At 68.4% G+C, this 217,210-nt stretch carries 209 protein-coding genes, 2 tRNA genes, 1 other RNA gene and 3 pseudogenes; 102 read left to right on the top strand and 113 right to left on the bottom strand.

All coding sequences use genetic code 11. From position 1 onward, the window contains the following. Positions 1 to 459: 459 nt before the first annotated feature. Positions 460 to 906: an Lrp/AsnC family transcriptional regulator gene (locus tag DSD19_RS08295; RefSeq protein WP_113669238.1), complete on the bottom strand. Its 447-nt coding sequence runs from the start codon at positions 904 to 906 to the stop codon at positions 460 to 462. A gap of 106 nt (positions 907 to 1,012) precedes the next feature. On the opposite strand from DSD19_RS08295, the gene DSD19_RS08290 reads away from it, so the two are divergent. The 11 genes from DSD19_RS08290 (at position 1,013) to DSD19_RS21740 (ending at position 15,245) form a co-directional block, all read left to right on the top strand. Then, positions 1,013 to 1,612, top strand: coding sequence for a LysE family translocator (locus DSD19_RS08290; RefSeq protein ID WP_075787041.1), 600 nt, complete (start codon positions 1,013 to 1,015; stop codon positions 1,610 to 1,612). 272 nt (positions 1,613 to 1,884) lie between these two features. Continuing rightward, positions 1,885 to 3,762, top strand: a complete 1,878-nt coding sequence (locus DSD19_RS08285; protein ID WP_113669222.1) for a hypothetical protein — start codon at positions 1,885 to 1,887, stop codon at positions 3,760 to 3,762. A gap of 72 nt (positions 3,763 to 3,834) precedes the next feature. Further along, a complete protein-coding gene (locus DSD19_RS22050) occupies positions 3,835 to 5,829 on the top strand; it encodes a hypothetical protein (protein WP_207802434.1) in 1,995 nt (664 codons plus the stop codon). Between the two features lie 47 nt (positions 5,830 to 5,876). Next, positions 5,877 to 7,550 (top strand): peroxidase family protein, encoded by a 1,674-nt coding sequence (locus DSD19_RS08275; protein ID WP_113669221.1) that lies wholly within the window; start codon positions 5,877 to 5,879, stop codon positions 7,548 to 7,550. Between the two features lie 28 nt (positions 7,551 to 7,578). After that, entirely contained in the window at positions 7,579 to 9,810 is a 2,232-nt protein-coding gene (locus tag DSD19_RS08270; RefSeq protein WP_113669220.1) for a patatin-like phospholipase family protein, read from the top strand. A 238-nt stretch (positions 9,811 to 10,048) separates the two neighbouring features. Beyond that, complete coding sequence (locus tag DSD19_RS21750) at positions 10,049 to 10,438, top strand: hypothetical protein (protein ID WP_134079065.1); 390 nt, start codon at positions 10,049 to 10,051, stop codon at positions 10,436 to 10,438. Positions 10,439 to 10,538: 100 nt separating this feature from the next. Further along, on the top strand, positions 10,539 to 11,009 hold the full coding sequence (locus tag DSD19_RS21745) for a plastocyanin/azurin family copper-binding protein (protein WP_165828087.1): 471 nt from the start codon (positions 10,539 to 10,541) through the stop codon (positions 11,007 to 11,009). Positions 11,010 to 11,067: 58 nt separating this feature from the next. Then, the gene (locus tag DSD19_RS08260) at positions 11,068 to 11,565 is read left to right on the top strand and encodes a DUF411 domain-containing protein (RefSeq protein ID WP_113669218.1); all 498 of its coding nucleotides are present in this window, start codon (positions 11,068 to 11,070) and stop codon (positions 11,563 to 11,565) included. Positions 11,566 to 11,857: 292 nt separating this feature from the next. After that, on the top strand, positions 11,858 to 14,179 hold the full coding sequence (locus DSD19_RS08255) for a multicopper oxidase family protein (protein WP_113669217.1): 2,322 nt from the start codon (positions 11,858 to 11,860) through the stop codon (positions 14,177 to 14,179). 156 nt (positions 14,180 to 14,335) lie between these two features. Next, on the top strand, positions 14,336 to 14,980 hold the full coding sequence (locus DSD19_RS08250) for a VOC family protein (RefSeq protein ID WP_371412554.1): 645 nt from the start codon (positions 14,336 to 14,338) through the stop codon (positions 14,978 to 14,980). 52 nt (positions 14,981 to 15,032) lie between these two features. Further along, positions 15,033 to 15,245, top strand: a complete 213-nt coding sequence (locus DSD19_RS21740; RefSeq protein ID WP_165828079.1) for a hypothetical protein — start codon at positions 15,033 to 15,035, stop codon at positions 15,243 to 15,245. Positions 15,246 to 15,296: 51 nt separating this feature from the next. Here the strand turns inward: DSD19_RS21740 and DSD19_RS22280 are convergent. The 3 genes and pseudogenes from DSD19_RS22280 to DSD19_RS08230 form a co-directional block, all read right to left on the bottom strand. After that, positions 15,297 to 15,566: pseudogene (locus tag DSD19_RS22280) on the bottom strand (response regulator transcription factor); the annotation flags it as partial. A gap of 925 nt (positions 15,567 to 16,491) precedes the next feature. Beyond that, a complete protein-coding gene (locus DSD19_RS08235) occupies positions 16,492 to 17,631 on the bottom strand; it encodes a DegT/DnrJ/EryC1/StrS aminotransferase family protein (protein ID WP_113669215.1) in 1,140 nt (379 codons plus the stop codon). Positions 17,632 to 17,836: 205 nt separating this feature from the next. Next, on the bottom strand, positions 17,837 to 18,649 hold the full coding sequence (locus tag DSD19_RS08230; RefSeq protein WP_113669214.1) for a Stf0 family sulfotransferase: 813 nt from the start codon (positions 18,647 to 18,649) through the stop codon (positions 17,837 to 17,839). A gap of 122 nt (positions 18,650 to 18,771) precedes the next feature. Here DSD19_RS08230 and rfbF point away from each other — a divergent pair, with 122 nt between their 5' ends. The 5 genes from rfbF (at position 18,772) to DSD19_RS08205 (ending at position 23,135) form a co-directional block, all read left to right on the top strand. After that, a complete protein-coding gene (gene rfbF / locus DSD19_RS08225) occupies positions 18,772 to 19,542 on the top strand; it encodes a glucose-1-phosphate cytidylyltransferase (protein ID WP_075787049.1) in 771 nt (256 codons plus the stop codon). Further along, positions 19,539 to 20,591: a CDP-glucose 4,6-dehydratase gene (rfbG, locus tag DSD19_RS08220; protein ID WP_207802433.1), complete on the top strand. Its 1,053-nt coding sequence runs from the start codon at positions 19,539 to 19,541 to the stop codon at positions 20,589 to 20,591. Before rfbF ends, rfbG begins: the two co-directional genes overlap by 4 nt. Continuing rightward, entirely contained in the window at positions 20,588 to 21,817 is a 1,230-nt protein-coding gene (locus DSD19_RS08215) for a class I SAM-dependent methyltransferase (RefSeq protein WP_113669212.1), read from the top strand. Before rfbG ends, DSD19_RS08215 begins: the two co-directional genes overlap by 4 nt. Continuing rightward, positions 21,814 to 22,347 (top strand): dTDP-4-dehydrorhamnose 3,5-epimerase, encoded by a 534-nt coding sequence (gene rfbC, locus DSD19_RS08210; protein ID WP_113669211.1) that lies wholly within the window; start codon positions 21,814 to 21,816, stop codon positions 22,345 to 22,347. Before DSD19_RS08215 ends, rfbC begins: the two co-directional genes overlap by 4 nt. Positions 22,348 to 22,424: 77 nt before the next feature. After that, positions 22,425 to 23,135: a glycosyltransferase family 25 protein gene (locus tag DSD19_RS08205; RefSeq protein ID WP_165828086.1), complete on the top strand. Its 711-nt coding sequence runs from the start codon at positions 22,425 to 22,427 to the stop codon at positions 23,133 to 23,135. Positions 23,136 to 23,145: 10 nt separating this feature from the next. On the opposite strand, the gene ccoS is transcribed toward DSD19_RS08205, so the two are convergent. The 8 genes from ccoS to ccoN form a co-directional block, all read right to left on the bottom strand. Continuing rightward, on the bottom strand, positions 23,146 to 23,304 hold the full coding sequence (gene ccoS / locus DSD19_RS08200) for a cbb3-type cytochrome oxidase assembly protein CcoS (protein ID WP_075787054.1): 159 nt from the start codon (positions 23,302 to 23,304) through the stop codon (positions 23,146 to 23,148). A gap of 8 nt (positions 23,305 to 23,312) precedes the next feature. After that, positions 23,313 to 25,502: a heavy metal translocating P-type ATPase gene (locus tag DSD19_RS08195; RefSeq protein WP_113669209.1), complete on the bottom strand. Its 2,190-nt coding sequence runs from the start codon at positions 25,500 to 25,502 to the stop codon at positions 23,313 to 23,315. Between the two features lie 3 nt (positions 25,503 to 25,505). Then, entirely contained in the window at positions 25,506 to 25,967 is a 462-nt protein-coding gene (locus DSD19_RS08190; protein ID WP_113669208.1) for a FixH family protein, read from the bottom strand. Beyond that, a complete protein-coding gene (gene ccoG, locus DSD19_RS08185) occupies positions 25,967 to 27,400 on the bottom strand; it encodes a cytochrome c oxidase accessory protein CcoG (protein ID WP_075787057.1) in 1,434 nt (477 codons plus the stop codon). Before ccoG ends, DSD19_RS08190 begins: the two co-directional genes overlap by 1 nt. A 351-nt stretch (positions 27,401 to 27,751) precedes the next feature. Beyond that, the gene (gene ccoP / locus DSD19_RS08180) at positions 27,752 to 28,639 is read right to left on the bottom strand and encodes a cytochrome-c oxidase, cbb3-type subunit III (RefSeq protein ID WP_075787058.1); all 888 of its coding nucleotides are present in this window, start codon (positions 28,637 to 28,639) and stop codon (positions 27,752 to 27,754) included. Next, on the bottom strand, positions 28,636 to 28,842 hold the full coding sequence (locus DSD19_RS08175) for a cbb3-type cytochrome c oxidase subunit 3 (RefSeq protein ID WP_075787059.1): 207 nt from the start codon (positions 28,840 to 28,842) through the stop codon (positions 28,636 to 28,638). The genes ccoP and DSD19_RS08175 overlap by 4 nt, the downstream gene beginning before the upstream one ends. A gap of 10 nt (positions 28,843 to 28,852) precedes the next feature. Further along, positions 28,853 to 29,581, bottom strand: a complete 729-nt coding sequence (ccoO, locus tag DSD19_RS08170) for a cytochrome-c oxidase, cbb3-type subunit II (protein ID WP_075787060.1) — start codon at positions 29,579 to 29,581, stop codon at positions 28,853 to 28,855. Between the two features lie 11 nt (positions 29,582 to 29,592). After that, on the bottom strand, positions 29,593 to 31,194 hold the full coding sequence (gene ccoN, locus DSD19_RS08165) for a cytochrome-c oxidase, cbb3-type subunit I (protein ID WP_113669207.1): 1,602 nt from the start codon (positions 31,192 to 31,194) through the stop codon (positions 29,593 to 29,595). 212 nt (positions 31,195 to 31,406) lie between these two features. On the opposite strand from ccoN, the gene DSD19_RS08160 reads away from it, so the two are divergent. After that, positions 31,407 to 32,246: a universal stress protein gene (locus tag DSD19_RS08160; RefSeq protein WP_075787062.1), complete on the top strand. Its 840-nt coding sequence runs from the start codon at positions 31,407 to 31,409 to the stop codon at positions 32,244 to 32,246. Positions 32,247 to 32,279: 33 nt separating this feature from the next. On the opposite strand, the gene fnrL is transcribed toward DSD19_RS08160, so the two are convergent. Further along, positions 32,280 to 33,026 carry a transcriptional regulator FnrL gene (gene fnrL, locus DSD19_RS08155; RefSeq protein ID WP_075787063.1) on the bottom strand — a complete coding sequence of 249 codons (747 nt, stop codon included), beginning with the start codon at positions 33,024 to 33,026 and terminating at the stop codon, positions 32,280 to 32,282. Positions 33,027 to 33,088: 62 nt separating this feature from the next. Here fnrL and hemN point away from each other — a divergent pair, with 62 nt between their 5' ends. Continuing rightward, on the top strand, positions 33,089 to 34,444 hold the full coding sequence (gene hemN, locus DSD19_RS08150; RefSeq protein WP_113669206.1) for an oxygen-independent coproporphyrinogen III oxidase: 1,356 nt from the start codon (positions 33,089 to 33,091) through the stop codon (positions 34,442 to 34,444). Between the two features lie 5 nt (positions 34,445 to 34,449). Here hemN and DSD19_RS08145 read toward each other — a convergent pair whose 3' ends face one another. The 9 genes from DSD19_RS08145 to DSD19_RS08105 form a co-directional block, all read right to left on the bottom strand. Further along, positions 34,450 to 36,060: an ABC transporter ATP-binding protein gene (locus tag DSD19_RS08145; RefSeq protein ID WP_075787065.1), complete on the bottom strand. Its 1,611-nt coding sequence runs from the start codon at positions 36,058 to 36,060 to the stop codon at positions 34,450 to 34,452. Continuing rightward, a complete protein-coding gene (locus tag DSD19_RS08140; protein WP_113669205.1) occupies positions 36,057 to 37,166 on the bottom strand; it encodes an ABC transporter permease in 1,110 nt (369 codons plus the stop codon). The genes DSD19_RS08145 and DSD19_RS08140 overlap by 4 nt, the downstream gene beginning before the upstream one ends. Before the next feature lies 1 nt (position 37,167). After that, entirely contained in the window at positions 37,168 to 38,268 is a 1,101-nt protein-coding gene (locus DSD19_RS08135) for a microcin C ABC transporter permease YejB (protein WP_075787067.1), read from the bottom strand. A gap of 19 nt (positions 38,269 to 38,287) precedes the next feature. After that, complete coding sequence (locus DSD19_RS08130; protein WP_113669204.1) at positions 38,288 to 40,237, bottom strand: extracellular solute-binding protein; 1,950 nt, start codon at positions 40,235 to 40,237, stop codon at positions 38,288 to 38,290. 125 nt (positions 40,238 to 40,362) lie between these two features. Continuing rightward, positions 40,363 to 40,962, bottom strand: coding sequence for a recombination mediator RecR (recR, locus tag DSD19_RS08125; protein WP_113669203.1), 600 nt, complete (start codon positions 40,960 to 40,962; stop codon positions 40,363 to 40,365). Positions 40,963 to 40,978: 16 nt separating this feature from the next. Continuing rightward, entirely contained in the window at positions 40,979 to 41,323 is a 345-nt protein-coding gene (locus DSD19_RS08120) for a YbaB/EbfC family nucleoid-associated protein (protein WP_075787070.1), read from the bottom strand. A gap of 26 nt (positions 41,324 to 41,349) precedes the next feature. Next, entirely contained in the window at positions 41,350 to 43,110 is a 1,761-nt protein-coding gene (locus tag DSD19_RS08115) for a DNA polymerase III subunit gamma/tau (RefSeq protein ID WP_113669202.1), read from the bottom strand. 147 nt (positions 43,111 to 43,257) lie between these two features. Continuing rightward, an RNA gene (gene ffs, locus DSD19_RS08110) (signal recognition particle sRNA small type) lies at positions 43,258 to 43,356 on the bottom strand. Between the two features lie 86 nt (positions 43,357 to 43,442). Beyond that, a complete protein-coding gene (locus DSD19_RS08105) occupies positions 43,443 to 44,276 on the bottom strand; it encodes a prephenate dehydratase (RefSeq protein WP_075787072.1) in 834 nt (277 codons plus the stop codon). 121 nt (positions 44,277 to 44,397) lie between these two features. Between DSD19_RS08105 and DSD19_RS08100 the strand changes: the two genes are divergently transcribed. Next, complete coding sequence (locus DSD19_RS08100; RefSeq protein ID WP_075787073.1) at positions 44,398 to 44,904, top strand: cytochrome c family protein; 507 nt, start codon at positions 44,398 to 44,400, stop codon at positions 44,902 to 44,904. A 92-nt stretch (positions 44,905 to 44,996) separates the two neighbouring features. Here the strand turns inward: DSD19_RS08100 and DSD19_RS08095 are convergent, their stop codons facing one another. Next, complete coding sequence (locus tag DSD19_RS08095; RefSeq protein WP_113669200.1) at positions 44,997 to 45,761, bottom strand: DUF1013 domain-containing protein; 765 nt, start codon at positions 45,759 to 45,761, stop codon at positions 44,997 to 44,999. 130 nt (positions 45,762 to 45,891) lie between these two features. Between DSD19_RS08095 and DSD19_RS08090 the strand changes: the two genes are divergently transcribed. Next, positions 45,892 to 46,521, top strand: coding sequence for a ribonuclease T2 (locus DSD19_RS08090; protein ID WP_113669199.1), 630 nt, complete (start codon positions 45,892 to 45,894; stop codon positions 46,519 to 46,521). Between the two features lie 43 nt (positions 46,522 to 46,564). Here DSD19_RS08090 and DSD19_RS08085 read toward each other — a convergent pair whose 3' ends face one another. The 3 genes from DSD19_RS08085 to DSD19_RS08075 all read right to left on the bottom strand — a co-directional run bounded on the left by DSD19_RS08085 (position 46,565) and on the right by DSD19_RS08075 (position 49,057). Next, positions 46,565 to 47,230, bottom strand: coding sequence for a hypothetical protein (locus DSD19_RS08085; protein WP_113669198.1), 666 nt, complete (start codon positions 47,228 to 47,230; stop codon positions 46,565 to 46,567). Positions 47,231 to 47,354: 124 nt separating this feature from the next. Then, positions 47,355 to 48,344 carry an NAD(P)H-quinone oxidoreductase gene (locus DSD19_RS08080; RefSeq protein ID WP_113669197.1) on the bottom strand — a complete coding sequence of 330 codons (990 nt, stop codon included), beginning with the start codon at positions 48,342 to 48,344 and terminating at the stop codon, positions 47,355 to 47,357. Beyond that, entirely contained in the window at positions 48,341 to 49,057 is a 717-nt protein-coding gene (locus DSD19_RS08075; protein ID WP_113669196.1) for a COQ9 family protein, read from the bottom strand. The genes DSD19_RS08080 and DSD19_RS08075 overlap by 4 nt, the downstream gene beginning before the upstream one ends. 110 nt (positions 49,058 to 49,167) lie before the next feature. Between DSD19_RS08075 and rpsU the strand changes: the two genes are divergently transcribed. Beyond that, complete coding sequence (gene rpsU, locus DSD19_RS08070) at positions 49,168 to 49,374, top strand: 30S ribosomal protein S21 (protein ID WP_042458983.1); 207 nt, start codon at positions 49,168 to 49,170, stop codon at positions 49,372 to 49,374. A gap of 113 nt (positions 49,375 to 49,487) precedes the next feature. On the opposite strand, the gene DSD19_RS08065 is transcribed toward rpsU, so the two are convergent. Both DSD19_RS08065 and nudC read right to left on the bottom strand, forming a co-directional pair. Next, complete coding sequence (locus DSD19_RS08065; protein WP_113669195.1) at positions 49,488 to 49,955, bottom strand: SRPBCC family protein; 468 nt, start codon at positions 49,953 to 49,955, stop codon at positions 49,488 to 49,490. Positions 49,956 to 49,989: 34 nt separating this feature from the next. Further along, positions 49,990 to 50,940, bottom strand: coding sequence for an NAD(+) diphosphatase (nudC, locus tag DSD19_RS08060; RefSeq protein WP_075787080.1), 951 nt, complete (start codon positions 50,938 to 50,940; stop codon positions 49,990 to 49,992). Between the two features lie 249 nt (positions 50,941 to 51,189). On the opposite strand from nudC, the gene DSD19_RS08055 reads away from it, so the two are divergent. Together DSD19_RS08055 and DSD19_RS08050 are read left to right on the top strand one after the other, a co-directional pair. Further along, positions 51,190 to 53,094 (top strand): bifunctional 2',3'-cyclic-nucleotide 2'-phosphodiesterase/3'-nucleotidase, encoded by a 1,905-nt coding sequence (locus DSD19_RS08055; RefSeq protein WP_256359745.1) that lies wholly within the window; start codon positions 51,190 to 51,192, stop codon positions 53,092 to 53,094. Between the two features lie 219 nt (positions 53,095 to 53,313). Continuing rightward, entirely contained in the window at positions 53,314 to 53,565 is a 252-nt protein-coding gene (locus DSD19_RS08050; protein ID WP_133260385.1) for a hypothetical protein, read from the top strand. Positions 53,566 to 53,728: 163 nt separating this feature from the next. Here DSD19_RS08050 and DSD19_RS08045 read toward each other — a convergent pair. After that, positions 53,729 to 53,805 (bottom strand) — tRNA-His (locus DSD19_RS08045). A 189-nt stretch (positions 53,806 to 53,994) separates the two neighbouring features. Here DSD19_RS08045 and DSD19_RS08040 point away from each other — a divergent pair. Then, positions 53,995 to 54,213: a DUF6324 family protein gene (locus DSD19_RS08040; protein WP_075787082.1), complete on the top strand. Its 219-nt coding sequence runs from the start codon at positions 53,995 to 53,997 to the stop codon at positions 54,211 to 54,213. On the opposite strand, the gene DSD19_RS08035 is transcribed toward DSD19_RS08040, so the two are convergent. From DSD19_RS08035 to DSD19_RS08005, 7 genes are all read right to left on the bottom strand, one after another. Continuing rightward, the gene (locus tag DSD19_RS08035) at positions 54,188 to 54,652 is read right to left on the bottom strand and encodes an MmcB family DNA repair protein (RefSeq protein WP_113669192.1); all 465 of its coding nucleotides are present in this window, start codon (positions 54,650 to 54,652) and stop codon (positions 54,188 to 54,190) included. The genes DSD19_RS08040 and DSD19_RS08035 overlap by 26 nt on opposite strands. Before the next feature lie 382 nt (positions 54,653 to 55,034). After that, complete coding sequence (locus tag DSD19_RS08030) at positions 55,035 to 55,364, bottom strand: hypothetical protein (protein ID WP_113669191.1); 330 nt, start codon at positions 55,362 to 55,364, stop codon at positions 55,035 to 55,037. A 278-nt stretch (positions 55,365 to 55,642) separates the two neighbouring features. Next, the gene (gene nusB / locus DSD19_RS08025) at positions 55,643 to 56,116 is read right to left on the bottom strand and encodes a transcription antitermination factor NusB (RefSeq protein WP_113669190.1); all 474 of its coding nucleotides are present in this window, start codon (positions 56,114 to 56,116) and stop codon (positions 55,643 to 55,645) included. Further along, positions 56,113 to 56,652 carry a 6,7-dimethyl-8-ribityllumazine synthase gene (locus DSD19_RS08020; protein ID WP_075787086.1) on the bottom strand — a complete coding sequence of 180 codons (540 nt, stop codon included), beginning with the start codon at positions 56,650 to 56,652 and terminating at the stop codon, positions 56,113 to 56,115. Before DSD19_RS08020 ends, nusB begins: the two co-directional genes overlap by 4 nt. A gap of 3 nt (positions 56,653 to 56,655) precedes the next feature. Next, a complete protein-coding gene (gene ribB, locus DSD19_RS08015) occupies positions 56,656 to 57,768 on the bottom strand; it encodes a 3,4-dihydroxy-2-butanone-4-phosphate synthase (RefSeq protein ID WP_075787681.1) in 1,113 nt (370 codons plus the stop codon). Positions 57,769 to 58,043: 275 nt separating this feature from the next. After that, the gene (locus DSD19_RS08010; RefSeq protein ID WP_113669189.1) at positions 58,044 to 58,589 is read right to left on the bottom strand and encodes a hypothetical protein; all 546 of its coding nucleotides are present in this window, start codon (positions 58,587 to 58,589) and stop codon (positions 58,044 to 58,046) included. 637 nt (positions 58,590 to 59,226) lie between these two features. After that, complete coding sequence (locus DSD19_RS08005) at positions 59,227 to 59,832, bottom strand: riboflavin synthase (RefSeq protein WP_113669188.1); 606 nt, start codon at positions 59,830 to 59,832, stop codon at positions 59,227 to 59,229. Between the two features lie 70 nt (positions 59,833 to 59,902). Here DSD19_RS08005 and DSD19_RS22735 point away from each other — a divergent pair. The 4 genes and pseudogenes from DSD19_RS22735 to DSD19_RS07985 form a co-directional block, all read left to right on the top strand. After that, positions 59,903 to 60,274, top strand: a pseudogene (locus tag DSD19_RS22735) (hypothetical protein); the annotation flags it as partial. A gap of 379 nt (positions 60,275 to 60,653) precedes the next feature. Further along, on the top strand, positions 60,654 to 61,322 hold the full coding sequence (locus DSD19_RS21725; protein WP_207802432.1) for a hypothetical protein: 669 nt from the start codon (positions 60,654 to 60,656) through the stop codon (positions 61,320 to 61,322). A gap of 14 nt (positions 61,323 to 61,336) precedes the next feature. After that, positions 61,337 to 62,470, top strand: a complete 1,134-nt coding sequence (locus DSD19_RS07990) for a polysaccharide biosynthesis/export family protein (RefSeq protein WP_075787089.1) — start codon at positions 61,337 to 61,339, stop codon at positions 62,468 to 62,470. 7 nt (positions 62,471 to 62,477) lie between these two features. Beyond that, complete coding sequence (locus tag DSD19_RS07985; RefSeq protein WP_113669186.1) at positions 62,478 to 64,541, top strand: capsular polysaccharide biosynthesis protein; 2,064 nt, start codon at positions 62,478 to 62,480, stop codon at positions 64,539 to 64,541. 54 nt (positions 64,542 to 64,595) lie between these two features. On the opposite strand, the gene ribD is transcribed toward DSD19_RS07985, so the two are convergent. From ribD to DSD19_RS07965, 4 genes are all read right to left on the bottom strand, one after another. Continuing rightward, positions 64,596 to 65,669 (bottom strand): bifunctional diaminohydroxyphosphoribosylaminopyrimidine deaminase/5-amino-6-(5-phosphoribosylamino)uracil reductase RibD, encoded by a 1,074-nt coding sequence (gene ribD, locus DSD19_RS07980; protein WP_113669185.1) that lies wholly within the window; start codon positions 65,667 to 65,669, stop codon positions 64,596 to 64,598. Positions 65,670 to 65,692: 23 nt separating this feature from the next. Beyond that, positions 65,693 to 66,160, bottom strand: coding sequence for a transcriptional regulator NrdR (nrdR, locus tag DSD19_RS07975; protein ID WP_075787092.1), 468 nt, complete (start codon positions 66,158 to 66,160; stop codon positions 65,693 to 65,695). 295 nt (positions 66,161 to 66,455) lie between these two features. Next, positions 66,456 to 66,824 carry a hypothetical protein gene (locus DSD19_RS07970; RefSeq protein WP_113669184.1) on the bottom strand — a complete coding sequence of 123 codons (369 nt, stop codon included), beginning with the start codon at positions 66,822 to 66,824 and terminating at the stop codon, positions 66,456 to 66,458. Then, complete coding sequence (locus DSD19_RS07965; RefSeq protein WP_113669183.1) at positions 66,821 to 68,743, bottom strand: hypothetical protein; 1,923 nt, start codon at positions 68,741 to 68,743, stop codon at positions 66,821 to 66,823. Before DSD19_RS07965 ends, DSD19_RS07970 begins: the two co-directional genes overlap by 4 nt. A gap of 105 nt (positions 68,744 to 68,848) precedes the next feature. Between DSD19_RS07965 and DSD19_RS07960 the strand changes: the two genes are divergently transcribed. The 5 genes from DSD19_RS07960 (at position 68,849) to DSD19_RS07940 (ending at position 74,256) form a co-directional block, all read left to right on the top strand. Continuing rightward, positions 68,849 to 69,651 (top strand): IS5 family transposase gene (locus tag DSD19_RS07960; protein ID WP_371412551.1). Its coding sequence is split into 2 segments (ribosomal slippage): positions 68,849 to 69,206 and positions 69,206 to 69,651, totalling 804 coding nucleotides; the frame shifts between segments, so codons are not numbered across the junction. Positions 69,652 to 69,944: 293 nt separating this feature from the next. Beyond that, positions 69,945 to 71,099, top strand: coding sequence for a phosphoserine transaminase (locus DSD19_RS07955; protein ID WP_113669182.1), 1,155 nt, complete (start codon positions 69,945 to 69,947; stop codon positions 71,097 to 71,099). A 78-nt stretch (positions 71,100 to 71,177) separates the two neighbouring features. Beyond that, entirely contained in the window at positions 71,178 to 72,773 is a 1,596-nt protein-coding gene (gene serA, locus DSD19_RS07950; protein ID WP_113669181.1) for a phosphoglycerate dehydrogenase, read from the top strand. Between the two features lie 76 nt (positions 72,774 to 72,849). Beyond that, positions 72,850 to 73,605 (top strand): metallophosphoesterase, encoded by a 756-nt coding sequence (locus DSD19_RS07945; RefSeq protein WP_075783825.1) that lies wholly within the window; start codon positions 72,850 to 72,852, stop codon positions 73,603 to 73,605. 93 nt (positions 73,606 to 73,698) lie between these two features. Further along, positions 73,699 to 74,256 carry a DUF1643 domain-containing protein gene (locus DSD19_RS07940; protein ID WP_075783826.1) on the top strand — a complete coding sequence of 186 codons (558 nt, stop codon included), beginning with the start codon at positions 73,699 to 73,701 and terminating at the stop codon, positions 74,254 to 74,256. A 3-nt stretch (positions 74,257 to 74,259) separates the two neighbouring features. Here the strand turns inward: DSD19_RS07940 and DSD19_RS07935 are convergent, their stop codons facing one another. After that, complete coding sequence (locus tag DSD19_RS07935) at positions 74,260 to 75,624, bottom strand: VWA-like domain-containing protein (protein ID WP_243627818.1); 1,365 nt, start codon at positions 75,622 to 75,624, stop codon at positions 74,260 to 74,262. A 1-nt stretch (position 75,625) separates the two neighbouring features. After that, positions 75,626 to 76,741, bottom strand: a complete 1,116-nt coding sequence (locus tag DSD19_RS07930) for a MoxR family ATPase (RefSeq protein ID WP_113669180.1) — start codon at positions 76,739 to 76,741, stop codon at positions 75,626 to 75,628. 198 nt (positions 76,742 to 76,939) lie between these two features. Between DSD19_RS07930 and DSD19_RS07925 the strand changes: the two genes are divergently transcribed. Continuing rightward, a complete protein-coding gene (locus DSD19_RS07925; protein ID WP_113669179.1) occupies positions 76,940 to 78,262 on the top strand; it encodes an AarF/ABC1/UbiB kinase family protein in 1,323 nt (440 codons plus the stop codon). Here the strand turns inward: DSD19_RS07925 and truB are convergent, their stop codons facing one another. The 3 genes from truB to rbfA all read right to left on the bottom strand — a co-directional run bounded on the left by truB (position 78,263) and on the right by rbfA (position 80,417). Beyond that, complete coding sequence (truB, locus tag DSD19_RS07920) at positions 78,263 to 79,171, bottom strand: tRNA pseudouridine(55) synthase TruB (RefSeq protein ID WP_113669178.1); 909 nt, start codon at positions 79,169 to 79,171, stop codon at positions 78,263 to 78,265. It abuts the gene before it with no gap. 114 nt (positions 79,172 to 79,285) lie between these two features. Then, entirely contained in the window at positions 79,286 to 80,029 is a 744-nt protein-coding gene (locus tag DSD19_RS07915) for a phosphodiester glycosidase family protein (RefSeq protein WP_113669236.1), read from the bottom strand. After that, positions 80,019 to 80,417 carry a 30S ribosome-binding factor RbfA gene (gene rbfA / locus DSD19_RS07910; RefSeq protein WP_371412550.1) on the bottom strand — a complete coding sequence of 133 codons (399 nt, stop codon included), beginning with the start codon at positions 80,415 to 80,417 and terminating at the stop codon, positions 80,019 to 80,021. The genes DSD19_RS07915 and rbfA overlap by 11 nt, the downstream gene beginning before the upstream one ends. Positions 80,418 to 80,518: 101 nt before the next feature. On the opposite strand from rbfA, the gene dapB reads away from it, so the two are divergent. Further along, positions 80,519 to 81,328 (top strand): 4-hydroxy-tetrahydrodipicolinate reductase, encoded by an 810-nt coding sequence (gene dapB / locus DSD19_RS07905; protein WP_075783830.1) that lies wholly within the window; start codon positions 80,519 to 80,521, stop codon positions 81,326 to 81,328. A 205-nt stretch (positions 81,329 to 81,533) separates the two neighbouring features. Then, the gene (locus DSD19_RS07900; RefSeq protein WP_371412549.1) at positions 81,534 to 82,511 is read left to right on the top strand and encodes a zinc-dependent alcohol dehydrogenase family protein; all 978 of its coding nucleotides are present in this window, start codon (positions 81,534 to 81,536) and stop codon (positions 82,509 to 82,511) included. A gap of 152 nt (positions 82,512 to 82,663) precedes the next feature. Here DSD19_RS07900 and DSD19_RS07895 read toward each other — a convergent pair whose 3' ends face one another. Beyond that, a complete protein-coding gene (locus tag DSD19_RS07895; RefSeq protein WP_075783832.1) occupies positions 82,664 to 82,861 on the bottom strand; it encodes a DUF1674 domain-containing protein in 198 nt (65 codons plus the stop codon). 70 nt (positions 82,862 to 82,931) lie between these two features. Between DSD19_RS07895 and DSD19_RS07890 the strand changes: the two genes are divergently transcribed. The 9 genes from DSD19_RS07890 (at position 82,932) to DSD19_RS07850 (ending at position 94,611) form a co-directional block, all read left to right on the top strand. Then, positions 82,932 to 84,224: an RsmB/NOP family class I SAM-dependent RNA methyltransferase gene (locus tag DSD19_RS07890; RefSeq protein ID WP_113669175.1), complete on the top strand. Its 1,293-nt coding sequence runs from the start codon at positions 82,932 to 82,934 to the stop codon at positions 84,222 to 84,224. A 98-nt stretch (positions 84,225 to 84,322) separates the two neighbouring features. Beyond that, a complete protein-coding gene (locus DSD19_RS07885; protein WP_113669174.1) occupies positions 84,323 to 86,110 on the top strand; it encodes a heparinase II/III family protein in 1,788 nt (595 codons plus the stop codon). A 4-nt stretch (positions 86,111 to 86,114) separates the two neighbouring features. Next, the gene (purH, locus tag DSD19_RS07880) at positions 86,115 to 87,704 is read left to right on the top strand and encodes a bifunctional phosphoribosylaminoimidazolecarboxamide formyltransferase/IMP cyclohydrolase (protein WP_113669173.1); all 1,590 of its coding nucleotides are present in this window, start codon (positions 86,115 to 86,117) and stop codon (positions 87,702 to 87,704) included. 3 nt (positions 87,705 to 87,707) lie between these two features. Beyond that, positions 87,708 to 88,178: a signal peptidase II gene (gene lspA, locus DSD19_RS07875; RefSeq protein ID WP_075783836.1), complete on the top strand. Its 471-nt coding sequence runs from the start codon at positions 87,708 to 87,710 to the stop codon at positions 88,176 to 88,178. 53 nt (positions 88,179 to 88,231) lie between these two features. Further along, positions 88,232 to 88,753 (top strand): DUF3035 domain-containing protein, encoded by a 522-nt coding sequence (locus DSD19_RS07870; protein ID WP_108028316.1) that lies wholly within the window; start codon positions 88,232 to 88,234, stop codon positions 88,751 to 88,753. A gap of 106 nt (positions 88,754 to 88,859) precedes the next feature. Then, positions 88,860 to 90,239, top strand: coding sequence for a pitrilysin family protein (locus DSD19_RS07865; protein ID WP_113669234.1), 1,380 nt, complete (start codon positions 88,860 to 88,862; stop codon positions 90,237 to 90,239). Next, positions 90,236 to 91,552, top strand: coding sequence for a pitrilysin family protein (locus DSD19_RS07860; RefSeq protein WP_113669172.1), 1,317 nt, complete (start codon positions 90,236 to 90,238; stop codon positions 91,550 to 91,552). Before DSD19_RS07865 ends, DSD19_RS07860 begins: the two co-directional genes overlap by 4 nt. Positions 91,553 to 91,594: 42 nt before the next feature. Further along, positions 91,595 to 93,442: a DNA mismatch repair endonuclease MutL gene (gene mutL / locus DSD19_RS07855; RefSeq protein WP_113669171.1), complete on the top strand. Its 1,848-nt coding sequence runs from the start codon at positions 91,595 to 91,597 to the stop codon at positions 93,440 to 93,442. Continuing rightward, positions 93,439 to 94,611: a DNA recombination protein RmuC gene (locus DSD19_RS07850; protein WP_113669170.1), complete on the top strand. Its 1,173-nt coding sequence runs from the start codon at positions 93,439 to 93,441 to the stop codon at positions 94,609 to 94,611. Before mutL ends, DSD19_RS07850 begins: the two co-directional genes overlap by 4 nt. Before the next feature lie 9 nt (positions 94,612 to 94,620). Here the strand turns inward: DSD19_RS07850 and DSD19_RS07845 are convergent, their stop codons facing one another. Continuing rightward, positions 94,621 to 95,280, bottom strand: a complete 660-nt coding sequence (locus tag DSD19_RS07845; RefSeq protein WP_113669169.1) for a ChrR family anti-sigma-E factor — start codon at positions 95,278 to 95,280, stop codon at positions 94,621 to 94,623. A gap of 16 nt (positions 95,281 to 95,296) precedes the next feature. Further along, positions 95,297 to 95,950, bottom strand: a complete 654-nt coding sequence (locus DSD19_RS07840; protein WP_081381977.1) for a sigma-70 family RNA polymerase sigma factor — start codon at positions 95,948 to 95,950, stop codon at positions 95,297 to 95,299. 166 nt (positions 95,951 to 96,116) lie between these two features. On the opposite strand from DSD19_RS07840, the gene DSD19_RS07835 reads away from it, so the two are divergent. The 16 genes from DSD19_RS07835 (at position 96,117) to DSD19_RS07760 (ending at position 110,989) form a co-directional block, all read left to right on the top strand. Beyond that, entirely contained in the window at positions 96,117 to 97,412 is a 1,296-nt protein-coding gene (locus DSD19_RS07835; protein WP_113669167.1) for an NAD(P)/FAD-dependent oxidoreductase, read from the top strand. After that, a complete protein-coding gene (locus tag DSD19_RS07830) occupies positions 97,409 to 98,173 on the top strand; it encodes a DUF1365 domain-containing protein (RefSeq protein WP_113669166.1) in 765 nt (254 codons plus the stop codon). Before DSD19_RS07835 ends, DSD19_RS07830 begins: the two co-directional genes overlap by 4 nt. Further along, complete coding sequence (locus tag DSD19_RS07825; RefSeq protein WP_113669165.1) at positions 98,173 to 99,408, top strand: MFS transporter; 1,236 nt, start codon at positions 98,173 to 98,175, stop codon at positions 99,406 to 99,408. Before DSD19_RS07830 ends, DSD19_RS07825 begins: the two co-directional genes overlap by 1 nt. After that, positions 99,405 to 99,959, top strand: coding sequence for a DUF3833 family protein (locus tag DSD19_RS07820; protein ID WP_113669164.1), 555 nt, complete (start codon positions 99,405 to 99,407; stop codon positions 99,957 to 99,959). The genes DSD19_RS07825 and DSD19_RS07820 overlap by 4 nt, the downstream gene beginning before the upstream one ends. Next, a complete protein-coding gene (locus tag DSD19_RS07815; protein ID WP_243627815.1) occupies positions 99,956 to 100,699 on the top strand; it encodes an SDR family oxidoreductase in 744 nt (247 codons plus the stop codon). Before DSD19_RS07820 ends, DSD19_RS07815 begins: the two co-directional genes overlap by 4 nt. A 68-nt stretch (positions 100,700 to 100,767) precedes the next feature. After that, complete coding sequence (locus tag DSD19_RS07810) at positions 100,768 to 101,100, top strand: DUF3775 domain-containing protein (RefSeq protein ID WP_075783848.1); 333 nt, start codon at positions 100,768 to 100,770, stop codon at positions 101,098 to 101,100. Positions 101,101 to 101,462: 362 nt separating this feature from the next. Then, positions 101,463 to 103,628 carry an AMP-binding protein gene (locus DSD19_RS07805; RefSeq protein WP_113669163.1) on the top strand — a complete coding sequence of 722 codons (2,166 nt, stop codon included), beginning with the start codon at positions 101,463 to 101,465 and terminating at the stop codon, positions 103,626 to 103,628. Beyond that, positions 103,625 to 103,978, top strand: a complete 354-nt coding sequence (locus DSD19_RS07800) for a hypothetical protein (RefSeq protein WP_113669162.1) — start codon at positions 103,625 to 103,627, stop codon at positions 103,976 to 103,978. The genes DSD19_RS07805 and DSD19_RS07800 overlap by 4 nt, the downstream gene beginning before the upstream one ends. A gap of 71 nt (positions 103,979 to 104,049) precedes the next feature. Continuing rightward, a complete protein-coding gene (locus tag DSD19_RS07795) occupies positions 104,050 to 104,808 on the top strand; it encodes an ABC transporter ATP-binding protein (protein WP_243627823.1) in 759 nt (252 codons plus the stop codon). After that, a complete protein-coding gene (locus DSD19_RS07790) occupies positions 104,801 to 105,793 on the top strand; it encodes a branched-chain amino acid ABC transporter permease (RefSeq protein ID WP_113669161.1) in 993 nt (330 codons plus the stop codon). The genes DSD19_RS07795 and DSD19_RS07790 overlap by 8 nt, the downstream gene beginning before the upstream one ends. Before the next feature lies 1 nt (position 105,794). Beyond that, the gene (locus DSD19_RS22045) at positions 105,795 to 106,028 is read left to right on the top strand and encodes a hypothetical protein (protein WP_113669160.1); all 234 of its coding nucleotides are present in this window, start codon (positions 105,795 to 105,797) and stop codon (positions 106,026 to 106,028) included. After that, positions 106,025 to 106,396, top strand: coding sequence for a VOC family protein (locus DSD19_RS07780; RefSeq protein ID WP_075783853.1), 372 nt, complete (start codon positions 106,025 to 106,027; stop codon positions 106,394 to 106,396). The genes DSD19_RS22045 and DSD19_RS07780 overlap by 4 nt, the downstream gene beginning before the upstream one ends. Next, entirely contained in the window at positions 106,397 to 107,473 is a 1,077-nt protein-coding gene (locus DSD19_RS07775) for a branched-chain amino acid ABC transporter permease (protein WP_075783854.1), read from the top strand. 64 nt (positions 107,474 to 107,537) lie between these two features. Further along, complete coding sequence (locus DSD19_RS07770; protein ID WP_113669159.1) at positions 107,538 to 108,818, top strand: ABC transporter substrate-binding protein; 1,281 nt, start codon at positions 107,538 to 107,540, stop codon at positions 108,816 to 108,818. Between the two features lie 58 nt (positions 108,819 to 108,876). Further along, complete coding sequence (locus tag DSD19_RS07765) at positions 108,877 to 109,701, top strand: ABC transporter ATP-binding protein (protein WP_075783856.1); 825 nt, start codon at positions 108,877 to 108,879, stop codon at positions 109,699 to 109,701. Between the two features lie 64 nt (positions 109,702 to 109,765). Beyond that, positions 109,766 to 110,989, top strand: a complete 1,224-nt coding sequence (locus tag DSD19_RS07760; RefSeq protein WP_113669158.1) for a phenylacetate--CoA ligase family protein — start codon at positions 109,766 to 109,768, stop codon at positions 110,987 to 110,989. A 166-nt stretch (positions 110,990 to 111,155) separates the two neighbouring features. On the opposite strand, the gene DSD19_RS07755 is transcribed toward DSD19_RS07760, so the two are convergent. After that, positions 111,156 to 111,491 (bottom strand): TIGR02300 family protein, encoded by a 336-nt coding sequence (locus DSD19_RS07755; protein ID WP_075783858.1) that lies wholly within the window; start codon positions 111,489 to 111,491, stop codon positions 111,156 to 111,158. A gap of 119 nt (positions 111,492 to 111,610) precedes the next feature. On the opposite strand from DSD19_RS07755, the gene DSD19_RS07750 reads away from it, so the two are divergent. From DSD19_RS07750 to serB, 3 genes are all read left to right on the top strand, one after another. Then, entirely contained in the window at positions 111,611 to 112,297 is a 687-nt protein-coding gene (locus DSD19_RS07750; RefSeq protein ID WP_165828088.1) for a M48 family metallopeptidase, read from the top strand. A gap of 33 nt (positions 112,298 to 112,330) precedes the next feature. Continuing rightward, entirely contained in the window at positions 112,331 to 112,981 is a 651-nt protein-coding gene (locus tag DSD19_RS07745; RefSeq protein WP_075783860.1) for a GntR family transcriptional regulator, read from the top strand. A gap of 110 nt (positions 112,982 to 113,091) precedes the next feature. Beyond that, complete coding sequence (serB, locus tag DSD19_RS07740; RefSeq protein WP_113669157.1) at positions 113,092 to 113,967, top strand: phosphoserine phosphatase SerB; 876 nt, start codon at positions 113,092 to 113,094, stop codon at positions 113,965 to 113,967. 387 nt (positions 113,968 to 114,354) lie between these two features. Here the strand turns inward: serB and arfB are convergent, their stop codons facing one another. From arfB to DSD19_RS07710, 6 genes are all read right to left on the bottom strand, one after another. Further along, positions 114,355 to 114,777, bottom strand: a complete 423-nt coding sequence (gene arfB / locus DSD19_RS07735; RefSeq protein ID WP_075783863.1) for an alternative ribosome rescue aminoacyl-tRNA hydrolase ArfB — start codon at positions 114,775 to 114,777, stop codon at positions 114,355 to 114,357. 304 nt (positions 114,778 to 115,081) lie between these two features. Further along, positions 115,082 to 115,702, bottom strand: coding sequence for a queuosine precursor transporter (locus DSD19_RS07730; RefSeq protein ID WP_075783864.1), 621 nt, complete (start codon positions 115,700 to 115,702; stop codon positions 115,082 to 115,084). A gap of 69 nt (positions 115,703 to 115,771) precedes the next feature. Beyond that, a complete protein-coding gene (locus DSD19_RS07725; protein WP_113669156.1) occupies positions 115,772 to 116,689 on the bottom strand; it encodes an esterase-like activity of phytase family protein in 918 nt (305 codons plus the stop codon). Continuing rightward, positions 116,662 to 117,573 (bottom strand): penicillin-insensitive murein endopeptidase, encoded by a 912-nt coding sequence (gene mepA, locus DSD19_RS07720; RefSeq protein WP_075783866.1) that lies wholly within the window; start codon positions 117,571 to 117,573, stop codon positions 116,662 to 116,664. Before mepA ends, DSD19_RS07725 begins: the two co-directional genes overlap by 28 nt. Further along, positions 117,558 to 118,922, bottom strand: coding sequence for an MFS transporter (locus DSD19_RS07715; RefSeq protein WP_243627808.1), 1,365 nt, complete (start codon positions 118,920 to 118,922; stop codon positions 117,558 to 117,560). The genes mepA and DSD19_RS07715 overlap by 16 nt, the downstream gene beginning before the upstream one ends. 87 nt (positions 118,923 to 119,009) lie before the next feature. Beyond that, positions 119,010 to 119,543, bottom strand: a complete 534-nt coding sequence (locus DSD19_RS07710; RefSeq protein WP_113669155.1) for an acyl-CoA thioesterase — start codon at positions 119,541 to 119,543, stop codon at positions 119,010 to 119,012. A gap of 152 nt (positions 119,544 to 119,695) precedes the next feature. Here DSD19_RS07710 and DSD19_RS07705 point away from each other — a divergent pair, with 152 nt between their 5' ends. From DSD19_RS07705 to yaaA, 3 genes are all read left to right on the top strand, one after another. Further along, positions 119,696 to 119,983, top strand: coding sequence for a YggT family protein (locus tag DSD19_RS07705; protein WP_075783868.1), 288 nt, complete (start codon positions 119,696 to 119,698; stop codon positions 119,981 to 119,983). A gap of 126 nt (positions 119,984 to 120,109) precedes the next feature. Beyond that, the gene (gene recQ, locus DSD19_RS07700; protein ID WP_207802431.1) at positions 120,110 to 122,152 is read left to right on the top strand and encodes a DNA helicase RecQ; all 2,043 of its coding nucleotides are present in this window, start codon (positions 120,110 to 120,112) and stop codon (positions 122,150 to 122,152) included. Between the two features lie 60 nt (positions 122,153 to 122,212). Beyond that, a complete protein-coding gene (gene yaaA / locus DSD19_RS07695) occupies positions 122,213 to 122,989 on the top strand; it encodes a peroxide stress protein YaaA (RefSeq protein ID WP_075783869.1) in 777 nt (258 codons plus the stop codon). Between the two features lie 13 nt (positions 122,990 to 123,002). On the opposite strand, the gene DSD19_RS07690 is transcribed toward yaaA, so the two are convergent. Continuing rightward, the gene (locus tag DSD19_RS07690) at positions 123,003 to 125,573 is read right to left on the bottom strand and encodes a response regulator (RefSeq protein WP_113669153.1); all 2,571 of its coding nucleotides are present in this window, start codon (positions 125,571 to 125,573) and stop codon (positions 123,003 to 123,005) included. Between the two features lie 137 nt (positions 125,574 to 125,710). On the opposite strand from DSD19_RS07690, the gene DSD19_RS07685 reads away from it, so the two are divergent. Beyond that, entirely contained in the window at positions 125,711 to 131,197 is a 5,487-nt protein-coding gene (locus DSD19_RS07685) for an alpha-2-macroglobulin family protein (RefSeq protein WP_113669152.1), read from the top strand. After that, positions 131,194 to 133,227, top strand: coding sequence for a penicillin-binding protein 1C (gene pbpC / locus DSD19_RS07680; RefSeq protein WP_113669151.1), 2,034 nt, complete (start codon positions 131,194 to 131,196; stop codon positions 133,225 to 133,227). The genes DSD19_RS07685 and pbpC overlap by 4 nt, the downstream gene beginning before the upstream one ends. 97 nt (positions 133,228 to 133,324) lie before the next feature. Here pbpC and bktB read toward each other — a convergent pair whose 3' ends face one another. Continuing rightward, the gene (bktB, locus tag DSD19_RS07675; RefSeq protein WP_113669150.1) at positions 133,325 to 134,500 is read right to left on the bottom strand and encodes a beta-ketothiolase BktB; all 1,176 of its coding nucleotides are present in this window, start codon (positions 134,498 to 134,500) and stop codon (positions 133,325 to 133,327) included. A 328-nt stretch (positions 134,501 to 134,828) separates the two neighbouring features. On the opposite strand from bktB, the gene DSD19_RS07670 reads away from it, so the two are divergent. Next, the gene (locus DSD19_RS07670) at positions 134,829 to 136,379 is read left to right on the top strand and encodes an FAD-dependent monooxygenase (protein ID WP_075783874.1); all 1,551 of its coding nucleotides are present in this window, start codon (positions 134,829 to 134,831) and stop codon (positions 136,377 to 136,379) included. Further along, positions 136,376 to 136,564 carry a DUF2783 domain-containing protein gene (locus DSD19_RS07665; protein ID WP_113669149.1) on the top strand — a complete coding sequence of 63 codons (189 nt, stop codon included), beginning with the start codon at positions 136,376 to 136,378 and terminating at the stop codon, positions 136,562 to 136,564. The genes DSD19_RS07670 and DSD19_RS07665 overlap by 4 nt, the downstream gene beginning before the upstream one ends. A gap of 80 nt (positions 136,565 to 136,644) precedes the next feature. On the opposite strand, the gene dxs (DSD19_RS07660) is transcribed toward DSD19_RS07665, so the two are convergent. From dxs (DSD19_RS07660) to DSD19_RS07600, 14 genes are all read right to left on the bottom strand, one after another. Next, positions 136,645 to 138,567, bottom strand: coding sequence for a 1-deoxy-D-xylulose-5-phosphate synthase (dxs, locus tag DSD19_RS07660; protein WP_113669148.1), 1,923 nt, complete (start codon positions 138,565 to 138,567; stop codon positions 136,645 to 136,647). A 182-nt stretch (positions 138,568 to 138,749) separates the two neighbouring features. Beyond that, a complete protein-coding gene (gene pufC / locus DSD19_RS07655; RefSeq protein ID WP_075783877.1) occupies positions 138,750 to 139,817 on the bottom strand; it encodes a photosynthetic reaction center cytochrome PufC in 1,068 nt (355 codons plus the stop codon). A gap of 2 nt (positions 139,818 to 139,819) precedes the next feature. Further along, entirely contained in the window at positions 139,820 to 140,788 is a 969-nt protein-coding gene (gene pufM, locus DSD19_RS07650) for a photosynthetic reaction center subunit M (protein WP_075783878.1), read from the bottom strand. A gap of 2 nt (positions 140,789 to 140,790) precedes the next feature. Beyond that, entirely contained in the window at positions 140,791 to 141,645 is an 855-nt protein-coding gene (gene pufL, locus DSD19_RS07645; RefSeq protein WP_075783879.1) for a photosynthetic reaction center subunit L, read from the bottom strand. 145 nt (positions 141,646 to 141,790) lie between these two features. After that, positions 141,791 to 141,955, bottom strand: a complete 165-nt coding sequence (gene pufA / locus DSD19_RS07640; RefSeq protein ID WP_042458393.1) for a light-harvesting antenna LH1, alpha subunit — start codon at positions 141,953 to 141,955, stop codon at positions 141,791 to 141,793. A gap of 16 nt (positions 141,956 to 141,971) precedes the next feature. Next, entirely contained in the window at positions 141,972 to 142,118 is a 147-nt protein-coding gene (gene pufB, locus DSD19_RS07635; protein WP_042458389.1) for a light-harvesting antenna LH1, beta subunit, read from the bottom strand. Positions 142,119 to 142,240: 122 nt separating this feature from the next. Next, a complete protein-coding gene (pufQ, locus tag DSD19_RS07630) occupies positions 142,241 to 142,462 on the bottom strand; it encodes a cytochrome PufQ (protein ID WP_075783880.1) in 222 nt (73 codons plus the stop codon). Then, a complete protein-coding gene (bchZ, locus tag DSD19_RS07625) occupies positions 142,459 to 143,943 on the bottom strand; it encodes a chlorophyllide a reductase subunit Z (RefSeq protein WP_113669147.1) in 1,485 nt (494 codons plus the stop codon). Before bchZ ends, pufQ begins: the two co-directional genes overlap by 4 nt. Continuing rightward, positions 143,943 to 145,523 (bottom strand): chlorophyllide a reductase subunit Y, encoded by a 1,581-nt coding sequence (gene bchY, locus DSD19_RS07620; protein WP_113669146.1) that lies wholly within the window; start codon positions 145,521 to 145,523, stop codon positions 143,943 to 143,945. Before bchY ends, bchZ begins: the two co-directional genes overlap by 1 nt. Further along, positions 145,520 to 145,654, bottom strand: a complete 135-nt coding sequence (locus DSD19_RS22565; protein ID WP_256359743.1) for a hypothetical protein — start codon at positions 145,652 to 145,654, stop codon at positions 145,520 to 145,522. Before DSD19_RS22565 ends, bchY begins: the two co-directional genes overlap by 4 nt. Before the next feature lie 10 nt (positions 145,655 to 145,664). Beyond that, positions 145,665 to 146,666 (bottom strand): chlorophyllide a reductase iron protein subunit X, encoded by a 1,002-nt coding sequence (locus DSD19_RS07615; RefSeq protein ID WP_075783883.1) that lies wholly within the window; start codon positions 146,664 to 146,666, stop codon positions 145,665 to 145,667. Next, positions 146,656 to 147,603, bottom strand: coding sequence for a chlorophyll synthesis pathway protein BchC (bchC, locus tag DSD19_RS07610; protein ID WP_075783884.1), 948 nt, complete (start codon positions 147,601 to 147,603; stop codon positions 146,656 to 146,658). Before bchC ends, DSD19_RS07615 begins: the two co-directional genes overlap by 11 nt. 120 nt (positions 147,604 to 147,723) lie before the next feature. After that, positions 147,724 to 148,869, bottom strand: a complete 1,146-nt coding sequence (locus DSD19_RS07605) for a methyltransferase (RefSeq protein ID WP_113669145.1) — start codon at positions 148,867 to 148,869, stop codon at positions 147,724 to 147,726. Next, positions 148,866 to 149,735, bottom strand: coding sequence for a polyprenyl synthetase family protein (locus DSD19_RS07600; RefSeq protein WP_075783886.1), 870 nt, complete (start codon positions 149,733 to 149,735; stop codon positions 148,866 to 148,868). The genes DSD19_RS07605 and DSD19_RS07600 overlap by 4 nt, the downstream gene beginning before the upstream one ends. A gap of 126 nt (positions 149,736 to 149,861) precedes the next feature. On the opposite strand from DSD19_RS07600, the gene crtD reads away from it, so the two are divergent. Together crtD and crtC are read left to right on the top strand one after the other, a co-directional pair. Further along, positions 149,862 to 151,397, top strand: a complete 1,536-nt coding sequence (crtD, locus tag DSD19_RS07595; protein ID WP_113669144.1) for a 1-hydroxycarotenoid 3,4-desaturase CrtD — start codon at positions 149,862 to 149,864, stop codon at positions 151,395 to 151,397. After that, positions 151,394 to 152,269, top strand: a complete 876-nt coding sequence (gene crtC, locus DSD19_RS07590; protein WP_113669230.1) for a carotenoid 1,2-hydratase — start codon at positions 151,394 to 151,396, stop codon at positions 152,267 to 152,269. The genes crtD and crtC overlap by 4 nt, the downstream gene beginning before the upstream one ends. A 54-nt stretch (positions 152,270 to 152,323) precedes the next feature. Here crtC and DSD19_RS07585 read toward each other — a convergent pair whose 3' ends face one another. The 6 genes from DSD19_RS07585 to DSD19_RS07560 form a co-directional block, all read right to left on the bottom strand. After that, positions 152,324 to 152,506 (bottom strand): Trm112 family protein, encoded by a 183-nt coding sequence (locus DSD19_RS07585; protein WP_075783888.1) that lies wholly within the window; start codon positions 152,504 to 152,506, stop codon positions 152,324 to 152,326. Next, complete coding sequence (locus DSD19_RS07580) at positions 152,503 to 153,147, bottom strand: LON peptidase substrate-binding domain-containing protein (RefSeq protein ID WP_075783889.1); 645 nt, start codon at positions 153,145 to 153,147, stop codon at positions 152,503 to 152,505. Before DSD19_RS07580 ends, DSD19_RS07585 begins: the two co-directional genes overlap by 4 nt. 27 nt (positions 153,148 to 153,174) lie before the next feature. Further along, positions 153,175 to 154,089 carry a thioredoxin gene (trxA, locus tag DSD19_RS07575; RefSeq protein ID WP_113669142.1) on the bottom strand — a complete coding sequence of 305 codons (915 nt, stop codon included), beginning with the start codon at positions 154,087 to 154,089 and terminating at the stop codon, positions 153,175 to 153,177. Between the two features lie 73 nt (positions 154,090 to 154,162). Further along, positions 154,163 to 154,951, bottom strand: coding sequence for an exodeoxyribonuclease III (locus DSD19_RS07570; RefSeq protein ID WP_075783891.1), 789 nt, complete (start codon positions 154,949 to 154,951; stop codon positions 154,163 to 154,165). Between the two features lie 93 nt (positions 154,952 to 155,044). Then, positions 155,045 to 155,809 carry a hypothetical protein gene (locus tag DSD19_RS07565; RefSeq protein ID WP_113669141.1) on the bottom strand — a complete coding sequence of 255 codons (765 nt, stop codon included), beginning with the start codon at positions 155,807 to 155,809 and terminating at the stop codon, positions 155,045 to 155,047. Positions 155,810 to 155,906: 97 nt separating this feature from the next. Continuing rightward, positions 155,907 to 156,593 (bottom strand): response regulator transcription factor, encoded by a 687-nt coding sequence (locus tag DSD19_RS07560; RefSeq protein ID WP_075783893.1) that lies wholly within the window; start codon positions 156,591 to 156,593, stop codon positions 155,907 to 155,909. Between the two features lie 154 nt (positions 156,594 to 156,747). On the opposite strand from DSD19_RS07560, the gene ribA reads away from it, so the two are divergent. From ribA to DSD19_RS07535, 5 genes are all read left to right on the top strand, one after another. Next, entirely contained in the window at positions 156,748 to 157,827 is a 1,080-nt protein-coding gene (gene ribA, locus DSD19_RS07555) for a GTP cyclohydrolase II (protein WP_113669140.1), read from the top strand. 399 nt (positions 157,828 to 158,226) lie between these two features. Further along, the gene (locus DSD19_RS07550; RefSeq protein WP_113669139.1) at positions 158,227 to 158,688 is read left to right on the top strand and encodes an SAM-dependent methyltransferase; all 462 of its coding nucleotides are present in this window, start codon (positions 158,227 to 158,229) and stop codon (positions 158,686 to 158,688) included. Further along, a complete protein-coding gene (locus DSD19_RS07545; RefSeq protein WP_113669138.1) occupies positions 158,685 to 159,725 on the top strand; it encodes an iron ABC transporter substrate-binding protein in 1,041 nt (346 codons plus the stop codon). Before DSD19_RS07550 ends, DSD19_RS07545 begins: the two co-directional genes overlap by 4 nt. Beyond that, positions 159,718 to 160,710, top strand: a complete 993-nt coding sequence (locus tag DSD19_RS07540; protein ID WP_243627806.1) for an iron ABC transporter permease — start codon at positions 159,718 to 159,720, stop codon at positions 160,708 to 160,710. The genes DSD19_RS07545 and DSD19_RS07540 overlap by 8 nt, the downstream gene beginning before the upstream one ends. Next, positions 160,698 to 161,531, top strand: a complete 834-nt coding sequence (locus tag DSD19_RS07535) for an ABC transporter ATP-binding protein (RefSeq protein ID WP_113669137.1) — start codon at positions 160,698 to 160,700, stop codon at positions 161,529 to 161,531. Before DSD19_RS07540 ends, DSD19_RS07535 begins: the two co-directional genes overlap by 13 nt. Here DSD19_RS07535 and DSD19_RS07530 read toward each other — a convergent pair. Further along, positions 161,519 to 163,606 (bottom strand): TonB-dependent siderophore receptor, encoded by a 2,088-nt coding sequence (locus DSD19_RS07530; protein ID WP_113669136.1) that lies wholly within the window; start codon positions 163,604 to 163,606, stop codon positions 161,519 to 161,521. The two genes, DSD19_RS07535 and DSD19_RS07530, sit on opposite strands and share 13 nt — an antisense overlap. A 332-nt stretch (positions 163,607 to 163,938) precedes the next feature. After that, on the bottom strand, positions 163,939 to 164,247 hold the full coding sequence (locus DSD19_RS07525; protein WP_113669135.1) for an XRE family transcriptional regulator: 309 nt from the start codon (positions 164,245 to 164,247) through the stop codon (positions 163,939 to 163,941). 191 nt (positions 164,248 to 164,438) lie between these two features. Here DSD19_RS07525 and DSD19_RS22275 point away from each other — a divergent pair, with 191 nt between their 5' ends. The 4 genes from DSD19_RS22275 (at position 164,439) to DSD19_RS22040 (ending at position 166,672) form a co-directional block, all read left to right on the top strand. Next, the gene (locus DSD19_RS22275; protein ID WP_243627804.1) at positions 164,439 to 164,663 is read left to right on the top strand and encodes a recombinase family protein; all 225 of its coding nucleotides are present in this window, start codon (positions 164,439 to 164,441) and stop codon (positions 164,661 to 164,663) included. Between the two features lie 155 nt (positions 164,664 to 164,818). Further along, positions 164,819 to 165,268, top strand: coding sequence for a recombinase (locus tag DSD19_RS22270; protein WP_243627803.1), 450 nt, complete (start codon positions 164,819 to 164,821; stop codon positions 165,266 to 165,268). Positions 165,269 to 165,347: 79 nt separating this feature from the next. Next, a complete protein-coding gene (locus tag DSD19_RS07515) occupies positions 165,348 to 166,241 on the top strand; it encodes a ParB/RepB/Spo0J family partition protein (RefSeq protein ID WP_113669134.1) in 894 nt (297 codons plus the stop codon). Continuing rightward, entirely contained in the window at positions 166,238 to 166,672 is a 435-nt protein-coding gene (locus tag DSD19_RS22040) for a ParB N-terminal domain-containing protein (protein ID WP_207802430.1), read from the top strand. The genes DSD19_RS07515 and DSD19_RS22040 overlap by 4 nt, the downstream gene beginning before the upstream one ends. Positions 166,673 to 166,769: 97 nt before the next feature. Here DSD19_RS22040 and DSD19_RS07505 read toward each other — a convergent pair whose 3' ends face one another. From DSD19_RS07505 to DSD19_RS07495, 3 genes are read right to left on the bottom strand one after another with little or no spacing between them, the layout of a single operon-like run. Beyond that, the gene (locus DSD19_RS07505; protein WP_113669133.1) at positions 166,770 to 168,314 is read right to left on the bottom strand and encodes a hypothetical protein; all 1,545 of its coding nucleotides are present in this window, start codon (positions 168,312 to 168,314) and stop codon (positions 166,770 to 166,772) included. Positions 168,315 to 168,373: 59 nt separating this feature from the next. After that, positions 168,374 to 169,069, bottom strand: coding sequence for a hypothetical protein (locus DSD19_RS07500; RefSeq protein ID WP_113669132.1), 696 nt, complete (start codon positions 169,067 to 169,069; stop codon positions 168,374 to 168,376). 31 nt (positions 169,070 to 169,100) lie between these two features. Then, entirely contained in the window at positions 169,101 to 169,391 is a 291-nt protein-coding gene (locus tag DSD19_RS07495) for a hypothetical protein (RefSeq protein WP_075787401.1), read from the bottom strand. A gap of 181 nt (positions 169,392 to 169,572) precedes the next feature. Between DSD19_RS07495 and DSD19_RS07490 the strand changes: the two genes are divergently transcribed. From DSD19_RS07490 to DSD19_RS07475, 4 genes are all read left to right on the top strand, one after another. Continuing rightward, positions 169,573 to 170,022 carry a hypothetical protein gene (locus tag DSD19_RS07490; RefSeq protein ID WP_113669131.1) on the top strand — a complete coding sequence of 150 codons (450 nt, stop codon included), beginning with the start codon at positions 169,573 to 169,575 and terminating at the stop codon, positions 170,020 to 170,022. A 184-nt stretch (positions 170,023 to 170,206) separates the two neighbouring features. After that, the gene (locus DSD19_RS07485) at positions 170,207 to 170,845 is read left to right on the top strand and encodes a ribonuclease HII (RefSeq protein ID WP_113669228.1); all 639 of its coding nucleotides are present in this window, start codon (positions 170,207 to 170,209) and stop codon (positions 170,843 to 170,845) included. 96 nt (positions 170,846 to 170,941) lie between these two features. Further along, entirely contained in the window at positions 170,942 to 172,036 is a 1,095-nt protein-coding gene (locus DSD19_RS07480; protein WP_108028702.1) for a site-specific DNA-methyltransferase, read from the top strand. 183 nt (positions 172,037 to 172,219) lie between these two features. Further along, on the top strand, positions 172,220 to 172,858 hold the full coding sequence (locus DSD19_RS07475) for an NAD(P)-dependent oxidoreductase (protein WP_075783903.1): 639 nt from the start codon (positions 172,220 to 172,222) through the stop codon (positions 172,856 to 172,858). 3 nt (positions 172,859 to 172,861) lie between these two features. On the opposite strand, the gene DSD19_RS07470 is transcribed toward DSD19_RS07475, so the two are convergent. Next, the gene (locus DSD19_RS07470; protein ID WP_113669130.1) at positions 172,862 to 173,938 is read right to left on the bottom strand and encodes an A/G-specific adenine glycosylase; all 1,077 of its coding nucleotides are present in this window, start codon (positions 173,936 to 173,938) and stop codon (positions 172,862 to 172,864) included. Positions 173,939 to 174,023: 85 nt separating this feature from the next. On the opposite strand from DSD19_RS07470, the gene DSD19_RS07465 reads away from it, so the two are divergent. The 3 genes from DSD19_RS07465 to DSD19_RS07455 are packed head-to-tail and all read left to right on the top strand — an operon-like array spanning position 174,024 to position 176,374. Then, positions 174,024 to 174,542 (top strand): DUF721 domain-containing protein, encoded by a 519-nt coding sequence (locus DSD19_RS07465; protein ID WP_113669129.1) that lies wholly within the window; start codon positions 174,024 to 174,026, stop codon positions 174,540 to 174,542. Positions 174,543 to 174,555: 13 nt separating this feature from the next. Continuing rightward, positions 174,556 to 175,197 (top strand): DsbA family protein, encoded by a 642-nt coding sequence (locus DSD19_RS07460; RefSeq protein ID WP_113669128.1) that lies wholly within the window; start codon positions 174,556 to 174,558, stop codon positions 175,195 to 175,197. 4 nt (positions 175,198 to 175,201) lie between these two features. After that, complete coding sequence (locus DSD19_RS07455) at positions 175,202 to 176,374, top strand: CaiB/BaiF CoA-transferase family protein (protein WP_113669127.1); 1,173 nt, start codon at positions 175,202 to 175,204, stop codon at positions 176,372 to 176,374. On the opposite strand, the gene lpxK is transcribed toward DSD19_RS07455, so the two are convergent. From lpxK to DSD19_RS07425, 6 genes are all read right to left on the bottom strand, one after another. Further along, positions 176,334 to 177,332: a tetraacyldisaccharide 4'-kinase gene (lpxK, locus tag DSD19_RS07450; RefSeq protein WP_113669126.1), complete on the bottom strand. Its 999-nt coding sequence runs from the start codon at positions 177,330 to 177,332 to the stop codon at positions 176,334 to 176,336. The two genes, DSD19_RS07455 and lpxK, sit on opposite strands and share 41 nt — an antisense overlap. Then, positions 177,332 to 178,621 carry a 3-deoxy-D-manno-octulosonic acid transferase gene (locus tag DSD19_RS07445; RefSeq protein WP_113669125.1) on the bottom strand — a complete coding sequence of 430 codons (1,290 nt, stop codon included), beginning with the start codon at positions 178,619 to 178,621 and terminating at the stop codon, positions 177,332 to 177,334. The genes lpxK and DSD19_RS07445 overlap by 1 nt, the downstream gene beginning before the upstream one ends. Before the next feature lie 15 nt (positions 178,622 to 178,636). Next, positions 178,637 to 178,882, bottom strand: a complete 246-nt coding sequence (locus DSD19_RS07440) for a DUF4170 domain-containing protein (protein ID WP_075783910.1) — start codon at positions 178,880 to 178,882, stop codon at positions 178,637 to 178,639. Positions 178,883 to 179,002: 120 nt separating this feature from the next. Beyond that, positions 179,003 to 179,776, bottom strand: a complete 774-nt coding sequence (locus tag DSD19_RS07435) for a 3'(2'),5'-bisphosphate nucleotidase CysQ (protein WP_113669124.1) — start codon at positions 179,774 to 179,776, stop codon at positions 179,003 to 179,005. Beyond that, positions 179,763 to 181,109, bottom strand: coding sequence for a TldD/PmbA family protein (locus DSD19_RS07430; protein WP_113669123.1), 1,347 nt, complete (start codon positions 181,107 to 181,109; stop codon positions 179,763 to 179,765). The genes DSD19_RS07435 and DSD19_RS07430 overlap by 14 nt, the downstream gene beginning before the upstream one ends. Positions 181,110 to 181,215: 106 nt before the next feature. Then, on the bottom strand, positions 181,216 to 182,718 hold the full coding sequence (locus DSD19_RS07425; RefSeq protein ID WP_165828082.1) for a DUF2125 domain-containing protein: 1,503 nt from the start codon (positions 182,716 to 182,718) through the stop codon (positions 181,216 to 181,218). Positions 182,719 to 182,851: 133 nt separating this feature from the next. Between DSD19_RS07425 and DSD19_RS07420 the strand changes: the two genes are divergently transcribed. Together DSD19_RS07420 and DSD19_RS07415 are read left to right on the top strand one after the other, a co-directional pair. Continuing rightward, on the top strand, positions 182,852 to 183,616 hold the full coding sequence (locus DSD19_RS07420) for an SDR family oxidoreductase (protein ID WP_113669227.1): 765 nt from the start codon (positions 182,852 to 182,854) through the stop codon (positions 183,614 to 183,616). Continuing rightward, entirely contained in the window at positions 183,613 to 184,239 is a 627-nt protein-coding gene (locus DSD19_RS07415) for an enoyl-CoA hydratase/isomerase family protein (RefSeq protein WP_113669121.1), read from the top strand. The genes DSD19_RS07420 and DSD19_RS07415 overlap by 4 nt, the downstream gene beginning before the upstream one ends. Positions 184,240 to 184,248: 9 nt before the next feature. On the opposite strand, the gene DSD19_RS07410 is transcribed toward DSD19_RS07415, so the two are convergent. The 3 genes from DSD19_RS07410 to DSD19_RS07400 form a co-directional block, all read right to left on the bottom strand. Then, positions 184,249 to 185,151 (bottom strand): DMT family transporter, encoded by a 903-nt coding sequence (locus tag DSD19_RS07410; RefSeq protein WP_075783916.1) that lies wholly within the window; start codon positions 185,149 to 185,151, stop codon positions 184,249 to 184,251. Between the two features lie 85 nt (positions 185,152 to 185,236). Beyond that, positions 185,237 to 185,524: an HU family DNA-binding protein gene (locus DSD19_RS07405; protein ID WP_075783917.1), complete on the bottom strand. Its 288-nt coding sequence runs from the start codon at positions 185,522 to 185,524 to the stop codon at positions 185,237 to 185,239. A gap of 349 nt (positions 185,525 to 185,873) precedes the next feature. Further along, entirely contained in the window at positions 185,874 to 187,352 is a 1,479-nt protein-coding gene (locus DSD19_RS07400; protein WP_113669120.1) for an AMP nucleosidase, read from the bottom strand. Positions 187,353 to 187,494: 142 nt separating this feature from the next. Between DSD19_RS07400 and DSD19_RS07395 the strand changes: the two genes are divergently transcribed. Further along, a complete protein-coding gene (locus DSD19_RS07395) occupies positions 187,495 to 188,355 on the top strand; it encodes an SDR family oxidoreductase (RefSeq protein WP_113669119.1) in 861 nt (286 codons plus the stop codon). 3 nt (positions 188,356 to 188,358) lie between these two features. Here the strand turns inward: DSD19_RS07395 and dxs (DSD19_RS07390) are convergent, their stop codons facing one another. The 6 genes from dxs (DSD19_RS07390) to DSD19_RS07365 all read right to left on the bottom strand — a co-directional run bounded on the left by dxs (DSD19_RS07390) (position 188,359) and on the right by DSD19_RS07365 (position 193,661). Continuing rightward, positions 188,359 to 190,290 (bottom strand): 1-deoxy-D-xylulose-5-phosphate synthase, encoded by a 1,932-nt coding sequence (gene dxs, locus DSD19_RS07390; RefSeq protein WP_113669118.1) that lies wholly within the window; start codon positions 190,288 to 190,290, stop codon positions 188,359 to 188,361. A gap of 32 nt (positions 190,291 to 190,322) precedes the next feature. Next, positions 190,323 to 191,192 carry a polyprenyl synthetase family protein gene (locus DSD19_RS07385; protein WP_113669117.1) on the bottom strand — a complete coding sequence of 290 codons (870 nt, stop codon included), beginning with the start codon at positions 191,190 to 191,192 and terminating at the stop codon, positions 190,323 to 190,325. A gap of 5 nt (positions 191,193 to 191,197) precedes the next feature. Next, positions 191,198 to 191,440 carry an exodeoxyribonuclease VII small subunit gene (locus DSD19_RS07380; protein ID WP_075783922.1) on the bottom strand — a complete coding sequence of 81 codons (243 nt, stop codon included), beginning with the start codon at positions 191,438 to 191,440 and terminating at the stop codon, positions 191,198 to 191,200. Beyond that, entirely contained in the window at positions 191,437 to 192,372 is a 936-nt protein-coding gene (locus tag DSD19_RS07375; protein ID WP_113669116.1) for a histone deacetylase family protein, read from the bottom strand. The genes DSD19_RS07380 and DSD19_RS07375 overlap by 4 nt, the downstream gene beginning before the upstream one ends. 72 nt (positions 192,373 to 192,444) lie before the next feature. Then, positions 192,445 to 193,146, bottom strand: coding sequence for a response regulator (locus tag DSD19_RS07370; protein WP_113669226.1), 702 nt, complete (start codon positions 193,144 to 193,146; stop codon positions 192,445 to 192,447). Next, positions 193,146 to 193,661, bottom strand: a complete 516-nt coding sequence (locus DSD19_RS07365) for a MarR family winged helix-turn-helix transcriptional regulator (protein WP_113669115.1) — start codon at positions 193,659 to 193,661, stop codon at positions 193,146 to 193,148. Before DSD19_RS07365 ends, DSD19_RS07370 begins: the two co-directional genes overlap by 1 nt. Positions 193,662 to 193,843: 182 nt before the next feature. Between DSD19_RS07365 and DSD19_RS07360 the strand changes: the two genes are divergently transcribed. Continuing rightward, the gene (locus DSD19_RS07360; RefSeq protein WP_075783926.1) at positions 193,844 to 194,710 is read left to right on the top strand and encodes a branched-chain amino acid aminotransferase; all 867 of its coding nucleotides are present in this window, start codon (positions 193,844 to 193,846) and stop codon (positions 194,708 to 194,710) included. Between the two features lie 22 nt (positions 194,711 to 194,732). On the opposite strand, the gene DSD19_RS07355 is transcribed toward DSD19_RS07360, so the two are convergent. The 8 genes from DSD19_RS07355 to DSD19_RS07320 all read right to left on the bottom strand — a co-directional run bounded on the left by DSD19_RS07355 (position 194,733) and on the right by DSD19_RS07320 (position 205,440). Beyond that, a complete protein-coding gene (locus tag DSD19_RS07355; RefSeq protein WP_113669114.1) occupies positions 194,733 to 195,659 on the bottom strand; it encodes a DMT family transporter in 927 nt (308 codons plus the stop codon). Between the two features lie 97 nt (positions 195,660 to 195,756). After that, a complete protein-coding gene (gene queG, locus DSD19_RS07350) occupies positions 195,757 to 196,797 on the bottom strand; it encodes a tRNA epoxyqueuosine(34) reductase QueG (RefSeq protein WP_256359740.1) in 1,041 nt (346 codons plus the stop codon). Further along, positions 196,794 to 197,459, bottom strand: coding sequence for a glutathione S-transferase family protein (locus DSD19_RS07345; RefSeq protein ID WP_113669113.1), 666 nt, complete (start codon positions 197,457 to 197,459; stop codon positions 196,794 to 196,796). The genes queG and DSD19_RS07345 overlap by 4 nt, the downstream gene beginning before the upstream one ends. Before the next feature lie 55 nt (positions 197,460 to 197,514). Further along, the gene (mtgA, locus tag DSD19_RS07340; RefSeq protein WP_113669224.1) at positions 197,515 to 198,258 is read right to left on the bottom strand and encodes a monofunctional biosynthetic peptidoglycan transglycosylase; all 744 of its coding nucleotides are present in this window, start codon (positions 198,256 to 198,258) and stop codon (positions 197,515 to 197,517) included. Between the two features lie 89 nt (positions 198,259 to 198,347). After that, positions 198,348 to 198,854 carry a DUF1269 domain-containing protein gene (locus DSD19_RS07335; RefSeq protein ID WP_108028683.1) on the bottom strand — a complete coding sequence of 169 codons (507 nt, stop codon included), beginning with the start codon at positions 198,852 to 198,854 and terminating at the stop codon, positions 198,348 to 198,350. A 141-nt stretch (positions 198,855 to 198,995) separates the two neighbouring features. Beyond that, positions 198,996 to 203,534 (bottom strand): glutamate synthase large subunit, encoded by a 4,539-nt coding sequence (gltB, locus tag DSD19_RS07330; protein WP_113669112.1) that lies wholly within the window; start codon positions 203,532 to 203,534, stop codon positions 198,996 to 198,998. Further along, complete coding sequence (locus DSD19_RS07325) at positions 203,531 to 203,995, bottom strand: GFA family protein (RefSeq protein ID WP_207802429.1); 465 nt, start codon at positions 203,993 to 203,995, stop codon at positions 203,531 to 203,533. Before DSD19_RS07325 ends, gltB begins: the two co-directional genes overlap by 4 nt. Positions 203,996 to 204,006: 11 nt before the next feature. Next, on the bottom strand, positions 204,007 to 205,440 hold the full coding sequence (locus DSD19_RS07320) for an NAD(P)-dependent oxidoreductase (RefSeq protein WP_113669111.1): 1,434 nt from the start codon (positions 205,438 to 205,440) through the stop codon (positions 204,007 to 204,009). 229 nt (positions 205,441 to 205,669) lie between these two features. On the opposite strand from DSD19_RS07320, the gene DSD19_RS07315 reads away from it, so the two are divergent. Beyond that, positions 205,670 to 206,473 carry an undecaprenyl-diphosphate phosphatase gene (locus DSD19_RS07315; protein ID WP_075783933.1) on the top strand — a complete coding sequence of 268 codons (804 nt, stop codon included), beginning with the start codon at positions 205,670 to 205,672 and terminating at the stop codon, positions 206,471 to 206,473. Here the strand turns inward: DSD19_RS07315 and DSD19_RS07310 are convergent, their stop codons facing one another. After that, the gene (locus tag DSD19_RS07310) at positions 206,474 to 207,460 is read right to left on the bottom strand and encodes a complex I NDUFA9 subunit family protein (protein ID WP_113669110.1); all 987 of its coding nucleotides are present in this window, start codon (positions 207,458 to 207,460) and stop codon (positions 206,474 to 206,476) included. 140 nt (positions 207,461 to 207,600) lie between these two features. Between DSD19_RS07310 and DSD19_RS07305 the strand changes: the two genes are divergently transcribed. The 8 genes from DSD19_RS07305 to DSD19_RS07270 all read left to right on the top strand — a co-directional run bounded on the left by DSD19_RS07305 (position 207,601) and on the right by DSD19_RS07270 (position 212,644). Next, a tRNA-Leu gene (locus DSD19_RS07305) sits at positions 207,601 to 207,687 on the top strand. Between the two features lie 43 nt (positions 207,688 to 207,730). Next, complete coding sequence (locus DSD19_RS07300; protein WP_113669109.1) at positions 207,731 to 208,342, top strand: ribonuclease D; 612 nt, start codon at positions 207,731 to 207,733, stop codon at positions 208,340 to 208,342. A gap of 4 nt (positions 208,343 to 208,346) precedes the next feature. Then, positions 208,347 to 209,303, top strand: coding sequence for an SIS domain-containing protein (locus tag DSD19_RS07295; RefSeq protein WP_113669108.1), 957 nt, complete (start codon positions 208,347 to 208,349; stop codon positions 209,301 to 209,303). A gap of 3 nt (positions 209,304 to 209,306) precedes the next feature. Beyond that, positions 209,307 to 209,924: an LPS export ABC transporter periplasmic protein LptC gene (lptC, locus tag DSD19_RS07290; protein WP_113669107.1), complete on the top strand. Its 618-nt coding sequence runs from the start codon at positions 209,307 to 209,309 to the stop codon at positions 209,922 to 209,924. Between the two features lie 22 nt (positions 209,925 to 209,946). Next, a complete protein-coding gene (lptA, locus tag DSD19_RS07285) occupies positions 209,947 to 210,447 on the top strand; it encodes a lipopolysaccharide transport periplasmic protein LptA (RefSeq protein WP_371412555.1) in 501 nt (166 codons plus the stop codon). Further along, entirely contained in the window at positions 210,447 to 211,211 is a 765-nt protein-coding gene (lptB, locus tag DSD19_RS07280) for an LPS export ABC transporter ATP-binding protein (protein ID WP_075783939.1), read from the top strand. Before lptA ends, lptB begins: the two co-directional genes overlap by 1 nt. 350 nt (positions 211,212 to 211,561) lie before the next feature. Then, the gene (hpf, locus tag DSD19_RS07275; protein WP_075783940.1) at positions 211,562 to 212,119 is read left to right on the top strand and encodes a ribosome hibernation-promoting factor, HPF/YfiA family; all 558 of its coding nucleotides are present in this window, start codon (positions 211,562 to 211,564) and stop codon (positions 212,117 to 212,119) included. 60 nt (positions 212,120 to 212,179) lie between these two features. Then, the gene (locus DSD19_RS07270; RefSeq protein ID WP_075783941.1) at positions 212,180 to 212,644 is read left to right on the top strand and encodes a PTS sugar transporter subunit IIA; all 465 of its coding nucleotides are present in this window, start codon (positions 212,180 to 212,182) and stop codon (positions 212,642 to 212,644) included. 93 nt (positions 212,645 to 212,737) lie between these two features. Here the strand turns inward: DSD19_RS07270 and DSD19_RS07265 are convergent, their stop codons facing one another. The 6 genes and pseudogenes from DSD19_RS07265 to DSD19_RS07250 all read right to left on the bottom strand — a co-directional run bounded on the left by DSD19_RS07265 (position 212,738) and on the right by DSD19_RS07250 (position 217,034). After that, positions 212,738 to 214,153, bottom strand: coding sequence for a nodulation protein NodH (locus DSD19_RS07265; protein WP_113669106.1), 1,416 nt, complete (start codon positions 214,151 to 214,153; stop codon positions 212,738 to 212,740). Further along, positions 214,077 to 214,517: a hypothetical protein gene (locus tag DSD19_RS22560; RefSeq protein ID WP_256359746.1), complete on the bottom strand. Its 441-nt coding sequence runs from the start codon at positions 214,515 to 214,517 to the stop codon at positions 214,077 to 214,079. Before DSD19_RS22560 ends, DSD19_RS07265 begins: the two co-directional genes overlap by 77 nt. 23 nt (positions 214,518 to 214,540) lie before the next feature. After that, the gene (locus tag DSD19_RS21310; protein WP_133260382.1) at positions 214,541 to 214,975 is read right to left on the bottom strand and encodes a hypothetical protein; all 435 of its coding nucleotides are present in this window, start codon (positions 214,973 to 214,975) and stop codon (positions 214,541 to 214,543) included. A gap of 100 nt (positions 214,976 to 215,075) precedes the next feature. After that, a complete protein-coding gene (locus DSD19_RS22730; protein WP_371412557.1) occupies positions 215,076 to 215,573 on the bottom strand; it encodes a hypothetical protein in 498 nt (165 codons plus the stop codon). A 100-nt stretch (positions 215,574 to 215,673) separates the two neighbouring features. Then, positions 215,674 to 215,894 (bottom strand): annotated as a pseudogene (locus DSD19_RS22725) (glycosyltransferase family 2 protein); the annotation flags it as partial. Between the two features lie 630 nt (positions 215,895 to 216,524). Then, complete coding sequence (locus DSD19_RS07250) at positions 216,525 to 217,034, bottom strand: glycosyltransferase family 2 protein (protein WP_165828080.1); 510 nt, start codon at positions 217,032 to 217,034, stop codon at positions 216,525 to 216,527. Positions 217,035 to 217,210 lie beyond the last annotated feature (176 nt).

Raw genomic sequence — 217,210 nt, 5'->3', positions numbered from 1 at the left:
CGCAAAGACCTTCCTCTCCGCCATAGCCCTCGCCGCAACCGTCATCTTCTGGCTTTGACGATCAATGAGTCTGGAGCCCAGAGGCCCCGCCTTCACCCCCCACGGGTTTTCCCGGCCCGGGAGTGGCGGCAGGCGCTTGCGGAGGCCGAAAAACCGGGGGGCCAGAAACCGATACTCGATCTGTCCAGTCTCGCCTGACAAAGGGCAGCAATGGTCCGCCCTCCGGACCTTGGCGGCTCCGGGGCCTGCTGTAACCGCGATGTATGGCTGCTTTCGTGGTTCCGCACGCGGTGGAGGCTTGGGCGCTCGACCGCGGCTATCGGCGGCGAGCGGCCCGGCGGGCGGCCCGAGACACTCAAGCGTCATGCTGCACCGCCGCAGGTTCGCTCCGAGCCCTTCCGCGACATTCGGCAGCGCCTGCAGACAAATCCACGACCAACGCCAACTTGCACGTTCAGATCATGTGGCGCGTTCATCCTTGGGTGACCCCATCACGATGTAGGATGTGATTGCATGGACATGGGATCGGGTGCCCAAGACCTCCGTGTGGAAACGCTTGTATTCCGAGAGATCGGCGCTCTGGACACGGAGGAGGTACTCGAAAGACCCTGCTATGTTATGGCACTCGACGACTTCGGGCGCGACTGCCATGGCGCGCTCGAAGCCCTCCTGGGCCGCCTTGGTATGGGAGGAAAGGCCGACCATGACATAGGCGACAAAACCGCGACCCATCCGCTCAGGGCTGGTCACGACCCTGTAGCCGAGGATCACGCCTGTTCGCTCGAGTTCCTGAACCCGTCTCAGGCACGCCGAGGGAGACAGGCTAATCCGTTCAGCCAGAGCGACATTGCTGATCCGGCCGTCCAGTCGCAGCTCGCGCAATATTTTCAGGTCAATCTCGTCCATGAGCCGCCAATCGTTGTGCATTTTTCTCTTGGGATAGAACATTAGACGATATGTGGCGACATCATCCCGCTATTATTGCGAACAGGCACTATAGGAGGAACGCTCGATGACTCTCGCTATCCTGACTGCTCTTTTGGGCTTCGCATTTGTCGCAACCGTCACACCGGGACCGAACAACCTGATGCTGATGGCGTCCGGCGCGAACTTCGGCTTCCGGCGGACACTGCCGCACATGCTCGGAATCGTCGGGGGCGTGTCGGTCATGGCTCTCCTCGTAGGTGCGGGACTGATGGCGCTGTTCGACGCAGTGCCCGCGCTGAACCTGGTGCTGAAGGTCACTTCCGTCGGCTACCTGCTCTGGCTCGCATTCAAGATCGCCACGGCCGCTTCGGTGGAGGAGCGGGACGAGGACAGCCATCCGATGACCTTTCTTCAAGCGGCCACTTTCCAGTGGGTGAACCCCAAGGCCTGGGCCATGTGCCTGTCTGCCATCACGCTCTACGCGCCCGATCGCTCGCTGCTGTCGGTCGCCATCGTGGCAGGTGCATTCGCGCTCGTCTGCTTTCCGGCGATCTCGGTCTGGGCATGGCTCGGGACTGTCGTCCGGCAATGGCTGTCGAACGCCACCCGGCTCAGGATCTTCAACATCACCATGGCAGCTTTGCTGGTCGCGTCCCTTTATCCAGTCCTGGGTCTCGGAACCTGAACCGGGGCATTGCCCGAACTCGGCTCCAAAGATCAGTTGAACTGGCTGTGGTATCGGGTTGGGGTCCGCCAAGTCCCGCTCTCCGGACCTCGGCAGCATGCGCAGCAGAGTCCACTCAGAAACCATTCTCGTCTGGCTGGTGTTTTTCGAAGCTTTCCAGAATGCGCGCCATCGGGTAACGTTGGGTCAAGAGGAGCCTCGACGTTTCCATTTCCAGGCGCATCCCTGGCACGGCCAGGCGTCCCATCTTCGTCGATACCAGGGGGGATCAGATGGAGACTTTTTCAAGATCGTTCGTTTCGGGGTTTGCCATTTCGCTGGCACTCTCGGCCGGGATTTGCCCGGCACAGGCCGACCCACAGTCCGAGGCCGCGACCTGCGCCCGCCGCGACGCGTTGCAGCCTGCCCTGGCCAAACAGCCGGATCTGACCTGGGACGCCCTTCGCACCGCCTGCGAGGCCACGATTGTTGCGGCGAAGGCGTCCGATCCCATCGGCCATGGATGGTTCGTCAATGCGGGCAACGGGTTCCTCGGCGTGCCTCTGGTCGTGCAGAAGATCCTGCCCGATCTGGCGCCGGAAATCTGGGGCACGCCCGAGGATTTCTTCGGGAGCTTCGGGCTCTTCCCGGACCCCGACATCACCGACCGCATCCTGCCGCGCGGGCTTGGCATCACCGGGGCCAACGGGCGGCCGGTCGCGGCCGATGGCAGCCCCTCGGGCGAGGTCGATTACAGCCAGCCGCAGCCGCTCTTCGTCACGCTGGCCTGCGGTGCCTGCCATACCGGCCAGATCGATCTGGGCGACCGGTATCAGGTGCTGGACGGCGCACCCAACACCCAGTTCGACGTGCGCAAATGGCGCGGGGCCTTTTCCGCGCTCCGCGAGGGCTATCTCTCGGACGCGCAGATCGGCACAGCCGAGGCCCCGGGCGAGACCACGCAAAAGCTGCTGGATCTCGTGGCGGCCAAGCCCGCGGGCTATTTCGCGCGCGGCCTGCCGCAGATCCGCGCAGACCAGATCGCGGCCGTCGACCAGACCCAGCGGGCGATCTTTGCGCAGAATGCCGTGCCGATCCTGTCGGGGCTGGCGCAAAGCACCGGTGTGCGCGCGGCCTCTGTCGCGCTGCAGACCCGGCCGGGGTCGAGCTATGGCCATGGCGACCGGTCCCCGGGCCTCGGCGGTCACAGCGCCGGACAATCGGATGGCAGCGGCGATCTCCTGTCGGACTTGCTGGCCGGGCAGGCCGCCGAGGCGGGAAAGCTGACCGAGCTTCTGTCCGGGCCGCTGCCCGAGGCCCTGCCCCGCTTTGCCACGGTGACCGACATTCCCGCGGTCTGGAACCAGGGCGACCGGTCGGTCGGGCAATGGGATGGCAGCGTGCTGGAACGGTTCTGGCGCAATATCGCGGCCGAGCTGCCGATCATCGGCGTGCCCGCCAAGGTCGATCTGATGAATGCCGGGATCAGCGCCGAATTCCTGCTGCGGCTGCCGCCCGCGCCCTATCCCTTCGAGGTCGATCTGGCCAAGGCAGCGGCGGGCGAGGCGCTTTTCGCCGAGAATTGCGGCACCTGCCACCGGCCGCGCAACGAGGCGCGCTATCCGGTGATCGGCACCGACATGAACCGCGCGCAGGTGCTGAACCCGGCGGGCAGCGCGATGTTCCTCGCGGCCTTCCAGGCGGCCTGCCACGATCCGGACTTCGGCTATACCGACACTTATGGCCGCCGGATCGAACCCTGCACCATGCCCGCCTACCGCATCCTGCGCGACACCACCGAGGCCGCGAACCAGGGCTATCTCGCGCCGCCGCTCGACGGGATCTGGGCGCGCGCGCCCTACCTGCATAACGGCTCGGTCCCGACGCTGGCGCAATTGCTGAAACCGGCCAGCCGGGCGCCGGTCTTCCTGCGCGGCGTGATCGAGTATGACCCGGCCGAGGTCGGCTGGCGATGGCAGCCGGGCGATCTGGACCGCTACAAGGCCCGGTATCCGACCGTGTCGCTGCACGACACCGCGCGCGACGGCTGGTCCAATCGGGGCCATGACCGCGACCTGATGATCGAGGGCCGGATGCACCGGCTCGACTGGAGCGACCCGGCCCTGTCGGACCAGGCCGAGGCCCTGATCGAATACCTCAAGACCCGGTAGAAGGCGGCCCCCGCCTTCCGCCGCCTTCTGCCCGGGCGCGCATCCCCGCCGCCGGTTGAGGAGACCCAGCAGATGACCGACACGAGTATCCAGACGGTGACCGCCATCCAGATCGGGATGATGCGGGCCACCCAGCCGCAGCTGCGCGGGCAGCATTTCAAGATGCATGGCTGCGTCGAGGCAGTCTTCGAGGTGGCCGAGGTCGCGCCCCCGCTGAATGTCGGCCTCTTCGCCGCGCCGGGGCGCTACAAGGCGCTGGTGCGGTTCTCGAACGGCCGCGAAAAGGACGACCGCACGCCCGACATTCACGGCATGGCGATCAAGGTGCTGGGCGTTACAGGCGACAGGGCGCATCCCGACGCGCCCGAGGGCGAACAGGATTTCATCCTGGCCGACAACCCGGTCTTCTTCATCCGCACGGCCGAGGATTACGCGATCTTCATGCAGTCGCTGGCCAGGAACGCCCCGCGGGGCCAGCCCCCGGTCGAATTCATCGAGCATCTGTCGAAGACCCATCCCGAGGACATCGCCGTCCTGCAGGGCTTCAACAAGCAGGTGCAGACAAGCCCTCTGAGCGCGGACTACTGGAGCCAGGTGCCCTATGGCTTCGGGCCCGACCCGACCCATGCCTGCCGCTACCGCGCCACCCCGCGTGCGGGTGTCGCGACCGGGTCGGCAGGCGCGGGCCACGACTACCTGCGCGAGGCGATGGTGGCAGGCCTGTCCGAGGGCGCGGCGCCGGTCGTCTTCGATTTCCGCGTCCAGCTGCGCACCGATGCGGATGCGGCGGTCCTCGACAATCCGACCGTCGAATGGGCGCCCGACTACATCCCGGTGGCGACGGTCACGATCCCGCCGCAGGTCTTCGACACCCATGACCGCCACGCCTTCGGCGAGGCGCTGCGCTATTCTCCCTGGCATGCGCTGGCCGACCATCGCCCGGTCGGGCAGATCAACGAGATCCGCAAGGTGGTCTATCCGGCAAGCCAGACCGAACGGGCCAAGATCGCGCCGCTGGGCCAGGACAACCTGCGCCTGACCGAAGAGGAACTGCGCGAGGGCATCGACGACGAATTCAAGGCGCTGATCGACAAGCTCGCGCGCACCTTCGGGTTCCTGTCCAGCACCAAGCGCGGCCGGGGCACCCATACCTGGGGCGTCGCGGGGCGCGGCACGGCGCGGTTCATCACCGACCCCGATTTCCCGGCCAACGAGTTCTTCACCTTCGGCAAGGTGCTGCCGGTGATCCTGCGCCATTCCTCGCCCGGCGCGCGCGAGGACGACCGGGCGCGGGACGGGATGGCCGCCTCGGTCAAGTTCTTCTCGGGCGAGACCGGCCATGACGGGCCCGGCGTGCTCGATATCCTGATGAATGCCGGGCGCCAGCTTTTCGTCCGCTCGATCCGGGATTTCAGCACCTTCGTCCATGCCAGCCCCGACGAGCGCAAGGAGCTGGTCCGCCAGGGCCTGATGATGGAACCCGAACTGATCGAGGCCTACCGGATTCGCGGCTCCTTCCTCGACAGCCGCTATCACAGCTGGCAGTGCTTCGAATTCTTCGACAGCGCGGGCACCCGGTCCTACATCCGCTTCCGCCTGATCCCCGGCGACCGCGGCCCCGAACGCGGCCTGCCGGACCCCGGCTTCCGGGCCGAGGGCGCGCCCTCGATGGACCCGGTCCCGGACGATCCGCGCGCGCCCGACTTCCTGCGCCAGGAATGGATCTATCAGGTGAAGCATTCCGAGGTGCGCTACATCCTGCAGGGCCAGATCCACCCCGAACCCGAGAACGTGCACCCCGATCACGAGGTGCTGAACCCGGCGCGGGCCTGGAACGAGATCCACTATCCCTGGCGCGACCTCTGCGAGATCCGCATCGACGAGCCGATCCTCGACAACGAGGCGGTCAGTGCGCTCGACATGACGCCGAACCGCAGCCCGGCCTGCATCCGCATCCCGCTGGCGACCTCGCCCAGGCAATATGCCTCGCTCGGCCATGCCCGGGCGCTGGTCTATCCCGGCGCGCGCGCCGTCCGCGCCGCCGCCGAGAAGCCGCAGAACAACTGACCCCACCGCCGCCTCCGTCGGGGGCGGCCCGTGCCGAAAGTGACCGCATGCCCACGACGCTGAGAAATCACCCGCCGCGCGACGAGTCGGCCGACGGGCTCGAGAACCGGATCGAGGCCCATGTCCTCAGCAACTACCCCGCGCTCTGGCGCTTCGTGATGTCGATCGCGCCGCTCCGGCGGTTTGCCAACCGGACGATCATCGACCTTGCCGTGCGGCGCGCCCGGTTCCGGCCCTCGCCCTACGGGTCGATGGCGGTGCATGGGGACACGGCCAACGGCATGGCCGATTACACCTCGTGGGAACTGATGATGGACCGCACCTGGTTCAAGCGCCACCTGCCGCCCGGCACGCTGGGCCAGGAGGGCGACAGGCGCGGACCGCTGCCGCCGCTGGAGGCGCTTGAGGCGCTCTTTCGCACCCCGCCGGGCCAGGAGACGCTGTCCGAGAACAGCAGCCTGCTGTTTCCGTCCTTCGCGCAATGGTTCACCGACGGGTTCCTGATGACCGACCCGTCGGATGTGCGAAAGACCCACACCTCGCACCATATCGACTTCAACCCGCTCTACGGGCTGAGCCGGGCCGAAAGCGACGCGATCCGCGCCAAGTCCCAGGAGACGGGTCAGAAGGGGCGGCTGAAGACCGAGACCGACCCCGAGACGGGCGAGGTCTGGGCGCCGCGTTATTTCGGGCCCGACGGCGCGGTGAAGCCCGAATTCAAGGCGCTGCGCCCGCCGCTGCGGCTGAGCGAGTTCCTGAGCCTGGTGGGACCCGAGCGGGCGGCCGAGATCAAGCCCACGATCTTCGCCTTCGCGGGCGAGCGCGCCAATACCTCGCCCTACACCTCGATGATGAACATCCTCTTCCTGCGCGAGCATAACCGTCTGGCCGGGCTGATCGAGGAGGCGAACCCCGACTGGGACGACGAGCGCGTGTTCCAGACCGCGCGGAACGTGAACATCTGCCTGCTGATCAAGATCGTGGTCGAGGAGTACATCAACCACATCTCGCCCTATCACTTCCAGCTGACGGCCGATCCCTCGGCCTGCTGGAACAAGCCCTGGAACAAGCCGAACTGGATCCCGATCGAGTTCAACCTGCTCTATCGCTGGCACAGCCTGACGCCTGCCTGTTTCGACCTCGCCGATACGCCGGTGCCGGGCGAACGGCTGCTGTTCGACAACAGCCATCTGACGAAACTGGGCCTCGGCCCGGCGATGCAGCGCGCCAGCACCCAGCGGGCCTGGAACATGGGGCTTCTGAACACGGCCGAGTTCCTGATCCCGGTCGAACTGGCCTCGGTGGCGCAGGGCCGCGCGCATCGGCTGGCCTCCTACAACGACTACCGCGCGGCGGTGGGCTATGGCCGGGTGCGCCGGTTCGAGCAGATCACCGGCCATCCCGAACGGATCCGCCTGTTGAAAGAGCTCTACGGCGGCGATGTCGACAAGGTCGAGTTCTTCGTCGGGCTCTTCGCCGAGGACGTGGCGCCGCGCGCGGCGGTGCCGCCGCTGATCGGACGGATGGTGGCGCTCGACGCCTTCTCGCAGGCGCTGACCAACCCGCTCTTGTCGGAACATGCCTTCAACCCGCGCACCTTCTCGCAGGTCGGCTGGCGCGAGATCCGGAAGACCACCCGCCTGCAGCAGATCCTCGACCGCAACCTCGGTGGCGATACCGGCCGCTATGCCATCACCATGACCCTTCCGACCCTGATCTGATCCCCGCCGCCTTCCGGAGCCTCGCGCCATGCCCGACACCGCCAGCCCGTCCCAAGACACGCCGACCGGGGACGCCCCGGTCTTCCTGATCGGCCTGACCATGGCGGGCGCGGTGTCGGCGGGGGCCTATTCGGCGGGCGTTCTGGACTATCTGTTCCGCGCCATCGACGCGCATAACGCGCGGGTCCGGGCCGGTCCCGGCGCCGGGGACCCGACCCCGCCGCGCCACAGGGTTGTGGTCAAGGTCATGACCGGCGCCTCGGCCGGGGGCATGTGCGCGGGCCTGACCCTGGCAGGCCTGCTGAAGGGTCATGCGGGCGAGGCCGCGCGGCTGTCCGAGGGGCGCCCGGTCGACTATCCCGCCGCCGACGGGACCACGGCGCAGTGCCGCGCGGCGCTGGAGCCGCTGTTCGACGCCTGGGTCGACCAGATCCGGTTCTGGGACCCCGCGACCGGAACGGGGTTTCTGGCGACGAAGGATCTGGACGATCCCGCGCCGCTTCTGGGCGCGCCCGAGCGTCCCGAAGGCGCGCCGGTGCCGATCCTCTCGGTGCTCGATTCCTCGCATCTCGACGATGCGACGCGGGCCGCGCTGACGGGCGTTCCGCCGCTGGGCGGCAAGCCGCGCTATGACTTCCTGGCCAAGGATCTCGATGTCTTCGTGACCACGACCGGGCTGAACGGCGTGCTCTACCAGATCCGCTTTCCCGGCAGCGAATACCGGATGCAACAGCACGGGCTGTCGCGGCATTTCCGGGTGCATGGCCTTGGCGCGACCGGGCATCCCTCGGCCTGGCTCGACCGCTGGGGCGACCGGGGGATCGCGCTCGACCCCGATCAGACCGATGCCGCGGGGACCGTGCCCTTCGTGTCGGACCCGGGCTCGCGCTGGTATGACATGACCGTGTCGGCGCTGGCCTCGGGGGCCTTTCCGGTGGGGCTCGCGCCCCGGACCATCGCCGCAACACCCCTGCAACTGGGGGCCTGGGACCCCGAGAACCCCTTCACCGAGGGCGGCGCGCTGACCATCGAGGCCGCGCCCGATCACACGGTCCTGCCGCGCCCCTATTTCGGGACCGGCACGGCGCTGACCGGAGCCGCGACCTATCTTGCGGTGGACGGGGGGGTGATCAACAACGAACCCTTCGACATCGCCCGGTTCACGCTGCGCCGGTCCGCGGCGGGGTCCGCGCTGCTGAGCAACGCCCGCGAGGGCAACCGGGCCGACCGCGCCGTCATCATGATCGACCCCTTCCCGCGCGCGCCCGACTATGTCGCGCTGACCCCGGACGAGACCCTGCGGCTTGGCGGCCTGCTGCCCAGCGTGATGCGGCTGTTTCCGACGCTGGTCAGCCAGGCGCGGTTCAAGATCGACGAGCTGCTGCATGCCACCAACAGCGACGTGCATTCGCGCTTCATGATCGCACCGGCGCGCTCGGCAAGCGGGACCAGCCCGGCGGCCCGGGGGGCGGATGCCATCGCCTGCGGTGCGCTGGACGGGTTCAGCGGGTTCTTCGACCGCGGCTTCCGGCTGCACGATTTCGTTCTGGGACAGCGCAACTGCCAGAAGTTCCTCGAAAGCCACTTCCTGCTGGATGCCGACAACCCGATCCTGGCGCTCGATGCCGATCACCCGCACCTGCAGGCGGCCCGCGCGGCGCGGGAGAAGGGCGAGGCGATCCCCGAGGGGCTGCGCATCGTCGATCCATGCGTCAGCCCCGGTGCCGGGCTCGATGCCGAGATCCCGATGCCCGCCTGGCCGCAGGTCGGTCTGGGCGCGCTGCAACGGATGCGGCGCCAGTTTCTCGTGCGCCTGACCCGGATCGGCGGGCATCTCTTCGACAGCCGCGCGATGGGCGGCATCGGGCAATGGGCGCTGAAGCGCCTGTGGCAGGGGTTGTGGCCGGTCTATCCGAAGGGCCTCAAGGGCGATGTCGGGGACGCGGCCGCCCGCGCGGTGCTGAAGGCCTTCCTGCTGCGCCGCCAGCTTGAGACCTCGGAGGATTTTCCGACCGGGGTGCGCCTGGCCTTGACCGCGCTGATCGACGCCCATGGCGAGGCGCTGGACGCCCGCGATCTGCGCGAGCGGCTGACCGAGGCGCGCGAGGCGGGGCTTTATCCCGCGACGCTCGAAATCCCGCAGGAGGCCGAGATCGAACGCGGGCTGCTCTGGATGCAGGGCGCCGGTCTGGCGCGGCAACCGCTGCGCAACATCTTCGGGCCGCCGCGCTATGCGTTTTCCCCGGGCAATGGCGGCTGAGGGCGGATCGGCGGGCGGATCGGCGGGCGCGCGGGCCGGGACGGCGCCGGGCTGGCCGGTCCGGATCTTCCCCATGGGGAAGGTTGCGGGCAAGACGGCCCGGCCCCGTATCGTCCGGATTAACGGGGCGTCCGTTGCCGGAGACGCCCGAAACCGGCGCCGCGCGGCAGGCGGGTCGCGACGAAGTGATCGCAGCGCGCTTGCCGCATCCCGGCCCGGCTGGCTAGGTGCGGCCACGATGAGACCGCTGCTGACAGTCCTGAGGGTGCTTTGCCTCGCGCTCCTGTTGCCCGCCGCCATGCTGGCGCAGGCGGGTCATGGGCCAACGGGTGATGCGGCGGCGCGGGACGACGGCTGCGCGGGCGCGGCGGTCATGGCGATGCCCGGGACGGGGGAGGCGATGCCGGTCGCCGAAGCGGCCTTCGGGGACGAAGGGTCGTCGGGGCATGGCGCCTCGGCTCCCTGCCACTTCTGCGGAGCGCACGCCTGTGTCTGGATCGCGGCGCCCGAGACCTGCCTGGCGCGCCCGCTGGTGCTGGCCCCGGCGGATCATGCGGCTGCGCGGGGCGTCAGGCCGCCGAGCACCCGTGCCGAAAGCCTGCACCGACCGCCCCGACGCCAGTCCTGAACAGCCTGTATCCGCCGCAAGCCCGGCCCGGCATGACCGGAGGGCTGCGGACCTTCCTCATCCGCGCCTCGCGCGAGGCGCTTTCGTTCAGGACAGGATCATGAAATCCCTTCTCGTCGCAACCGCTCTTGCGCTTGCTTCCACCATGGCCGTCGCGGACGGCAACGTGTCTGGTCACGGCCATGGCGGGACCTCCATCGGCCAGCCCGGCAGTGCCGCCGAGGCCGACCGCAGCGTCACGATCCGCATGGTCGAGACCGCCGACGGCATGGGCTTCGAGCCCGCCGCGCTTGACGTCAAACAGGGCGAAACGATCCGCTTCAAGGTCGAGAACACCGGCCGCATGGATCACGAGATCGTCCTCGGCACCGTCGAGGGCAACCGCGCGCATATGCGGAAGATGGCCGAGATGGGTCCGATGCGGCACCGGGACCCGAACGCCCTGCAGCTTGCGCCGGGCAAAGCGGGCGAGCTGGTCTGGACCTTTTCCGAACCGGGCAGCGTGCAGGTCGCCTGCCTCCTCATGGGCCATATGGAGGCCGGGATGCACGGCACCATCACCGTCAACTGAAGATCGTCACCCCGCGCACGGGGCGACCGGCCCCGTGCCAAGGATCAGGAGCACTGACATGACCAATGCAAGACCCACCCGCCGCACCGTCCTGTTCGGGGGCGCGGCCCTCGGGATCGCCGCCGCGCTGCCGCTGGCCGCGCGCGCGGCCAACCCGGCCAACCCGGCCAACCCGAAGATGCATGTGCTGAAAGACCCCAATTGCGGATGCTGCACCGCCTGGATCGATATCCTCAGGGCCGAGGGGTTCGAGGTGACCGTCGAGGCGTCGATGGGCACCGCGCTCGCCCGCTTCAAGACCCGCAACGGGATTCCGCGCAACATGATCTCGTGCCATACCGGCACCATCGAGGGCTACATGATCGAGGGCCATGTGCCCGTGGCCGACATCCGCCGCCTGCTGGACGAGCGGCCCGAGGCCGTGGGTCTGGCGGTGCCCGGCATGCCGATGGGATCGCCCGGGATGGGACCGGAAAGCCGCCGCGACGCCTATGACGTCCACCTGATCCGGCGCGACGGATCGACCGGGATCTTCGCCCGCTACGACGCGGCGTGACGCGCCCGCGATCCTGAAAGAACGGCGCCGGGCGGCCCAGTGTCGCCCGGCCCCCTCCCCGCCCTGCGGTCCGCGCGCAGGGGAGATCCCGCGCCGGGCCGAGACCGGCCGCCGGCCGCCGGAGCGCCGGAAGGCGACATCCCCCCAAGGACAGACAAAGGTCCCCGACGGAAGATCGCTTCCGGAGATTGACGTTACGTAAGGACTCTGCCTTGAAGGGAATCGGCCCCCGTGAGAGGCTTCTGGAATAGGTCCGGGAATTTTCAGCACTCACTCGACGGGGGAATATTTCATGTCAGGAGACCGGTTCATCGTCTCGCGCCTGCCGACCGCGACCCTTCTTGCCGCCTTTGCCTGCAGCCTCTGGGCCGGCCCCGGCCGGGCGCAGGACATTGCCGAACCGCCGCCCCGCGCGGCCATGCTGCGCCCGGAGGCGGAGGGGGCCGGGGCCCGCGCGGCGCTGGAAAGCGCCGCCCCCTCCGATGCCGGGGATCGCTGCGCCGGGGCCGATGTCTGCTACGATCTGGCGCTGCGCTATGTCGACGGGCGGCTGCGCAACCCGGCCTTCGCCGAAACCGACCCGCGCGGCCATGACAGCGTGCGGCTGCGCGCCTATGCCGGGCTGGTGCTGGACGAGACCGGCGCCCCGGTCGCCCAGCGGAACGCCTATGTCGCGCCGGTGGTCGAGATCGCGCCGGGCGACACCTTCCGGCTGACCTTCGAGAACGCGCTGCCGCGCCCGCAGGACATGGAGCTGCCCGGCGAGGACGCGAACGGCAACCCGCTGCGCTGTACCGGCGCGCCCGAGGATCACAACGAGCCCAGCTGCGCCAATTTCAACCTGACCAACATGCATACCCACGGGCTTTGGGTCAGCCCGCAAGGCAACAGCGACAACGTGTTGCTGACCGTCAATCCCGGCATCCGGTTCACCTATGAATACAACATCCCCAACGACCATCCGGCCGGCACCTTCTGGTATCACGCGCACCGGCACGGCTCGACCGCGCCGCAGGTGTCGAGCGGCATGGCGGGTATCCTGCTGATCCGCGGCGACCGCCAGCCCCGGCTGGGGGCCACGGGTTGGGCCGCGCCGGGCGATCTGGACGTGATCCTGCCCCGTCCCGAAGGCCTGGCCGGTGCCTATGACGGAACGGCCGGGGTCCGCTTCCCCGAACGCACCTTCCTGTTCCAGCAGATCGCCTATGCCTGCCGCTGGACCCGCGCCGAGGTCGATGCGCTGGCCGCCGGGGGCACGCCCGCCGCCGATCTGCCGGCGGTGGGCGCGATCAAGGCCGATGCGGATGGCTGGTTCTGCGACGAGGGCGACGTCGGCATGGTCGAACCCGGCCCCGGCAACGCCTTCGATCAGGTCGGTTTCGGCAGCTGGCCGCGCTCGGGCCGCCACACCGCGATCAATGGCGAGATCCAGAAACAGCAGCAGGGCGCCGTGGCCGGACGGGTCGAACGCTGGCGGCTGATCCATGGCGGCGTACGCGAGACCATCGGGCTCGAGATCCGCAAGGTCGAGGGCGGCACCGCCGAGGACCTGCGGGCACGGCTGGCCGAGGGCACCGGGGGCAAGAGCCGGGACGCCATGGCCGGGACCGTCGCGCAGGTCTGTTCCGGCGCGCCGCTGGATCTGGTGCGGGTGGCGACCGACGGTCTGACCCGGCCGGATATCCGGACCGGCCCCGAGCTTTTGCTGCAGCCCGCCTATCGCGAGGACGTTCTGGTCAGCTTTCCCTCGGCGGGCACCTATTGCATCGTCGACGCGGCCACGGCGCCCGGGTCCGACATCAACCTCAACGACAACGGCACCGCGCTTCTGGGCTTTCTGGACGTGGCACCCGCCGATGCGCCTCTGGCGGGCGATGGCGGGGTGGATCAGGTGATGGCGATGCTGCAACGGTCGGTCGAGGCCCGGATCGAGGACCCGGCGGCGCGCGAGGCGATCCTTGCGGAGCTGGCCGAGGGCCGGCTTGACGCCTTCGTCAAGCATCGCGACATCGCCGATCAAGAGGTGTCGGGGCAGCAGACCGTGGGCTTTACCATCCAGGGACCGCCCTTCGCCTTCATGATCGGCCGGATCGCGCCCACCCATGTCGACAACGGCGCGCCCTTCGCGCTGGTCGGGGCCGCGTCCTACGAAGCCACGCGGTTCGACCGCATCCTGCCCCTGGGGGGCGTCGAGGAATGGACGCTGACCTCGTTCGGGGGCGGCGGGCATCCGTTCCACATCCATGTCAATCCGTTCCAGATCGCCGAGGTGCTGAAATACCAGCCCGATGCCGGTTGCGCGACAGGGGCAGCGGGCGCGCGGCATTGCGAGATCGACCCGAACGATCCGGCCACCTATGTCGATGTCAGCGGGCCGGACAGCGACGAGCCGCAATATGCGGGGCTCAAGGGCGCGTGGAAGGACACGCTGTTCATCCTGCCCGGCCATCTGGTGAAACTGCGCACCCGCTACGAGCGGTATATCGGCGATTTCGTCCTGCACTGTCACATTCTCGACCACGAGGACGAGGGCATGATGCAGAACGTCCGGATCGCCATTCCCGACGGCAGGGGCGGCTTCGACCGCCCGATGACGGAACACGCGATGCACTGACGCACGACGGCGCGCGGCGGGCCATGAGCGGCCATCGCCTCGAAGCCTGTGGCCGGACGGGCGCGCACCCCTGCGGCCGAAATTCGGGCACGGATCCACGTCCGGGGCCTTGCCTTGGCCCGCGAGCATGAGAAGGAGGGAGGCTCGCTTTGCAGGATGGAAGGCAGGACGATGGAACAGACCCGGCTCCACCGAGGACGGCTGATCGACCACATTCAGCTTGTGGTCCGGGATCTCGCGGCAAGCGAGGGCTTCTACAGGGCGGTCATGGCCGTGCTGGAGATCCCGGTGATGGGCACCGACCAAGGGAATTTCCTGGCCGACGAGCGTGTCGTGTCCGCGGCCGACAGTCCGACAGCCGCGGGCGCCCTGACCGGGCGGCATCACCTGGCCTTTCAGGCGAAGGATCGCGCGGCGGTCGATGCGTTTTTCGGCGCGGCACTGGCCCATGGCGGCCGCGACAACGGCGCGCCGGGCCTGCGGGCCTATCACCCGGAACATTATGCCGCTTTCGTGCTGGCCCCCGATGGCAACAACATCGAAGCCGTCTATCAGGGCGAGGCGAAACGCAGCGCGCGGTCGGTCACGATCGAGGTCCAGGCGCGTCGGCCCCGGCGAGCCCCCAGCCTGATGCCCGCGCCGGGCTCTGGGCGGACGGCCCCGGTCCTCCCGATGGCCCGCCCCTTCGGCGGCCCGGCGCCCGGGGCGCGCGGCGATCCGGTCGGATGGCGGGCAGCAACCCCGTCTCCAACGCGACCCAGACCAGCTGGGCATCGGTTTCGAGGCCGAGGATGCTCTTGATCTGGTAGTGGCTGTTGCGCACCGTCTTCGGGCTGATGGACAGCTTCCGGCGATGCGCCCGGCCGACCAGCCCCGCGCCAGCAGGCACAGGATCTCGGTCTGGCGCGGGCTGAGATCGGTGAGGCCGGTGCCGATGCCCGAGATGCGGTCGCGGGCGATGGCCTCGATCACATCGGGCGAAATCACCGTCTGCCCGCGCAAGGCGCCGAAGATCGCCTGGACCAACAGCCCGGGATCGCTGCTTTTGGTGATGTGGTTTTGGTGATGTGGTTTTGGTGATGTAACCGGTCGCGCCCGCCTGGACGGCCTTGAGCGCGAAGGCCGCGCTGAGATGCATGGCGAAGACCACGATCCGCGCGCTGTCATCGTGCTGGCGGATATGGATCGCCTCGATCCCGCTGGCGCCGGGCAGGGTCACGTCCATCACCACGACATCGGGGCGCAAGGCGCGGAAACGGGCACAGGCGGTGCGCGCGTCCTCGGCCGCTCCGGCGCCCGTCAGGCCCGATTGCAGGTCGATCAGGCGGCGGTAGCCCTCGCGCAGGACCGGGGGGGCGTCGGGGATGATGACGCCGTAAGACTTCATGCCGCAGAGCGCCCCCGCGCCATCGGCACGCGCACGCGGATGCGCCCCCCGCGGGCACCCTCTTCCAGCCGGAGCCTGCCGCCCATCGCCCCGGTGCGTTCCGCCATGCCGATCAGGCCATGGCCGGGCGCGCCCGTCGATATGCCCGCCGCAGCCGTCCTCGACGGTCAGGACGATATCGCGCCCCTCGGCATGCAGGGCGAGATCGACCCGGGAGGGCATGCCGTGGCGCATGGCATTGGTGACGCATTCCTGCACGATCCGGAAGAGATCGAGCGCCACGGCGCCGCTCAGGCCGTCCTCGTCCAGCGTGCTGTCCAGCCGCGGCCGCGCGCGCCGCCGGGCAGACGCGGCTTGGCGCCCCGCCCGCACCTGCCCGCAAGCGTCATGTCCGGCCTGACCAGAGACCGCGATGCCACTCGTGAGCGGTGCACACGCCCCCTTGAAGCCCGCAGATTAACGCTGACGTCGGCCGGGCAAAGGAGAGCGACGGCTGCGGCTGCCGGACGAGTCGCGGTCCGGAGGGCGGTTTTCCGGATCCCCACGGCGCCGCCCCGGGTCGAGACCCGGCGCGGCCAGCGGTCCCGGCCGGGCCATGGCGCGGTTCCGGGCATCGGCCATCCGCCCAGAGGCTTCGGGCCGCAGCGCGGTTTCTTGGATTTCGCAAACCGGTGCGCCCAGGGGAGCGGGATCGGACCCCGGCACCTCGGGGGGCGCGAGAACGGTTTTCGACCCGGCCATCGCCTCTTCCCGGAGACCGCCGCCCCGGGCATCGGGCCGGAAAACCTCGGGACTGCCTTCCCCTTTTCCCGCGCGGGCAGAACCGGCTTAGGAGCGGGCATTCGCCTTTGACCTGGACCGCCCGAGCGAGTTTCAGGCAGACGCGGGGCGCCGCGGACCCGTCGGGCCGGACGCGCCCGAGCCGCTAAAGGCCGAGGATCCGCGTCAGCGCGCCCGACACCCGGTCCACCAGGGCTTCGGTCATGTTGTAGCCCGAGGGCAGGTTCACGCCGTTGCGGGCCATCAGATCGCCGCGGGGACGGTCCGGCAGGAACCGCGCGCATTCCGTGCGGCCGCGATAGGCCTGCAGCGTCGTCAGCCGCGAAAAGAACGGGCGGCTGTCGATGGCCTGCTCGGACAGGGCCGCCTGTATCGCGAACTTGTCGGGACCCTCCGGGTTCCGGGGCACGACCGTCACCATCCAGTAGGAATTGCGCACCGATTGCGGTTCGGCATTGAGCGCGATCCCCTCGAGACCGGCCAGCCGTTCGGCATACCACTGAAAGATCTGCCGCTTCTGCGCGATCAGATCGTCCAGCCGCTCCATCTGGGCGAGGCCAAGCGCGGCCTGAACCCCGCTCATCTTGTATTTGAACGCGACCTCGTCGTTCTGGAAGAACCGGTCCCCCGGCGGGCGGCCATGGTCGCGCAGTTTCTGGATGCGGGCGAACAGCGCGGCATCGTCGGTCACGATCATGCCGCCCTCGCCGGTGGTGATGGTTTTCGAGCCATGGAACGAGAACACCGCCATGTCGCCGAAGGCACCCGCCGCCCGGCCCTGAAAGGTCGAGCCCAGCGCCTCGGCCGCGTCCTCGATCAGCACCAGATCGTGGCGGTCGGCGATATCGCGCAGCCGCGTCCAGTCGCACATCGACCCGTACAGATCGACCCCGATGATCGCCCGGGTGCGCGGCGTGATCGCGGCCTCGACGGCGGCAGGGTCGAGGCACCAGGTGTCGGGCAGGATGTCCACGAAGACCGGCGTCGCGCCGACATAGCTGACCGGCGCCATCGAGGCGATCCAGGTCACGTCGGGGCCGATCACCTCGTCGCCCGGCCCGATCCCGGCCGCGGCCAGAGCCAGATGCAGCCCCGAGGTCGCGTGCGGCAGGCTGGCGGCATGAGCGACGCCGACATGGCCGGCCATCATCGCCTCGAACCGCGCATTGTAGGCGTAATGCCCGGGCCCCCAGGCATTCAGCGCCGCCTCTCGCGCCAGATCGCCTTCGCGCGCGGTGATCGAGGGGGCAGCGACAGGGATGCGGGGCAGGTCTTCGGTCGTCATGGGACTGTCCTCGTGGCGGCACAGCATATGAGAGCCGCGCGCCCCACCTATCCGAAAGCGCGACCTGTCACAACGGGAGGATGGCGCCCAGGCGGAAGAGCGGACAAGGCGAGCGACCCCGGCGCCCGGACGGCGCGCGGGCGCGGCAGATGCCGATCCGGACCCGGCCGGGACCAGACCGGATCGGATCGGATCGGACAGGGGATCAGAACCGATAGAGATCGCACCCGAACGAGGGGTCGCCGCGCAGCGCACGGATCATCGTCTGGACCCGGCTCCGACGTCCGCTGCAGACCCTGAGCGCCGTGACCTCTGCGTCAACGGCATCGCCGCGGAACCGCGCGACCCAGTCCTCGGTCTCGGCATTGCGCTGGATCGCGTAGCGTGAATCGGGTGCTGCGTCGTAGCTGACCCCCAAGGCCGCCGCGGCCCACTCGAGATAGGGGGTCGGGTCCTCAAGCAGCGTCTCATAGACGAACGCCCTCGGCGCCAGCCCGGTGATCGTTTCATAGGCATTCCAGAAAGCATCGCTGCGTTCGACAAAGTGGATGGCCCGCGCGATCTCGGCCCGGTCGAACACGCTAAGCCGGTCGTTACCGCGCAGTTCGCTCGACCAGCGGCCGGTCTGCCGCGCCTTGACCAGCGAGATCGCCTGGCGCAGCCGGTCCTGCCGGGAGAGCCGCGCGATGTGAAGCTCGTGCGTCCGGGCGCAGAGCGTCAGGAAATCGGCCCCGTAGGTTTCGCCGAACCACAGAAGGTGCCGCGGAAAGACCTTGAGCGCGAAGCGTCCGTTGGCGCCGCTGGCCGCTGCGACGACCGCCGCGACATATCCTTCCGCATCGGTGCGGCGGGGATCGACGCCCAGAAGCTTCGGCTCGAGCCATTCCGAGGACTGCCCCATCACGCCGGTCGCATCGGTCAACTGCCCGAGCCAGCTCGACCCGCTGCGGCCCTCGGCCAGAAGGACAATGCCGGTCTGGCGAGCGGAATCGGCAGAAGCGCCGGAGGGTGTGGACATCGCGGGGTCACTTTTCGACAGGCCGCCTGGCGCGGCGCGGGGGCTTCGGAATTGCGCGCCACGCCTTGATAGGATACGGCGAGGGCCGAGGCAATGAACGGCGACGGGGGCGCGGCAGCGGCATGCAGGCAGTCATTCTGGCCGGCGGATTCGGGACACGGATCTCGGAGGAAAGCCATCTGCGGCCGAAACCCATGATCGAGATCGGCGGCCGCCCGATCCTGTGGCACATCCTCAAGATCTACGCCGCCCATGGCATCACCGATTTCGTGATCTGCTGCGGCTATCGCGGCTACATGATCAAGGAATATTTCGCCAATCTCGTGCTGCATTCCTCGGATATGACCGTCGATACCCGCACCGGCGAGATCACCTATCACAACTCGGTCGCCGAACCCTGGCGGGTGACCCTTGTCGATACCGGCGCCGACTCGATGACCGGCGGGCGGCTCAGGCGGGTCCGCCCCTATCTGGGCGAGCAGTTCTGCATGACCTATGGCGACGGGCTGGCCGATATCGACATCCGCGCCGAGATCGAGTTTCACATCCGCCACGGGCGCGAGGCGACGGTCGCCGCGGCGATCCCCCCGGGACGTTATGGCGCGCTCGAGATGACCGCCGAGGCCGAGGTCCGGCGCTTTACCGAGAAACCGCCGGGCGACGAGGGCCGGATCAACGGGGGTTTCTTCGTGCTGAACCGGAGCGTGCTTGACCGGATCGAGGGCGACCCGACCCCGTTCGAGGGAGCGCCGCTGGAAGGGCTTGCCCGCGACGGCCAGTTGATGGCCTGGCGCCATCCCGGCTTCTGGCACGCGATGGACACGCTGCGCGACCGCAACTACCTGGAAAGCCTCTGGGCCTCGGGTACCGCGCCCTGGAAGATCTGGGCGTGAGCTTCTGGGCCGGCAAACGGGTGCTGCTGACCGGGCATACCGGGTTCAAGGGCGCCTGGGCGGGCCGCTGGCTGGCGCGCCGCGGGGCCGAGGTCACCGGGATCTCGCTGCCGCCCGAACCGGGCCCTGCGCTTTACGACAGTCTCGGGCAGGACCACCTTGCGGCCTCGCATATGGCGGATCTGCGCGATGCCGGGCGGACCGCGGAACTGGTGCGCGCGGCGCGGCCCGAGATCGTGCTGCATCTGGCCGCGCAGCCGCTGGTGCGGCGGTCCTATGCCGACCCGGTGCTGACCTTCGGCAGCAACGTGATGGGCACGGTGCATCTGCTGGACGCGCTGCGCCGCGAGGCCGCCCTGCGGGCCGTGCTGGTGGTCACATCGGACAAGGTCTACGAGAACGACACGTCCGGCCGCGCCTTTGCCGAGACCGACCGGCTGGGCGGCCATGACCCCTATTCCGCCTCGAAGGCCGCAACCGAGATCGCGGTCGCCTCGTTCCGCCGCGCCTTCTTCGCCGAGGCCGGTGTTCCGCTGGCGACCGCGCGGGGCGGCAACGTGATCGGCGGCGGCGATTTCTCGGCCGACCGGCTGGTGCCCGACATCGTGCGCGCGCTGATGGCCGATACCCCGCCCGAGATCCGCAATCCCGGCGCCACCCGGCCCTGGCAGCATGTGCTGGACTGTCTGGACGGGTATCTGACCTTCGTGCAGGCGCTGGCCGAGGGCCGCGCCCTGCCCGAGGCGCTGAATTTCGGTCCCGCCCCCGGCACGCCTGCCGTGACCGTCGCGGAGCTTGCCGAGGGGCTTTATGCGGCACTCGGGCGCCCCCCCACGCTTGGCACCCCGGCCGAACGCGGCCCGCACGAGATGGCGCATCTTGCCATCGATGCCGGGCTTGCCGCACGCACGCTGGGCTGGCGGCCCCGGCTGTCGGGCGCCGAGACGCTCGACCTTACCGCCCGCTGGTATGCGGGCTTTCTGGCGGGCGAGGATGCGGCCCGCCTGACCGACCAGCAGATCGACCAGTATCAGGACAGGACGCCGTGACCCGCCATTGCCGCTTTTGCCAGGCCCCGCTGGAGCAGACCCTCGTCGATCTGGGCGAGACGCCGCTGGCCAACAGCTTCCTGCCCGACAGCCCCGAGGCCATCGCCGCGGAACGCCGCTTTCCGCTGCATGTGATGGTCTGCACGACCTGCTGGCTGGCCCAGACGACCGAGACGGTGCCGGCCGATGCGATCTTCGCCCATGACTATGCCTATCTCTCGTCCTATTCGGCCGGCTGGGTCGCCCATGCCCGCCGCTATGCCGAGGCGATGGCCGACCGCTTCGGCCTGGGGGCCGGGTCGCGCGTGGTCGAGATCGCCTCGAATGACGGCTACCTGCTGCAGCACTTCGTCGCCATGGGCGTGCCGGTGCTGGGGGTCGAGCCCGCGGGCCATGCCGCCGAGGTGGCCGAAAGCATCGGCGTGCCGACCCGGGTCATGTTCTTCGACGAAACGTCTGCAACGGCACTGCGCGACGAGGGCTTTGCCGCCGATCTGATGGCGGCCAACAACGTGCTGGCCCATGTGCCCGACATCCGCAGCTTTGCCGCCGGGTTCCGGGTGCTGCTGAAGCCCGAGGGCGTCGCGACCTTCGAATTTCCGCATCTGGCCCGGCTGATCGACCAGGTCCAGTTCGACACGATCTATCACGAACATTATTCCTATCTGTCCCTGACCTTCGTCGAGCGGCTGATGCGCGAGGTCGGGCTTTCGGTCTTCGATATCGAGCGGCTGACGACCCATGGCGGCTCGCTTCGGGTGTTCGTGGGCCATCCGGGCGCCCATGCCGAGACCGAGGCGGTCGCGGCCCTGAGGGCCGAAGAGGCCGCCCTTCAGCTTGACCGGCCCGAGGGCTATGCGGGCCTTGCCGCCAGGGTCGCGCGGGTCGTCGCCGATTTCCGCGCCTTCGTCGCCAGCGCCCGGGCCGAGGGCAAGACGGTCGCGGGCTATGGCGCGGCGGCCAAGGGCAACACCTTCCTGAACGTGGCGGGGATCGGTCCCGACGACATCGCCTTCGTCGTCGACCGCAACCCGCAAAAGCAGGACCGCCTGCTGCCGGGCAGCCACATCCCGGTCCTGGCGCCCGAGGAAATCGCGCGGCAGAGGCCCGATTACCTCGTCATCCTGCCCTGGAACATCGCCGAGGAAGTGATGGACCAGCAGGCCGCGATCCGCGACTGGGGCGGGCGCTTCGTGACCGCGGTGCCGGAGCTGATCGTCCGGTGAGGCTGACCGAGGGCGATCTTCCCGGCCTTTATCTGGTCGAAAGCCCGGTTCATGCCGATGCGCGCGGCAGCTTCGCGCGCGCCTGGTGCCGCGACACGTTCCGCGCGGCGGGGATCGACTTCGATCCGGTGCAGGCGAACCTGTCGACCAACACCGCGCGGCACACCCTGCGCGGGCTGCATTATCAGGACCCGCCTTATGCCGAGGCCAAGCTGGTGCGCTGCGTGGCCGGGCGGATCTGGGATGTCGCGGTCGATTTGCGCCCCGGCCCCGGCTACGGCCGCTGGCAGGCGGTCGAGCTGTCGGCCGAGCGCGCCAACGCGCTGTTCCTGCCCGAAGGTCTGGCGCACGGCTTTCTGACGCTGACACCGGGCGCGGTCGTTCTGTACCACATGGGCGCGGCCCATGTGCCCGGGCAGGCCCGGGGCATCCGCTGGGACGACCCGGATCTGGCCATCGCCTGGCCCGCGCCCCCCGAGGTGATGTCCGAGGCCGACAGGGCCTGGCCGGGTCTGGCAGAACGGACCTGACGCAAGGCCGCTCGCCTGCCGTTTTCGCCCGTGCTATGGCGTCCCGAACCGCACAGAAACACCCGTCCGGGGGGCACATGATCCTCGTCATCTCGCTTGACCGCTCGCACGCGCGGAGGCAGGCCGTCACCGCCGCCATGGATGCCCTCGGGCTGGCCTTCCGCTTCGTCGACGCGGTCGATGCGCGCCGCGATGCCCTGACGCCGGTCGCGCCGGCGGCCCGGATCCGCGCCGCGATGGAGCGCGACATGAGCGACGGGGAAAAGGCCTGCGCGCTCAGCCACCGCAAGGCCTATGAGACGTTTCTGGCCGGCGAGGACAGCCATGCGGTGATCCTGGAGGACGATGCGATCCCCTCGCCCGCCTTCGCCGCGTTCCTGGGCGCGGGCGGGCACCTTAGGCATCCGATGATCCTGTATTACCATTCGGGCGCCCGCGTCCTGCGCAAGCCGGGCGTGCCCGCGCTTGGGGACCATCTGCTGTTCCGGCTGGCGCTGCCCGCGAACGGGGCGGTGGCCTACAGTCTGGACCGCGCCTCGGCCGAGGCGCTTCTGGCGGCACAGACGCCGGTGGTGCGCAAGGCCGACTGGCCGATGGACATCGCGACGCTGGGGGCCCTGGTCGTCGTGCCGCAGCTGGTCGGCCATCCCGACCGGATCGCGGACCCGGGCCAGTCGCTGCTGGCGGCGGGGCGGACGAACAGGCGGGGCCTGCGGCTGGGCCGGTATCTGCGGGCGGAGTATTACCGGCGCAAGCTGCTGAAGCTGACGACGCGGCGGGTCAGCTAGCGGCCCCGCGTCAGGGCTTGGGGCGGTCGTCCCAGTCCTCGTTCAGGATCCGCCGGGCGTCGCCCTCGGGGTCCTCGAACTGATGCGCGCGCAGCGCCCAGAAGAAGGCGCCAAGCCCCAGACCTCCGAGGAACAGCGAAATCGGGATGAGGTAGGCGATGATCTGCATGGGGGCCCCTACCTCACCCTCAGCGCGTTCAGCGACACGGTGATCGACGAGGCCGACATCGCCAGCGCGGCCGCCAGCGGCGTCGCCAGCCCGACCAGCGCGATCGGCACCGCGATCAGGTTGTAAAGCGCCGAGATCGCAAAGTTTTCGCGGATGCGCCGGGTGGCCTTGCGCGCCGTCGTCACGGCCCCCGACAGCGTCGACAGGTCCTTGCCCAGCAGCACGATATCAGACGCCACCCGCGCCGCGTCCAGCGCGCTGGCGGGCGAGATCGAGACATGCGCCGCGGCCAGCGCGGCGGTGTCGTTGAGCCCGTCGCCCACCATCAGCACGCGCCGTCCGTCGCGGCCGAGCGCCTGCACGGTTGCGGCCTTGTCCTCGGGCAGCGCCTCGGCCTGCCAGTCGGCGATCCCGAGCCGGGCGGCCAGATCCGCCACCGGACCGGGCGCGTCGCCCGACACCAGCCGCACCGACAGCCCCAGCGCCACGAGCCCCGCCACGGCCGCTTCGGCGCCCGGGCGCAGCCGGTCGGCAAAGGTGAAGCCCACCGGCGCCCGCGCGCCGACCTGCAGCCAGGAGGCGGTTTCGGCCCCGGACTGCGCCCCGACCCAGGCGGCCCGGCCAAAACGCACGCGCTCGCCGCCGAAGGCGCCCTCGATCCCGTAGCCCGGCACCTCGCGGATGTCGCTCACCCGGGCCGGATGCAGCCCGGCCTTGCGCCCCGCCTCGGCCAGCGCGCGCGCCAGCGGATGGGCCGACCCCTCGGCCAGCGCCAGCGCGATTTCCAGATCGCGGCGCGGATGATCGCCCAGATTGGTCGGCTCGGGCGCGCCGAGCGTCAGCGTGCCGGTCTTGTCGAAGACGACGGCATCGACCTCGGCCAGACGTTCGAGCGCGGTGCCGTCCTTGATCAAAAGCCCGCGCCGGAAAAGCCGCCCTGACGCGGCGGTGGTGACGGCGGGCACGGCCAGCCCCAGCGCACAGGGGCAAGTGATGATCAGCACGGCGACCGCGATGTTCAGCGCCAGCCGGATATCGCCGCCGGAAATCCAGAGCCAGGCCAGGAACGCCGCCAGCGCCAGCAGATGCACGCCGGGCGCGTAGATGCGCGCGGCCCGGTCGGCGAGCGAGGTATAGCGGTTCTTCGAGCTTTCGGCGATGGCGACCAGATCGGCCATGCGATGCAGCGAGCTGTCCTGCCCGGCCGCGGTCACGGTCATGGCCAGCGGCCCGGTCAGGTTCACCTCGCCCGCGCTCAGCGCCATGCCCGGTCCGGCAAAGGCGGGCAGGCTCTCGCCGGTCAGCAGCGAGCGGTCGATTTCCGACTGGCCCTCGGCCACGATCCCGTCGACCGGCACCCGGGCGCCGGGGCGCACCAGCACCACGTCGCCGACCGCGATCTCGGCAATCGGCACCGTCTCTTCGCCCGCGGCGGTCCGGCGCTGCGCGCGCGGCACCTCGAGCGCGGCCAGTTCCTCGGCGGCCGAGCGCGCCACGGCGCGGGTGCGGTGGTCGAGATAGCGGCCCGCCAGCAGGAAGAAGGTCAGCGACAGCGCCGCGTCGAAATAGGCATGCGGCCCGTGCCGGGCGGTTTCATAGAGCGACATGCCCGCGGCCAGCGCGATGGCCAGCGAAATCGGCACGTCCATGTTGAGCCGCCCGTGCCGCAAGACCGCAAAGGCGTTCCGGAAGAAAGGCTGGGCGGCGAAGACGATGGTTGGCAGCGCGATCATCGCCGAGACCCAGTGAAAGAGGTCGCGCGTGGCATCCGCCGCGCCCGACCACACCGCCACCGACAGGAGCATCACGTTCATCATCGCAAAGCCCGAGACGGCGATCCGCATCAGGATATCGCGCCCCGCCTTGTCGGTCGCGGTGGCCGCGATCACCCCGGGGTCGAGTTCATGCGCCTCGTAGCCGATGGCCTCGAGCACCCCGACCAGCCGGTCGGCGGTGACGGCGGGTTCGGCCTCGACGGCGACGCGCTTCAGCGTCAGGTTGACCCGGGCGTTGCGCACCCCCTCGGTCCCGTTCAGCGCCCGTTCGACCGCCGAAATGCAGGCCGCGCAATGGATCGTCGGCAGGGACAGGAACAGCCGCGCGTCCTTGGGGGCCTCGGCATCGGCCAGCGCCTCGGCCGAGGGCGCGACGGCGCAGGCCGGGCAGGCCGCCGGACGCATCTGCATCTCGGCGCCCATGGGTCAGCCGTCCACGTGAAGTTGCAGCCGCTGCCGGAACGGCGTGCCGTCCTCGGCCGCGGCCGTCACGCGGATCGTCCAGAAGCCCGGCCCCAGATCGAGCGGCGACGAGAAGGTGCCGTTGTAATACAGCATCGCCGGTCTCTTGTCGTCGCGCACGCTGGTCGCGCGGCCGACCAGAACGTCGAGATCGCGCACCGCGACCGGCTGTCCGTCCGCCCCCTCGAAACGCAGCGCCAGCACCCGTTCGGCCTCGTCATAGTCGAGGCTGGTGGTCCAGCCCAGCGCCTGCTGTTCGTGCAGATTGGCGTTGAACTCCTGGCTGGCGACATAGGAATTGGCGACTTCGAGACCCGGGAAGGTGTGCACCGCCTGATAGGCCAGCGTCAGGTTGACGCCCACCACCACGGCAAAGGCGGACACAGTGAAGATCAGCACCTTCCGGCCCGTCAGTTCCCTGCCCATCACTTCATCCCCTTTCCGTTGAAGACCGTGTCGTCATAGGTCCGCTCTGCGGCCGCGGCGTCTTCGAGCCAGATCCGCACATCGGTCGTCGTCGCATTGGCCGGCGCGCTGCCCGCGGGCGCCACGATATAGACCCGCTTGAGCAGCGTTGCATCGGGCGGCACCGTGAAGGTCCCGTCGTCCGAGCCCTCGACCGAAATGGCATAGGCCTCGTCCGGGGTCACGGTCAGGCGGAACGCCCGTTCGTCGCCATGCATGTTGCGCACCCGCACGTCATAGGTGTTGCGGATCGAGCCGTCCGACATGGTGACGAAGATCGGGTTGCGGACCGGCGCCACCGTCATGTCGATGTCGGACCGCACGAACAGCGCCACCAGAAGGCCGATGCCGACGGCCGACCAGAGCGCCGTGTAGAGGATGGTGCGGACCCGGAAGACATGCTTCCAGATCGATTTCGGCCGGTTGCCGGCGCGTTCCCGCGCCTCGTCCGACAGCGCCATGTAGTCGACCAGACCGCGCGGCTTGCCAACCTTGTCCATCACCTCGTCGCAGGCGTCGATGCACAGCCCGCAGGTGATGCAGGCCAGCTGCTGGCCGTCGCGGATGTCGATGCCCATCGGGCAGACATTGACGCAGGCGTAGCAGTCGATGCAGTCGCCCAGCCGCTCGGCGCCCTCGGCCTTGCGGTGCTTGCCGCGCGGTTCGCCCCGCCATTCGCGGTAGCCGATGGTGATGGTGTCCTCGTCCATCATCGCGGCCTGGATGCGCGGCCAGGGGCACATGTAGACGCAGACCTGTTCGCGCATGAAGCCGCCCAGGATGAAGGTGGTCAGCGTCAGCACCAGGATCGTGGAATAGGCCACCGCATGGGCCTGGAAGGTGATCAGGTTCCACAGAAGGGTCGGCGCATCGGCGAAATAGAAGACCCAGGCGCCGCCCGTCGCCACCGCGATCGCGAGCCAGAGCCCCCATTTGGTCAGCCGGAGCCGCCATTTGGTGGCGTCCCAGCGGGCAGTCCACAGACGCACGCGCTTGTTGCGGTCGCCCTCGACCCAACGCTCGACCAGGATGAAGAGATCGGTCCAGACCGTTTGCGGGCAGAAATAGCCGCACCAGACCCGGCCCAGCGCCGAGGTGAAGAGGAAAAGCCCCAGCCCGGCCATGATCAGGAGCCCGGCGACGAAGTAGAATTCGTGCGGCCAGATCTCGATCCAGAAGAAGAAGAAGCGCCGGTTGGCGAGGTCGATCAGCACCGCCTGATCGGGCAGGTTCGGCCCGCGGTCCCAGCGCAACCAGGGCAGAAGGTAGTAAATGCCGAGGCAGATCGCCAGCAACCACCATTTCAGGCTGCGGAACTTGCCCGACACGCGCCGGGGAAAGATCGGCTCGCGGGCGGAATAAAGACGGTCGGGATTCTGATCAGTCGAGCTCACACGCTCACTCCGTTCGGGCTGCGGGCCGGGTCCGGCGTGCCGTTTCGGTCGCGTCGCGACGTGGGCCCTCGTTCTTCGATAGCTAGAACCTGCGTCCTCACAAGGAAAGCGACGAGGCGTTCACTTCTGAGGCGGATTGCGGAGTCTTTGACGGCGAATCGCACAGGCTGGGGGATGAGAACTGGAAAAACTCTAATTCTGCGCGCGGACGCACAGTGCTCTCTTAGATTGCGCGCTGGACGATGGGGGAGGTTTTGGGCGAGGATAGACACCGGCCCCCGTGGAAACGCGCGAACAGGATGGGGGCCGGTGCCATCGACCGGGGGCCATTGGCCCCCGGAAGTCGTTTGATCATTCGCCGCCACCCAACTGGTGGACATAGACCGCGACCGACTTGCGCTCCGCCTCGCTGAGACGGTCCTGCCAGGTCGGCATGACCCCGAAGCGCGCCTTCGTCACAGTCTCGGTCAGCGTCGCGACGTCCCCACCGTAAAGCCAGATCGCGTCCGTCAGATTGGGCGCGCCTACGGTGCGGTCGCCGCGGCCGTCCTCGCCATGGCATGCAGCACAGTTATCAAGGAACACCGTTTCGCCCTGACTTGCCAATGCGGCATCATGTTCCTGCCCGGAGATTTTCCGGACGTACTGGACCACCTGGCCGATCTCCTCGCCGGACAGAAGCCCGTCGGTGCCGAAGGAGGGCATCTGCGACCAGCGCGCGTCGGGGTTGTCCTCGTTCCGCACGCCGTTGGTCACGGTGTAGTAGATGTCCTCGAGCTTGCCGCCCCAGAGCCAGTCGTCGTCCAGCAGGCTGGGATAGCCCTGCCCCTGCACGCCGGCCGCGCCCGACCCGTGGCACTGGGCGCAATAGGTGCGGAACACCGCGCCGCCGCCCTGAACCGCGTAGTTGTAAAGCGCGGGATCCGCCTCGATCGCCGCCGGGTCCTCCATCGGCGCCGCCGCGACCCGGGCAATAAGCTCGGCATTGCGGTCCTCGTAGTCCTTGATCTCGACCTCTACCGCGTGCCGGGTCGAATAGCCCAGAAGCCCCGGGGTCGCCCCGGTCACCAGCGGCCAGGCCGGATAGAGCATCGAGTAGATGAAGGCGAAGGCGATACAGCCGTAGAAGGTCCAGAGCCACCAGCGCGGCAAGGGATTGTTCAGCTCTTCGATGCCGTCCCAGCTGTGACCGGTGGTGCCGACTTCGCCGGGCTTGGTGTTGTGGTCGCTCGAACTCATGTCCGCGCCTCCTTTCGGCACGTCGCACCGTCCTCGGTGCCTGCAGGTTTGTCTTCATGCCGGAACGGGATGTTGGCCGTGTCGCGGTGTTCCTTGGCGCTGCCCGGGCGCAGGGCCCAGACGATCACGCCGACGAAGAACACCGTGAGTGCCAGCAACATCCAGCTGTCGGCGAACTCGCGCATGACGGAATAGGTATCCATGCCCCCGTCCTCAGCGGCTCGCATCCGGCTCGAAGGTCGAGAAGTCGACCAGCGTGCCCAGCATCTGCAGATAGGCGATCAGCGCATCCATTTCCGAGATGCCCTCATTGCCGTCGAAATTGCGCACCTGCGCCCCCGGATAGCGTTCCAGAAGACCGTCCACGCCATCGGCATAGGGGTCGATCTGGGCGTTGAAATCCGCGACCGCGTTCTCGATCATCTCGTCGGTATAGGGTACGCCCACCGCGACATGGGTGCGCATCTTGTCGGCCATGTGTTCCGGGTCGACCATGCGCCGTTCCAGGAACGCGTATTTGGGCATCACCGATTCCGGCACCACCGATTGCGGATCGCGCAGGTGGTGGACATGCCAGGCGTCGGAATAGCGCCCGCCGACCCGCGCCAGGTCGGGCCCGGTCCGCTTGGACCCCCACTGGAACGGGTGGTCGTACATCGACTCGGCCGCCAGGCTGTAATGGCCATAGCGTTCCACCTCGTCGCGCATCGGGCGGATCATCTGGCTGTGGCAGACATAGCAGCCCTCGCGCACGTAGATGTCGCGCCCCTCCAGCTCCATCGGCGAATAGGGGCGCATGCCCTCGACCTTCTCGATGGTGTTCTGAAGGTAGAACAGCGGGGCGATCTCGACCAGACCGCCGATGGTCACCACGAGGAAGCTGAACACCAGCAGAAGCGATGCGTTCTTCTCAAGGATCTTGTGTTTTTCGAGAATGGACATGGCTTCCGTCCTTATTCAGCCGGGGCCGCAACCGGCGTCGCCTGCTTGGCGGGCGCGGAGGTCGCGGTCTTCCAGATGTTGTAGCACATGATCAGGGCACCGGTGACGTACATGCCCCCGCCAAGCGCGCGGACGATATACATCGGGTGCTTGGCCGCGACGGTGTCGGCGAAGGAGTTCACCAGGAACCCTTGCGCATCGACTTCGCGCCACATCAGGCCTTCCATGATCCCGGTGACCCACATCGAGGCGGCGTAAAGCACGATCCCGATGGTGGCGAGCCAGAAGTGCCAGGAGACGAGCGCGGTCGAATAGAGCCGCTCGCGGCTCCACAGCCGCGGCGCCAGGAAGTAGAGCGCGCCGAAGGTGATCATGCCGTTCCAGCCAAGGGCGCCGGAATGGACGTGGCCGATGGTCCAGTCGGTATAGTGCGACAGCGAGTTGACCGCGCGGATCGACATCATCGGACCTTCGAAGGTCGACATGCCGTAGAAGCCGACGGCCACGACCATCATGCGGATGACCGGGTCGGTGCGGATCTTGTCCCAGGCGCCCGACAGCGTCATCAGGCCGTTGATCATGCCGCCCCAGGAGGGCATCCACAGCATGACCGAGAAGACCATGCCCAGCGTGCCGGCCCAGTCGGGCAGCGCGGTGTAGTGCAGGTGGTGCGGACCCGCCCAGATGTAAAGGAAGATCAGCGCCCAGAAGTGGATGATGCTGAGCTTGTAGCTGTAGACCGGGCGTTCGGCCTGTTTCGGCACGAAGTAGTACATCATCCCAAGGAAGCCCGCGGTCAGGAAGAAGCCCACCGCGTTATGGCCGTACCACCACTGGGTCATGGCGTCCTGCACGCCCGAGAAGACCTGAACCGACTTCGAGCCCCAGATCGAGATCGGCAGGCTGAGGTTGTTGATCAGGTGCAGCATCGCCACGGTGACGATGAAGCTGAGATAGAACCAGTTGGCGACGTAGATATGGGGTTCCTTGCGCTTGAAGATCGTGCCCAGGAAGATCGCCAGGTAGGTCACCCAGAGGATCGTCAGCCAGATGTCGACATACCATTCGGGCTCGGCATATTCCTTGGACTGGGTCGCGCCCAGCAGGTAGCCGGTCGCCGCCAGCACGATGAAGAGCTGATAGCCCCAGAACACGAACCAGGCCAGGTCCCCTCCCCAGAGCCGGGCCGCGCTGGTGCGCTGGACCACGTAGAAAGACGTCGCGATCAGGGCGTTGCCGCCAAAGGCGAAGATCACGGCAGAGGTGTGCAGCGGACGCAGCCGACCGAAGTTCATGTAACCGCTGGCCCATTCGAAGTTCAGGCCGGGAAAGGCCAGCTGGCTGGCGATGAACGTGCCGGCGGCAAAGCCGACCACCCCCCAGAAGCAGGTCGCGATGACACCCGCCCGGATGACATCGTCCATGTAGCCGGTCTTGTCGATCACCGGTTTCGGCGCGCCGAGACCCCGCACCGTCCAGGCGGCAAGGCCGCCCGCGACCAGCAGGATGATCACCGCGTGCACCATGTATGCCATGTCGCGTGCCATGAACGCGGCGACTGCGGCGAACACCGCAATCACGCCCAGGACGGCGATCTTAACGTAGTCCCACATTGATAGTCCCTTCGTCTTTCACCGACCGAACCGCCTTCGGCCGACTCCCTCACGATGCCGTGACGTATTCTATGGTATGCACAGATATGCATTGATCCAAGTCAATCTCTCTTTAGCTTGTCCAATTCAAGCTTGATCTTGGTCAAAGCCTTGGAACATTGCGGTCATTTATGGTCTGCGCAACGTCACCAACGACGCGAAGGAGTATAGCGGTGGGCTACAAGACCATCCTGACCATCATCACCGACACGGATATCTCCGACTCGGCGCTCGAACCGGCGATCACCCTCGCCGCCCGCGAGGAGGGGCATCTGGACATCCTCTGCCTCGGCGTGGACCGCACCCAGACCGGGTATTACTACGCGGGTACCAACGCCTTCATCCAGCAGGAGACCCTGCACAAGGCCCAGGAAGATGCCGCCGCCATCGAGAGTGCCGTCAAGGCCCGCATGGGCCGTGAAACTCTCGCCTGGAGCAGCGAGGCCGCGGTGGCGCAGATCGCCGGGCTCAGCCATCTGGTGGCACAGCGGGCGCGGTTCTCGGATCTGGTGATCATGCCCCGCCCCTATGGAGAGGGTCGCGGGATCGAGGACGAGGCGGCGACCGAGGCGGTTCTGTTCGACGGGCATGCGCCGCTTCTGGTGGTGCCGGCCGGGGCCGACACCGCCCATATCGGGCGCAAGATCGTCATCGCCTGGAACCAGAGCGACGAGGCCATGGCCGCGCTGAAAGAGGCGATGCCGCTGATGCAGGCCGCCGAAGTGGTCAATATCGCGGTGGTCGATCCGCCGAAGCACGGCCCCGACCGGTCGGACCCCGGCGGCGCGCTGTCGCAGATGCTGTCGCGCCATGGCGTCAAGACCGAAATCTCGGTGCTGGCCAAGACCACGCCGCGGGTCTCGGACGTGCTGCAGCGCCATGCGATGGATATCGGCGCCGACATGATGATCATGGGGGCCTATGGCCATTCGCGCTTCCGCGAGGCAATCCTCGGCGGCGCGACCCGCAGCATGCTTGAAAAGACCACGGTCCCGGTCCTGATGGCGCATTGACGCGCCGCAGGCGGCCCGGCCTGGGGGACGCCCTCAGGCCGGCATGCCGCCGTCGCTGTCATCGCCGGTCTCGCCCAGCAACCGATCGAAATCCGGAACCGTCACATGGCGCTTGCCTTCCAGCACGATCACGCCGTCGCGCTTCAGCGCCGAGATCTGGCGGCTGACGGTTTCCAGCGTCAGGCCCAGATAGTCGGCCATCGCCTCGCGGGTCAGCGGCAGGTCGAACACGATCCGTCCGCGGGTCGGGCCGAGCTTCAGCGTGGCGTCGCGCCGGGCGATGATGGCCAGCAGGCTCGCGATCTTCTCGCGCGCGGTCTTGCGGCCCAGAAGCAGCATCCATTCCCGCGCCGCGTCCAGTTCGTCCAGCGTCATTTCCAGAAGCCGCTGGCCGATATGCGGCGTGCGGATCATCAGCTCTTCGAACGGCTTGCGCCGGAAGCAGCACATCGTGAGCTGAGTCGTCGCGGTCACGTCATAGGCCGCGCTCTCGCGCCCCGGGCGCCCAACGAAATCGGACGGCAGCAGCAACCCCACCATCTGGGTGCGGCCGTCCTCCATCGTCTGGCTGAGCGTGGCGATGCCTTCCATGACCGAGCCGACGAAATCCATCCGGTCGCCGGACCAGATCACGGTCTGACCGGCGTCGAAGGTGCGGTAGTACTTGATGGCCTCGAGCGCCTCGAGTTCGTCAGTCTCGCAGCGGGCACAGACCGCGCGGTGACGAATCGGACAATCAAAGCACTCGATATGAGCAACGGGCGTGTCGGTAACGGCCATTCCGTTTCCAATTTTGACTTCGATCAAGGAGAGGTTCCTTGGGTGGACCTAACGCTAGTCGAATGAGCACAGAATCGCAACTCACCCGTCTCGGTCTATTCGACGCCAAGGTGCCCCGGTACACCAGTTACCCGACGGCACCCCATTTCAATGCGTCGGTGGACGATGGAGACTTCGCCGGCTGGATCGGCCAGATCGAGCCCGGTTCGCAGATTTCCCTGTATATCCACGTGCCGTTCTGCCGCCGGCTGTGCTGGTTCTGCGCTTGCCGCACCCAGGGCACCCGGTCCGACGCGCCGGTCGAAGCGTATCTCGAGACGCTGAAGACCGAGATCGCGATGCTGGGCAAGCGGCTGCCCGAGGGCGTGACGCTGTCGCGCCTGCATTGGGGCGGGGGAACGCCGACGCTGATGTCGGCCGACATGATGAAACAGCTGACCGAGGCGATCTTCGCCGTCGCGCCGATGCACGAACAGGGCGAGTTCTCGGTCGAGATCGACCCGAACGAGATCGACGAGGCCCGGCTGGACGTGCTGGCCAAGGCGGGCATGAACCGCGCCTCGATCGGCATCCAGGACTTCGACCCGCAGATCCAGTCGGTGATCGGGCGGATCCAGAGCTATGACATCACCCGCGACGCGGTCGATCTGATCCGGTCCAAGGGCATCACCTCGCTGAACGCCGACATCCTGTACGGCCTGCCGCACCAGTCGAACGAGCGGATCGCCGAATCGGTGCAGAAGCTGATGTCGCTGTCGCCCGACCGGGTCGCGCTTTACGGCTATGCCCACGTGCCGTGGATGGCCCGGCGCCAGTCGATGATCCCGGCCGAGGCGCTGCCGACCCCGGAAACCCGGCTGAAGCTTTACGAAACCGCCAAGGAACTGTTCCTGTGGGACGGCTACCGCGAAATCGGCATCGACCACTTCGCGCGGCCCGATGACGGGCTGGCCCGGGCGCTGGACGCGGGCAAGCTGCGCCGGAACTTCCAGGGCTACACCGACGACACCGCGGCCGCGCTGATCGGCCTGGGCGCCTCGTCGATCTCGCGCTTCCCGCAGGGCTATGCCCAGAACCTGTCGGGCACCTCGGATTATACCGCGCGGGTCCGCGACGGGCGCTTTGCGACCGGCCGGGGCCATGTCTTCAGCGACGAGGACAAGATGCGCTCGCGGATGATCGAGGCCTTGATGTGCGACTTCCACATCTCGACCGCCGAGATCACCGAGAGTTTCAGCATCTCGAAAGCCGATCTGAACGCGATGTTCCAGGAGGTCGCCGACCGGTTCGCCGGGTTCATCGACCTCAGCAATGACGGGCTGACGGTGCCGGAACACGGCAAGCCGCTGACCCGGATGATCGCCCGTGGCTTCGACGCCTACGACCTGTCGAAAGCCGGCCACAGCTCGGCGATCTGACGCTTTCAGGCGGCGCCCGGGGTTTCCCCGGACGCCGCGAAGGCCGCCCGCATCAGGGTGCGCGTATAGTCCGTCTTCGGCGCCTCGAAGACCGCCTCGACCTCTCCCGCCTCGACGATCTGGCCCATCCGCATGACCACGACCTTGTGCGCCATGGCCCGCACCACGCGCAAATCGTGGCTGATGAACAGATAGGCCAGGTCGTATTTCCGCTGCAGGCTGCGCAACAGGTCGACGATCTGTACCTGCACCGTCATGTCCAGCGCCGAGGTCGGTTCGTCCAGCACCACCATGCGCGGCCGCAGGATCATCGCCCGCGCAATGGCGATCCGCTGACGCTGTCCGCCCGAAAACTCGTGCGGATAGCGGTGCATCATCGCGGGGTCCAGTCCGACCTCGGCCAGGATCTGCGCGACATCCTCGCGCGCCGTCCGCCCCGGCCGGACCCCGTGCACCCCAAGCCCCTCGGCCACGATCTGTTCGACCGTCATCCGCGGGCTGAGGCTGCCGAACGGGTCCTGAAAGACGATCTGCATGTCGCGCCTCAGCGGCCGGATCTGCCGCGATTTCAGCCCGTCGATACCCTGCCCCTGAAAGACGATCCGCCCCTCCGACGAAATCAGCCGCATGATCGCCAAGGCCAGCGTCGTCTTGCCCGACCCCGACTCGCCCACGACCCCCAACGTCTCGCCCGCCCGGACCGAAATATCGGCCCCGTCCACCGCCTTCACATGGCCCACGGTCTTGCGCATGAAGCCGCGCTGGATCGGAAACCAGACCTTCAGCGCATCGGTGCGCACGATCTCGGCCGCGTCGGGCTTGACCGGATCGGGACCGCCCACGGCGGCGGCGGCCAGAAGCTTCTGGGTATAGGGGTGCTGCGGCGCGCGGAAGATCTCGGCCGTGGGGCCGGTTTCGACGATCTCGCCGTCCTTCATCACGCAGACCCGGTCGGCGATCCGGCGCACCACGTTCAGATCGTGGGTGATGAAGAGAAGGCTCATGGTCTCTTCGCGCTTGAGCTCGGCCAGCAGGTCGAGGATCTGCGCCTCGATGGTGACATCAAGCGCGGTGGTGGGCTCGTCCGCGATCAGCAGGTCGGGCCCGTTGGCCAGCGCCATGGCGATCATCACCCGCTGCCGCTGGCCGCCCGACAGCTGGTGCGGATAGGCCCCCAGGCGGCTTTCGGGGTCGCGGATGCCGACCCGGGCCAGAAGTTCGAGGATGCGCGCGCGCGCCGCCGCCCCGGTCAGCCCCTGATGCAGCGCAAGGCTTTCGGCGATCTGCTTTTCCAGCGTGTGCAGCGGGTTGAGCGAGGTCATCGGCTCCTGGAAGATGAAGCTGATATCGTTGCCCCGAACCTGCCTCAGCCGTTTTTCCGGCGCGCCGGCCAGGTCCTCGCCTTCATAGACGATCGAGCCCGAGACCGTCGCCGCCCCGGGCAGAAGCCCGACCGTCGACAGCGCCGTCACCGACTTGCCCGACCCGGATTCGCCGACCAGCGCCACCGTCTCGCCGCGCCCGATCTCGAAGCTGACGCCCCGGACGGCTGGGACCTGCCGGCCGTCCTGCTGGAAGGACACATGCAGGTTCTCGACCTTCAGGACCGGGCTCATTGGAACGTCTTTCTCGGGTCGAAGGCATCGCGGACGCCCTCGAAGATGAAGACCAGCAGCGACAGCATGATCGCGAAGGTGAAAAAGGCGGTGAAGCCCAGCCAGGGCGCCTGCAGGTTCTGTTTGGCCTGCAGCGTGAGCTCGCCCAGCGAGGGCGCCGAGGAGGGCAGCCCGAAGCCCAGGAAGTCGAGCGAGGCCAGCGTGCCGATGGTGCCGGTGATGATGAAGGGCAGCATGGTCAGCGTCGCCACCATGGCATTGGGCAGCATGTGGCGGAACATGATCGTCCAGTTCGACACGCCCAGCGCCCGGGCGGCGCGGACATATTCGAAGTTGCGCGCGCGCAGGAATTCGGCGCGGACGACGCCGACCAGCGCGGGCCAGCCGAAGAGCGCGGTCAGGAACACCAGCAGCCAGAAGCTGCGCCCCAGCACCGCGAAGAGGATGATGATGATGTAAAGCTGGGGCGTCGAGGTCCAGATCTCGATCACCCGCTGGAAGATCAGGTCGATCAGCCCGCCGAAGAAGCCCTGCACCGCGCCCGCCAGGATACCGATGACCGAGGCGATGCCGGTCACCATCAGCGTGAACAGGATCGACAGCCGGAACCCGTAGATCACGCGCGCCAGCACGTCGCGCGCGGTATCGTCGGTGCCCAGCCAGTGCTGGGCATCCGGCGCCGAGGGCGCGGTGCCCTGGATGTCGTTGACGGTGTTGTAGCTGTAGCGGATCGGCGGCCAGATCATCTGACCCTTCGCGATGGGCTCGCCCTCGACCATGCCGTCGGCGGCATCGGCGATCAGGCCCTCGGGGTCGTCCCAGCAGGCGTCAAGCCCGCCGGTGACGATCAGGCACTGCACCTCGATGTCGCGATAGACCGCCTCGGTCCGCAGATCGCCGCCAAAGGCGGTTTCGGGGTAGAACCGGTAGATCGGAAAGAAGCTCTCGCCGCGATAATTGACATAGATCGGCTTGTCGTTCGCCAGCAGCTCGGCAAAGAGCGACAGTCCGAACAGCACGCCGAAGATCGCCAGCGACCAGAGCGCCCGGCGATTGCGCTTGAAGTTGCGCCAGCGCCGCTGATTGAGGGGAGACAGCCAGGCCATGTCAGGTCTCCCGGCTTTCGAAGTCGATCCGGGGATCGACCAGCACATAGGTCAGGTCGGACAGGATGCCGACCAGCAGCCCGATCAGCCCGAAGACGTAGAGCGTCGCGAAGATCACCGGATAGTCCCGCGCCACGGCCGCCTCGAAGCCGAGCCGCCCCAGACCGTCCAGCGAGAAGATCGTCTCGATGATGATCGAGGCGCCGAAGAAGACGCCGATGAACATGCCCGGAAAGCCCGCGATCACGATCAGCATGGCGTTGCGGAAGACATGGCCGTACAGCACCCGCGCCTCGGACAGGCCCTTGGCCTTGGCGGTCACCACGTATTGCTTCTTGATCTCGTCGAGGAAGGAATTCTTGGTCAAGAGCGTCAGCGTGGCAAAGCTGGAAATCGTCGTCGCGATCACCGGCAGGGCGATATGCCAGAAGTAATCGAGGATCTTCGCGGGCCAGCTCAGGTCCGCCCAGTTGTCCGAGACAAGCCCCCTCAGCGGGAACCATTGCAGGTAGGACCCGCCCGCGAAGACCACCAGCAGCAGCACCGCGAACAGGAACCCCGGGATCGCGTAACCCACGATGATGACCGCCGAGGTCCAGGTGTCGAAGCCCGACCCGTCCCGGACCGCCTTGCGGATGCCCAGCGGGATCGAGACCATGTAGGCGATCAGCGTGGACCAGAGCCCCAGGCTGATCGACACCGGCATCTTTTCCAGCACCAGATCGACGACCGAGACCGACCGGAAGTAGCTTTCGCCGAAATCGAACCGCGCATAGTTCCACATCATCGTCAGGAACCGCTCCAGCGGCGGCTTGTCGAAGCCGAATTCCTTTTCCAGTTCCTCGATGAATTCGGGCGGCAGGCCGCGGGCGCCGACATATTTGTCGCTGCCGCCGCCCGCCGCGGTGCTCATCTGCTGGTTCTGCGCATCGGCCCCGCCCCCGGCAAAGCCCTGAAACACGTCGCCCCCGCCCTCGATCTGGGCGATGATCTGTTCGATCGGTCCCCCCGGCACGAACTGCGTCAGGGTGAAGTTGATGATCATGATGCCGATCAGCGTGGGCACGATCAGCAGCAGCCGGCGGAGGATATAGGCGCCCATCTGGTCCGGTCTGTCCCTGTCAGCGCAGCGCGCCCGCCGCGCGCAGCTCGGCCGCGCGGTCGGCGTCGTACCACCAGAAATCGAGATAGCCCAGATCGTAGGGCGGCAGCGCGTCGGGATGGCGGTACATGTCGAAATAGGCCACCCAGTGGACATCCTTGTACCAGGTCGGCACCACGAAATACGCGTGCCGGAAGATCCGGTCGAGCGCCCGGGTCGCGGCGCGGAACTCGTCCTCGGACCGGGCCGAGACGAGGTGCTGCATCAGGATGTCGGCGCCTTCATTGGCAAAACCCGCCGGGTTGAAAAGGCTGTATTCGGCATCGGCCGACCCGAACCGCTGCTGCATGCCCAGCCCCGGCACCAGGTTGGTCTGGTAGCTTGCAAGGATCATGTCGTAGTCGCGTGCGCGCCTGCGGTTGGTGAATTGCGAGGGATCGACCCGCGAAAAGCTGGCATCGACGCCCAGCGCGCGCAGGTTGTCGACGAAGGGCAGCGCGATCCGTTCGGTCACCGGACTGTCGTCGAGGATCTCGAGCTTCAGTATCTGGCCATCGGCGTTCCGCCGCATCCCGTCATCGCCCGCGACCCAGCCCGCCTCGTCCAGCAGCTGCGAGGCCTGGCGCAGGTTCCGCCGGTCGAGCTGACGGTCGCCCGAGGTATGGGCCTGCGCCGGCGGCTCGGTCAGGATCGCGGGGTCGATATGGTCCGCGACCTCCTGCAACAGTTCAAGCTCGCGGCCTTCGGGGGGCGCATCGGGTGCGCCGAGGTCGCTGTTTTCCCAGAACGAGCTGCGCTGCTTGAAGAGGCCGAATTGCAGCGTCTCGTTGGTCCATTCGAAATTGTACATCAGCCCGATGGCGCGCCGCACCCGCAAGTCCTGAAACTGCGGCCGGGCGAGGTTGAAGATCCAGCCGCTGTCGGGCGGCAGGTTGCCGTCATGGGGCTCGTCCTTCCTTACCCAGCCCGCGGCCACCGCCGGGAAATCGTAGCCCGTGGCCCAGGTCTTCGAGCTGTCCTCTTCTCGGAAGGTGTAGGCACCCGACTTGAAGCCTTCGAGCGCCGCGATGGAATCGGCGAAATACTCGACCCGGATGCGGTCGAAATTGTACCGCCCGACATTGATCGGCAGGTCCTTGCCCCAGTAGTCGGGGTCGCGCTTGTAGACGATGCGGCGGTTGATGTCGTAGCTGTCCAGCACGTAAGGCCCGGTGCCCATGATCGGGGTCAGGCTGCTTTCATCAAGACGCGCGCCGGTCTTTTCGAACCAGGCCTTCGACATCACCGGGTTCGACCCCATCTGGCTGATCAGCCCGTCGCGCGGCACGTCCGGCTTGAAGGTGAACTTGATCCGGTAGGTATCCAGCACCTCGGGCGAATAGACCAGCTTCTTGACCGCCTCGCGATAGGACGGCAGCGCCTGTTCCATCAGCAGATCGAAGGTGAATTTCACGTCCTCGGCGGTCACGGGCGTGCCGTCGCTGAAATGCGCCTCGGGCCGCAGGTTGAAGATCACCCAGTCCTCGCTTTCGGGATATTCGAGGCTTTCGGCGATCAGACCGTACGAGGTTCCGGGCTCGTCGGCGACATCGGTCATAAGGCGTTCGATGTTGATCGTCGCCAGCGCCCCGGCCCGGCCCTTGCGGGTAAAGGGGTTGAAGCTGTCGAAGGTGCCCGGCGCCCAGATCGAGATCTCGCCACCCCTGGGCGCGTCCGGGTTGACGTAATCGAGCCGCTGGAAATCGGCCGGATACTTGGGCTGGCCCAGTTCCGAAAAGGCATGGGTCCTGATGACGGTCTCGGTGCTGTCCGCCGCCGGTGCAGCGGGGGGCGCATCCTGCGCCAGCGCCGGACCCGCGCCCAGCAGCAGCGCCAGCATCAGCGCAAGCGCCCGGACCGGATGGCGGGACGCAGGTCTGGCCGGAACCGGCAGATCGGCACGGTGCGGATGGCGGCGGGGGGTGGGCATCGGCAAACTCCCTGTCTTCTGCGGTCGGACGGACGCGAGACCTGGCCCTAGCTAATGGCCCGGGCGCCGCAGGTTCAAGTTGAGATTCCGTGAGACTGCCGCAATCGCGGGGGGCAAGGCAGGGCTCAGAGCCCCCGGCGCGCCTTCAACGCCGCGCTGATCGTGCCGTCGTCAAGATAATCGAGCTCGCCCCCGATCGGCACGCCCTGGGCCAGCGAACTCAGCCGCACGCCGGTCTCGGCCAGTTCCTCGGCGATGTAATGGGCGGTGGTCTGGCCGTCGACGGTCGCGTTCAGCGCCAGGATCACCTCGGTGATCCCCTCGCGCCCGATCCGTTCGACCAGATCGGGAATGCGCAGATCCTCGGGCCCGACCGAATCGAGCGCCGACAGCGTGCCGCCCAGCACGTGATAGCGCCCGCCGAAGGCGCCGCCGCGTTCCATCGCCCAAAGATCGGCCACGTCCTCGACGACGCAGATCTCGCCGTTCGAGCGGGCCGGATCGGCGCAGATCTCGCAGGTATCGGCGGTGGTGATGTTGCCGCAGACGGCGCAGTCATGCACCGCCTCGCCGACCTTGCGCATGGTCTCGGCCAGCGGCAGCAAGAGGACCGCGCGCTTCCTGACCAGATGCAGCACGGCACGGCGGGCCGACCGGGGCCCAAGCCCCGGCAGCCGTGCCATCATGTCGATCAGCGCGTCGATCTCGTGCGGGCGGTCGGCCATCGGCCGGGCCCCGGGATCAGACCGGCAGGCCGAGCCCCGGAGGCAGACCCATTTCCTCGGTCAGCTTGCGGGTCTCTTCCTTGGTCTTTTCCATCGCCTTCTGCTGGGCGTCCTTGATCGCGGCCAGAATCAGGTCCTCGACCACTTCCTTTTCATCGGGATTGAAGATCGACGGGTCGATCGACAGCGCGGTCAGCGTGCCCTTGGCGGTCGCCGTGGCCTTGACAAGACCCGCGCCGCTTTCGCCCTCGACCAGAGTGGTGGCCAGCGTTTCCTGAAGCTGGGCCATCTTGCCCTGCATCTCTCCCGCGGCTTTCATCATCTTGGCCATATCGCCAAGGCCGCCCATTCCCTTGAACATGCGTGTCTCCTTCGCCTGTTATGCGTTCAGTCGTCGTCCTCGAACGGGTCCCATTCCTCGTCGACCTCGGGCAGAGCCTCGGCCGCCGCCTCGGCCGCCAGGACCTCGGGCGGCTTTATGTCGATGATTTCAGCCTTGGGGAAGGCGGCAAAAACGGCGCGGACCAGCGGATGTTCGGCGGCCTCGGCCTTGCGCGCGGCCTCGGCGGCGTTGCGGGTCTCGTCGATGGTCGGGCCACCGCCCTTGCCCACGACCGAAACCGCCCAGCGCGCGCCGGTCCAGCTTTGCAGCCGCTGGCCCAGCCGCTGGGCCAGATCGGCGGGCGCGCCGGGCGCGGGCTCGAACTCGATCCGGCCGGGGGAATAGCTGACCAGCCGCACCCCCGCCTCGACCTCGACCAGCAGCACCATGTCGCGATTGGCCCGGATCAGCTCGACCACCGCCTCGAAGCTGGGGTAAAGGGCCAGCGTCTGATCGGGCGCGCGGGCCAGCGCGGTGACGGCGCCGCCGCCCGAGGGCGCGGCATGAACCGGGACGCCCCGGGCCTGCGCCTGCATCCCGCCGCCGCCAGACGGCGCGGGGCCGGAGGGCGCGGGGCCGCCAGGCGCGGGGCCGGAGGGCGGGTTTTCCTGCAGCTTGCGCACCAGATCCTCGGGCGCGGGCAGGGTCGAGACATGGGTCAGCCGGATCACCGCCATCTCGGCCGCCATCATCGCATTCGGCGCCATCGAGACCTCTTCCAGCGCCTTCAGCAGCATCTGCCACATCCGCGCCAGCGCCCGCATCGACAGCCGCTCGGCCATGGTGCGGCCACGGGCGCGTTCGTCGGGGCCGACGGTCGGGTCGTCGGCGGCCTCGGGCGCGATCTTGATGACGCTGAGCCAATGTGTGATCTCGGCCAGATCGCGCAGCACCGCCAGCGGATCGGCCCCGTCGGCATATTGCCCGGCCAGCTCGCCCAGCGCGCCGGCCGCATCGCCCGCCATGATCATGTCGAACAGGTCGAGCACCCGGCCCCGGTCGGCCAGCCCCAGCATGGCGCGGACCTGATCGACCGTGGTCTCGCCCGCACCATGGGCAATCGCCTGATCGAGAAGGCTCATCGCGTCGCGCACGGACCCTTCGGCGGCCCGGGTGATCAGCCCCAGCGCCTCGTCCGAAATGGGCGCGGATTCGAGCCCCGCGATCTTTTTCAGATGGGCGATCATCACCTCGGGCTCGATCCGGCGCAGATCGAACCGCTGGCAGCGCGACAGCACCGTGACCGGCACCTTGCGGATCTCGGTGGTGGCGAAGATGAATTTCACATGGGCGGGCGGTTCCTCCAGCGTCTTCAGCAGCGCGTTGAACGCGCTGGTCGACAGCATGTGAACCTCGTCGATGATGTAGATCTTGTAGCGCGCCGAGGCCGCCCGGTAGGCCACGCTGTCGATGATCTCGCGGATATCGCCGACGCCGGTGCGCGAGGCCGCGTCCATCTCCATCACATCGACATGGCGGCCCTCGGCGATGGCGCGGCAATGTTCGCATTGCCCGCAGGGCTCGGTCGTCGGGCCGCCCTGCCCGTCCGGGCCGATGCAGTTCATGCCCTTGGCGATGATCCGCGCGGTCGTCGTCTTGCCGGTTCCGCGGATACCGGTCATGATGAAGGCCTGTGCGATCCGGTCGGCGGCAAAGGCGTTCTTGAGGGTGCGCACCATCGCATCCTGCCCGATCAGATCGGCGAATGTGGCGGGACGGTACTTGCGCGCCAGCACCTGATAGGCGGTGCCCTGGGGGTCGGCCATGGGTCCTCTCGAAATCGCGGGTCCGGGCGACAGGGTAGGCGCAGACCCGGGCGGCGTCCAGCGGATCGCGGACAGTCCCCGGCAGAGACCGCCGGACCGAAGCGCCCGCTGCCGGACTGCAAAACACCTGAACGCCTGCCGGGGATAAGGTGAGAGGCTGGACAGCGGCCCGAACGGGGCTCGTTACGGCTGCTTCCTTCCGGACCTGACCGGGTTGGCGAGGCGCTCGCCCGCGCCAACCTCTCGAGGCGTTACATAGACGTCACGCGGCGGATTCGCAAGGGTCGGGCCATTAGCGGGAGTCGCGGTCCGATCCGGCCCGCGCGCCCGGGTCAGCTGCGTTTGCGGTCGGCCGGGTAGACCCCGAGAATGTCGAGATGCGAGGTGAAGTAGTCGAGCTCCTCCAGCGCGCGGGCGACATGGGGGTCGTCGGGATGGCCCTCGATATCGGCGTAGAACTGGGTCGCGGTGAAGGACCCGTCGACCATGTAGCTTTCCAGCTTGGTCATGTTGACGCCGTTGGTCGCGAAGCCGCCCATCGCCTTGTAAAGCGCGGCCGGAATGTTGCGCACCCGGAAGACGAAGGTGGTCATCATCCCCAGATCGCCCCGCCGCGTCCGGTCGGGTTCGCGCGACATCAGCAGAAAGCGGGTGGTGTTCTTGTCGTGATCCTCGATATGGCGGGCGAGCACCTCAAGCCCGTAGATCTCTGCCGCCAGATCGCCCGCGAGCGCGGCAAGTTCGGGGTCGCCGATCTCGGCCACCTGCCGGGCGGAACCCGCGGTATCGGCCCCCGTCACCCGGTGAATGTCATGCGCATGCAGGAAGTCCCGGCATTGCCCCAGCAGGACGGTATGGCTCATCGCCCGGCGGATGCCCGCAAGTTTCGTGCCCGGCACCGCCAGAAGGTTGATATGAACGCGGACGAAGGCCTCGCCCACGATATGCAGGCCCGAATCCGGCAGAAGCTGGTGGATGTCGGCCACCCGCCCATAGGTCGAGTTCTCGACCGGCAGCATCGCCAGATCGGCCATGCCGCTGCGCACGGCCTCGATCACGTCCTCGAAGGTCCGGCAGGGCAGCGCCTCCATCTCGGGGCGGGCGTCGTGGCAAGCCTGGTGCGAATAGGCGCCGGGTTCTCCCTGAAAGGCGATACGGCTGGTCATAGGGGGACTTTAATCCTTTGGCTGGCCGGAACCGGCCGGGTCAATGGTTAAACTGAATACTTCTTGCCAAGCCGAAGGGGAAGCACATAGGAAGTTCGCGGGAAAACATGGGATCGAATTTATGCTGAGGAAGGTGAGCTTCACCAAGCTTCTGGGCGCGGGCTCGGGGGCGCTTTTGCTGTTTGTGCTGGTCAATCGGGCGGGAGGATTCTACTTCACGCCGCCCGAGCTTGAAAAACCCGCCTATGTGGTCATCGAGGAAGAGCCCGAGACCCCGGCAGAACCGGAACAGGAGCTGACCTTCGAAGAGCGGATGGCCCAGGCCGATGCGGCAGCGGGCGAGCGGGTCTTCAACCAGTGCAAGTCCTGCCACCGGGTCGAGGAGGGCGTGAACGCGGTCGGGCCGTCGCTTTACGGCGTGGTCGGGCGTCCAGTGCATGCGGTGGCCGACTTTTCCTATTCCGACGCGATGGCGGGGCTTGAGGGGGAGTGGACGGCCGAGCGGATCTACGAGTTCATCGCGGCCCCGCGCGACGTCGTTCCGGGCACGGCGATGACCTTTGCCGGGCTCAAGGACCCGCAGGACCGCGCCAACGTCATCGCCTATCTCGACTCGCTCGGCGACTGAGCGTTCGGGAAGGTCCCGCAAAAGCGAACGGGCGGCCCGCGAAAGCGCGCCGCCCGTTTCTGTTGGTCCGGAGAGGATCGCCCGGCCGCGGATCAGCCGCGCGGATCGTCGTCGTCGTCTTCGTCGTCGTCGCCGTGATCGGGCAGGTTGAAGAAGCTGTCGGCATCCGGCACCGACCGGTCCTCTTCTTCGTCGTCGTCCGGGCGCGTCAGGGTGAAGGTCTCGAGCCCCGAAATGGCGGTGGGCAGGCGCGGCTCGGTGCCCATTTCCAGCGACTGTTCGGTCGAGACCAGCTTGCGGCGCTCGTCATCGGTCATCAGGCCGCCTTCGGCGGCGCGCTTGCGGGCGGCCTTCTGCACGGCGGAATCAAGCTCGGACTGCTTGCAGAGCCCCAGCGCCACCGGGTCGATCGGCTGGATGTTCGAGATGTTCCAGTGGGTGCGTTCGCGGATCGACTGGATCGTCGGCTTGGTGGTGCCCACAAGCTTGGCGATCTGGCCGTCGCTGAGTTCGGGATGGAACTTCACCAGCCACAGGATCGAGGCGGGCCGGTCCTGCCGCTTGGACAGCGGCGTATAGCGCGGGCCGCGGCGCTTTTCCTCGCCCAGCGCGGCCGGGTTGAACTTGAGCCGCAGCTTGTAAAGCGGGTCCTTCTCGGCCTTGTCGATTTCCGACTGGTCGAGCTGGTTGTTCGCGACCGGATCGAAGCCGCGCACGCCGCCGGCCACGTCGCCATCGGCAATGCCCTGCACTTCCAGCTCGTGCAGGCCGCAGAAATCGGCGATCTGCCGGAAGCTCAGTGTCGTGTTGTCGACCAGCCAGACGGCGGTGGCCTTGGCCATGATCGGTTTGTTCATCGGCCTTCTCCTCTCGTGCGACCATAGCGCTCCCCGGGCCGGGAAACGGCTGCGCCGGATTGGCGCGGTTCCTCGTTTTCGGGGAAGTTCCCGTGTATATAGTCGGCGAAACGCCCGGAGAAAAGAGAAAATGCGCTGGCTGGCCGTGCTGCTGCTGTCTGCGACCCTGGCCCGCGCCGATGGCGAGCCCGCCGGGGACTTCGCGTATTACCTGCTGGCGCTGAGCTGGGCGCCAAGCTGGTGCGCGCTGGAGGGCGAGGCCCGGCAAAGCCCGCATTGCGCGCCGGGCGGGGGCGCGGGATGGGTTCTGCACGGGCTTTGGCCGCAATACGAACAGGGCTGGCCCGGCTATTGCCGCGGGGCGAAACCCGACCCCTCGCGCGCCCAGACCGCGCGGATGGCCGATCTGATGGGCAGTTCGGGCGCGGCCTGGTATCAGTGGAAGAAACACGGGCGCTGTTCCGGCCTGTCGGCGGGCGACTATTTTGCCGCGGCGCGCCGGGCCTATGGCGCGGTCATCCGGCCGCCCGCCTTCCGCAAGCTGGCGGCTCCGGTCCGGCTGCCCGCGGGCGTGGTGGAAGAGGCCTTCCTGCAGGCCAATCCCGGCCTCTTGCCCGACATGCTGACGGTGACCTGCAAGGCGGGCCGCATCCAGGAGGTGCGGATCTGCCTGACCAAGGATCTGAGGCCCCGCCCCTGCGCCGCCGACACGGTCGAGGATTGCACGCTGCGCGACGCGGCGATGCCCCCGATCCGCTGACCGTCAGCCGGACCGGGGGCCGCATGGTGTCGGACGGAGGCGCTCAGGCCGCCTTGCGGCGCCGGGACAGGCCCAGCAGCGCCAGAAGCCCCGAGCCCAGCATCAGGACCGGGGCCGGAAGCGGCACCGGCGCCGGGTCGGGCGTGGCGACCGCGGTCACAAGGCTCTGGCTCGGCCGCCACCACGAGGTCGATTTCAGGAAGTCCAGCTGATAGCCCCCGGTCTCGTCGGTCAGCGCAAGGAAATCGGCGGCCTTGCGCTCGACCCGGTCGTCGGTCCAGCGGCTCAGGCGGAAAGCGCCGCGCCCGAGGTTGAGGCTGTTGCTGTCATAGACGACCTCCCAGATCGCGACCTGGAACGCGGCCGAGCTGACCGCGTCGACCACATCGGCGTAATGCTGGGTGAAGAGGCGGTCGAGATTGGTCAGGACGGTGCTGCCGAAGAGCGACGCGCCGGTCGCGTAGCCGGTCGCGGTCTTGCTCAGCGCATGGGTCAGGTCCACGCACCAGGCCAGAAGCGGGTCGCTTTGCCCCGCGACATCGAAGGCGAACTGTCCGGCACTGACCGAGTCCGACCGGCCGTGGAAGGAATAATAGACCGTCTTCGCGCCGGGGGTCTGCCCGGTATAGTCCAGCGTCAGCGTGCTGGCCTGCGCCGTTCCCAGTCCGGCGGCCAGCGCCAGCCCCGCGAGAGAGAAAATGCCCTTCATCGAAATCACCCCTTCAAAAACCCGGCGGCCCCTGCCACCGGGGATCGGGATTGTGATGATTTCATGGCTTTTGCAAGGCCTTACGCGCCCCGGAAACGGTGTGTTTCCAGGCCGCAGGGCAGTCTCAGGCGATCTTCAGGACAATCTTCCCGACATGGGCGCTTTGTTCCATCCTTGCATGGGCCAGCGCCGCCTGGGTCAGGTCGAATTCGCTGTCCATCACCGGCGCGATGCGGCCCGAGGCCAGCAGCGGCCAGACCCGTCCGCGCAGCTCGTCCGCGATCCGCGCCTTGGCCAGATCCGATTGCGGGCGCAGAGTCGATCCGGTGATGGTCAGCCGCCGCATCATCACCTGCGCGAAATTCAGCGCCACCTTGGGCCCCTGCAGGAAGGCGATCTGCACCAGCCGGCCGTCATCGGCCAGCGCCCGCACGTTGCGCGGAAGATAGTCGCCACCCACCATGTCGAGGATCAGGTCGGCGCCGCCCTCGGCCCGCAAAATCTCGACGAAATCCTCGCTGGCGTAGTTGATCGCCCGCTCGGCGCCCAGATCGCGGCAGACCGCGCATTTCGTCGGGTTGCCGGCGGTGGCGAAGACCCGCGCCCCGAAGACCGAGGCCAGCTGGATCGCGGTCGTGCCGATCCCGGAGGACCCGCCATGCACCAGAAACCGTTCGCCCGCCTTCAGCCCGCCGCGCATGAAGACGTTGGACCAGACGGTGAAGAAGGTCTCGGGCAGGCAGGCGGCCTCTTTCAGCCCCAGCCCGTCCGGCACCGGCAGCGCATGCGCTGCGGGGGTCGCAACGTAGTCGGCATAGCCGCCGCCCGGCAACAGTGCGCAGACCGGGTCGCCGACCCGCAGTCCCGACACACCCTCGCCCAGCGCCACAACCTCGCCCGCGCCTTCCAGCCCGGGCAGGTCCGAGGCCTGCGGCGGCGGCGCGTAGGACCCCGCGCGCTGCAGCGCGTCGGGCCGGTTGACCCCCGCATAGGCCAGCCGGATCAGAACCTCGCCCGCCCGCGGCACCGGCACCGGGCGTTCGGTCGGACGCAGGACCTCGGGGCCGCCGGGTTCGGAAATCTCGACCGCCCGCATCGTCGACGGAAGCGTCATGTGCGCTCCGGCAGGCAGGGACGGACCGAGCCGGGCAGCCGCCGCTCCGGCCGCAGATGCGGCGGACGGATCTGCCGCGCCAGCCAGTTCGGCCCCAGCATCAGCGGTTTGAGCACCCAGGCCTTGTTGACCTGCGCCTTGACCTTTTCGACCTGCATCACGTCGCCGATCCGGCGGTCCAGAAAGGCGTCGGTCTCGGCATGGCCGGGGCTTTCATCGCCAAGCCAGTAAAGAACGGTCGCGCCATAGACCGCCGCCAGCGAGGCGCGCTTGGTGTACCAGTTCACGTCGTCGGAGCTGTCCCCGAGCGCGGTCCAGATCCGGTCGGCGGTGCCCCAGACGAGGCGCGAGCCTTCGGCCGCGTAAGGCGGCAGCGCGAACAGCGTGGCGCCCCGGCGCACGGCCTCCTTGTCCTCGGCCGCGTCCAGCCGGTAGCGCACGGCAAGCGCCACGCGGTCGCGGAAGCGCATCGCGGACAGATCGGTTCCGGTCAGGCGGCGCACCATCTCGTCGTCGCCGCGCAAATGATAGGCGACCGCCAGATCGACCGCACCGCGCGGGCAGGCCGCGCGGGCCATGGCGGCATCGGCGCCGGAATCGGCGATGGCGGCGCAGAAGGCGGCCTCGCTCCAGCCATCGAACGGGACGTGGATCAGGGCAGCATCCAGAAGCTCTTGCTTGATGGCATCCAGGCCTTGGGGCGTGTCGGTCATGCGGGGGCCTCCTTTCGACGGTCCCCTCTATAGACAAGTTCGCGCGGCTTTGCTATACGGCCACCTCCTGCGAAATTCGAAACTCCAGCAAGAAAGGTGGTGACAACCACATGCAGGTCAGCGTTCGCGACAACAATGTCGACCAGGCGCTTCGGGCTCTGAAGAAGAAACTTCAGCGCGAAGGCGTGTTCCGCGAAATGAAGCTCAAGCAGCATTTCGAGAAACCGTCCGAGAAGAAAGCGCGCGAGAAGGCGGAAGCCGTCCGCCGTGCGCGCAAACTGGCGCGGAAGAAAGCCCAGCGCGAAGGTCTTCTGTAAGACCGTCGGCATGCGAACCGGAGCAGCAATGCTCCAGCGAGACGACCCCCGAGGCCCCGCCCGGGGGTTTGTCGATTCTGGCACCCTGAAAATCTTTGCCTTGCGGCCGGGGCTCAGCCCTGGCGGAAGCGGCCCGCCTCGATCTCGCGGGCCAGCCGGGCGACGGCGGTCTCAAGCTGATCGGCCAGCCGGTGATGGGCAAGCCGCAGCGTCTGCAGCAGCACCCGCGCACCGATGGTCTTCGAGGCCAGGTCGATCGAGATCGCCAGCCGGGTCAGGCGCGGCGCCAGAAGCTGAAGCTCGATGGCGCTGGCGGCCTGCAGCCCGCCCGAGCGCGACTGCAGCCGGATCTGTTGCGGCGGCTCGAAGGCGACCAGTTCGGTCTCGACCGCGCGCCGGGCGCCCTGCAGCGTGAATTCGGCCGCCCAGGCCATGCCCGGCCCGGGTTCGCTGCGGTCGTCGAGCCGGCGCAAGTCTGCCCCGCGGCGACCGGCCGCGGCCTCGACCCGCGGAAAGTCCGACAGCACGGCAAAGACCTCCTCGATCGGCGCGGCAATGTCTTCGCGGGCGGTAAGCTGCATGTCTGGCTCCGGGCTGGCTTTGACCGTTCTGGCCTCAATCCAGCCGGTCCGCAAGCCACCTGCGGATCAGGTGCCCGGCAATCGCGCCCGGGCGGGGCGGCAGCATGTCGGTGCGTTCGCCCGCGAGAACCGCCAACATCTCTTCACGCGAAACCCAGCGCGCCTCGGCGATCTCGGCCGGATCCACGGTGATGTCGAGCGACAGGGCCTCGCCTCGGCAGCCCAGCATCAGCGAGGCCGGAAACGGCCAGGGCTGGCTGGCCAGATAGCGGACCCGGCCGACGCGGATGCCCGTTTCCTCGGCGACCTCGCGCCGCACCGCGGCCTCGACCGACTCGCCCGGTTCGATGAAGCCCGCCAGCAGCGAGAACATCCCCTCGGGCCAGCCGGGCGAACGCCCCAGCAGAACCGAATTGCCATGAAGGATCAGCATGATGACGCAAGGATCGGTGCGCGGGAAATGCGGCGTGCTGCAGGCCTCGCAGACCCGGCGCCAGCCCGCGTCGACCATTCGGCTGGGCTGGCCGCAACGCGAACAGAACCGGTGGGTGCGATGCCATTCGCAGATCCCCTTGGCGGTCGCCGCCAGTTCGGCCTGCAGCGGGTCGAGCCCCGCCATGACCCGGCGCAGCTCGCGAAAGAGGTGATCCTCGGGCAGATCGGGATGGCGCTGTTCGGACGGATCGAGAAACAGCCCCAGCGTGTCGGGGATCTCGTCCGGGCGCCAGTCCGAGATGTCGACGGCGAAATGCGGCGCGCCATCGGCCAGCCCGAGAAAGATCGCCCGCGCGCGCCGCTCAGCCGCAACCGGGTTCGCGCAGGGCACCCAGCCAAGCCCATCCTCGCAACACAGCGGCTTGCCACGCCAAAGCGGCAGAACCCGCCCCTTCGCCCAGGCGTCGTCCAGCCAGACGGCATCGCCACGCCGGAGCGCGGCCCGGTCCAGGCCGCCGCCTCCGAAAGTCACCTGCTCGGCCGGTCGCATGGCCGCTCCTTTTCTTGCAATGGTGCAGGGCGGGCGTCATTCTGAGGCGAATGCTAACAATCCGACATTCGTCTGACGCGAATTGGCTCTCGCCATCCGCCCGCGAACCCTTTACTGTCGCAGGCTGGTGATGGTCGCATTCCGCCCCCAAGTCAAAGCCATTTCCCCGGCAGGCTGCGGACGCGGCCCTGCTAGTTTTGTATCGGCCAGCCGCGCCTCTTGTCGGCCGGCATCCAGGCGGGGGCATCCTTGAACGCGCTGCACCCATTTTCCGCTTCGCCCGCCGCCGACCGCGTGCATCTGCGGCTGATGGAAACCTCGGACCTGCATGTGCATGTCTTTCCCTATGACTATTATTCCGACCGGCCGATCGACTCGGCCGGGCTGGCGCGCACCGCTGCGCTGATCGCAGCGCTCAGGGCCGAGGCGGCCAATACGCTTCTGTTCGACAATGGCGATTTCCTGCAGGGCAACCCGATGGGCGACTATATCGCCCATGAGCGCGGTCTGCGCCCGGGCGAGATGCATCCGATGATCGCCGCGATGAATGCGGTCGGCTATGACGCGGCGACGCTGGGCAATCACGATTTCAACTACGGGCTCGATTTCTTGCTGACCGCGCTCGATGGCGCGCGGTTCCCGGTCGTGTCGGCCAATCTGCTGCCCGGCCCGCTCGCCCCGCCCGGGCTGGCCGCCCTGCCCCGCTATACGCTGCTCGAGAGACCCGTGCGCGATGGCGCCGGAGCGACCCATCGACTGAGGATCGGGGTGATCGGCTTCCTGCCGCCGCCCATCGCGGTCTGGGACCGCCGCCATCTGGACGGCCGGGCCGAGGGGGGCGACATCGTCGCGGCCGCCCGGGCTCTGGTGCCGAAGATGCGCGCCGAAGGCGCCGATCTGGTCGTGGCGCTGGCCCATTCGGGCATCGGCGAGCCCGGCCATGTCGCGCGTCAGGAGAATGCCTGCCTGCCGCTGGCCGGGATCGAGGGGATCGACGCGATCCTGTCGGGCCATCAGCACCTGACCTTCCCCGGCCCCGATTTCGCGGGCATCGCCGGGGTCGATGCCGAGGCGGGCACAATCTGCGGCAAGCCCGCCGTCATGCCCGGCTTCTGGGGGTCGCATCTTGGCGTGATCGACCTGCTGCTGGACCGTGACGGGCCGGGCTGGCGGGTTGCCGAGCACCAGAGTACGCTGCACCCCATCGCCATCCGCAAGCCCGGCTGCGGGGTCGTGCCGCTGGCGCCCAGCAATCCCGCCGTGATCACCGCGGCGGCCCGCGCCCATGCCGAGACGCTGGCCTATACCCGCCGCGCCGTCGGCCGCACCGCGGTGCCGCTGCACAGCTATTTCTCGCTGGTGACGAACGACGCCTCGGTCAAGATCGTCGCCGATGCCCAGCGCTGGTACCTGGCCGAGATGCTGAAGGGCACCCCCCACGAAGGCCTGCCGCTGCTGTCGGCGGCGGCGCCCTTCAAGGCGGGCGGTCATGGCGGACCCGATTACTACACCGACGTCCCCGTGGGCGACATCGCGATCCGCAACGTCGCCGATCTTTACCTTTACCCCAACACGGTGCGCGCGGTGCGTGTCACCGGCGCCCAGCTGCGCGGCTGGCTCGAGCGCTCGGCCGCGATCTTCAACCGGATCGAGCCGGGCCAGCCCGACCAGATCCTGCTGAACCCCGAGGCCCCGTGCTATGATTTCGACGTGATCGGCGGGGTCGAATACCGGATCGACCTCAGCCGACCGCCGCGCTTTGGGCCGGGGGGGCGGCTCGTGGACCCGACTGCCGGGCGCATCGCGGGTCTCAGCTGGCGGGGGCAGCCGGTGAGCGACGACATGGAGTTCGTGGTCGCGACCAACAGTTTCCGGGCCAGCGGCGGCGGCGGCTTTCCGGGCACAGGGGTCGAAAGCATGGCGTTCGAGGCGCCCGATGCGAACCGCGACGTCCTGCTGCGCTATATCGCAGAGCACGGCACCGTCGCGCCCCGGGCCGATGCCACCTGGCGGTTCGAGGCTCTGCCGGGCACCACCGTCCTGTTCGACACCAGCCCGGCCGCGCTCGACCATCTCGACGAGCTGCGCGACCTCGCGCTCGAACCCGCAGGCGAGGGTCCCGATGGCTTTGTGCGGCTGCGGATCTCGCTTTAGCGCCGGTCCGAATGGCAGTCGGGAAACGCCCGGATCGGAAATCCCCCATAGAAAGCGCCAAACCCGGAAAACTATCCCCGGACCCGCTCCGATGCACGCCCAAGGGGAGGGATTTCGGCGTGACCGCACGCCGCCTGGGTCCTGGGACGCTCTGACTTGCCGACGCAGCCCAGGCCCGGCAGATGCCGTCCCCGTCGGATTTTCCCGCGCATGCGCGGGATGCCTGGAAAGATCGGCTGCGACCCCCGGGGTTTGGTTGCCAAGGCCCAGGTGCTGTTCCGCATCGAGAAGGACCCGTTCGAAACCACGGTCAAGGAGGCCGACGGCGCCTTTCGCACGGCCGAGGCGGCGGCGCGCGCGCCGGTCCTCCGACGGTCGATCTTGGGACTGGTTGCTGCTGGCAGCCTCGGGGTCGGGGGCGGGATGCGGGCCGCGGCGGTCGCAGGCATCTTCGTGACCCCGGCGCGTTAGGTGGTTTTCCAGACCCTGCACAAAAATCCGGGGGCGGCGCGGGACATTGGACGGATCAGGGAAGGGATGCGGCTGCAGATCCCGGCGAATGACGCGGGATGTGATCCCGCCGGATCGATAATCCCACACCAAAGACGGAGCGTTCGATTTTCGTCCGGGTTTTTGGTACCGCCTCCCCGGCTCGAACGGGGGACCCCCAGATCCACAATCTGGTGCTCTAACCAACTGAGCTAAGGCGGCACTGTCCGCGCGATTTAGCGCCCCCCCGGTGCGATTGCAAGACCCGTTCTCGACCGCAGGCACGCCATCGCAAGACAGCCGCACCCCTGATAAACAGGCCCCGAGCGGCCCGCGTCGCCCTCGCCACCCTTGCCAGACCCGGGCCAACGCGGTAACCCGGCGGCTTCATCACCCCGGGGAACCAGCGCCATGGGCATCGACAAGCAAAGCGATTTCGCCGCCAATCTGCAGATCGGACCGACCAGCCTTGGCATGGTGCGGATCTATGTCGAAGGCGAGGGGCTGGAGATCCCGATGGATTTCGACCCCGAGGAAGCCGAGGAAATCGCGGACGAACTGCGCGCCGCCGCGGCGCAGGCGCGGGCCATGACCGAGAAGAAGGTCAAGCCCCCCAAGCCGAAGGGCTGAGCCCGGGATCGCGGAGCGCCTGCAGCCGCAGCGCGGCATGGCGGGCGAATCTGTGGATCAGCGCCTTGCGCCGCGCCGGCGCCAGCCGGGCTTCGGGGGCCTCGCGCACCAGGTCGGCGCCATAGCCATCGGCAAGGATCAGCCCGGTGTCCAGCGGCAGCAGCTCGGACGGGAAATCGGCATCCACCGCCCAGAAGAACCGGTCGCACCAGTCGAGATAGCCGGTCCATTTCCGGTCCGAGGTGAAATCGGCGCGGCTCGACTTGCACTCGATCACCCAGATCTCGTCCTTCGGGCCCAGCGCCATCACGTCGACCCGCAGCCCCGGCGCGGGCACCAGTTCCTCGACCGTGGCAAAGCCCAGATCGCGCAGGTGGCGGCAGACGCCGCGGGCCAGAAGCTGGCCGGGGGCAAGCGGGATCGGGCCGGGATCGGACATGGCGCGACCATGATCGACGCGCCGCCCTTCGACAAGCCTTGTCGGCACGGCACCGGCATCCTATCTATCGCCGAGGCGGGGTCTGCCCTTCCCGTGCAGAGGTCAAATTCCGGTGGCCTTAAGCAAATCCGAGGGAGCTGGCTCTGTCCGGATCCTGGTCCGGTTACCCGGCGCCCACCTGTAGTAACAGGTCCTCGGGAATTGCAATGCCTCCACGTTTGCGGTGGTCCCGCCCGTTCTTCCGCACCTTGTCGATGTCGACCGCGTCCCGGCGGGACCGCCCGCGATGCGGCGGCCCTGCGGCAAGGCCCGTCCCCGGCGCATGAAAAAGGCGGCCCAAGGGCCGCCAGAATCGTGCATCTGAAACGTGGGAAGCGGCGGGTCAGCGCCGCATCCGGCGGTCGTCCTTCACCGGCACCGGGATCGGCACCAGAACTTCGGCCAGGCCGCGCACCGGTTCCCGGCCGCGGCGTCCGTTATCGGCGTCGTCGTCCCGGGCCATCGCCATCACCGCGATGCCGAACTGCACCCCGGCAAAGACGATCCCGTTGAACAGGAACAGAAGCGCCCCGGCCAGCCAGCCCCCCGAGACGTTGGTCACGAGATGCCAGAGATTGGCGACGTCGAAATACATCAGAAGGCCGACGAACAGACCCGACAGGACGAACCCGATGGCAGTCTGGCGTATGTAGAGGGTCACGAGCTTTGGCATCGGTGTCTCCGTTCCTTGCGCCAATTAGGTAGCCATTCCGAGAAGGATTCCAAGAGCAAACTTCGGAGCACCTGTCGATCGGCCCGGCCCGGCGCAGCGTCAGGCCGCCTGTTTCCGTTGCGTCATCATGGCGCTAGAACGGTTAAGAGAAGGTTACCGAAAGCCGACTCGGGCGCACCAACCCCGCCGGGGCCGCCGAAGCAGCCCCGAACAATCCGAAGAGTCGCGGACGCAAAAAGCAAAGACCGGAAACGATGCGACGGCCCGAAGCGTCAGGCTCAGAACGCCTCGGGGCGCGCTTCGCGGGCCATGTGATCGAGCACGGCATTCACGAATTTGGGCTCGCGGCCTTCGGGAAAGAACGCCTTGGCCACGTCGACATATTCGGTGATGACGACCTTCGGCGGCGCCTTGGCCTCGACCAGTTCCGCCCCGGCGGCGCGAAACAGCGCCCTCAGCGTCGGGTCGATCCGGGCAATCGGCCATTTCGCCACCAGCGCGCGGTCGGTCATCTGGTCGATCTTCGCCTGCCAGTTGACGGCGCCTTCCAGCGTCGCGCGGAACAGATCGGCATCGCCCTCGGCCAGCTCTTCGCCGTCCTCATAGCCGACCCCGAAGCGCCAGGTCTCGAATTCGCGGCGCACGGTGTCGACGCCCTGCCCCGACTGTTCCATCTGAAACAGCGCCTGGACCGCGTAAAGCCGGGCGGCGGACCGCATCTGGTTGCGGTTGGGTTTGCGGGGCTCGGTCATGCGCGGTCGGCCCCCTCGGCGACCTGGAACCCGCCCGAGGGACGGAACCCCACGCCCTTGGTCTCGCCGCTCCAGCGCCGCGCCAGGGCGATCAGATGCAGCGCCGCCGCCGCCGCGCCGCCGCCCTTGTCCATATCGGCCGGATCGGCCCGGCGCAGCGCCTGGTCGCGGTTCTCGACGGTCAGGATGCCGTTGCCGATCAGCGCGCCCTGCAACCCCAGAAGCGTCAGCCCGCGCGAGCTGTCATTGCAGACGGTCTCATAGTGGGTGGTTTCGCCCCGGATCACGCATCCCAGCGCGACATAGCCGTCATAATTCGACAGCCGGTGGGCCAGCGCGATGGCAGTCGGGATCTCGAGCGCGCCGGGCACCTCGATCAGTTCATGCGCGACACCGGCGGCGTCAAGCGTGGCGACCGCCCCGGCGATCAGCTTGTCGGCGATGTCGCGGTAGAAGGGCGCGACGACGATCAGCAGTTTCGCGGGCTTGTCGAAGGCGGGCAGCGCCAGCGTGTGATGGGGGTCCTGTTCGGCCATGGCTCAAGCCTTCCTCTCGATGGTCCGGGTGCCCTCGATCGAGAGCCCGTAGGCGTCGAGCCCCACCACACGGGGCAGCGGCGAATTGGTCAGCAGCACCAGCCGGTGCAGGCCCAGCGCGGCCAGAATCTGCGCGCCCAGCCCGTACTGGCGCAGGGTCTGCGGCGAGGCCGCACCGTCCAGCACCAGCTTCATCGTGGTATCGCGCAGCAGCACGACGACGCCGCGGCCTTCCTCGGCGATGATCTCCATCGCGGCGGACAGTTCGCCTGCCGGATGCGGGCCGAGGCCCAGCACGTCCTGCAACGGGTCGAGCGCGTGCATCCGCACCAGCACCGGCGCGTCGGTGGTGGTGATGTCGCCCTTGGTCAGCACCACATGTTCGGCGCCCTGGGTTTCATCGGTGAAGATGCGCATCACCCAGTCGCCGCCATGGGCCGAGGTGACATGGCGCACGGCGCGTTCGTTCACCAGATTGTCGTGGCGGCGGCGATAGGCGATCAGGTCCGAGATGGTGCCGATCTTCAGCCCGTGCCGCTGGGCGAAGGCCACCAGATCGGGCAGCCGCGCCATGGTGCCGTCTTCGTTCATGATCTCGCAGATCACGCCCGCCGGGATCAGCCCGGCCAGCCGCGAGACGTCGATCGACGCCTCGGTATGGCCCGCGCGGACCAGCACGCCGCCGTCGCGGGCGCGCAGCGGGAAGATATGGCCGGGCGTCGCGATGTCGGTCGCGCCCTTGCTGGCGTCGATGGCGACGGCCACGGTGCGGGCGCGGTCATGGGCGGAAATGCCGGTGGTCACCCCCTCGCGCGCCTCGATCGAGGTGGTGAAGGCGGTCTCGTGCCGCGACGAGTTCTGCGAGGCCATCAGCGGCAGGCCCAGCGCATCGACCCGCTCGCCGGTCAGGGTCAGGCAGATCAGGCCCCGGCCGTGGGTCGCCATGAAGTTGATCGCCTCGGGGGTGGCCATCTGCGCGGGGATCACCAGATCGCCTTCGTTCTCCCGGTCCTCGTGATCGACCAGAATGAACATGCGCCCGTTGCGGGCATCCTCGATGATCTCCTCGATCGAGGAGATCGCGTCCTGATAGCTGGGATCGCCGATGTCTTCCATGTCGTCCACCTGTTCCGAAGCCCGCCTATTAGCGCGGTCGGGACAGATTGGAAAGAACCCGCATGCCCGGCGGCCCGGAAATCGGGACCTCCCGGCGGGGCAGAGAACGCGACGGCCTTGCGACGAGACGGTCGGGCCCCGGGCGATGGCGGCAGGCCCCGGGGCCGCTGTTTCGGCCCCGGAACCGGTGTTCACGGACTTGGGCGTTCGTCGCCGGGCCGAGACTGCCCCAGACTGACGCGGCCTCCACCGCCGGCGCGGAGGCCGACCCCGCGTCAGGGGATCAGGCGCGGGGGGGTGCCCGGCCCGCGGCGGCGGAAGGCGGCCAGCCCCGCGACCGGGGTCAGCCCGAAGATCACACCGGCCGGAAGCGGCACCGGAGCGATCTCGACCGGGACCGGCTCGCCATAGGGGAGGTCGTCCATCACCGGCTCGTCCTCGGGATCGAGCAGCGCGGTACCGACCGACACCCTGGCGACCTGCGGATCGTCGAACACCACGCCCAGGCAGGACAGCTTCGCGGCACCGCCGGGCGGCACGTAGTCCTCGGCCAGAAGGTCGCCATGGATGTCGTGGAAGGACAGCACGACCTGGCCTTCGCCTTGCAGACCGGTGAAGACCGCGCCGAGACCGCGGGTGGTGGCCTGCGTGGTCTGGTCGACGGGATAGAAGAACGGGATGTCGAGGGTCGCCCCGTCATCGGGCCGGAAGATCCGCCGGGGGCTGAAGACGGTACACTCGTCCGGTTCGTCGAACAGGAGCGGCCCCCCGAGGCCGAAGAGGACGACACCTCGCCCCCTCGGTGCTGCCGGTCGCGACAAACTCGATCCCGCGGGCACGGCCCGGCGTCGAGCCGTTCAAGAAATCGCCCGGGAAGTCGTTCGGATCGGCAAAGGCATCGGGCACGCCGCCCCAGTTGATTTACCGCCGCCCGTCCGGGTCTTCATTGGTGGGCGTAAAGCCGGTCAGCCCGGAAAACTCGGCGCGGACGGCATCGACGGTATCCTGGATGTCCGCCGCGGTCGGCCCGCGTCGGGAAAGACCGTGGCCGCAGATCCGGGCAGGGCGGACAGCGACAGGGCAAGAATGAATGGAGACAGGGAGCGCATTCTGCCTCCTTGATGAAACGACCCGAATGGGACGCCCAGGGCGCCACGCCGGATGGCGCGCCATCCGCAAGCCGCACATCGGGGGGAACGCGCGGGCGGTGTCGCCAGCGTTGGACTCCGCATCCCGAGGGACGTTTCGGGACGCCGCGCCGCCCGTCGCCTGTTTTTTTCGGCGGGGACCCGCGACCGGGAACGTTCCCGCCGGTCTTTGCGGGCGGGCGTCCCCGTCGGCGCGCCGGGCGGTCTTCAACGCGGCCCGGCGTCGCCATCCGCGCCAAGGGGTCCGAAAGATGGCATCCGCCCGGACCTCTGGAAACGCACCGGGAGCCCTATGGCGTTCGGGCCGCGCTCAGGCCGCGTCGTATTCCCGCAGCCGCGCGACATAGCGCGCCAGCGTGTCGATCTCGAGGTTCACCTTGTCCCCGACCCGGGCCAGCCCCCAGGTGGTGGCCTCCTTGGTATGGGGGATGAAGTTGATCCCGAACGTCGCGCCCTCGACCTCGTTCACCGTCAACGAGGTGCCGTTCAGCGCCACCGACCCTTTCGGCGCGATGAACTTCGCCAGAGCCCCGGGCGCGCGGAAGGTCATGCGGGTGCTGTCGCCCTCGTCGGCCATCGCCACGATCTCGGCCACCCCGTCGACATGGCCCGAGACAATGTGCCCGCCAAGCTCGTCGCCCACCTTCAGCGCGCGTTCGAGGTTGATCCGACCGCCCTCGGCCCAGTCGCCGATATTGGTCTTCGACACCGTCTCGGCCGAGATCGACACGGCGAACCAGCCCCCCTCGTCGTCGGCGCCGCGGTCGGTCACGGTCAGGCAGACGCCGTTGCAGGCGATCGAGGCGCCGATGTCGATGCTGTCGGGCACATAGCGGCAGCCGATCCGGGCGGTCAGGTCGCCCTTCATCGAAAGCGCGCGAATGGTGCCGATATCGGTGATGATGCCGGTGAACATGGTCGGGCTCCTTGCGGCGCGGTGTCCGACCTGACCTATCGTCTGCGGCGTCGGGGGGCAAGCGGCACGCATGGTTCGGCTTTCCAGCGGCAGGCACGTCGGGCACAGGTGGACGGCAGGGGGCGAAGCGATGGAACGCATGCGCGGCGCCGGGCGCCGGTTTCTGATGCTGCAAGGGCCGCATGGCCCCTTCTTCGGCCGGCTGGCGCGCGGGCTGCGCGGCACCGGCGCCGAGGTCCGGCACGCGGGCTTCAGCCGGGGAGATGCGGCCTTCTGGAGCGATCCGGATCGCTGCATCGCGGTGACCGCCCCGCCCGAGGCCTGGCCCGCGACCCTGGCCCGGCCGCTCGACCGGCTGGCGATCGCCGACCTTGCCGTCCGTGGCGACACCCGCCCCGGCCATGCCGCCGCGATTGCCGAGGCCCGGGCACGCGACCTTGCGGTGCATGTCTTCGAAGAAGGCTATCCGCGGCCCGACCGGATCACCTGCGACCGCGACGGCGACCGGGACGGCGACCGCGACGGCGCCAACGGCAACTCGCCGCTGATGCGGCTGTCGATCGAGGACATGGCGGCGCAGATGCCGGAGCGGGCGCCGCTGCCGGGGCCGCTGCCGGGGCCGCTGAGCGACCGCCGGGGCAACCTCTGCGCCCATATCGGCCATGGCGCGCTCTATCGCGGGCTGGTGATGCTGCCGTCGGGCCGCTACCCCAGCTTCCGGCCGCATCGCGGCCTGCCGGTGCACCGGGAATTCGCTCTGCATCTGCGGCGGCTGGCCCTGCTGCCCTTTCTGGCCCCGCGGCGGGTTTCGCTATTGCGTGGTGCCGCTGCATCTGGCCCGTCACGCCAATTCTCTGCATCACGGCCCCTTCGCCACCATGACAGAGGTCCTCGGGCAGGGGATCGCCGCCTTCGCCGAGGGCGCGCCGCCCGATTTCCGGCGGGTGTTCAAGGCGCATCCGCTGGAGGACGCGCGCACCCCGCTCTGCCCCGAGATCGCGCGGATCGCCCGGGCGGCGGGACTGGCGGATCGCGTGCATCTGGTGGATGGCGGCCGACTCGCGCGGCTGCTGGCCGGGGCGACCGGTGCGGTCACGGTGAACTCGACCTCCGGGTCCTGTGCGATCTGGCGCGGGCTGCCGCTTTGCGCCCTGGGGGCGGAGGTCTGCGGCAAGCCCGGTCTCGTTTCGGACCGGCCGCTGGCCGCCTTCTTGGCCGCGCGCGATCCGCCGGACCGCAGGGCTTTCGCGGTTTTCCGCCGGTATCTGCCGGCGACCGGCCGGATCGCGGGCGATTTCCATACGCGCCGCGGCCGCGGGCGCGCGGTCGGCCTTGCAATCGAGCGCCCGCTGGCTGCCCCGGCCAGCGGGGAGGCCATGCGGCAACACCTGCAGGCGATTGCGGGACAGGGCGGCTCGCCCGTCTGGTCTTTCGCGCGAGACTTCTTTAGCGTCGCCGCAAAGGCGGGAGTGAAACGCCGCGGCAGGTAACAAGGGACACCTACGTGAAGAGACTGCCAGCCCGAGGGGTCCGACTCCTCGTCCTTGTCGGACTGCTCGCCGCGACGGCCGCCTGCGGCCTGCCCCGGCCTGGGCCGAGCAAGCCCGAGATTTTCGACGGGTCCACGTTGCGCGAGGGCGACGCCTTCGTCGTCGCGGTGAACGACCGGGTGAACCGGGCCACCGCCGTGGTGCCCGCCAGCGGCTTTCCGGCCTCCTTCCTGAACGCGGCCCCCATGGGGTCGGACACGATCCGGGCTGGCGACACGCTGGGCCTGACCGTGTTCGAGAATGTCGATGACGGCCTGCTGGCGCCGCGCGAAAGCAATGCCGCCACGCTGAACGAGGTGCAGGTCGACAGCTCGGGCTATATCTTCATTCCCTATGCCGGGCGCATCCAGGCCGCGGGCAGCACGCCCGAGGGGCTGCGCGAGAAGATCACCGAAAAGCTCGACGCCCAGACCCCCGACCCGCAGGTGATGGTGACGCGGCTGGCGGGCGACGGCGCGACGGTGTCGGTCGCGGGCGGCGTCGGCAAGCAGGGCGTCTTCCCGATCGAGCGGCCGAACCGCACCCTGTCGGGGATGCTGGCCTCGGCGGGCGGTATCGTGATCCCGCCCGAGATCGCCCAGATCACCGTGATCCGCGGCAAGACCCGCGGCCAGATCTGGTTCGAGGATCTCTATGCCGACCCGTCGCTCGACATCGCGCTGCGCAATGGCGACCGGATTCTGGTCGAGGAAGACACCCGCGACTTTACCGCGCTTGGCGCGACCGGCACCCAGCGCAACGTTCGCTTCATCACCCAGAGCATGTCGGCGGTCGAGGCGCTGGCCCAGGTCGGCGGCCTCAGCTCGGCGCTGGCCGACCCGACCGGCATCTTCGTGCTGCGCAACGAGCCCGAGGAGATCGCCCGCCAGGTGCTGGCCCGCGACGATCTGGTCGGCGAACAGCGCGTGGCCTATGTGCTGAACCTGACCGAGCCCGCCGGGCTGTTCCTGGCCCGCGACTTCGCCATCCGCGACGGCGATACGGTCTATGTGACCGAGGCGCCCTATGTCCGCTGGGTCAAGCTGCTGAGCGTGATCACCGGCACCGCCGGTGCCGCCCGCAACGTCTCGGCCACGGTCGAAAACTGATCGGGTCATGACCGGCCCCGCGCCGATCGACACCGCCGCCCCGGCCCCCGGCCGCGGGCGGCTTTTCGCGTCTTCGGCCGGGTTTCTGACCCAGGCCCGGGTCCGGCGCATCCTCGAGCTGGCGGGCCACCCGGTCGCGCTTGGCCTGCCGGGGCCGGGCGATCTGGTCGCGGTCCGGGGGATGGGGCGGACCGCCGCGCGCGGCCGGCGTCTGGCCCGGAGGCGCGGCGCCGGGCTTCTTTGGGTCGAGGACGCCCCGCTCCGGTCGGTGCTGCCGGGGCGGGCGCGGGGGGCCGGGCCGCCGCTCGGGCTGATGCTGGACCGGGGCGGTCCTCATTTCGACCCGTCCCGGCCGTCGGATCTCGAGACCCTGCTGGCGAGCCACCCGCTGGACGATCCCGACCTGATCGGGCGGGCCCGGGCCGCGATGGCGCGGCTCCGCGCCGGGCATCTGACCAAGTATACCGGTTTCGACCCCGGGGCGCCGGTGCCCGACCCGGGCTATGTGCTGGTCATCGACCAGGGGGCGGAGGACGCGGCGGTGCGCGCCTCCGGCGCCGATGCCACCACCTTCGCCGCGATGCTGGCCGCGGCCGAGCTGGAAAACCCCGGCGCGCCGGTGCTGATCAAGGCCCCTCCCGAGGCCGTCCGGGGCCTGCGCGCCGGGCCTCTCGGCCCCGAACAGGCGCAGGGCCGGGTGCGGGTGCTGACCGAGCCGGTTTCGCCCTGGGCGCTGCTGGAGGGCGCGGTCGCGGTCTATACCGTCTCGTCGCAGATGGGGTTCGAGGCGATCCTGGCCGGGCACCGGCCGCGGGTCTTCGGCCAGCCCTTCTATGCCGGCTGGGGCCTGACCGAGGACGACCGGCCGCTGGCCCGGCGCGCCCGCCCGCTGAGCCCGGCCCAGCTTTTCGCGGCGGCGATGATCCTCGCGCCCCGCTGGTACGACCCGTTCCACGACCGGCTGTGTCCGCTGGAGGACGCGCTGGCGATCTTCGAGGCCGAGACCCGGGCCTGGCGCGAGGACCGCGCGGGCTGGGTCGCCTCGGGCATGCGGCTGTGGAAACGCCCGACGCTGCAGCGGTTCTTCGGCACCGTCCGGCCAATGCGCTTTGCCGCCGATCCGGCCGGGGCCGGGCGCCTTGCGCGCGCCAGCGGGCGGCGGGCCATGGCCTGGGCGGGCGGGAGCGCGCCGCTGCCCCCCGGCACGGTGCGGGTCGAGGACGGGTTTCTGCGGTCCTGCGGGCTGGGCGCGGCGCTGGTGCCGCCGCTGTCGCTGGTGCTTGACGATCTTGGCATCCATTACGACCCGGGCCAGGAAAGCCGGATCGAGCGGCTGATCGCCGGGCGGCCCGGTCTGGAGCCGGTGGAGGCGGCGCGTACCGCGCGGCTGGTGGAATTCCTCATCGCGTCCGGGATCTCGATATGCAATTCCGGCGGATGCGTGCCGCCCGCCCTGCCCACGCTTCCTCCCGGGCACCGCATCCTGGTGCCGGGACAGGTCGAGGACGATGCCTCGATCCGCGTCGGCTGCCCGGCCGAGCGCGACAATCTCGCCCTGCTGGCCCGCTGCCGCGCCGAGAACCCCGAGGCGGTGCTGATCTATGCCCCCCATCCCGATGTCGCGGCCGGGCTGCGCCCCGGGGGGCTTGCGCCCGGCGTGGCGCGCGCCCATGCCGATCTGGTGCTGCCCGGCGCCATCGACCCCGGGGCGGCGCTGGCCGCGATCGACGAGGTCTGGACGCTGTCCTCGGGGCTGGGCTTCGAGGCGCTGCTGCGGGGGGTGCCGGTCACCTGTCTGGGGCTGCCCTTCTATGCCGGCTGGGGTCTGACCCGGGATCTGGCCGCGCCGCCCGCGCGCCGCCGGGCGCGGCCCGACCTGCTGGCGCTGGCCCATGCCGCGCTGATCGCCTATCCGCGCTATCTCGACCCGGTCACGGGGCGCCCCTGCCCCGTCGAGATCGCGGCCGAGCGGCTGGCCGCCGGACAGGCGCCGCGGCGCGGTGCGCGGTTGCGGGCATTGGCGCGGGTGCAGGGGGCGCTGGCCGGGCAGGCCTGGCTCTGGCGCCGGTAGCGGCCTTCGGCCGCGCGCTCCGCGGGGGGTATTTTCGCCAAGAAGAAGACGCGCTCAGAGCCGGGTCCAGACATGGAGAAGATCGGGGCCAAGCGGGCGCGTCTCGGCCAGCGCAAAGCGCGGCGCGTCGGCGAGATGCGCCAGCGCCATCGGTCCGACCGCCGGGCGCCCCTCGGCGCCTAGCGCAAGCCCGGCGGTGAAGCCGATCAGCTCGTCCACCAGATCGGCGCCAAGCAGCGCGGCGGCCAGCGCGCCGCCGCCCTCGCAGAAGACCCGGGTCAGGCCCGCTGTCCCGAGCGCCGCAAGCAGCGCCGCCGGGTCAAGCCGCCCATCGGGGCCGGTCGCGATTCCGATGCAGCGGGCGCCGCGCGCCTCCCAGGCGGCGCGGCGCGCCGGGTCGGCATCGGGACCGTGGCACAGCCAGAGCGGGACCGCGCGGGCGCTGGCCGCCAGCTGTCCGGTTTCGGGCAGGTCGAGCCCGGCCGCGCAGATCACCCGGACCGGCTGATGGGCGACCCCGAGCCCGCGCACGGTCAGCGCCGGGTCGTCGGCCCGGGCGGTGCCGCCGCCCACCATCACCGCGTCATGGCCCGCGCGCAGCGCATGGACATGGCGGCGTGCTTGGGGGCCGGTGATCCAGCGGCTTTCGCCAGAGGCGGTGGCGATCCGTCCGTCAAAGGAGGTGGCGAGCTTCAGCGTGACCATCGGCCGCCCCTCGCGGCGGCTCAGCAGGAAACCGCGATGGTCGCGCGCCGCGGCCGCGGCCAGTACGCCCGTCTCGACCGCGATCCCGGCCGCGCGCAGCATCGCATGGCCGCGCCCCGCGACCCGCGGGTCGGGGTCTTCGAGGGCGGTCACGACCCGCGCCACCCCGGCCCGGATCAGGGCCTCGGCGCAGGGCGGGGTCCTGCCGTAATGCGAGCAGGGTTCGAGCGAGACATAGGCGGTCGCCCCCCGGGCCAGGCCCCCGGCCTGGGCCAGGGCCTGCGGTTCGGCATGGGGCCGTCCGCCCGGCGCCGTCCAGCCGCGCCCGACGATCCGGCCCTCGCGCACGATCACGCAGCCCACCGCCGGGTTCGGCCAGGTCCGCCCCTTGCCGCGCGCGCCAAGGCTCAGCGCCAGCGCCATAAACCGCGCGTCCGGTCCTGCGGTCACTCTTCGGCCGGGGCGGAGGGCCTCAGCTCGCTCACGAACTTGTCGAAATCGCCCGCTTCCTGGAAGTTCTTGTAGACGCTCGCGAAACGCACATAGGCCACGGTGTCGATCCGGGCCAGCGCCTCCATCACGATCTCGCCGATCACCTTCGAGGCGATATCGGTCTCGCCCATGCTTTCGAGCCGCCGCACGATGCCCGAGACCATCTGATCGACGCGCTCCGGATCGACCGGGCGTTTCTGCAGCGCGATGCGGATCGAGCGTTCCAGCTTGTCGCGGTCGAAATCCTCGCGTCGGCCGCTGGACTTGATCACCACCAGATCGCGGAGCTGCACCCGTTCATAGGTCGTGAAGCGCCCGCCGCAGGCCGGACAGAAGCGCCGCCGACGGATCGCGACATGATCCTCGGCGGGCCGGGAATCCTTCACCTGTGTGTCGATGTTTCCGCAGAACGGGCAGCGCATGGGCTCTCTCTCGGGCACGGCGTGAACTTATCCACAGGCACTATAGGGGAGCCTCTAGGATTTGGGTAGGGGCCAAATCGCGCGCTATATGTTGGGGAAAGGGTGGTGGCCCCAGTCCTGTCAGAGACGGTAAGAGGCTGCGCGCGGCCCGTTTGCGGTTGTGTTAGTGTAGCGCGACACTGAAATCCGGAGTGCGTGACGGTCAATGTCGGAGCGGACGTGTTTAATCGATGCGCTCACGACCGGCCTTTGAACGACGCTTGAACGATCCGTCAAATAGCGTTTCGAGTGCGTATCACCCCCACGTCCGCCGGTAGGCATACCCGGCGAGCGCCGCGCCGAACGGGGCAAGCGCCCGCGCCCAGCTCGAACCCGTCATCCCAGCGACGAACCCGATCATCGTCGTCCCGAAATCGACATTCACATCGCGGCCGGATGACCCGTTCCGCACATTCAGCACCTGGACCAGGACAAAGATTGCCCAGCCGATCAGGCCGGCGCGGACATCGGCCGCACAGGCGGCCCAGATCAGATCTCCAACTGCGCCGTGCGCCACGTCGACCAAGGCGCGCCGATAGAGCGGAGACTTAATGGTTTCGGCTTTGTCCGACCCGCGGCCGATCTCAGCCGCGATCTCGCAGATGTCATCCCGGACGGTGCTCATGACAGCACCATGGTCAGGATGCCGTCAGCGGCAGAGAAGGTTGCGGTCAGCCCATCGGGGACGTTGATCGCGGTCAGGGTCGCGCCGGTCGTCGCGAGGCTGTCCACGTCGATGAGCGTGTAGATCCCTGCGGCCATGATCGACCGGCAGTCGACCTCGAGCGTCGAGCCTGGTGCCAGCGTGACGGATGACACCACATCGGGCCCGGCGGTGCCATTCGCGCCTGACCGAAACTCTCTGAGAGTGGCCACGCGACCGTCGCCGCCGGCCGTAAACCGCAGCGTCCCGCCATCTTCGACGACAAGCCCTGCGGCTGCGCCACCAAGCCCGTCGAACCCGACGCGCGGGCCGCCTCCGACGATTTCGAAGACATGACCCGCCTTGATCGTCATGACCGCCGCACCGTGGCCGCAGAGGAATTCGCAAGTCTCCTTCGGCTCGTTCCTGCCTTTCCGGTCATCCGCACTGTTCACGACGATGTCCGCCGGACCCGCAAAAGCATCGGTATTCGCGAACCGGCCACCCAGCACACGGACGGACAGGGTGGCGCTGCCATTGTACCCGGCCAGCCAGACCTGCCCGGTTTCATCGACAGTGATCGCACCGCTTCCGGTGCAGGTCGGCGCGGCCGCGACGTCGAGGCGGCCGTTCACCGCATGCAGATGCCCACCCGCGCCCAGATCGAGCCCGGCCACGGTTAAGGTGTGGTCCTGGAAGAACACCTCGTGTCCGTTGATCGCCACGGTATCGCCAGCGAAGCTGCCGGGGATCAGATCGCGGCCCCAGTTGTCGGGATTGTCCCACCGACAACCGTCCTCGGCCAGATCGGGCACGAAGGAACAGGCGGCCGCCGCTGTCCGCCACCGTCTGGCAATGCCGATCGGCGCCTGCATGAATGCAATGAAACTATCGACCGTCGACTTGATCTCATCCTGGGGCAGATCGCGGAGCCACCAGTATATGTCCAGGATGTCAGTCGTGGTGTCGGGAGCGTTCCCCCGCTGCGCGTCGTACCAGCGAAAGATCGTGGCATCGGAGACATTGCTCAGGTCGAGGCCATTCGGGTTGTGGATCTGATCGCCCCAATAAGAGAGAAGATCCCGCTCGCGGCCTTTGAAGCCCGCGAGATAAGCCCCCGGCGCAAATTGCTCGTCCGTATGGGCGAACCCGTCGCGGCGAGCGTGGACCTCTCCATCCCAATCGCTGACAAGCCGAGCTGCCCCATTCGGATCGTTAGGGTTGAGATCGTGCAGCACCAGGACCCGGTCGAATGACACCAGAGGCGAGGATACGCGCACCCCCTGGCTCATCGAGTTGCCAGCGGTCGGACCGTCCATATAGCCCGCATGGGTAGCGACTGCGTCTTGGCACAGAGACCTGTGCCCATCCGTAGTTTGCCCCTCGAACATGGCATCGTTGTAGTTATTGAAGTCGCCTTGCCCGACGTTCCACATCTGGTTTCCGAACGCGAATGCACAGTTGCGCATCCCTGCGCCGCCTCGCAGCTGGATCAGCGACCCGCCCGACCCGAAGACGAAGTTGTCGCGCAACAGAATATGGCGGTTGAAACTGTCGAAGTAGATCGGGTGTGTCAGCAAGTTTGGGCCGGGCGGGGCGTAGCCGTTCAAACCCAGCCGAGGATCGCTGTTGTTGGGAAGATAGCCATTGGCGTCGTCTTTGCTCGGTATTCCGTCGGGACCGTAGGTGTTCAGCCACCCAGGGCCCATGCCACCCCAGGCAATGATGTTTTCCTGGATGATCGTGCCGCTCGATCCCCCGCCCGGCTTGATGCAGCCCGGGCGATGATCGCCCCGCCAAAAATCCGGATTGGCCGAGTCCAACCCGCTGTTTGCATCGAATGCCTGGACGAGCTTGCTGTTGCGAAAAGTGACGCGCGCACCGCGGCCCTTCCTGTCCATCTTCCGAAAGTAGGCTCAGGATGCATTGATTTTCAACGCGCTGCGTGATTCACGGCCTGTACAACGGAGCGGTGACATGCGCGACCTGTACTGGCCGACGAGCGGATGGCCAAGCTTGCCCCTTTCTTCCCCAAGTCCCACGGCAAGCCTCGGGTCGATGACAGACGGGTCTTGAGCGGGATTATCCTCCTCAATCGCAATGGCTTGCGCTGGCGCGACGCGCCCGAAGCCTACGGACCGCACAAGACGCTGTACAGCCGGTGGAAGCGTTGGAGCGAGAAAGGCATCTTCGCCAGGATGATGGCCGGGTTGGCGGCCGAACACGGCGAACAGAAGACTGTAATGATCGATGCGACCTATCTGAAGGCGCCCCGCACAGCGACCTGCATGGCCGCGAAAGAGGGGGGCCGCCCGATCAGGCGGAGTTCGAAGATCAGAAAACGATCCGGGGGATCGTTTTCCTGAGAACGGGCGGCATGAACACCAAGTTGCACGCCATCTGCGACAGCAAGGGACGGCCGCTCAACCTGTTCGTAACGGCAGGACCGGTGAGCGACGACATCGGCGCGCGGGCACTGCTCGGCCCCCTGCCAAAGGTCGGCTGGTTGCTCGGGGATCGCGGCCATGACGCCGACTGGTTCACAGACGCGTTGAAAGACAAAGGGATACGCGCCGTTCGGGGCAGATTTGATCCACTGGATCAAATCCTGTCGCCCGTCACCCCCGGCAGAAAGCAACGCAAGACCCCGGTCAAATACGACAAGCGTCGATACAAGCGGCGCAACCGCATCGGGATCATGTTCGGCAGGCTCAAGGACTGGCGGCGGGTGGCGACACGCTACGATCGCTGTCCCAAGGTGTCCCTCTCCGCCAGCGCCCTCGCAGCGGTCGTGATCTACTGGTTATGAATCCTGAGCCTAAGTTTCTTGGGAAGCCGGGAGGCGTCACATGCATTTTCAGCGCCGTTGCGGGGGCCAGCCGCAGCGGCGTCTTCTTTGGCGCTGTCTCGGGACGGATGGGGAACAAACTGCACCGAACTTGCACGCGCAATCGGCATCCGGTCACGCATCGTTCCGTTGCATGCCGTAAGAATCTGCCTGGCAGACCCTTTTGATACTTGCTGTTTTTTCTGGGGAAGCGTATGTCCGGCGGCGGGACACCCCTCCCCAACGAGGGGCGTATATCTGGAAGGATACCAGCGATGGTTACCGCTACCCCGGCAGCGCGCCCGGTCAATCCGCGCTTCTCGTCCGGCCCCTGTGCCAAACTCCCCGATTTCTCTGTCGACATGCTTGCGGACGCCGCGCTCGGCCGGTCGCACCGTGCCGCCATCGGCAAGGCCAAGCTGAAGGCCGCCATCGACATGACGCGCGAGATCCTCGGCGTCCCTGCCGATTACAAGATCGGGATCGTGCCCGCCTCGGATACCGGCGCCGTCGAAATGGCGATGTGGTCCATGCTGGGCGCCCGCGGGGTCGAGATGCTGGCCTGGGAAAGCTTCGGCGCGGGCTGGGTTACCGATGTCGTCAAGCAACTGAAGCTCGACGCCACCGTGCGCGAGGCCCCCTATGGCGAGATCGTCGATTTCGCCGAGGTCGATTTCGACAAGGACGTGGTCTTCACCTGGAACGGCACCACTTCGGGCGTGCGCGTCGCGAATGGCGATGCGATCCCGGCGGATCGCGCGGGCCTGACGATCTGCGACGCGACCTCGGCCGCCTTCGCGATGGATCTGCCCTGGAACAAGCTCGATGTCGTCACCTTCTCCTGGCAGAAGGTGATGGGCGGCGAGGGCGCGCACGGGATGCTGATCCTGAGCCCACGCGCGGTCGAACGGCTGGAAAGCTACAAGCCCGCCTGGCCATTGCCGAAGATCTTCCGCCTGACCAAGGGCGGCAAGCTGATCGAGGGCATCTTTGTCGGCGAGACCATCAACACCCCGTCGATGATGGCGGTCGAGGACTATCTTGTGGCGCTTGACTGGGCGAAATCGATCGGCGGCCTGCCGAAGCTGATGGAGCGCTCGACCGCGAACTTCAAGGCGGTGCAGGACTTCGTCGATGCGAAACCCTGGATCGAGAACCTGGCGGCGGACCCCGCGACCCGGTCGAACACCAGCGTCTGCCTGAAATTCACCGACGCGCGGATCAAGGACGGTGCGGCCTTCGCCAAGGCCATCGTCAAGCGGCTGGACAAGGAAGGCGTGGCCTTCGACATCGGGTCCTATCGCGATGCGCCCGCGGGTCTTCGGATCTGGTGCGGCGCCACGGTCGAGGCCGCCGATGTCGCGGCGCTGATGCCCTGGATCGAATGGGCCTTCGAGGCCGAGATCGAGGCGCAGACGGCCGCCGCCTGACGCGAATTTTCTGCGAAAATTCGTGGCCGGGCGATGCCCGCCCGGCCCCTGTCCCCCAGTCCATGAGGAGTGCCCGAGATGGCCCCCAAGGTTCTCGTTTCCGACAAGCTTTCCGAAACCGCCGTGCAGATCTTCCGCGACCGCGGCATCGACGTCGACTTCCTGCCCGACCTCGGCAAGGACAAGGACAAGCTGCTTGAGGTGATTGGCCAGTATGACGGCCTTGCCATCCGCTCGGCCACCAAGGTGACCGAAAAGATCCTCGAAGCCGCCACCAACCTCAAGGTCGTCGGTCGTGCCGGCATCGGCGTCGACAATGTCGACATTCCGGCCGCCTCGAAGAAGGGCGTGATCGTGATGAACACCCCCTTCGGCAACTCGATCACCACCGCCGAACATGCCATCGCGATGATGATGGCCGCCGCCCGGCAGATCCCCGAGGCCAATGCCTCGACCCATGCCGGCAAATGGGAGAAATCCCGCTTCATGGGGGTCGAGCTGACCGGCAAGACCCTGGGCCTCATCGGCTGCGGCAATATCGGGTCCATCGTGGCCGACCGTGCCATCGGCCTGAAGATGAGGGTTCTGGCCTACGACCCCTTCCTGTCGCAGGAGCGCGCCGACAAGCTGGGCGTGACCAAGGTCGAGCTGGACGAGATGCTGCCGAAGGCCGACTTCATCACGCTCCACGTGCCGATGACCGAGAAAACCGCCAACATCCTGTCGAAGGACGCGCTGGCCAGGACCAAGAAGGGCGTGCGCATCGTCAACTGCGCCCGCGGCGGTCTGGTCGACGAGGAGGCGCTTGCCGACCTGCTGAAATCGGGCCATGTCGCGGCCGCGGCCTTCGACGTCTTCGCGGTGGAACCGGCCAAGGATAACGTGCTTTTCAACCTGCCCAACGTCGTCTGCACGCCGCACCTGGGCGCGTCGACCACCGAGGCGCAGGAGAACGTCGCCCTGCAGGTCGCCGAGCAGATGTCGGACTACCTGATGACCGGCGCCGTCACCAACGCCATCAACATGCCCTCGATCACCGCCGAGGAGGCGAAGGTCATGGGCCCCTGGATCAAGCTGGCCGGGCATGTCGGATCCTTCATCGGGCAGATGACCGACGAGCCGATCAAGGCGATCAACATCCTCTATGACGGCGTCGCGTCCGACATGAACACCGCCGCCCTGAATGCCTCGGCCATCGCCGGCGTCCTGAAAGAGGTGATCGCCGAGGTGAACATGGTCTCGGCCCCGGTCATTGCCAAGGAACGCGGCATCGCGGTCTCGACCACCACCCAGGGCAAGTCGGGCACCTTCGACGGCTACATCAAGATGACCGTCGTGACCGACAAGCGCGAACGCTCGATCGCCGGCACCGTCTTCTCGGACGGCAAGCCGCGCTTCATCCAGATCAAGGGCATCAACATCGATGCCGAGATCGGCGAACACATGCTCTATACCACCAACAAGGACGTGCCGGGCATCATCGGCGCGCTCGGCGCGGCGATGGGCGCGCACGGGGTCAACATCGCGAACTTCACCCTTGGCCGCACCAAGGCCGGCGAGGATGCGATCGCGCTGATGTATCTCGATCAGCCGATGCCCGTGCATGTGGTCGCGGAACTGGAAAAGACCGGCCTCTTCCAGCAGGTGCGCCCGCTGGAGTTCGAGATCGCCTGATCCCGGCCGACTGACCACACCGGACGGGCCTGCCGCAGACCCTGCGGCAGGCCCGTTCTCTTTCCGGAGACCTCCCATGGTACGAAGCTATGCCATCGGCGACATCCACGGCCAGCGGGCGCGGCTCGAGGCGGCCCATGACCTGATCGCCGAGGATCGGGCGCGGGTCGGCGACTCCGACGCGCCGGTGGTTCACATCGGCGATTATGTCGATCGCGGCCCGGACAGCCGCGGGGTGCTCGACCTGCTGATGCGCGGCCGGGCCGAAGGCCGGCCCTGGATCTGCCTGAAGGGCAATCACGACCGCTGGATGCGGTTCTTCCTGGATCCCGGCTGCAAACCGGAACCGGTGAAGCCCGGGATATCCTGGCTCGAGGACCGCGTGGGCGGAGCTGCCACGCTGGGCGCCTACGGCGTCGATGCCGGGCATCATCGCGACCCGGTCCGGATCCATGCCGAGGCCCGCGCCGCCGTGCCCGCCGCGCATCTGGCCTTTATCGACAGCCTGCCGTTTTCGTACCGCCGGGGCGGGGCCTTCTTCTGCCATGCCGGGGTCCGGCCCGGCGTACCGCTCGAAGAGCAGGACCCGACGGACCTGATGTGGATCCGGGGCGAGTTCCACCGCGACCGCCGCGATCACGGCGCGCTGATCGTCCATGGGCACACCCCGGTCGACCGGGTAACCCATTTCGGAAACCGGGTGAACCTCGATACCGGGGCCGGGTACGGACGGCCGCTGTCGGCCGTGGTGATCGAGGGCCGCGACGTTCATCTGCTGACCCCGGAGGGACGGGTGCATGTACCGCCCGAGCCCGGCCGCGAGTCGGGCTGAACCGCGCGCCCCGCCCCCTGCCCGCCCCCTGCCCGGCCGATGCGATCCGAAACGGGCTCCCCCCTCGGCGCGAGATCGTCTAAGACCGGCCGAATGACCGAGATCGACCCTTCCAGCCTGCACGATCCGGGCGGCAAGACCCGCTGGGCGCTGCCGCCCGGCATGCGCGGCAGTGCCGTCTTTTCACCCTGCGGACGCTACCGCACCCGGCTCGAACGCGACTGGACGCCCGAAGGGCAGCCATCCCGCACCATCCTGTTCTGCGGGATGAACCCCTCGACCGCCGATGCGCTGGTGCAGGACAACACCTGCGCCAAGGAGACAAGACGCGCCGCGGTGCTGGGTTTTACCCGCTATCTCAAGGGCAATGTGCTGGATTATCGGGTGACCAACCCCAAGGATCTGCCGAAGGACCCGGCCCTTGCCTGCAGCCCCGAGAACCTGCCCGAGATCCTCGCCATGGCCGCCGAGGCCGAGGTCGTGGTGATGGCCTATGGGCGGCTTCATCCGCGCTATGCCGGGGTGGTAGACGGCATCGTCGCCGCGCTGCGGGACAGCGGCAGACCGCTGTTCTGTTTCGGCAAGAACCAGGACGGGTCGGCCAAGCACCCGCTGTATCTCAGAAACGACGCGCCGCTCCTGCCGTTCTGAGGCCTAGCGCGCCAGCGACAGCACCTGCCCGAAGGGCGCGCCGCCCGGCGGCACCTCGCCCGGCACCGCCCAGATCACCGGCAGCCCGCGCGGCGGCGGCGGGCCGAACGGCCCCAGGAGGTCGGTCAGGATCACCACCGCCGAGGGGCCCAGCGCCAGCGCCTCTTCCATCACCGCGATGAAGGACGTCCCGCCCTCGCGCGAGAACAGCACATCCGCGATGCGGCCCTCCCACAGACCGCCGCCCATCACCTGATGGCCCTGCACCTTGGTGTCGAAGACCAGAACATGGGTCTCGGCCCCGGTGCGCTTGGAAATCCCCGCCACCTCGGCCGCGAACTTCGCCAGAAGGGTCGGTTCGACCGACCCGGAACTGTCGATGCCGACCACGATCCGCGGGATCTCGAGATCGCGGGTCCAGGCATATTCGAAGGCCGGAGAGGGTTCGCCCCGCGCCCGCGCGTCGCTGTCTCGGGCGATCCAGCGCCGGGCGGGACGGGTGTTGCGGGGCTGGGGCTGCACCGTCACCGCCCGGGTGACCAAAGCGCGCAGATGCTGCTCCCAGGGGGTGTGAACCTCGGGCAGGTCGGCCAGCCGGTGGCCGAGCATGCCCAGGCCGTGCCCGGCGATCCGCCCGGCCTCCATCGCGCGGGCCACGCGCTGGCGCCAGTCGGCATCGGCCTCGCTGCCCGCGCCCTGATCGCTGTCCGTCCCGCCGGTTTCGATGTCGGGGGCAAAGCCCTGCTGGCGGCCATAGTCCCGCGCGGCCTCGGCGACGGCGCCCCCGGGCCGCGGCCGGGCCTCGCCGGTGCTGCCCCGGCCCTGACCCTCGCCCGTCGTGCCGCCCGCCCGCACACCGCGATCGCCGGGCTTGCCGTTTTGCGGCGCGGCGTCGTCCTGCAACAGCCGCAGATAAAGCCGTTCGGCATCGTAGCGGGTCACCGCCTCGTCGGCGCCCAGGTCCTCGCGGGCGGCGGTTTTCAGAAGCCCGGTCAGCCGCACCACGGGCCGGGGCAGGATGAAGCCCGACAGCATCAGCGTCTCGTTCACGATGGCATCGGTCGCGAGGTTGAAGAGGTCCTCGTCGAACCGGTCGCCGAAGCGCAGGTACATCGCCCGCGTCCGGGGCGCGTGGCGAAAGGCGACATGCAGGATGTGATGGGCCGCGACCCCGATCTGTTCGGGCAGGCTCAGGGCCTCGAAGGCGGGCCCGTAGCGGATCGCCGCGCCGTCGGTCCAGGCCGGGCCCGGCCGCGCGTCGCTGTCGGCATGGGTGCACCACAGCGCCAGCGCCGCGAAGGCCGGGTCCTCTTCGGCCAGCTTCTGCAAGGCCCGGGTGGCCCGGGCCGAATGCCGCGACGGGATCACCTCAAAGCCCCGCCGCCTTGCGGTCGGCCGCGTAGCTGCGATAGGCCTCGTGGCCGAGGAACCGTTCGCCCAGCCCGAGGTCCAGCCCCTTGCGGATCAACCCCTCGAAGCCGTAGGTGCACAGCTCGCCCAGCGGCATCCGCTGGAACGCCTCTTCGGGGCGGTGGCGCGCAAGCTGGCGGATCTCGGCCATGCAGTCGATCACCGCATCGGCATTGCGCGCCTCAAGCACCCCGATCAGCCCGTAGATCAGCGCGTTCAGACCGTGCATCGAGGCGGGATAAAGACCGATCCGGTCCTTCCGCGAGGCTTCGAGCATCTCCTGCACCTGCACCGTCGCCGCGATATCATCGGCGATCAGCGCGAATTCGGCGGCCACCGCGTCGCCGACCGTGCCCGCGATCAGCACGTTCCTCAGCCGCCGCTCGGTCACCGCGCCCATGATCTGGCTGACCCGTTCCCAGCTGCGCGGCGTGGTCGCGATCAGCTGGCCCTCGGCCACGGCGCGTTCGGTCGTGTCCAACAGGTCGGGACGGGTCTTGATGAAGGCGATGACGGTCGGGTGCAGCCCCTTCGGCACCGCGTAATTGTCCAGCCAGTCGGTCGCGGCGGCCTGCACATGCAGATGGATCAGCCGGTCCGACAGCGCGGTGTTCATCTGATAGGCGATGGCCCCGTCCTCGACCGTGTTGCCCGCCGCAACGATGAAGACGTTGCCGGGCAGCCGGTGCCGCCCCACCCGGCGTTCCTGCAACAGCCCGTAGACCGTCGGCTGCAGCATCGGCGACGCGGCGGTGAGTTCGTCGAGAAACAGGATCGAGGGCTGCTCGGGGTCGTCGGGCAGGTCCTCGGGCCGGTACCACTTGGTCTTCTGCGCCTCGTGGTCATAATAGGGCAGCCCGCGCAGGTCCTGCGGCTCGATCGTGGTCAGCCGAAGGTCGAAGAGCCGGGCCCCGATCTCGGCGGCCAGCTGCTCGATCACCTGGGTCTTGCCCACACCGGGCCGCCCGTGAAGCATGTAGGAGGCCGTGATCTGCCCGGCCTGTTGTGCCTTCCATCCGGCGCGCAGAACCTCCAGCGCCTCGCCGGCCGATACGATCATCGCATTGACGCTCATTCGATCTCCTGTCTGCGTCCCCTGTCGGGCAAGGGCTTTCTTTCACCTAGGGCGGAACGCGGCCGGATCACGCCCCCTTACAGGACCCGGGCTCACGCGGATGTGCACATTGCCGGTCCGGCCTTTGTGCCTATGTCACATCCCGGCGGGGGAGGGATCGCTATGCGATCCGGAAGAGATTTGCAAAGGACTGCCCGCATGCCCGATTCCAAGTTCGATTCCCGTCCGCTTCCCGTGCCTGCGGGGCGGCTGACCCGGCTGGCCCGGTTCGGCGGGCTTGCCTCGAACCTTGCCGGGGCGGCGGCGCTGAACGGCATGCAGCAACTGGCCCAGGGGCACCGGCCGAAGGCGCGCGACCTGTTCCTGACGCCCTCGAACATGAAGAAGGTCGCCGACCAGCTGGCCCATATGCGCGGGGCGGCGATGAAGGTGGGTCAGCTCGTGTCGATGGATGCGGGCGACATGCTGCCGCCCGAACTGGCCGAGATCATGGCGCGGCTGAGGGCCGATGCCCATTACATGCCGGGCGGGCAGCTGAAACAGGTGCTGAACGCCAACTGGGGCGAGGGCTGGCTGAAACGCTTTGCCCGGTTCGACGTGCGCCCCATCGCGGCGGCCTCGATCGGGCAGGTGCACCGGGCCCAGACCAAGGACGGCCGCGATCTGGCGATCAAGGTGCAATATCCGGGCGTGCGCCGGTCGATCGACAGCGACGTGACCAATGTCGCGGCGCTGTTGCGCCTGTCGGGGGCGATGCCGAAACAGATGGACATCTCGCCGATGCTGGACGAGGCCCGGCGCCAGTTGCACGAAGAGGCCGATTACGACCGCGAGGGCCGTTATCTGCGCCGGTTTTCCGACCTGCTGGCCGATGCGCCCGAATTCGCGGTGCCGCGGATGCACGAGGATCTGACGACCGAAAACGTGCTGGCGATGGATTTCGTCGAGGGTGTGGGGATCGAGACCCTGACCGAGGCCCCGCAGGCCGAGCGCGACCGGGTGATGGGGCTTCTGGTCAGGCTTCTGTTCCGCGAGCTGTTCGACTTCCGGCTGATGCAGACCGATCCGAACTTCGCCAATTACCGCTATCAGCCCGACACCGGCCGCGTGGTCCTGCTGGATTTCGGCGCCTCGCGCGAATTTCCCGCCGAGATGACCGAGGCGTTCCGCAGCCTGATGCGGGCGGGGCTTGCGGGCGACCGCGAGGCGGTGCGGCAGGCGATCCTTCGGATCGGCTTCTTCGGCGAGGACACGGCCGCCCATCACCAGGAGCTGATGATCGACATGTTCGAGATGTCGATGGAGCCGCTCCGCCGCCCCGGCGCCTTCGATTTTGCCAGCAACGACGTGGCGCTCAGGATGCGCGATGCCGGGATGGAACTGGGTCAGGATCGCGACTTCTGGCACATCCCGCCGATGGATACGCTGTTCATGCAGCGCAAGTTCGGCGGCATGTACCTGCTGGCCAGCCGGTTGCGCGCGCGGATCGACCTGCGCGAGATCGTCGCGCCCTATGTCTAGTCAGCCCTTGACGAAGACCCGGTTCGGGTGCAGCTCGCCCGCCTTGTAGATGCCGACCGCCACCGCCTCGCCGTCGAGCGAGGCCCAGGCCTCGTCGCCATATTCGACATCCGAGGCCAGCACGATGCCGGGATTGCCGTTGCGCAGCTTCACGGCCCCGTCATGGGTCGTGCGCAGTTCCGGCAGATCGGCCAACCCCTCTTCCAGCGGCCGCAGGTAGTCGTCGAGCGCGGGCGTGCGCGCCAGCTCCTCGACCAGATCGAGCGTCACCCCGTCCTCGGCCTCGAACGGCCCGGCCCAGACCCGGCGCAGGCTGACCACATGGCCATGGCAGCCCAGCGCCTGCCCCAGATCGCGGGCGATCGAGCGCACATAGCCGCCCTTGCCGCAGATCATCTCCAGCACCGCATGGTCGGCATCGGGGCGTTCGACCATCTCGAGGCTTTCGACATAAAGCGGGCGGGCAGCGATCTCGACCTCCTCGCCCGCGCGGGCCAGCGCATAGGCGCGCTCGCCGTCGATCTTGACCGCCGAGAATTGCGGCGGCACCTGCTCGATATCGCCGACGAAGGCGGGCAGCGCGGCCGCGATCTCGTCATCCGAGGGCCGCCTTTCCGAGGTCGCGATCACCTCGCCCTCGGCATCGTCGGTATTGGTCGCCGCGCCGAAGCGCACGGTGAAGCGGTAGGCCTTGAGCGCATCGGTCACGAAGGGCACGGTCTTGGTGGCCTCGCCCAGCGCCACGGCCAGAACCCCGGTCGCGGCCGGGTCGAGCGTGCCGGCATGGCCTGCCTTCTTCGCGTTGAAGGCCCAACGGACCTTGTTGACCACGGCGGTCGAGGTCAGGCCCGCGGGCTTGTCCACGACCAGCCAGCCCGAAATGTCGCGTCCCTTGCGGCTGCGTCCCATATGCCTTGGCTCCTCCGCTGCGGTCTGAGCGACCCGGATGCATGTGCGAGGCCCGCCTGCTAGCGAAGCCGGGACGTTCCGTCAATGCAGGGCAGGCACAAGGCGAGGGGCCGTCTACTCGGCGGCGGGCACAACGGCGCCGACGATCGGCCCCATCGGCAGCCCGGCATCGTTGCGGCCAAGATCCGGGGCGTAAAGTTTCGACACCTTGCCATCGAAGTAAAGCGCGTCCGGGGTCTTCAGCACGTCGCGGAAGAGCCGCCCGAATTCGTGGAACGTGACCGGCGCGTCCGAGATCGCGAAGTGAAGCCGCCCCTCGGCATCGACGCCGACACCGTTCCGCACATAGCGCGAGTCGCTGTCGGACAGGAACCGCGGGTGCAGCGCGCCGTCGATCACCAGCATCGGCCCCGATTGCGTCGCATAACGGCACTCGGGCGGGGCCTCCAGATAGGCGCGGGTCTCGATCACCTCGGCCCGGCCGTCCTCGAGGCACAGCACCCCGTTGGGCAGCATCCCGAAATTGCCCGGCCCGGCCGCGGCCACGGCATGCATCTGCTGCCGGCCGTCCTCGACATACAGCCCGACGGGGCGGCGGTCGGGATGATACATCCCGGCATTCATCGCGAAAGCCAGGGTCTCGTCCCGCGCCGCCAGCGCCTGGTTCACCCGGCCGAAGCTGCCATAGATCCCGCCCTGGTCGGTCTTCAGGAACAGCCGCAGATCGTCGGTCGCCGGATCGGCGCTGCAGACGACATAGCCGCGGCCCTCATGGGTCAGCGGATGGCAGGCGGGCTCTGCCGCGGCGGGCAGGGGAAGAAGGGCAGCCAGCAGGAAAAGGGCGGCCCTAATCCTCATCGCCATCGGGGGCGGTCAGATCGCGGCGCACGGTCTCGTCGGCCAGAAGCCGCCGGGTCTCGTCCATCCGGTCGAAGGTCTCATCGAGGGTAAAGCGCAGCTCGGGCGTGAATTTCAGCTGGGTCTTCTTGCCAACCGCCCGGCGCAATTCGCCCCGGTTGCGGCGCAGCGCGGCCAGCGCCTCTTCGGCATGATCGCCCCCCAGCGGCAGCACGAAGGCGGTCGCCACCTTGAGATCGGGCGAGGTGCGGACCTCGCCCACGGTGATCGACATCCGGTTCAGTTCGGGGTCGTGCACGTCGCCACGGGCCAGCACTTCCGAGAGGGTGCGGCGGATCAGTTCGCCGACGCGCAGCTGTCTTTGGGACGGGGCAAAGGATCTGGACATGGGCTGCATCTAGGCCACCCGGCGGGCTTTGCCAAGCGGGGCTTTGCGCGCGCCCGTCCATGGGCTACATCGGGCCCATTCAGGTCGAAGGAGCAAGTGCGATGGACAGCCTGCCGGGCATCGTGGTGATGGGCGCCTCGGGGCGCATGGGTCAGATGCTGATCGAGGCCGTGCTGCAAAGCGAGAAGGCCCGGCTGGCGGGCTGCGTCGAACGGCCCGGCCATCCCTGGATCGGCCGCGACGTGGGCGAGGCGATGGGCGGCCCGGCGGTCGGCGTGAAGGTCACCGACGACGCGCTGGCGGTGATCGCCCAGGCCCATGCGGTGATCGACTTCACCACGCCCGAGGCCACGGTCGCGACCGCCACCCTGACCGCGCAGGCCCGCGCGGTGCATGTGATCGGCACCACCGGCCTGGCCCCCGAACATCTGCAGAAGATCAAGGCCGCCGCCCGCCATGCGGTGATCGTGCGGGCCGGAAACATGAGCCTCGGCGTCAATCTGCTGGTGCAGCTGACCCGGCGGGTTGCAGCGGCGCTTGACGAGGACTTCGACATCGAGATCGTCGAGGCGCATCACCGCCACAAGGTCGATGCGCCCTCGGGCACCGCGCTGATGCTGGGTCAGGCCGCGGCCGAGGGGCGGCGCATCGCGCTGGACGATGCGTCCGAGCGCGGCCGCGACGGCATCACCGGCGAACGCGCGAAGGGGGCCATCGGCTTTTCGTCGATTCGCGGCGGCGACATCGTGGGCGAACACGACGTGATCTTCGCCGGGCTCGGCGAACGGATCGTGCTGCGCCATGTCGCGACCGACCGCCAGATCTTCGCCCGCGGCGCGCTGAGGGCCGCGCTCTGGGGCCAGGACCAGAAGCCCGGCGAATACGACATGCTCGACGTTCTGGGGCTTTAGGCCCCGGCAGTATCGTTCCGGCAGGCCCTGCCCTTGGCCGGCAAGGAAACCGAAAGGACGATCGCATCGCAAGGCGCGGCCGGGCCGGTCCGCCGGAACCGGTCGCCTCGATTGGCCCGCGCGTCCGCATGGAAGACCCCGGCAGCCGGTCAGACAAGGGCGGAGGGGGCCTTTGCAGAGAGCTGCGGCTGGGCTAAGGCAGCTCATGCCTCAGGACCACTCCCCGCGCAGGACGCGCAAATCATTCATTTACAAGAGCTTTGGCGCCCCGCGATCGGTTCTTGAGCTGATCGAGACCGACCGTCCGCCACTCGCCTCCGGGGTCCTGCGGGTTGAAGTAACGCATGTTCCGGTCAACCCGTCCGATCTGATACCGATCACCGGGGCCTACGCGCACAGGGTCGTGCTTCCGGCCGTGGCAGGATACGAAGGCGTCGGCCGCGTGGTCGAGGCCCCCGCCGAATTCTCGCATATGCTGGGACGACGCGTGTTGCCCTTGCGGGGCGAAGGCACTTGGCAGACCCATGTGGACTGTCCCGCAACCTGTGCTGTGCAGGTGCCCGAGGCGATTTCCGATCTCGTCGCGGCGCGCGCCTACATAAATCCGCTGGCGGCCGCCACGATGCTGCGGCGCTGGCCGGTTCGGGACAAGACCGTCCTGCTATGCGGCGCGGGGTCGGGCTGTGCCGAATATCTGGGCCGCTGGGCGATCCGTCAGGGGGCCCGCCATGTCGTCGGCATCTATCGTTCCGAAAGCCGGACGGATCGCCTGCGCCAAATCGGGATAGAGCCGGTCTCGACAGTCGATTCCGTCGCGATCTCGAGGGCGTCCACAGGGGCCGACATCGCCTTCGACGCCTTGGGGGGCGACATCGCAAGCGGCGTTCTGGGGCGGATGCGGCGCGGGGCCGACTTTGTCGCCTATGGGCTTCTCACGGGCAGGCCAGTGATGGTCGGCGCAGGGACCAAAGCGTCGTATCATCGGTTTCACCTGCGCGATCACCTGCCATCCCCGGTGGGGCCGGGCATGCGGGACGCCTTCGCCGACATCTGGTCGATGCTGGCAGAGACCCCGCCCCCGGATCCCAGGGTTTTTCCCGCGCGGGACTGGCCGAAGGCGCTTGCCGAGGCCGAGAGACCCGGGGGGCGCAAGCCCATCCTCGACATGTCCGGCCTTGCCTGAAGAAGGGCGGCCCTGTCCCGCCCGGGTGGCGCGCGGGCAGTCCGGGTCGATGGGCCGTTCCCGGAATCGGATCCGTTGCCATCCATTCGGCGCCGAATGGTCATATGGCCCCGCGGCGTTCGCCCCCCCCCCGGGGGGGTCGATGCCCCCGATCAGAAGTCGATGGCGATGCCCTTCTTCTCCCAGTCGCCATAGCGGACCGGATCGGGGCCGTCGCGGCCGCCCAGTTCGACCGGCCGGGCCTTTTCGGCGGCTTCGGCGGCCTTGCGGCGTTCCGCGGCCTCGGCCAGCGCGCGCCGGGCGGCGGGCGGCAGATCCTTGCGGGGGGTGTCTTCAGCGTCGTCGGACATCGGGCGCCTCCTTGCCGGTTGCGGTCCGGTGATATACCGGGGGCGCGGCATGGAGCAAGCGGGGGCCGGAATGGACGAGCCACGGGAACGCGGGACCGAACGCGCACGGGCGGCGGCGCTGGATCTGATCCGCGCGGTGCTGGAAGACCGGCGGCTGGTCGCGGAACTGGCCGGACCCGACGGCCCGCTGGAGCCGCTGGAGCCCTCTGACCGCGCCCGCGCCCAGCGGCTGGCGGTCTCGACGCTGCGGCATATGGGCCGCGCCGATGCGGTGCTGAAACCCTTCCTGCGCCGCCCCCCGCCGCCGCCGGTCCACGCCATCCTCAGGCTCGCGACGGTCGAGATGCTGGAAGGCGGCGCCGCGGCCCATGGCGCAGTCAACGCAGCCGTGGCGCTGGCGCGGGCCGACCGCAGGACCGAGGCGCTGGCGGGGCTGGTCAATGCGGTGCTGCGCAAGGTGGCCGATCTGCCCGCCAGCGACTGGCTGGCGCTGCCGCCGCCGCGTCTGCCGGGCTGGCTGCGCGGACGGCTCGACAGCGCCTGGGGGCGGGCGGCCGTGGTCGGCATCGAAGCGGCCCATGCGGCGGGCGCGCCGCTCGACCTGACGCCGAAGGATGGCGATGCCGCAGCGCTGGCCGGGGCGACGGGCGGCGTGGCGCTGCCCACCGGGTCGGTGCGGATCGCGGGGTCGGTGCAGGTCTCGGCGCTGCCGGGCTATGGCGAGGGCACCTGGTGGGTGCAGGACGCGGCCGCCTCCCTGCCCGCGCGGCTTCTGGCGGCGCGCCCGGGCGAACGGGTTCTGGACCTGTGCGCCGCGCCGGGCGGCAAGACGATGCAGATGGCGGCGGCGGGCGCCACGGTCACCGCGCTCGATATTTCAGAGCAGCGCATGGCGCGGGTCGAGGAGAACCTCGCCCGCACCGACCTGACGGCCACGCTCGTCGTCGCGGATGCGCTGGACTGGGACACCGACCAGCGCTTCGATGCGATCCTGCTGGATGCGCCCTGTTCTGCCACCGGCACGATCCGGCGCCATCCCGATCTGCCCTTCGCCAAGGATGGCGCGTCGGTCAAACCGCTTTTCCCGCTGCAATCGGCGCTGATCGACCGGGCGCTCGGCCTGCTCGCCCCCGGCGGGCGGCTGATCTTCTGCACCTGTTCACTTTTGCCCGAAGAAGGCGAGGCGCAGCTGGCGGCGGCGCTGGACCGCCACCCGGATCTGGCCCCCATCGCCTTCGAGGCCCCCTGGATCGACCCCGGCTGGCGTGCCGCCCATGAGGCGCTGCGGCTCAGGCCCGATTTCTGGGCGGACCGCGGCGGCCTGGACGGGTTCTTCATCGCCGGGCTCCGCAAACCCGCCTGAGCGACGCCCCGAACCGGGCGCAATTCTCCGGTGACACCCGGTGACCGGCCCGGTATGGTCCGGCGGCAGGCAAGAGCCCGACAGAACGAAGCCCGACCATGGCAGGCCCGACCGATACCGAGTTCCCGCCCGTCCGGCGCGGCGCGTGGAGCAATCGTTTCCACGCCCGGCTGAGTGCGCTTGGCCGGCCTGTGCTGCGCCTGGTGCTGCAACCCGAGCCGCGCTCGGTCGGCAGTTTCGCCCGCGGGCGCCAGCTTTGCGCGGGCCGGTTCCTGTTCGACGGCGGCGCGGTCGAGGCGCCGGGCACCGGGATCTGGGACGTCGCCAGCCCCGGCGCGCGGTTCGAGGCCGACCGGCAGGGCTTTGGCTGGCTCGACGATCTGGCGGCGGCGGCGGACGGCAAGGCGCGGACCGCCGCCCAGGACTGGACGCTGGGCTGGATCGAACGGTTCGGCCGGGGCGGCGGGCCGGGCTGGACGCCCGAACTGGCCGGGCGCCGGACCATCCGTCTGATCCATCACGCGCGCTTCATCGAGGCCGGGCTGGACGAGGCCCGGCGCGCGCGGCTGCATCTGGCGCTGGCGCGGCAGACCGCGTTTCTGGCGCGGCGCTGGCGCAACGCGCCGCCCGGGCTTGCCCGGTTCGAGGCGCTGGCCGGGCTGATCTACGGCGCGCTCTGCCTCGAGGGGATGGGGCGGCACCTGCCCAAGGCGCTGGCCGCCCTCGACCGCGCCTGCGACACCGACATTGCCGATGACGGGGCGCTGGCCACCCGCAACCCCGAGGAGCTGCTGGAGGTGCTGACCCTTCTGGGCTGGACCGAGGCGGCGCTTGCGCTGGCCAAGCGCCCCGCCTGGCAGGGGCATCGCGCGGCGATCCAGCGGATCGCGCCGGTGCTGCGCGCGCTGCGCCATGCCGATGGCGGGCTGGCGCGGTTTCACGGCGGCGGGCGCGGGCCGGAAGGACGGCTCGACCAGGCGCTGGCGGCGGCGGGGGTCAAGCCGCGCGCGCTGAGGGCGCTGGCCATGGGCTATGCCCGGCTTGCCTCGGGGCGGACGACGGTCATCGTCGATGCCGCGCCGCCGCCCGCGGGACCGGCCTCGGCCGAGGCCCATGCCTCGACGCTGGCCTTCGAGCTGACCTCGGGGCGGCGGCCGGTAATTGTCAATTGCGGCACGGGCGGCGCCTTCGGCCCGGGCTGGCGGATGGCCGGGCGCGCGACGCGGTCGCATTCGACGCTGGCGATCGAGGGCTTTTCCTCGTCCCGGCTGGCGCCCCGGCGGCGCAGAAGGCCGCAACTTCTGACAGAGATCCCGGGGCCGGTCGAATGGCGGGCCGAGACCGGGCAGGCCGGGCAGGCGCTGACCGCCTGGCATGACGGCTATTCCACGACCCACGGGCTGACCCATGTGCGCCAGTTGAACCTCGCCTATGACGGGCGCGCGCTGTCGGGCGAGGACACGCTGGCGGCCTTCACCCCCGAGGAACGCGCGGCCTTCGAGCGGGCGCTGGCGCGCTCGGACGGCGAGGGCATCGCCTTCTCGATCCATTTCCATCTGCACCCCGAAATCGATGCGGCGCTGGATCTGGGCGGTTCGGCGGTGTCGCTGGCCCCCAAAAGCGGCGAGATCTGGGTGTTTCGCCACGATGGCGCGGCGACCTTGTCGCTGGCGCCAAGCGTCTATCTGGAAACGGGCAGGCCCGCGCCGCGCGCGAGCCAGGAAATCGTGCTGTCGGCGCGGGTGACCGATGCGGCCTGCGTCGTCGGCTGGACGCTGGCCAAGGCCCATGAAGGCGCGCAGGCCCCGCGGGACCTTGAGCGCGAAGACGAATTCGACGATACAGCAGCCCCCTGGACTCGCCCCCATTCAATGACGAAGGACTGATCCGATGACCGATCTCGTGCCCGTGCGCCGCGCGCTCCTTTCCGTATCCGACAAGACCGGGCTGATCGATCTCGGCCGGTCGCTGGCCGCCCGGGGGGTCGAACTGCTGTCGACCGGCGGCACCGCCAAGGCGCTTCGCGAGGCGGGGCTCGAGGTCAAGGACGTGTCCGAGGTCACCGGCTTTCCCGAGATGATGGACGGCCGGGTCAAGACGCTGCATCCGATGGTGCATGGCGGGCTTCTGGCGCTGCGCGACAACGAGGCCCATGTGATGGCCATGGAGGAACACGGCATCGGCCCGATCGACCTGCTGGTGGTCAATCTCTACCCGTTCGAGGCCACCGTCGCGAAGGGCGCCGACTATGACGACTGCATCGAGAATATCGATATCGGCGGCCCGGCAATGATCCGCGCCGCGGCCAAGAACCACGCCTTCGTCAATGTCGTCGTCGATACCGAGGATTACGCGCGGCTGCTGGGCGAGCTTGACCGCCATGACGGCGCGACCTGCCTGAAGTTCCGCAAGAAGCTGGCGCAGATCGCCTATGCCCGGACCGGGGCCTACGATGCCGCCGTCTCGACCTGGATGGCGAACGCGCTGGGCGACACCCAGCCGCGCCGCCGCGTCTTCGCGGGCGCGCTGGCCCAGGGGCTGCGCTATGGCGAGAACCCGCACCAGCAGGCCGCCTTCTACATCGACGGATCGGACCGGCCCGGCGTTGCCACCGCCAAGCAATGGCAGGGCAAGGAGCTGAGCTACAACAACATCAACGACACAGATGCCGCCTTCGAGCTGGTCAGCGAGTTCCTGCCCGCGGGCGGCCCGGCCTGCGCCATCATCAAACATGCCAATCCCTGCGGCGTGGCCCGTGGCACGACCCTGGAAGAGGCTTATCGGCGCGCCTTCGACTGCGACCGCACCTCGGCCTTCGGCGGCATCGTCGCGCTGAACATGAAGCTTGACGAGCCGACCGCCAGGGCGATCAGCGAGATCTTCACCGAGGTGGTGATCGCGCCCGCTGCCGACGATGCCGCGAAAGAGATCTTCGCCGCCAAGAAGAACCTGCGGCTGCTGACCACCGGCGGGCTGGCCAACCCGGCTGCCGCCGCGCTGACCTACCGGCAGGTTTCGGGCGGGTTCCTGGTGCAGGACAAGGATAATGGCCGGATCGAGGCCTCTGACCTGAAGGTGGTCACCAAACGCGCGCCGACCGAGGCCGAGATCGCCGACATGCTGTTCGCCTGGACCGTGGCCAAGCACGTCAAGTCGAACGCCATCGTCTATGTCAGGGACGGCGCCACCGTCGGCGTCGGCGCGGGCCAGATGAGCCGGGTCGATTCCTGCCGCATCGCCGCGCGCAAGGCCGAGGACATGGCCGAGGCGCTGGGTCTGTCCGAACCGCTGACCAAGGGCTGTGCGGTGGCGTCCGACGCCTTCTTCCCCTTCTCGGACGGCCTGCTGGCCGCGGTCGAGGCAGGCGCGACGGCGGTGATCCAGCCCGGCGGGTCGATCCGCGACGAGGATGTGATCGCGGCGGCCGACGAGGCGGGGCTGGCCATGGTGCTGACCGGCATGCGCCATTTCCGGCACTGAGCGATGCGGCGGCTCGGGCTTGTCGCGGCGCTGGTCTTCCTGCTTGACCAGGCCAGCAAGGTCTATGTGGTCTTCCACATGGGCCTTGCGCTCGATCAGCGCATCGACGTCTGGCCGCCCTATCTGACCTTCCGGATGGCCTGGAACCGGGGGGTCAATTTCGGCCTGTTCGCGCATGACGCCGATCTGGCCCGCTGGCTGCTGATCGGGGTGTCGCTGGCGATTTCGGCGGGCGTTGCCATCTGGATGGCGCGCGGGCGGCACCGTCCGGCAGCACTGGTCTCGGCCGGGCTGCTGATCGGCGGCGCTTTGGGAAATGCACTCGACCGGGTGCTGTACGGGGCGGTGGCCGACTTCCTGAACATGTCCTGTTGCGGCATCGACAATCCCTATGCTTTCAATGTCGCCGATGTGGCGATCTTTGCCGGCGCGCTGGGGCTCGTGCTGTACACGGGGAAGGACAAGACCCCGTGACGCGCCCTGCAAGCTGCGCTAAAGAGGGCCAGACCGGACGGAGGGGACTGCGGATGCGATCGGCACGGATACTGGTTCTTGGGGCGGCCATGGCGGCTGCCTTGTCGGGCTGCAGCCGTGGCGACGACTATCAGCCGAAACTGATGCATCTGCGCGGCGCCGAGCGCGGGCCCGACGAATTCTCGGTCGTGCCGAACAAGCCGCTGGAAATGCCCCAGGACGTGGCGAGCCTGCCCGCGCCGACGCCGGGCGGCGCGAATCTGGTCGATCCGACGCCCGAGGCCGATGCCATCGCCGCGCTGGGCGGCAATGCCGCGCGCGGAACGGGCGGAGATCCGGGTCTGATGGCGCAGGTCGGCCGGTTCGGGGTCGATCCCTCGATCCGCCAGACGCTGGCGCAGGAAGACCTCGAATACCGCCGCAAGCATGACGGCCGCCTGCTGGAACGCTGGTTCAACGTGACCGTCTATTACAAGGCCTACAGCCGTCAGGCGCTGAACCAGTACGAGGAACTGGAACGCTGGCGCGCGCGCGGCGTGCGCAATGTCAGCGCGCCCCCCGAAGGTCTGAAATAACAGGGCGGCCATAGCGGTCGCTCACATCTGCGTGGCGCCGGTTGCAAACCCCGGGCGCCGCGGTAGCTTGCCTCATGCCGCCTGACCCGAGGAGAGACAAGCGATGATGCCGATCCGGCTGGCCGTCCTGGCCCTGATCGCGACGGCCGGGATTGCCCGCGCCGAGAAGGTGACCGATTTCACGCTGCAGAACGGCATGGAGGTGGTGGTGATCGAGGATCACCGCGCGCCGGTCGTGGTGCAGATGGTCTGGTACAAGGTCGGTGCCGCCGACGAACCGCCCGGCAAGTCCGGGATCGCCCATTTCCTGGAGCACCTGATGTTCAAGGGCACCGACGCGGTCGGCCCGGGCGAGTTCTCGAGGATCGTCGAGGAAAACGGCGGGTCCGACAACGCCTTCACCTCCTGGGATTACACCGCCTATTTCCAGCGTGTCGCCGCCGACCGGCTGGATCTGATGATGCAGATCGAAGCCGACCGGATGACCGGGCTGAAGCTGTCGGAAGAGGATGTCGCAACCGAGCGCAACGTGATCCTCGAAGAGCGCAACCAGCGCACCGAGAACGACCCCGGCGCGCTGTTTTCCGAACAGCGCAACGCGGCGCAGTACCTGAACCACCCCTACGGCATCCCGATCATCGGCTGGCGCCACGAGATGGAGGGGCTGAGCCGGGCCGACGCGCTGGCCTATTACCGCACCTTTTACGCGCCCAATGACGCGGTGCTGGTGGTTGCGGGCGATGTCGAGCCCGAAGCGGTGAAAACAATGGCCGAGGCCCATTACGGCCCGCTGGCCCCATCGGAGACGCTGCCGCCGCGGCTGCGCCCGCAAGAGCCGCCGCAGCTGGCCGCCCGGCATCTGACCTTTGAGGACCCGCGCGTCGCCCAGCCCTACGTGATCCGCACCTATCTGGCGCCCGAACGCGACCCGGGCGATCAGAAACAGGCCGCCGCTCTGACCTATCTGGCCGAGATGCTCGGCGGCTCGGGCACCAATTCGGTGCTCAGCGACAAGCTGCAATTCGACAGCCGCACCGCGATCTACAGCTCGGCCTTCTATGACGGGCTGTCGCTCGACAAGACCACCTTCGGGTTTGTCGTGGTGCCCGCCGAGGGCGTCTCGCTGGGCGAGGCCGAGGCTGCGCTCGACAAGGCTTTGGCCGAGTTTCTCGATCAGGGCGTCGATCCGGCGTTGTTCGAAAGCATCAAGACCCAGTTGCGCGCCTCGGAATTCTATGCCCGCGACAATATCCAGGGGCTGGCCCGGCGCTATGGCGCGGCGCTGGCGGTGGGCATGAGCGTCGAGGATGTGCAATCCTGGCCCGAGATCCTGCAGGAGGTCACGCCCGAGGACGTGATGGAGGCGGCGCGCGCCGTTCTGGACCCGCGGACCTCGGTCACCGGCTGGCTCGAAACCCCGCCCGGCGTCGCGCCCTCCGACGCGCCTGCCACGATTCCCACGGGCTCGCAGGAGGTGACCCAATGATCCGCGCCGTCTTCAGCAGCTTCGCCTTCGTCCTGCTCGCCGCGCTGCCGCTGCGGGCCGAGGTCGAGATCCAGGAGGTCACCTCGCCCGGCGGCATCCATGCCTGGCTGGTCGAAAGCCACGAGGTGCCCTTCGTCTCGGTCGAGATCCGGTTTCAGGGCGGGGCCAGCCTCGATGCGCCGGGCAAGCGCGGCGCCATCAACCTGATGACCGGGTTGCTCGAGGAAGGGGCGGGCGAGATGGATGCGCGCACCTTCGCCCGCGAACGCGACGCGCTGGCGGCAAGCTTCCGCTTCGATGTGAGTTCGGATTCGCTGGCGGTCTCGGCCCGGATGCTGACCGAGAACCGCGACCGGGCGGTCGGGCTTCTGCGTCAGGCTCTGGTCGCGCCGCGCTTCGATCAGGACGCCATCGACCGGGTGCGCGCCCAGGTGATCTCGGGCATCCGCTCGGACGCGACCGATCCCAATGCCATCGCGGGACAGACCTTCGACCGGATCGCCTTCGGCGACCACCCCTATGCCACCCCGATCAGCGGCACCGAGGCCAGCGTGAATGCCCTGACCCGCGACGACCTGATCGCGGCCCGCGACCGGGTGATCGCCCGCGACCGGCTGTATGTGGCCGCCGCAGGCGACATCTCGGCCGAAGATCTGGGCAAAATGCTCGATACGCTTCTCGGCGATCTGCCCGAGACCGGCGCGCCGATGCCGGGGCCCGCGCCCCTGAACCTTGCGGGCGGGGTGACCGTGGTGCCCTTCGACACGCCGCAATCGGTGGCCGTGTTCGGCCAGCGCGGGCTCGACCGCGACGATCCCGATTTCTTCGCGGCCTTCGTGATGAACCAGATCCTCGGCGGCGGCGGCTTCGGCGCCCGGCTGATGGAAGAGGTCCGGGTCAAGCGCGGGCTGACCTATGGCGTCTATTCCTACCTGATGCCGATGGATCATGCGGCGCTGATCATGGGTCAGGTCGCCTCGGGCAATGACAAGATCGCCGAGGCGGTCGAGGTGATCCGGGACGAATGGGCGCGGATGGCCGAGCAAGGCGCGACCGAAGACGAGCTTGCGAAGGTCAAGACCTACCTGACCGGCGCCTATCCGCTGCGCTTTGACGGCAACGGCCCGATCGCGCGCATTCTCGTCGGCATGCAGATGGAGGGGCTGACGCCCGATTACGTCAAGACCCGCAACGACAGGATCCGCGCCGTGACGCTCGACGATGTGCGGCGCGTGGCGGCAGACTGGCTCGATCCCGCGCATCTACAGTTCATTGTGGTGGGTCAGCCTCAGGGGCTTGAGACCACCAACTGACCCCATGGTCGAATCGGCGGGGGGCGTGCTAGAAATTGTGGCATGACCTCCCCCGCCCCCAACATTCGCCCGGCCCCCCCAATAATTCGTCAGCTTGACGAAGCCGCCATCAACCGCATTGCTGCGGGCGAGGTGGTGGAACGTCCCGCCTCGGCGGTGAAGGAGCTGGTCGAGAACGCCATAGATGCGGGCGCGCGCCGGGTCGAGGTCGCCTATGCCCAGGGCGGCAAGGGGCTGATCCGGGTCACCGACGACGGCTGGGGCATGGCGCCCGGGGATCTGCCGCTGGCGCTGTCGCGCCATGCGACCTCGAAGATCGACGGTTCGGACCTTCTGGATATCCGCAGTTTCGGCTTTCGTGGAGAGGCACTGCCCTCGCTGGGGGCGGTCGGGCGGCTGACCATCACCTCGCGCCGCGACGGCGCCGAGGCCGCGCGGATCGCGGTGACCGGCGGCGCGGCCGGGCCGGTGACACCGGCGGCGCTGAACCGGGGCACCGTGGTCGAGCTGCGCGATCTTTTCTTCGCGACGCCCGCGCGGCTGAAATTCCTGCGCAGCGACCGGGCCGAGGCGCAGGCCATCGGCGATGTGGTGAAACGGCTGGCGCTGGCCGAGCCCTTCATCGGCTTTTCGCTGCGCGACATGTCGGACGGCGGCGAGGGCCGCGTGATCTTCCGCGCCGATGCGCAGACGGGCGATCTGTTCGACGCGCTTTATGGCCGGGTCGTCGCGGTGATGGGCCGCGATTTTGCCGAGAACGCGCTCAAGATCGAGGCCGAGCGCGAAGGCTTCGGCCTGACCGGCTTCGCCGCCCTGCCGACCTATTCGCGCGGCGCGGCGGTCGCGCAGTTCTTCTTCGTCAACGGGCGTCCGGTCCGCGACAAGCAGCTGATCGGGGCGCTGAGGGCCGCCTATATGGACGTGCTCAGCCGCGACCGGCATCCGGCGGCGGCGCTGTTCATCGATTGCGACCCGCATCTGGTCGATGTCAACGTCCACCCCGCCAAGGCCGAGGTCCGCTTTCGCGAGCCGGGCATCGTGCGCGGTCTGATCGTCTCGGCGCTGCGCCATGCGCTGGCCGGGGCCGGGCACCGGGCGTCCAGCACCGTGGCGGGCGCGACGCTGGGGGCGATGCGGCCAGAGCCTTCCGGCCCGCCGCGGGTCTACCAGATGGACCGCCCCTCGCCTCGCGCGCTGAGCCTGTCCTATGCCGCGCAGGCCCCCGCCGCGCCGGAGGCGCCGCTGGCCGAAGGCTTTGCCGAACCGTCCGCCCGGTTCGAGACCGCAGCCCCTGCCCCCGAGGCCGAGGCGCTGCCGCTGGGCGCCGCCCGGGCGCAATTGCACGAGAATTACATCATCGCCCAGACCGAACGCGGCATGGTCATCGTCGACCAGCATGCCGCCCATGAGCGGCTGGTTTACGAGAAGCTGAAACGCCAGATGGCCGAGCGGGGCATCGCGGCGCAGGCGCTGCTGATCCCCGAAATCGTCGAGCTGTCAGAGGGCGACATCGCCCGGCTGATGGAGGATGAGGCCGACCTGACCCGCATGGGCCTGACCGTCGAGCCCTTCGGCCCGGGCGCCATCGCGGTGCGCGAGACGCCCGCTTTGCTGGGCGAGGTCGATGCCGGGGCGCTGATCCGCGACATCCTCGACGAACTGGCCGATCAGGGCGACAGCCAGACCCTGCAGGCGCGGCTTGACGCGATCCTCAGCCGGGTGGCCTGCCATGGCTCGATCCGCTCGGGGCGGCGGATGCGCGCCGACGAGATGAACGCGCTTCTGCGCGAGATGGAGGCGACGCCGCTGTCGGGCCAGTGCAACCACGGCCGCCCGACCTATGTCGAACTGAAACTGTCCGACATCGAACGGCTGTTCGGGCGCACATGATCGAGGTCTTGGGCCAGGCCTATGCCTATGACGATCCTGTCGTGCTGGCGGCGGGCGGGGCGGCGGCGCTGATCCTGTTGGTGCTGGGGCTTCTGATCGCGGCGGTGCGCCGGGCCGGGCGCTCGGCCGAAATGGCCGCGCCGCTGATCTACCAGATGGACCGGCTGGCGCGGCGGGTCGATGCTCTGGGCGAGGGGCAGCAGCGGCTGGCGGGCGGGCTGACCCATGTGTCCGAGGCGCAGGCGGCGGCGCAGGCCAACATGCTGCGGCTGATGGAAAGCCGTCTGGCCGAAGTCACCGAACGGATGAACCGCAATCTCGAAGGCGCCTCGCGCCGCACCGCGCTGTCGCTGGGCGAGTTGCAGGAACGGCTGGCCACCATCGACCGGGCGCAGGAGAATATCGAAAAGCTGTCGGGCAACGTGCTGTCTTTGCAGGACATCCTGTCGAACAAGCAGACCCGGGGCGCCTTTGGCGAGATCCAGCTGGCAGATATCGTCGGCAAGGCGCTGCCCAAGGACAGCTATGTGCTGCAGGCGACGCTGTCGAACGGCAAGCGGGCCGATTGCCTGATCCGGTTGCCGAAGCCGCCCGGGCCCATCGTGGTCGATTCGAAATTTCCGCTGGAAGCCTACGAGGCGCTGCGCCGGGCCGAAACCCAGTGGGACCGGCAAGAGGCCGCGCGCGCCTTCCGCACCGCCGTCCGGACCCATATCCGGGCAATCTCGCAGAAATACATCATTGCCGAAGAAACCGCCGACGGCGCGCTGATGTTCCTGCCCTCCGAGGCGGTCTATGCGGAACTGCACGCCAATTTCCCCGATCTGGTGCGCGAAAGCTTCGAGGCACGGGTCTGGATCGTGTCGCCCACCACCTGCATGGCGACGCTGAACACGATGCGGGCGATCCTCAAGGACGCGCGGATGCGCGACCAGGCAGGCGCCATCCGGCGCACGCTGCGCCAGTTGCATCGCGATGTCGAACTGGTGGCGGAACGGGTCGACCGGCTGACCACCCATTTCGGTCAGGCCCGCGCCGATCTGGAAGGCATCGGCGTCGCGGCCGAGCGCGCGGGCAAGCGCGCGGCCCGGCTCGACAACCTCGATTTCGAGGAGTTGGGGGCCGAGCAGGACGAGATGATGCCGCCCCTGCCCCGGCCCGCCGAATAGGGCGGCCGATCAGATCCCGATGAAGGGCTGCGCCAGACGCGGCAGCAGGCCGTGGAATTTCAGCGGCGCGTCGGTCGCGGCCAGACAGATGCAGTCGGGGCCGGGGGCGGCAACCGGTGTGTGGTCGAGGTCTTCGCCCGCAACCTCTACATCGCCGCGCCCGTAGCGGCCGCCCGCATCCTCGAAGGCGCCCTGCAGCACCAGCGTCAGTTCCATCCCGCCATGGCCGTGATCGGGCATCGCCATGCCCGCGGGGATATACAGCAGCCGCACGGTCGCGTCCCGGGCGGTGGGCAGCACCGCCTGCCGCACCCCGCCGCCCAGCGCGCGCCATTGAACCGCATCCGCATCGCCGCCCACATAGTCGCGCAGCGGCATCGGAAAGACGCCACCCTCGGCGGGCGCGGGCGCGTCGATGCGGTCGTCCTCGGGCATGGCCGCGATCAGCCGGAGCGTCGCGGCAAGGCTGTCCTCGGCCATGGCAACGGACGGGTCCGAATCCTCGAGCACCGCGCCGCCCACCGCCTCGTATCCGGCCAGCCGGGCCCGGCACTCGTCGCACAGCGATACATGGGTCGCGACGACCAGCCCGAAGGCCTCGGGCAGGCTGCCCGAAGCATGGGCCATCAGGATATCGTCGGTCAGGTGGTGGGTGATGGGCGTCGTCATGGGTCCGGTCGCATCCTCATGTCATCTCCTGGCGCAGGCGATCCAGCGCCAGCCGTATCCTCGATTTGATCGTGCCAAGCGGCAGGCCGGTTTCCGCCGCGATCTCGCGATGCGAGAGTTCGCCGAAATAGGCCCGTTCGATCAGCACCCTCTGGGCCTCGGGCAACGCCTGAAGCGCGCGCCCGAGCTGTTCGCTTTCCTGTTGCAGGGCCAGCGTCTCGGTCTGGTCGGGCTCGTGTTCCGGGCCCCAGGGCAGATCCTCGGGTTCGGGATGCCGCTGCTTGCGCAGCGCGTCGATCCGCCGGTTGCGGGCGATGGTGAAGATCCATGTCGCCACGCTGGCCCGTTCCGGGTCGAACAGATGCGCCTTGCGCCAGACCGTCGCCATCACCTCCTGCGCACATTCTTCCGCCAGGGCCGCATCGGCCCCGGATTTCATCAAAAACGCCTTCACCCGGGGGGCGAAATGCGCGAACAGCCGGGCAAAAGCGGTCTGGTCCCGCTCGTCCCGGATGCGTGTCACGCACGTCACCCATCTGGTGTCGGCCGTCTGTCTTTCACTCACGACGTCAGCCTCGGTCCTGCGCAGAAATGGTTCATTTCTCCCAAGATAGGGCGGTGCCCTCCTGGCTTCATCCCCAAACTGGCTGGCCTGCAAGCCGTGCATCATGGTCGTGTTACGCAGCAGACGCCGATCCGGATCACCGCGATGCCGAAAAAAACGCCAGCCTGCCGCCGGAACGGGACGGAACGGTGCGGGACAAAGGCGCCCAGGTTCTGGACAGACGCCCCCGAAGGCCCATATCCGAGCACGGGGCAGACAGGAGCATAACGCAATGGCAATCGACACCGCCGCAGGGCATCGCCGGCGCATCGCCGTGATCGGGGGCGGCATCTCGGGGCTTGGCGCGGCGCATCTGCTGGCCGAAAGCGCCCGGGTGACGCTGTTCGAGGCCGAGGGGCGACTGGGCGGGCATGCCCGCACGGTGCTGGCGGGCCGACAGGGCGACCGGGCGGTGGATACCGGCTTTATCGTGTTCAACCGGGTGAACTACCCGCATATGGTGCGGCTGTTCGAAAAGCTCGGCGTGCCGGTGGCGAAATCCGACATGAGCTTCGGCGCCTCTTTCGATGGCGGGGCCTTCGAATACGGGCTGAGAAACCTCCGCGCGGTCTTCGCCCAGCCCGCGAACGCGCTGAACCCGCGCTTCTGGGGCATGCTGCGCGATGTCACCCGCTTCAATGCCCGCGCACGGGACGAGGCCCGCGATCCGTCGGTTTCCTTAGGCGATTTCCTGGCCGCGCTCGGGACCGGCGACTGGTTCCGCGACCGCTATCTGCTGCCCCTTTCGGGCGCGATCTGGTCGACGCCAAGCCAGGGCATCCTCGATTTCCCGGCCCAGGCCCTGGTCAACTTCTTCGACAATCACGCGCTTCTGAGCACCTCGGGCCAGCATCAGTGGTACACGGTCGAGGGCGGGTCGGTCGAATATGTGCGCAGGCTCGAGGCCGCGCTGGCCGCCCAGGGCGTCGAGATCCGCAAGGCCGCGCCGGTCGCGGCGGTGCGCCGCGATGCCGAGGGCGCCGAGATCCGCGCCCAGGGCGGCGCGTGGGAGCGGTTCGACGAGGTGGTCTTTGCGACCCATTCCGATGACAGCCTGGCGATGCTGGCCGATGCTGCGCCCGAGGAACGCGCGGCGCTGGGGGCCGTGCGCTATCAGCCGAACGAGGCGGTGCTGCATGCCGACCTTTCCGTGATGCCCAAACGCCGCGCGGTCTGGTCGAGCTGGAACTACGCCGAGGACTCCGGCGCCCGGGCCGAGCGGATCGACCTGACCTACTGGATGAACTCGCTGCAGCCGATCCCCGAGGACGATCCGCTTTTCGTCACGCTGAACAGTCGGCGGCCGATCCGGGACGACTTGATTTATGACACGGTCACCTTCCGGCATCCGGTCTATGACCGGGGGGCGCTCGAGGCGCAGCAGACGGTGCGGCGGATGAACGGCACCAACCGCACCTGGTTCTGCGGCGCCTGGATGCGCAACGGGTTTCACGAGGACGGGCTGGCAAGCGGCATCGAGGTGGCAGAGGCCATTCTGCGCGGGCGGCCCGAGGCGGTGGCGGCATGACGGCGGTTGTAGAGCATATCCGGGGCAAGACCTTTCACGAACGGCGCGGTCAGGTCGGGCACAAGCTGGCCCATACGGTCGATTACGTGCTTTTCGATGCCGAGGCCCAGGACCTGAAGGCGCCGCGCTGGTTCGGGCGCGAGCCCGGCAAGTCGATGGCGGTACTCGACAGCGATCACGGCGGTCCCAAGGGCCAGGGCCGCGGCGCGGCCTGGGTGCGCGAGGTGCTGAAGGCGCGCGATCTGTTCGCGATCCGCGGCAAGATCGAGCTGATGACCCTGCCGCGCGTCCTGGGCCACGAATTCAACCCGGTCAGCTTCTGGCTCTGCCATGACACCGAAGACCAGCTGCGCGCGGTGATCGCCGAGGTGAACAACACCTTCGGCGACCGGCATTGCTATCTGTGCTGCCATCCCGACCAGCGCCCGATCGAACCCACCGACATCCTGACCGCAACCAAGATCTTCCATGTCTCGCCGTTCCAGCCGATTTCGGGCGGCTATCGGTTCCGCTTCGACATCCGGCCTGACAAGGTCGGGATCTGGATCGACTTTTCCGCCGGGGGCGAGGAAGGACTTTACGCCACCCTGACCGGGCCGCGTCGGCCGCTGAGCACCTGGGCCATCCTCAAAAGCGCCCTGCGGCGGCCCTTCGGGTCGCGCCGGGTGATCGTGCTGATCTACTGGCATGCGCTGCGGCTGGCGTTGAAGGGCGCGAAATACCGGACCCGGCCCAAGCCGCCGTCCGAAGAGCTGACCTGATGCGGGCAGCCCCCCTGCCGGGCTACGCGCTTTTCGCGGCGATGCTGGCGGGGGCCGGGCTGCCCATCTACATCCACGCGCCCAAGGTCTATGTCGACCAGCACGGCGTCGGCCTTGCCGCGCTGGGCGCGGTGCTGTTCGGGCTGCGGCTGCTGGACGTGGTGCAGGACCCGGTGCTGGGCTGGCTGTCCGAACGGCTGCACCGCTGGCGGCCCGCCGCGGTGGCGGGGGCGGTCGTTCTGCTGGCGGCCTCGATGGCAGGGCTTTTCGCGGTGACGCCGCCGGTCGCGCCGCTTTTGTGGTTCGCGCTGACCCTGACCGGGCTGTTTACCGCCTTCAGCTTCCTGACCATCACCTTCTATGCCCAGGGCGTGGCCCGGGCGGGCCGGATGGGGCCGGGCGGGCATGTGCGGCTGGCCGCCTGGCGCGAGACCGGGGCGCTTCTGGGGGTCTCGGCAGCGGCGGTCGCGCCGACGCTGCTGATGGGGGTGACCGACGCGCCCTTCGCGGCCTTTGCCGCCGGTTTCGCCGTGCTGGCGGCGATCGCGGCGGTGGCGATGCGGCGCGACTGGACCCTGCCCGCGGCCCCCGGGCACTCGGACTGGCGCAGGGTTCTGGCCGATCCGGTCGCGCGGCGGCTGCTGCTTCTGGCGCTGGTGAACGCGACACCGGTCGCGGTGACCTCGACGCTGTTTCTCTTCTTCGTCGAAAGTCGGCTCGAGGCTCCGGGGCTCGAGGGACCCTTGCTGCTGCTGTTCTTCCTGTCGGCGGCCGCCTCGGCCCCTTTCTGGGGACTGGCCGCGCGCCGGGTCGGGGAAAAGCCCGCGCTTCTGGCGGGCATGGGCCTGTCGATCCTGGCCTTCGGCTTCGCCACGCTGCTGGGTCCGGGCGACACCCTGCCCTTCGCCGCGATCTGCCTGGCCTCGGGCGCGGCGCTCGGGGCCGACATGACGCTTCTGCCCGCGATCTTCGCCGCCCGGATGGCACGGATCGCGCCCAATGCCGGGCAGGCCTTCGGGCTTTGGTCCTTCGTGTCGAAATTCACCCTCGCGCTTGCGGCGGTGGCGCTGTTGCCGCTTCTGCAGGGGGCGGGGTTCCAGCCCGGAGAGGCCACCTCTCCGGCGCGGGCGCTGGTGGTTCTGAGCCTGCTTTACGCGGCCCTGCCCTGCGCCCTCAAACTCGTGGCGGTCGCGCTTCTGGTCGCGACCCCGCTCAACAGGGAGACGATCGGATGATCGCATTCGTCCTGGGGCTGGCGGTGGCGCTGGCCCTTGTCGCGCTCAAGACCCGCTATCTGGGCTTCGAGGCGCAGACCCCCGCAGATTACGACGGCAAGGGACCCGCCTTCGACCTGCGCCGCCATCTTGACGGCCCCATTCTTTGCGAGGGCGTGATCTACGGCCCGACCGGCCGCGTGGTGTCGCGCTTTACCGGGGATTTTCTGGCCCGATGGGACGGCAATACCGGAACGATGGCCGAGGAATTCCGTTATGACAGCGGTGCTACCCAAAGTCGCAGATGGACCTTCCGCCTTGAAAACGATGGGTCGATTACGGCCGATGCTCCGGATCTTGTCGGCTCCGGGCATGGCATGCAGAGGGGATCGGGGGTAAACCTCCGCTACCGCATCCGGCTGCCCGAGGATTCGGGCGGGCATGTGCTGGCGGTGACCGACTGGATGTATCTGATGGAAAACGGGGCGATCGTTAATCGCAGCCAGTTCCGCAAGTTCGGCTTTTTGGTCGCCGAGCTGGTGGCGACGATGCGCCCGAAGGAGGCCGCGTGACGACGGACTGGATCGGAAAACGCTACTGGATCATCGGGGCGAGCGAGGGCATCGGCCGCGCTCTGGCGGAACGGCTGGGGGCGCTCGGGGTCAACCTCGTGCTCAGCGCCCGCAGCACGGACCGGCTGGACGAGCTGGCAGCATCGCTGCCGCGCAAGGCCGATGTGGTCCCGGTGGACGTCACCGACGCGGCCTCGGTCAAGGCCGCGGTCGAAGCGGTCGGCGAGATCGACGGAATGATCTATGTGTCGGGCACCTACTGGCCGATGACGGCGCAGGACTGGAATGCCGAGCAGGTCGAGACCATGATCGACGTCAACCTGACGGGCGCCGCGCGCGTGCTGGGCCATGTCGTGCCCTGGTTCGTGGCCCGCGACCGCGGCCATATCGTGCTGACCGGCAGCCTTGCGGGCTATCGCGGGCTGCCGGGGGCCATCGGCTATGGCGCGTCCAAGGCCGGGCTGATGTCGCTGGGCGAAAGCCTGCAGGCCGATCTGCGCGGCACCGGCGTCAAGGTCCAGATCGCGAGCCCGGGCTTCGTCAAGACCCGGCTGACCGAAAAGAACGACTTCACGATGCCGTTCATCATGACGCCGGAAGAGGCCGCGCATGAATATGTCGAGCTGATGATGTCGGACGCGATGTCGCGCAGCTTCCCGACGCTGTTCTCGTGGATTCTGCGGCTGACCCAGCTGCTGCCCGACTGGATTTATTTCCCGCTTTTTGCACGCAAGGGCTGACGCTTGCCCTTGCCTCCGCGACGGGCGCAGGCGACACTGTGCGCCCGTGCCGGAGGAGAAGACGACCCATGGAAGAGCTCTTGGAAATCAGCCCCAGCAAGGTGGTGCAGGTGATCTTTCAGGCCCGCGAGAAACGCCTGGGCGAGGCCGAGCTGCGCGGCTTCATCGCGGCGATGAACGAGGACGAAAAGGCAAGCCTTGTGGCGCTGACCTGGATCGGCCGCGAAACCTTCGACGCGGACGAGCTGGAAGAGGCGATCGAGACCGCCAAGGCCGAGGCGACCACGCCGACCGAGGACTATCTCGTGAACATGCCGCTTTTTGCCGACTATCTCGAAGCCGGGCTTGAAGCCATCGGGATCAGCCCGGCCGATGTCGAAGAGGATTTCTTCGACCGCTAGGCACCGGCCCGGCACCGCGTCTTCACCACTGGTGCACGGCACCCGCCCGGGCGGGCCATCCTCCCGTTACGGAAAGCAAAATTTCCCACAGCTGCCCGCCTCGCGCAATTATCCAACCTTTCCCTTGACCCGGGTTTGGGCTTGCGCAAATCTGCCATCAACGCCCGGATGTGGAGGGGGGCCCAACGGGGCCTTATGTCCGGGCGCGATGAGGAAACCATGCGCAGGAACGCAGTCGATGCGGCCGGACCATCCGGCCTCGTCGCTGCGGCCCGATCGGTCGGGGCGCGCAGGCCGGACCCGGACAGACCCGCGGGCAACGCGGGCAGGTCCGGGGTCTGGCGAAGGGGGGAGGACGACCTTTGGCGGCACCTGGCGCGTCTGCGCACGATCCCTGTTCCATTCCGGCGCTGCTGGCGCGCAACGTCGCGCTTTACGGCGACCGCCCGGCCTATCGCGAGAAGGAATTCGGGATCTGGCAGTGCTGGACCTGGGCCGAGGCGGCGGACGAGATCCGCGCCATGGCGCTGGGCTTTCTGGCGCTGGGGATGGCGCGGGGCGACCATGTCGCCGTGATCGGCCGCAACCGGCCCGCGCATTACTGGGCGATGGTGGCCGCCCAGATGTGCGGCGCGGTGCCGGTGCCACTGTATCAGGACGCGGTGGCCGAAGAGATGGCCTATGTGCTGGACCATTGCGGCGCCCGCTTCGTCGTGTGCGGCGATCAGGAACAGGTCGACAAGGTCATCGAGATCCGCGACCGCGCGCCCGGCGTCGAGCATGTGCTTTACAACGACAAGCGCGGCATGCGGAAATACGACCACAGCCATCTGAACTGGCTGCACGATATCGGCGACGAGGGCCGCGCGGCGCATCGTCGGCTGGAACCCGAGCTTGACGCGCGCATCGCCGAGCAGACCTGGGACACGACCTGCGTCATGCTTTACACCTCGGGCACCACCGGCAAGCCCAAGGGCGTGGTGCTGTCGAACCGCAACATCATCGAGACCGCGAAGGCCTCGGTCGCCTTCGACCATCTGGGTCAGGACGAGGAGGTTCTGGCCTATCTGCCGATGGCCTGGGTCGGCGATTTCATCTTCTCCATCGGTCAGGCCATGGTCGCGGGTTTCTGCGTCAACTGCCCCGAAAGCCCCGACACGATGATGACCGACCTGCGCGAGATCGGGCCCACCTATTTCTTCGCGCCGCCCCGGATCTTCGAGACCATGCTGACCAGCGTGATGATCCGGATGGAGGATGCGGGCGACCTGAAACACGCATTGTTCAGGCATTTCATGGGCTTCGCCAAGGGCACCGGCGAACGCTTCGGGATGCCGCGCTATCGCCGCAAGCAGTCGCGTCCGACGCTGAGGCGCCGCGTCCGCTGGATCTACCGCTATGCGATGGGCATCGGATTCGCGATCGAGACCCTGGCCGAGAACGCGGTGCGCGGCTTCTTCGTGCGGCTGCGCCACCCGCTGGAGGCGCGAAAGCACTACCGGGCGCGGGGGCCATTGCTGAACCTTTATCCCAAGCCGCTGCGCGACTATTTCGACTACCGCACCGGCGAGGTGCTGATCTACGGGCCGCTCAAGAACACGCTGGGCCTGTCGCGCATCCGGGTGGCCTATACGGCGGGCGAGGCCATCGGCCCCGAGATCTTCGACTTCTACCGCTCGCTCGGGATCAACCTGAAACAGCTGTACGGCCAGACCGAGGCCTCGGTCTTCATCACCCAGCAGCCCGACGGGCAGGTCCGGTCCGACACGGTCGGCGTACCGAGTCCCGGGGTCGAGGTGAAGATCGGCGAGAGCGGCGAGGTTTTCTATCGCAGCCCCGGCACCTTCGTCGAATATTACAAGAACCCCGAAAGCACCGCCTCGACCAAGGATGCCGAGGGCTGGGTCGCAACCGGCGATGCCGGTTTCTTCGAAGAGGCCAGCGGCCATCTCAGGATCATCGACCGCGCGAAGGATGTGGGCCGGATGTCCGATGGCGCGCTGTTCGCGCCCAAATATGTCGAGAACAAGCTGAAGTTCTTCCCCGACATCCTCGAGGCGGTGGTGTTCGGCGCCGGGCGCGAGATGTGCACCGCCTTCATCAACATCGACCTCACCGCGGTCGGCAACTGGGCCGAGCGCAACAACATCGCCTATGCGTCCTATCAGGAACTCGCGGGCCACCCCCGCGTCCTTGAGACGATCAAGTCGCATGTCGAGGAGGTCAACCGCTCGCTGGCCGGGGACGAGATGCTGTCGGGCTGTCAAGTCCGCCGGTTTCTGGTGCTGCACAAGGAGCTTGACGCCGATGACGGCGAGCTGACCCGCACCCGCAAGGTCCGCCGCCGCATCATCGAGGAGAAATTCGCCGATCTGGTGGCCGCGCTCTATGACGGCTCGGCCGAGAAATACACCGAAACCGAGGTGACGTACGAGGACGGGCGCAAGGGGCGCATCCGGGCCACGCTCAAGATCCGGGACGCGCGCAGCTTCCCGGCAGAATTCCCGAGGAAGGTGGCCGCGGAATGACCGAGAACCGACCTACGATCCCGATGCCCTCGCTCGACTGGCAGATCCCGTTCGGACGGGCCCAGAAGGACGTGCTCTGGGCAAGCTTCGCCCTGCTGACCGCGATGGTGGCCCTCGGCGCCGGTTTCTGGGCCCTGGCCGCGGTCTTTTCGCTGGCGCTGGCGGTCTTCGCCCAGATCCGGGTGCCGCAGGAACCGCCGACGCCCGAAGGCGGCCGCCTCGCGCCGCTGTCGCATGCGCTGCGCTACGGGCTGGCCAATCTCGTGACCATGGTCTTCGTCTACGGCGCCGCCACCGTGCTGGGTTCGGGCGTCCGCATGGCGATGACGAAACTCCTGGCGGCGATATGAACCGGATGGTGCCTCCGCCCCCCACCCCTTCGCATGTGACCGAGGATGGCCGCGCCATCGGCCCGGTGCTGATGGAGCTGAGAAACATCACGCTCCGCTTCGGGGGCGTGGTCGCGATCAAGGACATCTCCTTCGATATCCGCGAGGGCGAGATCCGCGCCATCATCGGCCCGAACGGCGCGGGCAAGTCCTCGATGCTGAACGTGATATCGGGCTTCTACCGGCCAACCGAAGGCGAGGTCTGGTTCGAGGGCGCGCGGCGTCCGCCAATGCGCCCCTACAAGGTCGCGCGGCAGGGGATCGCCCGGACCTTCCAGAACATCGCGCTCTTTTCCGGCATGTCGACGCTCGACAACATCATGACCGGGCGTATCACCCGGATGAGATCCTCGCTGCTGTCCCAGGCGCTGTGGTGGGGTCCGGCCGAGCGCGAGGAAAGCGCGCACCGCGAGGCGGTCGAGAAGATCATCGACTTCCTCGAGATCCAGCATATCCGCAAGACCCCGGTGGGCCGTCTGCCCTACGGCTTGCAGAAGCGGGTGGAACTGGGCCGGGCTCTGGCGGCCGAGCCGCGGCTCTTGCTGCTGGATGAACCCATGGCCGGGATGAATGTCGAGGAGAAGGAGGACATGTCGCGCTTCATCCTCGATGTGAACGACGAATTCGGCACCACCATCGTGCTGATCGAGCATGACATGGGCGTGGTCATGGACCTGTCCGACCGGGTGGTGGTGATGGATTACGGCCGCAAGATCGGCGACGGCCCGCCCGAGGAGGTACGCGCCAGCAAGGACGTGATCGACGCCTATCTGGGGGTGGCCCATGACTGATCTGCTTTACGCCGTCGAGGTGATGATCAACGGGCTGATGGCGGGGGTGCTTTATGCGCTGGTGGCGCTGGGCTTCGTCCTGATCTTCAAGGCCTCGGGCATCTTCAACTACGCGCAAGGGGTGCTGGCGCTGTTCGCGGCGCTGACGCTGGTCGGGTTGCAGGAGGGACAGGTGCCCTTCGCCCATCTGATCAACGCGGCGCTCGGCACCGATCTGCATCATTTCGGCTGGCAGCTTCCGGCGGTGGTGGCGATCGTGCTGACGGTGGGGGTGATGGTGCTGCTGGCCATCGCCATCGAGCGGCTGATCCTCAAGCATCTGGTCAACCAGGCGCCGATCATCCTGTTCATGGCGACCATCGGGCTGGCCTATTTCCTTGAAGGGTTCGGCGACATCATGTGGGGCGCCGACATCAAGACGCTGGATGTGGGGCTGCCACAGGGCGGCAGCGCCTGGCTTGAACAGGCCACCGCGGGCTGGGGCAGCGACGAGTTCTACGGCTTCTTCATCGACAGGCTCGACATCGTGGCGACGCTGGTCGCGGCGGTTCTGGTGATCTCGCTGACCCTGTTCTCGCAGTTTTCCAAGCAGGGCCGGGCGCTGCGGGCGGTGGCCGACGATCATCAGGCGGCGCTGTCGGTCGGCATCTCGCTGCGCTTCATCTGGGTGCTGGTCTGGTCCATCGCGGGCATCGTCGCGCTGGTCGCGGGCATCATGTGGGGCGCCAAGTCCGGTGTACAGTTCAGCCTGTCGCTGATCGCGCTGAAGGCGTTGCCGGTGCTGATGCTGGGCGGTTTCACCTCGATCCCGGGCGCCATCGTCGGCGGGCTGATCATCGGGGTCGGCGAGAAGCTGTTCGAATTCACGGTCGGCCCGATGATCGGCGGCGCGACCGAGAACTGGTTCGCCTATGTGCTGGCGCTAGTCTTTCTGGTGTTCAGGCCGCAGGGCCTGTTCGGAGAGAGGATCATCGAAAGGGTCTGACATGCAAAAGCTCTATGCCATTGCCTGTGTGATCGGTTGGGGGTTCTTCTATGCGTTCGCCTATCTTGCCGTGGCCTCGTCGAACGACGCCGAATGGATGTCGGTGATCTACGGCCTGCTGTCCTTCGCGGGCTTCGTGGCCGGCATGTTGTGCTGGGTGCGGCTGGTCCGCGGCAAGCGGCCGGTCATCAGGACGATGCCCATGGGCGTCGCCCGGGTGCGGAGGCCGCTGTGACTCACCGGACCCGGATCGGCGGCCTTTGCATCGATTGCCAGACCGACGATCTGGGTCCGGCACTGGCCTTCTGGTCGGCGGCGCTGGGGCGCGAGGGTGCTCTCGTCGAGGACGGGCGCTATGCCCAGCTCAGTGGCCCGCCCGCCGCGCCGCAGGTGATCCTGCAGGCGGTCGGCCACGACCCCCGCGTGCATCTCGACATCGAGACCGACGATATCGAGGCCGAATGCGCCCGTCTGACCGGCCTCGGCGCGGTCGAGATCACGCGGATCAAGGACTGGGTGGTGATGCAGGCGCCCACCGGGCACCGCTTCTGCCTGGTTCCGCCCGAAGGGGATTTTCCAAAAGATGCCAGGGAGGTCGACTGAATGTTCTACCGCGAGGCCGGCGATTTCAAGACGTCCTACCGGGACGACAGCCAGACCTTTCCGATCGGGTTCGACCGCTACCGCTATTACGCAGTGCTGGTGCTGGCCTTCGCGGTCGTGCCCTTCGTCATCGACGACTACTGGGCCAGCGCGATCTTCGTGCCCTTCCTGATCTATGCCATCGCCGCCATCGGGCTTAACATCCTTGTGGGCTATTGCGGGCAGCTGTCGCTGGGCACCGGCGGCTTCATGGCGGTGGGGGCCTATGCCTGCTACAAGCTGATGACCGCCTTTCCCGACCTCAACATCGTCGTCTGCATCCTGGGCGGCGGGCTGGTCACGGCGGCGGTGGGGGTGCTGTTCGGCCTGCCCTCGCTGCGGATCAAGGGCTTCTATCTCGCGGTCGCGACGCTGGCGGCGCAGTTCTTCCTGGTCTGGCTCTTCAACAAGGTGCCGTGGTTCTACAACTATTCGGCCTCGGGGCAGATCTCGGCGCCCGCGCGCAGCGTCTTCGGCCTGCCGGTCACAGGCCCCGGCGTCGAGGCCTGGGCGCAATACATGATCTGTCTCGTCTTCGCCGTCGTGCTGGCCTGGGCCGCGCGCAACCTGACGCGGGGTACGGTCGGGCGGTCCTGGATGGCGATCCGCGACATGGACATCGCGGCCGAGATCATCGGGGTGAACCCGCTCAAGGCCAAGCTGACGGCGTTTGCGGTCTCGTCCTTCTATATCGGCATCGCGGGCGCGCTGTTCTTCGCGGTCTATCTGGGCGCGGTCGAGGTCGGCGAGGCCTTCGGCATCCAGAAGAGCTTTCTCATCCTCTTCATGATCATCATCGGCGGGCTCGGCTCGATCTTCGGCAGCTTCGCGGGCGCGGCCTTCCTGGTGCTGCTGCCGGTCCTGCTGAAAAACGTGCTGGTCGGCACGCTGGGATGGCCCACCGACCTGACCGCCCATGTCCAGCTGATGATCGTGGGGGCGCTGATCATCGGCTTTCTGATCGCCGAGCCGCACGGGCTGGCGCAGCTCTGGCGGATCGGAAAGGAAAAGCTGAGGCTCTGGCCATTCCCGCATTGACGGGCACGACACGCGCGACCGACCGGGCCAACCCGGCACGCATTTTCAAGGGAGGAACGACGACATGACGACACGACTGGCACCGCTTGCGCTTTGCGCGGCCCTGGCCGCGGGCCCTGCCCTGGCCGATCTGGTCTTCCCCGATCTCAGCTACCGCACCGGCCCCTTCGCGGCGGGCGGCATTCCCTTCTCGGACGGCTATCAGGACTACTTCACCCTGATGAACGAACGCGACGGCGGCATCGGCGGGGTCAAGGCCCGGGTGCCCGAATGCGAGACCGCCTACAACACCGAGAAGGGGGTCGAGTGCTACGAGGCCACCAAGGGCGACGGCGCGCTGATCTACCAGCCGCTGTCCACCGGCATCACCTATCAGCTGATCCCGAAGGTCGAGGCCGATCACATCCCGCTGCACACCATGGGCTATGGCCGCACCTCGGCCGCCAATGGCAAGGTCTTCGAATGGGTGTTCAACTATCCCGCCAATTACTGGGACGGGGCCTCGGTCGTCATCAAGTACCTGATGGACGAGAACGGCGGCAGCCTCGAGGGCAAGAAGATCACGCTGCTGTATCACAACTCGGCCTATGGCAAGGAGCCGATCCCGACGCTCGAGGCGCTGTCGAAGAAGCACGGCTTCAGGCTGACGCTGATCCCGGTCGACAGCCCCGGACAGGAGCAGAAGTCACAATGGCTGCAGATCCGGCGCGAGCGGCCCGATGTCGTGGTGATGTGGGGTTGGGGCGTGATGAACCAGGTCGCGATCCAGGAGGCCGCCAACATCGGCTTCCCGATGGACCATTTCATCGGCAACTGGTGGGCCGGGGCTGAACATGACGTGACCCCCGCGGGCATGGCCGCCGACGGCTACAAGGCGCTGAACATGAACCGGGTGGTCGATTACCCGGTCTTCGCCGATATCCGCACCCATGTCGTCGACAAGGGGCTGGCGGCGGGCGACGGGTCCAATGTGGGCTCGGTGCTTTATACGCGTGGCATGTATGCGGCGATGCTGGCGGTCGAGGCGGCGAAAACCGCGCAGGAAATGACCGGCACCGCCCAGATCGACGCGGCGATGATGCGCGACGGGATGGAGCATCTGGAGATGACCGCCGCCAGGATGGACGCGCTGGGCATGCCGGGGATCGGCCCGGAATTCACCGTGAGCTGCGCCGATCACGGCGGGTCGGGCATGGCCATCGTCCAGCAGTGGAACGCGGGCGACAAGAAATGGGTGCCGCTGACCGATTTCATCGCCCCCGATGCCGAGGTGATCGCGCCGCTGGTCGAGGCGGATTCCGCGGCCTTCGCGGCCGAGAACGGCATCGCGCCGCGCTGCGACTAAGCCCTGTCCGCCCCCGGCCGCGACCCGGCCGGGGGCTTCGCCCACAAGGAAAACGCCGATGTTCGATGCCGCGCCGCAGGGCGAGACCCTGCTTGAGGTCAACAATATCGAGGTGATCTACAACCACGTCATCCTGGTGCTGAAGGGCGTGTCGCTGTCGGTGCCGCAGGGCGGCATCACGGCGCTTCTGGGCGGCAACGGCGCGGGCAAGACCACGACGCTGAAGGCCATCTCGAACCTTCTGCGGTCGGAACGCGGCGAGGTCACCAAGGGCTCGATCCTCTATCGCGGGACGCGCGTGCAGGACCTGAACCCCGCCGATCTGGTCAAGGCGGGCGTGATCCAGGTGATGGAGGGGCGGCACTGCTTCGAGCATCTGACGGTCGAGGAAAACCTGCTGACCGGCGCCTACACGCGCACCGACGGCCGCGCCGCGATCCAGGCAGACCTGGAGATGGTCTATGGCTATTTCCCGCGCCTGAGGGAAAGGCGGAAAAGCCAGGCGGGCTATACCTCGGGCGGCGAGCAGCAGATGGTCGCCATCGGCCGGGCGCTGATGAGCCGGCCGCAGATGATCCTGCTGGACGAGCCCTCGATGGGGCTGGCGCCGCAGCTGGTCGAACAGATCTTCGAGATCGTGAAATCGGTCAACGAGAACGAGGGCGTGACCTTCCTTCTGGCCGAGCAGAACACCAACGTGGCACTGCGCTATGCCCATTACGGCTATATCCTCGAATCCGGCCGCATCGTGATGGACGGCCCGGCGGCGGATCTGCGCGAGAACCCGGACGTCAAGGAATTCTATCTCGGGATGTCAGATCAGGGCCGCAAGAGCTTTCGTGACGTACGGTCGTATCGTCGCCGCAAGCGCTGGCTGAGTTGACGAAAAGGCACTCGTCGGGCCACGCTGCCCTCGCAGACCGGAAAGAGTGACCGAAGGAGTGCTTATGTCCGTCCATTTCGACGATCTCGAAACCCGCTCGGCGGACGCGCGGGCCGCTTCGCTGGCCGAATGCCTGCCGACGCTGATCGCGGCCGCGCGCGCGCTGCCCGGCTATGCCGCGACGCTGGCCGAGGTGAACCCGCTGGCCGTGACCTCGCGCGAGGCGCTGGCGGCGCTGCCGGTCCTGCGCAAGTCCGAACTGGTGGCCGCGCAATCGGCCGAGGCCCCCTTGGGCGGCTACACCGCCTGGGGCCAGCATCAGTTCGACCATATCTTCCAGTCGCCGGGTCCGATCTACGAACCGGGCTGCGTCAGCACCAACTGGTGGCGGCTGGGGCGCTTCCTCTATGCCGCCGGGATCGGCGAGGGCGACATCGTCCAGAACTGCTTTGGCTATCATCTGACCCCCGCCGGGATGATGTTCGAGAACGGCGCGCGGGCGGTCGGCGCGGCGATCCTGCCCGCGGGGACCGGCCAGACCGATCTGCAGGTGCGCGCCGCCCATGACGTAGGCGTGACCGCCTATGCCGGCACCCCCGATTTCCTCAAGGTGCTGCTCGATCGGGCGGACGAGCTGGGGATGGACCTCTCGCGCATCCAGCGCGCCGTCGTGTCGGGCGGGGCGCTGTTCCCGTCGCTGCGCCAGGAATATGCGGATCGCGGCATCGCCTGCCTGCAATGCTATGCGACCGCCGATCTGGGCAATGTCGCCTATGAAAGCCCGGCGATGGAGGGGATGATCGTCGACGAGGGCGTGATCGTCGAGATCGTGCGCCCCGGCACCGGCGATCCCGTGCCCGAGGGCGAGGTGGGCGAGGTCGTGGTGACCGCGCTGAACCCCGACTATCCGCTGGTGCGGTTCGCGACCGGCGATCTGTCGGCGGTGCTGCCGGGCCTCTCGCCCTGCGGCCGCACCAACATGCGCATCAAGGGCTGGATGGGCCGGGCCGACCAGACCACCAAGATCAAGGGCATGTTCGTGCGCCCCGAGCAGGTCGCCGATCTGGTCGCGCGGCATCCCGACGTCGCGAAAGCGCGGGTCGTGGCGGGGCGCGCGGGCGAGAAGGACATGATGACGGTGCGGATCGAGACCGAGGCGACCGACCCCGCGCCCTACGCGGCCTCGGTGGCCGCCGTGCTCAAGCTGAAGGCAGAGATCGAGCTGGTCGCGCCCGGCAGCCTGCCCAATGACGGGCTGGTGATCGAGGACACCCGGAAATACGACTGACCGCCCGGCGCCTCGGGAGGCCCCTCAGGTCCGGCGGCGCAGGGATTTCGGGGGCGGAATGGTCCGGTGCAGGCAATGCCTGCCGGACGGTTCCGTCGCCCGGCCCGCGGCCCCTGCCCGTTCCGGCGGGCCGGGCGGGGCCCCGCAGGGCCGCCCGGCCGAATGCTCAGGTCTCGTCGTCGTCCTCGGAGGACATGTCGGCGATATCGTCGAGCGAGACATTGTCGTCGTCGTCGTCCTCGAGCACATCGTCGCCCAGGTCGACATCGGTGCTGTCGTCCTCGTCATCGATGATGTCGTCATCGGTGTCGATGTCTTCATCGCGCGCCTTGGCGGGCGCGGCCTTCTCGGCGATCAGCGTGCGGTGCTTGCCGGTGGTCAGGCTTTCCGCGGAAAAGCTGTGACCGCAGGAGGGGCAGGTCATCGGGTCGCGCTGAAGATCGTAAAATCGGGTAGAGCAGTGCGGGCAAACGCGCTTAACGCCCCATTCTTCCTTGGGCATGGGCATCCTCTCACAGGGGTCACGGCTTTGCGGTTGCAGCCACGTGCCATAAGTCCCCCCACGTGTCAAAGCCCTTTTCGGCTGATATGCTCGCAGGAAAAGACGAGGCAGAGATGAGCATCACCCGCATTCCCGGCGATCCGCCGCTCGAGGTCACGCTGCGCCGTTCGGCGCGGGCGCGGCGCTATTCCCTGCGCGTCTCGCAGCTTGACGGACGGGTGACGCTGACCCTGCCGCAGCGCGCGCCCGAGGCCGACGGGCTGGCCTTCGTCCGCGAGAAGGAAGCCTGGATCCGCCGGCACCTGTCGGCGCGGCCCGAGGATCAGGTGGTGCGCGCGGGCGGCACGGTGCCCTACGAGGGCCGCGCGCTGGCGCTGGTGCCCGGCAGCGGCCGGGCGCCGCGGCTGCACGAGGGGACGCTGGCCGTGCCCGGCCCCGCGGCCGAGGTGCCCGCCCGGGTGCAGGCCTTCCTGAAGACCCGGGCGCGGGCGCGTCTGGCGGCGGCGGCCGACGGCTATACCGCCGCGCTGGGGCTGTCCTACCGGCGGCTCACGCTTCGCGACGCCCGGTCGCGCTGGGGGTCCTGTTCCTCGCGGGGCGATCTGATGTTCGCCTGGCGGCTGATCATGGCCCCGCCCGAGGTGCTGGACTATGTCGCGGCCCATGAGGTGGCGCATCTGGTCGAGATGAACCACTCGCCCGCCTTCTGGGCCGTGGTCGCGCGGCTGATGCCGGGCTATGAAGCGCCCCGCGCCTGGCTGAGGGCCAATGGCGCGGCGCTTCACCGTGTGCGTTTCGGCGATTGACGCCCGGCCCCGCGCGGCAGCACTATCGCCCCCATGCTGATCCAGACCCGCCCCGGCGAGACCGTCTCTGCGGCCCATGAGCGTCTTTACCGCACGCTCCGGACCCAGATCATGCATGGCGAACTGGCCCCCGGCGCGCCCCTGACGCTGAGGGGGATCGGCAAGAGCTTTGGCGTGTCGATGACCCCTGCCCGCGAGGCGGTGCGGCGGCTCGTGGCCGAGGGCGCGCTGACCCTGTCCTCGTCGGGCCGGGTCTCGACACCCGAGCTGTCGAACGAGCGGCTGGAGGAACTGGCCTCGCTGCGCGGGTTGCTGGAACCCGAACTGGCCAGCCGCGCCCTGCCCCGCGCGCATTTCGCGCTGATCGAGCGGATGCAGAAGATCAATGCCGAAATCGGCGAGGTCGTCGCACGGGGCGATGCGGTCGCCTATATCCAGAAGAACCTGGAATTTCACCGCGCGCTTTACCTGCGCGCCCAGGCCCCCGCGATGCTGGCCATCGCCGAGACGGTCTGGCTGCAGCTTGGCCCGACGATGCGGTCGTTCTACGGACGCCTCGGCCGGACCGAGCCGCCGCAGCATCACCGGATGATCCTCGCCGCGCTTCGGGTCGGGGACGAACCCGCGCTGCGGCTGGCGGTGCGCACCGACGTGACCCAGGGGCTGAAGTTCCTCGCGACCTGATCGGCGATGCCGGGTGCGCCCCCGCCGCTCTGGCGCACGACCCGGAGCTGGGCTATTCCGGCCCGCGACCGCGCTTTTGCGGCGCCCAGCAGCCGATCGGAACCTGCCCCATGCCTGTCGTCACGCTTCTGACCAACCCCGCGCGCGCGTCCCTCGACCGCGGCACCGTCGAATCGCTTCGGGATGCCTGGGGCGGCGGCGAGGCGATCTGGCTGGCCCCCGGCATTGCCGCCGAGTTTGCCGTCGCGGCGCTGCCCGGCAATTTCCGCGAGGTCTGGGCCGGTCTGCAGGGGCTGGGGATCGACCTTGTGGCCCAGCCCGCCGAGGGCCGCCGCAAGCGGCTGCTGATCGCGGACATGGATTCGACCATGATCCAGCAGGAGTGCATCGACGAACTGGCCGCCGAGGCGGGGGTCGGCCCCCGGGTCGCCGAGATCACCGCGCGGGCGATGAATGGCGAACTGGATTTCCACGGCGCGCTGCGCGAACGGGTCGGGTTGCTCAAGGGGCTCGATGCGCGCGTCATCGACAAGGTGCTGGCCGAGCGGATCACCTTCATGCCGGGCGGCCATGTGCTGGTCGCGACAATGAAGGCCAACGGCGCCCATGCGCTTCTGGTCTCGGGCGGCTTCACCAATTTCGCTTCGAAGGTCGGGGCCGCGCTCGGTTTCGACGAGTACCGCGCCAACACGCTGCTGATCGAGGACGGCCGCCTGACCGGCACCGTGGCCGAGCCGATTCTGGGGCGCGAGGCCAAGGTCGCGGCGCTGCGCGAGGTGACAGAGCGGCTGGGCATCGGAGTTGAGGATGCGCTTGCCGTCGGCGACGGGGCGAACGATCTGGGCATGCTGGGGCTTGCGGGCGCGGGCGTCGCGCTGCATGCCAAGCCCTCGGTCGCGGCCCAATGCGAGCTTCGGGTCAATCACGGCGACCTGACCGCGCTGCTGTACCTGCAGGGCTACGCCCGGGACGAGTTCGTTTCCTAGCTCGTTCGGACCGTCCAAGACCATTTCCGGCATAAGCCACCCGAGTCCCGGCAGACCTGTCCGGGAAGAGGAGGCCGGGAATGAGGAGGCGCGCCGGACTGATCTCCGTGATCTTCCTTCAGGCATTGCCTGCGTCGGCAGACGACCACGAAGACGACCTCGGCGCGCTCATCGAGTTTGCCCGATCCAATCCTCTGACCGAAGGAGGGTGCTGGCTGGAGATGCAGAACGTATTTGGACACTGGGAGAAGCTTGCCCTCATCTTCGGATTCGCGGATCCTGGCGATTTCACCGCCTGCGCTGAAATCGCAGGCTGGGCGGCCGAGACCAATCCGGCCAGGAGGTACCGGTGCACTCCGGTGGACCGAGATCAGGCCGCATCGCCGCCTAGTCGGTGTCGTCGACCGACCCGCGCAGCGCCTTGACCGCGCCGCGTTCCTTCTTGGCCGCCAGCCGCCGACGTTGCGACCCCAGCGTGGGCCGGGTCGGCACCCGCCGTTTGGGCTTTTCCAGCGCCTTCCGGATCAGCTCGGCCAGCCGCTCGCGGGCAATCTCGCGGTTGCGGGCCTGACTGCGGGTCTCTTCGACCCGGATCAGCACCGCGCCGTCCTGGGTCCAGCGCCGCCCCGCCAGCCGTTTCAGCCGGGACTTGACCGGGCCGGGCAGGTTCGGAGACCGCTCGGCCTCGAACCTGAGATCGACCGCGGTCGAGACCTTGTTGACGTTCTGCCCGCCGGGGCCGGAGGAGCGCGAGAACACCTCGGTCAGTTCCCAGTCCGCAAGGGCGACGGTATCGGTGATGCGCAGCATGGGGGGACCCTATCGCGGTGGTCGCAGGACGCAAGAGCATGGCGGCCCCGGCCTGCCCCATCATGGGCCGAGAGGACGAAACGGAAAGGGCCGTTCTTGCGAACGGCCCCGAGAGCTACGGAGATGGCCCGGTTAGAGCGTGGGCCCAATCAGAAGATTTCAGTCTCAGGGATTGCCCTCAGACCACGGCCCCCCTGACTGTTCCAAGACCCTTCTCCAATATCACTCTAGACACTGGACCACCTCCTTTCTGCTGTTGCCGTTGAGTTCAGCCTGCCACAGATCTGGTATAAGTCCAGTTAATTCACGCAAGCTGTGCGGTCATACGCCTAACAATCAAGCGAAATGGCACAAGCGCGATCAAGGCGAGGGCAAGTTTCACGCACCAATCCGCCAGCGCCAGCGAAACCCACAGCGGCACCTGCGGTCCGACCCCCAGAAGCGGCAGCATCTCACCCGCCCAGGACACGTCATTGGCGGGCTCCAGCATGCTGAGCGTTCCGGAAAACGCGACGCTGAAGAAGACCAGCGTATCGACGCTCGACCCGATCAGGGTCGAGGCCAGCGGCGCCCGCCACCAGCGGCCCGCGCGCAGCCGGTCGAACACCGCCACGTCCAGCAGTTGCGCGCAGAGGAAGGCCAGCCCCGACCCCATGGCGATGCGCAGGGTGACGATCGGGCCGAACTCGCCCTGGATCTGGGTGCCGATGAAGGAACAGATCACCCCCACCACGAAGCCCGCCAGGACCACGCGGCGGGCGGCGGCCACGCCATAGACGCGGTTCATCACGTCGGTCACGAGAAAGGCCAGCGGATAGGTGAAGGCGCCCAGCGTCAGCCATTGGCCGAACAGCACCTGGACGAGGATATTCGAGGCCACGACGATGGCGGCCATGGCAAGGATGCCGGGAAGAAGACGGGTCATGCTGCGGGTTCCGTTTTGGCAAGGTCGCGGAGACTTGGTCCGCGCGGGAGGCCCGCCGGACGCGGTTTCCTACAGCCCCGCCGCGCCGCTGACAACCCGGTATTCGACGAACTGGTTGCGCTGGATCGCCAGCCCGTTGTCGTCGCTGACCAGGCTCAGCCGGATCGCCCCGGCCTTGTCGCGCCAGACCGCCAGCCCTTCCAGATTGCCGTGCCGGCCCGACCCGGTTTCCAGCAGGACGCTGTCTTCGGTCGCGCCGTCGGGTCCCAGCGCGATGCGCCGGACCCGGCTGCGAAAGCCGAACGGCCCGTCGAAGGCGCGTTCCAGAAGATAAAGCTGCCCGTCGGGGCCGAAATCCGCGCCTGAGGGGTGAAACCGCCCCTGTGGCAGCAAGCTGGCGGCGCGGGTCCAGCCCCGGGCGTCATGGCGGTAGACCGGGATCGCGCCGTCCTCCGTCCAGCGTTCGGGAATGGCGTAAAGCGCGCCGTCCGGGCCCAGCGCCAGCGCCTCGATCCCGCCATTCTCGGGATAGGCGGCGGCGTCGGGCGGCGGGTCCAGCGCCTCGGGGCGCACCGCGCCCGGCGCCCAGCGCAGGATCCGGTGATCGCCCTCGAAGGCCACGTAAAGCGTGCCGTCTGGCGCCAGGGCCAGCGCCTCGGCATCGGTCTCGGCCCGTCCTTCCAGCGGGCGCCCGTCCGGGCCGGTCAGGGGATGCGGCGCCGAGACCCGCAGTGCGACGGGGATCTCGTCCCTGCGGGCGATGGTGACATCCAGCCGCCAGCCCCGGTCGGCGACCAGACGGCTGCTTGTGCCATCGGCCGAAAGCTCGAGCCCCGAAAGCCCCTGCGTCGCGGCGGTCTTGGCGATGGCCAGCTCGGCGACCAGTTCGGCCCGCGTTCCGGGGGCGGCGCGCGGCGACAGGGCCGTCGCGCCCAAGGCCAGAAGACCGGCGGCGAGGCTCAGTCCGAGGCCAGCACGGCGCGGCATTCGCGGGGCAGGTCGGTCATGGTGAACTCGCGCGCGCCCCGCTTTCTGGGCTGGGGCTTGGCCGGTTGCGCGGGCCGGGCCGCCTTCTTCGGCGGATCGAGATAGTCGGTCACCCACCATGTCAGCGTCTCGTCGCAGCCATCCCCGCCCTTCGACAGTTCCGCTACCGTGGGCCGCTGGGTCTCGCAACTGCGCGCGCCGGGCGGACATTTCAAACGCACGTGAAAATGCGTGTCATGCCCGTAAAGCGGGCGGATCTTCTGCAGCCAGGCGCGGTCGGCGCGGGTCGCATGCTTGCACATCTCGATCTTGACCGGGGCGGTGACGAAGATCCGGTCGACCGCCGGGTCCATCGCCGCGGCGCGCAAAAGTGCTGCATGCGCGGCGGTATAGTTGCCGTTCACCCGGCGCTGGTCGGCAGAGCGCACCGAGATCGACGAGATCGATTCCCGCTCGGCCCGGGTCAGGGTCAGCCGCCTGGGCGGCAACATCCAGATATCGGCGTCGAGCCCGATCTGATGCGAGGCATGCCCGCTGGTCATCGGACCGCCCCGGGGCTGGCTGATATCGCCGACATAGATGCCCTTCCAGCCGATGGCGGCAGCGTGGCCACCCAGCCGCTGGATGAAGGCGATCATTTCGGGCTGGCCCCAGTTGCGGTTGCGCGACAGCCGCATCGCCTGCCAGGTCGGGCCGGTCTCGGGCAGCTGCACCATACCGGCGCCGCAGCCCCTGGCGTAGGTGCCGATGGGCGCGGGCGCCTGCCGCGAGGCGCGTTTCTCCGCCCCGAACAGCGAGGCCGCCGTCGGCGCCGCCGAGACCGGCAGAGCGGTCGCAACCGCCAGTGCCAGCGCCAGGATCTTTCCGCTCAGGGTGTTGGCCATCGATCCGCCCGTTCGCCCTCTGCCCGGACGAAGCCTAGCAGACCGAGCCCCAGCAGGAAAAGAACAACCAGAGGGATAATGCCCGCGGGCTGCGAGCCGGTCAGGTCGGTCACCAGCCCGATCGACATCGGCGCCAGAAAGGCGGTGGCCTTGCCCGACAGCGCGTAAAGCCCGAAGCTTTCGGTCATCCGCGCCGGATTGGCCTGACGCACCATCATCGTGCGGCTTGCGCTTTGCAGCGCGCCGCCCGCCGCGCCGATCACCGCGCCGACCAGGTAATAGGCCAGATCGGGCAGGGTCGAGCCCGGCGCCACCGGCAGCCACAGAACCGTCGTCCGCGAGATCGAGATCGCCAGCACCGCCGCCGCGATCAGCGCGACAAGGCAGACGAGGATCACCGGTTTCGGCCCGAAGCGGCGGTCGGCCTTGCCGCCCAGCCAGGCGACGAGGGCCGCGGTCACCACGGCGAGGATGCCGAACAGGCCCACATCGACCACAGACCAGCCCAGAACCCCCGCCGCGTAGATGCCGCCAAAGACATACATCCCGTTCAGCGCGTCGCGGTAGACCATCGAGGAAAGCAGATAGGCCGACAGGCTTGGCGTCTTCGGCAGACGTCGCAGCGTCGCCGAAAGCTCGGGCCCGACCTGGCCCAGCGCCTGGCGCAGCGTCGCGCGGCGCGGGCTTTGCGGCAGGCGCACCCAAAGAAAGAACGGAAGCATCGAGACCGCATACCAGATCGCCACGAAGGGCCCGACGAACCGGGTGCCCTCGCGCGTTTCCGGGTCGAGCCCGAAGGCCGGCGCGCGCCCGAGCAGGGTCCGTCCGGCCTCGTTCTCGGCAAAGAAGGCCAGCGTGAGCACCAGCGCGATCAGCCCGCCGACATAGCCGAAGGCCCAGCCCGATCCCGAGATCCGCCCCAGTTCGTCGCGCGGCCCCAGATCGGGCAGCATCGCATTGACGAAGATCGCCGAGAACTCCATGCCGACCAGCCCGAGCCCGAAGAAGCACAGGATCAAAGGCAGGCTGAACCCCGTCGGATCGGCAAACCAGAGCCCGGCCGCGCCCAACACATAGAAGACCGAGAACAGCGCGATCCAGGGCATCCGGTGCCCGTTCAGGTCGGCGACCGCGCCAAGACAGGGGGCCAGCAGGGCGACGATCAGCCCGGCCGCGCCGACCCCGTAGCCCCAGGCCGCCTGCGCCGCCGAGCCGTCGCCCAGCAGATCCTTGACATAGGGCGCGAAGATGAAGGTCAGTAGAAGCGTCGCATAGGGCTGGCTGGCCCAGTCGTAAAACCACCAGCCCCAGATCCGCCGCTGTGCCATCCTGCCATCGATCGCCGCCATCTTGCCCCGCCATCCCGCAACCCGCTCATCTGACAGGGTTTCCGGGTCAGGCGCAATCGGTCTTCTCGGGGCGGAGGCCGGGTCCGGTCAGTCGGCCATGGGCGGCCAGGGACGTTCGGCCTCGGCCGCGATCCAGGCCTGCACCCAGTCCGGCAGGGGCGGCGGAGCGACCTCGCGTCCCATCGCCGCCATCATCCGTGCCGTCGGCACGATGCCGTTCCGGTCGGTGACCGCCGCGCGATACAGCGCGTGGTTGGCACAGTCGCCGTTTCGCCACATGCCCTGTTCGATATAGAGGAACTTGTCATCCCACCCGACGCAGCGGCTGCGGATCTCGAAGGTGTCGAACATCTTCACCCGGCGGCGGTAGCGCACCGAGACCCCGGCCATGGTCAGCGCCCAGCGCTCGCGCCTGAGCACGGCGATCAGCCCGACCCGCTGCGCCAGCGGCAGCCGCCCCAGATCCAGCAGCGTGAGCGTCCGCCCGTTGTTCAACTCCATCCACATGTCCAGATCCCAGGGCCAGCAGACATGGCGCGAGACATGGATGCCGGTCAGCGGCAGCGGCTCGGCATTGCGGTGCAGGTAGAGTTCCTTGAACAGGCGGAAGAAGGGATACATCGGCAGGCTCCGTCGCGCATGAGGCAACCCTGCCTCGCGCGGCACGGGGCTGCGGTCAAGGGACTCGCGGCGGAAAGCGTGACGGAAAGCCCGTTGCGCATGGGCGCCTGTCCGCCTACCTCTTGGGCAACCGCCCCAGGAAAGGCCTGCCCATGCTGTCTCTGTTCCAGATCCTCCTGCTGATCCTCGACATCGTCTGGTTCATCATCATCGTCCAGATCATCATGTCCTGGCTGATCAGCTTCAACGTGCTCAACGTCTACCAGCCGCTGGTGCGCCAGATCTGGTCGGGCCTGAACCGGCTGCTCGAGCCGCTTTATTCGCCGGTGCGCCGCATCCTGCCCAATACCGGCGGGCTCGATCTGGCGCCGCTGATCGTGCTGATCGCGATCTATGCGCTGCGGATCATCATCGCCAACAACATGATGGCCTTCGTCTGATCGCCTGAGGCCATCCGGAGCGCGGGCCGGGGCACCGGCGGCGCCGCGCCCCGAGGGTTGTTCACCCCGTCTTAGTATGGGATGGTCCATGGTACCGAGCAGTTTTCCTAAAATACCATGGAAACCATGGACCGCCCCCACGCCCTTTTGCAGTCGATCTTCGGCTTCGACGCCTTCCGTCCCGGCCAGCAGGACATCGTCGAGGCCGTGGCCTCGGGCCGCAACACGCTTGCGATCATGCCCACCGGGGGCGGCAAGTCGCTGTGCTTCCAGCTTCCGGCGCTGCTGCGCGATGGCGTGACCGTGGTGATCTCGCCGCTGATCGCGCTGATGCGCGACCAGGTGCGCGGGCTGACCGAGGCCGGGGTGCCGGCCGGTGCGCTGACCTCGGGCAATACCGACGAGGAAACCCGGGCGGTATTCGACGCGCTCGAGGCCGGGCGGCTGAAGCTTCTGTACATGGCGCCCGAACGGCTGGCCTCGGGCGGCACCGCCAACATGCTGCGCCGGATCGGCGTCGGGCTGATCGCGGTCGACGAGGCGCATTGCGTCAGCCAGTGGGGCCATGATTTCCGCCCCGACTACCTGCGGATCGGCGACCTGCGCCGGGCGCTGAACGTGCCGCTGGCGGCCTTCACCGCCACCGCCGATGCCGAGACCCGGGCCGAGATCGTCACCCGGCTGTTCGACGGCGAGGCACCGGAAACCTTCCTGCGCGGTTTCGACCGCCCGAACATCCGGCTGGCCTTCAGCCCCAAGGACCAGCCCCGCCGCCAGATCCTGGCCTATGCCGCCGCCCGCAAGGGCCAGTCGGGCATCGTCTATTGCGCGACGCGGGCCAAGACCGAAAGCCTCGCCGCCGCGCTGGAACAGGCGGGCCACAGCGCCTGTTCCTATCACGGGGGCATGGAGGCCCAGGACCGCCGCGCGGTCGAGGCGCGGTTCCAGACCGAGGACGGGCTGATCGTGGTCGCAACCGTCGCCTTCGGGATGGGGATCGACAAGCCCGATATCCGCTGGGTCGCCCATGCCGACCTGCCCAAGTCGATCGAGGCTTATTACCAGGAAATCGGCCGCGCGGGCCGCGACGGAGCCCCGGCCGAGACGCTGACGCTGTATGGCCCCGACGACATCCGCCTGCGCCGGACCCAGATCGACGAAAGCCCGGCGCCGCCCGAACGCCGCGCCGCCGATCATGCCCGGCTGAACGCGCTGCTGGGGCTGGCCGAGGCGCTCGATTGCCGCCGCCAGACGCTTCTGGGCTATTTCGGCGAAGAGGCCGTGCCTTGCGGGCATTGCGATCTCTGCGACCACCCGCCCGAGCGGTTCGACGCCACCGAGGCCGTGCGCAAGGCGCTGTCGGCGATGCTGCGGACAGGCGAGTATTTCGGGACCGGCCATCTGATCGACATCCTGACCGGGGCCGCGACCGACAAGATCCGCGAGTGCGGCCATGACAAGCTGCCAACCTACGGCGTCGGGCGCGAATTCGACAAGCGCGGCTGGCAGGCGGTGTTCCGCCAGATGATGGGCCGCGACCTGGTCCGCCCCGATCCCGAACGCCACGGCGCGCTGCGGATGATGGAGGCCGCGCGCCCGATCCTGAAGGGCGAGGCGACGATCGAGCTGCGCCGCGACACCATCGCCGCGGCCGCCGCCGCCCGGCCCGCCGTCAAGATGCTGGTCAGCGAGGAGGACGCGCCGCTGCTGTCGGCGCTGAAGGCCAAGCGCCGGGCGCTGGCCGAGGCCGCAGGCGTGCCCGCCTATATCATCTTCACCGACCGAACCCTGATCGAGATGGCCGAGACCCGCCCCGCCAGCCTCGACGCCATGGCGCGGATCTCGGGCGTCGGCGCCACCAAGCTGGAACGCCACGGCGCCGAGTTCCTGAAGGTCATCACCGGCGCCGAGGCCGACCTGCCCCACCCCGCCCGGCGCAAGCTGGCGGGCGGCGGCGCGGCCTCGCTTTACGACCGGCTGATGGCCGCGCAGAACAGGCTCGCCCGGGGCGAGGATGGCTGCGAAAAGCCGCTGAGCTGCACCGCCTCGCAGGTGGCCAAGCTGGCCGAGATCCGGCCCTCGGACATGGGCACGCTGACCCGGCTTCTGGGCGAACGCCGGGCCGACCGCTTCGGGGCGGCCTTCCTCGACGTGCTGGCCGAGGGCTGAGGCGCCTTTACCCCGGCCGCAGGGCTGCTATCAGTCGCCCGAACGTGCAGGAGGTTCCCGATGCTTGTGGTGATTTCGCCCGCCAAACGGCTTGACGAAAAGCCCGGTCCCGAGAGGGCCGAGACGACGCGGCCCGAGTTTCAGGCCGAAGCCACCCATCTGGCCGGGGTGGCGGCGCGGCTGTCGCCCGAGGATCTGCGCGGGCTCATGCATATCAGCGACAGTCTTGCCAGCCTCAATGCCGCGCGGTTCGCGGGCTTTCAGGCCGACCCCGCCCCCGAGGCGGTGAAACCCGCCGTCCATCTTTTCGACGGCGACACCTATGCCGGGCTCGATGCCGGATCGCTTGATCCCGAAGACCTGCGCTATGCCCAAGGCCATCTGCGCATCCTGTCGGGGCTGTACGGGCTGTTGCGTCCGCTCGACGCGATCCAGCCGCACCGGCTGGAAATGGGCAGTCGGCTGGCGACCGAGAAAGGCGCCTGCCTGTACGACTTCTGGGGCGACCGGGTCGCCGAGGCGCTGAACCGCGCGGCAGAGGCGGCAGGCACGGACTTTCTGGTGAACTGCGCCAGCAAGGAGTATTTCACCGCCGCCGACCGGGCCGCACTAAGGCCCAAGGTCGTCACGCCGGTCTTTTTCGAGGAGCGCCCCTCGGGGCCGAAGATCGTCAGCTTCTACGCCAAGAAGGCACGGGGCGCGATGGCGCGGTTCATCGTCGAACGCCGCCTGACCGATCCCGAGGGCCTGAAGGACTTCGACGCGGGCGGCTACCGGTTCCGGCCCGAAGTTTCGGACGACAGCACGCTCGTGTTCCTGCGGGACGGCGACTCCTGACGGAACGCCCGGCTCACGCCCCCCCCGCCGCCGCACCCGGCAGGATCGGCAGGCGGCCGTCGGGGCGGTAGGCCTCCAGCGTCTCGACGATCTCGGCCTTGCGCAGGGGCTTGGTCAGGCAGCCGTCAAGCCCGGCCTCGAGGATTTCGAGGACATCGCCGCTGAGCGCATGGGCGGTCAGCGCAATCACCGGCACCGGCGCGACCCCGGTTCCGGCCTCGAGCGCGCGGATCCGGCGCGTGGCCTCCTTGCCGTCGCAGCCCGGCATCGAGATGTCCATCAGGATCAGGTCCGGTCGCGCCTCGGCGAAGGCGTCGACCGCCTCGTTCCCGTCCTTGGCAAAGCGGATCTCGAGCGCGAGCCCGCCCAGCATCTTTTCCAGAACCAGCCGGTTCGTGCGGTTGTCCTCGGCCGCGAGCACCCGCATCGGGAGGGCGCCGCCGGGTGCCGGGTCACCGGTCGAGAGGTCCGGCGCGGGCAGCGCGGCGGGGGCGGCCGCGGTCGGTCCGGGCGGCGCGAGCTTCGCCACCGCCTCGAAAAGCGCGCGCCGCAGCAGCGGCTTTTGCAGGATCAGGTCGATCCCGCTCGACTGCGGGTCGTCGGTCGCCCGCATCCGCATCGGGTTCGAGGACAGCATCAGGATCGGCCCGGCATAGCCGCCGTCGCGCAGCGCCCGCGCGAAGGACATGCCGTCCATCCCGGGCATGCGGTGATCGGTGATGACAAGATCGAAGCCCTGAGCGTCCTGAAGCGCGAGTTCGCCGCAGATGTGGCAGACGACCTCCAGCCCCAGCTGGGCCAGATGGCGTTCGAGGATGGTACGGTTCACCTCCTGGTCGTCGACCACCAGCACCCGACGCGCGCCGATGGCGGGCGCGACCGGCAGGTCGTCGGCCTCCTCGCAGACCGGAAGCGTCAGGCGGATGCCGAAACAGGCCCCCTCGCCCTTTTCCGAGACCAGCCAGATCTCGCCCTCCATCATGCCCACCAGCCGCTTGGTGATGGCCAGGCCCAGCCCGGTCCCCTCGAACTTGCGGTTTTCCTGGTCGTCGACCTGGTTGAACTCGCCGAAGATATGCTCTTGCAGATCGGGAGAGATGCCGATGCCGGTATCCTCGACGGTCAGGTGGATCTGGTAGCTGCCGGGCGCATCCTCGATGCCAACGACACGCACCAGCACATGGCCTTCCTCGGTGAACTTGACCGCGTTGCCGACGAGGTTGGTGAGGATCTGCCGCACCCGCACCCCGTCGCCCACAAAGCGCGTGGGCAGGAAGATGTCGTAGTCGATCAGCATGTCCAGCCGCTTGTCGCGCGCAGGCGCCTGCAGCAGCATCACCACCTCGTGGATGGTCCGTTCCAGATCGAAGGGTTCGGGATGCAGGGTCAGCTTGTCGGCCTCGATCTTGGAATAATCGAGCACGTCGTTCAAAAGCCCCAGAAGCGCCTCGCCCGACTCGCGGATGGTATGGGCGTAAAGCCGCTGTTCTTCGGACATGTCGGTTTCGCACAACAGTTCGGCCATGCCGACCACCCCGTTCATCGGGGTCCGCAACTCGTGGCTCATGTTGGCGAGGAAGGCCGACTTGGCGCGGTTCGCGGCCTCGGCGGCGACGCGGGCGTGATCCAGCGCCTCTTGCTGGCGCTTCTGTTCGGTGATGTCGACCCGAAGCCCGACGATCCCGCCATCGGGGGTGCGCTGTTCGAGAATGCGCAGCCAGCGCCCGTCGGCCAGCCGCTGTTCGACCGGGGCTCCGGGCTTCTGGTGGTTGGTCATCCGTTCGGTCAGCCACTCTTCCTCGCGGCCCAGGGCCTCGGGGTACTGGCCATGCGCCAGCCCGTGACGCAGCACATCCTCGAATTTGGCCCCCGGGACCATGGCCTTGGCGCTTTCGGCATAGAACTCGCGGTAGCGGTCGTTGCACATCACCAGCCGGTCTTCGTAGTCGTACAGCACGAAGGCGTCGGGGATCGCCTCGACCGAGGCCCACATCCGCATCATGTCGGTGATGTTGATCGCCAGACAGACCATATCGCCCGAAGGCGTGCGGCGGTCGATCAGTTTCATGTATTCGCCGGTCCAGAGCCGGACGACCCGCGAGGGCACCGGATCGAGATGCCAGCGCGACAGCAGATCCTCGGCGAATGCCTGCGGACGTTCGTCGCCGATGTCGAACAGGCCCTCCTCGACCGCCAGACGGATGATCTCGTCATAACGGGCACCGGGCGCAACCGCCTCGAGCCCCTCGAACAGCTCGAAGAAGGCATTGTTGGCGATCACCAGCCGGTCGTCGGCATCGAACAGCGAAAAGCCGTCCTTGACGGTTTCGAGCGAATCCCAGAGCCGCTGCTTGGCCACGGTGAAGGCCTTCGAGACCTCGGCCAGTTCGTTCATGACCTTGTTGTTGCGGCCGCGCAGTTCCTCGGCGGTCTGGCGGGTCTGGACGATCTCTTCCGACAGGGCACGCGCATGCAGCGCCAGGCGGCGGTTCGCTTCGAACAGCTCGCGGCTTTTCTGTTCCAGCAGGCGTTCTGCTGCCAGACGGGCGCGCCGTTCCTTGGCCAGCTTGTCATGCAGATCCATTCCGGACCCCTGGGACTCGTTTCTCCGGTATTGGGCGCTTCACGGTGAACAGCCGATTAACGCGGCCGGGAATCCTTGCCAAATACGCGCGTGACGTGTCAGCATCCCGGCAATTTCCGCCTGACGAGGAGGCCTCGATGGCCCGTTCAGCCGCCCTTCTGGCCCTTGCCCTCAGCGCTCTTGCGATCCTGACGACCGGCGCCGCAGCCCAGTCCGAGGGCGGCCCGCTGCCCGAGCGGCGCGCGGTGCTGTGGCGCGACATGGACTTTCCCGGCGGCGATCTTCGGACCCTTCTCGACACCAGCCTGCCGGGCTGCCTGCGCGCCTGCCTGAGCGATGCGCGCTGCACAGCCTTCACCTTCAACGCCCGCGCCGGCGCCTGTTTCCCCAAGTCCCGGGCCGACGCGCCCACGCCCTATTCCGGGGCCGTCTCGGCCCGGATCCTTGCGACCGACCCGGCGGTTCTCGCCGCAGCCCCGGCCCGCGCGGCCGAGCTTGGGTTCCTGCGCGACAGCGATCTGGCCGAGGCCCACGAGCAGGCCGAGAAGCTGCCGCAGGACCATCCGGTCGACGGCGCCACCCTGGAGGAACTGCGCCGCGCGGCCGCCTCTGCGCGCGCCGAGAACCGCCCGGCCGAAGCCCGCCGCCAGCTGGGCGCTGCGGTCGCGCTGGGCGACGATGCTGCCGCCTGGACGGATTACGCCGCCGCCTCGGCCGCGCTGTCGCCCGAGGACAGCGGCGCCCGGCGCCGCGCCCGCGGCGACGCCCTTTCGGCGGCGGTCAACGCCTATCTGCGCGGTGGCGCCCCGGCGCTCCGCGCCCGCGCACTGGAGGTGATGGCGACGGCGCTCGAGGATCTCGGCCGTGGCCGCGACATGATCCCGGCGCTGCGACTGGCACAGACGCTCGCGCCCCGGGACGAGCTGTCCGCGCGCCTTGACGAGGCCATCGGCAAATACGGCTTCCGGATCACCGATACCGTGGTCGAAAGCGATGCCGCCCGGCCCCGGATCTGCGCCGAATTCTCAGAGGATCTGGTCAAGGCCCGGATCGACTACGCCCCCTTCGTGCAATTGCCCGACCCGGGCCTGGCCGTCACCGCCGAGGACCGGCGGCTGTGCGTCGAGGGGCTGAGCCATGGCGAACGCTACCGGCTGACCTTCCGCGCCGGTCTGCCCGCCGCAAGCGGCGAGACGCTGGCAAAGCCCGTGACGCTGACCCAGTATGTGCGCGACCGCAGCCCCTCGGTCCGGTTCCCGGGCCGCGCCTATGTCCTGCCGAAGACGGGCGGCACCGCGCTGCCCGTCGTCACCGTCAATTCGGACCGGCTTGGCCTGACGCTTTACCGGATGTCCGACCGGAACCTGCTGCGGTCGGTGCAGAGCGGCTATTTCGGCGAGGCGCTGTCGCCCTGGGAGGAGGAGACGGTCTCGACCGATCTGGCCGAAAAGGTCTGGTCGGGCCTGGCCGAGGTCGGGCACGACCTCAACCGCGACGTGACCACCCGGCTGCCGCTCGATGAGGCTCTGGCGGGCCAGCCCGCCGGGATCTATGCGCTGACTGCCGCGATCCCGGGCGAGGACCCATATGACGTGCCCGCCGCGACCCAGTGGTTCGTGCTGTCCGACCTGGGGCTTGCCAGCATGAGCGGCACCGACGGGCTGCATGTCTTCGTGCGCGCGCTTGGCAGTGCCGAACCGAAGTCCGGGATCAAGGTCTCGTTGCTGTCCCGCGCGAACGAGGTTCTGGGCACCGCCATGACCGACGCGCAGGGCTATGCGCGGTTCGAACCGGGGCTCACGCGCGGACGCGCGGGCGCCGCGCCTGCCATGCTGACCGCCGAGGATGGGGCCGCCGAGGATGGGGCCGCCGAGGATGGGGCCGCCGACATCGCCTTCCTGTCGCTGACCGATCCCGAATTCGATCTGTCGGACCGGGGCGTCGAGGGCCGCGAGCCCGCCCCGCCCATCGACGTCTTCCTGACCACCGATCGCGGCGCCTACCGCACCGGCGAGACCGTGCATGCGACCGCGCTGGCGCGCGACGACCGGGCCGAGGCCATCGCCGATCTGCCGCTGACCGCGATCCTGACGCGCCCCGACGGGCTGGAACATGCCCGCCAGCTGTCGCCGGGCGGCATCGCGGGCGGCCATGTCTTCGATCTGGACATCGCCGGGACCGCACCGCGCGGCACCTGGACGCTCGACCTTTACGCCGATCCCGAGGCGCCCGCGCTGGCCTCGTCCAAGATCCTGGTCGAGGATTTCCTGCCCGAACGCATCGATTTCGACCTCGGCCTGCCCGAGGCGCCCATCGACCCCGCCGCCCCGCCGCTGCTGTCGGTCGAGGCGCGCTATCTCTTTGGCGCGCCGGGGGCCGATCTGCCGATCGAGGGCGAGGTACGCCTGGCCGCCGTCTCGGGTCTGCCCGCCTATCCGGGCTTCGTCTTCGGCCGCTACGACGCCTCGGTCGCACCCGCGATGGCCGCAATCGAGGGCGCGGGCCGCACCGATGCGGCCGGTCAGGCCCGGATCGGGCTGTCGCTGCCCCCCCTCAGGACCGAGGGCCAGCCGGTCGAGGCCCGGATCACCCTGCGCCTGTCCGAAGGCTCGGGGCGCCCGGTCGAACGCAGCCTCACCCGCCCCGTCGTGCCGTCCGGCCCGATGGTCGGGATCAGGCCGCGCTTTGACGGCGACCTGCCCGAAGGCGCCGAGGCCGGGTTCGACCTGATCGTGCTGGGGGCTGACGGCCAGCCCGGGGACTCGGTGCTGCACTGGGCCCTGAACAGGGTCGAGACCCGCTATCAGTGGTACCGGGTCGATGGCGACTGGGCCTGGGAACCGATCACCACGCGCGAGCGCATCGCCGACGGCGAGGCCCGGCTCGAGAACGGCCGCGCCTCGGTCGAGGTGCCGGTGCGCTGGGGCCGCTACGAACTGGTGGCAGAACGCCGCGACGGCGCCTGGGCCGAGGCCGCGGTCGCCTTCGAGGCCGGCTGGTACGCGCCCGCCGATGCCAGCACCACGCCCGACATGCTGGAGCTGTCTCTGGACAAGCCCGCCTATCGCCCCGGCGAGACCGCGACGCTGAGGATCGTGCCGCGCGAGGCAGGCAAGGGGCTGGTCACCGTGATGTCGAACCGGCTGATCGACATGGTGCCGGTCGATCTGACCGAGGGCGAGAACGTCGTCCGCCTGCCGGTGACCGATGACTGGGGCGCGGGCGCCTATGTCGCCGCGACCCTGATCCGGCCGATGGACCTGCCTGCGGGCCATAACCCGGCCCGGGCGCTGGGGCTGGCTCATGCCGCCGTCGACCCCGGCCCGCATCGCCTCGCGGCCGACTTCGAGGTCCCGGCCGAGGCCGAGCCGCGCCAGCCGCTCGACATCGCGCTGAAGGTCGACGGCATCGCCCCCGGCGAAACCGCCTATGCCACCATCGCGGCCGTCGATCTGGGCATCCTGAACGTCACGGCCTTTGCCAGCCCCGACCCGGACGACCATTATTTCGGGCAGAGAAAGCTGGGGATGGGGCTGCGCGACGTCTATGGGCGGCTCATCGACGGGCTGAACGGCGCCATGGGCACGGTGCGCTCGGGCGGCGACGGCACGGCCGGGATGCGCCGTCAGGCGCCGCCGCCGACCGAGGAACTGGTCGCGCTGTTCTCGGGGCCGGTGACGGTTGGCGCGGACGGCGTTGCCCGGGCCCGGCTCGACATCCCCGCCTTCAACGGCACGCTGCGGCTGATGGCGGTCGCCTGGTCGCCGACCGGGATCGGCCAGGCCGAGGCCGATATCCTGATCCGCGATCCGGTGGTGGTGACCGCCAGCCTGCCGCGATTCCTTGCGCCCGGCGATGAAAGCCGCCTGCTGCTGGAGCTGGTCCATGCCGAAGGCCCGGCCGGGCGGATGCCGCTGAGCGTCACGGCCGAGGGCGTCACCCTCGATCCGGCCGCGATCCCCGAGGCGGTCGAGCTGGCCGAGGGCGGCAAGACCGCGCTGTCGATCCCGATCACGGCGGGCATGCCGGGGGTTCACCATGTCGAGGTCGCCCTGACCACGCCCGATGGCAAGGTGCTGAGCCGGACCCTGACGCTGCCGGTCGAGGTCACCGACCCAGAAGTCGTGCGGACCTCGCGCTTTACCCTCGCCGACGGGCAGAGCTTCACCGCCGATGACGCGTTGTTCGCCGACATGCTGCCCGGGACCGGGCGCGCGACGCTGGCGCTTGGTCCGATCGCGCGGCTCGATGCGGCGGGGCTGCTGGCCGGCCTCGACCGCTATCCCTATGGCTGCACCGAACAGGTGACGTCGAAGGCGCTGCCGCTGCTCTATCTCGACCAGGTGGCCGAGGCGCTGGGGCTTGGCACCCGCGAGCGGCTGGCCGAACGGCTGGATCAGGCGGTGACCGAGGTGCTGGCCAACCAGTCGCCCTCGGGCGGGTTCGGGCTCTGGGCTCCGGGTGCGGGCGATTTCTGGCTCGACGCCTATGTCACCGATTTCCTGTCGCGCGCCCGCGCGCAAGGGGTGACGGTGCCCGACCGGGCTTTCGGAATGGCGCTCGACAACCTACAGAACCGGGTCAATTACGCACCCGATTTCGACGATGGCGGCGAGGATATCGCCTATGCGCTGATGGTGCTGGCGCGCGAGGGCAAGGCCGCGATGGCCGACCTGCGCTATTATGCCGACACCAGGGCCGGGGCCTTCGCGACACCGCTGGCTGCCGGGCAGCTTGGCGCGGCGCTGGCCGCCTATGGCGACCCGACACGGGCCGATCTGATGTTCGCCCGCGCCGCCCGGATGATGGCCGGGCGGATGGGCCGGGCCGAGCCCCCGGTCTGGCGCATCGACTACGGCACCGACCTGCGCGATGCGGCGGGGCTTCTGACGCTGGCCCTCGCCGCCGGCAGCACCGCTGTCGACCGCGACGCGCTGACCGGCTATCTGGCGGAGACCGACCGGCCGCTCTCGACCCAGGAGGCCAGCTGGATGCTGCTGGCCACCCATGAGCTGATCGACCGTCCCGGCGCCGAGGGCTTCACGCTGAACGGCGCGCCCCTGACCGGACCGCTGGTGCGGCTTCTGGCCCCCGGCGAGGGTCCGGCGGTGCTGGGCAATGACAGTGGCCGCGCCGAGACCCTGACCGTCACCAGCTTCGGCGTGCCCGAGGTGCCGGACCCCGCGGGCGGCAACGGCTATGCCATCTCGCGGCAGCACTACACGCTGGAGGGCGATGCGGTCACGCTTGACGCCGTGCCGCAGGGCACCCGGATCGTGACGGTGCTGGAGGTGACGCCGTTCTCGGCCGATCAGGCCCGGCTGATGGTCTCGGACCCGATCCCGGCGGGCTTCGAGATCGACAACCCGAACCTGCTGCGGGCGGGCGACATCCGGGCGCTCGACTGGCTTGGCACCACCGCCGAGGTGCAACACAGCGAGGCAAGGCAGGACCGGTTTCTTGCCGCCATCGACTGGGGGTCGGCCGATCCGTTCCGGCTGGCCTATATCCTGCGCGCCACCGCGCCCGGGACCTATCGCGCCCCTGCGGCCAGCGTCGAGGACATGTATCGTCCCGACCGCCGCGCCTGGACCGATGCGGGTCGCGCCAGCGTCACGCCATGAGGGCGCTTCTGCCCGCGCTGGCGGCGGTGCTGTTCCTGGGCGCCGCCGCACGCGATGCGGTCGACGCCTGGATCGACGCGACCGTGCTGCCGCCGCTGGCCACTGAGACTTCGGTCGAGGTGCTGGACCGGCACGGCACTCTGCTGCGCGCCTATACCGTCGAGGACGGACGCTGGCGGCTGGCGGCCAGTCCCGACCGGGTCGACCCGCTATACCTCCGGATGCTCGTCGCCTATGAGGACCGCCGGTTCCGGTCCCATCCCGGCATCGACGCGCGCGCGCTTTTGCGGGCGGCGGGCCAGGCGCTGGCGCAGGGCCGGGTCGTCTCGGGCGGCTCGACGCTGTCGATGCAGACGGCGCGGTTGCTGGAAGACAGCGGCACCGGGCGCTGGGCGGGCAAGCTCCGGCAGATGCGGGTGGCGCTGGCGCTGGAACGGCGGATCGGCAAGGACGGCATCCTCGCGCTTTATCTGGCCCGCGCCCCCTTCGGCGGCAATCTCGAAGGCATCGCGGCGGGCAGCCTCGCCTGGTTCGGCAAACCGCCCGCGCGCCTGAGCCCGGCCGAGGCGGCGCTGCTGGTGGCGCTGCCGCAATCGCCCGAAACCCGCCGCCCCGACCGCGCGGCCAACGCCGCCCGGGCCGCCCGCGACCGGGTGCTGACGCGGATGGCAGAGGCGGGCGTTCTGGACGCCGAAACCGCCGCCCGCGCCGCCCGAAGCCCGGTGCCCACGACCCGCCGCGCCTTTCCCGAGCTTGCGCCCCATCTGGCCGACCGCGCCCGCGCCGCCGAGCCGGGGACGCGCCTCCATCGCCTGACCCTCGATGCGGGCCTGCAGGCGCGGCTGGAAACGCTTGTCCGGGGCACCGTCCGCCCGATGGGCGACCGGCTCTCGGCCGCGCTGATCGTGGCCGACCACCGGACCGGCGAGATCCTGGCCGAGATCGGCAGCCCCGATTACACCGACACCGCCCGCGACGGCTTCGTCGACATGGCGGTGGCGACACGCTCGCCCGGCTCGACGCTCAAGCCGCTGATCTACGGCCTCGCCTTCGCCGAGGGGCTCGCCCATCCCGAAACCCTGATCGAGGACCGCCCGACCGCCTTCGGCCCCTACCGCCCGTCGAATTTCGACGGCCGCTACCGCGGCACCCTGCCGGTCCGTGCCGCCCTTCAGGCCTCGCTCAACATCCCCGCCGTGGCGCTGACCGAGGCACTCGGCCCGGCCCGGCTGCTGGCCCGGCTGAAACGCGCGGGCGCCGCGCCGCGCCTGCCCGACGGCCCGCCCGGACTTGCCATCGCGCTGGGCGGGCTCGGCCTGACGCTCGAAGACCTGGCCCGGCTCTATGCCGCCCTGGCCGAGGGCGGCCGCCCGGTGCCGCTTTACTGGCGCATCGGCGCTGCGCCCGCCGCCGACGGCCCGCCGGTGCTGACCCCCGAGGCCGCCTGGCAGGTCGCCGACATCCTGCGCGGCGTACCCGCGCCCGCCAGCGCACCGCAAGGCCGGATCGCCTTCAAGACCGGCACCTCCTACGGCCATCGCGATGCCTGGGCGGTGGGCTTCGACGGGCGCCACGTGGTGGCGGTCTGGATCGGCCGCCCCGACGGGACCCCGGTGCCGGGCGCCTTCGGCGCCGACCGCGCGGCACCTCTGCTGTTCGACGCCTTCGCCCGGCTCGGCCCGCCCGAGGCGCTGCCCCCGCCCCCGCCCGGCACGCTGATCGCGGCCAACAGCGCCCTGCCCGCACCGCTCCGCCGCTTCTTCCGGCCGGGCGAGAGCCCCGGCACCGACCCGCTGCGCCTGGCCTTCCCGCCCGACGGCGCCGATCTGGCGCTCGACGGCGCGCCCCTGGCGGTCAAGATCGAGGGCGGCACGCCGCCCTTTACCCTGCTGGCCGATGGCCGCCCCCTCGCCACCGGCCTGCGCCACCGGACCGCCGCCCTGCCCGCGCCGGGGCCGGGCTTTGTGACGCTCTCGGCCATCGACGCCGCCGGGCACGCCGCCCGCGCCCGCCTGCACCTGACCGACTGACAGCCCCGGTTTTCTTCTTGGCAAAAATACCCGAACCGGGGCGTCCGGCAGGGGCGCGCCGCAGTGAAGGAATGGCCCCGAATGGGCCTCCGCCGGATCAGATCCGCTCCAGCGCCAGCGCAATCCCCTGACCGCCGCCGATGCACATGGTCACCAGCGCGCGGCGGCCTCCGGTCCGTTCCAGCTCGTAGATCGCCTTCACCGTCAGGATCGCGCCGGTCGCCCCGACCGGATGGCCCAGCGCGATGGCCCCGCCATTGGGGTTCACCCTGGCCGGGTCGAGCCCCAGCATCCGGCTGACCGCCAGCGCCTGCGCGGCGAAAGCCTCGTTGCTTTCGATCACGTCGAAATCGCCGACCGTCAGCCCGGTCCGCGCACACAGCGCCTCGACCGCGGGCACCGGCCCGATCCCCATCACCTCGGGCGCCACGCCCGCATGGGCATAGCCGACGATCCGGGCCAGCGGCACCAGATCGGCCGCCTCGGCGGCCGCCTCGCGTGCCAGCACCAGCGCCGCGGCGCCGTCATTGATGCCGCTCGCATTGCCCGCCGTCACGCTGCCGTCCTTGCGGAAGGCGGGCCTAAGCGCCGCCAGCGCCTCGGGGCTCGTGGCCTTGGGATGCTCATCGACCTTGAAGGCCGCGGTCTCGCGCCGCCTCTGCACGTCGACCGGTACGATCTGGGCGTCGAACCGGCCCTCGGCAATGGCCCAGGCCGCGCGCTCCTGGCTCTGCATCGCGAAGGCGTCCTGATCGGCCCGCGACACGCCATGGGCCTCGGCCACGTTCTCGGCGGTCACGCCCATGTGGCCGGTCCCGAACGGGCAGGTCAGCGCCCCCAGCATCATGTCCGCGGCGGGCGTGTCACCCATCTTCCGGCCCCAGCGCGCATCCGGCAGGATATGGGGCGCGCGGCTCATGCTTTCGGCCCCGCCCGCCAGCCCGAAATCGGCCTCGTTCAGCATCAGCGCCTGCACCACCGACACGATGGCCTGCGCCCCCGACCCGCACAGCCGGTTGACGTTCATCGCGGGCACCGTGTCGGGCACGCCCGCTTCCAGCGCCGCGACCCGGCTGAGATACATGTCGCGCGGCTCGGTATTGATGACATGCCCGAAGGCCACATGCCCGACCCGGTCGGCCGGAAGCTTCGCCCGCGCCAGCGCGGCTTTGGCCACCGTCGCCCCCAGCGCAATCGGCGGCACGCCCGCAAGGCTGCCCCCGAAGGTGCCGATCGCGGTCCGCGCGGCCCCCAGGATCACAATTCCGGTCATTCTCGGCCTCCTCCCCTCATCGGCCGGTGCGGCGGGCTCTCTGCCCCGCGGCGCACCGGCCCCGCAGCCAGCCTGACCGCAGCGGGGCTGTAAATCTAGTGTGAAAAAACCGGTTGCAGTGACCAGTCGAGTAGCAGAGGTTAACGCCCGAACAGCGGATAAGAACAAGAACCGGTGTGGGAGACTGCGATGAGGAGAGGGGCCGTCCGCGGCGACCTGAGGGTCGCGCCGGAAGCGTCGCGTTCTTTCGCCTCCCGATCCGGAAAATCCGCCGACGCGTCGGCATCCCGGGCCTGTCCCTGCCCGGGCCGCCGGTGGAGGATGCGTGATGCCCTATGACTACAAGCCGCTTCCCTATTCCGCGCCGCCCGGGCTGAGCGGGCCCGAACCGCGTCACCGCGTCGTGGTGGTCGGCGCGGGGCCGGTCGGGCTGGCGATGGCGCTGGATCTTGCGCGGCTCGGCATCGCCTCGGTGGTGCTCGAGGACAAATCCTCGGTCACGATCGGCTCGCGCGCCATCGTCTGGTCCGAGCGCAGCCTGCAGCTTTTCGCGCGGCTCGGCATCGTCGATCAGGTGATGGCCCGCGCCGTGCCCTGGAGCATCGCTCGAATTAGCCATGGCGACGAAGAGATCTTCAGCTTCGACATGGCCGGGACGGCGGCTGGCCGCTTCCCGCCCTTCGCCAATCTGCAGCAATACCATATCGAGGACATCCTGATCGCGCGCGCGCTGGCCGAGCCGCTGATCGACCTGCGCTTCCGCAACCGGCTGACCGGCGTCGACCCGGACGGGACCGGTGTCGAGCTTTCGGTCAAGACGCCCGACGGCCCCTACAGGCTTTCGGCCGATTATCTGCTGGCCTGCGACGGCGCCCGGTCGCTGACGCGCGCGCTGATGGATCTGGATTTCGAGGGAGAATTCTACGAGGAGCGCTTTCTCGTCGCCGATATCGAGATGGAGGCCGATTTCCCGGCCGAGCGCTGGTTCTGGTTCGACCCCTCGTTCCATTCCGGCCAGTCGGCGATGCTGATGCCCCAGGCCGACAATGTCTATCGTATCGACCTGCAACTGGGGCGCCTGGCCAATGCCGGGGAAGAGGCGCGGCCGGACCGGGTGATCCCGCGCATTCAGGCGGTGGTGGGCCCCGATTTCGATCTGGAATGGGTGTCGATCTACACCTTCCAAAGCCGCCGGCTGGCCGAGTTCGTCCATGGCCGGGTGATCTTTCTGGGCGATGCCGCGCATCTGGTGCCGCCCTTCTCGGCCCGGGGCGCCAATGGCGGGCTGCGGGATGTCGAGAACCTGGGCTGGAAGCTGGCCGCCGTGCTGGAAGGCCGGGCCGACGAGCGGCTGCTGGACAGCTACAACCGCGAGCGGGTCCAGGCCGCCGACGAGAACCTGCGCGATTCCGCCCGGGCCGCAAGCTTCATCTCGCCCGCCCCGGGGGTCGAGCGGCTGTTTCGCGATCAGGTGCTGGCGCTGGCCCGCGAAACCGCCTTTGCCCGAGAATGGGTCAATGCCGGACGTCTGGCCGTGCCCTGCATCTATGCGACCGGCGCGCCCGACGACCCGCTCTTGCCCGACGAGGCCCGGCCCGGCGCCGCGGCGCCCGAGGCGCGGATCGGCAATGGCTGGCTGCTGGACCAGATCGGCCCCGGGCCGACGCTGCTGGCGATCAACTGCGCGGCCCCCGACGGGCTGCAAATTCCGACGCTGTCGGTGCGGGCCGATCCCACGCTTCGGACCCGCTATCTGGGCGATGCCGAGCGGGCGCTGTATCTGATCCGGCCCGATCTGGTGGTGGCCGCGCGCTGGGTGACGGCCGAGTCCCGGGCGGTTTCGGCCGCCATCCGGGCGATGTGGGAGGGACGGGAATGAAACTGATCACAGCCCCGAACCTGCCCGACCATGACGGCTTCTTGGCCGAGCTTCTGGCCGCCCATCGCGGCCTGTCCGACGCCGAAAGCCAGGCGCTGAACGCGCGGCTGATCCTGATTCTCGCCAATCATGTCGGCGACCGCGAAACCCTGACCGAGGCGCTGGACCTCGCCCGGGGCCGCTGAGGGCCGAGCCACGGTTCCCGACAGAGGAAGGGCCCCGCCCGGTTTCCCGGACGAGGCCCCTTCGCGGAGAGGTTGACGCCTTACGCGCTGGCCTGCCCGAACTGGCCGGGCGCGACACCCAGCGCCTGCAGCGCGGTCGCGGCGATGTCCTGCGCGGTCAGCTGCGCCTCGGCATACATCTCGGCCGGGCTGCCCTGTTCGATGAAGGCATCGGGCAGCGTCATGGTCCGGATCGCCAGCCCGCGATCCAGCCGGCCGGTCCGGGCCAGCCAGTGCAGGACAAGTGCGCCGAAGCCGCCCTCGGCGCCGTGCTCGACGGTGATCAGCGCCTCGTGTTCTTTCGCCAGCCGGGCGATCAGATCGGTATCGAGGGGCTTGGCGAAGCGGGCATCGGCGACGGTGACCGAGACGCCCCGCGCCTCGAGCGCATCGGCGGCCGCGAGGCAGTCGACCAGCGGCGCCCCGAAGGACAGAAGCGCGACCTTGCTGCCCTCGCGCACGACGCGGCCCTTGCCGATCTCGAGGACCTGCCCGCGCTCGGGCATCTCGACGCCCATGCCCTCGCCGCGCGGATAGCGGAACGAGATCGGACCCTCGTCATAGGCCGCGGCGGTCGCGACCATGTGGCGAAGCTCGGCCTCGTCGCCCGCGCCCATCACCACCATGCCCGGCAGGTTCGACAGGAAGGCCACGTCGAAGGCGCCCGCATGGGTCGAGCCGTCGGCGCCCACAAGCCCCGCGCGATCGACGCAGAACCGGACCGGCAGTTTCTGCAGCACCACGTCATGGACGATCTGGTCATAGCCCCGCTGCAGGAAGGTCGAATAGATGGCGACGAAGGGCTTCAGGCCCGAAGCCGCCATGCCGCCCGCGAAGGTCACCGCGTGCTGTTCGGCGATGCCGACATCGAAGACCCGTTTCGGGAAGCGATCCTGCAGGATGTCGAGCCCGGTGCCCGAGGGCATCGCGGCGGTGACGCCGACGATCTTGGCATCCCGCGCGGCCTCGTCGGTCAGGGTCTGGCCGAAGACCTTGGTGTAGGAGGGCGCGTTGCTGGAGCTTTTCTTCTGCGCGCCCGAGGCGACGTCGAATTTCGACACGCCATGGCCGCGGTCGGCCGAGCGTTCGGCCGGCTGATAGCCCTTGCCCTTGACCGTGCAGACATGGATCAGGACCGGCCCCGAGGCCCGCGCCCGGGCGGCGCGCAGCACCGTCAGCAGCTGGCCCATGTCATGGCCGTCGATCGGGCCGATATAGTCGAAGCCCAGTTCCTCGAAGAGCGTGCCGCCGCCGGGGAAGCCGGTGACCAGCTGACGCGCGCGGCGCGCGCCTTCGCGGATCGGGCCGGGAAGGGCGGCCTCGAAATCCTCGGCCATGTCCTTGAGCTTGCCCAGCGGCGTCTCGTGATAGAGCCCCGAGAGATATTTCGACATCGCGCCCACGGGCGGGGCGATGGACATCTCGTTGTCATTCAGGATCACGAACAGCCGACGCTTTTCATGGCCGGCATTGTTCAGCGCCTCATAGGCCATGCCCGCGCTGATCGAGCCGTCGCCGATCACCGCGATGGAATCGCCCGTCGGCTGGCCCATGTCGCGGCCGACGGCAAAGCCGAGCGCGGCCGAGATCGAGGTCGAGGAATGGCCCGCGCCGAAGGCATCGTATTCGCTTTCCGTGCGCTTGCAGAAGCCCGCGAGCCCGCCGCCCTGGCGCAGCGTGTGCATCCGGTCGCGGCGCCCGGTCAGGATCTTGTGCGGATAGCACTGGTGGCTGACATCCCAGACCAGCTTGTCGAAGGGCGTGTTGAAGACCGCGTGCAGCGCGACCGTCAGTTCGACGACCCCCAGCGACGAGCCCAGATGCCCGCCGGTCTGGGCGACCACCGAGATCACCTCTTCGCGAAGGTCCCGCGCCAGCAGCGTCAGGTCGGTCTGGCTCATGCCCTTGAGATCGGCCGGACCGGCGACACGGTCCAGGATCGGGGTCGGAGGCTTGACTGTCATTGGTCGTCTCCCGCGCGTTTCCAGTTTGAAAAAAGCGCCGTGTGGTCTGTTCCCCACACGGCGCCAGTGTCCTGTGTCTGACAGGAAGGGAACCGGGGTGTGGAGGCCCCGAATACCGGGCCCCGCCAGGGACCCGATGAGGGGAAGGGGCGGCTCTCGCGCGCCGCCCCCTCGAAGTCAGATCATTCCGCCGGAGTGGCCAGTTCGGGCCATTCGGCAACCATGTTCTTGCCGTTCAGCGGGCTGATGACGCCCATGTGGCAGGTCATGCAGTCGATCTTGGCCGATTCATGCCCCAGGATCTCCGAGCGGGGCTCGTAATAGGTCTGGTTCATGTCGATCGTCATTTGCTGCGCCAGCGTCGTCACCGACCATTGCGGCGTCACCTGGGTCGGGTCGTAGAAGGCCCGGGTGTTGTGGCAGTAGACGCAGCCGACGTTCAGCGCGTTGGCCTGATGGTTCATCAGGCTGTAGGTGCGCTCGGCATCTTGCCAGGTCGGGTCGCCCGGTTGCTGGTCGACGCGGCTTTCAGTGTCGGTGACCTTGATGGTCTCGCCGTCAAGCAGCAGTTTCTCCAGCGCATCGACCGGCAGCGAGGTGAACTGGCTGTCGGTGTATTTGCGGCCCACCATCAGGCGGTTCTGCACACCGGACCAGCTTTCCATGGCGCTGTTGACGTTGCCGGACTTCATCCACGAGCCGGGAGGGGTCGGCTGACCCCGGTGGCAGGTGTAGCAGTTCACGCCCTTGCCTTCGGAGGCAAGGTTATGCGTGTCCCAGGAGTCGTTGAGATACTGGGTCGCCTCGATGCAGTTCTCGGTGATCGCCAGCGTGGTCTGATCGACCTCGCCATTGTCGTAAAGCACCACATCCATGCCGACCCAGGCGCTCATCGCCTTGGTGAGCTGGTCGAAGTTGGCCTGGTCCATGTCGCCGAAGGCGATCACGCTGTCGCCGTAGGCCTCGGCCGCGGTCGGGGTGCCTTCCGGCGCCTCGACCCGGTCGAAGACCTGATACTCGGCCTCGTAGACATCGAACTGCGGGTTGTCCTTGACGAACTTGGACACCGCCATGCCGATGCCGCGGGGGCCGGTCTGCTGGTCGATGGTGGCATTGGGGTTGCCGAAGGCCACGATGATCGCAGCCACGGCCACAGCACCGCCGACAGTCCCCACGAGGATCCCCGGCCCCATCAGGTCGGTCGGGTTCTCCTCACTCCATTTGAAGAACCATTTCGGGAACTTAAGCATGATCAGCCTCCTTGCCCGACATAGGCGTCAATGCCGTAGGGCTGGGTGTACTCCGTGACGAAGTTGTGCTCCTGGGCCCAGATATACCAGTTGTCGACGACAGTGCCCGTGAGCAGGATGCCGATCCCGCCGGTCAGCGGGGTCAGAACCGCGAACCACCAGGCCCAACGGTGAATGCCTTCCATGGTGGCGTTGAAGCCCATGGTCCAGCGCCAGAACAGGGCGGCACGCTCGGACGCGGTCCCGCGGTCGTAGATCTGCTCCAGCTCGCGGTCGCCGCCGAAGCGGGTCACGGCAAGGATGGTGCCGCCATGCATCGCGAAGAGCAGGGCAGAGCCGTAGAGGAACGCGATCGAGAGCGCGTGGAACGGGTTGTAGTAGAGGTTGCCGTACCGGATCGAGAAGGCGGTCGTCCAGTCGAGGTGCGGGAAGATGCCGTAGGGCACCATTTCCGACCAGGAGCCCATCAGGATCGGGCGGAAGAAGCCCAGCACCATGAACAGCCAGATCGCCGACAGGAACGCCCAAGCAATATGTTTGCCCATCTTGTGTTCCACGGCCAGCATGTAGGTCCGTGCCCACCAGGCCCAAACCGCGATCAGCAGGAAGAAGCTGGCGATCATGTACCAGCCGCCTTCCTTCAGCGGCGGGATTCGCAGGCCGTATTCCGGCGAGGGCGGTTCAAGCGCCAGCCAGAAGCCCTGACGCAGGAACTGCACCAGCGACCAGTCGACCTGGGCCAGCATGTTGAGCCCGATGATGAGGAACGCGAAGGCGCCCGCGATCACCGAGATCACACCGGTGTAGCCCAGATAGATCGGGCCGAGTTGCGCGTTGCCGAGCCAACCGAGGATGGAGAAGTGGCCGGTACCTGCGGCCCGCTCTTCCATCATGTTGTTCTCGTTGTCCATGCCCCAGTCGCCGGGACCCTGGACCTGCACCTGGGTGAAGATGTTCTGATATTCAGCCATGGTTACATGCTCCCCTGGACAGCCGGAATGGCTTCGGGCCAGATCGGCAGGTTGCTCCACCAAGTCCACCATTCGGGCCAGCCCTCGGTCCAGAGCGGACCGGAGATGATGATGCAGACCGCTGAGAAGAAGACCGCGTTGATGGCCAGAAGCCAGCCGGCGCGGTGGATCCCGAGCGTCCCGATCGAATACCCGATGAGGTCGCGGAAGAAGCTGTCTTCGTGATCCGGCGTCTTCGCCTCTTCACCCTTTTCGGGGTTGCAGGCCGACAGGATCAGACCACCATGCAGCGCGAGCGCCAGACAGGTGGCGAAGAACAGCGACACGCCCAGCATGTGGAACGGGTTATAGTGGAAGTGCAGATAGTGGTAGCCGGTGTTCGACACCCAGTCGAGATGGGTGAAGATGCCATAGGGGAACGCGTGCCCCCAGGCGCCCATCAACATCGGGCGGAACACTTGCAGCGTCACATAGGCAAAGATCGCCACGCTGAAGGCGATCGGAATATGGTAGCCGATGCCGAGCTTGCGGCAGATCTCCACTTCGCGCAGAGCCCAGCTCACGAACGCGCCGATAGCGCAGAGCGTGATGAATTGCCAAAGCCCGCCCTCGGCGAGCGGCGCGATGCTGAGCCCGTAGCTGAGATCCGGCGGCGCGATGTGGATCTTCAGCGGGTTGAATGTCCCCTGAAGCGCGGCGCCCCAGAAGATCATGGCGGTTCCGAGGGTGGCGAAGAAGATCGTCGTCACTCCGAAGAAGCCCACAAAGAAAGGCCCCACCCAAAAGTCGAACAGATCGCCACCGATGAGCGTCCCTCCACGGACGCGATACTTTCTCTCAAAACTGAGCAGTGCCATCGTCTGTCTCCGCAAATGGCGGCCGTGTCCGTCCGGGCCTCAGCCGTCCTTGTTCTTGAGATTGCCGCGGGCGGGAGATCGGGGCTCCCGCCCGCAGCGTTTGGTGTTACTTCCGACTGCTCACATCCGGAAGCCGCTGGGGCGCTTACGCGCCGGCGGCTTTCTCGGCGGCAATGGTCAGCCAGTTGAAGTAGTCCGTGCTGAGCAGGACGAGGTGAATCATCACAGCCAGCAGGAACAGGAAGACGCCCTGCGCAACGAGCACGCGACGGGGGTCGAAGATCATCCAGATCTTGTAGAATTTAGCCATTTCTCAGGTCCTCTTCTCAGAGCCACGGGCGCCAGATGTACACTGCCAGGTGAGCCAGCACGGCGACGGCCGAGAACAGCCAAAGCCCGCTCATGTAGACAGCGTGAATTTCTTGCGCCTGCTCGTCGGTCAGACCGGTGAACGACACGTCAGATTCAGCCATTAACTTTCCTCCGGATCGTCAGACTGATGCCGCGCACCCCGGCGGCCGGGTCCCGACAAGGTTTTATCCCTGCCGGCTATTCGCCCAACCGGGGGGTGGGCGAATTTCGGAACTCCACCTTTTCAGGCAGAGAAAATCATGGGGGTGATGATCCGCGCCTGGCTCCAGGCGCGGGCGATCGGCCCCTTGGTCTTCAGGTCGCCCTGCCGGACCATCGCCAGGAAGGAGGCGATGAAGGCCAGCGGCAGCGCGGCGATGAAGATAATTGCGAAATAGACCATGAACTCCGCTTTCGGCGGGCGATGGGCACGTACCAGGTGGACGTCGGAAGTCTGGTCAGTCATTTCGACTCTCCTTTCGAAGAAGGGCGGGCGAAGCCGGCGGGCGCAAGCGCCTCGACGGTCTCGAGAACAACGCGCTCGGCCCCTTGCTCAAGCGCAGCCTTCTCGGCGGCGTCGCGCAGGGATTTCGCGGCAGAGATGCGGGTCAGCACCGGGTGCTCGGCCACGATACGGTCGAGCAGCGCCTGGGCATCCTGGTCCCAGGGGAAGTCGCGGCGAAGCCGGGTCGGCGTTGCGGAGGCCGAGTCCATCTCGGTCCCGAGCGGAAGGATATGGAAGAGCGCGTCGAACAAGGAATTGCACACTTCCTGAACCAGATACGTCGCACCGGCGTACCCCATAAAGGGGGTGCCCGTCGCGCGCCGGATCGCCGCACCGGGGAACCCGGCGGGGATGAAGGCGGGCTTGGGGCCGTGACCGGCGGACAGCTCGGCAAGATAGATCTTCTCGTTGATCGAGCCGAAGACGACCAGCGGCCGTTTCTGCCCCATCAGCGCGCGAACCTCGGCATTGTTGGTCTTTGCGCCGCGCTTGCGGGCCACTGCAAAGGCGCAGGGCAGGCCCAGATCGGCCTCCAGGAAGTGCCGGACCCCGCGCGCATAGGTCTCGTTCGCGACGATGGCGAAGCTGGCCGTCGCAAAGAAGTCCTGCGTGACAGACCGCCACAGGTCCCAGACCGGCTTGATCGTCGAGTGCTTTTCGCGCGCGATGAAGGGTTCGGGGTCGAGCCCCAGCATCTCGCCCAGCTTGCGCAGGAACTTCGTCGTCGAATCGATGCCGATGGGCGCCTGCAGATAGGGCTTGCCCAGAACCTCGGCGAGACCCCGGCCGAACTCGCGATACATCACGACGTTCACGTCGGCATTCACCAGGTTGCGCATCTCGGCGACATGGGCGCCCAGCGGCATCACCATGTTGACCTCGGCGCCGATGCCCTCGACCAGACGCCGGATCTCGGCCAGGTCCGAGGGCATGTTGAAGACGCCATACATCGGCCCGAGGATGTTCACGCGGGGCTTCGCCCCTTCTTCGCGCGGTTTCTCGGGCGGCATCCGGCCCTTGGTCATGCCGAATTCGGTGAAGATCCAGGTCATCGCCCGGTCCGCCGCTTCCCATTGATCCTCGTCGATGGTGCGCGGCAGGAAGCGCTGGATATTGGTGCCCTGGGGCGTGACGCCGCCGCCGATCATCTCGGCGATGGAGCCGGTGACGACCACCGCGGGAAGCACGGGATCGAGCGTCTTCCAGGCGCGTTTCATCGCGCCCTCGGTGCCCTCGCGGCCCAGCTCTTCCTCACCGAGGCCGGTGACGACGATGGGCAGCTCATGCGGGGGCAGCGCGTCGGTATAGTGAAGGACGGAGGTGACCGGCAGATTCTCGCAGCCGACCGGCCCGTCGATCACCACTTGCAGGCCCTTGGTGGCACAGAACGCATAGACTGCGCCCCAGTACCCCCCTGCCCTGTCGTGATCCAAGACCAGCATCAGATCATCTCCTGCGCCTTCTCGGCGCGACGTTTCTTGTCCAGTTTCTTCTGATGGAGAGCGCGGAACTCGGGGTGGAGATTCGGATCTCCTTCCCACACACCCGCAGTGTCTCCCTCGCCGACACCTTCGAAGAATTCCTTCATCGACGCCATGCGTCCCTTGTTCGCAATGGCCGCGTTTACCACTTGCGCAAGGCTGCCAGCGCCCGCCGGACCCATCAGCGGACGGGCCGAGATGAGATTCGTGAAGTAGAGCGACGGGATGCCCCGCTCTTTGGCGTGCTGCACCACGGGCGTGGTGCCGACGGCCAGATCGGGTTTGATCGCGTCGACCGCGGCCTTGTCGTCTTCCAGAGAGGCCCGGAAGACCACCTTGACGCCCTTCGATTCGAGCCAGTCGCGGTCGGCCTCGGCCTGCTTCGTTCTGGGGCAAGCCGTTCCAACATAAGGAATATTCGCGCCGGACTCGATCAGAAGGCGGGCCACCAGAAGCTCCGATCCCTCATAGCCCGACAGCGTGATCGTGCCCTTGACCGGGGCTCCGGCCAGCGCGCCCTTGATGGCGGGCAGGAACATGTTCTGGGCCTTCGCGACCTTGTCGGCCGACAGCCCGAAGGCGTCGCCGATATTGGCGAGCCAGGCGGCTGTGCCATCATGTCCCACCGGGGCCGACCCAACTATGGGGCGACCTGCCGCGTCGAATTCACGCATGGCGGCAGTGTAGAACGGATGGATCGCCGCCACCGCACCGCAATCGAGCGCGGCGTAAAGCTCGCGCCATTCGCGGGCGGGCACGACCGGGCCGCAAGCGAGCCCCAGCGGGTCGAGCATCTGCCCGATCACGATCGGATCGGCCGGGAACATCTCGCCCAGAAGGGTCACGGTCGGGCGATCCGACACCCCGCCCTCGGGGGCGGCGACGGGGCCGGCCTCGATTTCCTTGCGGGCGTAGTTCAGCATCGCGCCGGCCAGCACGTCCTTGGCCTCGGCATGGGTCGGCACGCCGAATCCCGGCACGTCGATGCCGACGATTCGCACTCCGTTGATCTCGTCGGGCAGAAGCCGGAGCGGCACGCCCGAGGCGGTCGGCACGCAAAGGTTGGTCACCACCACCGCGTCATAGCGGTCGGGATCGGCCAGTTCGTGCACCGCGTCGCGGATATCCTCGAAGAGCTTGCCGGTGACGAGCGTTTCCGAGCTGAACGGCACATAGCCGATGGACCGCCGCGCCCCGTAGAAATGGGACACGAAGGACAGCCCGTAGACGCAGCAGGCCGAGCCCGACAGCACGGTCGCGACGCGCCGCATGCGCAGCCCGACGCGCAGGCTGCCGAAGGCCGGGCACATGCTTTGCGGGCGGTCGTGCGGGCCTTGCGGATAGTCCTTGGCATATTGGTCGAGAATGTCGGAGGCGCCCGCCGCGCGGGCCGCCTTCTCCATCTCGGCCGCTCCGGCATGGCAGCCCATGCCGTCGCCCAAACGAGGATCGGCGCCTTCAGGAGCGTTTCCGGGCTCCCGGGGCGTGCCCTCGATCACCTCTGCGGTGTGGGCTTCGTCATATCTGACCTCTTCGGTCATGCGTCCTCCAGTTCGCGCGAGGGCGCGGCCGCCTCTGCGGCGGGCGCCTCCTGGATCTCTGCGATTTCAGCGAATTCGCGGTCCTCGTCGTGATGCGAGAGGGCCTCAAGCACGTTGTCCCAGCGGGACATCTGGTTGAGATCAAACATCGTCATAGACCACTTCGAGGGATTTCTTGGGCTTGGCGTTCTTGCCCCGCATGTCGGTATCGGTCGCCGGGGTCAGCTCGAAATCGGCGCCCACATCCTCGGGCGCGAAAAGACCCAGCAGACCGTCATTGTCGAGCGGCTTCGGCCGGATCGGCGGAGCGCCCGCGACGGCTTCGGCCAGCGCGCCGAAAAGCTCGCCCCAGGGGCCGTCATTGGTGCCGACGATCTGGTAGTTGGCCGATTTCCGGCGCAGATCCTCGTCCTGCGGGATCGCGGCCAGCACGGGGATATCCACCGCCTTGGCAAAGGCCTGCGCCTCGCCGGTGCCGTCATCCTTGTTGATGACCAGCCCCGCGACGCCGACATTGCCGCCGAGCTTGCGGAAATATTCGACCGCCGAGCAGACGTTGTTGGCGACGTACAGCGATTGCAGGTCGTTCGAGCCGACCAGGATCACCTTCTGCGCCATGTCACGGGCGATCGGCAGGCCGAAACCGCCGCAGACCACGTCGCCCAGGAAATCGAGCAGCACATAGTCGAAGTCCCAGTCATGGAAGCCCAGCTTTTCCAGCAGCTCGAAGCCGTGGATGATGCCGCGCCCGCCGCAGCCGCGGCCGACCTCGGGCCCGCCCAGTTCCATCGCGAAGACGCCGTTGCGCTTGAAGCAGACATCGCCGATGGCGACCTCTTCACCCGCGAGCTTCTTCTTGGTCGAGGTCTCGATGATGGTCGGGCAGGCCTTGCCGCCGAACAGCAGCGACGTGGTGTCCGATTTGGGATCGCAGCCGATCAACAGGACGCGCTTGCCCATTTCGGCCATCATGTTGCTGAGGTTCGCCAGCGTGAAGGACTTGCCGATGCCGCCCTTGCCGTAGATCGCGATGATCTGCGTCTTCTTGGTCGGCTCGGTTACGGGGATTTCGTCCAGCGGCTCGTTGGCTTCGTCACGCAGGCGCTGGTCGATGTCTTTGATATTCGGGACGTCAAGCGTCATGAACGGCTCCCCAGTTCAGGATCATTTTCAGACAGGCAGGATCGTTGAAGGCGGTTTCATAGGCTTCTGCGGCCTCTTCCGCCGGAACGCTGTGGGTAATGAGCCCCCCCAGCGACAACGCGCCCGATTCCACGAGCTGGCGCGTTGCAATCAGGTCCTCGCGCTCCCATTCGGCGGCGATGCGCAGCCGGGCCTCCTTCATGAAGGCCGCCGGGAAAGCGAAGGAAATCGGGTCGGTATAGAACCCGGCCAGAACCACCTCGCCGCCCTTGGCGATGCGGGTGATCAGCGTATCGAGCAGCGATCCCACGCCCGAGGCGTCGTAGATCGTGCGATAGTCGCGGCGCGGGTCGTTATCGGGGTGCAGCACCTCGTAGCCCATGGCGCCGCCCTGCCGGTCGGGATTGATTTCCCAGACGGTGGGCGCGGGGGCTCCGGCGGCGATGGTCAGCCGCGCCAGCAGGCGGCCAAGCACGCCATGGCCGACGATCAGTTCGGGCATCTTCTTGTCGACGCCCGCCAGCGCATGGCGCGCGGTCGCGGCCAGCGCCAGCAACGCACCTTCCGCCCCGAGGCCCGGGTCGATCCGGGTCACGCGGCTGGCATCGGTGACCAGGCGCCGGGCCGATCCGCCGAACAGGCCGCGCGCGCCCTCATAGCAGTTGGCGCCGGGGACGAAGATATGTTCGCCCACCTTGAAATTGGTCTCGGACCCGGCCTCGATCACTTCGCCCGCGGCCTCGTAGCCCGGGACCAGCGGATAGCCCATCCCCGGGAAGGGCGGCATGTTGCCGGTATAGAAGAGTTTCTCGGTGCCGGTGGAGATGCCGGAATGGGAAATCTCCACCACCAGGTCCTTCGGTCCGGGCGCCGTCAGGCCGAGTTTCCCGAGGCCGATTTCCCGGGGCCCCCGGAGGATGACCGCCGTCGTCTCCATGGACGTTTCCCTTCCTGACGCTTGCCCGCTTGAACGGGACTCACTCATTGGTGATTGGCTCTTGTCAGTTTATTTAGACAGGTCCAAGTGTCAACTTTTTTAGACAGCCCGGCCCGAGCATTATGTCGCCCCGGGCTTTCGCCCCACCACAACCGACGTGATATAGGAACGGCGAGTCCGGGGCATCTCAACCCCTTGGAATCCTGCCTCTTTCATCATTTCCGCCAGGCGTTCCGGGGACCGCGCGCGGCCGGTTCCCATCGCCATGCAGTAGAATGCGAAATAAGCGTCGCCCGACCGGTTGGGATGCGCGCCGCCCGCCATCGGCTCGGATACGATCAGCCGCCCGCCGGGCGGAAGGGCGTCATGGATCTTGCGCATCAGCGCCCTGACCGTCTCGTCGGCATGGTCGTAGCAGACCCGCACCAGCGACACCGCATCCGCGCCCTCGGGCAGCGGATCGTCGCGGAAGCTGCCGCCCCGCACCGTCACCCGGCCGGCCATGCCCAGCGCCCGGAACCGCTCTTCGGCGGCGGGCACCACGGCGGGCAGGTCGAACAGCGTCATCTTCAGATCGGGGCAGGCCGCCCCCACCGAAGCGAGGAAGGCGCCGGTGCCGCCGCCCACATCCATCAGCCGCGTGACCCCGTCGAACCGGATCGCGCGCAGGGTCTCTTCGGCGACCAGCGCCTGGCTGTCGGCCATGAGTTTCGAATAGCGCTGGGCGGTCTCGGGGTTTTCCGCAGCCCCCGCGCCAAAGACATAGGGCCAGAATCGCGCCAGTTCGGTCTCTTTCTCGCCGCGCAGCACCGCAAGCGGGTCCTGCATGTCGCGATAGAAGACGTCGTGATGGCGGATCATGTCGACCACGCCCGGCGCGCCCATCAGCGCGGCGCCCAGCGCCGACAGCTGATAGCCGGGCCCCACCCGGTCGAAGAGGCCAAGCGCCGTGCCCGCCTGCATCAGCGCCTCCATCCGGTCGACCGGAATCGCCGCGCGATGGGCCAGCGCCGCAAGGCTTTGCGCCTCGTCGCAGGTGGCGTCCAGCAGATCAAGCTCGACCACGGTCCACAGAACCTGGCTGTAGACGAAGCCCGAGACCAGATCGAACATCCGCTCGCCCTCGCGGCGGACATGGCCCCGCGTCAGGAAAAAGCGGCTGGCCCAGCTCTGAAAGCCGCGGTCCGCGATCTTGCGGTTGCGCCAGCGACGCCAGTTGACCCCGCTGTGGCGCGCGGGTCCGGTTCCCGAAACGGCGTCGGTCATTCTGCGGGCAGACGCGCGGGTTCGGGGATCAGCCGTTCGGCCATGTGGCGCACCATCGCCGCCAGATCGGCCTCGCCCGGACAGGAGGGAATCGAGGCGATGGCGCCCGACAGGATATCGCGGAAGCGCTGCACCGCGCCCTCGACGCCCAGCTCGGTCACGGCGCTGGGGCGGCCATGGGCCTCGTCCTGACCTGCGGGCTTGCCCATCGCTTCGGCATCGAGCAGCGCGTCCTTCAGATCGTCGGCCACCTGGAAGGCCTCGCCGATGCGGTCGCCCAGCTCTTCCCAAGGCTCGGCCGGCTGGCCTGCCGCCACCGCGCCCATGCTGGTCGCGGCGATGAACAGCGCCCCGGTCTTGGCCCGGTGATAGGCGGAAAGGTCGATCTGATCCTCGCTTTCCCAGCCCTGCCCGGCGCAGATGCCATAAGGCATGCCGGTGCGCTGGCCCAGGATGCGGATCAGTTCGACCGCGCGGGCACAGTCGTGATGGGCAGCGCGCGCGATCACCTCGAAGCCCGCCACGATCAGGCTGTCGCCGGTCAGCAGTGCCAGCGGCTGGCCATAGGCCTTGTGCAGCGCGGGCTTGCCGCGGCGGATATCGGCATCGTCGAAACAGGGCATGTCGTCATGCACGAGGCTCGCGCAGTGGATCAGCTCGATGGAAATGGCGGCGGCATCGGCCAGCGCCGGGCGGTCGTCGCCGCAGGCGCGCGCCACATTGAGGCAGATCGTCGGACGAATGCGGGCGCCGCCGGGCGTCAGGGCATATTCGAAGGCCGATGCCAGTTTGCCGGGCGCGGCCCCTGCCTGCCCCTCGGCAATCGCCTGCCGCATCGCGGCCTCGATTCGCGCCGAAATGTCCATGAACGGCTCCCCAATGTCGGCCCGCCGCCCCCAAACGCAGCTGTCAGGACGGCGAGACATTCACGATTGTAAATCAGGGTGGACAGTCTATGGTCCCGAGTCAACATTCCTTGAGGTGGATCAAAAATGGCCGGATCGCCGGGAAAAGTCGTCGTGATCGGGGCGGGGATGGGCGGGCTTTCGGCCGCGATCCGGTTGGCCCATGCGGGTCTTGAGGTCGAGGTCGTCGACCGTGCGCCGGTGCCCGGCGGCAAGATGCGCACCTTTGACAGCGATGCGGGTCCGGTCGATGCCGGCCCCACGGTGATGACCCTGCGCCCGGTCTTCGAGGAGCTGTTCGACAGTGTCGGCGCGCGGCTGTCCGATTACGTAACCCTGCACCGCGAAGAGGTGCTGGCGCGGCACTGGTGGCCCGACGGCTCGACGCTCGATCTTTTCGCCTCACGCGAGCAAAGCGCCGATGCGGTGGGCCGGTTCGCGGGCACGCGGGCGGAAAAGGAGTTCCGCGCCTTCTGTCGCCGGTCCGAGCGGCTTTTTCACGCCTTCGACGCACCGATGATGCGCGCGGCCGAGCCCTCGCAAGGGGCGCTGACCCGGCATGTGGCAACCCATCCCTGGCTGGCGCTGGACATGGCGCCGCATCGCAGCCTCGCGCAGGCGCTCGGCAAGGCGTTTTCCGACCGGCGGCTCGCCCAGCTTTTCGGGCGCTACGCGACCTATGTCGGCGGCTCGCCATTCCAGTCGCCCGCGCTGCTGTCGCTGATCTGGCATGCCGAGGAACAGGGCGTCTGGCGGGTCGAGGGCGGCATGCACCGGCTGGCCCGCGCGCTGGAACAGCTGGCCCATGACAAGGGCGTGCGCTTCACCTTCGGCCACCGCGCCACCCGGGTCGAGATACAGCAGGGCGCGGCGGCCGCGGTGCATCTGGACAGCGGCGCCCGGCTTCCGGCCGATGTGGTGGTGTTCAACGGCGATCCGGCGGCACTTGCGGCCGGGCTTCTGGGCGAGGGCCTACGCGAGACCGTAGCCCCCGACGCGGTCCGCCCGCGCAGCCTGTCGGCCTATGTGTGGTCCTATGCCGCGGAACCCCACGGCCCCGAGATGGTTCACCACAACGTCTTCTTCTGCGACGACGCGCATGCCGAATTCGATCCTATCGCCCGGGGCGAGATGCCCGAGGACCCGACTCTTTACATCTGCGCCCAGGACCGCGGCACCGGCCGCAGCCCCGAGGGGCTCGAACGGTTCGAGATCATCATGAATGGCCCGCCCGCGGCAGACGGGGCGGACCCGACCGACGAGGAGAAAGAGACGTGCCGGACACGCACCTTCCAGACGCTGGCCCGGTTCGGGCTGACCTTCGACCCGAGGCCGGGGGTCCAGGCGCTGACGACGCCGCGCCAGTTCGCGAAGCTGTTTCCGGCCTCGGACGGTTCCCTCTACGGGCGGAGCCCGCACGGACTGACGGCAGCGCTGAAGCGGCCGACGGCGCGGACGACGGTCGCGGGGCTCTATCTGGCGGGGGGCGGGACGCATCCCGGCGCGGGCATCCCGATGGCAACCCTCTCCGGACGGCACGCGGCCGAGGCGATCTTGACGGACCGTGCTTCGCCCTCGACGTCCCCGCGAACGGCTATGCGTGGTGGTATGTCGACGGCCTGAGTCATGACGGCGAGCGGTCGATTTCGATCATCTCGTTCATCGGCTCGGTCTTCTCGCCGTGGTACCGCTGGTCGGGCCGGAAGAGCCCCGAGAACCATTGTTGCATCAACGTCGCGACCTACGGGCCGGGCGGACGCTGGACCATGACCGACCGGGGCCGCGCTGCCCTCCAGCAGACGAGAAACACCTTCCAGGTGGGGCCGTCGAAGCTGACCTGGGCCGGCGGCAAGCTGATCTTCGACATCGACGAGATGACCTGGCCGCATATGGGCCGGCTGAAGGGCCGGGTGACGGTGACGCCTTCGGCCGTGACCGGGGTCGAGCTGCCGCTCAAGGCCGATGGCACCCATATCTGGCGGCCGTTCGGCCCGTCGTCCGAGATCGAGGTCGACCTGAACCAGCCGGGCTGGCAATGGACCGGGCACGGCTATTTCGACGCGAATTTCGGCACTGCGGCACTTGAGGACGATTTCAGCTACTGGACCTGGGGGCGGTTCCCGACCAAGGCGAACGGCGCCTGGTGCTTTTACGATGCCTCGGTGCGGGACGGATCGGAACTGGCGCTGGGCGTCCATTTCGACGCGAACGGCCGCGCCGAGGTGGTCGAAGCCCCGCCCCGCACCCGGTTTGCCCGGTCGAAATGGCTGGTCCGGCGCGAAACCCGGGCCGATCCGGGCTACACGCCCCGGCAGGTGCACGACATGCTGGATGCGCCCTTCTACTGCCGGTCGGCGATCCGCACCAAGGTGTTCGGCGAAGAGATGGTGGGCGTGCACGAGGCGCTCGATCTGGACCGTTTCGCCAGCCCGCTGATCAAGCCGATGCTGGCCGTCAAGGTCCCTCGAAAGCCTGGATGGCCCAGCCCGCGATAGGGCCCGGGCGCGATTTTTCGCAGAAAAATCGGGGTCCAGACCCGGCGTGGCCGCTCAGTCGAGCCGCCGCGCCTCGTCGACCAGCATGATCGGAATCCCGCCGCGGATCGGAAAGGCCAGCCCGGCCGATTTCGACACCAGCTCCTGGCGGTCCGGATCATAGGCCAGCGGCCCGTGGGTCACCGGGCAGACCAGCGATTCGAGCATCTTCCGGTCGGCTTGGGTCACGTCGTTCATTGCATCTTCTCCTCGTCGTTGCCGCTTCGTAGGGCAAATTCGATGAGGGTCACAAGGGTTTCGCGCCGCGTCGAAAGTGACGGCGCCTCCAGCAGCGCCTGCTTGTCCTCGGGCGCGAAGGGGCAGAGCATCGACAGAGAGCTGATCAGCAACTCGTCCTCGGCCTCGCGCAGGCTGTCCCAGTCGGTCGAAAGACCGCGGCTGGCGAAGAACCGGCCGAGCAAGTTGAGAAAGGCCTCGCGGTCAAAGCCCGGATCGTCCTCCCCCGGCCCGAGATCGCGGCCGAACCCGTCCCAGGCCACTTCGGCGCGGATATAGGGCGTGAACCCGGCCTGATCGCGCGTCATCCGGAACCGCGAGATCCCGGACAGCGTGATCAGGTAGCGCCCGTCCTCGGTCTCGGAAAATGCCGTCACGCGCCCGGCGCAGCCGATCGCATGCAGCTTGCGCTCGTCCGAGCCGGGCACCTCGCGCGGCTGCACCATGCCGATCAGCCGATGCGGGGTCTTCAGCGTATCGTCAAGCATCGCCAGATAGCGCGGCTCGAAGATATGCAGGGGGAGCCGCGCCCGAGGCAGCAACAGCGCCCCTGGCAACGGGAAAACGGGAATGGTGTCGGGCAGGTCGACCGCTGAGAACATGCCCGAGAAGCTAGGCCGCGCCATCCGTCAGGCAAATATCATCGACGACAGTTTTCGGCGGCCTTTCAGGACGATGGGGTCCTGCGGCTTCAGCGCGTCGAAGATGGTGAAAAGCTGGGCTTTCGCGGCTCCGTCATTCCACTCGCGGTCGCGGCGGAACAGCTCCAGCAGTTCGTCCACCGCCGCCTCGACCTCGCCACCGGCATGCAGGGCCTTGGCCAGCTCGAATCGCGCCTGATGGTTGTCGGGGTCGTGATCGACCGCTGCCCGCAGCTCGGCCACCGGCCCGGCCTCGGCCGCCTGGCGCGCCAGCGCGACCTGGGCGCGCGCGGCCTCGATCTCGGGCGCGCGGGCGATCTCGGGCTGCACCGCCTGCAGGAACTGTTCCGCCTGGTCGATCTCGCCCAGCGCCAGATGCGCGCGGGCGAGCCCGGCATAGGCGGGCGCGTTCTTCGGGTCCTCGCCGAGGATCGCGGCGAAGGTCTGCGCGGCCTCGACTGCGGCCCCTTCGGCCAGAAGCTCTTCGGCCGCGGCGACCGCTTCGGCCAGCCCGCCATCGCCCGCGATCGCCGCCACCCGGTCGACGAAAGCCTGCACCTCGGACCCGGGCAGAGCGCCCTGGAAGCCGTCGACCGGCTGGCCCTGATAGAAGGCATAGACCGTCGGGATCGACTGGATGCGAAGCTGCGCCGCGATGGTCTGGTTGCGGTCGACATCGACCTTGGCCATCCGCACCTTCCCGCCCGCCGCGGTCACCGCCTGTTCCAGCATCGGCCCCAGCGTCTTGCAGGGGCCGCACCAGGTTGCCCAGAAATCGACGATTACCGGCACCTCATGCGAGGCGTCGATCACGTCCGCCATGAAGGTCGCCTCGGTGACGTCCTTGATCAGGGCCTCAGAGGCCCCGCCCGTCCCAGCAGCCTTGCCACCCAGTTCCAGCATTGTCTCCGTCTCCGTCCGTCAGAGCGTTTCGCAATATATGAGGCGGTCCGCCGCAAAACCCAAGGGCGAAGGCCTAGAGATCGAACCGCGCCAGGACCGGCACGTGATCCGAGGGCTGGTCCCAGCCCCGCACCGGGCGCAGGATGCGGCTGTCCCCGGCCGCGCCCGCGATATCGGGGGTCGCCCAGACATGGTCAAGCCGCCGCCCCTTGTCGGCCGCGTCCCAGTCGCGCGCCCGGTAGGACCACCAGGAATAAAGCTTGCCCTCGGGGATATGGGCGCGGGTCACGTCGACCCAGCCGCCCGCCTCTTGCGCCGCGGCCAGATGGTCGACCTCCACGGGCGTGTGGCTGACGATCTTCAGAAGCTGCTTGTGCGACCAGACATCGTCCTCGCCCGGCGCGATGTTGAGATCGCCGACCAGGATCGACCGTTCCGGGCGGCTGGCCCGGAAGGCGTCCCGCATTTCGGTGAGAAAGTCGAGCTTCTGGCCGAATTTCTCGTTGGCCGCGCGGTCGGGCACATCGCCGCCCGCGGGCACGTAGAAATTGTGCAGCAGAACGCCGTTTTCCAGCCGCGCCGCGACATGGCGAGCCTGACCGAGCCCTGCGAAATCGACCGATCCCGCATCCTCGAGCGGCAGCTTCGACAGGATCGCGACGCCGTTATAGCCCTTCTGCCCGCGCGCCACGACATGGGTGTAGCCGAGCGGCGCGAAGACCTCGAGCGGCAGCTTCTCGACCGGACACTTGCATTCCTGCAGGCAAAGGATGTCGGGCGCCTGCTCTTCCATCAGACGGGCGACCAGCGGGGCACGCAGCCGCACCGAATTGATGTTCCAGGTGGCAAGCGTGAAGGGCATCGGGGTCTCCTTGTCCGGACGGGCTTTGCGCGGGCGACGCGCCGGGCGCGACCCTAGACGGCAGCGCCCCGGGGCTCAAGCCGAAGCCTGCGCCTAGTCAGGGTCGCCGTTCTCGATCAGGACATAGGCCGAGGCGCCGGGCAGATAGCGCTGATGGGCGCAGCCCGCCTCGGTGCAGAAATCGCGATGGAGCCGCAGCCCCTCGCGGCAGGAGACATAGCCGAAATCGACCGACACCTCGGGATAATCGGACCCCGGCAGCGGCCGCTCGCGCACCGCCCCGGCCCCGATCTCGGTCCCGTCGCGACCCAGCGCCCGGCATTCGCGGTCGGTCCGCGCCTGCAGGGTCTCGTCAAGCGCGCGCCGCATTGCCGCCGGGTCTGGCCGCGCCGCATGGGGCGGCGGACAGCCCGCCAGCGCGGAATCGAGCGCCTGGGCCGCGCCGCTCAGGCGGAAATCGACCGGCGCGCCCTGATAATCGTACAGCACCAGCGTCGAACCGCTGCGCATCGCCGTCAGGAACTCGGCATCGGGGCGGGCCAGCGCAAGGCCCGCCTGCCCGGTCCAGGCAATCAGGAAATGCCGCTCGCCGATCTTGGCGGGACGTTCGAAACTGCCATCAGGCAAGGTGGTCCCGTCGGCCAGCACCCCCATTACCGGCTGTCCCTCGGGGCCGCAGGCGACCGCCAGTTCGGAAGACCCCTCGAACCCGACCTGATAGGCGCTGGGCACCTGCCAGGACTGCCAGCCGGGAAGCACGGACCAGTAGCCGGGAATATCGGTCGCGGCCTCCGCGGCCGGACCGATCTGGCAAAGGGCATACAGAATGCCGAAAAAACAGGTCCATTGCCCCGACATGGCGCAAGAATTGCGCAACCTGCGCGCGGCCACAAGACCAAAAGCCACCGCTCCGGATGCGACAGGGGCGCCGACAGGCACGCCGACCGGCCGGTCCTCAGGCAACCAGGCGGTAGCCGCCGGATTCGGTCACCAGCAACCGGGCATTGGACGGATCGGGCTCGATCTTCTGGCGCAGCCGGTAGATATGGGTTTCCAGCGTATGCGTCGTCACCCCCGCATTGTAGCCCCAGACCTCGTGCAGCAGCACATCGCGCGCCACCACGCCTTCCGAGGCGCGGTAAAGGAATTTCAGGATGTTGGTTTCCTTTTCGGTCAGGCGGATCTTGCGGTCGTCTTCGGTGATCAGCATCTTCATCGCGGGTTTGAAGGTATAGGGCCCCAGCTGGAACACCGCGTCCTCGGACTGTTCGTGCTGGCGCAGTTGCGCCCGGATACGGGCCAGCAGCACCGGAAACTTGAAGGGTTTGGTCACATAGTCGTTCGCGCCCGCATCGAGCCCCAGAATCGTGTCGGCATCGGTGTCATGGCCGGTCAGCATCAGGATCGGGCATTTGACCCCCTGCTTGCGCATCAGGCGGCACAATTCTCGCCCGTCGGTATCGGGCAGCCCCACATCGAGAATCACCAGATCGTAGATCGCCGCGCGCGCCTTCTCCATCGCCTCGACCCCGCTTCCGGCCTCGAAGACGTCAAAATCCTCCGTCATCACCAGTTGTTCGCTCAGCGCCTCGCGCAGGTCGGTCTCGTCGTCCACCAGAAGGATCTTTTTCAGAGTGCTCATCGGGTCCTCCGCAATCTCTTGGGCTCAGATGTCGCCGCCGACGGATGGCTCAAGATTTGCGACAGGGTTCTCACGCAAGCGTGTGGCCGGGAAGGGAATTGTTTCAAATCTCCCGGAACTGTGGCTTAACCCGCCCGAAGGAAAGGAATGGCTCATGCGTCTTGGCCCCGGCAGCACCGAACGACTGGCCCGCGCCCGCGGCGATCTGAGGATGGGGGTCCCGGTCGTGGTCGGCCCGCTGGTCGTCGTTGCGGCCGAGACCCTGACGCCCGGGCGGCTGGACGCACTGCGCGCGCTTGGCGGCAGGCCGGTTCTGGCGATCACCGCGCGCCGGGCCGAAACGCTCAAGGCGCGGCCCTATGACGGCGATCTGGCCCGGCTGCTGCTGCCGACCGAAGTCGGCACCGACTGGGTGCGCGCCGTGGCCGACCCGGCCGACGATCTCTCGAACCCGATGCTCGGCCCCTTCGCCTCGGCCCGGGGCGGCGACGCCGAGGCCCACCGGGCCGCGATCGCGCTGGCGAAATCGGCCCGGCTGCTGCCCGCGGTGCTCGCCGTCGAGGTGACCGCGCCCGACACCCTTGCCGGGGCCGAGGGACTGACCCGCGTCACCCTCGACGAGGCGGCGCTGGCCCGCGCCGAAGGCACCGCGCTGGCCGAGGTGGTCTCGGCCCGGGTGCCGCTTGAGGTGTCGAAGGCGGGACGGCTGCATGTCTTCCGCCCGGCCGATGGCAGCGAGGAACATTACGCGGTCGAGATCGGCACCCCGCCCCGTGGCGAACCGGTTCTGGCCCGGCTGCATTCGGCCTGTTTCACCGGCGATCTGCTGGGCAGTCTCAAATGCGATTGCGGCGCACAGCTTAGAACAGCGCTGGCGCAGATGGGGAAAGAGGGCGCGGGCGTGCTTTTGTACCTCAATCAGGAAGGACGCGGCATCGGGCTTGCCAACAAGATGCGGGCCTATTCGCTGCAGGATCAGGGCTTCGACACGGTCGAGGCCAATCACCGGCTGGGTTTCGAGGATGACGAGCGCGATTTCCGGATCGGCGCGGCGATCCTGCGCGAGATGGGGTTTTCGGCGGTGCGGTTGATGACCAACAACCCGGCCAAGATCGAGATGATGCGCGCGCGCGGGATCGCGGTGACCGAACGTGTGCCGCTGAAGGTCGGTCACACGCCCGAGAATGCCCGCTATCTTGCCGTCAAGGCCGAGAAATCCGGACATCTGATGTGACCGGCGCCCCGCGGCGGCGGCAAAGACCCCCGGCCGGGTGAGGCCGCGCGGTCGTCCCGTCACAGGGCAAAGGCCGCGAAAAGCGCCACTGCTGCGGAGCGCATCCGCCGGGCCCTGCCGGTATGCGCCTCGGGTGGCCGGATGCCCAAAAATCAAGCAAACCCGCCGCCCCGGCCTGACAGGCCCCCGGACGCCGCAAAAGCGCCCTTGACCCTGCCGCCTTGCGCTTCGCTATATAGCCACACAACATATCGAATGGCGGGCCGTGTCGTTGGCAGGGCGGGCCTCGCCCGAACCGGCAGGACAGGCGGCAGGAGAGCGAAGCACGATGACGCAGAAAGACCATGACGGAATGGGCGGGGTCTTGTCGGCCCCCGTCGCCCGGGGGGAGCAACGTCCATGACCCTGATCGCCCCCGATCTCTTGCGCCCGCATGAGGAATGCGTAGCGGTGCCCGAGGCTTTCGATGCCGGTCTGTGGTTCATCGGCCGGATCCGCACGCCCTGGACGCAGCGGGCCGACTGCCCGAGGCGCGGCGATCCGGCGGGTGGCCCCGATTGCCGGATCGAGCTGGACGCCCGCTGGCTCTCGGCGCTGGACGGCGTCGCGGGCAAGGACCGGATGCAGGTCCTGTACTGGATGCACCTGTCGCGGCGCGATATCGTGCGGCAGAATCCCTTCTTCGGCGACGGCTCTCTTGGAACCTTCGCCCTGCGCTCGCCGCTTCGCCCGAACCCCATTGCCTCGTCACTTGTCCGGCTGTTGCACGTCGCGGGAAACGTCCTGACCGTGCGTGGCCTCGACTGCATCGACGGCACACCGCTGGTCGATCTCAAGCCCGAATTCGGCATCCTGCCATGATGCGCCTTCGCCTGACCGCGCTGATGGCCGGGACGCTTGCCCTGGCGGCGGCGGCACTGGCCGCCGAAACGCGCACGATCACCGACGCCACCGGCCGCCAGATCGAGGTGCCGGCCGACCCCAGGCGGGTCTTCGCGGCGGGCCCGCCGGCGGCGACGCTGCTTTACGCGCTGAAACCCGATGCCATGGTCGGCTGGCCGCGCGCGCCGGGCGCCGAGGACCTGCCCTTCCTGCGACCCGAGACACGCGATCTGCTTGCGCTGGGCCGACTGACCGGCAAGGGCGACACGGTGAACCTCGAGGTCCTGTTGTCGGCCCGGCCCGATCTGATCGTCGATTACGGCACGGTGACCGCCACCTATCGCGACCTGGCCCGGCGGGTGCAGGCGCAGACCGGCACCCCCTATGCCCTGATCGACGGGTCCTTGCCGACGATCCCCGCCACCCTGCGCACGCTTGGCGACCTGCTGGCCGAGCCCGAGCGGGGCGAGACCCTGGCCGCCTATGCCGAGGCGACCTTCGCCGAGATCGACGCGATCCTGACCGCCGTCCCCGAGGACCGGCGCCCGAGCGTCTATCTGGCGCGCGGCCCCGAGGGGATCGAGACGGCCGCGCGGGGCTCGATCAACGCCGAGATCATCGACCGGCTCGGCGGCCGCAACGTGGTCGAGGCCGGGCCGGACGGCCTTGCCACGGTGTCGCCCGAACAGGTGCAGGCCTGGGCGCCCGAGGTGATCGTGACCATCGACGCGGATTTCGCGGCGCATGTCGGCGCGATGCCCGAATGGCAGGGCATTCCGGCGGTGCGCGACGGGCGGGTCTATCTGGCTCCGGCGACGCCTTTCGGCTTTATCGACAGCCCGCCTTCGGTCAACCGCCTGATCGGGCTGAAATGGCTGGCGCAGAAGCTGTATCCCGAAGCGGCCGCACCCGACATCGAGGCCGAGGTGGCCCGGTTCTACATGCTGTTTTACGGCGTGACGCCCGACCGGGCGGCGCTGGACGGGCTTCTGGGCGCCGGGCATCCGGGTGAGTGAGCGCGCGGCGGCGCCGCTGCTGGCGCTGGGTCTGGCCGGCGCGCTGGCGGCAGGGGCGATGCTGGGGCCTTACCCGCTGTCGCCCGTCGATGTGGCCGACACGCTGATCGGCCGGCCGCCCGATCCGCAGGCGGCCATCGTGCTGTGGAACATCCGTCTGCCGCGGGTCGTGGCGGCGGCCCTGATCGGGGCCGCGCTGGCGGCGGCGGGCGCGGCCTATCAGACGGTCTTTCGCAACCCGCTGGTGGCGCCCGACATCCTGGGCGTGTCGCAGGGCGCGGGGCTGGGGGCGGTGCTGGGCATCCTGCTGGGGTTGCCGGTACTGGCGATCCAGCTGATGGGCTTCGCCTTCGGGATCGGCACCATCGGGCTGGTCATGGCCATCGCGCTGGCGCTGCGCGGCCTGGGACAAGTGCTGGTGGTCGTGCTGTGCGGCATGGCGGTCGCGGCCCTTGCGGGGGCGGGGATCTCGCTGGTCAAGCTGATGGCCGATCCCGACGACCAGTTGCCCGCGATCACCTTCTGGCTGATGGGCAGCCTTGCGGGGATCAAACAGGCCGATGTCGCGGCAGCCCTTCCGGCGATCGTCGCGGGCCTTCTGCCGCTGATCGTGCTGCGCTGGCGGATCGGCCTGCTGGCGCTGGGCGATGACGAGGCGCGCACGCTGGGGGTCGAGGCCGGGCGGCTGCGGCTTCTGGTGATCCTGTCGGCGACGCTGGTGACCGCGGCGGCGGTATCGGTCGCGGGCGTGATCGGCTGGGTCGGGCTGATGGTGCCGCACATGGCGCGGCTGATCACCGGCCCGCGCTTCGACCGGCTGCTGCCGGTGGCGCTGGCGATGGGGGCCGCGCTGATGGTGCTGGTCGACGCGGCGGCCCGGAGCATCGCCCAGCAGGAGGTGCCGCTGGGCATTCTCACGGCGGTTCTCGGCGGGCCGCTGTTCCTGTGGCTGCTGGCACGGGGGGGACGGACATGGGCCGAGTGACGCCGCTGGTCGAGGCGCGCGGGCTGGCCGTGGGGCATGGCGGCCGGGTGCTCCTCGAAGAGGTGGGGCTTGGCCTTCAGCGCGGGCGCATCCTTTGCCTTCTCGGGCCGAACGGGGTCGGCAAGACCACGCTTTTCCGCACGCTGCTGGGCCTGATGCCGCCGCTGGGAGGCGCGGTTTTTCTGGGCGGGCACCCGCTTTCGGACCTGAGCCGGGCCGAGATCGCCCAGCGGCTGGCCTATGTGCCCCAGACCCTGACGACACCCTTTGCCTGGCGCGCCCTCGATCTGGTCCTGATGGGGGCGGCGGCGCGGCTTGGCCCCTTCGCGCGGCCGGGTAGGGCCGAGATCGCGCGCGCCGAAGCGGCACTGGCCCTTCTGGGGATCGACGATCTCGGCCCGGTCGAGATCACGCGGCTGTCGGGCGGCCAGCGGCAGATGGTGCTGATCGCCCGCGCCATCGCCCAGGGCGCCGAGGCCGTCGCGATGGACGAACCCACCGCCAGCCTCGATTTCGCCAACCGCATCCGCGTGGGCAAGGCGATCCAGGGGCTGGCCGCGCGCGGGATCGGCGTGCTGCTTTGCACCCATGACCCCGATCAGGCCGCCGACCTGGGCGACGAGGCGGTTCTGATCGAACCCGGCGGCATTCTGGCGGCGGGCCCCGCCGCCAAGGTGATGACTGCCGCGCGGATGACCCGTCTTTACGACATCCCGGTCCGGCGCGACGCCCTGCCCGGAGGTCGGCTGCATTTTTCCGGCCCCTCCGGCCGGGAAGACGAAGGCCCCGTCACCCGGGCCGCCGCCGGTCAGAACGTGTAGGCCGTGGTCAGGTAGAACGTCCGGCCTGCCTCGGGAAAGCCCTCGACCAGCTCGTAATTCTTGTCGAGGGCGTTCCGGACCCCGAAAACGATGCTGGCGCGGTCGCTGGCCTTCCATTCCATGTCGAGGTTGACAAGACCGAACCCGGCGTTCCGGGTATAGGACACGTCGGTCGGATCGGCCGGCTGGATCGCGCTGTCGGAAAGCCGCGAGCTGGACAGTTCCAGCGACGGCGCGATCGAGAAGCTGCCGGTCGCCTGCCAGTCGAGCCGCAGATAGGCGCTGTGGCGCGGCGTGTCCGTGGCCTTCAGGCCGGGGCGGACCGGGTCGGTGATGTCGCGGTCGAGATAGGTGTAGTTGGCCGACAGGGCCAGACTGCCGGTCGGGTCGGTGCGGGCGCCGATCTCGAAGCCCGCATAGGTCCCGTCGCCGACATTCTGGTTCTGCGACAGGCCGACCCCGACGTTCAGCGACTGGATCGTGTCGTCGATCTCGCTGTAGAACAGCGCGCTCTCGACCGCGACCGGCCCCAGATCGCCGCGATAGCCGATCTCGGCGGTCAGCGCGCGCTCGGCATCGAGGTCGGGGTTCGGCACGGCGGTTCCGAACCGGGTGCTGTAGCGCTCGAAGAGGGTCGGAAAGCGGGTCCGCGACGACAGGCTGGCATGGTATTCGCCGCCCGCCCCGGGCGTCCAGATCGCCGCCAGCTGCCAGTTCACGGCGTCCGACGCCCCGACCGGATCGCCGTAATCGGTGCGGGTGCGGCTTGCCGACAGAACCTCGGCCCTATCGAAGCTGAGCCCGCCCACGAGGCTCAGATCCTCGCGCATCTGAAAGCGGTCCTCGAGGGCGAAGGACAGGGTCCGTTCCCGGCTGGTCTCGGTCGGGTCGGGGATACTGTTGATGTCGGGGCGCGACAGCTGGATGTCGCGGTGCCGGTCATAGCGGTAGTGAAACGCCGATGTCAGCGTATTCCGCTCGCCGATATCCGAGCCAAGCTCGACGGTCCCGCCCCAGGCGGTGTCGTCATAGGTGCTGTCGAAGGCCCGCCCGACGGTCTGGCTGGAATGGGTGTAGTCGTCATAGGCTGAAAGCACGTTGTCGAACTGGTGGTGGAAGAGCTTGGTCTTCAGCCAGGCGCCGCCCCCCAGGTCGGTGGTCGAATAGAAGGTCAGCCCCTCGAGATCCCATTCCGGCCATTCCCAGTCGCGCTGATAGCTGGAGCCGACCGGCAGCGGCGCAGGCGTGATGCCCCGCACCGGCTGATCGACATTGTAGGGCGCGTTCTTCGAGCCCTCCTGTCGGGTATAGCTCAGCACGTATTCGTCGGTCGGATTGGGGGTAAAGCCGAATTTCAGGTTCAGGCGGCTGTCCTCGCTGTCGGAATAGTCGCGATGGCCCGCCCCCTGAACGTCCGTCGGCGTGTAGTCGCGCGACAGGTAGTACCCGTCATTGTCGCGCGTGAGGTAGCTGCCCTGCACGAAGAACCGGTCCATCCGGCTGCCCAGCGACAAATACCCGGTGCGGGTCGTCACGTCGCCGCGATTGCCGGCTTCCAGCCCGCCCCATGCCTCGCCCTCGAAGACTTCGGTCGGTTGCCGCGTGACCAGGTTGATCGCGCCGCCCATGCCGCCCGGCCCGTTCAGCACCGAGACATAGCCCTTCTGGATCTGGGTTTCCGCAAGATCCGGTGTCAGGAAGCGCCCGAAGTCGAGCCGGTTGTCCGCGGGCAGGTAGACGCGGATCCCGTCGACGTAAAGCGGCACCTGAAAGCGGTCGAAGCCGCGCACGAAGATCAGCCGCTCGTTGCGCGATCCGCCGGTATTGCCGACCGAGACGCCGGGCAGCGTGCGCAGCGCGTCATCCAGCGTGGCGCGGTTGGTGCGCTTGATCTCTTCGGCGCCGACCGTGCGGCCGGTGCCGCCCTGAGCGGCCTCGCCGGACGACCGGACGACGATCTCGCCCAGCGCGAAGACCTCGTCCGGCCCGTCCGAGGACTGCTGGGCAAGGGCCGGAAGGCCGAAGCCGCACGATACCAGACAGCCGGTTCGCACCAGCCGTAGAAGCAATGACATGTCTGTCCCCCAAGTCTTGCAGACGCCGCCGCATGGCGGGGTTGCCGATTCGCTATATTGTCAAACTATATAACGTTAACGATTGTGACAGCCCTGTGCCGCGCACCGGAGACCGAAGCGGGTCCGATGCCCGCCGCCAGAGCAGATGCGTCCTGCAGTGCCCATCTGCAGGGCGCCTTGCTGACGGCGGCCCCGGGCGGCGCGTTTCTGGGGCCAGGTGAAGCAGTCCCCGCTGGAGCGCCAGGCGAGACCTCGGGGCTCGGCCATGGCCCGGTTCCTTGGCCCCCCGGCCGCCCGCGCCTGAGGGTCCGCCACCGCGTCCCTGCAATCGTTTAGCGCATCTCGGGATCGGCATCGTCATAGCGACCGGCCCCTATCAGGACCATGTGGAACACCATGTCCGAATGCCTGGCCAGCAGGATCAGAGGCTCTCCGCTGGGCCTCCGCTTTCCGGCGAACCGGTGTTTCACGGTCCGCTCGCCTGCCCCGGTCCAGCGCCTCGCCGTCTTGATCGCGCGATGGCCAGAGCCAAGCTCAAGCCGCAACGCCATGGCCAGCGCCCCGCGATACCCGACCGTTTCCGGGCGAAGCTGCACAGTCGTGCCCTTCTCCGGCACACCTGTGCCCATCTTGATCCGCATCTCTGCATCCTCCTCCGACAAGACTTCGCGAAGGAGATGAGAAACGGCGGTTCGGATTGGCGCCCAATCCTCGGAAAAGGGCCAGTCGCCGGGATCGGCCCGAATGATCGTATCGGGAGGCGGGCGTGGCCCGGGCAAGCCGAGCCAATTCCGAGAGGCCCGACCGCCTGTTGGCGGCGGACTGCGTCCGGATGCCGACCGAGCATCAGCAATACTCCACCCGGAACCAGGCGCAGACCATCCGCGACTGCGCCTGGCGGCACGGCATCAGGCTTGTCAGAACCTATTCGGACAACGCGAAAAGCGGGCTGGTCACCGGCGGCAGGACGGCCCTGCAGCAGATGATCGCCGACGTCGACTCCGGCGCGGCCGAATTCAGCGTGATCCTTGTCTATGACGTCACCCGCTGGGGGTGATTCCAGGACATCGATGAATCGGCCTATGACGAATACCGCTGCCGGAAGGTCGGCATGCAGGTCGCCTATTGCGCGGAGCTGTTCGAAAACGACGGATCGCCGACCTCCACCATCGTGAAAAGCGTCAAGCGGGCCAAGGGTGCATTTCCGGGCCGGTGATCGACGGCGCAGATGGGATGCCCTCCAGCGGCGCCTATGCCCATCGCTTCGGCAGCCTGCGCAGGGCCTACTTCCTTGTCGGGTTCACCCCGGATCGCGACCATCGCTGCATCGAAGCCAACCGCGTGTTGCGGCAATTTCACGGCGACGAGATTAAGCGCGTGATCCACGAAATCACCCTGCTTGGCGGTGCTGTGATCAGGAACCCTGCGACGGACCTGCCGACCATCAACAGCGCATTCACGGCATCCGTCGTCGTCGCCCGCTGTCGCGAAACGTCCTCGGGCGGCTTGCGCTGGAAGATCCGCTTCGACACCGGCCTCGCGCCGGACATCACCATAGCCATCCGGATGAATCGCACGAATACCCGCGCGCTCGATTACGACCCGCTTCCGCAATTCCAGATGCGGAGCAACCTCTTGGGCTTGCCGCGGAAAACGGCCTGATGCTGGACGCCGTCGGGTTCGAGACGCTCGACCCCTTCTTCGACATGGCCCGGCGCGTTCCGGTTTCCGCGGTCTCGCCATGGTGAGGCAGACCGAAGCCGGGGCCGAGGTGCAGACCGTTCCGATCGCTGCGATCACCGGGGAAAATCCTCGCGCGCGGTCGGAAAAGACCTTTCGCGCACTGGTGGACAATATCGGCAAGGTGGGGCTGAAGAAGCCGATCACCGTCGCGCGGGATGACACGGCGTCAGGGAATGCCTGTCGCCTGGTCTGCGGACGGGGCCGGATGGAGGCCTATGTTGCACTTGGCGGAACCCACATCCCGGCCATCGTGGTGGACGCGACCGAGGTCGACAGGCTTCTGCGCAGCGTGATCGAGACCGTCGCCCGCCGCCAGCAGCGGCCGCTCGAGCTGTTGCAGGACATCGCCACCCTCAGGAACCGCAAATATTCGGACCAGGAGATGGCCGAAAAGACCGGGCTGTCCCAGTCCTGCATCCAGGAAACCGGCGAGCTGATCGCCAACGGCGAGGAGCGGTTGCCGATTGCGGTCGAGACCGGTCAGATGCCGCTCAGTGTTGCACTGTATATCATCCGGGCGGAAGAGAAGGATGTGCAGAAGGCGCTGGAGGCAGCCTATGCCTCGGGTGAATTGCGGGGCAAGAAGCTGCTGGAAGCGCGGCGGCTGGTGGAACTGCGCCACCGGCATGGCAAGAAAGACGGTGCCACACGCACAAAACGATCTGCGGTGCGGATGACATCGGCGGCGATGGTCAGGGCCGATCGTGTCGGGGCGGAACGCCAGCAGGACATGATCCGCAGGGCGCAGGCGACGCGCGGCCACCTGCTGTTCCTCGACGCGGCGTTCCAGTCCGTGCTCGGGGACGAGACCTTCCTGACCCTGCTTCGCGCCAAGGGGCTCGACTCGCTGCCGACCATCATCGTCGAGGGACTGAAGGGCCCTCGGACATGACCGATCCGGGCAAAAGGTCCCCGCCCCGGGGGCCGGGTTTCGAGCCGACCCTGCATCCGATTGCGACCGCCGCCATCCTGCCGGTCAAGCATTTGCCGACATCCTTTCCCAAGGGTCGGAAATACGCCCAGATCGCCGCATCGATCCGCGAGGCGGGCCTGATCGAGCCGCTCGGGATCGCGCGCGCCCGGGACCAGGACGGCACCTTCATCCTGCTCGACGGTCATGTCCGGCTGCATGTCCTGAAAGAGATCGGCCATCCGGCGACCGAAGACACCGACTGGCGCGCCGTGGCGCCTCTGCGCAGGCACCAGCCGAATGTCTTCCGAGATCACAAGAATTGCCCTGAGCGGACGGCGCTCGCCCGCCCCTTACGATCCAGGCGGCAATTGACCGGCTTGTTCCGCGTTACAGACCGCAGAGGGCGTTGATTTCCATGCACCCTTTCGGATCGACCTCGATGAGCTCAGGCTGACGCCTCTCCAAGGGCATTGAACGGGACAGATGCAACCCATGGGCCGAGCGGCCTCAGGGCATGATCAGATAGGGCCGTTCGGGTTGAAGCCGTTCGATCTGGTAGACGCCCTCGCCGACCTCGGGCGGCAGGGTGCGGGTGTTGCCGTCATGGCCGATCCGGGTCCAGCCTGTCAGCGCCCCGGCCCCGTCATACTCGGCGCGGTCGGTCCAGGGGGCCGACCAGAACAGCAGCGGGTCGTAATAGACCCCGCGCCCCATCGCGTCATAGTCGATCGACACCAGCCGCATGCCGCCCGCCCCCGAGGTCGCGTAGGTGCGGTTCTGGTGATCGGGGAAGAACACCGTCACGAAGGCGGGGGCGCTGTCATTGACCCCGTTCGAGGCAAAGACCCCGATCTCGACCCGCGACTGGCGGCGGTTGTGATAGCCGCTGCGGTCGCGGGTGATCGCCGTCTTCGGATCGTGCCAGGCGACCCGGATGCGCGCGCGGCTGCCGTCGGGGTCGAGCGGCTCGATCCAGACCCGGGCCGGATCGCCCTGCAGCAGCGCCCAGGTGAAGGTCAGCTTGCGGCCGTTCGGATCGCGGGTTTCGGCGGCACTGACGGTCATCTCGCGCGACCAGCCGAAGTTGCGCCAGATCCGGGCGATGGCGCCTTCGGTGTCGAACAGCCGCTCGGACAGCCGCGCCAGCCCCTCGGCCTCGCCGAAACCGTCCTGCTCGACCCGAAGCCGCACCATCGGCGGGATCGCGTCGGGCCGCATCGCCGCCGCCTCGGCCATCATCCGTCCCGGACGCAGCGCGTCGCCCTCGAAGACCACCGGATGGGCGATGCCACTGAGATAGGCCTCGCGGCTGCGCACCGGGGCATAGCTGCGGCGCAGGATCATCTGCAGCGTCGGCGCCATCAGCCGGGTGTCGCGCAGCGCCGCGAAGGTTTCGGGCGGGAAGGCCGCCAGCGTCATCGCCAGCGCGGCCAGGAAGGGCTGGTCGGACCCCGACGAGCCCTGGCTGATCAGCATGTAGGGCCAGTTCGCGGGATAGCGGTCGGCCTCGTCATGGTCGCGGTGTTCGGGATAGACGTAAAGATGGTTGTTCTCGTAGAGCCGCGCGCTTTGCGCGGGCCCGTCTTCCGAGGTCATCGCCAGCCGGGGCAGGCTGCGCTGGGCCGGCCCTGACGTGACCGAGGTCGAGGAATTGCCGAAGACGACGGCCGGCAGCAGGATCTTGCCCGCCAGCCCGTAATCGGCCCCCGCCTTGCGCAACGGGTCGCCATAGGTCAACCGGGTCAGCCGCGGGAAGAGGTCCCCGGGCAGGGTGGAATGGCCCCGGTCGCGATTGTCGTAAAGCACGCCCTCGAAGCCGTTCACCGCCTGCTGCCCGGCCAGATGGCGCAGCACCTCCCCGCCCGAGCGCAGCCCCCGGTCGCCCACCAGCGGCAAGGTCTCGTCCTGCGGCGGCAGCGTGAGCCCCATCGCAAGATAGGTGCCCTGCGCCGCCTCCACCAAGGCCGAGCGCGCCAGCACGACCTCTTCGGCAGCGAGCCGCAGCGGCAGAAGGCAAACGATCAGACACAGGGCAACGAAACCGATACGCATGGGCCGATCCTGCCGAAGCCGGGCGCGCGGGTCCAGTGCCGACCGCGCGTGCCGCGCATTCAGGTCATCCGGATCACGTCCCTGTCGATGGCCAGCACATAGCCGCGCCGGGCCACGTTGCGCACCAGAAGCTCGCTGACGATCTGGTTGCCCAGCGAATCGCGCAGCCGCTTGATCCGGGTCGCGCCCGCGGCCTCGTCGCAGTCCTCGGGGCGGCGGCCCGAGACGGTGGCCTCGATCTCGGCGCCCGACAGGATATCATCGTCCATTCGCGCCTCGGCCAGCACCGACAGGGTCTCGATGGCCGCCTCGGTCAGCCGGAACGCCATGTCGTTCAGCATCACCGTGTTCTCGGCCCGGCTGATCACCAGCGACGAGACCCGGATGCCCGCGCGCTCGATTTCCGACATGCGGCGGTTCAGCGTGACGATGGTGAAGAGAAAGACCAGCGCCGCGACCAGAAGCGCGGTCGAAAAGACCAGCAGCACGAAGATCACCATCCGGTAGGACGCCAGCACGTCGGAAAAGGCGGTGCCCGACTGGGCGAGGATCTCCAGAAGCTTCACCTCGGCGCCCGAGCGCAGCGCGTCGTTCTCGACGAAGATCCGCTCGACCCGGGCATTGAAGGCATTGGCGTCGGGCAGGTTCAGAAACAGCAGAACCGCCGCGCCCAGGAGGATGGCGACGATGGCCAGAAGACCGGCCGCCACGACCCGCCCGGCCTGCAGCGGGCGGCGCTTCGGCGGCGCGCTCACCTCTCGGTCCTTTCCGGCCTGCCGCCCATCGTCAGTATTTCAGGAAGAAGCCATTGGCGCTGGCCTTGCGGTCGCCCAGCCCCTCGGCCCCGAAGATCGACATGACGTTCAGAAGCTGCCAGCCCCCCCGCCGGATCCGCCGGTCGATCTCGCGCGCGGCGGCGTCGCGGCTGCCGCAGGCCGCGTCGGGCAGCTCGATCACGCCGTAATGCAGCTTCAGCGGATTGTCCTGCTTGGCCTTGTAATCGGCATAGCAGGCGGCCGAGGCGGGCCCGCTGAGGGCGGCAAGCACAAGGCAGGCGAGGATCGGGCGCAGGATCATGGGCCGGAGCATGGTCCAGGCGGCAGCGCTATTCAATGACAACCGTCAGCCCCCTGCAGAAAGGCCCGCGGTTATCCGATAGCAGGCCCGCGTTATTGCGCGGCGGCCGGCCGGGGACCGAGCCTCGGGGCATCGACAGGCGGCGGACGTCCCGCCGCGACCGGATACAAAGGACCAGATCATGAGACACCGCATCTTCGCCCCGCTTCTTGCCGCCGCGATTGCGCTTGGCGCGGTCGGGGCCACCCCTGCCCGCGCCGCCGACGGATCGGATGTCGCCAAGGCCCTGCTGGGGGCGACCGCGCTGTTCGTCATCGTGAACGGGATCGACCGTCACACCGGCAAGGCAGGACGGCACGACCGGCGCCACGTCGCGCCCGCGCCGCCGCAGCGGGCCGACCGCTACGCACCCGACCGCCGCCACGCCGCCCGCTCGGTTCCCGCCCGCTGCATCAGCCGGGTCGAGACCCGGCACGGCGCGCGCCCGGTCGCCTCGGGCCGCTGCCTGCGGCAGGCCGGGCTGCGGAACCTTCCCCACCACTGCGCGCTGCCCGGCCGGGACAAGCGCGATGTCTACGCCATGAACTGCCTCGCCGACACCGGCTACCGGATCGCACCCCGGCGCCGCTGACCGCCCGGAAGGGGGCGTGTCGGGGCACCGGCGGGCAGGGCGCGGGCCGGGGGTAAGGCCCGTGCCGGGGGCGGAGGGAAACGAGGCACCCTCCGCCCCAACGTTTCGCCGTTTCGGTGGCTTCCGGCCACGGTTCCCGGGAATGGGCCTTGCCGGGCCGGGCATTTGGCGGTTCTGTTTGCCCATGACGAAGCCCCTTCCCGATTTCTCCCTCGAAGCCGAGGCCCTTGCCGGAGGCGCCCGGCTGGTCGCGGGCGTCGACGAGGTCGGCCGCGGTCCGCTGGCAGGCCCGGTGATGGCCGCGGCCGTCTGCCTGACCCCCGACGACATTCCCGCCGGTCTGCGCGATTCAAAGACCCTGACCGCGCATCGCCGCGAGGTGCTGGCCGCCGAGATCCGCGCCCGCGCCGCTGTGGGCCTTGGCGAGGCCAGCGCCCGCGAGATCGAAGAGATGAACATCCTGCAGGCCAGCCATCTGGCGATGTGCCGCGCGCTGGCCGCGCTGCCCGCACCGCCCGATCTGGCGCTGATCGACGGCAACAGCCTGCCCAGGGCCCTGCCCTGCCGGGGCATCCGCGTCGTCAAGGGCGATGCGCGCTGCCTGTCGATTGCCGCCGCCTCGATCGTGGCCAAGGTCGCGCGCGATGCCGTCATGGTGGAGCTTGCGCAACAGTATCCGGGCTACGGCTGGGATCATAACGCGGGCTATCCCACGAAAGAACACCTGCGCGCTCTCCGAGATATGGGGGTCAGCCCACACCATAGGCGTTCGTTCAAGCCTGTATACAATATCTTGTGGCAAGATAAATCCATAAGTCCCTGATTCAAAAAAGAAATTGACGGCGAATCGGGTATGACTCACATTGTCCTTACACAAAGGACGCCGAAGAACGGCGCGAAGCGAGGCAGTGTGACGACGATGACCAGAACGAAGGGGGCGCTTACGCTCCCGCTCAATACCATTTTGCCCGGCGACTGCATCGAGGCGATGAACGGCCTGCCTGAGGCATCGGTCGATCTGGTCTTTGCGGACCCGCCTTATAACCTGCAGCTCAAGGGCGATCTGCATCGCCCCGACAATTCCAAGGTCGATGCGGTCGACGACCATTGGGACCAGTTCGACAGCTTTGCGGCCTATGACCGCTTTACCCATGACTGGCTGGCCGCCGCGCGCCGGGTGCTGAAACCGACGGGCGCGATCTGGGTGATCGGCAGCTATCACAACGTCTTCCGCATGGGCGCCGAGTTGCAGAACCAGGGCTTCTGGATCCTCAATGACGTGGTCTGGCGCAAGTCGAACCCGATGCCGAATTTCCGCGGCAAGCGGCTGACCAACGCCCATGAGACGCTGATCTGGGCCTCGAAATCGGAAGGCGCGAAATACACCTTCAATTACGAGGCGCTGAAATCGCTGAACGAGGGTGTGCAGATGCGTTCGGACTGGGTGCTGCCGATCTGCACCGGACACGAACGCCTGAAGGACGAGAATGGCGACAAGGCGCATCCGACGCAAAAGCCTGAATCGCTTCTGCACCGGGTGCTGCTGGCCACGACCAATCCGGGCGATGTGGTGCTTGACCCGTTCTTCGGCACCGGCACCACCGGCGCGGTCGCCAAGATGCTGGGCCGCGACTTCATCGGCATCGAACGCGAAGAGGCCTATCGCAAGGTGGCCGAGCGGCGGCTGGCCAAGGTGCGCAAGTTCGACCGCGAGGCGCTGGTCGTCTCGGCCTCGAAACGCGCCGAGCCGCGCATTCCCTTCGGCCAGCTGGTCGAGCGCGGGCTGTTGCGCCCGGGCGAGGTGCTGATCTCGCCGCGCGGCAAGACCGCCAAGGTGCGGGCCGACGGCACGCTGGTCGGCGAGGCGGTGACCGGCTCGATCCATCAGGTGGGCGCCGCACTGGAAGGGGCGCCAAGCTGCAACGGCTGGACCTACTGGCACTACCGGCGCGAGGGGCAGACGGTCCCGATCGACGTGCTGCGCCAGCAGATCCGCGCCCAGCTTCACGACTGAGGCAAGGACAGTCGCCCCCGTGCCCGTCAGGGGCGCGGGGCGCGGCCTTGCGCTGCTTTGACGGGGCATCGTTCTCCTGGCGGACCTCGCCAGTGGTCGCGGCAGGCGGAATGCCGCTGTCTTTCCTCCGTTTCCTGTCAGAACCGGTCCGGCGCGCCTATCTGGTACCAGAGGAGGTGACGCATGAAACTGTTGGTGATCGGAGCAAGCAAGGGGATCGGGCTCGAGACGGTGCGCTATGCGCTGGGTCGGGGCCATGACGTCCGCGCCTTCGCGCGGCGCGCCGAAGGCATCGCGATCGACGATCCGAAGCTGGAAAAAGTGACCGGCGACGCGGGCGACGCGGCCGCGGTCAAGGCGGCGGTCCAGGGCGTCGATGCGGTAGTCATGACGCTGGGCCTGCCGAAGACGCTGCCCGCGATGATGCGGAAGACCACGCTTTTCTCGGACGCGACGCGGGTGCTGTTACCGGCAATGAAATCGTCCGGGGTGCGGCGGCTGCTGGCCGTCACGGGCTTTGGCGCGGGCGACAGCAAGGCGAAAATGAGCACGGTCGAAAAGCTGGGCTTCAAGGCCCTGCTGGAACGGGCCTATGCCGACAAGACCGCGCAGGAGCGGCTGATCCGCGAGTCCGGGCTGGACTGGACCATCGCCCGGCCCGGCATCCTGACCTCGACCGCGCCCAGCCATGCCTATGATGTGCTGGTCGAGCCCGAGACCTGGCATAACGGGCTGATCTCGCGCGGGGATGTGGCGCATTTCCTGGTGCATGCCGCCGAGGATGCCAGCCATATCGGCGAAGCGCCGGTGCTGATCCGCTGACCCTCAGCCGCGGGCGTTCCCGGGCGGATCGAAGGCCGGGCGCGCAAGGTCGAAGGCCTTGCGCATCACCGTCGGCAGGTCCGACGGCCGGAACGCTGCGGGCGCGAGGAACTGCCCGCGGTCCGGAATGCAGTCCACGGGAAGATCGACCACCCAGAGATCGAGCCTCAGGTGAAAATGGGTGAATGTGTGCCGCACCTCCGCCCCCAGCGGGCGCCAGTCGGCCTCGGCGGGCGGAGCGGGAAAAGGCTCTGTTTCGGCCCAATCGCTGCCGGGCCAGCCCAGCATGCCGCCCAGAAGCCCGGTCTCGGGGCGGCGTTCCAGAAGCCAGGCGCCATCGGTCCGCCGCCCCAGATAGGCCCGCCCCAGCCGGGTCGGCTTGGGCGTCTTCGGCAGCTTGCGGGGCAGCGCGGCGGCGATGCCCTCGGCGCGGGCGAGGCACGGCGCGCGCCAGGGGCAGATCCCGCAGGCGGGGTTCCGGGGCGTGCAGATCGTGGCGCCCAGATCCATCACCGCCTGGGCGTGATCGCCGGGCCTTTCGGGAGGCGTCAGCCGGGCCGCCAGCGCCGTCAGGTCGGGCTTGGCGGTCGGCAGCGGCGTCTCGACCGCGAAGAGCCGGGACATCACCCGTTCGACATTGCCGTCGACCACGGTTTCGGGCCGGTCGAAGGCGATGGCCGCGATGGCCGCCGCCGTATAGGGACCGATCCCCGGCAATGCCAGCAGTGCCGCGCGGCTGTCGGGAAACCGCCCGCCATGGTCGGCGGCGACGGCGCGGGCGCATTTCAGAAGGTTCCGCGCCCGGGCGTAATAGCCAAGCCCCGCCCATTCGCCCATCACCCGGGCGTCCTCGGCCGCGGCCAGCGCCCCCACATCGGGCCAGAGCGTCGTGAAGCGGTGGAAATAGTCCTTCACCGCCGCGACGGTGGTCTGCTGCAGCATCACCTCGGACATCCAGACCCGATAGGGATCGGGCCGTTCGCCCGCCTTGCGCGCCGCCGGGCCGACCCGCCAGGGCAACTCGCGCGCATGGATGTCGTACCAGGCCAGAAGCTCGGCACTCAACTCGTCGTCACGCAATCTTTATGCTCCCGCCCGGGTCATTTGTCTGGCTGGCCGCCCTGCCGCCGAATAAGGTAGGTCAGGGACCGGGAAATTGACAGGGATGCAGGGAAAAGCCGACCAGAACAGCCGGCGCAGACGCGGGTTCGAAAGAGCCTCGGCGCTGCTTGAGGGACGCATCCGGCGCGTGGGCGAGAAACGCGGCTTTGCGGTCGCGCGGCTTCTGACCCACTGGCCCGAGGTGGTCGGCGACGAGACCGCCCGGATCTGCCGCCCGGTCGAGGTCCGCTATGGCCGCGACGGCTTTGGCGCCACGCTGACCCTGCTGACCACCGGCGCCCATGCGCCGTTGCTGGACATGCAGAAGGACGCCCTCCGCGAGAAGGTGAACGCCTGCTACGGCTATGCCGCCATCGCCCGCATCCGCCTGACCCAGACCGCACCGACGGGCTTTGCCGAGGGCCAGGCGACCTTCGCCCCTGCCCCGAAGCCGCCCGCGCCTGCCCCCGATCCCCGGACCGCCGCCGCCGCGTCGGATCTAGCGGTCGAGGTCCGGGACGAGGGGCTGCGCGCCGCCCTGCAAGACCTCGGGACCAGGGTTCTGTCCCGTTCGAAACGCTAAGGAGACCGCTTCGATGATCCGCAAACTGACGCTGTCCTTCGGGCTGGCCGCGCTGACCACTCTGGGTCTGGGCCTTGCCCCGGCCTCGGCGCCGCTGCTGTCCTCCGCCGCCTGGGCCGAGGAGACGCCGGATGTGACCCCCTTCACCATGGGCGACCCGAACGCGCCGATCGAGCTGGAGGAGTTCGCCTCCTTCACCTGCGGCCACTGCGCGCATTTCCATGAGGACGTCTTCAAGCGCCTGAAGGCCGATTACATCGACACCGGCAAGGTCCATTTCACCTATCACGAGGTCTACTGGGACCCCTACGCGGTCTGGGCCGGTCTTCTGGCGCGCTGCGGCGGCGAGATGCGGTTCTTCGGCATCGTCTCGATGCTGTACGAGAAGCAGAAGGACTGGATCGACCCGAAGGACCCGCAGAAGACCTCGGAAAACCTGCGCCGGATCGGCCAGACCGCGGGGCTCAGCGAGGATGCGATGAACCAGTGCCTCAGCGATGCCGCGCTGGCCAAGGCGCTCAGCGAGACCTCGGACAAGACGGTCGATGCGGCCGGTGTCACCGGCACGCCCGCGATGGTGATCGACGGGCAGCTTTACAAGAACATGAGCTATCGCGACCTCAAGAAGATCCTCGACGAGAAGCTGGCCGGCTGAGCCGATGGCGGCCCCGCTTTCAGGTCTGAAGGTTGTCGAACTGGCGCGGATTCTGGCCGGCCCATGGGCGGGCCAGATCCTGGCCGATCTTGGCGCCGAGGTGATCAAGGTCGAGGCCCCCGAAGGCGACGACACCCGCCGCTGGGGGCCGCCCTTCGTCACCCGCGACGACGGCGCCCGCGAGGCCGCCTATTTCCACGCCTGCAATCGCGGCAAGCGGTCCGTGGCGGCCGATTTCCGCACCCCCGAGGGCCAGGCGCTGGTCCGCGCCCTGGTGGCCGAGGCCGATATCGTCATCGAGAATTTCAAGGTCGGCGGGCTTGCCAAATACGGGCTCGACTATGCCGGGCTGTCGGCGATCAATCCGCGGCTGATCTATTGCTCGATCACCGGCTTCGGGCAGGACGGGCCCTATGCCCATCGCGCGGGCTATGACTACATCATCCAGGGCATGTCGGGGCTGATGTCGATCACCGGCGAGGTCGACGGCCAGCCGCAACGGGTCGGCGTCGCGGTCGCGGATGTCTTCACCGGCATCTATGCCGCGACCGCGATCCTTGCGGCCGTGCATCAGCGGGCCGAAACCGGCCAGGGCCAGCAGATCGACATGGCGCTCTTCGACGTGGCGACCGCGATCACCGCCAATCAGGCGATGAACTACCTGACCACCGGCACCCCGCCCGGCCGGATGGGCAATACCCATCCCAATCTCGCGCCCTATCAGGTCTTCGACTGTGCCGACGGGCATGCCATCGTCGCGGTCGGCAATGACGCGCAATTCGGCAGGCTCTGCGACCTTCTGAACCTGCCCGAGCTGGCCGAAGACCCGCGCTTTGCGACCAATGCCGACCGGGTCGCCCATCGCGAGGCGCTGACCGCCGCCCTGACCGAGGCGACGCGGGCACGGACCAAGGCCGATCTGCTGGCCGCCTGCGAGGCCCGGGGTGTCCCCGCCGGGCCGATCAACCGCATGGACGAGGTCTTTGCGGATCCGCAGATCCGCCATCGCGGTCTGGTGGTCGAGAATGACGGCCTGCCGGGCGTGCGCACGCCGATCCGGTTTTCCGAGGCCGAGCTGACCCTGGACCGGCCCGCCCCCCGGCTCGATCAGGACGGGCCCGAGATCAGGGCGGCGCTCAGCGACCCAGCCCCAGCCGGTCGAAGGCCGCGTCGATAGCGCCCCAGTCGTCCAGCTCCAGCCGCACCGGCAGGGTCAGCACCTTCTGACGAAAGCTCGCGGGCAGCCGCACCGCATCCTTCTCGGTGGTCACAAGCTGCGCGCCCAGCAGCTTCGCCTCGGTCTCGAGCCGGGTCATCAGCGCAGGCGTCAGCGGCTGGTGATCGTCCAGCGCCTCGGCCCGCAACAGATCGGCGCCGAGGCCGCGCAGGGTGGCGAAGAACTTCTCGGGATGGCCGATCCCGGCAAAGGCCAGCGCGCGGAGCCCCTGCCAGTCCATGCCCGTGGGCAAGGGATGCAGGGCCCCCGCGAGGCGCGGCACATGGATCTCGCGGCCCCAGGTCTCGGTGAACTGGCGTTGCGCGGTCCCGGTGCCGATCGACAAAAGCAGATCGGCCCGGCGCATGCCCGCCGCGACCGGCTCGCGCAGCGGCCCGGCCGGGATGGTGCGGCCATTGCCGAAGCCCTTGGCGGCATCGACCACCACCAGCGACAGATCGGGGGCCAGCGCGGGGTTCTGGAACCCGTCATCGAGCAGGATCGCCTCGGCCCCGGCCGCCACGGCAGCCCGTGCGCCCTCGGCCCGGTCGCGGGCCACCCAGACCGGCGCGAAGGCCGCGATCAGCAGCGGCTCGTCGCCGACATCGGCCGCGTCATGGGCGCGCTCCTCGACCCGGACCGGCCCGGTCAGCCGGCCGCCATGACCCCGGCTGACCACATGCACCGCGACGCCGCGCGCGATCAGCCGCATCGCCAGCGCGATCACCGTGGGCGTCTTGCCGGTGCCGCCCGCATTGATGTTGCCGACGCAGATCACCGGCACGCCCACCCGCGCGCGCGGCCCCTTGGCCAGCCGCCGGGCCGTGGCGCGGGCATAAAGCCGCCCCAGCGGACCCAGCACGCGGGCCGTCAGACCCGGCCGGTCGGGGGACGCGTACCAGAAGGCCGGAGCCTGCATCAGACCGCCTCGGCGATGTCGAGTGCCTCGATCATCCGGCGCACGACACGCTCGGTCGCCATCGTGCCCTGGGTCGAGACCTCCCAGGCGGCGCGGGCCATCGCGGCGGCACGGTCGGGGGCCAGCACATCGACCAGGACCTCGGCCATCGATCTTGCGTCCTGCACCGTGCGGGTCGCCAGCGCGTTCGACAGCCGCCGGTAGTGGTCGGGATAGGCCCCGGTCGCGGGGCCGTGCAGGATCGCCGAGCCCAGCGCCGCCGCCCGGTAAGGATCGGGGCCGGTATTCGCCCCGAGCGTGCCGCCCAGAAAGGTCACCGGTGCCAGCCGGAGCCAGAGCCCCAGCTCGCCCTCGGTATCGGCGACATAGATCTGGGTTTCGGCCGAGGGTTCCTCATCGTCGGATCTCAGCGCCACATCCCAGCCATCCTCGCGCAAACCGGCGGCCAGCGCCGGGCCGCGGGCCGGGTCCTCGGGAGCAAGGATCATCAGCAGGCGATGCGCAAAGCGCGTGGCCGCGGCATGCGCAGCGATCACGACCGGCTCCTCGGCTGCGGGAACGCCCGCCGCAAGCCAGGCCGGACGCCCGCCCATCAGCCCGGCCAGCACGTCGCGCTCGGCCTCGCTGCAGCCCAGAACCGCGCTGCCTTCGGACAGCGGCCCGCAGGGGCTGATCTGCCAGCGCGGCAAGCCCAGCGCGCGCAGTTCTCCGGCGGTGCCGGGGCTCTGGGCAAAGATCCGGTCGAACCGGCGCAACAGACGCCGGGTACCGCCGATCCCGACCCGCCAGCGGCTGTGCCAGGCGCGCGGCAGGTCGCGCGTGATCAGGAAAAGCGCGGTGCCCCGGGCATGGGTCAGCGAGATCAGCGTCGAGGGCAGATGATCGGGGTAGAAGACCGCAAGGTCCGGCCGCCACAGCTCGAGAAAGGCCGACACAGCCCGATGCCCGTCGGCGGGCGCGACGGTCCCGTTCGCCTGCGGCAGGCCGCGCGCCGCATCCACCCAGAGCGGGGGCGCATCGATGCCGGTTACCAGAACCCTCAGCGCGGGCTTTTCAAGTGCCAGTTCGCGGATCAGCTCCACCGCCGCGGCCTGTTCGTCGGGCGGCGGGTTGTGCAGCCACAAAAGCGGCCCGGCGGCGGCAGTCCCGGAGTCCGCTTCCGCGCCCGGCCCGGCATGGATCCTGCGTGCCCCGGCGCCCGATCCGGCCTCCGGGTCCGGGGTCCGAGCCCTCTCCGGGCCAGAGTCGGCGCCGGTCATGGCCATGCTCGCGGGGGCGGTCGCCGTCATCGGTACGGGTCTGGATCAGGCGCCCAGCTCTTCGGTCGGGCCGGCTTCGACCTCCTCGTCGCGCAGGCGGTGAATATGGGCGATGAAGTAGCGCATATGGGCATTGTCCACGGTGCGGTGGGCCTCTGCCTTCCAGGCGTTGTAGGCGGACTCGTAGTTCGGGTACATGCCAACGATATGAATGTCGTCGACGTTCTTGAAAACGGTATGCGTCGGATCGACGAGTTCCCCGCCGAAGACGAGGTGCAGGCGCTGGGTCATCTTGTTGAGCCTCCGGATTGTTCCCTTCCGTCCGCGCGCACCCTAGACCAAGCCCGGGCGCGGCGGAAGGCCACATCGCCCGCCAAAGGCCCGGTGCGGACCAGGCGCGGGCCGCTCCGGTCAGGCCAGCCGCGACAGGATCTCGGCATGCAGCGCGGGCGGCGCGGCGACGATCCCGCGCGACAGCGGCGGCGCGGTGTTGTAGATCAGCGGACAGCCGCCAAGGTCGGTGACGGCGGCCCCGGCCTCGGTCAGGATCAGGCTGCCCGCCGCGGTATCCCAGTGCCAGCTGTCGCGGATCGTCAGCATCGCGTCGTAGCGGCCCTCGGCCACCAGGCACAGCCGGTAGGCCAGCGAGGCGCGCAGGGCGCGATGCACATGCGGCACCGGCCCGTCCCAATGTTCGGGGTCGAGCGCAGGCCGCGTCGCCAGGACCGAGGCCCCGTCAAGCGCGCTGCGCGCGCTGGGGCGGATCGAGGCGCCGTTGAGATAGGCGCCGCCGCCCCGGATCGCCGAGTATAGCTTGTCGCGCAAAGGCAGGAACACGACCGCCGCGACCACGCGCCCGGCCTCGGCCACCGCGAGTGCATGGGCAAAGCTGCGATCGCCCTCCAGAAAGGCGCGGGTGCCGTCGATCGGGTCGACGATGAAGACCCGTTCGGCGCCAAGCCGGGCCGGATCGTCCTCGGTCTCTTCCGACAGCCAGCCATAGCCCGGCCGGGCTGCGGTCAGCATCTGCCGGAGGCGACGGTCGATGGCGATGTCGGCTTCCGAGACCGGGCCCTGATGGCCGGGCTTTTCCCAGGTCTCGGGGGAGGTGCGCCAGTAGCGGCGGGCGAGCTGTCCGGCCTCAAGAGCTGCCGTGGTCAGCAGCGCGAGGTCAAGCGCCGGCAAGCGTCATCCCCTCGACCAGCAGGCTGGGGACGCGGCGCGACAGTTGATCGCGGGCGTCATTCGCGGGCCGCAGGCGGCGCAGCATCTCGGGCAGCTTTCCGGCGATGGTGCATTCGTTGACCGGATAGGCGATCTGGCCGTTCTCGACCCAGAACCCCGAGGCGCCGCGCGAATAGTCGCCCGTGGTCGGGTTGATGGTGCTGCCGATCAGCGAGGTCACCAGAAGCCCGGTGCCCATCTCGGAGATCAGCGCCTCGCGACCGGCCTCGCCCGGGGTCAGGGTGACGTTGCCCGCCGCCGGAGAGGGCGGCGCCGAAACGGATCGCGCGGCATTGCCGGTGCTTTCCATGCCCAGCTTGCGGGCCGACCCGAGGTCCAGCACCCAGCCGGTCAGCACGCCGTTCTCGACCAGCGCGCGGCGTGCCGTGGGCAGACCCTCGGCGTCGAACGGGCGCGACCCGGCGATCCGCGGCCGGTGCGGGTCCTCGATCAGCGACAGGGCGGGCGGCAGCACCTCGCGGCCCAGCAGCTCGCGCGCCCAGGACCCGCCGCGCACAATAGCGCCGCCATTGATCGCCGACAACAGATGCCCGATCAGCGAGGCCGAGATGCGTTCGTCGAACAGCACCGGATAGGCGCCGGTCCGGGGCCGCCGCGCACCCGCCAGTGCCGCCGCGCGTTCGCCCGCGATCCGGCCGATTTCGTCGGGCGCGGGCAGCTCGGCCTGAAAGGTCCGCGTCTCGGAATGCCAGTCGCGCTCCATGCCGCTGCCCTCGCCGCTGATCGCGACGCAGGAGACCGAGCGGCTGGTGCGGGCATAGCCGCCGGAAAACCCGTTGCTGGCCGCCAGCACCATCCGGCGGTGACCGTAACCGGCGCTGGCCGACTGTACCTGCGCCACGCCCGGCACGGCACGGGCCGCGGCTTCGGCGCGGCGGGCGTCGTCTTCCAGCGCCGCCGGATCGGGCTCGGGGGACGGGTCGGCCAGATCGAGCGCATCGGCATCGCGCCGCGCCGCCAGCTGGGCCGGGTCGGCAAGGCCCACGGTCGCATCCTCGGGGGCCTCGCGCGCCATCGCCACGGCCCGGGCGGCCATCTCGGCCAGGGTTTCCGGGCGGCTGTCAGAGGCCGACACGCAGGCCTGCCGCCGTCCGATCAGCACCCGAAGCCCCAGTTCGATCCCTTCCGACCGTTCCGCCTGTTCCAGCCGTCCGTCGCGCACGTCGATCGACAGCGAGGTGCCCTCGGTCACCAGCGCATCGGCGGCCTCGGCACCGGCCTTGCGGGCGGCATCGAGCAGGGCCTCGGTCAGCGACGGGATGGGATCGGACATGGGGCCTCCGGGGCGTGGATCTTGGGGTCTGCTAATAGGGACGACCTGCCCACGCAAGACGGCGCGGGCAGGTCGGAAAGCGGTCGGACGGGTCGCGTCGGCCGGCTCAGCGCAGCCGCTGGCCGTTCGCGAGGACCTGGCCCTGTCCGTTGACGGTGATCTCCGAGACCATCGTGTCGGGGCCGTCGCCGGGTCGGGCGAACATGCCCATCATCATGCGCAGCCCCATCGCCTGATCCTGCGGGATGAGCCCCATCGCGACCAGCTTGTCCATCAGCCCGTTACCGCCCGCCAGCCGGAGCGACAGCGTGCCCTCGGGCCGCGCGATGCCGCTGAAGGTCACCTTGTCGGCGTTGTCGAAGGTGAAATCGCCCGATCCGGTCAGGTCGGCGCCAGCGACCTGCAGCCGCAGATCCTTGACGTTCAGCGCATGCAGCTCGGCCGGGACATCGTCGCTGGACGCGATCGCCGGGTCGGTCAGATCGGCCAGCCAGCGCGCCTTGCCCGCCAGATCGACGATCAGCGTCGCCGGATCGCGCGGCAGCTGGCCGGTCGGATCGAACAGCGCCCAGACCTCCTTGCTGACCGTCACCCCGGCAAGCCGCAGCCCCAGCCCGAAATCGGCCGGGGTCTCGGTCTGCATCAGCGGCATCTCGAAATGCAAGCCGGTCTCGGCCATCTGCAGCTCGACCTGCGGCATCGGCAGTTGCGGCGTCGACAGGGCGACGCGGGTGTCCTTGCCGGTCACATCATAGGTCATGCCCGTCCCGCCCAGATCGAAGCCGATCCGGCCGGAATTGGCCGAGACCTCGACATGGGTCGGGTCGCCCTTCTCGGTCAGATCGAGCGTGTAGCCCATGGCACCATGGGTCAGTGCGCCCTGCGAGGTGAACCCGGCCCGCAGCATCTGGCCCAGCTGGGTCGGATCGCCGCCGACCGGCATCCGGCTGTCCGAGCTCGAGTCGATGTCATGCACGCTGCCGACAAGGGTGACCTGCGTTCCGTCGGCGGGATCGGTCGCGGCAAAGTCGATCTGGACCCGATCAGCCTCGAAGCCGCTTTCGAAGGTCCGCATGCCGCCCTGGCTCTGGGCATAATGGCCGGTCATGCCGAACACCGTCATCCGGGCCTGCACATCGACCGGCTTGCCCCCGCTGACGCGATCCAGCGTCAGCGTTACCTCGGGCGCGGTGACGTCCTGTTTCAGCGCCTCGGGCGTGCCGCTCGCCACCATCTCGAAACCGGGCTGCCGCAAGGTGAAGTCGAGCGCGGTCACGTGCCCGTCCGCGTTGCGGGTTTCGACCGTCAGCGGATGGGTCTCGGGCATCCGGATCTCGACGCTGCCGTCGCCGCGTTCGGCGAAGGCGACCTGGCCCAGCCCCACCCGGACCGACCCGCCCTGCCCGTCTTTGCTTGCGACCTGCAGGTCCTCGACCGTCAGCGTGGTGCCGCTGCGGCTTTCGCGGCCGGTCATGCTTTGACCCGAGCCCTGGGCGATGGCCTTCCAGGCCGCCCAGACCTGATCGGCTGTCACATCGGCCGACGCGGGCAGGGCCAGGCCGAACGCGGCGGCGATGGCCAGGGCAGAGGCCGTTTTCAGGGACGTCATGGCAAACCTTTCATCCTGAGGATTTGGCGCAAACATCGGTGCTGGGTCGGAGCAAGTCAACGGCACGTTGTGCTGGCGCGCCGCGGCCGGGCGGGATAGATCTTGGGGTCGCAGACCGTCGAGGGAGGGCACCATGACCGACATGACAGGCAAGAGCGTCCTGATCACCGGGGCGAGCCGGGGCATCGGGGCGGCGGCCGCCCGGGCCTTTGCCGAGGCCGGGGCGCATGTGGCGCTGGCCGCGCGCAGCGAGGAGGCCATCGCCACCATCGCGCAGGAAATCGCCGAAACCGGCCCGCGCGCCATCGCCATCGGCTGCGACGTGGCCGAGTTCGGACAGGTTGCCGACGCGGTGCGCACGACCGTTCAAGCTTTCGGGAGGATCGACGTTCTGGTGAACAATGCCGCCGTGATCGAGCCCATCGGGCGGCTCGACGCGGTCGATCCAGAGGACTGGTCGAAGGCCATCGACATCAACGTCAAGGGCGTCTTCCACGGTATCCGCGCCGCGCTGCCGGTGATGGCGGCGATGGGCGGCGGCACCATTCTCAGCATCGGGTCGGGCGCCGCGACCAGCCCGCTGGAGGGCTGGAGCGCCTATTGCACCTCGAAGGCGGCGGTGGCGATGCTGACCAGATGCGCCGATCACGAGGGCCGCGGCCAGGGGGTGCGGGCGCTGGCGCTGTCGCCCGGCACGGTGGCGACCGACATGCAGAAGACCATCCGCGACAGCGGGGTGAACCCGGTCAGCCGTCTCGACTGGTCCGAGCACATCCCGCCGGCCTGGCCCGCGCAGGCGCTGATCTGGATGTGCGGCCCCGATGCCGACGAGTTCCTCGGCCAGCAGGTGTCGCTGCGCGAACGCGCGATCCGGCGCCGCGTGGGGCTGCCGACATGATCGGGCTCCGGCGCGAGGGCGGTCTGTGGACCGTGACCCTGACCCGGCCCGAAAAGGCCAATTCGCTGACCCGCGACATGCTGGTCCGGCTTGAGGAAATCGCGCTTGAGGCCCAGGCCGAGGGCGTGGCCGTCCTGGTGCTGACCGGCGAGGGCAAGGTGTTCTCGGCCGGGGCCGATCTGGACGAGGCGCGGGCGGGGCTCGCGACCGACGGGGTCTGGGAACGGGTCTCGGCCGCCATTGCCGGGCTCGACGCGCTGACCGTCGCGGCGCTGAACGGCACGCTGGCGGGGGGCGCCTTCGGGATGGCGCTGGCCTGCGATCTCAGGATCGCGGTGCCCGAGGCGAAGTTCTTCTACCCGGTGATGAAGCTCGGCTTCCTGCCCCAGCCCTCGGACCCCGGGCGGCTGGCGGCACTGATCGGTCCGTCCCGGGCCAAGCTGGTCCTGATGGGCGGCGCGAAGCTGTCGGCCGACGAGGCGCTGGCCTTCGGTCTGGTCGACCGGCTGGTCCCGCGCGAGGACCTGATGGCGGCGGTAACCGACCTGACCGCCGACGCTCTGGCCGCCCGGGCCGAGCATCGCGCCGCGATCAAGGCGCTCTGCGGCGGGCGCCGGGGTTAGGCCCGGCGGTCAGGACCCGTCCCGGCCTTTGGCCGGGGCCGCCGCCGGTCCCTGTTTCGACAGCTGCACCGCCAGAATCCCGGCCATCACGATGGCGACACCCGCGATGTCCGCCGGGCCGAGCCGTTCGCCCAGCAGAAACGCCGCGATGCCGACGCCGAAGAACGGGCTGAGAAAATGGAAGGTCGCCGCGCGGACCGCGCCGACCCGGCGCACCAGCAGGAACCAGATCCACGTGGCCACCAGGCTTGGGAAAACGACGGTATAGGAGAACGCGAAGATCAGCGGCCAGGTCCAGTCGATCTCCCAGCGCTCGCCAGTCAGGACCGCAGCCAGCGCCAGCGCCGCCGCGCCCACCAGCATCTGCAGCCCGACGATCATCAGCAGGTTGCCGCCCGACGACGCCGTGCGGACCGCCAGCGTGGCCACGGTCAGCGCCAGCACCCCGGCCAGGGTCAGCCCCAGCCCCAGCGGATCGACCCCGCCCGAGATCCGGCTGCCCATGATCACGGCGACCCCCGCGAAGCCCACGGCAAGGCCCAGCGCCCCGAGCGGCCGCAGCCGCTGGCCCAGCGCGATCCAGCCGAACAGCGCCACCAGCAGCGGCATGCTCGAGGCGACGATTGCCGCCATCGAGGCCTCGAGCGTCTGCATCGCGACATAGTTGAGCCCAAGATACAGCGCGTTCTGGCTGAGCCCGAAGACCAGCGTGCCCTGCCATTGCGGCCGGGTCAGCCGCCAGCTTTGCCCCAGCGCCAGCGCGATGCCGACGCCGATCAGCCCCGAGACCAGAAAGCGCAGGCACAGCGCCGTCAGCGGCGGCGCCGCCCCGACGATGATCCGCCCCGAACTGAAGGCCGAGGCCCAGATGAAGGCGAAGGCCAGTCCCATCGCCAGTGCGCGGATGTCCATTCCCCCTCCCGGGATGACGCCCAAACAAAAGGGCCGCCCCACGGGGCGACCCTCGATCCCATCGGCCGTGAAGCCGTACGGCGGGTCAGCCGTTCACGCTGTCCTTCAGGGCCTTGGCGATGGTGACTTTCACCACCTTGTCGGAGTCCTTCTTGAACTGCTCGCCGGTGGCCGGGTTGCGCACCATGCGTTCGGGGCGCTCGCGGCAGTAGATCTTGCCCACGCCGGGCAGGGTCACCGAGCCGCCAGCCGCCACCTCGCGGGTGATGATTGCCGTCATCGCATCGAGGGCGGCAGAGGCAGTTTTCTTGTCGGCCTCCATCTCCTCGGCGAGGGCCGCAACCAGCTGGGTCTTGGTCATGGGTTTGGCCATGTATGGTCTCCTCGTTCCTGCCCTCTGTTGGGGCTGATCCGGCCTACTTAACTCGGTCTTGCGGTCCCACACAACCATTTGTGGGGGGCACAGCCGTATTTCATAGCGCTCTGCGACCGTTTTTCCCCGCATCGGCGGCGATGCGCAAGCCGAAGCGCATCGCGGCGGCACTTTTCCGCGCCACGGGGCCGCCCGAGAAGCGCCAGAGCCTCGGGACCACCCCGGCCGAGGCGGCAATCGCCCGCCCCGAACCGCTGGCAATGGGGGGCGGAATTTGGCGTTCTTTCCTGTTTTCGTCCGCGCCCGACCAGATTGCCGCGGCCTCGGCGGCACGGCCGCTCTGCCCGGATCAGAGGAATGCGGTTTCCTCGAAACTGCGCAGTTTCCGGCTGTGGATGCGTTCCAGCGGCATGTCGCGCAAAAGCTCCATCGCCCGGACCCCGATCGCCAGATGCCGCGCGACCTGGGTCTTGTAGAAGGCCGAGGCCATGCCGGGCAGCTTCAGCTCGCCATGCAGGGGCCGGTCCGACACGCAAAGCAGCGTGCCGTAGGGCACCCGGAAGCGAAAGCCGTTGGCGGCGATGGTGGCGCTTTCCATGTCGAGCGCGATGGCGCGGGATTGCGACAGCCGCTGCACCGGGCCGGTCTGACCGGACAGTTCCCAGTTGCGGTTGTCGATGGTGGCGACCGTGCCCGTGCGCATGATCCGCTTCAGCTCATAGCCTTCCAGCCGGGTGATTTCCTCGACCGCATCTTCCAGCGCGACCTGAATCTCGGCCAGCGCCGGGATCGGCACCCAGAGAGGCAGGTCGTTGTCGAGCACGTGATCCTCGCGCAGATAGCCATGTGCCAGCACGAAATCGCCCAGACGCTGCGAATTGCGCAGGCCCGCGCAATGGCCCACCATCAGCCAGGCATGCGGACGCAACACCGCGATATGATCGGTCGCGGTCTTCGCATTCGAGGGGCCGACACCGATATTGACCAGCGTGATCCCCTGCCCGTCGGCGCGCTTGAGGTGATACGAAGGCATCTGCGGCAGCTTGGCGGGCACCGGCATCGGCGCGTCGGGGGCCGCAATCTCGGCATTGCCGGGCCCGACCAGCGCGGTATAGCCGCTGGCCGGATCGGCAAGCGCCTGCCGGGCCAGCGCCTCGAATTCCTCGACATAGAACTGGTAGTTGGTGAACAGAACGTGGTTCTGGAAATGCTCGGGCGCGGTCGCGGTGTAATGTTCGAGCCGGGCCAGCGAATAATCCACCCGCTGCGCGGTGAAGGGCGCCAGCGGACGCGCGACGCCATCGGGTTGGGCCAGCGTGCCGTTGACGATGTCGTCATTGGTGGTGGTCAGGTCCGGCACGTCGAAAAGATCGCGCAGCGGCACCTCCAGCGCGCCGTCCTGCGGCACCGTCACCCCGGCGCTGCCCATCGCGAAATGGATCGGGATCGGCGTGGCCGAGGGGCCGATCACCACCGGCTGGCCGTGATTTTCCAGAAGCAGGCCGATCTGCTGGCGCAGGTAATTGGCGAAAAGATCGGGCCGGGTGACGGTGGTGGCATAGGTGCCGGGCTCGGCGACATGCCCGAAGGACAGGCGGCTGTCGACCTGGGCATAGCTGACGGTGGACACGCGGATCTCGGGATAAACCGCGCGGAACCGCGCATGGGGCGCCGACCCGGACAGGACCTCGGCAAAGCGCGCCCTGAGAAACCCGGTCGCGGTTTCGTAAAGCGCGACCAGACGCTCGACCGCGGCGGCCGCATCGGTGAAGGCCTCGGGCGCGGGCAGGTCGGGGCTTGAGAGGGGCGGGTCGCTGTAGTCCGGCATGGGCGGGTCTCCGGTCGGCTGGGTCGGGGGACGGGGTTGGGCCAAGTGTCACCCTTCGCGCCCGGGGTGCAAGCCCCGCCAGCAATCCGGGCTGGCCGAGAGCCCCCTTGCCAGAGGCCGCCCCGGGCCCGATCTATGGGACATGACAAAGACTCTTCTTTCCATCGGGCATGGGTATTCCGCCCGCGAGCTTGCGCAGAGCCTCGGACCGGGCTGGCGCGTGATCGGCACCAGCCGCAGCCCCGAGGGCGCCGAGACACTTCGGCAGACGGGCATCGAGGCCCGGGTCTGGCCCGGCGAAGACATTGGCCCCGATCTGGCAGCGGCCACGCACCTTCTGACGTCCGTGCCGCCCGGGGCGTCGGGCGACCCGGTGCTGGCAACCCTTGGCGAGACGTTGCGCGAGGCCCGCCATCTGCGCTGGGTCGGCTATCTCTCGACCACCGGCGTCTATGGCGATCATGGCGGCGGCTGGGTCGACGAGACGACGCCGCTGACGCCCGCAACCTCGCGCGGCGCGGCCCGGGTCGAGGCCGAGGCGGGCTGGGCCGCGCTGGGTCTGCCGCTGCATATCTTCCGGCTGGCGGGGATCTACGGGCCGGGGCGCTCGCCGCTCGACCGGGTGCGCGAGGGTCGCGCCCAGCGCATCGTCAAGGACGGTCAGGTGTTCTCGCGCATCCATGTCGCGGATATCGCCCAGGTGCTGGCCGCCTCGATGGCCGCCCCCGATCCCGGCGCGATCTACAACCTTGCGGATGACGAGCCGGCGCCCCCCGAAGACGTGATCGCCTTCGCCGCCGAAATGCTGGGCCTGCCGGTGCCGCCCGCCATTCCCTTCGAAGAGGCCGATCTGAGCCCCATGGCCCGCAGCTTCTACGCCGAATCCAAACGGGTGCGGAACGACCGGATCAAGACCGACCTCGGCATCCATCTGCGCCATCCCGACTATCGCGCCGGGCTGGCAGCCTTGCTGGAAACCGAACGCGCCGCGACGATGGGCTAGGCCTCAAGCCCGCAGCGCGGCCTGCGCGGCCGTGCCCGACAGCACCTCGCGCACCTTGGCCTCGATATCGGCCGCGTTCAGCCGGGCCTCGGCATACATCGCCTCGGCGCTGGCATGGTCGATGAAGGTATCGGGCAGCACCATCGAGCGGAACTTGAGCCCGTTGTCGAAGACGCCCCGCTCGGCCAGAAGCTGCGCCACATGGCTGCCGAAGCCGCCGATGGCGCCCTCCTCGATGGTGATCAGCGCCTCATGCTCGCGGGCCAGTCGCAGGATCAGGTCCTCGTCCAGCGGCTTGGCGAAACGGGCATCGGCGATGGTGGGCTCGATCCCTTCGGCGGCCAGCGCCTGGGCGGCCTCGCGGACCTCTTTCAGCCGGGTCCCGAAGCTCAGGAGTGCCACGCGCTTGCCCTCCTGGATGATCCGGCCCTTGCCGATTTCCAGCGGCACGCCCTTTTCGGGCAGCTCGACGCCGACACCCTCGCCGCGCGGATAGCGGAAGGCGATGGGGCCCTCGTCATGGGCGACGGCGGTGGCGACCATGTGCACAAGCTCGGCCTCGTCCGCGGCGGCCATCACCACCATCCCCGGCAGGTTCGCCAGGAAGGCGGTGTCGAAGGCGCCCGCATGGGTCGCTCCGTCGGCCCCCACCAGCCCGGCGCGGTCGATGGCGAAGCGCACCGGCAGACACTGGATCGCGACGTCATGGACGATCTGGTCATAACCGCGCTGCAGGAAGGTCGAATAGATCGCGCAGAAGGGTTTCTGCCCGCCCGCCGCCAGCCCGGCCGAGAAGGTCACGGCATGCTGTTCGGCGATGCCCACGTCGAAGATGCGTTCGGGGAAGCGCTCGGCAAAGAGGTTCAGACCGGTGCCGTCGGGCATCGCCGCGGTGACGGCCACCACCTTGCGGTCGGCACGCGCCTCGCGGATCAGCGCCTCGGCGAAGACCTTGGTATAGCTCGGGGCATTGGCGGGGGTCTTCTTCTGAACCCCGGTCGCGATATCGAATTTCGAGACGCCATGGCCGCAATCGGGCGCGGTCTCGGCGGGCGCATAGCCCTTGCCCTTCTTGGTGATGGCGTGGATCAGCATCGGCCCGGTGGCGCGGGTCTTGACCGTCCTGAGGATCGCCAGCAGCTGGTCGAGATCGTGGCCATCGACCGGGCCGACATAGGAAAAGCCCAGCTCCTCGAACAGCGTGCCGCCGACGGTGACCTGCTTGACCAGATCCTTGGCGCGCCTGGCGCCTTCCTGGAAGGGCTCGGGCAGGTGCTTGATCGCGCCCTTGGCAATGGACTTGAATTCCTGGAACGGCGCGCCCGCGTAAAGCCGGTTCAGATAGCGCGACATGGCGCCGACGGGCGGTGCGATCGACATCTCGTTGTCGTTCAGGATCACGATCAGCCGCTTGCCCAGATGGCCCGCATGGTTCAGCGCCTCATAGGCCATCCCGGCCGAGAGCGAGCCGTCGCCGATCACCGCGATGGCATCGCCGACGCCCGCTTCGGGCGCGGTGCCCAGATCGCGGGCCACGGCATAGCCCAGCGCCGCCGAGATCGAGGTCGAGCTGTGCCCGGCCCCGAAGGCGTCATATTCGCTTTCCGAGCGCTTGCAGAAGCCCGACAGCCCGCCCTGCTGGCGCAGGGTGCGGATGCGGTCGCGGCGCCCGGTGAGGATCTTGTGCGGATAGCATTGATGGCTGACATCCCAGATCAGCTTGTCGCGGGGCGTGTCGAAGACCGCATGCAGCGCGACCGTCAGTTCGACCACGCCCAGACCCGCGCCCAGATGCCCGCCGGTTTCGGACACGGCCGAAACGACCTCTTGCCGCAATTCATGGGCGACCTGCTTCAGCTGGTCGTCGGACAGGCCCTTCAGATCGGCCGGACAGCAGACCTTGTCGAGAAGCGGAGTGATCGGCCGGTTGCTCACTGGGACAGCCCTCCTGGGGCGCGGTTACGCGTTCATGACTCTCGAGCGATAACGAAGCGCGCCGCCTGCTTCAAGGTTTCCGCCCCCTCTCCGAAGGGCGACAAGGCGTCCTCGGCCTCTTCGACCAGCGCCTTTGCGCGGGCCTTGGCGCCGTCGAGCCCCAGAAGCGACACGAAGGTCGCCTTGCCGGCCTCGGCATCCTTGTGGACCCGCTTGCCGGTCTTGGCGGCGTCGCCCTCGACGTCGAGAATGTCGTCGGCGATCTGGAAGGCCAGCCCCAGCGCGGTCGAATAGGCGGTCAGGGGCGCGATGTCGGCGCGGGCCAGACGCGCGCCCGCCTCGGCCGACCAGCGGATCAGCGCGCCGGTCTTGTTGGCCTGCAGCTCGGTGATTTCCTCAAGGCTCAGCGGCCGCCCGGCGGTTTCGGCGGCGATGTCCTGGGCCTGGCCCAGCACCATGCCATCGATGCCCGAGGCCTTGGCCAGCGAGGCCACCAGGTCGATCCGGACGGCCGGGTCGGCATGGCAGGAGGGCCCGGCCAGCAGATCGAAGGCCAGTGTCTGCAGCGCGTCGCCGGTCAGAAGCGCGGTGCCATCGTCCCATTTGACATGGACGGTGGGCTGGCCCCGGCGCAGGTCGTCATCGTCCATGCAGGGCATGTCGTCATGCACAAGACTGTAGGCATGCAATGCCTCGACCGCGGCGGCGGCATCGACGGCCGACTCGGGCGCGATGCCGTAAAGCCCCGCGGACTCGATCACCAGAAAGCCGCGAAGCCGCTTGCCGCCCGAAACGGCATAGCGCATCGCATGGGTCACGGGCTGGTCCGCGGCGCCCTCAAGGGCCGCGCTCAAACGCGCCTCGATCCGCTCGGCGGCGGATGTCAGACTGGACTGGAACATGTTCGTCAAAGACCTTCGGCCGGTTTCGTCCCGGTGGGATTGCCCGCGGCGTCGAGCGTCATCGCCTCGATCTTGGCCTCGGCATCCCGGAGCTTGGTTTCGCAGTGCTTGCGAAGCTTCATCGCGTGCTCGGACAGCGCGATCGAGTCCTCGAGCGGCACGTCGCCGCGTTCAAGCGCGGCCACGGCCTCTTCCAGAGCCCGCATCGCCTCTTCGAAGGTCATTTCCCCGACCGGCTTTTCCGTCATGCCCCCCGCTCCATCAGCACCGCCACATGGGCCGCCACAGAGGCCGCCAGGGCTTCAAGATCATATCCGCCCTCCAGTGTCGAGACCAGCCGACGCCCCGAATGGGCCTCCGCGATGTCGCAGAGCCGCTGGGTGATCCAGGCGAAATCCGCCGTGCCCCAGGCCAGCTGCGCCAGCGGGTCGGCGGCATGGGCGTCGAACCCGGCCGAGACCAGCACCAGCTCGGGCGCGAAGGCGTCGAGCCGGGGCAATGCATGGGCCTCGATCTCGGCCCGGAAGCGGCGGCCGTCGCTCATCGGCGGCAGCGGCAGGTTCAGCACGTTGCCCGCGGCGCCGGTTTCCTCGGCCGCGCCGGTGCCCGGGTAAAGCGGCATCTGGTGGGTCGAGACGAACAGAACGCGCGGGTCGTCCCACAGCACGTCCTGGGTCCCGTTGCCATGGTGAACATCGAAATCGACCACCGCGACGCGCGACAGCCCGTGCCGGTCGAGCGCATATCTGGCGGCGATGGCGACGGTCGAGAACAGGCAGAAGCCCATGGCGCGGGCGGTTTCGGCGTGATGGCCGGGCGGGCGCACCGCGACGAAGGCATTGGCGGCCTCGCCTGCCATCACCATGTCGACCGCCCGAAGCGCGCCGCCCACGGCCCGCAGCGCCGCCCGGAACGAACCGGGCGACATGTGCGTATCGGGGTCGAGCGCCACCGTGCCCTCGGCCGGGCCGGCTGCCTTGACCTTGTCGACATAGCCCTGCGGATGGGCGCGCAGCAGTTCGGCCTCGTCGGCCAGCGGGGCGTCCTCGCGCAGCAGACCGGCGAAGCCTTCGGTCGTCAGCGCCTCGGCCACGGCGCGCAGCCGGTCCGCCCGCTCGGCATGGCCCGGCGGGGTGACATGGGTCAGGCAGTCGGAATGGGTCAGCAGCGCCGTGGTCATGGGCCGAGGCTACGCGGGCGATCCGTGACGGGGCAAGCCCGAATGGCGAAGGGCCCCGCGACGGCGGCCGGGTCAGTCCGGCGCCAGCATGTAGCCTTCGCCCCGCACCGTCTGCAGATAGCGGGGCTGTTTCGGGTCGCTTTCGATCTTGCGCCGCAGACGGGTGATCTGCACGTCGACCGCGCGCTCCTGCGCCTGCCCGCCGTCGCGCGCCAGTTCCTCGACCAGACGCGAGCGGCTGACCGCCTCGCCGGGATTGGCCGAAAAGATCCGCATCAGCTGGGCCTCGGTCGCGGTCAGGCGCACCCTCTCGTCGCCCTGCCAAAGCTCGCCGCGGCCGACATCGTAGCGCACCGGCCCCAGATGCAGGACCTTGGGCAGGTCGATCTCGGACCGGATCTGCGGCACCCGGCGCAGGATCGCGTTGATCCTCAGCAACAGTTCCTTCGGCTCGAACGGCTTCGGCAGATAGTCGTCGGCCCCAGCCTCAAGCCCCCGGATCCGGTCCGAGGTCTCGCCCCGCGCGGTCAAAAGCAGGATCGGCGTCGCGATCCGCTGGCGCAGCGCCCGGGTCAGCGCGATGCCATCCTCGCCCGGCATCATCACGTCAAGCACGATCAGGTCGAATTCGAGCCCCTGCAGCAGCTTGCGCGCATGATCGGCATCGCGCGCGATGCTGACCCAGAAGCCGTTGCGCATCAGGAACTTGCGCAGCAACTCACGGATCCGTTCGTCGTCATCGACGATCAGCAGGTGAATGTCGGCCTCTGCCATCATGCCCCGCGCTCGGTGATCCGGTGGAAATGCCGGCGCATCTCGGGATCCATCATCGCCTCGAGCACCTGCCGGAACCCGGCGACGGCGGCGGGGCCCGCGGCACGGTAGGCGTCGCGCATCCGCGCGCGCTGGGCATCGGACAGCTGATGTTCCAGCTCCAGCCCGGCCTCGGTCAGATACAGGTGGCGTTCGCGCTTGTCGCGGTGTCCGACCCGGCTTTCGACCAGCCCGTCCTCGATCAGCGCGCGCAGCACCCGGTTCAGCGACTGCTTGGTCACACCGAGGATCGACAGCAGGTTGTTGACCGTGGTGCCGGGGGCGCGATGGATGAAGTGGATCGCCCGGTGATGGGCCCGGCCATAGCCCTTTTCCTCGAGAATCCGGTCGGGATCGGCGGTAAAGCCGCGATAGGCGAAGAACATCGCCTCGATTCCCTTGCGAAGCTGCTCGTCCGTCAGGAACAGCAGGCTCTCGCCGCTCTTCTGCGCAACCGCTGGTGCGATCTGGGCCATGGCTCCCTCCCTCTTCGCATCGTGACCGAATTTTCAGCAATCTTATGTCAGCCTTGTTGACTTTCCAAGACTCAACTGATAGCGAGCGGTGAATTTTACGCAATATTATGTCCGATACGGGCCTAAGCAGCGCAATTTTCGCAAATCGCAACCCCAGAGGGGAAAAGAAAAGGACAAAGGCCATGACTGGCTACGACGACCGCGACGGCGTTATCTGGATGGATGGGAAACTGGTGCCGTGGCGCGACGCCAATGTGCACATCCTGACCCATGCCCTGCATTACGCCTCGGCGGTATTCGAAGGCGAGCGGGCCTATGGCGGAAAGATCTTCAAGTCGCGCGAGCATTCCGAACGCCTGAGACGGTCGGCCAACATGCTGGACTTCGAGATCCCCTATACGGTCGACCAGATCGAGGACGCCAAGGCCGAGGTGATGAAGGCGAACGGGATGACCGACTGCTATGTGCGTCCGCTGGCGTGGCGCGGGTCGGGCCCGGACATGGGCGTGGCCTCGGAACAGAACCCGGTCCGGATGGCGGTCGCCGTCTGGGAATGGGGCGCCTATTACGGGGCGGCCAAGATGAAGGGCGCCAAGCTCGACATTTCCAAATGGAAGCGCCCGAGCCCCGAAACCGTGCCGAGCCAGGCCAAGGCCTCGGGGCTTTACATGATCTGCACCATGTCCAAGCATGCGGCGCACGCCAAGGGCTGCACCGACGCGATGATGTTCGACTATCGCGGCTATGTGGCCGAGGCGACCGGCGCGAACATCTTCTTCGTCAAGGACGGCGAGGTGCATACGCCCAAGGCCGACTGTTTCCTGAACGGGCTGACCCGTCAGACCGTGATCGAGCTGCTGCACGACAAGCAGATCAAGGTGCATGAGCGGCATATCGAGGCCTCGGAACTGGAAGGCTTCGAACAATGCTGGCTGACCGGCACTGCGGCCGAGGTGACCCCGGTGGCCGAGATCGGCGACTATAATTTCGAGGTCGGCGCGCTGACCCACGACATCGCCGAGACCTACGAGAAACACGTCCGCGCCTGAGGCGCGGACCGGGTCGCGCGCATCAGCCCTGGGGGGTGACCCCCTTGCGCGCGCGGCCCCGCTCCAGCCCCAGCTGGCGTTCGCGCCAGATGATGAAGACGCCGGCCGCGATGATCAGCCCGGCACCGGTCAGAACCACCGGCGTCGGCGCCTCGGCGAAGACGAAATAGCCGATGACCAGCGCCAGCAGCATCGAGGCATAGTCGAAGGGCGCCACCAGCCCGGCCTCGGCGAAGCGATAGGCCGAGGTCAGGCAGATCTGCGCCACGCCGCCGAGCAGACCCGCCGCCACCAGCATCGTCGCGTCCCAGACAGACGGAACCACCCAGCCCAGCGGGATCGTGAACAGCGACAGCACGGTCGAGGTCACCGAGAACCAGAACACGATGGCCGAGGTCCGCTCGGTCTGCACCAGCTTGCGCACGAAGACCTGGGCCAGCGCCGCGGCGGCAGCCCCGGCCAGCGCGACGATGGCGCCAAGCGACTCGGCGGCGTCCATCCGGTCACCGCCGAAGGCCGACAGCCGCGGGCTGAGCACGACCACCACGCCGACAAGCCCCAGCGCCACCGCCGACAGCCGGAACAGCCGCACCTTCTCGCCCAGGAACATCGCCGCGAAGATCACGACCAGCAGCGGCGCGGCAAAGCCGATGGCGGTGGCCTCGGGCAGCGGCAGGATGCCCAGCGCGGCGAAGTTCAGCCCCATCGCGGTGCCGCCCACCAGCCCGCGCCACAGATGCCCCATCGGATCGCCCGTGCGCAGCCCCGCCCCAAGCTGCCCGGTCGCGCCCAGCCACACCAGGATCACCGGCAGTGCGAAAAGCGAGCGGAAGAACACCGTTTCGCCGGGCGGTACCCCATGTTCGGCCGCGGCCTTGATCAGCGCCGACATCACCACGAACAGCGTGACGGAGATGAGTTTCAGGCCGATGGCGCGGGCAGGATTCATGGGCTGGGCTCGGGTCAGCAGGGGGGCGGCATTTTGTCCATAGACCCGACACACCGCTTTTAGAAGCGTTTTCCCGAAGGACTTGCCCGGCCGCCGGTCAGGCGTCTTTCAGCCGGGCCAGCGCCCAGCGCGCGGCCTCGGCCACCGTGGCATCCGGGTCGTCCGTCAACGGCCCGACCGCCGCCGCCAGAACCGGATCGCCGGAATTGCCGATGGCATAGCAGACATTCCGCACGAAGCGGTCGCGCCCGATCCGCTTGATCGGCGAGCCGGAAAACCGCTCGCGAAAGGCCGTATCGTCGAGCGCCGCGAGGTCCGCCAGCGGCGGTTCGACCAGATCGGGGCGCGCGGCGTATTTCGCCTCGGTCGCGGCGACGGCGAACTTGTTCCAGGGACAGACGCCGAGGCAATCGTCGCAGCCATAGATCCGGTTGCCCAGAAGCGGCCGCAGCGCCGGGTCGACCGGCCCCTTGTGCTCGATCGTCAGGTAGGAAATGCAGCGCCGCGCATCGAGCTGGAAGGGCGCGGGAAAGGCCCCCGTGGGGCAGGCGTCAAGACAGGCGGTGCATTGGCCGCAATGCTGGGTCTCGGGCGCGTCGGGCGGCAGCTCGATCGTGGTGAAGATCGCGCCCAGGAAGAACCAGTTGCCAAGGCTGCGGCCCAGCAGGTTCGTGTGCTTGCCCTGCCAGCCCAGCCCCGCCGCCTGGGCCAGCGGCTTTTCCATCACCGGGGCGGTATCGACGAAGACCTTGATCCGGTGGCCCGGCGCCTCGTCCAGCAGCCAGCGCCCGAGCCGCTTCAGCCGCTTTTTCAGGACGTCGTGATAGTCGCGGTTCTGGGCATAGACCGAAATCGCCGCGCGGTCGGGCCGGTCCAGCGCCGCCAGCGGGTCATGGGTCTGGGTATAAGGCTCGGCGACCATCACCACGGACCGCGCCTCGGGCCAGAGCGCCGCCGGATCGCCGCGCCAGCCCATCCGCTCGGCCATCCAGCCCATCTGGCCATGGCGGCCCTTGGCCACGAATTCGGCCAGCCGCCCGGCCGCCTCGGGGATCGCATCGGGCCGGCAGACCCCCATCGCGGCCAGCCCCTCGTCGCGGGCCCGGGCGGCGAGGCGGTCTTTCAGCGCCGCGCTCAAAAGTCGAGATTCGCGTAATGCCTGGGCGGCGGGAAGCCCGGCACCTGATCGGCCAGGATATTGCGGAAGGCGGGGCGCGACTTGATCTTGGCGTACCAGTCCTTGACCGCCGCGTTCCGGTTCCAGTCCACGTCCGAGATGTAGTCGAGGCAGGACAGATGCGCCGCCGCCGCGAAATCGGCCAGCGTCATCACATCGCCCGCCAGCCAGCGGCGCTGATCCAGAAGCCAGCCCATGTAGTCGAGGTGAAACTTGATCGCCGCCGCCCCGGCCTTGACGTTGCGGCTGTCGGGATAGCCCGCCTTGGTGACCTTCTTGTTCACCCGTTCATACAGCAGCTTCGAGGTCACCTCGTGGTGGAACTTGTCGTCGAACCAGCAGACCAGCCGCCGCGCCTCGCAGCGCTCGACCGGGCCGCCGGGCAGCAGTTTCGGGTCGGGATAGACCTCGTCGAGAAATTCGCAGATCGCCTGGCTTTCGGCCATCGTGCGGCCGTCCATCCGCAGCACCGGCACCTTGCCGGCCGGGTTGCGCCGCATGAAATCGGCGTCGCGTTCCCAGTAGCGTTCCTCCACCAGTTCGACCTCGATCCGCTTCTCGGCCATCACCAGGCGGACCTTGCGGCAGAAGGGCGACAACGGCATGTGGTAGAGACGGTTCATTCGGACGTCCTGACGGTTGACCTGACGGCCTTCATGGCCCCTCGGCCCCCGATTTTCAACTCTCGAAACAGTTCGACCGGCCATCGGCCCGGATCGTGGCGGCGCCCTCCTCGACCTGCGCGGCCCGGCGCCGAAGCGTCGGCGACAGATGCGCGGGATCGCGCTCTTTCGGGTTGGGCAGCAACACCGCCAGCCGCGCGGCCTGGGCCGGGGTCAGCCTGGCGGGCGGGATGCCGTAATAATGCCAGGCGGCGGCGTCGATGCCAAAAACGCCCTCGCCGAACTCGGCCACGTTCAGATAGACCTCGAGGATACGACGCTTGGACCAGGTCAGCTCGACCAGCGGCGTCAGCACCGCCTCGAGCGCCTTGCGCGGCCAGCTGCGGCCCTGCCAGAGATAGACGTTCTTGACGGTCTGCTGGCTGATGGTCGAGGCGCCATAGCTGCCACCGGCCTCAAGCGCGCCGCGGATCGCGCCCATGTCGAACCCCCAATGCAGGCAGAAATTCGCGTCTTCGGCGGCCACCGCCGCGCGCTGCATCACCGGCGCGATGTCGCGCATCCGTGCCCATTGCTGGTCGATCTCGCCCAGGCGCATGCGTTCGGACATCATGGTGGGGGTGGTTGGCGGGTTGATCAGGCTTGGCGCGACCAGCCCGAGGGCCACGAGCGCGAGACCCGCAAGGGCCCCGCGCCGGGCCGTGCGGCGCAGGCGCCGGGCCAGCGGCAGGGGGGAGGCCGCAACCTTCGGCGCGCGCCGCGCAGTCTTCTTTCCGGTGCTCTTCGTCGCCTTTGCCATGCCCGCGTGATAGCCGAGCCCGCAGCGCTTGGCCACCGCCCCGCAAGGCCCGTCGTTGCCGGGGCGCCGCGGCGACGAGAGCCCCGGGGTCAGGCCACCTTGTCGCGGGTCCGCTCAAGCACCTCGCGCAGCGTTGCCTCGTCTTCCTTCGACAGCGAGGTGCGCAGGATGCGGCCCTCGGCATCGACCTCGCGCAGCCGCTCGATCACGCGGTCGCCGGTGGCCTTGCGCACCAGGACGAACAGCGCCGAACTGCCGGGGGTCAGTTTCTCGCCCAGCTCCTTCATGAAATCGTCGTCGATTCCGATGTCGCTGAGCGCGCCGCCGATGGCGCCTGCGCCCGCGCCCACCGCGAGCCCCAGGAGCGGGTTGAGGAACAGAAGCCCGATCAGAAGCCCCCAGAACGACCCGCCCACGGCGCCCGCCGCGGTCAGGTTCACCGCCTGGTGCAGCTTGACCTTGCCCTCGTCGTTGCGGGTCACGACAACCACGTCTTCCATGTCGAGCAGGTAATCCTTCTGCATCCGGACCAGTTCGCCCCGCATGTCGAAGGCCTTGCTTTCATCGTCGAAGGCCACGGCAATCAGATCGGCCATTTCAACCTCCTTTTACAGTTTCAATTACCAAAGGAGGTGGGGCCGCGAGGCCTGCCGAGAAACCCGTCGCGGGATCAAAAACGAGTGACCCCCGCGCACCTTTCGGCGGCGGGGGTCCTCATCTTCAGGCTCAAACAGGCTTTATTCCGCCGGAACCGCGCGTTCTTCGTTGCCCAGCGGATGGGTCAGGTGCGGCAGCATCTCGCGCGGGCAGACCTGCAGGAAGTTGCCCTTTTCCAGCTCCCAATGGGCGAGGATATCACGCGCCTTGGGGCTGCCGGTCTCTTCGGCATGGCGCGAGATCAGGCCTTTCAGCTCGGCCTCCCAGTGCTGGACCGCGACCTTGCAGGTGATCAGCGTCTCGGGGTTGATCTTCAGCGACGCCTCGCCCTCGGGATCGTAGAGATAGGCCATGCCGCCGGTCATGCCCGCGCCGAAGTTGGCGCCGATGGTGCCGAGGATCACGGCAATCCCGCCGGTCATGTATTCGCACCCGTTCGAGCCGCAACCCTCGACCACCACCTTGGCGCCCGAGTTCCGCACGGCAAAGCGTTCGCCCGCCCGGCCCAGCGCAAAGAGATGCCCGTCGGTCGCCCCGTACAGCACGGTATTGCCGATGATGGTGTTCTCGGAGGCCACCAGCGGCGAGCTGAGCGGCGGGCGCACCACGATGATCGCGCCCGACAGACCCTTGCCGACATAGTCGTTGGCATCGCCCGCGACGATGATCTTCAGCCCCGGCGCCCCGAACGCCCCCAGCGACTGCCCGGCACTGCCCGCAAGTTTCACGGTCAGATGGTCGGGCTGCAGCTTGTTGCGCATGCCGAAGCGCTGGACGATGTGGCTGGACACCCGGGTGCCGATGGTCCGGTGGGTGTTCCGCACCGCATAGCTGACCTGCATCTTCTCGCCATCCTCGAAGAACGGGGCGGCATCGCGCAGGATCTCGGCGTCAAGCGCATCCGGCACCTCGGTCCGCGGCCGGCTGCGGTCGAGGGTCGGGCGGTCGTTGGCATCGACCTGGATCAGCAGCGGGTTCAGGTCGAGGTCGTCGAGGTGGGCAGAGCCGCGGCTGATCTGGGTCAGCAGGTCCGACCGGCCGATGATCTCGTCCATGGACCGCGCGCCGATCTGGCTGAGCAGCTCGCGCACTTCCTGGGCGTAGAAGGTGATGAGGTTCACCACCTTGTCGGCATTGCCGGTGAACTTGCCACGCAGCTTTTCGTCCTGGGTGCAGACGCCCACCGGGCAGGTGTTCGACTGGCACTGGCGGACCATGATGCAGCCCATGGCGATCAGCGCGGCGGTGCCGATGCCATATTCCTCGGCCCCCATCATCGCCGCCATGACGATGTCGCGCCCGGTGCGCAGCCCGCCATCGGTCCGAAGCGTCACCCGCTCGCGCAGGTTGTTCATCGACAGCACCTGATGCGCCTCGGTCAGGCCCATCTCCCAGGGCAGACCGGCATATTTGATCGAGGTCGCGGGCGAGGCGCCGGTGCCGCCGTTATGGCCCGAGATCAGGATCACGTCGGCCTTGGCCTTGGCCACACCGGCGGCGATGGTGCCGACGCCCGAAGAGGCCACCAGCTTGACCGTCACCTTGCAGCGCGGGTTGATCTGCTTGAGATCGTAGATCAGCTGCGCCAGGTCCTCGATCGAGTAGATGTCGTGATGCGGCGGCGGCGAGATCAGGGTCACGCCCTTGGTCGAATGCCGCAGACGCGCGATCAGGTCGGTGACCTTCATCCCCGGAAGCTGGCCGCCCTCGCCGGGCTTGGCGCCCTGGGCCACCTTGATCTCAAGCTCTTCGCAGTGGTTCAGGTATTCGGCGGTGACACCGAACCGGCCCGAAGCCACCTGCTTGATCTTGGCCGAGGGGTTGTCGCCGTTGGGTTCCGGATAGAAATGCGCCGGGTCCTCGCCGCCCTCGCCCGAGTCGGACTTGGCGCCGATCCGGTTCATCGCGACGTTCAGCGTCTTGTGCGCCTCGGGGCTGAGCGCCCCCAGCGACATGCCGGGCGTCACGAAGCGCTTGCGGATCGAGGTGATCGATTCGACCTCGTCCAGCGGCACCGGCTTGCCCAGCGACTTGATGTCGAGCAGATCGCGCAGATGGATCGGCGGGGTCGAGCGCATCGCGGCCGAATACTGCTTCCACACCTCGAAAGACGCCGTGTTGCAGGCCTGTTGCAGCATGTGCATGTTGCTGGCTTCCCAGGCGTGACGTTCGCCGGTGCGGCGGGCCTTGTAGAAACCGCCGATCGGCAGCACATCCTGGCCGCCCTTCCAGCCCAGCCGGTGCACCTCTTCCAGCTTGCGCTGGATGCCGGTGACGCCGATGCCGGAAATGCGGCTGTGCATGCCCGGGAAATACTCGGCGCACATCGCGCGCGACAGCCCCACGGCCTCGAAATTGAGCCCGCCGCGATAGGACGAGATCACCGAGATGCCCATCTTGGACATGATCTTCAAAAGGCCCAGATCGATGGCCTTGCGGTAATGGCCGACGGCCTCGGTCAGGCTGCAATCCAGCAGGCCGCGCTTGATGCGGTCGGCCAGCGTGTCCTCGGCCAGATAGGCGTTCACCGTGGTGGCGCCGCAACCGATCAGCACCGCGAAGTAATGCGGATCGACGCATTCGGCAGACCGCACGTTCAGCGAGCAGAAGGTCCGGAGCCCCTTGCGGGTCAGCCAGCTATGCACCGCCGAGGTCGCGAGGATCATCGGCATCGCGACCTTGTCCTCGCCCTGATGGTGGTCGGTCAGCACGATATGGCCCGCGCCCGAACGCACCGCGTCCTCGGCCTCGTTGCGGATGCGTTGCAGCCCGAGGCGCAGCGCCTCGGGTCCCGCGCCCGGCGGGAAGGTGCAGTCGATCTCGGCCATCGGCACCGAGAAGTGCTTCACCAGCTCGTCGAACTGCGCGTTGCCGAGGAACGGGCTTTCCAGGATCACGATCCGGGTCTGGCTGCCATCCTCGTCAAGCACGTTGCGCAGGTTGCCGAAGCGCGTCTTCAGGCTCATCACCCGGTATTCGCGCAGACTGTCGATCGGCGGATTCGTCACCTGGCTGAAGTTCTGCCGGAAGAAATGGCTGAGCGGGCGGTATTTCTCGGACAGGACCGCCGAGGGCGTGTCGTCGCCCATCGACGCCAGCGCCTCCTTGCCGTCCTCGGCCATCGGCATCAGGATCGATTCGATTTCCTCGATGGTGTAGCCCGCCGAGATCTGCCGCCGGCGCAGGTCCGCCCCGTCGAACAGCGGCTTTTCGGACACCGCGGTCAGCACCTCGTCGATCTCGGTCACCTTGTCGAGCCATTCGCCAAACGGTTGGGTGGCCGCCATCATGTCCTTGATTTCGCTGTCGCGCAGCAGCTTGCCCTCGGTCATGTCGACCGCGATCATCTGCCCCGGGCCCAGCGCGCCCTTCTCGCGGACGGTGGCCTCTTCGGTCGGGACCATGCCGCTTTCGGACCCGGCGATCAGCAGGCCGTCGCCGGTGACGACATAGCGCATCGGGCGCAGGCCGTTCCGGTCGAGACCGGCACAGACCCAGCGGCCGTCGGTCATGGCCAGGGCGGCCGGACCGTCCCAGGGCTCCATCACCGAGTTCACATAGGCATACATGTCGCGCCAGGACTGTTTCAGCTCGACCGTCTGCTGCGACCAGGCCTCGGGCACCAGCATGGTCTTGGCCATCGGCGCGTTGCGGCCCGCACGAACCAGAACCTCGAACACGGAATCGAGCGCGGCCGAGTCCGAAGACCCTTGCGCCACGATCGGCTTGATGTCTTCGGCAAGCTCGCCGAAGGCCGAGGACGCCATCCGGATCTCGTGGCTTTTCAGCCAGTTGAGGTTGCCCTTCAGGGTGTTGATCTCGCCGTTATGGGCCAGCATGCGGAACGGCTGGGCCAGCCACCATTGCGGGAAGGTGTTGGTCGAATAGCGCTGGTGATAGATCGCGAAGGCCGATTCGAACCGGTCGTCCTTGAGGTCGGGATAGAACTCGGCGACCTGCTCGGCCAGCATCATGCCCTTGTAGATCAGCGACCGGCAGCTCAGCGAACAGATGTAAAGCGAAGGCACCTGGGCGGCGGCGGCGGCCTTCTCGATCCGGCGGCGGATGACGTAAAGCTCGCGCTCGAAGGTCTCTTCATCGACATCCTTGGAATTCGAGATCAGGATCTGTTCGATCTCGGGCCGGGTCGCGTTGGCCTTCTCGCCCAGGACGTCGATATTCACCGGAACGTGGCGCCAGCCGTAGATATAGTAGCCCATGCGCAGGACTTCGGTCTCGACGATGGTCCGGCAGACCTCCTGCGCGCTGAAATCGGTGCGCGGCAGGAAGACCTGGCCCACGGCGATCAGACGGTCGGCATGGGGCTCGTGGCCGGTGCGGCGGATCTGGTCGTAGAAGAACGGCACCGGGATCTGCACATGGATGCCCGCGCCGTCGCCGGTCTTGCCGTCGGCATCGACCGCGCCGCGGTGCCAGACCGCCTTCAGCGCGTCGATCCCGTTCTCGACGACCTTGCGCGAGGGCTTGCCGTCGATGGCAACGACCAGACCCACGCCACAGGACGAATGTTCGTCTTCGGGGCTGTAAAGACCGTGTTCGGCCACGAAAGCCCGCTTGGCTTCTTCCCGGGCGACCCAGGCGGCATCGTATTTGGTCATTTCTGTTCTCCTTCGGAGCCCGTCGAGCCCATGCTCATTCCGTCTGCGGCGGCGGCCATCATCTGGGCCTCGGTCAACCGCACGTGATCGCCGGCGAAGGCATAGCCGCCGGGTTTGCTGTCGATATAGACCTCCGAGCTCAGCGGCAGGTCGCGGGTGCCCTCGAACAGCCCGGCCGACACGAAGCAATGCCCCTTGTGCGCGCCTTCGGCGGTGAAGGCGTACCAGAGCGACGAGCCGCAGTCCGAGCAGAAGGCGCGCTCGGCCCATTGCGACGAGGCATAGGTCTTGACCGGACCCTCGGCCCGGATCGGCTGCGTGGTATGGACCGCCATCAGCGGCCCCGAGGTCCATTTGCGGCACATCCCGCAATGGCAGACGCCAAGCACCTGCTGCGCCGGTTCGATCTCGACCGTGACGGCGCCGCAGAGACAGTGCCCCTTCAGAGTGGTGTCCGACATCGGCTGGCCCCCTATTCCGCGGCGACCTGGGCGGGCTGCGCCAGGAAGTCGAGAATGCTGTCGGCCGCCTCGCGCCCGTCGCGGATCGCCCAGACGACAAGGCTTGCGCCGCGCACGATGTCGCCGACCGCGAAGACGCCCGGCAGCGAGGTCTCGTGGCTGCGGAAATCGGCCTTCACGGTGCCCCAGCGGGTCACTTCCAGCGCGTCCTCGCCCCAAAGCGCGGGCAGGTCCTCGGGCTCGAAGCCCAGCGCCTTGATCACCAGATCGGCAGGCTCGACATAATCGGCGCCCTCGATCACCTCGGGCGATTGCCGCCCAGAGGCATCCGGCGGGCCAAGCCGCATCTTCTGAACCATGACCGAGGTCACCGGATCGCCGGCAAAGCCCTTCGGCGCCGAGAGCCAGACGAAATCGACGCCCTCCTCCTCGGCATTCTGAACCTCGCGCTGCGAGCCCGGCATGTTGGCGCGGTCGCGGCGGTAAAGGCATTTGACGCTGACCGCGCCCTGCCGGATCGCGGTGCGCACGCAGTCCATGGCGGTATCGCCGCCGCCGACCACGATCACCCGCTTGCCCTCGGCGTTCAACTCGCCCGACAGGTATTCCGGCACCTCGTCGCCAAAGCTGACCCGGTTCGAGGCGGTCAGGTAATCCAGCGCGGCAACGATGCCCTGGGCACCCGCGCCGGGGCCGGTCAGGTCGCGGCCCTTGTAGACGCCGGTCGCGATCAGCACCGCGTCATGCTTGCCGCGGATCGCGTCGAAGCTGATATCGGTGCCGACATTGCAGTTCAGCACGAACTCGACACCGCCCTGTTCCAGCTGCGCCACGCGGCGCATGACGATGTCCTTTTCCAGCTTGAAGCCGGGAATGCCATAAGTCAGCAGCCCGCCCGCCCGGTCGTGCCGGTCATAGACGGTCACCTGAAGGCCCGCGCGCCGAAGCCGGTCGGCCGCCGCCAGCCCGCCCGGGCCCGCGCCGATGATGCCCACGCTTTCGCTGCGGTCTTCGGCAGGCGCGATCGGCGGCACCCAGCCTTCGTCCCAGGCGGTGTCGGTGATGTACTTCTCGACCGCGCCGATGGTCACGGTGCCGTGGCCGGACTGCTCGATCACGCAATTGCCTTCGCACAGCCGGTCCTGCGGACAGATCCGCCCGCAGATCTCGGGGAAGGTGTTGGTGGCCTGGCTCATCGCATAGGCCTCTTCCAGACGGCCCTCGGCGGTCAGCCGCAGCCAGTCGGGGATGTTGTTGTGCAACGGACAGTGCGACTGACAGAACGGCACGCCGCACTGGCTGCAGCGCGAGGCCTGCTCGGCGGCCTTCTCGGCCGCGAATTCGGCGTAGATTTCGTCGAAATCCTTCGCGCGGTCACCGGCCTCGCGTTTCTCCGGCGTCTCTTTCGCCACGCGGACGAACTGAAGCATCTTTTGCTGCGCCATTGCCTTTCCTTCCAGGATGGGTCGGGACCTTCGGGACGCTTCTATACGAAGGAAGCTCATCCATTAAAAGTCAGCAATGCTGTCTTATTTGCAAGAAATTTCGCTCTCATCTCCGCCCACCCTGCGGCAAACCGCTTTTTTAGGTCAGCACGTATTCCCTATGGCGAAGTCTTCCCTTTCCGAATCACGCCCCTATGCTGGGCGCCATCCTGAACCTCCGGGCCATCCCATGACGCTTTTCCACCTGTTTCTGATCGCGGTGATCCAGGGCATCACCGAGTTTCTTCCGATTTCCTCTTCGGGCCACCTGATTCTGCTGCCGGGCCTGACCGGCATGGCCGACCAGGGCCATATCATCGACGTGGCGGTGCATGTCGGCACGCTCGCGGCGGTCGTTCTTTACTTCCGGAAGGATGCGATGCTGGCCCTGGGCGGCCTGACCCGGGTCGCGCGCGGCAAGATCGACACGCCCGGCGCCTTTCTGGCGCTGTGCCTGATCGTGGCCACCATTCCGGTGATGGCGGTCGGGCTGGTGCTGGAACTGACCGGGCTTGAGGACATGATGCGCAGCATCGCGGTGATCGGCTGGACCATGCTGATCTTCGGCCTCGTTCTGTGGGTCGCGGATACCCGCTTTCCCGAGACCCGCAAGGCCAATACCTGGACGCTGAAACACGCCATCATCCTGGGCCTGTGGCAGGTGGTCGCGCTGATCCCCGGCACCTCGCGGTCGGGCATCACCATCACCGGGGCGCGGATGCTGGGCTATGACCGGGTCGGCGCCGCGCGGCTGTCGATGCTGATGTCGATCCCGACGATCCTGGCCTCGGCGGTGCTGGTCGGCGGCAAGGCCGCGGCCGAGGCCGACATGGCGGTGCTGCGCGACGGCGCCATCGCCGCGGGCTTTACCTTCGTCTCGGCGCTGATCGCGCTGGCCGTGATGATGCGGCTGGCCCGGTCGATCAGCTTCACGCCCTATGTGGTCTACCGGGTGATCCTCGGCCTCGTCCTGCTGTGGATCGCCTATACCTGATCAGGGACGCAGCCGCTTGGCCGCCTCGCGGATTTCGTAGAACTGACCCGCGGGGCGGTAGCGCCAAAGATATTCCGGCAACACCGCCTCCATCGCGGTGGGCTGGATGCCCAGTTCGGCCAGCCCCGGCATGCCCTCGCCCACGACATTGTCGCGCCCGAGATTGCGCACCTGGTCGCGGGTCACGACCTTGTTGTCCAGAAGCCCCAGCGACAGCGACTGCACCAGATCGAAGACCGTCCCCATCGCGGCACCCAGCGCCAGCGGCAGCGGCAGCACGATCCGGTTCGGACGGCCGATCACTTCAAGCATCTCTTCCATCAGTTCGCCGAAGCTCCGCACCTCGGGGCCGCCCAGTTCGTAGATGCCCGGCGCGGCCTCGCCCATCGCGGCTTTCGCCGCAGCGGCGGCAACGTCGTCGACATAGACCGGCTGGAACCGGGTGAAATAGCCGACCACCGGCAGAACCGGCGAGAACCGCGCCATCTGCGCGAAGCGGTTGAAGAACTGATCCTCGGGACCGAACACCAGCGAAGGCCGCAGGATCACCGCGTCGGGAAAGCTCTCGCGCACCGCCGCCTCGCCGCGCCCCTTGGTTTCGGAATAGGCGCTGTCCGACTCGATATCGGCACCGATCGCCGAGATCTGCACCAGCCGCGTCACCCCGGCCGCCCGTGCCTCTTCGGCGATGTGAAGCGCGCCGTAATGCTGCACCAGCCCGAAGGTGTTGCGCCCCGATTCGGCAAGGATGCCGACGCAGTTCACCGCCGCCTCGGCCCCCTGCAGCGCCAGCCGGACCGAGTCGCGGTCGCGGACATTGCACAGCACGGGTTCGACCTGCCCCACCGCGCCATAAGTGCGCACGAACAGCGCCTCGTTCGGACGCCGCACCGCCACGCGTACCCGCCAGCCCGCGCGGGCCATGCGCCGCGCGACGTAGCGGCCGACAAATCCCGACCCGCCGAAGATGGTGACCAGCTTGGACATGGAGAGACGCCTCCTTGGCATATGATGGTATGCAACCGAATATAGGGGCCGGGCGCCCCAAGCAAGAGATCGTATCGCGAGGCAAAAATCGCCGTTGACACCGTCTGCGGCCACCTATAGATCACCGCCTCACGACACCTGCCCAGGTGGCGGAATTGGTAGACGCGCTAGCTTCAGGTGCTAGTGTTCGCAAGGACGTGGAGGTTCGAGTCCTCTCCTGGGCACCAACCCCAAAAGCCGGGGAATCATCCCCTAAAGTCAGGGGAAGACGTGGCGAATTACCTACATTCCAAAGACTTGCCCGACGGTCTCGATCTCGGGCCCGTGGTGGCCATCGACTGCGAGACGATGGGGCTGAACCCGCATCGCGACCGGCTGTGCCTGGTGCAGATGTCGTCGGGCGACGGCGACGCGCATATGGTGCAGATCGCGCAGGGCCAGACCGAGGCCCCGAACCTGACCCGGATGCTGGCCGATCCGAAAACGCTGAAACTTTTCCATTTCGGCCGATTCGACATCGCGATTTTGCAGCACACGTTCGGCGTGACCACCGCGCCGGTCTATTGCACCAAGATCGCCTCGAAGCTGGTGCGCACCTATACCGACCGGCATGGGCTGAAATACCTGCTGCAGGAACTGCTGGACATCGACATCTCGAAACAGCAGCAAAGCTCGGACTGGGGCGCCGCGTCGCTGAGCCCGGCACAACTCGACTATGCCGCCTCGGACGTGCTGTACCTGCACCGGCTGAAAGAGACCCTGGACGGCATGCTGGCCCGCGAGGGCCGCAGCGAGATGGCCCAGGCCTGCTTCGATTTCCTGCCGACCCGGGCCCGGCTCGATCTTTCCGGTTGGCCCGAGACCGACATCTTCGCACATTGAGACCATGACGCCCGAAACCTGCCTGTCCATCGGCCGCCGCGTTCTGCGGATCGAGGCCGACGCCGTCCATCGCCTGGCCGAGAGCCTCGACCAGGACTTCACCCGCGCGGTCGAAACCATCCTTGGCGCCACCGGACGGGTCATCGTCTCGGGCATGGGCAAGTCGGGCCATGTCGCGCGCAAGATCGCGGCGACCTTCGCCTCGACAGGCACGCCCGCGCATTTCGTCCACCCCGCCGAAGCCAGCCATGGCGATCTGGGCATGGTGGCGCGGGGCGATGTCTGCCTCGTGCTGTCGAATTCCGGCGAGACGCCCGAGCTGGCCGATATCGTCGCCTATACCCGCCGCTTCGGGATTCCGCTGATCGGCGTCGCGGGCAAGCCGGGCAGCACGCTTTTGCGCCAGGCCGACGTGGCGCTGGTGCTGCCGCCCGCCGACGAGGCCTGCCCGATGGGGCTGGCGCCCACCACCTCGACCACGATGACGCTTGCACTGGGCGATGCGCTGGCCGTGGCGCTGATGGAGCACCGCCAGTTCACCCCCGAGCATTTCCGCGAATTCCACCCCGGCGGCAAGCTGGGGGCGCGGCTGTCGACCGTCGCGGACCTGATGCATTCGGGCGAGGACATCCCGCTGGTGCCGGTGGGCACTGCGATGGCCGAGGCGCTGATCGTGATGAGCCGCAAGAGCTTTGGCGTCGTCGGCGTGACCGACATCGACGGACGGCTGGCCGGGATCGTCACCGATGGCGACCTGCGCCGCCACATGACGGGCCTGCTGGAGCGCAGCGTCGAGGAGGTGATGACCGCGAACCCGCTGACCATCGCCCCCGACGTGCTGGCCGAAAAGGCGGTCGCGGTGATGAACGACCGCAAGATCACCTGTCTTTTTGCGGTCGAGACCGGTCGCCCCGTCGGCATCCTGCATATCCACGACTGCCTGCGCGCCGGGGTCGCATGACATATGCGGTCCTATGACAACGCCTATTCCCGGTTCATCGCAGCGGCCAAGATCGTGTTTCCGCTGGCCGCGCTGGGGCTGTTGTCGACCCTGTTCCTGATTTCGCGCGACCATGGCAGCGCCGGCACCGGCGACGGCCTGCCCTATGCCAAGGTCGAGATCGACGACCTGCTGCGCCAGCAGCGGCTGGGCGCGCCCAACTATGCCGGTGTCACCCGCGACGGCACCGCGATCTCGATGCGGGCCGACTCGGCCCGGTCGGACCCAGACCGGCCCGGCCGCGGCGAGGCCCAGGCGATGCAGGCACGGCTGACCCTGCCCGATGGCAGTTCGGCCGAGATCGAGGCCGATACCGGGTCGATCGACACCTCGGATCAGGTGGCGGTACTGGAGGGCGACGCGCGGATCTCGACCTCGACCGGCTACACCATCGAGACCGACCGCCTGCGGTCGGCCTTCGCGGACACCAATGTCGAGGCGGACGGCCCGGTCACCGCCAACGGACCGCCCGGCCGGATCGAGGCAGGCAGCATGACGCTCAGCGCCGACCCCGCGGACAAGGGCAGGTATCTTCTGGTTTTCAAGGACGGCGTGAGGCTGATATATGAGCCCGAGCATTAGGGGAAAGGGTCCGGTCGTGTCGATACGCGGTCGTCTGGCGGCGCTTGCGCTGGTCTTGGCTGTTCCGGTGGCCGCCTGGGCGCAGGGCGCCCAGATCGCCTTCGGGTCGCTCGATCACGATGCGTCGCTGCCCGTCGAGGTCACGGCCGAAAGCCTGAGCGTCGATCAGGGCGATGGCACTGCCGTCTTCAGCGGCGATGTCGTCGTGGGGCAGGGCACGCTGCGCCTTTCGGCCGCGCGGGTGCTTGTGGTCTACGGCTCGGGCGGCGCAGGCAGCGGCAAGATCTCGCGGCTCGAAGCCTCGGGCTCGGTGGTTCTGGTGCTGGGCGAGGATGCGGCCCAGGCGCAGGAGGCCGTCTACAGCATCGACACCGCCACCATCGTCATGACCGGCGACGTGCTGCTGACCCAGGGCGACAACGCCGTCGAGGGACAGCGGCTGGAGGTCGATCTGAACCGCGGCACCGGCGCGATGGAGGGTCGCGTGCGGACCGTGCTGACCCCGGCCTCGGACAAGCCGTGATGGCGGACGGTGCCGCAGCCTTTGGTTTCGCAGAGCCCGGCGGCGGGCTGCGGGTCGTCGACCTGCGCAAGAGCTATCGCCGCCGACCCGTGATCCGCGATGTCAGCCTCAGCCTCGACCGGGGCGAGGTGGTCGCGCTGCTCGGCCCGAACGGATCGGGCAAGACCACCTGCTTCTATGCCGTCGCCGGTCTGCTGACCCCCGAGGGCGGCAAGGTCCTGCTGGACGGCCGCGACGTGACCACGCTGCCGATGTATCGCCGCGCGCGGCTGGGCATCGGTTATCTGCCGCAGGAAGTCTCGATCTTCCGCGGGCTCGATGTCGAGGACAACATCAAGGCGGTGCTCGAAATCGTCGAGCCCGACCGCCACAAGCGCCGCGAGCGGCTCGAAGAACTGCTGTCGGAATTTTCCATCGAACATCTGCGCCGCGCGCCCGCCCTGTCGCTGTCGGGCGGGGAACGGCGCCGGGTCGAGATCGCGCGCTGCCTCGCGGCCAATCCCCGCTACCTCCTGCTCGACGAGCCCTTCGCCGGCGTCGATCCGATTGCCGTGGGCGAGATTCGCAACCTGGTCGCCGACCTCAAGACCCGGGGAATCGGGGTGCTTATCACCGATCACAATGTCCGCGAAACGCTGGAGATCGTTGATCGCGCCTATATCCTGCACGACGGCAAGGTGCTGATGAGCGGCACCACCCAGGAGGTGATCCGCGACGAGAACGTGCGCCGGGTCTACCTTGGCCAGAGCTTCCGGATCACCTGAGGCCCGGGCATGCAGGCCGTCTTCTTCCCGCCTTTTCCGCGACCTTGGCCGGGTTTTGCCGAACCGACCGGCAGGACCGCCGCCAAGTCGCTGCCATGGCCGCCCGTCGCGTCAGCTTTCGGGCCGGTCGCGCGGACCGGCGCTGCCGCAGCGCAGCGCGGCGAGGGCGTTGACATGGCGGGGGGACCTGTCGCCAAATACGCGCGATGCCTGCCCCGTCCGCCATCCATCCGACGCCCGCGCCAAAAGGGCCGCAGACAGGGATACGCTTCCTTGTTGCCGTTGACCCCGCCGCGCCCCGGCCTTAACGGAGTGCAACCCTGCGCCTGCAGGCAATCTCAGGAGGAACAATGCTGTACCAGATCAGCGGCAAACAGATCGACATCGGCGAGGCTCTGCAGACCCATGTCAAGGACGAGCTGAGCGCTGCCGTCTCGAAGTATGCCGACCGGCCGACCGATGCCAACGTGGTGTTCTCGCGGAACGCGCATCAATATGTCTGCGAGGCGACGGTGCACCTGTCGACCGGCCTGACCGCTCAGGCGAGCGCCCATGCCACCGAGATCTACGCCGCTTTCGACAGCTGCTGCGACAAGATGGAAAAACAGCTGCGCCGCCACAAGCGCCGGCTGAAGGACCATCACCGCGATCGTTCGGAACCGGTGGAACTTTCCGGCGGTTCGGCGTATATCCTCGCAGCGACGGACGAAAATGACGAGTCCGACAACCTGCAGCCGATGATCATCGCCGAGATGGAAACCCAGATTCCGTCGATCTCGGTCGGTGAGGCGGTCATGCAGATGGAGCTGAAGGGCGCGGCCCTCCTGGTGTTCCGGAACGAGAAGACCGGCAACATCAACGTCGTGTATGCCCGCGAAGACGGGAACGTGGGCTGGATCGAACCCTGACCCGCAGCTGACACTGCCGCGTCCGTTATCCGGGCGCGGCGCGTCCGAAGCGAGAGGCCTATGCAGCTATCCACGCTCATCACGCCGGAAGCCGTTCGCGTCTTCGGCACCATGTCCAGCAAGAAACGCCTGTTCCAGGAGCTTGGCGAGGTCGCCCACGCCGCCTATGCGCTGCCCTCGGGCACCGCCGTCGACGCCCTGCAGGAACGCGAGAGCCTCGGGCCGACCGGGGTGGGACAGGGCGTGGCCCTGCCCCATGCCCGGCTGTCCGGCATCGACCGGGTCCGGGGCGCCTTCATCCGGCTGGAAAAAGCGATCGATTTCGGGGCGGTCGACCGCCAGCCGGTCGATCTGATCTTCGCGCTGTTCGCGCCGCTCGATTCCGGCGTCGATCACCTGAAGGCGCTGGCGCTGGTGTCGCGCACGCTGCGCGACGGCACCGTCTGCGCCAAGCTGCGCGCCAATACCGACCCGGCCACGCTGCATGCGGTGCTGACCGAGGCGGCGGCGTCGCAGGCGGCCTGACCTGGCCGGGCCAGCCCCCAAAGCCGAATCTCAGGAAATCGCGGCGGCAGGCTTCGGCCGCCGCCGCGTTCAGGTCCGCGACATGGATCGCGGCTAGGGGAACCGGCCCGACCGGCGCCGGATCGGGCAGCGCCGGGGCCGCTTGCCCGAGACTTGCGGCAAGCTCGGCCGATCGCAGCCCAGCGTCCCGGCGTGGATGATCCGGTCGGGCAGCAGCGATTGCGCCATGCCCTCCGGCAGAACCGATTGCGACGCCCAGGACGGATCGACGCGCAGCGCGCTCTGGCCGCCAAGCTGGCCCTTGAGGAAGGTCAGAAACCCAAGAAACGCCGCCCGGTGCGCAGCCGCATCATAGCCCGGCCCGCCGGGTCCGCCCTCGGGCAGCGGCACCCCGTAAAGCTCGCGCAGCGCCCGGCATAGCCGCGGGAAGCTGTCCGGACCGACCGGCAGGACATGGCGGCAAAAGGCGCGATGCGCCCGCTCCTGCGGATGGCCGATCACGGTAAAGCTGCGATGGCCCGGATGGCGCCGCAGCCAGTCGTCCAGCGTCTTGCGGGTAAAGCCCCGCCGCAGCGCCTCGGGGCCGAGCCCGTCCAGCGCGGCCAGCCAGGCCTCGATCTCTGCCACCGGCCCGCCCGGCACCGGAAGGGACAGAAGCGGGCTTCGGGGCGCAGCCACATGGCGCCGCAGGGCAGGTCCGGGCCGCGGCTCGAAGAGGTTTTCATCAAACAGCGCGCAAGGGTCGGGATCGGCCAGCGCGCGCGTCATCTCGTCGAAATTCTCGACCCGCGCCGAAAGCGGCCCGGGGTTCTGATTTTTCAGCCGGGGGGGCGCGGCGTCCAGCCGGGCGTCGGTTTCCAGGAAGGCCAGCAGGCCGTTCAGCACCTCGACATCGGCGATCTGGCCATAGCCGATCCGGAACGGGGTCTGGCCCGCAACCTGAAGCCTGCGCGTCAGCTGCGCCCGGAAGGCGCCCAGCCGATCGAACCGGTCGGCGAATTCCGCGGGACCGAACCGCACCCGCACCTGGGGCGCGCGGAGGATATCGAGAAAGGCGGCCTCGATCCTCTGCAGCTCGGCTGCGCGCTTGCGCAGCACGGCAAAATCCTGCCCCGACCGAAAAAGCGGCACCGTCCAGGCCCCGGTCGCCACCGCGATATGGGCATTGCGGTCGATGGCCAGAGGCCAGGCGATCTCTTGCCGGTCGGCCGGTCCGAACATGAAGCACTGGCGTTCGCCGCGCCCGGCCCAGATCAGGTTGCGCAGAAAGCCGACCGGATCGTAGTCGCGCCGCGCTGTCGCATCGGAGATTCCGCCCGAAAAGGACGCCCCGCCGCCCGCGAATTCGGCCCGTTCCGGCGCGAACAGGTGCCCATGCGCGCGGGCCCCGGCATGGCGTTCGAACCAGGGCTCGAGATCTTCGAAAAACTCGTCAAAGCCCTGCAGGACGGAAAACGGTGCGCATGTCGTGGCATGGGCCCAGTCCGGGCTGGGCAGGCGGCTTTGCATGACAAGCCCGGGCCGCCCCCCGCACGCGCCGGTCATCCGCCGCCGTCAGCATCCGGTCGAGCCGCGCCGGATCGGGCTCGGCCGCCCCGCGCGACGGCAGACCCGGATCGAGGAAGGTATCGTAAAGCCAGTCCGCCCCGGGCCAGATCCTGCGGGCGACGAAACAGTCCGACCGACGCAAAAGCTGCAGGTGATCGTCGTAGAAGACGAAGGGCCGCCCCTGCCGGTTGAACCGCGACAGCGTCAGCGACCGGCTTTCGACCCGGCGGCCGTGGCGGCACACCAGCCTCTGGAGATAGCTTTCGTCCGGGATCCAGACCCGGCGGAAATAGCGGTCGATCCGGCGCCGGACCGGATCGGTCAGGATCGCGGTCAGCGTGCGCCGGGTCAGGCACCACCATTGCGAGCCCGGATGCGGCTCGGCCCCGGCGGGAGGGCGGCGCCCCCCAGCCGCCGCGGCAGCGCGACGTGGCAGTCGAACACCCGGCGATGCCGTTTCCAGGCGAAGGGAAAGCTCAAGGAAAAGCGCTCGGTGCTAAGCCCGCCCATCGCCCAGGGGGCCTCGTCGGCGGTAACGGATTCGAAGACGTCGGTCTCGGGCCGCGCGGCGAGACAGGCGGTCAGGTCGGCCGCAGGGCGCAGGACGCAGGGCGCAGCGGCAGGCAGGCGCCCGATGCCAGATAGACGGCCGATCTCGGGAACGGCGGCCAGCGCCAGCTCGACCGCCGCCAGCGTGGCCCGCACGATGGCCCAGGAGCCCCATTCGCAGCGGTGGCGGGCGCAGAAGCGCACATTGGCCAGCCCGGCCAGCGGCTGTCGCATGGCCACGACCTCGGCCCCGGGCACCCGGCCTCGGCCCAGTGCCGCGCCACGGCGGCGGCCCGGTCGAGCGCGGTATGCACGATCATGACAAAGCCGACGCTCATGCCCAGTTGCCCTGCGAAATCAGTCCCGGCAGGTCCAGCTGGCGCCAGCCTGCATATGTCTCGGACCCGTCGCACCAAGGCTCTGCCCCCCGATCCAGACCGGTGCGGTCGGCGCGGTATTCGCGGCCGCCGGCATAGTGCTGTCGGCGCTCGGCCTCTTCGGCGGCCTTGACGGCGAAACATCCAGAAACGTCGCGTGCAGCACCGCGCCGCAGGCCTTTTCGCCGCCGGTCTCGTCCTGGACGAGGTTCGGCCCGCGCGGCAGCAGCCGGTGGGTCGAGCTGGTATAGGCATAGGGGCGGCGCCAGCGCACCAGCGGGATCTTGTTCAGCGTGGGCGCGCGGGCCGCCCTGAATCCACAGATTGCGATAGGTGGAGTCCTTCCGGAATCTGTAGCTGCCGCTGTCGAACCAGCAGGCGATCTCGAACGGGTCCCGCCCGGCGTGATCGCGCGCGGCGCCGATCAGCCCCTTCGGATAGGTGTCGACCCGCATCGCCCCGAAGGACCGGCCCCCGCGCGCAGTCGAACCCGTCGGTCAGCGCCCGCAGAGGCCGCGTATCGCAATGGGGATAGACCGGAAACGCGTCCACATCGACGGTCAGCGCCCAATGGCCGTGCCCGCAGCGGCTCAGCAGCCCGTTCAGCCAGTCGATACCGAAATGCGCCTGCCGGTAGCTTGCCCCGGTGGTCCAGAGCGACAAATCGGCTGGTCCCGCAACAATGCCCGCGACCCGTCTCCGGACCCTGTATCGATGATCGCGAAGTGGTCGATGCCAAGCCGACGGTAACAGGTCAGGAAATAGGGAAGCCGCACCGCCTCGTTGCGCAGGCAGACACAGGCCAGAAGCGCGCCGGGGGCGGATCTGCACCGTCCGGTCGGCGGCAGACCGCAACTGGCACCGCGCGCGCCGTGCCCGCAGTTTCCAGAGCTCGCGTTCGAGCCTGAGCCGATATATGGAGATGGCGCCCAAGCGGCCTCCTGCCGGTCCCCGTCGGATCGGGCCCAATGGAAACCGCCCAGACCTTTCTTAAAGCGCACCCGGCGGCGCCCAGTGCCTGCCCGCGATCAGCCCCAGCGCCTGCAACTGACGCCAGTTGCGGAACCGCACGGACCGGGCATCGGCCCGAATCGGGTCGGCACGGATCGCGTCGCAATGGGCGCATAGCGGCCGGGATGGGTGAAATGCCGACAACGGATCTTGCCTCGGCCAATTCCGCCAGCGCGAGGTCCAGGAACTTGCTGTGCAGAAGCGCGCCGCTGGGCGCGTCCCGCCGCGCATCGAAGCCCGCATTCAGGCGGCGCGGCAAGGCGATGCGGATCGAGCTGACATCGACATGGCCGCGCCTCCAGAGAATCAGCGGCGTCTTGTGCAGATGCGGCGCGCTCGGGCGCGTCGGCGAGGAAGGCCCGCCGCCGGACGCCCCTGCGGATCGAGACCCCGGCCTAGCGGCGCTGGCGGTCCCAGAGATAGCCCTCGGCATCGAACAGCGGCAGCACGTCTAGCGGATCGGCCCCGGGCGCACGGCGGGCCGAGGACAGCGAGCCTTCGGGGTGAAGCTCCAGCATCAGCGCGGCCAGCTTCGGGATGCGGCGGGCGTCGAGCCAGGCGTTCAGTGCGCGCAGGCCAAGGCTGTCATGGCGCGGAAAGACCAGCACTTCGTCGGCATCGGGCGTCAGGCACCAGTGCCCCGCCCCGTGGCGGGTCAGGAACCAGGTCAGCCGGTCCATGCCGAAGTGCGCCGCGCGATAGGACGCCTCGCTGCGCCAGACCGAAACGTCGGCGGCGTCGGCCAGAAGCCGCGGCGTGGCGTCGGTGCTGGCATTGTCGACGATCAGGAACTGGCTGACGCCAAGCCGCCGGTGATGGTCGAGGAAATAGGGCAGACGCTCGGCCTCGTTCCGGAGGCAGGCGAAGGCGAGGATCGCGGCGGTGCGGTCCGCGGCCGGCCGCAACTCGCCTCGCTTGCGCAGCGCCCGGGCCAGAAGCCGTGCGCGGCGCCAGTGCAGCCGGAGGGCCCACCGGGGCCCGTCCGGGTCGGAAAAAGAGCCTTAGCCCCTGTACCCTTGTGACTGGAACCATTTCCAGGCGTCCTGGATCATGGTGGGGAGGTCGGAGCGTTCGGGGACCC

The organism is Rhodovulum sp. BSW8, assembly GCF_003314725.1.
Classification (GTDB): Bacteria; Pseudomonadota; Alphaproteobacteria; order Rhodobacterales; family Rhodobacteraceae; genus Rhodovulum; species Rhodovulum visakhapatnamense.
The sequence above is the reverse complement of the archived record's forward strand: the minus strand, read 5'-3'. Positions and strand labels throughout refer to the sequence as shown.

What these genes read in the sequence shown, in the direction of transcription:
- DSD19_RS08295 (WP_113669238.1), bottom strand. Translation starts at nt 906, where the DNA reads ATGGACGAGATTGACCTGAAAATATTGCGCGAGCTGCGACTGGACGGC.
- DSD19_RS08290 (WP_075787041.1), top strand. Translation starts at nt 1,013, where the DNA reads ATGACTCTCGCTATCCTGACTGCTCTTTTGGGCTTCGCATTTGTCGCA.
- DSD19_RS08285 (WP_113669222.1), top strand. Translation starts at nt 1,885, where the DNA reads ATGGAGACTTTTTCAAGATCGTTCGTTTCGGGGTTTGCCATTTCGCTG.
- DSD19_RS22050 (WP_207802434.1), top strand. Translation starts at nt 3,835, where the DNA reads ATGACCGACACGAGTATCCAGACGGTGACCGCCATCCAGATCGGGATG.
- DSD19_RS08275 (WP_113669221.1), top strand. Translation starts at nt 5,877, where the DNA reads ATGCCCACGACGCTGAGAAATCACCCGCCGCGCGACGAGTCGGCCGAC.
- DSD19_RS08270 (WP_113669220.1), top strand. Translation starts at nt 7,579, where the DNA reads ATGCCCGACACCGCCAGCCCGTCCCAAGACACGCCGACCGGGGACGCC.
- DSD19_RS21750 (WP_134079065.1), top strand. Translation starts at nt 10,049, where the DNA reads ATGAGACCGCTGCTGACAGTCCTGAGGGTGCTTTGCCTCGCGCTCCTG.
- DSD19_RS21745 (WP_165828087.1), top strand. Translation starts at nt 10,539, where the DNA reads ATGAAATCCCTTCTCGTCGCAACCGCTCTTGCGCTTGCTTCCACCATG.
- DSD19_RS08260 (WP_113669218.1), top strand. Translation starts at nt 11,068, where the DNA reads ATGACCAATGCAAGACCCACCCGCCGCACCGTCCTGTTCGGGGGCGCG.
- DSD19_RS08255 (WP_113669217.1), top strand. Translation starts at nt 11,858, where the DNA reads ATGTCAGGAGACCGGTTCATCGTCTCGCGCCTGCCGACCGCGACCCTT.
- DSD19_RS08250 (WP_371412554.1), top strand. Translation starts at nt 14,336, where the DNA reads ATGGAAGGCAGGACGATGGAACAGACCCGGCTCCACCGAGGACGGCTG.
- DSD19_RS21740 (WP_165828079.1), top strand. Translation starts at nt 15,033, where the DNA reads ATGCGCCCGGCCGACCAGCCCCGCGCCAGCAGGCACAGGATCTCGGTC.
- DSD19_RS08235 (WP_113669215.1), bottom strand. Translation starts at nt 17,631, where the DNA reads ATGACGACCGAAGACCTGCCCCGCATCCCTGTCGCTGCCCCCTCGATC.
- DSD19_RS08230 (WP_113669214.1), bottom strand. Translation starts at nt 18,649, where the DNA reads ATGTCCACACCCTCCGGCGCTTCTGCCGATTCCGCTCGCCAGACCGGC.
- rfbF (WP_075787049.1), top strand. Translation starts at nt 18,772, where the DNA reads ATGCAGGCAGTCATTCTGGCCGGCGGATTCGGGACACGGATCTCGGAG.
- DSD19_RS08205 (WP_165828086.1), top strand. Translation starts at nt 22,425, where the DNA reads ATGATCCTCGTCATCTCGCTTGACCGCTCGCACGCGCGGAGGCAGGCC.
- ccoS (WP_075787054.1), bottom strand. Translation starts at nt 23,304, where the DNA reads ATGCAGATCATCGCCTACCTCATCCCGATTTCGCTGTTCCTCGGAGGT.
- DSD19_RS08195 (WP_113669209.1), bottom strand. Translation starts at nt 25,502, where the DNA reads ATGGGCGCCGAGATGCAGATGCGTCCGGCGGCCTGCCCGGCCTGCGCC.
- DSD19_RS08190 (WP_113669208.1), bottom strand. Translation starts at nt 25,967, where the DNA reads ATGGGCAGGGAACTGACGGGCCGGAAGGTGCTGATCTTCACTGTGTCC.
- ccoP (WP_075787058.1), bottom strand. Translation starts at nt 28,639, where the DNA reads ATGAGTTCGAGCGACCACAACACCAAGCCCGGCGAAGTCGGCACCACC.
- DSD19_RS08175 (WP_075787059.1), bottom strand. Translation starts at nt 28,842, where the DNA reads ATGGATACCTATTCCGTCATGCGCGAGTTCGCCGACAGCTGGATGTTG.
- ccoO (WP_075787060.1), bottom strand. Translation starts at nt 29,581, where the DNA reads ATGTCCATTCTCGAAAAACACAAGATCCTTGAGAAGAACGCATCGCTT.
- ccoN (WP_113669207.1), bottom strand. Translation starts at nt 31,194, where the DNA reads ATGTGGGACTACGTTAAGATCGCCGTCCTGGGCGTGATTGCGGTGTTC.
- fnrL (WP_075787063.1), bottom strand. Translation starts at nt 33,026, where the DNA reads ATGGCCGTTACCGACACGCCCGTTGCTCATATCGAGTGCTTTGATTGT.
- hemN (WP_113669206.1), top strand. Translation starts at nt 33,089, where the DNA reads ATGAGCACAGAATCGCAACTCACCCGTCTCGGTCTATTCGACGCCAAG.
- DSD19_RS08145 (WP_075787065.1), bottom strand. Translation starts at nt 36,060, where the DNA reads ATGAGCCCGGTCCTGAAGGTCGAGAACCTGCATGTGTCCTTCCAGCAG.
- DSD19_RS08140 (WP_113669205.1), bottom strand. Translation starts at nt 37,166, where the DNA reads ATGGCCTGGCTGTCTCCCCTCAATCAGCGGCGCTGGCGCAACTTCAAG.
- DSD19_RS08135 (WP_075787067.1), bottom strand. Translation starts at nt 38,268, where the DNA reads ATGGGCGCCTATATCCTCCGCCGGCTGCTGCTGATCGTGCCCACGCTG.
- DSD19_RS08130 (WP_113669204.1), bottom strand. Translation starts at nt 40,237, where the DNA reads ATGCCCACCCCCCGCCGCCATCCGCACCGTGCCGATCTGCCGGTTCCG.
- recR (WP_113669203.1), bottom strand. Translation starts at nt 40,962, where the DNA reads ATGGCCGACCGCCCGCACGAGATCGACGCGCTGATCGACATGATGGCA.
- DSD19_RS08120 (WP_075787070.1), bottom strand. Translation starts at nt 41,323, where the DNA reads ATGTTCAAGGGAATGGGCGGCCTTGGCGATATGGCCAAGATGATGAAA.
- DSD19_RS08115 (WP_113669202.1), bottom strand. Translation starts at nt 43,110, where the DNA reads ATGGCCGACCCCCAGGGCACCGCCTATCAGGTGCTGGCGCGCAAGTAC.
- DSD19_RS08105 (WP_075787072.1), bottom strand. Translation starts at nt 44,276, where the DNA reads ATGACCAGCCGTATCGCCTTTCAGGGAGAACCCGGCGCCTATTCGCAC.
- DSD19_RS08100 (WP_075787073.1), top strand. Translation starts at nt 44,398, where the DNA reads ATGCTGAGGAAGGTGAGCTTCACCAAGCTTCTGGGCGCGGGCTCGGGG.
- DSD19_RS08095 (WP_113669200.1), bottom strand. Translation starts at nt 45,761, where the DNA reads ATGAACAAACCGATCATGGCCAAGGCCACCGCCGTCTGGCTGGTCGAC.
- DSD19_RS08090 (WP_113669199.1), top strand. Translation starts at nt 45,892, where the DNA reads ATGCGCTGGCTGGCCGTGCTGCTGCTGTCTGCGACCCTGGCCCGCGCC.
- DSD19_RS08085 (WP_113669198.1), bottom strand. Translation starts at nt 47,230, where the DNA reads ATGAAGGGCATTTTCTCTCTCGCGGGGCTGGCGCTGGCCGCCGGACTG.
- DSD19_RS08080 (WP_113669197.1), bottom strand. Translation starts at nt 48,344, where the DNA reads ATGACGCTTCCGTCGACGATGCGGGCGGTCGAGATTTCCGAACCCGGC.
- DSD19_RS08075 (WP_113669196.1), bottom strand. Translation starts at nt 49,057, where the DNA reads ATGACCGACACGCCCCAAGGCCTGGATGCCATCAAGCAAGAGCTTCTG.
- rpsU (WP_042458983.1), top strand. Translation starts at nt 49,168, where the DNA reads ATGCAGGTCAGCGTTCGCGACAACAATGTCGACCAGGCGCTTCGGGCT.
- DSD19_RS08065 (WP_113669195.1), bottom strand. Translation starts at nt 49,955, where the DNA reads ATGCAGCTTACCGCCCGCGAAGACATTGCCGCGCCGATCGAGGAGGTC.
- nudC (WP_075787080.1), bottom strand. Translation starts at nt 50,940, where the DNA reads ATGCGACCGGCCGAGCAGGTGACTTTCGGAGGCGGCGGCCTGGACCGG.
- DSD19_RS08050 (WP_133260385.1), top strand. Translation starts at nt 53,314, where the DNA reads ATGCCTGGAAAGATCGGCTGCGACCCCCGGGGTTTGGTTGCCAAGGCC.
- DSD19_RS08040 (WP_075787082.1), top strand. Translation starts at nt 53,995, where the DNA reads ATGGGCATCGACAAGCAAAGCGATTTCGCCGCCAATCTGCAGATCGGA.
- DSD19_RS08035 (WP_113669192.1), bottom strand. Translation starts at nt 54,652, where the DNA reads ATGTCCGATCCCGGCCCGATCCCGCTTGCCCCCGGCCAGCTTCTGGCC.
- DSD19_RS08030 (WP_113669191.1), bottom strand. Translation starts at nt 55,364, where the DNA reads ATGCCAAAGCTCGTGACCCTCTACATACGCCAGACTGCCATCGGGTTC.
- nusB (WP_113669190.1), bottom strand. Translation starts at nt 56,116, where the DNA reads ATGACCGAGCCCCGCAAACCCAACCGCAACCAGATGCGGTCCGCCGCC.
- DSD19_RS08020 (WP_075787086.1), bottom strand. Translation starts at nt 56,652, where the DNA reads ATGGCCGAACAGGACCCCCATCACACGCTGGCGCTGCCCGCCTTCGAC.
- ribB (WP_075787681.1), bottom strand. Translation starts at nt 57,768, where the DNA reads ATGGAAGACATCGGCGATCCCAGCTATCAGGACGCGATCTCCTCGATC.
- DSD19_RS08005 (WP_113669188.1), bottom strand. Translation starts at nt 59,832, where the DNA reads ATGTTCACCGGCATCATCACCGATATCGGCACCATTCGCGCGCTTTCG.
- DSD19_RS07985 (WP_113669186.1), top strand. Translation starts at nt 62,478, where the DNA reads ATGACCGGCCCCGCGCCGATCGACACCGCCGCCCCGGCCCCCGGCCGC.
- ribD (WP_113669185.1), bottom strand. Translation starts at nt 65,669, where the DNA reads ATGGCGCTGGCGCTGAGCCTTGGCGCGCGCGGCAAGGGGCGGACCTGG.
- nrdR (WP_075787092.1), bottom strand. Translation starts at nt 66,160, where the DNA reads ATGCGCTGCCCGTTCTGCGGAAACATCGACACACAGGTGAAGGATTCC.
- DSD19_RS07970 (WP_113669184.1), bottom strand. Translation starts at nt 66,824, where the DNA reads ATGAGCACCGTCCGGGATGACATCTGCGAGATCGCGGCTGAGATCGGC.
- DSD19_RS07965 (WP_113669183.1), bottom strand. Translation starts at nt 68,743, where the DNA reads ATGGACAGGAAGGGCCGCGGTGCGCGCGTCACTTTTCGCAACAGCAAG.
- DSD19_RS07955 (WP_113669182.1), top strand. Translation starts at nt 69,945, where the DNA reads ATGGTTACCGCTACCCCGGCAGCGCGCCCGGTCAATCCGCGCTTCTCG.
- serA (WP_113669181.1), top strand. Translation starts at nt 71,178, where the DNA reads ATGGCCCCCAAGGTTCTCGTTTCCGACAAGCTTTCCGAAACCGCCGTG.
- DSD19_RS07945 (WP_075783825.1), top strand. Translation starts at nt 72,850, where the DNA reads ATGGTACGAAGCTATGCCATCGGCGACATCCACGGCCAGCGGGCGCGG.
- DSD19_RS07940 (WP_075783826.1), top strand. Translation starts at nt 73,699, where the DNA reads ATGACCGAGATCGACCCTTCCAGCCTGCACGATCCGGGCGGCAAGACC.
- DSD19_RS07930 (WP_113669180.1), bottom strand. Translation starts at nt 76,741, where the DNA reads ATGAGCGTCAATGCGATGATCGTATCGGCCGGCGAGGCGCTGGAGGTT.
- DSD19_RS07925 (WP_113669179.1), top strand. Translation starts at nt 76,940, where the DNA reads ATGCCCGATTCCAAGTTCGATTCCCGTCCGCTTCCCGTGCCTGCGGGG.
- truB (WP_113669178.1), bottom strand. Translation starts at nt 79,171, where the DNA reads ATGGGACGCAGCCGCAAGGGACGCGACATTTCGGGCTGGCTGGTCGTG.
- DSD19_RS07915 (WP_113669236.1), bottom strand. Translation starts at nt 80,029, where the DNA reads ATGAGGATTAGGGCCGCCCTTTTCCTGCTGGCTGCCCTTCTTCCCCTG.
- rbfA (WP_371412550.1), bottom strand. Translation starts at nt 80,417, where the DNA reads ATGTCCAGATCCTTTGCCCCGTCCCAAAGACAGCTGCGCGTCGGCGAA.
- dapB (WP_075783830.1), top strand. Translation starts at nt 80,519, where the DNA reads ATGGACAGCCTGCCGGGCATCGTGGTGATGGGCGCCTCGGGGCGCATG.
- DSD19_RS07900 (WP_371412549.1), top strand. Translation starts at nt 81,534, where the DNA reads ATGCCTCAGGACCACTCCCCGCGCAGGACGCGCAAATCATTCATTTAC.
- DSD19_RS07895 (WP_075783832.1), bottom strand. Translation starts at nt 82,861, where the DNA reads ATGTCCGACGACGCTGAAGACACCCCCCGCAAGGATCTGCCGCCCGCC.
- DSD19_RS07890 (WP_113669175.1), top strand. Translation starts at nt 82,932, where the DNA reads ATGGACGAGCCACGGGAACGCGGGACCGAACGCGCACGGGCGGCGGCG.
- DSD19_RS07885 (WP_113669174.1), top strand. Translation starts at nt 84,323, where the DNA reads ATGGCAGGCCCGACCGATACCGAGTTCCCGCCCGTCCGGCGCGGCGCG.
- purH (WP_113669173.1), top strand. Translation starts at nt 86,115, where the DNA reads ATGACCGATCTCGTGCCCGTGCGCCGCGCGCTCCTTTCCGTATCCGAC.
- lspA (WP_075783836.1), top strand. Translation starts at nt 87,708, where the DNA reads ATGCGGCGGCTCGGGCTTGTCGCGGCGCTGGTCTTCCTGCTTGACCAG.
- DSD19_RS07870 (WP_108028316.1), top strand. Translation starts at nt 88,232, where the DNA reads ATGCGATCGGCACGGATACTGGTTCTTGGGGCGGCCATGGCGGCTGCC.
- DSD19_RS07865 (WP_113669234.1), top strand. Translation starts at nt 88,860, where the DNA reads ATGCCGATCCGGCTGGCCGTCCTGGCCCTGATCGCGACGGCCGGGATT.
- DSD19_RS07860 (WP_113669172.1), top strand. Translation starts at nt 90,236, where the DNA reads ATGATCCGCGCCGTCTTCAGCAGCTTCGCCTTCGTCCTGCTCGCCGCG.
- mutL (WP_113669171.1), top strand. Translation starts at nt 91,595, where the DNA reads ATGACCTCCCCCGCCCCCAACATTCGCCCGGCCCCCCCAATAATTCGT.
- DSD19_RS07850 (WP_113669170.1), top strand. Translation starts at nt 93,439, where the DNA reads ATGATCGAGGTCTTGGGCCAGGCCTATGCCTATGACGATCCTGTCGTG.
- DSD19_RS07845 (WP_113669169.1), bottom strand. Translation starts at nt 95,280, where the DNA reads ATGACGACGCCCATCACCCACCACCTGACCGACGATATCCTGATGGCC.
- DSD19_RS07840 (WP_081381977.1), bottom strand. Translation starts at nt 95,950, where the DNA reads ATGATGCACGGCTTGCAGGCCAGCCAGTTTGGGGATGAAGCCAGGAGG.
- DSD19_RS07835 (WP_113669167.1), top strand. Translation starts at nt 96,117, where the DNA reads ATGGCAATCGACACCGCCGCAGGGCATCGCCGGCGCATCGCCGTGATC.
- DSD19_RS07830 (WP_113669166.1), top strand. Translation starts at nt 97,409, where the DNA reads ATGACGGCGGTTGTAGAGCATATCCGGGGCAAGACCTTTCACGAACGG.
- DSD19_RS07825 (WP_113669165.1), top strand. Translation starts at nt 98,173, where the DNA reads ATGCGGGCAGCCCCCCTGCCGGGCTACGCGCTTTTCGCGGCGATGCTG.
- DSD19_RS07820 (WP_113669164.1), top strand. Translation starts at nt 99,405, where the DNA reads ATGATCGCATTCGTCCTGGGGCTGGCGGTGGCGCTGGCCCTTGTCGCG.
- DSD19_RS07810 (WP_075783848.1), top strand. Translation starts at nt 100,768, where the DNA reads ATGGAAGAGCTCTTGGAAATCAGCCCCAGCAAGGTGGTGCAGGTGATC.
- DSD19_RS07800 (WP_113669162.1), top strand. Translation starts at nt 103,625, where the DNA reads ATGACCGAGAACCGACCTACGATCCCGATGCCCTCGCTCGACTGGCAG.
- DSD19_RS07795 (WP_243627823.1), top strand. Translation starts at nt 104,050, where the DNA reads ATGGAGCTGAGAAACATCACGCTCCGCTTCGGGGGCGTGGTCGCGATC.
- DSD19_RS07790 (WP_113669161.1), top strand. Translation starts at nt 104,801, where the DNA reads ATGACTGATCTGCTTTACGCCGTCGAGGTGATGATCAACGGGCTGATG.
- DSD19_RS22045 (WP_113669160.1), top strand. Translation starts at nt 105,795, where the DNA reads ATGCAAAAGCTCTATGCCATTGCCTGTGTGATCGGTTGGGGGTTCTTC.
- DSD19_RS07775 (WP_075783854.1), top strand. Translation starts at nt 106,397, where the DNA reads ATGTTCTACCGCGAGGCCGGCGATTTCAAGACGTCCTACCGGGACGAC.
- DSD19_RS07770 (WP_113669159.1), top strand. Translation starts at nt 107,538, where the DNA reads ATGACGACACGACTGGCACCGCTTGCGCTTTGCGCGGCCCTGGCCGCG.
- DSD19_RS07765 (WP_075783856.1), top strand. Translation starts at nt 108,877, where the DNA reads ATGTTCGATGCCGCGCCGCAGGGCGAGACCCTGCTTGAGGTCAACAAT.
- DSD19_RS07760 (WP_113669158.1), top strand. Translation starts at nt 109,766, where the DNA reads ATGTCCGTCCATTTCGACGATCTCGAAACCCGCTCGGCGGACGCGCGG.
- DSD19_RS07755 (WP_075783858.1), bottom strand. Translation starts at nt 111,491, where the DNA reads ATGCCCAAGGAAGAATGGGGCGTTAAGCGCGTTTGCCCGCACTGCTCT.
- DSD19_RS07745 (WP_075783860.1), top strand. Translation starts at nt 112,331, where the DNA reads ATGCTGATCCAGACCCGCCCCGGCGAGACCGTCTCTGCGGCCCATGAG.
- serB (WP_113669157.1), top strand. Translation starts at nt 113,092, where the DNA reads ATGCCTGTCGTCACGCTTCTGACCAACCCCGCGCGCGCGTCCCTCGAC.
- arfB (WP_075783863.1), bottom strand. Translation starts at nt 114,777, where the DNA reads ATGCTGCGCATCACCGATACCGTCGCCCTTGCGGACTGGGAACTGACC.
- DSD19_RS07730 (WP_075783864.1), bottom strand. Translation starts at nt 115,702, where the DNA reads ATGACCCGTCTTCTTCCCGGCATCCTTGCCATGGCCGCCATCGTCGTG.
- DSD19_RS07725 (WP_113669156.1), bottom strand. Translation starts at nt 116,689, where the DNA reads ATGCCGCGCCGTGCTGGCCTCGGACTGAGCCTCGCCGCCGGTCTTCTG.
- mepA (WP_075783866.1), bottom strand. Translation starts at nt 117,573, where the DNA reads ATGGCCAACACCCTGAGCGGAAAGATCCTGGCGCTGGCACTGGCGGTT.
- DSD19_RS07715 (WP_243627808.1), bottom strand. Translation starts at nt 118,922, where the DNA reads ATGGCGGCGATCGATGGCAGGATGGCACAGCGGCGGATCTGGGGCTGG.
- DSD19_RS07710 (WP_113669155.1), bottom strand. Translation starts at nt 119,543, where the DNA reads ATGTATCCCTTCTTCCGCCTGTTCAAGGAACTCTACCTGCACCGCAAT.
- DSD19_RS07705 (WP_075783868.1), top strand. Translation starts at nt 119,696, where the DNA reads ATGCTGTCTCTGTTCCAGATCCTCCTGCTGATCCTCGACATCGTCTGG.
- recQ (WP_207802431.1), top strand. Translation starts at nt 120,110, where the DNA reads ATGGACCGCCCCCACGCCCTTTTGCAGTCGATCTTCGGCTTCGACGCC.
- yaaA (WP_075783869.1), top strand. Translation starts at nt 122,213, where the DNA reads ATGCTTGTGGTGATTTCGCCCGCCAAACGGCTTGACGAAAAGCCCGGT.
- DSD19_RS07690 (WP_113669153.1), bottom strand. Translation starts at nt 125,573, where the DNA reads ATGGATCTGCATGACAAGCTGGCCAAGGAACGGCGCGCCCGTCTGGCA.
- DSD19_RS07685 (WP_113669152.1), top strand. Translation starts at nt 125,711, where the DNA reads ATGGCCCGTTCAGCCGCCCTTCTGGCCCTTGCCCTCAGCGCTCTTGCG.
- pbpC (WP_113669151.1), top strand. Translation starts at nt 131,194, where the DNA reads ATGAGGGCGCTTCTGCCCGCGCTGGCGGCGGTGCTGTTCCTGGGCGCC.
- bktB (WP_113669150.1), bottom strand. Translation starts at nt 134,500, where the DNA reads ATGACCGGAATTGTGATCCTGGGGGCCGCGCGGACCGCGATCGGCACC.
- DSD19_RS07670 (WP_075783874.1), top strand. Translation starts at nt 134,829, where the DNA reads ATGCCCTATGACTACAAGCCGCTTCCCTATTCCGCGCCGCCCGGGCTG.
- DSD19_RS07665 (WP_113669149.1), top strand. Translation starts at nt 136,376, where the DNA reads ATGAAACTGATCACAGCCCCGAACCTGCCCGACCATGACGGCTTCTTG.
- dxs (WP_113669148.1), bottom strand. Translation starts at nt 138,567, where the DNA reads ATGACAGTCAAGCCTCCGACCCCGATCCTGGACCGTGTCGCCGGTCCG.
- pufC (WP_075783877.1), bottom strand. Translation starts at nt 139,817, where the DNA reads ATGCTTAAGTTCCCGAAATGGTTCTTCAAATGGAGTGAGGAGAACCCG.
- pufM (WP_075783878.1), bottom strand. Translation starts at nt 140,788, where the DNA reads ATGGCTGAATATCAGAACATCTTCACCCAGGTGCAGGTCCAGGGTCCC.
- pufL (WP_075783879.1), bottom strand. Translation starts at nt 141,645, where the DNA reads ATGGCACTGCTCAGTTTTGAGAGAAAGTATCGCGTCCGTGGAGGGACG.
- pufA (WP_042458393.1), bottom strand. Translation starts at nt 141,955, where the DNA reads ATGGCTAAATTCTACAAGATCTGGATGATCTTCGACCCCCGTCGCGTG.
- pufB (WP_042458389.1), bottom strand. Translation starts at nt 142,118, where the DNA reads ATGGCTGAATCTGACGTGTCGTTCACCGGTCTGACCGACGAGCAGGCG.
- pufQ (WP_075783880.1), bottom strand. Translation starts at nt 142,462, where the DNA reads ATGACTGACCAGACTTCCGACGTCCACCTGGTACGTGCCCATCGCCCG.
- bchZ (WP_113669147.1), bottom strand. Translation starts at nt 143,943, where the DNA reads ATGCTGGTCTTGGATCACGACAGGGCAGGGGGGTACTGGGGCGCAGTC.
- bchY (WP_113669146.1), bottom strand. Translation starts at nt 145,523, where the DNA reads ATGACCGAAGAGGTCAGATATGACGAAGCCCACACCGCAGAGGTGATC.
- DSD19_RS22565 (WP_256359743.1), bottom strand. Translation starts at nt 145,654, where the DNA reads ATGTCCCGCTGGGACAACGTGCTTGAGGCCCTCTCGCATCACGACGAG.
- DSD19_RS07615 (WP_075783883.1), bottom strand. Translation starts at nt 146,666, where the DNA reads ATGACGCTTGACGTCCCGAATATCAAAGACATCGACCAGCGCCTGCGT.
- bchC (WP_075783884.1), bottom strand. Translation starts at nt 147,603, where the DNA reads ATGGAGACGACGGCGGTCATCCTCCGGGGGCCCCGGGAAATCGGCCTC.
- DSD19_RS07605 (WP_113669145.1), bottom strand. Translation starts at nt 148,869, where the DNA reads ATGACCGACGCCGTTTCGGGAACCGGACCCGCGCGCCACAGCGGGGTC.
- DSD19_RS07600 (WP_075783886.1), bottom strand. Translation starts at nt 149,735, where the DNA reads ATGGACATTTCGGCGCGAATCGAGGCCGCGATGCGGCAGGCGATTGCC.
- crtD (WP_113669144.1), top strand. Translation starts at nt 149,862, where the DNA reads ATGGCCGGATCGCCGGGAAAAGTCGTCGTGATCGGGGCGGGGATGGGC.
- DSD19_RS07585 (WP_075783888.1), bottom strand. Translation starts at nt 152,506, where the DNA reads ATGAACGACGTGACCCAAGCCGACCGGAAGATGCTCGAATCGCTGGTC.
- DSD19_RS07580 (WP_075783889.1), bottom strand. Translation starts at nt 153,147, where the DNA reads ATGTTCTCAGCGGTCGACCTGCCCGACACCATTCCCGTTTTCCCGTTG.
- trxA (WP_113669142.1), bottom strand. Translation starts at nt 154,089, where the DNA reads ATGCTGGAACTGGGTGGCAAGGCTGCTGGGACGGGCGGGGCCTCTGAG.
- DSD19_RS07570 (WP_075783891.1), bottom strand. Translation starts at nt 154,951, where the DNA reads ATGCCCTTCACGCTTGCCACCTGGAACATCAATTCGGTGCGGCTGCGT.
- DSD19_RS07565 (WP_113669141.1), bottom strand. Translation starts at nt 155,809, where the DNA reads ATGTCGGGGCAATGGACCTGTTTTTTCGGCATTCTGTATGCCCTTTGC.
- DSD19_RS07560 (WP_075783893.1), bottom strand. Translation starts at nt 156,593, where the DNA reads ATGAGCACTCTGAAAAAGATCCTTCTGGTGGACGACGAGACCGACCTG.
- ribA (WP_113669140.1), top strand. Translation starts at nt 156,748, where the DNA reads ATGCGTCTTGGCCCCGGCAGCACCGAACGACTGGCCCGCGCCCGCGGC.
- DSD19_RS07550 (WP_113669139.1), top strand. Translation starts at nt 158,227, where the DNA reads ATGACCCTGATCGCCCCCGATCTCTTGCGCCCGCATGAGGAATGCGTA.
- DSD19_RS07545 (WP_113669138.1), top strand. Translation starts at nt 158,685, where the DNA reads ATGATGCGCCTTCGCCTGACCGCGCTGATGGCCGGGACGCTTGCCCTG.
- DSD19_RS07535 (WP_113669137.1), top strand. Translation starts at nt 160,698, where the DNA reads ATGGGCCGAGTGACGCCGCTGGTCGAGGCGCGCGGGCTGGCCGTGGGG.
- DSD19_RS07530 (WP_113669136.1), bottom strand. Translation starts at nt 163,606, where the DNA reads ATGTCATTGCTTCTACGGCTGGTGCGAACCGGCTGTCTGGTATCGTGC.
- DSD19_RS07525 (WP_113669135.1), bottom strand. Translation starts at nt 164,247, where the DNA reads ATGCGGATCAAGATGGGCACAGGTGTGCCGGAGAAGGGCACGACTGTG.
- DSD19_RS22275 (WP_243627804.1), top strand. Translation starts at nt 164,439, where the DNA reads ATGCCGACCGAGCATCAGCAATACTCCACCCGGAACCAGGCGCAGACC.
- DSD19_RS07515 (WP_113669134.1), top strand. Translation starts at nt 165,348, where the DNA reads ATGGTGAGGCAGACCGAAGCCGGGGCCGAGGTGCAGACCGTTCCGATC.
- DSD19_RS22040 (WP_207802430.1), top strand. Translation starts at nt 166,238, where the DNA reads ATGACCGATCCGGGCAAAAGGTCCCCGCCCCGGGGGCCGGGTTTCGAG.
- DSD19_RS07505 (WP_113669133.1), bottom strand. Translation starts at nt 168,314, where the DNA reads ATGCGTATCGGTTTCGTTGCCCTGTGTCTGATCGTTTGCCTTCTGCCG.
- DSD19_RS07495 (WP_075787401.1), bottom strand. Translation starts at nt 169,391, where the DNA reads ATGATCCTGCGCCCGATCCTCGCCTGCCTTGTGCTTGCCGCCCTCAGC.
- DSD19_RS07490 (WP_113669131.1), top strand. Translation starts at nt 169,573, where the DNA reads ATGAGACACCGCATCTTCGCCCCGCTTCTTGCCGCCGCGATTGCGCTT.
- DSD19_RS07485 (WP_113669228.1), top strand. Translation starts at nt 170,207, where the DNA reads ATGACGAAGCCCCTTCCCGATTTCTCCCTCGAAGCCGAGGCCCTTGCC.
- DSD19_RS07480 (WP_108028702.1), top strand. Translation starts at nt 170,942, where the DNA reads ATGACCAGAACGAAGGGGGCGCTTACGCTCCCGCTCAATACCATTTTG.
- DSD19_RS07475 (WP_075783903.1), top strand. Translation starts at nt 172,220, where the DNA reads ATGAAACTGTTGGTGATCGGAGCAAGCAAGGGGATCGGGCTCGAGACG.
- DSD19_RS07465 (WP_113669129.1), top strand. Translation starts at nt 174,024, where the DNA reads ATGCAGGGAAAAGCCGACCAGAACAGCCGGCGCAGACGCGGGTTCGAA.
- DSD19_RS07460 (WP_113669128.1), top strand. Translation starts at nt 174,556, where the DNA reads ATGATCCGCAAACTGACGCTGTCCTTCGGGCTGGCCGCGCTGACCACT.
- DSD19_RS07455 (WP_113669127.1), top strand. Translation starts at nt 175,202, where the DNA reads ATGGCGGCCCCGCTTTCAGGTCTGAAGGTTGTCGAACTGGCGCGGATT.
- lpxK (WP_113669126.1), bottom strand. Translation starts at nt 177,332, where the DNA reads ATGCAGGCTCCGGCCTTCTGGTACGCGTCCCCCGACCGGCCGGGTCTG.
- DSD19_RS07445 (WP_113669125.1), bottom strand. Translation starts at nt 178,621, where the DNA reads ATGACGGCGACCGCCCCCGCGAGCATGGCCATGACCGGCGCCGACTCT.
- DSD19_RS07440 (WP_075783910.1), bottom strand. Translation starts at nt 178,882, where the DNA reads ATGACCCAGCGCCTGCACCTCGTCTTCGGCGGGGAACTCGTCGATCCG.
- DSD19_RS07430 (WP_113669123.1), bottom strand. Translation starts at nt 181,109, where the DNA reads ATGTCCGATCCCATCCCGTCGCTGACCGAGGCCCTGCTCGATGCCGCC.
- DSD19_RS07425 (WP_165828082.1), bottom strand. Translation starts at nt 182,718, where the DNA reads ATGACGTCCCTGAAAACGGCCTCTGCCCTGGCCATCGCCGCCGCGTTC.
- DSD19_RS07420 (WP_113669227.1), top strand. Translation starts at nt 182,852, where the DNA reads ATGACCGACATGACAGGCAAGAGCGTCCTGATCACCGGGGCGAGCCGG.
- DSD19_RS07415 (WP_113669121.1), top strand. Translation starts at nt 183,613, where the DNA reads ATGATCGGGCTCCGGCGCGAGGGCGGTCTGTGGACCGTGACCCTGACC.
- DSD19_RS07410 (WP_075783916.1), bottom strand. Translation starts at nt 185,151, where the DNA reads ATGGACATCCGCGCACTGGCGATGGGACTGGCCTTCGCCTTCATCTGG.
- DSD19_RS07405 (WP_075783917.1), bottom strand. Translation starts at nt 185,524, where the DNA reads ATGGCCAAACCCATGACCAAGACCCAGCTGGTTGCGGCCCTCGCCGAG.
- DSD19_RS07400 (WP_113669120.1), bottom strand. Translation starts at nt 187,352, where the DNA reads ATGCCGGACTACAGCGACCCGCCCCTCTCAAGCCCCGACCTGCCCGCG.
- DSD19_RS07395 (WP_113669119.1), top strand. Translation starts at nt 187,495, where the DNA reads ATGACAAAGACTCTTCTTTCCATCGGGCATGGGTATTCCGCCCGCGAG.
- DSD19_RS07385 (WP_113669117.1), bottom strand. Translation starts at nt 191,192, where the DNA reads ATGTTCCAGTCCAGTCTGACATCCGCCGCCGAGCGGATCGAGGCGCGT.
- DSD19_RS07380 (WP_075783922.1), bottom strand. Translation starts at nt 191,440, where the DNA reads ATGACGGAAAAGCCGGTCGGGGAAATGACCTTCGAAGAGGCGATGCGG.
- DSD19_RS07375 (WP_113669116.1), bottom strand. Translation starts at nt 192,372, where the DNA reads ATGACCACGGCGCTGCTGACCCATTCCGACTGCCTGACCCATGTCACC.
- DSD19_RS07370 (WP_113669226.1), bottom strand. Translation starts at nt 193,146, where the DNA reads ATGGCAGAGGCCGACATTCACCTGCTGATCGTCGATGACGACGAACGG.
- DSD19_RS07365 (WP_113669115.1), bottom strand. Translation starts at nt 193,661, where the DNA reads ATGGCCCAGATCGCACCAGCGGTTGCGCAGAAGAGCGGCGAGAGCCTG.
- DSD19_RS07360 (WP_075783926.1), top strand. Translation starts at nt 193,844, where the DNA reads ATGACTGGCTACGACGACCGCGACGGCGTTATCTGGATGGATGGGAAA.
- DSD19_RS07355 (WP_113669114.1), bottom strand. Translation starts at nt 195,659, where the DNA reads ATGAATCCTGCCCGCGCCATCGGCCTGAAACTCATCTCCGTCACGCTG.
- DSD19_RS07345 (WP_113669113.1), bottom strand. Translation starts at nt 197,459, where the DNA reads ATGAACCGTCTCTACCACATGCCGTTGTCGCCCTTCTGCCGCAAGGTC.
- mtgA (WP_113669224.1), bottom strand. Translation starts at nt 198,258, where the DNA reads ATGGCAAAGGCGACGAAGAGCACCGGAAAGAAGACTGCGCGGCGCGCG.
- DSD19_RS07335 (WP_108028683.1), bottom strand. Translation starts at nt 198,854, where the DNA reads ATGGCCGATCTGATTGCCGTGGCCTTCGACGATGAAAGCAAGGCCTTC.
- gltB (WP_113669112.1), bottom strand. Translation starts at nt 203,534, where the DNA reads ATGACCAAATACGATGCCGCCTGGGTCGCCCGGGAAGAAGCCAAGCGG.
- DSD19_RS07325 (WP_207802429.1), bottom strand. Translation starts at nt 203,995, where the DNA reads ATGTCGGACACCACTCTGAAGGGGCACTGTCTCTGCGGCGCCGTCACG.
- DSD19_RS07320 (WP_113669111.1), bottom strand. Translation starts at nt 205,440, where the DNA reads ATGGCGCAGCAAAAGATGCTTCAGTTCGTCCGCGTGGCGAAAGAGACG.
- DSD19_RS07315 (WP_075783933.1), top strand. Translation starts at nt 205,670, where the DNA reads ATGACGCTTTTCCACCTGTTTCTGATCGCGGTGATCCAGGGCATCACC.
- DSD19_RS07310 (WP_113669110.1), bottom strand. Translation starts at nt 207,460, where the DNA reads ATGTCCAAGCTGGTCACCATCTTCGGCGGGTCGGGATTTGTCGGCCGC.
- DSD19_RS07295 (WP_113669108.1), top strand. Translation starts at nt 208,347, where the DNA reads ATGACGCCCGAAACCTGCCTGTCCATCGGCCGCCGCGTTCTGCGGATC.
- lptC (WP_113669107.1), top strand. Translation starts at nt 209,307, where the DNA reads ATGCGGTCCTATGACAACGCCTATTCCCGGTTCATCGCAGCGGCCAAG.
- lptB (WP_075783939.1), top strand. Translation starts at nt 210,447, where the DNA reads ATGGCGGACGGTGCCGCAGCCTTTGGTTTCGCAGAGCCCGGCGGCGGG.
- hpf (WP_075783940.1), top strand. Translation starts at nt 211,562, where the DNA reads ATGCTGTACCAGATCAGCGGCAAACAGATCGACATCGGCGAGGCTCTG.
- DSD19_RS07270 (WP_075783941.1), top strand. Translation starts at nt 212,180, where the DNA reads ATGCAGCTATCCACGCTCATCACGCCGGAAGCCGTTCGCGTCTTCGGC.
- DSD19_RS07265 (WP_113669106.1), bottom strand. Translation starts at nt 214,153, where the DNA reads ATGCAAAGCCGCCTGCCCAGCCCGGACTGGGCCCATGCCACGACATGC.
- DSD19_RS21310 (WP_133260382.1), bottom strand. Translation starts at nt 214,975, where the DNA reads ATGCGACAGCCGCTGGCCGGGCTGGCCAATGTGCGCTTCTGCGCCCGC.
- DSD19_RS22730 (WP_371412557.1), bottom strand. Translation starts at nt 215,573, where the DNA reads ATGCGGGTCGACACCTATCCGAAGGGGCTGATCGGCGCCGCGCGCGAT.